Source organism: Neobacillus phoenicis, assembly GCF_047302305.1.
GTDB lineage: Bacteria > Bacillota > Bacilli > Bacillales > Cytobacillaceae > Neobacillus.
The window spans coordinates 2,766,421-2,997,106 of record NZ_CP154847.1; the positions used below are offsets into that span (position 1 = coordinate 2,766,421).

Here is a 230,686-nt window from a genome sequence, read left to right on the forward strand (position 1 = left end):
TCGGTAGAGATTAATGGAAAAAAATATAACGCCAAGCCTGGACAAACGATTTTAGAAGTTGCTAAGGGAAACGACGAATTTATTCCCTCAATTTGCTACCATCCCAATTTAGGTACTATTCAAACTTGTGATACTTGTTATGTGAATGTCGGAGGCAAGCTTGTCCGCTCTTGCGCAACAAAAGTAGAGGATGGAATGAAAGTAGATAGCCTATCTCAGAGTGCCAGAGATGCGCAATACGAAGGAATCAACCGTATTTTAAAAAATCATGAACTGTATTGCACGGTTTGTGATAACAATAACGGAAATTGTACGATTCACAATACTGTTGAGCTTATGGAGGTCGAACACCAAAAATATCCTTTTGAAGCAAAACCATATCCAGCAGATAATTCTCACCCATTTTACCGATATGAGCCTGACCAATGTATCTTGTGTGGAAGATGTGTTGAGGCATGTCAGGATCTGCAGGTGAATGAAACACTAACAATAGACTGGAATCGTGAGAAACCACGTGTAATTTGGGATAACGATGTTCCCATTGATCAATCCTCCTGTGTTTCTTGTGGACATTGCGTTAGTGCCTGTCCATGCAACGCGTTGATGGAAAAATCAATGTTGGGAAATGCCGGCTTTTTAACGGGAATCCCACCAAAAATTTTAGGGCCGATGATTGATTTAACGAAAGAGGTCGAACCAGGTTACAGAGAGATTTTTGCTATATCTGAGGTAGAGGCATCAATGAGGAAAGCGAGAATTAAACGAACCAAAACGGTGTGTACATTTTGTGGCGTTGGGTGCAGCTTTGAGGTATGGACAAAGGATCGAGAGATTTTAAAAATACAAACTCACAGTGAAGCACCGGTTAATGGCATTTCCACTTGTGTGAAAGGAAAATGGGGCTGGGATTTTGTTAATAGTGAAGAGCGAATAACAAAGCCATTGATACGAAAAGGTGATGAATTTGTGGAATCAACTTGGGAGGAAGCCCTCGACTTAGTTGCCCACAAACTTGGACATATCAAAAGAGAATATGGACCGGATTCAATCGGCTATATCGCTTCCTCCAAATGTTCAAATGAAGAGAACTATTTATTCCAAAAGTTTGCCCGTGCAGTTATGGGAACAAATAATGTTGATAATTGTTCAAGATACTGTCAATCCCCGGCTACCGCGGGTTTATTAAGGACAGTGGGATATGGGGGAGACTCCGGAACGATGGAAGACATTATTAAGTCAGAATTGATCATCGTTATTGGGGCTAATCCTGCAGAATCTCACCCAGTGTTAGCAACAAGGATAAAACGGGCACATAAATTACATGGTCAAAAGTTAATTGTTGCAGATATACGGGAAAATGAGTTGGCACAACGGGCAAATCTCCATGTTCATCCAAAACCTAGTACAGATTTAATTTGGCTTTCTGCAGTATCGAAATATATATTAGATCAAGGCTGGGAGGATAAAGAGTTTTTGAAAAATAGAGTCAGCGGCATTGAAAAGTATATCGCCAGTCTTGAAAAATTCACACTTGATTACGCAGAAGAACAGACAGGTTTAAGTAAAGAAACGTTAATTCAGTTAGCAGTTATGATTCATGAAGCGAAGTCTGCGTGTATTTTATGGGCAATGGGTGTAACACAGCATAAAGGTGCAACGGACACTAGCACAGCAATTTCCAATTTGCTTTTAATTACTGGAAACTATGGTCGCCCAGGAACAGGAGCATACCCACTTCGAGGCCATAATAATGTTCAAGGGGCGTGTGATTTTGGTACTATGCCGACTTGGATGCCAGGGTATGAGCCAGTACAAGACTCTGAGGTTCGTGAGAAATATGAAAAAGCTTGGGGAGTTAAGCTCCCGAAAGAGCCTGGAATGGACAATCATCACATGGTAGAAGGAATGGATAAAGGAAAATTAAAAGCGCTCTATCTTTTCGGGGAAGACATGTCACTTGTTGATGCAAACTCAAATCATGTTAATTCAGCTTTTGAACGATTAGAGTTTTTTGTAGTACAAGATATCTTCTTCAGTAAAACTGCACAATTCGCAGATGTTATTTTACCTGCTGCACCAAGTCTTGAAAAAGATGGTACGTTTACAAATACTGAACGGAGAATTCAACGTTTTCATAAAGTATTTGAGCCACTTGGGGAATCAAAGCCAGATTGGGAAATATTCCAGGAGGTGGCTAATCGCCTCGGAGCAAATTGGAACTATCAGCATCCAAGTGAAATTATGGATGAAGCAGCCAGCCTAGCAAAATTGTTTGCAGGAGTTAGTTACGAACGGTTAGAAGATTGGAACAGTCAAGTATGGCCAGTTTTAAAGGATGGCACAAGTACTCCTCTTTTATACGAAAACCGCTTTGCTTTACCTGAAGGAAAGGCGAGACTGGTTCCAGTTGATTGGACGCCACCATTTATCTCAGGAGAGGAATATGATTTACATTTAAACAATGGTCGTTTGTTAGAGCATTTTCACGAAGGAAATATGACCTATCAATCGGAAGGCTTAACACATAAGGTTCCTCATCCGTGGTTAGAGGTATCTCTTGAGCTAGCTGAAGAACGAAATTTAGAAGATGGTACATTAGTACGGTTAACCTCTCCATATGGTCAAGTGAAGGTACGTGTAATGGTTACTGACCGTGTAAAAGGGAACGAATTGTATCTGACAATGAATACAAGGGAAGATTTTGAAGCAGTAAACCGACTGACTAGTAGCTACCATGATATTGTGACACATACACCAGCTTATAAGGAAGCGGGCGTTAAAATGGAAGTCCTTGAAGCGAAAGGAGAACCTCCGCTGCCAAAACATAATCATCGATTTGGGAATAGACTTCCCCAAATAAGTGTGAAAGTAGAGGACAAATGGAATCGTTCCGATTTCACTCCAATTCCAAAAATGATCGAATATAGGGGGGACGAATATGGCGAAGGCAATTACGCAAATTAGGGAAGTACCAAGACCTGAGTTAGAACAGGAACAAGCAATGTCTGAGATTATGAACGAGATCGTTGCAAATAAGGAAATTATTTTAAAAACCATTCGCATTATGAAGGGGCTACAGGACACAAAAGTATTAGATGCGGTTGAATCAATGATTGATCAGCGTACTGAGATTGGGGCAATTGCTATTCAACAAGTGAACCAACCAGCAATAAGAAACGTAATCAAAAATGCAATGAATGCCTTCTCTTTCTTGGGTGCACTTCAGCCAGGCCAACTTTCTGATGTATTGGAGGGACTGTCTCAGGGATTTAAACGTATGGCAGAATCTGGCCAAGAGGGGAAAAAGCAAAGTCTTTGGCAGTTAAGAAAAAGATTGTGGAGTAAGGAAATGCGCGCAGCTATGACAAGTATGATGAATTTTATGGATGGATTAGGTGAGGTATTCTTACGTAACAGACGAGAAAACTCATAGGAGGAGGCTGAACAGATTGGAAACACGGGTTGTAACCGTAAAGAATATGGCAAATCGGCAGGATGCAAATAAGATTCTTGAAGCCATTGAGCACGTATGGGGGATTACCAAAGCAGAGGTTAACCTAACAAAAAGCCAAGCAAGTTTTAGCTTTGATGAAAAAATGGCCTCGGTTCATGATTTTGAACAAGCAATGATTGAATCAGGGTTCGAAATCATCAACCAGGAGGAGTTAAAATGAAAGTTTGCGAAATATGTGGGTTACAAGAAGATACTGAAAAAAAAGAAGAGGGAACAATTGAATCAGTCATCCTTCATGTTTGTAAAAGTTGCCAGGAAGATAGGAAATGGCATACTTTCGACCCACTAGAATAAGTCGAAGCTCACTATGGGGTGTCAGGCAGCCCTCATTTACATTTGTCTTTGTGGAGTGGACAGTATGCTCTGAATAATCCATCAGTGACAAGCTGATGGATGTTTTTATTTTACTAGGACGGTATTGTTTAGTAGGTTTTTAACATTTCGCAATATTTCATACGTTAATTTACAAAATTTCAGTATTTTTTTAATTAGTTGAATGTTTTTACTGAATAATTGATAAATATGTGAATAAAATAAATTCCTTTAAAAATATTTTTACATTTTTTCAAATGACACTTAACATTTGTTCAAGGTGTATGTTATATTAGTTCTGTTCTTAAAAAATGTAAGCGCAACATTTTCATCAAGATTAATACATCATTGTGGAGGAAACTATGAAATATATTATTGCTATTATCGGATTACTTATTGTTTTTGGACTAGCTTATGTTGCTAGTAATAACCGAAAGAATATTAAAATTAGACCAGTTATTATCATGATTGTTATTCAAATCCTTCTAGCTTGGTTATTATTAAATACAAAGTTTGGCCTAGTATTAGTAAAAGGGTTTGCTGATGTTTTTAGTAAATTATTAGAATACGCAGCCAGCGGAATTTCATTTGTGTTTGGTGGACTTGCAAATAAAGGAGAAATGTCTTTCTTCCTTGAAGTATTGCTACCAATTGTTTTTATTTCAGTTTTAATTGGGATTTTACAGCATTTTAAAATACTTCCTATCATTATGAAAGCAATTGGATTATTGTTAAGCAAAATAAATGGCATGGGTAAATTAGAGTCTTACAACGCAGTTGCTTCTGCAATTGTCGGCCAGTCTGAAGTGTTTATTACTGTTAAAAAGCAGCTCGGCCAACTACAACCACACCGTTTATATACTTTATGTGCTTCAGCTATGTCTACTGTATCCATGTCAATTGTCGGTGCATATATGACAATGATTGAACCAAGATATGTCGTAACAGCACTTGTGATTAACTTATTTGGAGGATTTATTATTTCTTCCATCATTAATCCATATACGGTTACTGAAAGTGAAGACATTCTTATTATTCAAGAAGAAAAACAAAGCTTCTTTGAAATGATAGGGGAATATATTATTGATGGCTTTAAAGTTGCCATCATTGTTGGAGCCATGTTGATTGGTTTTGTTGCTTTAATGGCAGGGATTAATAATATTTTTGAATTGATTTTAGGAATTTCATTCCAGGAAATTTTAGGTTATATATTTGCTCCGGTTGCCTTTATTATGGGTGTTCCATTTTCAGAAGCTGTTCGTGCGGGAGGAATTATGGCGACAAAGCTGGTAACAAATGAGTTTGTTGCTATGATGGATTTAGCAAAAATACAAGATGGCTTTACCCCTAGGACTTTAGGAATAATATCTGTTTTCCTTGTTTCCTTTGCAAACTTCTCATCTATTGGTATTATTTCTGGAGCTGTCAAGAGCTTACATGAAAAACAAGGTAATACTGTAGCTCGATTTGGATTGAAACTATTATTTGGTGCAACATTGGTCAGTATTTTATCTTCCGTAATTGTAAGTATTGTTATATAACTAATGATGAAAAAGCAATTTCTATGCTATTGATAGTTAGAAATTGCTTTTTCTCCTTTTGAAGGAGGGGAGTGTTGTGGAAACAGGCTTTTCACAACAAGAGAGATGAGTTTTGTTGGTTTATTTTTATCAGGTACTGTATTATTTTTAAATAGTCTTATGCTTTTAGGTAAGGCAGAAGCAAAAAGTGTTGGGGTTTTTAATATATTCGTAGGAACGATTCAAATAATAATTCCCACTTATCTAATGGTGGGAGCAGGTCAAAATCATTGGGATCTTTATAATGTCGCCTCCATTTTTTTATTTGGCTTAACCTATTTATACGTTGGTGTCACCGTATTGAAGGGATTAGATGGCAGTGGTCTCGGTTGGTTTAGTTTATGGGTCGCTATAATCGGGGTCGTTTATACCTTTATATCTTTTCTCCATTTTAATAATATGGTTAATACCCTTACTTGGGGAATGTGGGCATTTTTGTGGTTTTTGTTCTTTTTATCAAATGCCCTAAATAAGAAAATTGACCATTATATTGGGCTGGTTGCCTTTGTTCAATCATGGGTTACACTTACAATTCCAGCTTTACTTTATTTTATCGGTGTCTGGGATACACCTTTAATTAACCAAATCTGGTTTTACGTTTTAATTATTTCTATAGTTTCTTTCATCCTAGGACTCTTTAAATTTAAATTACCTTTTAAACAACCTATTTCTCAATATAATTAAAATACCGTGAAGCCCACACTTGTTATAATAGTACAAAGAGATAATTGTATTAATTAACCAGATAAAAAAGGCAGTGATACCTGAAATCACTGCCTTTTGCATGTTAAGGATGTTTAATCTTTTATATGATACTCTTTATACCAATTTACGAATTGCCTCAAACCTGTTTCTAATGGGGTAGAAGGTGCAAATTCGACATCCTTTTGCAAGCTTTTGATATCTGCGTAAGTCTCTTTTACATCACCTGGTTCCATAGGCAAAAACTCTACCTTTGCTTTTTTACCAATTAGATTCTCTAAAATCTGAATAAAATCGAGTAAATTGACAGGATTGTTATTACCGATATTATAAATTTTATATGGAGCATAGCTGGAGCTTGGATCAGGATTATTTCGATCCCAACTGCTATTGTATTTTGGTGGATGATTAAGCAATCTAATTAATCCATCGACAATATCATCAATAAAGGTAAAGTCTCTTTTCATATCACCGTGATTAAATACTTTAATTGTCTTCCCTTCAAAAATGTCTCTTGTGAAGGAGTAATAGGCCATATCTGGTCTACCCCAAGGGCCATATACCGTAAAAAAACGAAGTCCAGTAGTAGGGATATTATATAAATGGCTATACGTATGAGCCATTAATTCGTTAGCTTTTTTGGTAGCAGCATACATGCTGACAGGATGGTCAACAGAGTGCTCTGTGGAGAAAGGAATATTTGAATTCGCACCATAAACGGAACTAGAAGAGGCATAGATTAAGTGTTTTACTGGATAGTGTCTGCAAGTCTCTAAAATATTTAAAAAACCAAGTACGTTGGAATGAACATATGCATGAGGTTTCTTTAGACTATAACGAACTCCAGCTTGAGCTGCTAAATTGATGACTATATTTATTGAATGATCTGCAAAAAGTTGCATTAATGAATCATGGTTTGTCAGATCTATTTTATAAAATTTAAAATTGGGATTCTTCTCTAATAATTTGATTCGTTCTTTCTTTAAAAAGACATCGTAATAATCATTTAGATTATCTAGCCCAATTACTTGATAGTTTTCAGCTAACAAACGTTTAGAGAGATGAAACCCAATAAAACCTGCCGCTCCTGTCACTAAAATATTCATTTTCTTCGACCTGATCCTTTTTTCCGGTCATGCTCTTTTTTACGACCATTGTCTTTCTTTCGAGTAGAATCCCTCTTATTGTCATGTCCCTTTTTACGGCCAGAGTCTTTTTTATCTTTTTTACTAATTCGATTTCCTTTTGAATCCTTTACTTCAGCTATAGCCATTTCTACATTAGTAAGCGGAATAGGTGTTTTTGTCCATTCAGCATGTGTTTTTGGATCCATTTCCTTTACTTGTTCGAGAAATGAATCTAAGAATCCCCTTTCATGAAGGTTTTGAAATAATTCAAGAGGCCTTTCTTGCACTCTTGAGAATGAGTATACATGGTCGACTAACTTAAATCCGTTATTTGTTACAAAAATATGCCTTAATGGGGCATCGATTTGTTTAAAACCATTCTTTTTCATGGTGGTTAAAATGTCTAGTAGTCTTCTAGCTATGTCATTTGAAAGGCTGGATTGTTTTTTTAGGAACGTATTTAAATCGGGACCTACTAGATATTCCATTAATACATAGTTGGAACCAGTTTCGTAGACTTTTGGAATGAAAGATAATTTTTGACTAGACATTAAAACCTGTTTTTCTTGCTTTGCATGTTCTGGATTTCCGTAAATTTTTACACATTTATCTTCAGCAACTCGGTATACCGCTCCTTGGTGTCCTGAACCAATTAGTGTTTGGGTTACGGAACTTTCAACTTTAACCCCTTTACCTGATCCACCCGAATAAACAGGGATGTTCTTGTAGTCAAAACTGTTTTCGTTAAAATATTTTTGCCAGGCTTCGAAAGTTTCCGGCTCTAGCTTTTTCACTTGGGATAAAAATGATTCTTTTAATAAGATGATATTTAAATCTCTCAATAATTTTAGTGGAATTGGGTGATTTCGTTTGAAGGCATTTACATGATCAATCAATTTCAGTTCTTCATTTTCAAGGACGAAAATATGTCTTAAAGGTGCATCGAGCATGGTAAATTTAGTCTTTTTCATTTCTCTTAAAACATCTAGAAGTTTTTTGGTAATTGATTCGGGAATATACGTACAGTTTCTAAGGTATTCTTTCAACGTTGGGGCATTAAAGTACTCCATCTCGATAAAGTTGGAACCAGTTTTAAATACTTTTGGAAAAAAGGATAAATGTTGTCCAGCTTTAAGAGCTTCTGCTTCCATCTTTGCTTGCAGAGGATCTGTGTATATTTTTACACACTTATCTTCAGATATTTTAAATACAGCACCTTGTGCACCCATTCCAATTAGCGGATAGTCTGTTGGGTTATCAATATCTAAAGTTTTCAATCCTTTTGTTACTTTTATTGATTTATAATCTGCCATTACTATCCTCCTATCAGTAGTTCATCATAATATTTTGCTTGTAAAAGTAGCTGTTGTTTAGAGTCAAAGAGGGTTTCAACTTTTTTACGTGCAGCTATTGTATAGGTTTCCCATAGCTGTCTATTGGTGAGCATAAATTCAAGGCCAGAGGCTAATTCGTCCACATTATTTTCCTTTACTAAGAAACCTTCCTGATTATGTGTAATTAGTTCTGGAATGCCTGCATGGTAAGTTGAGAGTACTGGTACACCAAGTGCCATAGCTTCCTTTAATGTATTAGGAATACCTTCTACATCTCCATTAGCCGCTTCTAAGCTAGCTGCACAAAACACATCAGCATTTGACATATACTCTCTCACTTTGTCTTTATGAAGATGATTTAATAATTGAAATGAATCTCCTAAATTTAATTGTTTAGCAAGCGATATAAGCTCATCCTGTAGTTCTCCGCCACCGATAATAGTCAGAGTAGCACTAGGAAATTTGTCTCTTATCTTTTGAAAAGCTTTTATTAAAATATGGTGACCTTTTTTTTCTACTAATCTTCCAACAGAAAGAATGTTTAGTGAACCATCAAGGCTTGGTGCACGGTAATGGTATTTACTGAGGTCAACCCCTCCATATAACACTCTAATTTTTTCTGGAGGACAGCCCCATGCAATAATCCTATCAGCTAAATATTGGCAAACCGGAAAAAAACGCTCCCCCTGTTTAAAAAGCATTTTCATATTTTCTAGATAACCGACAGGCTGATTTGCTAATGTTGCATCTCTGCCTCGAATGCTGGTGACTAAAGGTAGGTTTGTTTCTTCCTTAAAAGGGAGGAGTAAAATACCTAGTTGGCCGTGGTGTGCATGTAAAAGTGAGATGTCATTTTTTTTAACGTACCCTTTTGGGGAAAAAATTTCATTGAGATAATGGACCTTATCATTGAGCAGAGAAAGGTCGGTCATGTACTTTGGTTGACGGACCAAATGAATGTAATCATATCCTGGGACCTCACGTATTTGTGAAATATATTGAGTCGGATCCACTCTTAAATTTAAATGTAGAGCTTTTGGCAAATATGTCGTCTCCTTTCATTATCATCTATAGACTTTCAAGCCGGCTTCATCATAGGTTATTCAAGGTTGAAAGAAGAGGCTTGGACATATCTCACGAAAAGTATGGTATTTTTATTGGTAAATAATTAAATGAAAAGTGTACATTGAAAATGGGGGAGCTGGAATAACACTTTGGGATTACATAGGAAATTTGTTTATGTGAAAATCCTTTTAAGGTAGAGGCTGAAGCACACAATAATTTTTCCAAGAATAAAATGGGTTAAAAAATGTAAGAGGATGAACCATATGCCCATTTTACTGCCAGTAAATATTAAAACAGCTTCAATTAGTGGGGGACCCAATAAAAGGGTTATTTATCCACAAGTCATTGGGATGCAGAATCAAGAAACGGAAAAATCAATCAATCATACAATCGTTAATCAAACTCAGGAACTAATTGATCAACAAGTGGGGAATATGCCGACAACAGTTGAGGAAATGCTTGGCTTATATGAAATTAAAAACAATCAACGTAATGTTCTGAGTTTGTCACTCTCAAATTATACTTACCATTATCACGCCGCACATGGTATGACGTATATAAAGTCTCTAACATTTGACTTGGAAAAAGCGAAGTCAAGTGAATTGAAAGACTTATTTAAGCCTGGAAGTGATTATATTCAGAGGCTCTCAACATTAATTAAAGAGCAAATCGTAGACCGAAAGATTCAGCTGATTACAGACTTTACAGTAATAAAACCGGACCAAGACTATTATATTGCTGATAAGTCACTGGTTATCTATTTTCAGCTATATGAAATAACACCATATGTGTTTGGATTTCCTATTTTTCCGATTTCAATCTATGATATACAGGAAATAATAGACGAAAAGGGTCCACTTGGTCGAATGGCGGTAAATATGTAATATAACCGATAGGCACAATGTATAAATTACATTGTGCTTATAAAAATAACAAAGGAGCATTAATTAATAAAATATTCAGAAATTTTATTGACGGGTTTACTCAAACTACTTATAATTATTACTAATAGAAAATATCAATCAATTACAAATTGATAATTTGTACATAATCAAGGTCAGGTAATAATGCTGTGAAAAGATCACCTCTTTTCATGTTCCATTAAACCGTACAACCGTGATTACGTCGAATGAGTTTATGGATTGTCATGCTCATTTTACGTCTTCATGTCTTGTACGGTTTTTTTATTTTTTATTTTGGTTACACTTTTTAGAACTCTTATATGTAAAGTGTTCTAGAATTCTATAAAAATATATGAGGAGGAAACAATTTGAAAAAGTATTTATTCATCTTAATTACCATGGTTTTTATGCTCGCCGGTTGTGGAGCTAGTAATGAAAGTTCAGGCTCAGTTGAAAAGTCCAAGAAAAATCAAGAGGATACTGGAATACTAGCAAAAATTAAAGAAGATGGCGTAATCAATATTGGAATTGAGGGAGTATATCCTCCTTTTAACTATTTTGACAAGGATAATAAGTTAATAGGGTTTGATGTAGATATAGCAAATGAAATAACCAAAAGGATGGGCGTAAAGCCAAATTATGTTCCTACCCCTTGGGATACCATTATTGGAGGCTTGCTTACTAAAAAATATGACATTATCCTATCTAGTATGGCCATCACAGATGAAAGAAAACAAAAGGTAGATTTCACAGAACCATATTATCATACAGGGGCTCAATTATTTATCAATAAGGATAATAAAGGTATAAAGGATCCTGAAAAAGACATCAAAGGAAAGAAAATAGGAGTGGCAATTGGAACAACATTTGAAGAAAAGGCTACAGAGCTTGGTGCAAATGTAACCACATATAAAAGCGATCTATTAACATTTCAGGATCTTGCTAATAAACGTGTTGAAGGTGTATTGACAGACAAAGCTGTGGGATCGCGTTTAATAAAGGAACAAAATTATCCATTCAAACCAGTAGGAGATATGATTTTAAAAGATGCAGCTGGGATTGCCTTAAATAAAAACGAAGAAGCATTAAAATCTGAAATCAATAAACATCTTAAAGCCATGATGGAAGATGGCACTTATGCAGAGATAAGTAAGAAATGGTTTGGTGAGGATATTCGTTAAGGGGAGATTTGATGCTTGATTTTAGTTTAGTAACAAAATTTATTCCATTTATGCTCAAGGCAACAATAGTCACATTAGAACTTTCAGTAGTATCCATTTTTATTGGTTTGATCTTGGGTCTTTTCATAGCATTAATGAAAATTTCATCAATAAAAGTTTTGTCGCTCATTGCTGACTTCTACTTATGGATTATTCGCGGCACTCCTATGCTTGTCCAGTTATTTATTGTCTACTTTGGTTTACCGCAAATCGGGATTGAGCTTTCACCTTTTGTATCCTCGGTAATTGCGTTAGGAATCAACTCTGCAGCGTATATTGCTGAGATATACCGTGGTGGTATTCAATCGATACCCAAAGGACAGGTAGAAGCAGCGGAGTCTCTTGGTATGAAATATCCAACGATTATGAAGAAAATTATTCTTCCTCAAGCTATTCGAGTTAGTGTACCATCACTTGGAAATCAGGCTATCATGATGTTAAAAGATTCTTCTTTAGCTTCATTAGTCACTGTATCTGAACTTATGATGGTTTCACAACGATTTGCCTCGACAAATTTTGCTTTTATTGAATTTTATGTTGCTGCTGCTGGGTTTTACCTTATTATGACAACACTGTTCACCTTTATTTTAAATAGAGTGGAAGTTCGATTGAGCATAAGTGATCGCTAGGAGGAAATAGAGTGGAAGCCCTAAACATGCAAAAAGAAATTGAAACTGCACAACCAATTATATCAGTTGAAAATCTTCATAAAAGTTTCGATAAATTAGAGGTGTTAAAAGGAGTAAACCTGCAAGTAAATAAAGGAGAAGTCATTGCTTTGATTGGAGCAAGTGGTTCAGGGAAAAGTACTTTGCTCCGTTGTTTAAATCGACTCGAAACGATCAATAATGGAAAAGTCATTATTGATGATATTACACTGAATAATTCTGACAAGAATATTAGTAAAATTAGGCAGGAAGTAGGGATGGTATTCCAGCAATTTAATCTATTTCCACATATGACTGTTCTTGAAAATGTAACGGTAGGCCCAATTGAAGTGCTGAAAAAGAGTGTAACCGAGGCTGAAGCTGAAGGAATCAAACTTTTAGAAAAGGTAGGATTATTGGATAAGAAGGATGTGTATCCTAAGAAGCTTTCCGGCGGACAGCAACAACGCGTTGCAATTGCTAGAGCTTTAGCGATGAATCCTAAAATCATGCTTTTTGATGAGCCTACATCCGCTCTAGACCCTGAATTGGTTGGTGAGGTTTTACACGTCATGAAGCAATTAGCATTAGAAGGAATGACGATGGTTGTCGTTACTCATGAAATTGGATTTGCCAAGGAAGTAGCTGATCGTGTTATTTTTATGCACAATGGGGTTATCGAGGAAGAAGGCAAAGCACTCGAAGTCCTAAATAATCCTAAAAGCGAGAGGCTTAGTTCTTTTCTAAGATTAGTTAAATAATAGAACTTTTCATCCGAAAAAGAAGATAAAGGGCGTAAAAATATGGATCAAGAGATGAACCGGCTTAGTTTACTTTCATTGCAGGTTGAAAAAGATTCAATAGGTAGTGCCTTATATGCTAAGGAGATCTATGAACAATTAAAAGAATACTTATCAGATCCTACAATAATCCCCGCTAAAAAAAAGACAATTACAATAATTGGCGGTGGCATTATAGGCCTTATGGCTGCGTACTTCCTTCAAAAAAGTGGATTCGGTGTAACGATCTTAGAACGAAAATCGTTTGGTGCTGCAGCATCTGGAAGAAACGGTGGAGGAGTACTGGCTTTAGGGCGTGAGCTTAGGGAGATGCCCTTTGCCCGTATAGCGATCGATATCTGGGATGCGCTCGAACTTGAGGGGATTGATACTAAATTTGTTCGTTCCGGTAATGTGATGTTTGCTAGAAATGAAATCGAGAAGCAGCAACTACTCGCAGCACATGATCTCTATTACGCTTCGGGATTAAAAGTAAAGATCCTCTCAAGTAATGAACTAAAAACCATTTTACCTGAAATAGACTCTCAAATTACGATGGGGCTATTTAGTGAAGTGGATGCGCAAAGTTATCCGTTTACTACGATTAAAAGTATCATTTCCTATCTCAGAAAAAATGGTGCACAAGTTATAGATCATTGCGAAGTTATTGAATTTAAAACCAAACAACATGAAATAGAATCTGTTGTTACACATCAAAGGGATTATCAATCCGACGCCTACCTTTTCTGTGCAGGTCCATGGACCACAGAGCTTTGCAAAAAATTAAATGAAGAGATACCTGTTTTTCCAAGACGCTCTCAAATTCTTGTAACTGAGATTATGAAAAAGAGAAATATTCACCCCTTTGTAGCGGGTAATTCCATTTACCTCAGACAATCTCATGCAGGTAACATCCTTTTTGGAGGGGGAGGACCTTGGGAGACCAATGGATATGATGTGTCTAATACTAACTTTGCAATTGAATTTCTTACTAAGAGATTCATAGAAATTTTTCCAGGTTACAGGAATATGCAATTAATCAGGGCTTTTGCCGGGACAGTAGAGCTAACAAGGGATCATCTGCCTTACTTTGGAAAGATTAATTCTTGGGAAAATGCCTTCATATCTGCAGGATATAACGGTCATGGATACGGTATGTCTGCTGTGATGGGGAAAATAATGGCAAAAAGTTTATCAAACTATTTTGCTGGAAGGGTAAATCCTATTGAAACTTCTATATTGTCTACCTTTTCAGTGTCACGGTTTGGGCAAAAGGCAGGGAATCAATATGTTTAATCATTCTTACATGGTATGTCGTTGTGAGGAAGTTTCTTTTGAAAGCTTAAAAGCGGCAATAAATGAAGGAGCTGGTACTGTACAGGAATTAAAAATGGCTACACGTGCAGGAATGGGGATTTGTCAAGGTAGGATTTGCAGAACAGCATTGGAATGTTTGTTTTCCAATCATAAAAAGGGAATTCTAGAACATCCAAGTATGTTAACTATTCATCAGCCTACTCGTCCTGTTTCACTTTCTCAAATTGTTGCAAGGGAGATACAAAGGTGAGAATTGACCATCCATTGATCGGAAAAAAGGCAAGAAAGACAGTCTCTTTCTCTTTCAATAATAATGTATATAAAGGAATGGAAGGAGATACGATTGGTGTCGCCTTATGGGCAAACGGTGTAAAAATATTACGACATAGTGAAAAAAATAACGAGCCTAGAGGAATGTACTGTGGGATTGGCCAATGCTATGAATGTAGAATCTACCGTCAGGATATAGGGTTAATTAAGGCCTGTACGACTCTTATTCAAGAAGGAGAAGAATATTACTCATATCACGATTAAGAGAACGGCCTTATGGAGGAGGGTGAGATGAAGACTGATGTAGTGGTTGTTGGCGGGGGGCCTGCTGGATTATCGGCGGCAATTGAAATGGGAACAAGAGGCGTTAAAGTCGTTGTGGTTGATGATCATCCATCACCTGGGGGGAAATTACTAGGTCAACTTCACGAAGAAGGAAATGGAAAGAAATGGTGGATGGGTAAAGAGCATGCTGATGATTTAATTCAGAGGGCCCGTTCAGTTAATGTTCGAATTTTATCAGGAAAACAAGTTTGGGGATTGGAAAAAGGGTGGAAGGTATATGTGTCCGATCTTACAAGAAATGAGGATGCCTTAATCATAAGGTCAGAATGTCTTTTGCTTGCAACGGGAGCGGTTGAAAAACCGATCCCCCTACCTGGTTGGACACTCCCAGGGGTCATTTCAATCGGCGCAGCACAGGTAATGACGAATGTCTATGGAGTTTTACCAGGAAAAAAAGTAATTGTGGCTGGGATAGATATTTTATCATTAACCATCGCACGGTCAATGAAACTTGCAGGTGCTGATGTAATTGGTATTTATATGCTTCCTAACCATCCTTTTTCTCCGTATGCATCACCTACATCTCAATTAAAGGCATTACAAGATTTAACTATCCATGCTCCTTCAGCATGGATAAGAAGTAGTGGAAAACTATTAAAATCTAAAACCGGTAGAAAGTTAGCTGCTCGTTTTTATCCTCCGATGGGCATTAAAATGTGGGGAATACCAATCTATTTGCGACATTCTTTACAAGAAATCATTGGTCAGACAGAAGTGGAGAATGTTTCTATTGCAAAGATAGATATGAAGGGCAGTCCTACTGAAAAGGCAGTTAACATTACAGTTGATTGTGTTTGTATATCTGGTGGATTAACACCACTCAATGAATTGGCAGCCACAGCTGGATGCAAATTTGTGTATTTAGATGGATTATCGGGTGTTGTCCCGCTACATAATAGGGAACTACAAACAAATGTACCCAATCTGTTTGTAGCTGGGAATATTACTGGGATTGAAAGTGCCAAGGTAGCAATGGCACAAGGACAACTGGCTGGATTATCAATTTGTAAACGATTAAATGCAGGGGCTGTCACCGTGGCGGAAATAGAAACAAGTATAAGAGATGTTGAGTGTACTAGAGCTACTGCAGATGTCCAATTTCATCCAAAGGTTATTGAAGCAAGAGCGGAATTAGAAAGATTATGGAAGGAAAATGTAGTATTCTCATAAAGGTAAAAGCTATTGACAAGTCTCCACCTACTTACTATAATTATTCTGAATATTTGTTATTATCGGAAAATAATTATTATTTTTAGGAGGGGTTGTTATTAATCAATTAGAAACAGTGATTGTTACGGGTTATGCAAAAGCCCCTCAAGGGACATCTATGCATGAATTATATAAACATGCGGGAATTGTTCTAGAGATTAACCATCAGAGTCACACTATAGAAAATGCGGATTTCACTTTTGTGACGGGTCTAACTAAAGGATTTTTTGAAAAAATTCTCATCGGTTATTGTTTGAAAGATGGGATTGATCCTTTAGTTCAAACGATTAAGGACCATTATTTTGCTCCCTCCCAACAGGCCATCATTGTCGCACTGCAATCGGCAGTACAAAGATATTGGGATCAAATCAATAATAAAAACTAGATTAGTTTTAATAAAGTGAGAGATTTTCCTCTCTCATGGTCTTATTAAAGCTGAGCAAATTTGAAAGGCTACTGAAATGTACAACATTTTAGTAGTCTATTAGAATATTGCTCAGCTTTTTGTTTGTCTTAATGAATAAGTAGTAAATAATTTTGGGGGATTGAGAATGAATAAATTAATTTCGACAATGGAAGCAGCATCAATAATTAAAGATGGAAATAGGGTTATGGTTGGAGGATTTGGATTAGTAGGTTGTCCATTAACCATATTGCGTTCGTTACAACAGTCAGGAATAACAAACTTAGAAATAATCAGTAATAATCTTGGAGAGCCTGGGAAAGGGCTTGGCGTGCTTGTAAAGGAAAAGAGAATTAGAAAAGGTATAGGTTCGTATTTTACTAGTAATCCAGATGTTGTCAAAGCCTACCAAATGGGAGATTTAGAGATTGAATTGCTGCCACAAGGAACTTTTTCAGAAGCGATTCGTGCTGGTGGAGCTGGAATTGCAGCCTTTTATACACCAGTGGGTGCTGGTACTGAGATTACAAAAGGAAAAGAAGAGAGAGAGATTGAAGGCAAGAAATATATTTTGCAGTCGTCATTAAAGGCTGACATAGCCTTAATAAAAGCACATAAAGCAGATGAATTAGGAAACTTAGTGTATACAAAATCAGCTAGGAATTTTAATCCTATTATGGCAACTGCGGCTAAGGTAGTGATTGCTGAAGTAGATCAAATTGTGAAAGCAGGAGAGTTATCACCTGAAGAAATTGTAACACCTCATCTCTTCGTGGATTATCTCGTCATTAAGGAGGAAGAAATCGTATGAGTAATAAACACATAATTGCAAAAAGGGCAGGTCTAGCTTTAGAAGATGGTGATATTGTTAATCTAGGCATTGGTATACCAACATTGGTAGCTGATTATGTCCCCGAGGAGATAAATGTCTATCTACACTCAGAGAATGGAATTTTAGGTGTTGGACCAACTCCTCAAGCGGATGAAGTTGATAAAAACCTGGTGAATGCTGGGAAACTTCCTGTTACTGTGGAGCAAGGAGCCTCATTCTTTGACAGTGCCTCATCTTTTGCGATGATTCGCGGAGGGCATGTTGATGTGTCCATTTTAGGTGTCCTTCAGGTTGATGAGAATGGCAGGGTGGCGAACTGGGCCGTTCCTGGAAAAAGTGTTTTAGGTGTGGGTGGAGCAATGGACTTGTTAGAGGGATCAAGAAAAGTCATTGTCACCACTTTACACACCACCAAGGAAGGCGAATCTAAAATAGTAAAAGAATTACAGTACCCAGTTACTTCACTTAGAAAAGTAGACCTAATCATAACTGAACTGGCAGTTTTCGAGGTGGATGAAGAAGGATTAGTCCTTATTGAATTATCAACCGGTCAAACAATTGAATCTGTTAAATCAAAGACAGACGCGCGGTTCAGGGTTGGGTTGAGCTGTGAGGATATTTTAGAGAATAATAGGAGAGTGAAACAATAATGGTCGTTATTGTAAGTGCGCTTAGGACAGCAGTCGGAAAATTTGGTGGTACGCTTTCGACTGTGCCACCAGAAGATTTTCTAGCTACTGTAATGAATAATAATTTGTCTTCTATTGGTTATAATTCTTCTATTGTAGATGAAGTAATCATAGGTCAAACTAAACAGAGTGCCGAAACACCTAACATTGCCAGGGTTGCAGCGTTAAAAGCCAGATTTTCTGAAAATGTGACTGGGCATACGGTACAAATGCAATGTGGTTCAGGACTTCAAGCTGTTATTAATGGAGTTATGTCCCTAAAGACAGGTCAATCAGAGGTGGTTTTAGCCGGCGGAGTAGAAAGTATGTCTCAAGCACCTTATTACTTTGTTGGTAATAGGAAGGGGTTAAATCCAGGTGATTTAACACTATTTGATTCCAATACCCGCAGCCAACCATGCTCCCAGCCTCAAGATTTATATGGAACGTTTAACATGGGCCAAACAGCTGAATGGTTAGCAGAAATATTTGAGATTTCCAGAGAAGAACAAGATCACTTTGCACTTGATAGTCAAGAAAAAGCACAAAGAGCTTTGGAGAACGAGCGTTTTTCAGCTGAAATTGTACCAATAAATGTTCCCATTGGCAAGGGTGAAAGCTTGTTCTTCGCAGTTGATGAGCACCCTAGAAGAACATCTCTAGAAAAATTATCCACTCTTAAGCCCGCTTTTAAAGAAGGGGGCACAGTAACAGCAGGTAATTCATCCGGCCGGAATGACGGGGCAGCGGTCTTAATGCTGATGAGTGAAGAAAAAGCAGAAAAATTGGGCCTGACTCCACTAGCACACATTAAATCTTGGGCTGTTACTGGTGTGTCGCCTAAAGAGATGGGGCTTGGTCCAGTTTCTGCCAGTGAAAAAGCATTAGAAAAAGCTGGTTTAACAATACATGATGTAGATCTCATTGAGTTGAATGAAGCATTTGCTGCACAAGCAATTGCATGTCTAAAGCATTGGCCTGACTTAGACCGAAAAAAGGTTAACGTTAATGGCGGAGGGATTGCTTTAGGTCATCCACTAGGCTGTTCAGGCGCAAGAATCCTAGTTACGCTTCTTCATGAATTGCAAAAGACTAAGTTAACTTACGGACTGGCAACATTATGCATTGCAGGGGGTCAAGGAATTGCGATGGTAGTAGAGCGTTGGAGGGAAGGGTAGACTTTAAATAAGCAGTTAATACACGACTATAAAAATATTATGTAAACTTGAATGTGGGGATATTTATCTTTAAAGATGGAATGAAAGACATTTCTGATTGATTGAGTAAGAGATTTGTCCTTCATTGGCATGATGAAAGACATTTTTGAGCGATGTTGTTTGAGGTTTGTCCTTCATCAGTGCGATGGAGGACATTTTTTATAAAAATTCATTGTATTTTGGCTTTCATAGCAATGACAGGGGCTCATTAACTCATTTTTAGCTTCATTCCAAAAGTTAAGATTTCGTAATCATTCTTTAGGACATACCCATAATTTTTTGTATGGTCGATAACGATATCTCCATCAAGATATGCTTGTACTTCCGGGCTAACAAGGAAAGTAATCTCCTCAAATAGATACACTTCATCATGTTCTACCTGCTCATCCTGAGCAAGTTCATACACAATAGTGCTACCTCAACCACTAGTTTGCTGAGCAATAATCCTAACAGAAGTTCTCTCAGGGAAAACCGTTTTTAATTGGAGATATGCGTTTTTGGTTAAATTAATTTTCAATATGATCACCTCTAACTATTACATTCCCCTTGTCACTTGGTTCTAATCGTGAAAAACCTTTATACATTAACATGATAGCAAATATTATAAAAAAAATTGACAATAAATAACGTAGGACCGAAAAACTTAAATGGTAAAGTAATTATGTCTAAAGAAAAGGAGCCAATACATATCAACAGAACAGAAATTATAGCTTGAAGAATACTGGGTTGGAAATTAAATAGATGGGATCGATGGTATGATTTTGAAAAGGCTGCATTTATTCCTGTTTCAGATTTTGAACCTGAACATAACCTTGACCAGCGATGGTAATCGTTGAGAGATTAGAAAAATGGGGGTTTACATATAAAACAAATGGCGTTTCCGAGGTTTGCTTTAATGATGTTAGTGAAACTGGAGAAACGTTAGTAGAAGCAATCACAAATGCTGCATTTTCTATCGCTGACAATAGTTCAGTGCCTGATGAATGGTTATAAAAAAGTCGCTATTATAAAGAAGGGACCATTTTAAATACTTTCAAGTGATTTATAATTTTATTATGTAAACAGATAATTTTGTTTGTCAGTTTGGTCAGATAGAAAATTTATTTTTCATTTAATAATTATGCAAGGGAACAAAAAATAAAACCAGATAAACCTGGTTTTAATTAACTTTATAGTAGTTCCCAAAGTATCTACCGATAAAAAAAGACCTTAAGGTTATCATTCTTATCCACAGTTGCCAGCAAGACGTTTTTGATATCAGTTTGATATAAATTTTCTAATTTAGATATTACCCAGTCTTCGTCCTTTTGTATTTGCAGTAACTCATTAGAATTTATTTTACCTTCTTTGATAATCGTCCTTGGTAAATCGAAAGGTTCTGTCTTTATTTGCATGGTCGATGGTGTAATGGGTTGGTATTTAGGATCTAGAAAAATGGATATTGTACCATCTGCCTCCCAAAAAGCTAATGCCACGCTCTTCACATCAGCTACTTTTTCCTTACGTAATTCACCTAATAACAAATCTACAGTAATCCTTGCCTTTTTAAGTCCTTTATATAAAATCTCTCCATCTTGTACGAGTAGGATTGGTGCACTGTTAATTAGCATTCTAAACCATGGCCATTTAAGAATGATGAATATACCACCAAGATATAAGGTTACTAATACAATGGTGGAAATGACGGACCCTTTTAACCCAAGGTGATGGTCAGACAATGGATGGGCAATAATGTTGCCAATGACTAGAGCAATAACAAAATCAAGCAGTCTTAATTGGGAGATAGCACGCTGTCCTAGAACTTTACCAATGATAACCAAAAAGAAAAAACTAACAACAGCACGTAAAACCCATTCAATTGAGGTTAGTGATTCTTGGCTTTGAAAAAAATCCATATTTTGCACCCTTTTTCCAATAAACTAAAACTTATTGTTTCTCTGTTATGCTTTTAATAACCTAAATTCAGTGCTTAAAAATAAAAATATTACTGGTTATGGTATATACTTACATAGTCGCAATGAGCAGAAGAGTAATATGGGAGGAATGAACTTTGGAGATAGGAATTAGTACCTTTGTAGAAACCACACCTGACGTTCAGACCGGAGAAGTAATAAGTCATGCACAGAGAATACGTGAAGTAGTGGAGGAAATTGTTCTTGCTGATCAAGTAGGATTAGATGTGTTTGGTGTCGGGGAGCACCACCGAAAGGATTATGCGGCTTCTTCTCCTGCAGTTGTTCTGGCTGCTGCAGCATCTCAAACGAAGCGGATACGATTGACTAGTGCCGTTACGGTACTATCTTCTGTAGATCCGGTACGTGTATTTCAAGATTTTGCTACACTTGATGCTATTTCAAATGGACGGGCAGAAATCATGGCCGGAAGGGGTTCTTTCATTGAATCGTTCCCGCTGTTTGGCTACAATCTAAGGGATTATGATGAATTATTCGAGGAGAAACTGGACCTCTTGTTAAAATTGCGCGAGTCTGAGAAAGTAACTTGGAAAGGGAGACATCGACCAGCCATTAATAACCTTGGCGTGTATCCAAGACCTGTTCAAGACCCCCTCCCAATATGGATTGGCAGTGGTGGAAACACGGAATCGGTTATTCGAGCAGGTGTTCTCGGCTTACCACTTGTATTAGCGATTATTGGAGGCAGTCCAGTTCGATTTGCTCCATTAGTTAAACTTTATAAGAGAGCTGCAGCACAAGCTGGGCACGATTTATCGAAACTTTCTGTTGCCTCACATTCACATGGTTTTATCGCTGAAACAACTCAACTAGCAGCAGACAAATTTTTCCCATCTACCCAGCAAGCTATGAATGTGCTAGGTAGGGAGCGGGGATGGGGACATTACGACCGATCAAGCTTTGATGCAGCAAGAAGCTTTGAAGGGGCGTTGTACGTTGGTGATTCAGAAACAGTTGCTCAAAAAATCATCCACCTTCGAAAGAATGTTGGAATCACACGCTTTTTCCTTCACGTTCCTGTAGGTACCATGCCTCATGAAGAGGTCATGAGAGCTATCGAGCTGTTGGGTAAAGAGGTAGCGCCTCGAGTTCGGGAGGAAATCGCTGAATGGGAAAAAACACAATAGTCTAGCATAGCCTATTTCCCTGCTAGCTGTCTAATAGCGATTGTTATCATTTTGTTAGTTCCTAAAATGTATAAATAAAAACAAAAAAGCTTGTAGAATGAAGTCCATAGGGACAATTTCTACAAGTTATTATTATTGTTGATTAAGTGCTTCTTAAAACAGTAATAAATCCATCGAGTATTTGGTGACTTATTTTGAAACCTTTACCTTGATAGAACTTTAAGGCTTCATCGTTGCCGTTTGATACAAAAATAAACAAATCATCAATTGACGGAAATGAACGTAACCAATCTTTCGATTTTTCGAATAAGACAGAACCAATGCCCAGGCTACGATAACCTTCTTTGATATAAAACTGTGAAAGACAACCGACATCTTCATTTTTTACAGAAGCAAGGTCAAAAAAGGTAGCAAAATCATTTGAATAGGTTTCCTTAGAGGAAATGTTGCTATACACATATCCCACAATTTCATCATTATCTTTTGCTACTACTATGTAATTATATTTGGCGCTCTTGAGAGAAGGGATCATTCTAGTTTCAAAATTCATATTATCAAAAAATTCAGGATGAATCGTTGCTTTAGATTTTTGATAAGCCATTAATTCATTTACAAGATCCTTTAGACAATCAATATTTTCTTCAGAAATCACTTCGTATTGGATAGCCATAAATAATTTTCCTTTCTAGAGATTAATAAAATGATAATTAATAACTATTAAAAGTATATGATAAGTCTGTACTAATTCCAATTTTAAATAATTAAAAAGCTGTCATATACAAAAAATGATTCGTTGTATATGACAGCTAAATTTATTTGCAAAATATGTGTTTCCCAATTTTTTTGATCTGGGGTCGACTCCAGATCCAACTGCTCGTCGCAGTAGCGGGGTTAAAATAATAAAGAGCTCCACCACTAGGGTCCCATCCATTTATGGCATCAAGAACAGCCTTTTTTGCTGTTTCATTTGGTGTTAAATTTATTTGTCCATCCGCAACAGCTGTGAAGGCTCCGGGTTCATAGATGACGCCTGGGACTGTATTAGGGAAAGATACACTTTGGACCCTATTAAGGATAACGGCAGCTACAGCGACTTGACCCTCATATGGTTCTCCACGTGATTCTCCGTAAACCGCGTTTGCCATTAATTGAATTTCATTTTGTGTATAACCATTTGGTACATTTGAGCTATTAACAGAATTTCCTTTCTGTTCATATTTTGTCGCTCTCACCAGTATTTCTTTCGTTTTGGTGCCTACAACTCCATCAACAGGGAGTCCGAATTTGTCTTGGAAATTCCTGACTGCCCAGTAAGTATCCCAACCAAACACACCATCTATCTTACTTTTATAAAATCCATTATATGTAAGTCGTGATTGCAATTCAATTACATCTTCCCCCACAGCACCTCGCTGTAGGACTTGATTTGAAAATGCTTGTACTACTTTACTTTGGTCACCATTGGTTAATAAGATTACAGCTAAAAAGGTTATTATTAGCGGTATTTTTAAAAAATTAATCAATTGCAAAACCTAACCTCCCCCACTTAAATAACTATAATTTATATACTTACATCTTTTTACCTTTTTTATGTATAAGCATAAAAAAAGGGAGATTACCCTGTTACAGATAATCTCCCTTTTATTTATAAATTATTTAAGGGAAAGGTGCTTAGATTAATCCAAGTCGTTCTAGACCATATCGTACACCGTCTTCTTCGGCTGAGAGTGTTACCATATTGGCCACTTGTTTTAATTCTTCATTCCCAGAACCCATAGCCACTCCCATTCCAACCAAAGAAAGCATTTCAATATCATTTAGGCCATCTCCAAATGCAACGGCCTCGTCGGGTGCTATGCCTAGCTTTTCTAATAGTTTAGAAATACCTACAGCTTTGTTGGAGTTAGATAAATTAACATCACAAGTTCTAGCGCCGGAGCTCCATCTTCTGAAATCTAACTCCGGAATATTGGTTTGATAGTGAAGCTCTTCCTCCATATCGCAATGTAAGAACAATTGGTATATGTCTTCATCTGTCCAAAATTGAGCCGGTGCAAGTTCTGGCTTCCATGGGTCATGTTGGTATGCTTCAATCACGTATGGGTGTCTTAGATCTGTGGACTTAAAACTTGTTCCGCTTAAAAAAGTGAGAGGATGCTGAAAATCATTTGATAATAGATGTACTTTCTCTAAGATCTGTTTTTCTATAGAACTCTTATATATTTCTTTCCCATCATGATAAGCATATGACCCATTAAAAAAGACCATAGATTCTACTCCGGTTTCTTGAATTATGGACTCTGAAAAATAGGGGGCTCTTCCTGTAGCGATGATAACCTGTATCTTTTTTTCCCTCAACAGTTGGATCGCATCCTTTGTCGCATGACTCAGTTTTGTTTTTCCATGAGGAAGGATGGTTCCGTCAATATCTAAGATGACTAATTTGTAATTCATAAACTCTCTCCTAAAATGTATTCTAAGTGGTTACGCAAAGTATAAGCACAGTATAACACATCGATCTTCAATCACTTAAAAGAAGGCTTTAGGTAAGAGTATTACTCAGTTTGAAAATATTAAATCATGAAAAAATTAAGCAGGGAAATGAGTAAACAAAATCGAACTTGTAAACAAAGCAACCAGCGGCAGCTACTTGAGATATTTAAATGAATGGGGTGGTTGGATGAGCAAGAATGTAAATCGAAAAATATTGTTAGCTAGTCGTCCGAAAGGAATGCCAGATGCAAGTAATTTTGACATAGTTGAGAGCAACATTCCGAAAATTAGTGAGGGTGAGGTACTTATCCGTACTCTTTATCTGTCTGTGGATCCTTATATGCGTGGTAGGATGTCGGATGCAAAATCCTATGCGAAACCTTATGAGGTAGGAGAACCATTTATTGGAGGCATGGTTGGGGAAATCGTTGAATCTAAAAATACAAGGTTTCAAGAGGGACAATATGTAGAAGGGCGGTTGGAGTGGGCAGAATACAATGTGTCAGATGGTAGTACCATCCGTAAGGTCAATCCTGAGTTAGCGCCTATTACCACGGCCCTTCATGTACTAGGAATGCCTGGGTTGACTGCCTATTTTGGTTTAATGTTCATAGGACAGCCGAAAGAAGGGGAAACAGTTGTTGTTTCAGGAGCATCGGGAGCAGTTGGAACAATTGTTGGCCAAATTGCGAAGTTAAAAGGTTGCCGTGTTGTAGGAATTGCAGGAGCAGATGACAAATGTAGGTTTTTAACAGAAGAATTAGGCTTTGATGCTGCTATTAACTATAAAACAGAAGAAAACCTTCGCAAAGCACTGAAGGAAGCCTGTCCTTCAGGAGTCGATGTTTATTTCGACAATGTCGGAGGTAAAGTAAGCGATGCTGTAATGACTTTAATTAATTTCCAGTCTCGAACAGCTATTTGCGGACAAATCTCGCAGTATAACTTAGAAAAGCCGGAGATAGGACCAAGAGTAGCGGGGCAACTGTTGACAACTAGTTCATTGATGAAAGGCTTTATTGTATCTGATTATGCAGATCATAATAAGGAAGGATTAATTCAGTTATCACAATGGGTAAAAGAAGGTAAGATTCAATACCGCGAGAATATCGTTGAAGGCTTTGAAAATACGGTGGAAGCATTTCTAGGACTATTCCGTGGAGATAACATTGGTAAACAGCTAGTGAAAGTAGTGGAAGAATAAGCAAAGTTCAAGCTGTCTAATAAGGGGCACAATAATAGTGTCCCTTATTAAGCTGCATTTTTTAATTAAATACGTAGGTCAAAATTCATAAAAAGAAATAAGCTCTTTTTACTTTTTAATGGGTGGATTGTTAACGTCAACATGAAACGGAAGAGAATTGCCTGCTTTGTCATTTCCATAGAACTGCTCCTGGATTTCGTTATTTGCCATATCTTCCTCAGAGCCCTCTGAAACGGAGTTCCTAGACCCAAAGTCATAAAATAATTGATCCATTTGTTGATTTGCTTCAACTGCCTCATTTTTGTTTTCTTTCACATTTAAACGCCCCTTTTTATCATTTGCCTATATTTTTCCCATTCTGTGTTGAAAGTACAAGTATGTTGATAAAGTTTTTATAAAAAGGAAGGATGATGCTTCATGAATTACACGTAAATCGTTCTTCATAAGCGATATTGAGATGCACTATTCTAGAGTGAAAAAGTTTACAACCAACGCTCACCCTTATAATATAAAATCAATAAATAGTAATGGAGTGGAAGTTTATGTCGATTGAACAAGTTGTTCAACAACAAATTGAATATTATAACAAACAGGATATTGAAGGCTTTGCCAGTACATATGCAGATGATATTACGGTTTACACATTTCCGGATATCAACATAACTTTATGTGGAAAACAAGAATTAATTGAAAGGTATACAGAAACATTCAAAAAGAAAAATTTTGCAGAAATAAAAAATCGTTCCATTGTCGGTAACAAAGTAATAGATTGGGAAATTGCAACGAGTGGGCTTACTAGAGAAAGTACAAGCTTAATGGCCATTTATGAAGTAGAAAACAATTTAATATCAAAGGTTTGGTTTATACGAGAGTAGGACTTCCATGATGGAAGTTCTTTTTTATACATGACGTTAATCCTTTAAAGTGATGGGGGACAGGCACCAAAATATAATTTTTTAGAGGGTTAAAGTTGATTTTGTAGAATTTGTATATAAAAGTAAAAATTTGTGAGGTGGTAGAACTTGGACGAGATTCAATATGGATTTTTAGATGAATTTGGGGATTATCGTTTTGACTTTGATAAAAGCGATGTTTCAACCCACTTTATTATTGTTGCCATTCTTGTAAAAGATTCAAATAAAGCTAGTTTAGAACAAGAAATGGATAGGATAAGACAAGCATATGTTCAAACTGGGGATCTAACTACTAGAAGTTTCGACAATGACCATACTCAAAGAATGCAAATTTTGAATGAAATAAAGGATTTACCTTTTAGTGTATACGCCTATGTAATTGATAAGCGAAAAATAAGGGAAGACAGCGGCATCATGTCTAAATCTTCATTTGTAAAATATGTAAATAAAATGGTCTATAAGGACCTGAATAGATCATTTGAACAGCTTGACCTGGTGGCAGACAACCGAGATGAAAAATTATTTTTACGAGAATTTAAAAATTATATAAGAACAAAGAGTATACCGGATTTATTTAATCATTCGACATTTGGGTTCAACAATAGTAAATCGAATATTCTTCTTCAATTGGCAGATGTAATTGCTGGAACTTTGGCAAAGGGCTATGATCTAACCCACCAATCTAACCAGTACCGCTCTTTTTTCAAAATTATAAGAAATAAAATAGCAGCCATTAATCTATTACCTCTTGATTATAAGGACTTTCTCTATGATTACAAATCAACGAATCAGGATTCTAGGTACAATGACGTTATCATCCAACATTCGGTGAATCTAACCTATCAATATGTTGAAAAACATCGAAAAAGTGAGGAGGAGGATGAAAAGCTTCGAATCGATTTTCTTAAGTTTCTTTTATTTAATCTGAAAGAAAATCCTGATGAATATGTGTATACGGAAGAAATTTTAGATAATCTGAATGCCATTAGGGACTTAAAACTAAATCCGCATAACTTTCGCTCATCGGTGGTGTCTAAGCTCCGTGATAGCGGTCTCTTAATTGCTAGTAGCAATAAAGGCTATAAATTACCTGCTTGCTTAAACGATTTATATGATTTTGTAAATCTATCAAGCCTAACAATCCACCCAATGATTCAAAGAATATCCAAGTGTAGGGATCAAATTCTTCTAGCAACCAATAATGAAATCGACATACTTGGGCAAAAGGGATATGGTTATCTGAAAAAGATTATTGAATTGGAAAAGTTAGAAATTTAATATTAAGTAGAGCTCAAATAGGCAAGAATAATAAAAGTAAGAGCCATTTATTTGCAATAACTGCATTTATAAGGCTCTTTTTTATTTATTAATTGATGGATTGACAACTTCAGGATAAAAATGGATTGAAGACAAATGAAAGGAAAATACGGCTACAACTTGTGGTAGAATTAGAGAAACATAGGTGAAATGATCCTTAGAAGGGAGGAGGGCTATATGGAAATGATTTATTTGGATTATAATGCTAGTACCCCTTTGGCTCCTGATGTAGTAAGTGCGATGCAACCGCTGCTACTGGATTATTATGGGAATCCTTCAGCCTTACATTGGTCAGGAAAACCAGTTAAGGAATTTTTACATAAAGCAAGAGAACAGGTGGCTGAATTAATTGCTTGTACTCCTGGGGAAATCATTTTTACAAGTGGTGGAAGTGAGGCAAATAACCTTGCTTTAAAAGGTTTTTATTTTAAAAATAAGCATAAAGGCAACCATATCATTACTTCAAAAATTGAACACCCCGCTATCGTAAGTCCTTGTAAGTTCCTTGAACAATTAGGGGCAAGGATAACTTACGTAGGAGTTGACCGGTTTGGTAGAGTATCACCTAAAGAAATCGAAAAGGCGATTACAAAAGAAACAATTTTGATTACAATTATGCACTCCAATAATGAAGTTGGTACATTACAGCCAATAATGGAAATTGGGGAAATAGCGGAAAGGAAAGGAATTGCCTTTCATACAGATGCGTCTCAATCCGTTGGAAAAGTCCCTGTCCAAGTGAATGATTTAAAAGTAGATTTGCTAACGATCGCTGGTCATAAACTATATGCACCGAAAGGAATTGGTGCACTATATAAAAGAGATGGAATCCACCTTGAACCTCTAATACACGGAGCGGGGCATGAGTTTGGACTTCGTGCTGGCACCGAAAATACTTTACTAGCAGTGGGATTAGGCAAGGCATGTGAAATCGCTTCTAAAGAAGTAGGGAATAATAGAATAAAAGATTTGACCGACTATTTTTGGGGGAGACTAAAGGGCGTGTTTGGGGAACAGCTTGTCCTGAATGGACATCCTGAGGAACGGCTGCCAAATACCTTGAATGTAAGTTTTGTAAATAAAATTGGCCAAGAACTATTAGAGTCTATTCCTTGTCTTGCGGCATCAACTGGATCAGCGTGTCATGCTGGTAGCATAGAACTATCACCTGTATTGAAGGAGATGAATGTTCCTGAAGAGGTTGGGATGGGAGCTATCCGGTTTAGTTTAGGCAGGAATTCAACTAAGGAAGAAATTGATAGAGTGATTATATTGTTAAATAAAATAATGTGAAATCAAACAATCTGTTTAGAAAAGTACTAAAGTGAACCATCTGTAGAAATGGTATCCATAATATAAAGAGCCCTTGTTTAGGGCTTTTTATTATGGATATGGACTTCCGGTGAATAATTTTTCTAATGCGAGTGATTTAAGAAGTGAAAAAGGGAAAATAGCCTTTTCCAGCACTATAATTTAGTCTAATTTTTTTATTTCTGTTAAATGTACCAACTCAATATTATGTATGCTTCCGACTTCCTTAATCTCGCAATAACCTGAAGTATACTTATAAAGAATTACATATTTCTTGCCATTATAAAAAACATGCGAATTGTTCTCCATTTACTAATATCCACCCTTCATCTTTTTCTTTTTCAATATATTAGACGGATATGAAAAGTATGTTATTTTTTTGTAGAAATAATCGAAAAAAGAAGGAAATTGACGTAAAAGATTTAAATTAGGATATAAAGAAATATTTATGTAACACAGTGTTTTCTTGTTGTGTAAGCGCATACATTTGTTAATAAGCAGGGAGGTGAAGTAATTGATCTATACTTTTGGAAAAGATTATATCCAATACTTAAATGATGAAGGTTATTCTAGAATCACCTATGAACAATGGAAAAATAAAATTAGTAAGCAAGAATTAGATAAAGGGAAAAATAGTAAAGACCAGAATCACTCTGGCACGAAGTACAAGTAGGAAACGCCAATTGGCGTTTTTTTATTTATACATTAATCCAATAATTGCTTCTAGAAATATGGAAAGTACTTTTGCTAACTTTTTGTCAGGGGGTAGGGTAGAATTTTTTCATAATAGAGGTTTGTCTCAAACCATTTTATCACCTGTGAATAGGATTAATTAAGGCAGGTGAGGAAAATGTATTTAGTTGGTTTTTATTCTCCAAAAGCAAAATCAGGTGTAACAGAATTGTCTCTTTCCATCTACCAATGGTTGAAAATGAACACTAATCTATCGGTTGCATTTATTTCTTACGGTACTTTGGAAAAAGAAAGCCCATCGAGTGAGCTATTCCATGAATTCTCTAAATTGTCCGTTTCAGAACAAAAACGAAAAGTAAAACAAATGAAGAAAGAGCATGATATCATTATTTACGATGCATCCAGCAAATTATCTGAAGGGGTATTAAAGCTTTTGCCAATCGTTGACCGCTTATTTGTGGTGGGTGAAGAACATAGGGAATTTGCTAGTAAACTACATCAAATCATCCAATTCAATAAAATTTTTGATAAAAATGTAAAGAGCTTTATTGCTCATTTGCGGGGAAATCAAACATTTATTTTACATGAAAATAAGGAAGAAAACGTTATAGGGTTCAATTATTTAAAAAACGAAACAAATGAAATTGGTCAAATGATATATACCGATTATGTCACTCATTACTTAAACGAAAAGTTTATTGAAAAAAATGAGCAGGTCTTTAAAAAGATTAAAAGAATTCCAAAAGAAAATTTGTTTTATGGACTCTATGAACTTGGAATCGATTTTGAAAAAGCAATGCTCTTTGAAAAGTTTGTTATGTTACGAGAAGCAATGGGTCAAAATTACGAGGAAGCACTTGAAAACCTGTTCCCACTTTTCATGGAAGCATCATTTACACAAATTCTAGACAAGTTTCAGGCTGAATTATATATGTTTACTAAAATCTAAAGGTGCCTAAACGTCATCATCTAAAATGGATGATGACGTTTTATATCATAAACTTACTAAGTTTAGTCAACAAGATGAAAACTAGTAAATTCTAATTTTTTTGTTGTTTCAAGTTGTATGAATTCACCCGGCACCAATTGAAATCTTTTCGAAAATAGGGGACCATCATATACGAAGGTATGGTATTCACCTGATTCTCCCATTGGGCAAATAGTAGTCTTTTGTACGTCTTGGAGGAAGGATTCATCAAGGTTTCTGCCAAGCCAGGTCTCATCTAGTACATCTTCTCTTACACGAACAACAACTGCTTCATAGCCTGATTGGACAAAATTTTTTAGCAGTTGCAATGCATCTTCCTTTTGGGACCAAAGGGGATACAATGACTTCACATCTGCAGCGGCAGCTACTTTTTCACCCCAATCACGGTGTTCATCTAAATATAAATCACCATAAGCAATACCAGTAATCTTATATTGTTTCTTTAAGGTTTGAAGAGCTGTAACAAATTGATCTGTATAAGTGTTGTAGGAGCATTCGATAAAGTGAACAGGTATAGAAAGAGCTTCTCCCTGTAAACTAATCATTTCTATTCGCTCTCCATGGCCAAATGTTCGACCAAGTTCTTTGGGAACGGTTGTAACAAGGCATGCGACCTCGTATCCTTTCTTTATAAGCGTATCCAAAGCCATACAACAATCCTTCCCACCACTCCAAGATAATGCAATTCGTTTCTTCACGATAGTTCACCCTCACTAGCGTAATTATGTAGTTTGTAATATTGATAGTTTAGCATAAAAAATCCTCCTTACATATTTGCTGTTAAACAAAGATGAATATCAATGTATATTTATGAATACAAATTGAAACCCAAAATTTAAAAAAAGCTGGGTATTAGAAGGTTATTAATGAAAACGCTTACTTAAATAATGGTATAAATATTCAAAAAATATACTTAAAAAAGATTGTCAAACTATCTTTTTTTAACTATAATCATAGTATTAATTAATGATGTCATAAAATCTAACATGAAAACGAGAGGTAATGTAACGTGGCTAAAACACTTATTTCAAAGACTCCTGTAGATGCAACAACATTAGAACAAATTAAAGAAACGATTAAAGAAAAAAGCGTTGAACTATTACACTTGCAATTCGTCGATATTGAAGGCATTCTAAAGCACATCACAGTTACAAGTGAGCAATTAGAAGATGTAGTAGATGGTAAAATGATGTTTGATGGGTCCTCAATTAAAGGTTTTTCACCTATTAATAAATCAGACCTTTATCTTCAACCAGATTTAGCCACGTTTGCTGTTCTACCTTGGACGGTTGAAGCGGGTTATGCTGAAGGGCGATTCTTATGCTCTATTAATAATCCAGACGGAACACCTTTTGATGGAGATACAAGAAATGTTCTAAAGAAAACGGTAGATCGTGCAGCTGATCATGGTTATACCATTTCAGTTGGCCCTGAATTAGAGTTTTTTCTTTTTAAAACTGATGAAAATGGGTATGCAACACAAGAAATCAGTGACAAGGCAGGCTATTTTGAACCTTCGCCACATGATCTAGGCGAACGCGTCCGTTTGGAAATTTACCGTGCGCTAAAAGCAATGGGCTTTACCATTGAGGCATCTCACCACGAGGTAGCGGAAGGGCAGCATGAAATTAACTTTAAATATGCGGATGTACTTACGGCAGCAGACCTTGCAACTACATATAAGTGGGTTGTAAAGACCGTTGCGAAGAAATTTGGATTACATGCTACATTTATGCCGAAACCAGTATTTGGAATTAATGGTTCGGGAATGCATGTTAATATGTCTTTCTTTGAAGGAAGCGAAAATGCCTTCTATGATCCAACAGATGGGTTACAATTATCGGAAAAAGCGTATCAGTTTATTGCAGGTGTACTAGAAAATGTAAAGAGCTTTACTGCAGTAACAAATCCGTTAGTAAATTCTTATAAGCGCTTAGTACCTGGTTATGAAGCGCCTTGTTATATCGCATGGTCTGCTTCAAACCGTTCAGCGCTAATTCGTATTCCAGCAAAGAAAGGTCTAGCTACACGTGTAGAATTACGCTGTCCAGATCCTTCATCAAACCCTTATTTAACATTTGCAGTCATTGCTTCTGCAGGGCTGGATGGAATTGAAAAAGGATTACAAGCACCAGCTCCAATTAATGAAGATATCTTCCACATGACAGAGGAAGAAAGAGCATTTCGAGGTATTGATAACCTGCCAGGAAGTTTAGCTGATGCATTAAAAGCATTAGAATCTGGAGAGATTGCTTCTAAAACACTAGGTCAACACGTCTATAGTGAATATGTTTCAATGAAAAAAGCGGAATGGAATAGCTACCGAACAGCAGTTCATGCGTGGGAAATCGATAACTATCATACTAAATTCTAAATAAAAAAGCAGGGCAGGGCTGACGACAAACATTTTGTCAACAGCCTCAGTGTTCCTGCTTTTTATATTATATGTGTTAAAGATTTCTATTGTTTTAATCGACATTCCAGTTATAGATGATTACTTTTTAATAAGTCGAATTTTCGGAAAAAGATTGACTCCGTTTAACAACCGTGATATAAACACAATAAGATATTTTAGTACATAAAAGCGTAAAAGGTTAAAGGTAAAATTGATAAAAACGGGACAAACAGGGGGAATAATTATCATGGAACATCATACCAAAATTTTAGACTGTACCATTCGTGATGGGGGCTTAGTTAACAATTGGGATTTCAGCGTTGAATTTGTTCAAGACTTGTATAATGGTCTAAGTGAAGCGGGTGTGGAATATATGGAGATTGGCTATAAGAATTCTCCTAAGCTTCTTAAAGCAACTGAACCCAATCCATGGAGATTTCTTGATGATAACTTTCTCAAAGAAATTATCCCTGTGAAAAAGTTCACGAAGCTATCGGCTCTGGTCGATATTGGACGAGTTGATCCCAATGACATATTACCTCGTGAGCATAGTGTTTTAGACATGATTCGAGTTGCTTGCTATATTCGAGAAGTAGATAAGGGCTTAGAACTTGTACAAATGTTTCATGATTTAGGATATGAAACTTCACTAAACATTATGGCTTTATCAAGTGTCCCTGAACAACAGCTAATTAAAGCGTTTGAATTGGTGAAGGAAAGTCCTGTTGATGTTGTATATATCGTTGATTCTTTTGGAAGTTTAGACCCTATAGATATTGAGCACCAAGTGAAAAAGTTCAAAACTATGGTACCAAACAAACAACTTGGAATTCATACACATAATAACATGCAGTTAGCGTTCGCCAATACATTAACTGCAATCCGAAATGGGGTTACATTTCTTGATTCTTCTGTTTATGGCATGGGACGAGCGGCTGGTAACTGTAACACTGAGCTGCTTGTTAGCTACATACAGAAATCAAGCTATGAGATTAAACCTGTCCTTGGCGTAATTGAAAAGCACATGCTTGAGATGCGTCAAAAGTGGGAATGGGGCTATATCATTCCTTATATGATTTCTGGTGTACTTAATGAACATCCACGTGTTGCCATGGCTTATCGAGATAGCGTCGACCGTGATAAATTTGTAGATTTTTATGACAAGGTAACATCACCCGAAGTCTCTGTGGCTACAGCTTTGAAATAGGCCAGCTTTCTAAAAATACCTCTAACAATGAGGTACAGCAAAACTCCTAGATTTATTACAAGAACGTCCTTCGGGGCGTTTTTTTGATTAAATAAAGATATCTTTTATTAAAGAGAATGGTAATTCTATCAATCAACATCATCTTCAAAAACCTAACACGATAAACCTCCCATATGAATGATTTCACAAAACGTTCAATAATAGGTTAGATATGAAACGGATTTATCCTGTACATTAACACTATAGTCACATTGTTTATATAACTAGGGGGATTACTGATGAAAAAGATATTTCAGATATTATTAATAGCAGGACTTATAATGACACCTTTTTTTGCACAAGCTCATGTGAAGTGGTTCACAAATGTTGCTCCGCATAAAGAGTCTATTGAACATATACTTTCACCGATGTTTTTATTTTTCACATTACTTGCAGCTGTTGTTTTAGCCACATTAACATTGATTATTCCAAAAATGGCTGAATGGGGCCCAGTGAAAAAAATGGAGGATCGTCTTTCGAGTTTAAGAAAGTATTCTCGAAGAATCTTTAATTAAGAATTTTCAAACAATTATTTAACTTATAAGGGCAATTAGTGTATAATGTTTTAAACAATGATAGCGAGGTACTTGCCCATGAACTCATATATTAAAAATCAAATCGAGTTATTTCAAGAAAACAATCAGAATCGTGGACGTCTATTAGTTAGTTGTCCCGATCAACCAGGTATTGTTTCAACCATATCAAAATTCTTGTTTTCATATAATGCAAATATTATTGAATCAAGTCAGTATTCAACCAATCCTGAGGGAGGAACATTTTTCATTCGTATTGAATTTGAATGCCCGGGTCTAAAGGATAAAGCTAAAGAAATGGAAAAACAATTTGCTGAAATTGTTGATATGTTTTCAATGGAATGGAAGTTTACTCATGTTTATCATGTGAAAAAAGCTGCAATCTTTGTATCAAAAGAACTGCACTGTTTACTTGAGCTTTTATGGGAATGGCAAAGTGGAGAGTTGATGGCTGACATCGCACTTGTCATAAGCAATCATGAAAACGCAAGGGAGGTTGTCGAAGGCTTGAATATCCCGTTTTATTATGTTCCAGCGAATAAAGAGATTCGTGGAGAAGCCGAAGAAAGACAACTTCAACTACTAAGAGAGTATGAAATTGATTTCGTTGTATTAGCACGTTATATGCAGATCTTATCACCGAAGTTTGTCGAGGGAAATCCAAATAGAATTATTAATATTCATCATTCATTTTTACCAGCCTTTGTTGGAGCAAGACCATATGAAAGAGCATTTAACCGTGGTGTAAAATTAATAGGTGCGACTTCTCATTATGTTACCAATGACCTTGATGAAGGTCCGATTATCGAACAGGATATCAGTCGTGTCGATCACCATGATAATGTTGATAGTCTTAAAAAAATCGGTAGGAGAATTGAAAGAAGCGTATTGGCTCGAGCGGTAAAATGGCATATAGAAGACCGTATTATCGTTCATCAAAATAAAACGATTGTATTCTAAGAATCCCTTTTTATAGGGATTTTTTAATTAGGTATAATATTTGTGTCCTGGTAGTTAATAATTCCATAACAATTGTTTACAAAACCTTTACGCTCCGTTTAAACAGAGTTAATACTTTTGTCCTATAGTTATACCAGTAAGACAAAACAAAATGACTCTTTAGGGGGAAACAAGGTACATGAAAAGCTTTAAAAAACTTAGCCTACTTACATTATTTGCAGCATTAATGGTATTCATGGCTGCTTGTGGAGGCGGCACTTCTTCTACAGAAAAGACAGCAAGTAACACAGAAAAAGAAACACCTAAAACTGAAGAAAAGAAAGAGTTTTCCGGCTCATTAGTCGTCTCTGGTTCATCTGCGATGCAGCCATTAGTAGCAGCGGCTGCAGAAGAGTTTATGGCTGCAAATCCAAATGTTGACATTCAAGTAAATGCAGGTGGTTCTGGTACTGGTTTATCTCAAGTTGCTGAAGGATCTGTTCAAATTGGGAACTCAGACGTTTTCGCTGAAGAAAAAGAAGGAATCCCAGCTGATCAGCTTGTTGACCATAAAGTTGCCGTTGTTGGTATGACAGCAGCTGTTAACCCTAAGGTTGGAATTAAAGATATTAAAAAAGAAGATTTAATTAAAGTATTTACTGGTAAAATCACTAACTGGAAAGAACTTGGCGGTAAAGACCAAAAGATCGTTCTTGTAAACCGTCCTGACTCATCAGGTACACGTGCAGTATTCAACAAGTTCGCTCTTGATGGTGCAACACCTGCAGAAGGAATCACCGAGGATTCTTCAAACACAGTTAAAAAGATTATTAACGAAACTGATGGTGCCATTGGTTATCTAGCATTCTCATACTTCACAGATGATTCTGTAACACCTCTTGCCATTGATGGTGTAGAACCAACTGGTGAGAACGTACAATCTGGTAAGTTTCCAGTTTGGGCGTACGAACATTCCTATACAAAAGGTGAAGCTACCGATCTTGCAAAAGAGTTCATTGACTACATGATGTCGGATGATATCCAAAACAATCTACTAAAAGAACAAGGTTATTTACCTGTAACAAAAATGAAGGTAGAACGTGATGCGGAAGGTAAGCAAACAAAGAAATAGATTGTAAGAAAGGGTAAGTGCAAATCGCACTTACCCTTTTCTGTGTAGTAATTATCTAAGAATACATAAGTTCTTTTTAACACAAATTAAATTTGATTAAAACTAGATTTAAGATAAGGAGATACTTGATGCAAAATTTTTTAAAACCACCAGCACTTTTAGTTCTGGACGTTCAAGTGGGTTTTGATGATCCGTATTGGGGGAAACGCAATAATTCGCATGCTGAAGACAATATTTTGAAGTTGCTAACAGAATGGAGAATGAAGAAATGGCCGGTCATCTATTCACAACATTTATCCCTGTTGCCTAACTCACCACTTTACTATAAAAATAAGAATGGAACGGAGTTTAAATCGAGTATTCGACCAATAGCAGGAGAAATGGTTTTTCAAAAAAACGTTAATAGTGCATTTATAGGAACTCAACTGGAAACCTATCTACATGACCAAAAAATAAGATCAATTGTGATCACAGGACTTTCTATGCAACATTGTGTTTCAACTACTACTCGAATGAGTGGGAACTTGGGCTTCGATACCTACTTGATTGAAGACGCTATTGGTTGCATTTGAAATTACAGATCACCAAGGGGATAAGTATACTGCTGATGAGATACACAAAATAGAATTAGCTACATTAAATAAAGAGTTTGCTACTATATTAACCACAGATGATTTCTTTACACAACTGTTTAAAAAAGCGCAAGATTGATACTTGCGCTTTTGAAATTTAAAATACTATTCTACACTGTTTTTTATAAATGTATGAAAAGGACACTTAGTTAAAGTGGAGTCATCATCACGTAAAAAATATTGCCTCCACTCATAATTGTCTTCCTGTCCATAACTGTTTAAATCAGGGTGAATATCAATTGAATCATATTTTTCTAATCTTTTTCGAACCTGTGATTTAATATTTTTTGTCAAAGCCACATTCTTATTAAATTCCTGCAATACCCATCTTGGGGTGATAGCTAACATGAAGTAGTCAAAATGTCTGCTCCTTCTATTTACATGGGCAGGTGTTGCACAATACATAAAGTACTGATCTCCGTTATAACAAAACTCCCAAATTGGATTATGCGGGTCATGAGGAATTTGTTCGGGCCAATCCATATCGTCCTTATTACTTATACCACTCAACTGTTCCCAGAACAATTGTTCAAACATTTCTACATTATATGTTTTCTTTAATTCGTTCGGCGTCTCATAAAAAATGATAAGAGATGTAAAATCACCATACTCTTTAGATGATTTCGTGTAGTCACATAATAACAATGCAACCTCATCAATCGTAGCTGAACGCCTTGGGTCACCGACAAACCCATATCGTAATTGGTTAGTTGAATACCCAATGGTCGCAGGTATGCATGGGAATTTTCGTTCTTTATCTTTCATTTTCTCTTCGAATTTCTCTAATGCAGTTTTTTTCCATTGTTGGAGTTGGCTTCGTGATGCGGGGGCATCTTTGAATAGTTTGCTTATAATAATCACCTCCTAATGGCTTATATAGTATATTCATGTTGAGATTAGGGGGGTGAATGTCCTATACAATATAGGCTGTGGCAGAATTCTTTGAAAGGTTATACAATGGATAGGAGTATTGAAAGAATGGTTTTCGTGCATTTATAATTTATAGATGGAACAACTGTATGGGGGAACGGTTTATGGTAGTGGTAAAATCGGTGAAAATTGATGGTGAGAGCATCCATGTATTTAATAGTGCAATCTATATTTTTGAAGCAGGTACGAGCTTTACCTTGGAGCTGAATCTAATTGTAAGTGAGGTTGTTGTTAAAAAATATAAAAAAGAAGAGACACTCATTATTGAGGTAGAATTAGAAGATGGTAGAGTCATACATTTAATCATGCATGTTAAAATTCTCTCAGGTGGATTGCCACAGCTTTATTTATTCTGCGAACTGGATGACATAGAGGAGTATAAAGATTTTGAACGGGTGAGCGAAAATGAAACATGGTTTCCTAATATTGAAGAAGGCATCACATTAGAGGATATAAGAAAAGTGGAAATGCCTGATGAAGAATTTAGTATAAAATTAAAGCTCCCCATTGACCAGGTTGAATGGCTAAAGAATCAGAAAAGGGTACGATTGAATGAACTTTTTAAAGAGGTTATTTATGATTTGTGGAAAAAGGGATACAGGGATGGACAATGAATATGAATTCAAGGATGAAATGGAACTCAAAACATAAAGAGCGCTTGGATCAACAGAGGCCAACTGAACCAAATTCTAGATTAAAGGATCTGCCTGCCTATTTAACTGGTGGCAGGGCACTTGATCTTGCTTGTGGTCTAGGGGGTAATAGTTTTTTTCTTGCACGGTTGAACTATGAGGTTGAAGCTATTGATATTTCGGATTTCGCTATCCACTATATTCAAGAACAGGTTTCAAGAGATAATCTCACAATTCACCCAAAAGTTTGTGACCTTACGGAATTAAAAAATCAACATTGGTGTAACCAATCTTTTGATTTGGTTGTCATTACATATTTCCTTGATCACTCGCTATTTCCTATAGTTAAGACACTTGTAAAACAAGATGGTTATTTTTTCATGGAAACCTTCTATCAGTCACCACTAGACGGGAATCAGGGGGTATCAAACCAATATAAACTCCAGCCTAAAGAGTTGTTAACTGAATTTAGCGATTGGAAAGTACTGCTTTTTGAAGAAAATGAACATGAAGGAAGGCAAACTATATTTTGTCAGAAACCGTAGGAAGATATCCTAGCGGTTTTTTTAGTGCTTCAAATCCTACTGCAAGCAGCTTCAATCCAACAATTGCTATTAGGTGGGCGGGCCAAGTTTGATTTAAATAGAATTACACCATTGGTTTTATTTTTACATACAATAAAGCAAAATTTTGTTCCGGGGTTGATATTAATGGATAAGTTAAAACAACATAACAAAGACTTAAGTAACGATAAAAGCAAAAAAATCTTAGCTCTGGAAAAAGAGGTTGCATTCGGTCTTTGGATTCAAGTGGTTGGTCAAATTATTGAATTAATAGCCTTATCAGAACTTTTGCAGGTGAGGGAAGATGAAAATACAGTTGGGGAAGAACAAATTCTGACGGGTGTTTGGCTGAGAACGATTGGCCAAATAATTGAGGCTGTGTCTGTTTCAAAACAAATAAACGAAACCAACTTATTGAAATTGTCCCAACAACAAAAACTGGCTATAACAGGAGATTTACTTGTATCTATAGGTTCAGGTTATGAAGTTTTTGGAGGTATAAATGTGCTTGAAGAGGAAACGGTCACTCCACCACGGATTGTTCCATAACAGTTTGAGTAGGAGTAGTGGCTTCCAAAAAAAGTTACTGTAAATCCTCCATGCCCCTCATTTGACATTCCCCAGCTAAAAGCTTATTACATATCTTAAAATAAAGAGTACATTTGTATTAAATCTTTCAGTCTTATTTTTAAATATCGCGTAAATTGGATAAAACATTAAGAGATGGGGCGATTAATAAGGAGGAAAGCAATGATGGATCAACCATTTAATTATCCAGAAATTTTCTATAATGAAGTAATCTACTATTTAGAATCAAAATGGAATCGTCGTTTAAGTGACCACGAACGGCATGTGTTAATTGAAGGGTATCGATTTGGAAGGATGATTGAGGCAGAAGCTGAAATCAAAATCCTTTTTACAAATTAATGGGTTGAATAAGCCTCGAAGAAATAATAGGGATAAACTCAAAGGCTGACTCAATTGATATGAGGTCAGCCTTTTTCTTACAAAACTAATCCTTGAATTCCACATGCCCGTTCTCATCAATTTCTATGGTGGTATAACTTTTAAAAACGTCCATGTTCGTAATTTCATGTTTTACAGAACTTGCAAAGCTCTCCATATATGATTGGTACACCTCAGGGTTTTTTACAAGATGATAAAAATTTACTCTTTTTCCATCTTTCATGTCTGTCATTCTTAGTAAAAAACGATCTCCAAACTGGGCTTTAAACCACTCTCTAGCTTCTTCATGGCTCGTAAAGGAAGGCATTTGACTATGCTCGACCGTAAAATCTTGATCCATTGATACATTCACCTCTTTACTTAAAAATGCATTTTTTCATAATTACTATTCCCTATAATAGATGCATTATTAGTAATATTTTTCCTTTTGGTTTAAAAAGGATGTTACTATAGTAATATGGAATGAATTTAATTTTTTTGGGGGGAGAAGATTGGTTGAATAAGGAGTTAGCTATGTTTCTAGAAGAACTCGAAAATTTTGGAGTGGCCAATGATCAAAAAATAACGGATAAATCAAAGAGGATGAGAAATGTTACACCTGAAACAGGTCAATTTCTCTCATTCTTGGTTACCACTACTCAAGCAAAAAACATTCTTGAAATAGGAACGTCTAATGGATACTCTACTTTGTGGCTTGCAGATAGTGTAATAGAAAACGATGGCTACGTAACGACTTTAGAATATTCAGCTAGTAAAGCAGAACTAGCAAAGAGAAATTTCGAACAAGCTAAGATGTCGAAGTGGATTGACCTTATTGTCATGGATGCAGGCAAGTATATTAACAAAGTAGAAAGCAATACAGTTGATATGATCTTTTTAGATTCAGATCGTAAAGAATATGTAGAATGGTGGGGGGATTTAAGTAGAATTTTAAAAAGAAAAGGACTAATTGTTGTTGACAATATCATCTCACATTCAGATGAATTACAAGATTTCTATGAATTGGTCTCAAATGATGAAAACTTTAAAACAATGAAATTGCCTATTGAAAGTGGGTTATTATTTCTAACTAAAAAATAAAGATAGGTACTAAAAGGGTGAGTAGTGATGCAGATCAAAAGTTTGGATCATTTCGTTTTAACTGTTCATGACATAGAGGCAACATGCAAGTTTTATACAACTGTCATGGGAATGGAGCTACAAACGTTTGGCGAAGATAGAAAAGCACTTCAATTTGGCCAACAAAAAATTAATCTCCATGTTTATGGTAGAGAGTTTGAACCAAAAGCTTTAAAACCTACACCCGGTTCAGCAGATCTATGCTTTATAACAGAAACTCCATTAAAACAAGTCGTTGTGCACTTAGAAAAAAATAATGTCCCTGTTTTGGAGGGCCCCGTTTCTCGAACAGGTGCTTTGGGGAAAATATTATCAGTCTACTTTCAAGATCCTGATGGAAACTTAATAGAAGTATCAAATTATTTAATGCTATAGAGATTTTTATAAAAGTCGGCAGATGTCGACTTTTTTTAATTTCCTTCGTTTTAAAGGAAATAACTCATGTATAGCGTATTTTACACACAAGCCAAATATTTGGAGGGAGCGAGATTTTATGGAAGAAAGAAAACGTGTAAGAGAATTAGGTATCAAAATAGGGAGATTTCCAACAGGACAGAACAACGCTATTACCGATATCCCTGGTGTAAAAGTCGGACATGAGACTGTTATTACTGACGGACAGGATGGGCAAGGTCCGGCGCGAACAGGTGTAACAGTGATTTTGCCGAATGAAGATATTTACAATCAACGTATATTTGCTAATAGCCATGTGATCAATGGAGCAGGTGAAATGACTGGTATAGTACAAATGAAAGAATGGGGCATCATTGAAACACCAATTGCTCTTACAAACTCTATGAATGTAGGGATTGTCAATGATGGAATCATTGAATATATGACACAAAGATATCCCGAACTAGGAGATACAGAGGATATTGTGCTACCCATAGTAGCAGAGTGTGATGATAGCTTCTTAAACAACCCACGTGGTAGACATGTGAACCAAGAACATGTTATTTCAGCCATCGAGAAAGCGAGAAACGGGGAAGTGGAAGAGGGCAGTATAGGAAGTGGCACGGGTATGAGCTGTTTTGAGTTCAAAGGGGGGATTGGTACTTCTTCAAGAGTTATTTTAGAGAAATATACAATTGGAACCTTAGTCATGACCAACTTTGGTAAACGAAAGGATTTTCTTTTAAATGGGACCACCGTTGGCGAACAACTTCAAGATTTTATGCCAAAAAGTGATGTTCCTGAAGGCTCCATTATCATCGTAATCGGAACTAATGCACCATTGATGCCTCACCAGTTAGGAAGGCTAGCCAAAAGGTCCGCGTTAGGATTGGGGAAAATTGGGTCGAAGGCCTACCATGGAAGTGGAGAAATATCACTAGCTTTCTCGACTGGGAATAGATTGAAAAGGGGGGAGAAGACAGAAGTTATGAACCTAAATATGATAAATGATCTACTCCTTAACGATTTATTTGAGGCTGCGATTGAGTGTATAGAAGAGGCAATATTAAATGCCATGTTTAAAGCGAAAACGGTTATTGGCAGGAACGGAAATATTCTTTATGAAATTCCTATTTCTAAAACAATGGAAATTCTAGCTGCACAATAATCCATATATTTCTAACTACTCTAAATTATCAAAATATATTGACTTTTTATTTTTCAGATACCTATAATGGTACTTAGAAAGTGAAAACCATATTTCCACTAGGTGGAAGTGCAAAAACAAACTCGATAAATGTTTAGGGGAGGTGTTAAAAATAGACAATGAAAAAAATCATAATATCCGTGCCTTAGAAAGGGGATTCGATATTATTGAAGCATTTTCTTTAGACGATTCGGAATTAACGCTAACAGAAATTTCAACAAAAACCTCGTTATCCTTGGCTACCATTCATCGATTTATTCAAACGATGTTGGTAAGAGGATATATTGAACAAGACCCTATTTCCAGTAAGTACAAACTAAGCAAACAATTTGTGCGTTTAGGGGGAATAGTTGTTCGAGGCCTAGATCTGGTTCAAACTGCAATGCCCTATCTTCAAGAACTTTCCAATAAAACCTCACAGAATTGCAACCTAAGTGTATATGACCAAGGAAAGGTCCTATGTCTAATCAATATTGAATCATTTAAAAGCTTTTTTATGGGAATTAAAGTGGGCCAGAGCCTTCCCGTTTATGGAGGGGCTTTATCAAAAGTCATCTTAGCACATCTTCCTACAGATTTAATATCTACCCTCATCTCAGAAGATTTACCATCCTTTACACCACAAACGATATCTCACCGAGAATTATTAATAAGAGAACTTGAAAAAATTCGATACCAAGGCTATGCAGAATCCAGGGGAGAACTAACTATAGGAGAAGCAGCCATAGCTGCACCTATCTACGACTATTCGAACGAAGTTGTTGCGGGGATTTCTCTATCTGGCCCTGACCATCATTACGTAGAGGAAAATCAAATTGTATTTAGAAACCTACTCCTTCAGACGGCAACACTCATTTCAAGTCAATTAGGTGCAGTCAACATGAGACCAGTGGGGAGTGAATAAAGTTGAAAAAAATAAAACCTGCCAGTTTAAAAAAAGGGGATACGATTGGAATCGTAGCGCCTGCAAGCCCTTTATACAATAAAAGTGATCTTGTCCGAGGAATAAGAACACTTGAGGAGTGGGGTTTTCAAGTAATAGTTGGAGAACATGTGAATGTAAGGTATGAATATCTAGCAGGCACGGACGAGCAGCGGGCACAGGATGTCAACTCGATGTTTAGAAATGATCAGGTAGACGCCATTTTTGTCACGCAGGGGGGATATGGATCAGCAAGGATTCTACGGTACATAGATTTTGATGCCATTAAACAGAATCCCAAAATCTTTATAGGCTACAGTGATATTACGGCCATTCATCTCGCTTTACAAAAGCTTACTGGCTTGGTATCTTTTCACGGGCCTGGAATGGCAGGATTTAATCCTGAGGAGTTAACAGAGTATAGAAAGAATCAGCTCTTTAAAGCACTACTATCTGACGAGCCAGTTGGTGAAATTGAGCTCGCTGATAAGAAAAAATGGATTAACATCATTCAACCAGGGGAAGCAAGAGGCGAGATGGTAGGTGGAAATCTAACCTTAATCTGTTCTTCTTTAGGTACACCCTATGAAATTGAAACAGAGGGGAATATTCTATTTTTTGAAGAGCTTGATACCGAACCATGGGTAATGGACCATATGCTTTCTCATTTGTTAAATGCAGGTAAATTACAAAAGGCTGCGGGTATTGTCATAGGTGAATGTAAAGATTGTGAACCATTTAAGCACAACCCAGGATTCCCCGTAACTTTCAGTTTAGAAGATATTTTAGAAGAGTATATAAAGCCGTTAGGAATCCCTGCAATTTATGGCTTACCACTGGGACATACAAAGGATCTGGCCACCATTCCATTAGGGGTACAAGGCTTTTTAGATGCAACAAATGGAAAATTAATTATAGAGGAATGCGGAACGCGTTCGTAGGGGGTAAAGGATGAAAAAAAAGTTCTGGCTATTATTTATTGTTTCTATTGTTTTCGTTATGTTATGTGCACCTATAGCAAGTATGAATGTAAAAGCTGCTAGTCCCTCTACATTAAGAGTCGGTTGGACGAAAGAACCGGATAGCTTGAGTCCGTTTATTTCGAATCGAGTTTCTACTTTTGAATTGCACTTATTAATTTATGATACTCTTGTTGCTTTCGATAATAATTTAAAGCCAGTAGGAAGATTAGCAGAGAGTTGGAAAGTTAGTGAAGATAATTTAACATGGACATTTAAATTAAAGAAAGGCGTAAAGTGGCATGACGGCAAACCATTTACCTCAAAAGATGTCAAATTTTCATATGAAACGATTTTAAAATCGGAAATGGGAATGTACTCTGATTTCTTAAAAGGTATATCTAGTATTAAAACGCCTGATGACTACACAGTAGTTATAAAAACAGATAAACCAAAAGCAAATATGCTTTATATTACAACTCCAATCATACCAAAGCATATTTGGGAGAAAGTGAAATTTAAAGATTTAGAAACTTGGCCGAACAAGAAACCAATTGGAACAGGCCCTTTTAAATTTGTTGAATGGAAAAAAGGAGAATATGTAAAATTAGAGGCGAATAAGGACTACTTCATGGGAGCACCGAAGTTCGATGAATTAATCTATCCTCTATACGCAAACAACGATACAATGGTCCAATCCTTAAAAGTTGGTGAGATTGATGCAGCAATTAATATTAACTCCAACCAAGTGAAATTACTAGAGTCAGAGAAGAATATCAAGGTTGTATCAAATCCAACAAACAGCTTTACCAATATTGGTATTAATACGTGGAAGGATAAGGCGTCAAAGGGAAATCCGTTATTATTAAACAATTCTATTAAACAGGCGATGGAATATGCGATTGATAAACAAAAAATCATAGATGTGGCGTTTTCTGGTCAAGGGAAACCAGGAACAACGATTGTCCCTTCGTTTTTAAGCGACTGGCATTTTCAGTTGAGTCCAGAAAAGGCGAGGGCATTCGATCTTAATAAAGCTAAATCCATTTTAGATATAGCTGGCTTTCTAGATAAAAATGGTGATGGAGTACGTGAAGATCAAAGTGGCAAACCTTTAGAGTTTCGTTTTTATTTACGAAGTGATTCTCCAGAAGAAGTAAAAGCAGGTCAAATGGTTCATTCCATGTTAAAGGATGCTGGAATTGAGACAAAAGTAGAGACGCTTGATGATGGTGTACTAGGTGACCGCATTTATGACAATGGAGATTATGATTTATTCATATGGGGATGGACCACAGATATAGACCCTACGACAATCTTAAGTATTGTAAGTACCGACCAAATAGGAAATCTTAGTGAAACCTACTACTCTAATCCTAAGTATGATGAGTTATTAGCTAAGCAAGAAACTACACTTGATTTTAAGGAACGTCAAGGTATGGTGTATCAGATGCAGGATTTACTTGCTGAAGATCTTCCTTATATCATCCTTATGGAAGAAAATGCTATGCAAGCCGTTCGTACAGATAAATGGAAGGGCTGGATTCCTGTTAAAGGCGCCTATTTTATGGCAGCGAATAACTATAATTATCTGCATGTAGAGCCAACAAATGGAACTGCGAATAATACAAATACTAAGGAAAGCAATAACACTTGGCTGATATATGGTGGGGTGGCTCTTGTTTTAATTGTTGGTGTAATCGTTATTTTTGCAAGAAGAAAAAAGGGTATCGATCAATTTGATGAGATGTAGAACGATCTGTTGAAGGAGAATCTATGAAACTTAAATATTTGATAAAAAAGATAGCTAATGCGATATTCACCTTGTTTTGTGTACTTATCATCAACTATTTTTTGTTTCGGGTTATGCCAGGTGATCCTCTAGCCATGATGCTTCGTGATCCAAAGGCATCCCCTGAATCTGTAGAAAAAATGAAGCATCTTTTTGGTTTGGATCAGGCTTGGTACGTGCAGTTTGGCTTATATGTGAAACAGCTTCTTTCTGGTGACCTAGGTATGTCCTTTTTATTTAAACAACCAGTAACAGAACTCATTGCCATTAAAATTGTTCCTACGCTTCTTTTAGTAGGTGTTGCTACCTTAGTCTCCCTGATTGGCGGTATCTTTTTAGGGATTCTTGCTGCAAGGAAAAGAGGGAAGAAAGTGGATATTATGTCACTCTCATTTTCCTTATTAACCTACTCCATGCCAACCTTTTGGGTTGGTGTGGTGTTGGTTGCACTATTGAGTGTTCATTTAACACTTTTCCCAACCTCAGGCATGACAACTGCTGGTATGGTCTTTTCAAGTTCTATGGATGCGGTGGTTGATGTTGCACACCATTTATTTCTTCCGGCGTTATCACTTAGCTTGGTCTTATTAGGACAATATGTACTGATTATGAGAAATTCACTTATCGACGAACTAACAGAAGATTATGTCCAGACTGCAAAAGCGAAGGGATTTTCTGAAAAATATATTGTACGTAAGCACGCTGTACCTAATGCTATGTTACCAATGGTTACCGTAATTTCGATCAATCTTGGATTTATGATTGCAGGTGCGATTGAAATTGAAACGGTTTTTTCTTGGCCAGGTATAGGCCGGTTGATGTATGAAGCCCTTTTAAATCGTGATTATCCGCTTTTGCAAGGAATATTTCTTATTATTAGCACATGTGTTATTTTTGCCAACTTAATCGCTGACGTCCTCTACGGCTATTTAGACCCTAGAGTAAAAGGTTAGAAAGGAGCCCATCATGGTCGAACCAAAAATAGTACAGTCTATACCGGAAATAGAAATGATTAGAAAAAAGGATGTCAGTCGAAAAAAATATATAGAAATTATATCTATTTTTAAAAGTAATAAAATGGGCATGGTTGGTATCAGCATTTTCATTTTCTTCGGCTTAATAGCGCTAATTGGGCCAATTATTTTTCCTTATAATCCATTACAAATTGGATCTGGCAATGAGGTATTACAACCTCCAAGTAGTGAACACTGGCTTGGAACGGATGACTTAGGCAGGGATGTGTTCTCTGCGTTGATTTCAGGTTCGCGTGTATCATTAGGGGTTGGAGTTCTTGCAACCGTTATTACTATGTTAGTTGGTACCTTTATTGGTATTGCTTCAGGATATAGTGGAGGTAAAGTAGATACCATTTTAATGAGATTTACGGAAATTTTCCTTGTCTTGCCTTGGCTGCCTTTGATGCTAGTGTTAGCTGCTCTTTTAGGCTCTAGTATTTGGAACATTATTTTGGTCATTGGACTTACTAGCTGGTCTAGTACAGCTAGAATTGTTCGCGCACAAACATTATCGGTAAAAGAAAGACAATTTATTGAACGGGCAAAGGCCATTGGAGCGAATGATTTCTATATTATGTATAAACACATATTGCCAAACGTATTTCCATTAATTTTTGCAAATACCATTCTTGTATCGGCTGTGGCTATATTGTCAGAAACTAGTCTTAGTTTCTTAGGAATGGGGGATGCATCCCATCCGAGCTGGGGAATGATGTTACATTACGCCTTTACTTCAGGGGCTGCTAGTGTAGGAGCCTATTGGTTTTTATTGCCGCCTGGACTATGTGTAGTAGGGGTTGTACTTGGTTTTACATTCCTGGGATATGCATTCGATGAATACTTCAACCCAAAGCTACGGAGGAAATAATATGAGTCTACTAGAAGTAAAGGATTTAAAAACATATTTTCATACAAAAGAAGGGATAGTTAAAGCTGTAGATGGAGTTACCTTTACTCTTGAAGAAGGGGAGGCTATTGCTCTGGTTGGGGAATCAGGTTGCGGAAAAACAACAACAGCTTTATCTATTACAAAGCTTCTGCCACAGGAGGGTCAAATAGCGGGGGGAAACGTCCTTTTTAATGGAAATGATCTGGTCAAAATACCTCATGGAAAAATGAGGAGAACCCGCTGGAATGAAATATCAATCGTTTTTCAAGGTGCGATGAACTCTTTGAATCCTGTAATGAAGGTCGGGGACCAAATTATTGAGGCCATCATGTTACATAAAGGCAGCAGCCGTATGGAAGCTAAAAAGAAAGTAAAGGAACTTTTTGAATTAGTAGAGATTAATAGTGAACGCATAGACCAATATCCACATGAGTTCAGCGGCGGAATGAAGCAGCGTGCCATGATTGCGATGGCATTAGCCTGTGATCCAAAGTTGATTATCGGGGATGAACCAACCACTGCTCTAGACGTTATGGTTCAAGCCCAAATTCTTAATTTGCTCGAAAAACTTCGAAAGGATCTAAATATGTCTATGATTCTCATTACTCACGATTTATCAGTAATGGGAGAAACATGTGATAAGGCGGCCATCATGTATGCGGGGAAAATTGTTGAATTAGGAAGTGTGGAAAATATATTAGAGAAGCATCTACATCCCTATACAGAAAAGCTAGTACAGTCTTTTCCAGATATTTATGGAACTAGAGAAATGATTTCTTCCATACCAGGTTCCCCTCCAAATCTCTTAAATCCTCCTGGTGGTTGTTTATTTCATCCACGATGTGAGTTTGCAACGGAGGAGTGTCGTTCAAAAGAACCTGTCTTAAAGGAAGTCTCTCCTAATCATTTTGTATCCTGCCATGTAAGAGGAGGGGTCATGTGACTAACGTTGTTGAAGTAAAAAATTTAAAGGTTCATTTTGATGGTTACCAAGGATTTTTAAAGGATTTTTTCTCAAAAGAAAAAAAACTCATAAAAGCTGTTGATGGCATTGATTTGGAAATAAAAAAGGGTGAAATTGTTTCCCTTGTCGGAGAGAGTGGAAGTGGTAAGACAACAACAGGTAAAGCGTTACTCAGTTTAACACATCAAAGCGAGGGAGAGATTCTCTTTGAAGGAGAGTCTGTCTCTCAAAAAAATAAAAAAGCGATGAAATTGTTCCGTCAGAAAGCTCAGATGATTTACCAAGACCCTTATCAATCACTAAATCCGAGAAATATGATTTTGGACATAGTCGCGGAACCGTTAGTGGTCAATAAACTGGTCACGTCAGAACAGGAAAAAAAGGAACGAGTCATACAAGCCTTGGAAAGTGCAGGTATAAAGCCAGCCGAACGATTTATGTATAAGTACCCTCACGAATTAAGTGGTGGTCAAAGACAACGAGTAGTCATTGCAAGTGCGTTAATTTTAAATCCTTCTTTTATTGTGGCTGATGAGCCGGTTTCCATGCTGGATGTTTCGATCCGCGCGGATATTTTAAAGCTTATGGTTGAGCAGAGAGACGAAAAAGGTATTTCATACCTCTTAATTACCCATGACCTTTCATTAGCATGGTTGATTTCTGATCGAATTGCCATCATGTATTTAGGAAAAATCGTAGAGATAGGTGACGCTGAACTTATTGCAGGTTCTTGTATGCATCCTTATTCAAAAGCATTAGTTAGTGTCATGCCTGTTCCGAGAAAAATGAAAAATAGAGAGAGAATCATTTTAAAAGGTGAAACTCCTAATCCAGGACGAATCCCAACAGGCTGTCGTTTTCATCCACGCTGCCCAGCAGCAACGGATCGATGTAAAACAGAAGAGCCTGCACTAAAAGAAGTGGATTCAGGCCATTATGTTGCTTGTCACCTTGTATAGAAGGAGGAGAATCTTTTGGATAAATTAACTCAGTTTTTGGAGAGGGAAAGAAGCGAAGTCATTCATTTGAGCAAACAAATATTCAATCATCCAGAGCTCGGCTTACAAGAACAATTTGCTTCTTCTATCATGTGTGAATATTTGCAGTCAAGGGGTTTTACAGTCACGAAAGGTGTGGGTGGTTTACCAACTTCATATATAGCTAGTTTTGAAGAGGGGGAAGGGGGCTATCACATAGCTTTTTGTGCAGAGTACGATGCACTACCAGAGATTGGGCATGCTTGTGGTCATCATCTAATTGGAATGGCAAGCGTTGCTGCTGGTGTCATGTTGGCTGAACGTTTAAAAGAAGAAGGAATTCCTTTCCGGGTGTCTGTAATAGGTACACCCGATGAAGAAGGGACTGGCGGTAAAATCGATTTAATTCATGAGGGTGTCTTCAACGATGTTGATCTAGCCATGATGTTTCATCCCGGATTTAGTACGGAGATTCATGTTCAATCTCTTGCTTTCCATTCTTTTGAATTTATATTTCATGGGCAAACAGCCCATGCTGCTTCGGAGCCTTGGGAGGGAAGAAATGCCCTTGATGGGGTTATTCAAACATTTAATGCAATTAACGCATTGCGGCAGCATGTGAAACCCGATGTAAGAATACATGGAATCATTAAAGAGGGTGGATTAGCTACCAATATTATTCCCGAGCGTGCCATAGCAGAATTTTGTGTCCGTTCTCAGGACAATGTCTATCTCGAAAAACTAGTGGAAAAAATTAAAAATTGTGCAAAGGGCGCAGCGTTAAGCACTGGGACGGAACTTGAAATAAAAAAAATTGGCCATTCCTATGAAGCCATGAAAAGCAATCGAGTATTAGGTGATGTTTTTCAAGAATCTTTAGATGAATTGCATTTTATTGATCCTTCCCAATATGAAGAAGGAATGGGCTCCATTGACATGGGGAATGTAAGCAATGTCGTTCCTGCCATTCATCCCGTCCTATCATTAACTGATCAATTTGTTCCAGGACATACGGTCGAATTTGCTGAGATGTGTAATACGGACCAAGCTTATGAGACAATGTTGTTAGCAGCAAATGCTATGGCGTTAACAGGATTAAAAGTAATGAAAAACATGGGATTACAAAATAAAATTCGATCTGAATTTTTAGGGAATATAAAATAAATTTTTTCAACTGCACGAGAAATCATTGGTGGTGGAAAGATGGTAAACGAGCAAATAGAAGATTATGTGTTTCATAGGGACTTTTCAAAAACGTATCCTATTATCACGCATGGTAAGGGGATCTATCTATATGATGAGAATGGAAAAAGGTACATGGATGCCTGCTCAGGAGCAGTCGCCGCGAACTTAGGCCATGGTGTGGAAGAAATAGCAGAAGCCATGGCTTTTCAAGCAAAGAAGGCAGCCTTTGTCCATACCATGAGATTTGAAACAGAGGTTTTGTTCCAACTTGCTGAAAAAATTGCAAAGCTAGCACCTCAGTCATTGAAGAAGGTTTATTTTACATGTGGGGGATCGGAAGCAAATGAAAGTGCTATCAAGCTTGCAAGGCAATATCATAAGAATGCTGGGAGAAATGATAAACACATTGTCATTGGCAGATGGCAATCCTATCACGGAAACACGTTCGGTTCACTATCAGCAGGTGGAGACATAAAACGTCGTCAGACTTACACTCCAAATCTACTTAATTTCAACCATGTACATTCCCCTAACTGTGCGAGATGTCCGTATCAAAGAGAGAAAGAGGACTGCGAATATAAGCAAAATTGGTCATGTGTACGCGACTTTGAAAGCGTTATCACGGAGATTGGACCAGACAATATTTCTGCCTTTATTGCTGAACCCATTGTAGGCAGTCAGCTAGGTGCTGTCAGTCCCCCTGAGGTCTATTTTAAAGAGATTAGAAAGATTTGCGACAAATACAATATTGTTCTCATAGTAGATGAAGTAATGACAGGCTTTGGTCGAACTGGGAAAGATTTTGGTATCCAACACTTTGGAATTGTGCCAGATATTATTACGTTTGGGAAAGGAGTATCTGCTGGCTATGCTCCACTAGCGGGTATGATTGTTCACGACCGAATTGTCGATAGTCTAATAGAAAATAGTAAGGGGAAATTTGTTCATGGATTTACGTACAGTGGCCATCCCGTTTCAGTTGCAGCTGGTCTTTCTGCTTTAACTATTTATGAACGGGAAGGGATTTTAAAAAACGTCCAAGTTGTTGGAGATTATCTAAAACAACAGCTATTTGCCCTGAAAAAACGCTGTCCTATCATATTTGATGTGCGTGGTGAAGGCCTATTATTAGGAATTGAATTAGCTATTGATGGAGAAAGAGGAACACCTTTCCCAGAAGAGTTCCATGCTTCCGAACGGATCAATAGCATCGCAATGGACCTTGGAGCTGTGTTTTATCCAGGAAGTGGATCGATTAACGGCTATTTAGGAGACCATTTATTAATCTCACCACCGTTGACGGTTACCACGGGTGAGATCGACGAAATGGTAAGTATTCTAGAAAATTCCTTGAAGATTTATTTCGAAGAGCTAAAGGAGGAAGAAACGTATGAAATTACAAAATAAATCAGATGAAATTAAAGAAAAGGCAAAAAAACATTTATCTCCCGTTTTAACGAGGGTAACAGAATTAGTTATAGAAAAAGCAAAAGGTGCCAGATTTTGGACGGCAGATGGAGAGGAATACATTGACTTTGTATCCGGTGTGGCTGTAAATGCTGTTGGTCACGCCAATGATGCAATGGTTCAAGCAATTAAAGAACAGGCAGAGTCATTTATTCACTTCGGTCTGAACTATGGTTACTATGAATCAGCTGCAAATCTTGCAGAAAAAATTGCAGAAATTACACCAGGTGAATTAGATACAGTATTCTTTGCGAATTCCGGCGGTGAAGCTATTGATGGTGCATTAAAATTGGCTAAAGCAGCTACAGGCAGACCAGGAATCATTGCTTTTGAGGGTTCTTTCCATGGAAGAACACTTGGTGCAACTGCAATTACTGCTTCTAGCTCCAAATATCGGAAAAACTATGAACCTATCTTAGGTGAGGTGTACCATGCTCCTTATCCTTATCCATCTCTATTAAAATGTGTGAACGAAGAAGAGATTGTTCCTTATTGTTTACACCAGCTTCAAAAAATCTTTGAATTACGGATTGATCCATCCCGAGTGGCAGCTATTGTGATTGAACCTGTGATTGGTGAAGGAGGATACTACCCAGCACCTGCAGAATTTCTCCAAGAACTTAGAAAAATAACAGAAAAACATGGCATCCTATTAATCTTTGACGAAGTGCAAACTGGTTTTGGGCGAACAGGGAAAATGTTTGCGGCTGAGCATTCTGGTGTAACACCTGACATTATGGTTCTCGCAAAAGCACTTTCAGGTGGAATGCCGCTTGGAGCGATTGTAGCGAGTAAAGAGCTTCATGAAAAATGGCCAGTAGGGGGACATGGTTCAACCTTTGGAGGAAACCCCATTTCCTGTGCAGCAGCACTAGCAAATATTACTGTAATTGAAGAGGAAAAACTAGTAGAACGAAGCAGGGATTTAGGAGCAAACATTGTAGCACGGTTAAAGGAATCACTAGAAGGGTTAGCTGGGATTAAAGAAGTACGAGGATTAGGAATGATGATTGGTATCGAATTTCAAGAGGATTTTGCAAGTCATGTTGTTCCAGTTATCAAGCAAAAGTGTTTGGAACAAAAGCTTCTCATTATGAATTGCGGAGTACAAGGACAAACAATTAGGTTAATGCTCCCCCTCAATATTAATGAAGAGGATTTACATGAGGGCCTATCCATTTTAGAAGAGGCGATTAAAGAAACATTATAAAGGAGGTCAAACAATGATCCAACAAGCTGAGAAAAAAGGATTGTATATAAATGGTTCTTGGATTCAAGAAGAGGAACAGGAATTTTTTATAAGTATCAACCCTGCGACAGAGGAAGTGGTGGGCTACTGTGCGGCTACAACCCCGTCACAAGTGGATGATGCGGTAGAAAGTGCCCGAATGGCCTTCAAAAAGTGGAAAAACACCCCATTGCCAGATAGAGCCCAATTTCTATGGAAAGCTGCAAAGGCTTTTGAAGAGAAAAAGGAGTTCTTAGCTCAAATGATGACACAGGAAATGGGGAAGGTATTAGCGGAATCCCTTGGTGAAGTGGGTGTCGTCATTGAAACCTGCAAATATATGGCGGGAGAGGGAAGAAGACTTTTTGGTGAAACCGTTGGTGCGGGTGCTGAAAACCGCCATATTATGATGGTCCGTGAGCCGATGGGTGTTGTCGCTTGTATCACACCTTGGAACTTCCCTGTCTCATTGGCAGGCTACAAAATTTTAGCTGCCCTAATTAGTGGGAATACCGTTGTATGGAAGCCAGCCTCTGAAGTTGCTCTTTCAGCACAAATTTTTACAGATATTTTCCATGAAATTGGGCTCCCAAAAGGAGTCTTAAACTTAATTACGGGATCAGGAAGTAAGGTCGGGGCAAAGCTGGCTGAACATAAGGATGTAAAGGTCATCTCATTTACCGGTTCTACGGAAGTGGGGATTAAACTATCAGAAACAGCGGCCAAGACATTAAAAAGAGTAGCTTTAGAGCTTGGCGGGAAAAATGCTGTTATTGTGTTGAAAGATGCAGATCTAAAACTTGCCGCTGAAGCGATTGTTAAAGCTGCGTTTACAACAACGGGGCAAAGATGTACGGCTGCTAGCCGGGTCATTGTTGAATCAAAAGTAAAGGATGAATTACTAAACCGAGTTGTTTCTCTAACTAAACAACTAAATATAGGAAATGGCCTTGAACCAGGTATTGACATTGGTCCACTAACCAATAAACAGCAGATGGATACTGTTGAAAAATATGTAGCCTTAGCTGTTGAACAGGGAGCAATGATAGAATGTGGCGGTAAACGATTAGCAAGTGAAAGAGGATTCTTCTATGAGCCTACAATCTTAAGTAATGTGAAAAAAGAGGATGCGGTTGCTCAGGAAGAAATCTTTGGTCCAGTTTTAGCTTTTATCGAAGTTAATAGCTTTGAAGAAGCGATTGAAGTGAATAATGACACCATTTATGGGTTATCGACTTCATTGTTTACGAACAGCCTTTACTATGCAAATCGTGGGGCGAAAGAACTTGAAAGTGGGTTAGTTTATATTAATAACGGGACTTCCAACGCAGAACTTGGTGTAGCATTCGGTGGAACGAAACAATCAGGAAACGGACATCGCGAGGTATCCCATCATGCTTTTGATGTGATGACAGAGTGGAAATCAATTTATACTACCTATTAGTATTAACAGTGGAGTCCTTCAAAAATAGTTTCATATATTTAGTGCATTACTTATTATTATAAGGGAGATGTTTAATGAAAAAGCTTCGAGTTGGAATCGCTTTTTTCTATCATGAATCTCACAGTTTCGCTCCTTTAAAAACTGATATTGAAGCATTTTATAATGAGGGTTATTTTAAAGGAGAAGAAATTTTTTCTGCTTATACAGGGACAAAAACAGAAGTTGGCGGCTTTTTGGACGTGCTTACAAAGGAAGAGCAAATTCAAGTCGTTCCACTTTTATGTGCAGCGGCGACACCAGCAGGACCGGTAACGAATGAAGCCTATCAGCTAATAGAAAAAGAAATGCTGACGGAATTAGAGAAGGCCGGCAATTTAGACGGTTTGTTATTAGCTCTACATGGTGCCATGGTCGTAGAAGACCTCTTTGATCCTGAAGAGAATCTGTTAAGGGAAATTAGAAAAATCACAGGGAATGATATTTCGATTGCAACGACTTTAGATATGCATGCAAATGTAAGTGCGAGGATGTTAGAGCATACTCCTTATCATTTTGGATTTAAAACCTATCCCCACGTTGATATGTATAATCAAGGAGTTAATGCAGCTAAATTACTCCTTGAGGTCTTATTAGAACAAAAAAAATATGTCGCTTCCTTCATCAAGCTACCCATGATGCCACCTTCTATTAACATGCGTACAGTAGAAGGTCCTATGCATCATTTGATTGAACTAGCTTTAAAACTTGAAGGAGAACCTTCTATTATTAATGCTTCTGTATTTGGCGGATTTCCGTATTCCGACATTCCGATGGTTGGGGCTAGTGTTCTTGTTATTGCAAATGACAAAAGCAGTGCAGATAAGGCGGCTAGTAAATTAGCAAATAAATTTTGGGAGCTTCGGAATGAATTTATTATGCGGCTCCCAACTGTTAAAGAAGGAATGAATCAGGCTTTGTCATTAAAGGAAGAAAAACCTATTGTTTTGGCTGATATCTCTGATAACCCATTAAGTTGTGGCAGTGGTGACACGACCCTTTTATTAAAAGAGTTTATCAACATGAATCAACCCCACACGTTGTTTGGTGGATTGACTGATCCTGAATCGATTGAAAGATGTCAGAAGGCTGGAGTAGGAAATATGGTCATGCTTGACCTAGGAGGGAAAACTTCTCCTGAGTTTGGTAGGCCTGTTCAAGTAAGAGCAAAGGTGCTGGCTCTTTCAGATGGAGTTTTCTACAATAGCGGTCCCTTCAATCAACATTTAAGAATGGATGTGAAAGGGGCAGCTTATATTAAAGCGGGAGAAGTGGATATTCTTCTCATCGGGCGCCCTATGTCAGCAAATGACCCGGAAATGTTTCGACATATAGGTATTGAGCCAACCGCTTATTCTATTTTAGGGTTAAAAGTGAAAAATCACTTTCGGGCAGCTTTTGATCCTTTAATTAGTAAGGTCATTTATGTAGATGCGCCAGGAGTGGCATCTAATGATTTACAGCATTTTTCTTATAAAAATATCCCAGAGAAAATATGGCCGCTTAAAGATATAGATTATGCTGTATTAATGGAGGTATAAGATATGACAGTTATGGAAAAGAATTTTTATATTGATATTCCTGTAAAATTAACGCCGGAAGACCAAAAAATGATGATGGAGTTGGAAAATGATGCATTTCCAGGCACAGGTGCCGTTGACGAACAGACACTTGTGCCTATAGCTCGCTTTGGAAAACTCATTTTATATAAACAACCAAGTGATGACCGTCCTGTGGCCGTTTGCGAGTGTATGAGAGATTATAAGAATCCCAATAAAGCCTATATCTTTGGCTATTATGTTCGCTCCGATTATAAAGGCAAGGGAGTCGGAAAAATATTCTTGCAGGAAGTAAGTTCTATTCTGAAAAATGATGGGTTTTCTGTTGTTTGCTTAACTGTTAGTGTGAAAAACCTTCCTGCTGTAAAGTTATATGAAAAAGAAGGATTTGAAATTAAAGAAACAAGATACTCTGAGTTTGGAGTAGGGGAAGATCGTTATTATATGGAGAAAGCACTTTAGTTCTAGATTGAATTGTATAAAAAAGCTGCAGACTGAAATCAGGCTGCAGTTTTTTTATTTGGCTCTGTTATCATTCATTGTTGATTTAAGTGTAGGTAGAAGAATTATTAAGCGGAGAATTTCCGTCTATTGTATATAGAGGCAGATTAATAAGCAGAAATAAGCGGAGAAATTCCCTTTAACTGCTCTAAAATAAGACAAAATCCAATGATTTGGATCATATAAACGGAAAAATTCCCCTTATTTTTAAGGAAATAACGGCATTTCCCAATTTAAGCGGAATTTTTCCGTTTATTTTTCAAACACTATAAATTCAACATACAGTGATAACAGAGCCTTTTATTTAAGAAAAGTCTGTTTCAATACTGTTTTTAGTATTCTAGGGTGCATGAGTGTTGTCATTGGATGAATAAGGTTCATAACTTTATATAATGAGTTATAAACATATTGATTTCGCGACGAAATAAGAAAGATATTTTTGGCGTACCATTGTTGAATGAAGATTCCCATAGGCTTTTTTCCCTTTGTTTCTGGATAACGAAAATCTTCAGTCATGACCATATTCCATATAGGAGAAATAATTTTCGTAGCCTGTTTATGAAACGTAGTTGCAATTTTTTTCATGGAACGGTCACTCTTCTTAAAAAGTCGTTGGAGCGCAAGTGCTTCTAAAACAGATATACTCATGCCTTGTCCAAAAACAGGATCAATTCTGCAAATTGTATCACCTATAACTAAAAGACCTTCTGGAAAATGTTTAACTTTTTGATATTGTCTCCAAACAATTTGGGGTACCCGGTAAATGGAGGTGCTTGATAAAGGGATAGCATCCTTAATTTCTTCATAGATATCTAGTTTTGGCAATTTTTTTGCGAGTTCTATAAAGCCTCCATCCACATTAAGGTCTTCTTTTTCATTTATTATATTATGGTAGCCATTAATTGTGACGAGGAAACGATTTCCCTCTACTTTTGAGATGGTACCACCCATTTTCTCTACTGGAGGATTGGGATATAAAATTTTTATTGCCCAGTCTCTGTCTTGATTATTAGCTAATTGAAAGGTTCTACTAATGTAACTTAAGCCTATATTAGCCTTTCTTTCAGGTATATGTATTCCTAGTTTTTCAAACCACTTAGAGGTAATACCACTCACACCACTAGCATCCACTACTAAGTCTGCAAGTATCTTTTCTTTAATGCCACTTCTATTAATAACTTCAACGCCAAAAATGATATTCTCTTTTTCTTTATATATAAAGTTTTGGACCACTTGGTTGTACTGAATTGTTACATTCGGTATTCTCTTAATATATTGTTCTATGTGCCATTCTAAATGGGGACGTGTTTGAAGGATTGTGGAATATTCACCTTCAAATCGTAGCTTCCAAACACCATGATGAAACCATACAAGATCTTTTGTAGAATTTATTTTTATGGCCCCACTTGAATAAAATCTTTCAGTAATTCCTGGAAATAAGGATTCCAGTCCGGATTCACCAGCATGGAGAAGTGCGTGTATATGCTCGCCTTGTGGAGTACCCTTTCTAGGGAACGGGCCTTCAGGTTCCTGATCACGTTCTAGGATGACTACCTCATGAAAAAAATCAGACAACACACGAGCCGCTAATTTTCCTGAGATTCCACCACCAATCACTACTGCTTTTTCCTTTCGAGACAAAGGCTGAACACCTCACATATCTATTTTTCTTCTTACTAAAGATAGCATATTATTTTCATTAGGGATATATTGTTAACTCGAGTCAGGTATTAAAACATTAAGACAGTCAATAAATTTAAAAGCAGTATAATAGGATTACATTTTATATTTTTGGAGTTGAGTCGGTTGAGTCGTTTATTTGCTAAATGGTATGACTTTTTTATGAATCCGCTAGAGAAAAAGAAGTTTAAGAGGATAAGAAATGAACTTATTTCAAAGGCAGAGGGGAATGTCCTGGAAATAGGGGCAGGGACTGGAATCAATTTCCCTTTTTATAAAGGAGTAGAAAAGGTGACTGCAATAGAACCTAGTCCCCATATGATTGAACGTTCGCTATCAAAAATGAAACAAACGGTTACCCCTATCGAAATGGTTCAGGCAAGTGCAGAGGAATTGCCTTTTGAAGATAATACATTTGATACAGTTGTAGCAACTCTTGTATTTTGTACGATTCCCAATCCTAAAAAAGCTCTTTTAGAACTGAACCGGGTATGCAAACCTGAAGGGAGAATTCTGCTATTTGAGCATGTAAAAATGAAAAGTCAATTTTTAGGTGCACTTCAGGAGTGGTTAACTCCAGCATGGAAAAAAGTCTGTGATGGTTGTTGTTTAAATCGGAACACAATGGAGTTATTTCAAGAACACGGAGTCTCAATAAATAGTATTGAAACATATTATAGTGATTTATTTATTTCTATAGTGGCGACCAATAAAAAATAGATAGACTAGGCACATTTATTGAATATTCATTTTTTTCTTTCTATAATCGAAATGTTACATAATATGATTCTATACAAAGGTGTGAACAATTATGAAAATAGTAGCGATTGTAGGAAGCTTGCGGAAGGGCTCTTTTAATAAGCAATTGGCAGCAACTATTAAAGAGCGGCAAGTCCAAACATTCGATTTAGAAATATTGGACCTTGGCTTGCTCCCGCATTATGATCAGGATACTGAAAACAATCCTCCTGAGTCTGTAATTGACTTTAAGAGGAAGGTAAAAGAAGCAGACGGGGTGATCATCATTACTCCTGAATACAATTGGTCAATTCCTGGTGTGTTAAAAAATGCACTAGATTGGCTATCTCGTGTTGATAAAGTACTCATTGGAAAACCTGTAATGACGGCGGGTGCGACTACTGGATTAATGGGTACTATACGTGCACAGCTCCATTTGCGTCAAATCTTAACTGCCTTACAGGTAAAACTTTTGTCGCCAGTTGGCAATGAGATCTTAATTAATCAATCATCAGCAAAGTTTGATGAAGAAACCGGAAAGTTAGTAGATGAAGCCACATTATCATTTCTTGATGATGTCATTGAACGATTTGTAAATTTTATTAAAGAATAAGGAATAGTGCATGTCCAAAGACTTTGAATGATAAAAAGTGATGGGACAGTCATAGGTTCCACTCACAGTAAACTATAATATATTGTAGTTAAAGTGAGGTGGAACCTTTGTATTTTTTAAAATTTATTTCTGATGATGTTACATCAAGCCAATTGACCTTCCAGAAGCAATCAAAAACAAGACAGCTTGTTTTCGGTGGGCTATTCGCCAGTCTGGCAGCAGTTCTTCAAGCAGCTGGTGATCTTTTACCTGGAGTAGGATATTTTATAAGTCCATTTGCAACAGCTCCCATCCTAATCTGCGCTATGCTTTCATTTCCACTTGGAGTTATGTCCTATATTCTAACAAATCTATTATTACTCATCCTCCAACCAAGTGAATTAATGGTATTTCCTTTCACAACTGGCTTGTTAGGACTTAGTGTCGGGGCTGCTTTTCATTTTTTTAAGATGAGACTGACCATCATTCTAACTGGTACAATGGTCTTAACGTTAGGAGTTAATAGCCTATTATATGTTTTTCATTTCCCCGTACTAGGTCCAATTGTATCTAACTCTTTTTCATTTTATATATCAGGTGGTATTTTCTTATTTTCCTTCCTTTATAATTGGATTTTGGTAGACGTTGGCTTATTTTGTTTTAGACGACTTAAGAAAACTAAAGCCTGGTAACCTTCCAAAATCCCAAAGACAATTATTTAGGTGAAGAGGAGTTTACATGACAATATCAATTAAGACAATTCCCTTTAAAGACAGCAATTCTTCTTTAAGTATGGTCTCAAATTCAATGAGGTTTCTTGCTCTTCTTCCTTTTATTCCAAAGCTTTCTGCTAATTGGATGAAGTCTGGGTTTTGGAAGGTTACTCCATAACTTTTCCCAAACATTTTATCCATCTGTTGCACCTCAAGTTTTAACATCGAGTCATTTAACACAATTATTATAAAGGAGAGACCAAGGCGTTTAGCCGTCTCAATTTCTGCAAAATTCATTAGCACACCACCATCGCCAGTTATACAGATTACGGGGTCAGACGGACACGCAAGCTTGGCTCCTATGGATCCTGGTAATGCGATTCCCATTGAAGCAAGTCCGTTTGAAATGATACATCTATTTGGCATTTTAGGTTGATAGGTGCGTGCAATTGAAACTTTGTGAGACCCGACATCTGAAATTACAATCGTGTTGTCCAAAGTATGTCTTTCAATAATATAAAGAATATTTTCAATTGTTAAAGTATCGGTACTAGGCTTGTCAGATTTATTAAATATTTGATAAGTTTTTTTTATTTCCTCCTTAAGATTGCCAGAAGGTACCCATGATTTAGCAGGAATTTCAAATTGATTCAGTAACTGAAGAGTTTTCTGTATATTACCGACCAATTCACAATCTACAGGATAATATTCATTTATTTCAGCAGGGAGGCTGTCGATATGTAAAATAGGAAGTTTGTTAGCATTCCAATCCTTGGGCAGCTTTTCTACAAAGTCGAAACCTATAACAATTAGGAGGTCAGCTTCATTAATACCTTGTACAACCATATCGTTTTCATTAAATCCTAATGTAAAAAAGTTTAGTGGGTTCTCTTTATCTAACACACCTTTTGCCATAAAGCTGTGTGAAACTGGGGTTTGAAGGGTATTGATAAACATCTGAAGCTCTGAGATTGCATCTTGCCTAATTACTCCGTTTCCGATAATAATAAAGGGTTTTCTATGTTTTTGAATAGAAGTTATAGCTGATTTGATAGATTCTAAAAAAGGGATACTTTCAGGTAGAGGTGTCACAGGTATGGGACTATTTTGAATCATTTGGGGAGAAAAGTTCTCCGGTAATGTAATGGCTACCGAACCTGGTTTCTCCATTTGTGCGATTCTAAAAGCTTTTCGAATTACGACAGGCACAGACACTGCTTCCTTGATTTGTGTGCTCCATTTGGTTGTGGGCTCTACTATTTTTACTATATCTAAATATTGATGTGATTCATTATGATGTCGATCGACACCTGCTTGTCCAATTAATGCCACCACAGGTGAATGATCAAGCTGTGCGCTAGCAATACCCGTCAATAAATTTGTAGCACCTGGGCCCAATGTCGCTAAACAAACACCCACTTTTTTTGACAGTCTGCCATATACATCCGCCATAAATGCAGCACCTTGTTCATGCCTGACATTAATGAACTTAATTTGTTTTGATTTTGATAACGAATCTGTTAAATCAAGCGATTCCTTACCAACGATGCCAAATACATATTCCACGCCTTCATTTTCTAAGCAATGTACGAGTACGTCCGTGACTTTCATAGTTCCTCCTTTAGATCCTTATTTCCATTGTTTGGCTTCGGTACAGAAAATGAACATGAATCATAATAATCCTAGTTTTAGCCAATTCCTAATTAATCATTAGTTAGGTAACTGATATACATTAATGAATCTGCAATGTTTAAAAATTTTTTTACAATAGTAGGACATTTTACCTCTATTTATATTGTTTATATGTTAAAATTAGAAAATTAAAAGGGGGTATAGGAGTTTTGTTATATAATATTGTATTATTTATACATATTTTAGGGGCTGTTATCATGTTTGTAGCCGTTGGCTTCACCCTACTGGCTATGATTTCGATGCTTTATTCTACAAAAACGGAAGGACTACGGAATTGGGCTGCACTTGCAGTTAAGCTGGATGGATTACTTCCATTCAGCGTGATTTTGATTTTAGTCCCAGGGTTATACTTGGTATTCACCTCGTGGGGATGGGGGAATTCATGGGTAGACATTTCGTTGGCTATGTTGCTAATTATGACTTTTATGGGGCCAATCATTAATTTGCGCAGGTTAAAGTCTATTTTAAATGGTGCCATGGCTGAGACGGAGTTGGTTCCGTCAGAGGGATTGTTGGAAAAAGTTAGAGATCGTATACTTTGGAATTCTGTTTTGATAATGACGATGTTAACGATCTCTATCCTGTTCTTAATGACTGTAAAATTAACTATGAGTGGTTCCATAATTACAATTGTGATAGCAATTATCTTAGGGCTTCTTGCAGCTAACATTCTTATAAGTCGAGCAACAAACACTTTCTCATCAACTAATTCGAAAACGACTGTAGTGAAGTGAAACTTAAAAGATGGTCTCGTAGAAAATCTATGAGACCATCTTTTTACCTTTTTAGAAATCAAAATTGTCCGGATCCGCTCCAAATCTCTTGTTCTCGTTTAGTGCATTTATTTTCTCCATGTCACTTTCATTTAACGTAAAATCAAAAATATTAGCATTTTCAATAATTCTGCTTTCTTTGATTGACTTTGGAATGGTTACAATTCTATTTTGTAGGTCCCAGCGCAAGATAACCTGCGCGATTGATTTATGGTGAGCTGAAGCAATTTCCTGTAATACAGGGTGATCAAGTAGACGACCTTGTCCTAGAGGCGCCCAAGCCTCAATTTGTATCTCATGCTTCATACAAAATTCTCGCAATTCTGGCTGTGAGAATAGGGGATGTAATTCCACCTGATTGACCATTGGTTTAATCTCAGCAATAGACATTACATCTTCAAGATGGTGGATATTAAAATTGCTGACACCAATTGCCTTCACACGGCCCTCTTTATATAATGTTTCAAGAACCTTCCACGTATCTTTATACTTTTCCTTTACTGGCCAGTGAACCAGATACAAATCAACATAATCAAGACCAAGTTTACTTAGGCTTGTTTCAAATGCTTCAAGGACGGTATCATTCCGCTGATCTGAATTCCACACTTTTGTAGTTATAAACAACTCTTCCCGTGGAATACCTGCCTCTTTAATGGCTTGTCCTACACTTTCTTCATTATCATAAAGTGCAGCAGTATCAATGCTTTTGTAGCCAGCATTTAGAGCATGTTTTACAGCATGCAGTGCTTCTTCTCCTTGGCGCACTTTATAAACACCAAGTCCAAACCATGGCATTTTAACTCCATTATGTAATGTGGTTGTATCGTGTAAGCCTTTCATATCATCAGTTTCCTCCTTGAAATATATTAAAATTAGTATAGTACTTACTAAAGTTGAAAATCAATGAAATGGGTTTTATGGAATATCAATCCATGTAAAATAGGACCTTGAATAATGGGATACATATATCCTGGTCCTATGTGATGATTTGCTTAATAATCGGTTACTTCAAAACCTCTATCAAGAAAAGCTTCAATGACCTCACTAATTTGAAAAGAAACTTGTGGTAGGTCATAGTTTTCAAAGGCATGTTCACAACTGGATTTATAGGCCATAATTTCATCATAATGGCTCATATGACGATTAATATCGGCTGTATTATCTTGGCGTTCTTTTTGTCTTTCAATAACTGTATCTCGGTCAGCATAAATGAAGAAACGCATGACTCGTTCTCCATATAACTTCTTCAATTTTTCTGTACCTTCAGGATTTAAAGTTAAATAAACAAAATTATGATTCTCGAATGCTTTTACAATATCCTGTTCACAAATACCATAATAGAATCCATCTATTTCTACACTTTCTAGAAACTCATGGTTTTCTTGCATTTTTTTGAAATCTTCTTCATTAATAAAATGGTAGTCTTCACCATTTTTCTCATAAGGACGGGGAGGACGAGTAGTGTAGGAGAGCACAGTTTCCATATCAAAAGCAGTTGCGACCATTTTAGCGATAGTTTTTCTTCCAGAGCCATCTGGTCCAGTGTAAATAAATATTTTTTCTTTTTCTTTAATCTTGTACATAGCAAACCTCCTGCAATGAATTATAGATCTCATAAAAAGAACATTGGGGAATGAGCAAATAAGTATTTTCCCTTATTAGATTTTTGAGGATACTAATAGTATAACAGATTCTCAAATAAATATCTGACTTTTCTGCTTTTTAGGACAGTTATCGGAGATTATGCTTTACAAAAAGTACTTTTAGTACTCTATAAGACTTTAAATGTTACAAAGCTGTGAACGAACCAGTGTCTTTAAGTGATTTTTATTAACACGAATATAGCAGGTTTTAACATACTTATCATAAAATAAAGAATATACAATGCATGTATAGTGAAAAGTACAAAGTATTCAAATGGAAAGAGAAAAAACAACTAGATCTGAGGTGGATGGGAATGTGGCCTTTTAATGGCAAGAAAAACAAGTATAAAAGAGATGAAAGGTTATATTATTATTCCCTTAAACAGACCACTGAAGGAACTGAATTTCAAGAAATGGTTAATAAATTGAAAGAAATATTTTCTAACACCTCCAATCCATTCATTATTTTGTGTGTGGGTTCCGACCGTTCAACAGGAGACTCACTCGGACCACTTGTAGGTACGATGTTAAAAGATAGAAAAATTCCATATCCTGTTTATGGAACATTAGAAGAACCAGTCCATGCATTAAATATTAAGAAAACAATGAAAGATATTTCACAAACTTATCATGAGCCATTTATTTTAGGTATTGATGCCTGTTTGGGTGATGAAAGACAAATAGGGTTCATCTTGTTAAAAGAAGGACCTTTTATACCAGGAATGGCTTTAAACAAATCTTTACCTAATGTCGGAGATTACCATTTGAAAGCAATTGTTAATTACCTGGACCCACTATCTCCCGCCCAATCACTTAATAATACAAGATTGTTTGTCGTAATGAGACTTGCTGAAATGATGACAAAGATGATTACGGATGCAGTCTTTGATGAATCTATGGTCCATTAGTAGGGTGAAATCAGGATAACAAGAAATTTTATTGTGGAAAATTCATCCATATAAGTTGATGTTTACAAATAGATTACGATATAATTGGTACAATGTATACCTAGAAAGAAGGAGAAAAAGTGGGGAATAATTGGGTAGAGGAAGACCTAATATCTTTGCGCGAAAGGGTCTATATACACATAAAAGACTTGATCTTAGAAGGTGAATTTAAAACAGGAGATCGTTTAGTGGAACGTGAACTGGCTGAACGATTGAATATAAGTAGAACACCTATTCGTGAAGCGCTATTTAGATTAGAATCACAAGGGTTTGTAAAAACAGTTCCTAGGAAAGGTGTAATCGTTGCAGATATTTCTGAGAAGGAAATTATCGAAGTATTTACAATTCTTTCATCTCTTGAAGTATTGGCAGCGAAATTAGCCGCTCAAAAGTTAGATGATGATGCGAAAAGTAAATTTATTGAATACAGTAGAAAGATTGAAGACTGTCTCAAGGAAGATAATGACCAGGATTTCTCTCATCTACATGGTGAATTGAATCATCTCCTATACAGCTCGGCTAAAAATAACAAGTTATATGAAATGCTGAGTGGATTATCTGATTATATTAGGGCATTTGCAAAAACGGGATATAAAAATCCTGGCCGTCCAAAACAGTCTATGGAAGAACATTTAAGAATTATGGAAGCCATCGTAAATCAAGAAGTGGAGATGGCTGAATATTTGACCAAAATCCATATTGAAAATTCTCGAAAAGCGTATATTGAAGCCGTGAATATTGGAAAGAAAAAATAAAAAGTGAAACTTCATCACCGGATGGAGTTTCACTTTTTATTTTTATACCCCAATGACAAGGGCTGAAGTTAGATTTTTTAAAACCTTCGCCACACTCATTGATACTATGGGGCTAGATTTTGGGTTTTGAGTAAAAGGATTGTTCTGCACTGAAATCTCAACTTGACCAAAATACCCTTTTGCTAGGATTGTATGTGTGTTTTTAGTAATTGTCGGGTCAACATACACTTGAACCCTTGTGTCCTCAAATCCTATACCAGCAAGACTTAGTGCAGCTGAGACATTTACATTTTCTGGGAATAATTTTGCTGCGTGTCTAGCATTCCCGTCGAAAATGCAATATGGCTCCTGAATAGTTTCAAGATTTACTTTTTCCTCTGCTATTGTTCCATACCAACTTTTTGGTGGTTTCCTCGTAATAAGTCTTATTTCATCAATCTCACCTAAAATACCTGAGGCTATTCGATCTAAGCCAGCGATAGCTGCAGAGGGGATAATCAATTGTTTATTATGTGTAGTGGCTGTATTCATCAATGACTCATAGAAGTCAATATTTGCAAGTGCACCAACGGAAAGAATAACTAGGTTACTCCCTGATGTAAGAGCTTTTTCACCGTAAAGCTGGAGGGCGTGATGTCCAGCAGCTTCAATTATGATATCTAAGTTTTGATTAAAAAAAACTTCTTCCTCCGTTGTAACAGTACAATGTACGGGGGGAGTATCAGTAGGATTCAGTGGGGTTCTAACTAAAATGGCTTGAAGTTTTACATTTCCAGCCTGTCCGGACGCAATTAATTCGCTAATACTCCTACCAAGTGTGCCGAAACCAATAATACCAGCTTTAAGCATATTTATTCTCCTCTTGTCTAAATTTTAACAAACTAAAAACATTTGAAACTATGAAACTACGACTTTTTTTGTATACTATATACCAATAATTTTCTTTATTTTATCTAAAAAATTTCTTGAAATCAAGGTTTATATTATGAATATATATAAACTTCTAAATTTTCAAAATTGTTTTGCAAAGTAAAGAGAATAATGTTATATTTATTTCAACCTTATAGTTAACAAGGTCTACATAGTGAAAAAAAGAGGGGGGAGTGGCCATTTTCCTGGGAGATCATACTACCAAAACAACCTTTACTATTAGTTATTTGGTGGAAACAATTCGTTAGGATGGTATGAAAGATTGGTTATAAGTTATTTAAAATGAAGTAGAATTGATTAGGGTATTATGTTTTTTTTATTTTTTATAACCATGGTATACAATCCACAAAATACAAAATATTTCCTTTGTTAGTACTTCTAAATAATGAAAATAGCACTTGTTAAGCTCTAAGGTGACAAAAGATTTATAAAGTAGAGGAAAACACCAAGAGTAAAGAAGCATTATTAACTAATTCCTCTCCTGCGCTCCTTTCCATGAAATGATGGAAGACTTTCGTATTGTTTTAAATTATTTAAGATAACGGAGGGGAACTATGGAATTAACTGCAGCTCATTGGATTTATTTAATTGTAACTTTAGCAGTCATCGTCACCATGCTTTTTAGAAAAGGTGTTGTTTTACCTATTATCATTGGAACTTTTTTAGTGGCAGTCGTCTATAAAGGTAGTTTAATAGCTGGTTTTCAAGCAGTATTTAACGCGAACCTTGTAGCTGCTAAGGAGCTATTTAGTATTTTCCTCATTATATCTATTATGATTGGTCTTCTTAACTCTTTAAAAGATATCGGCGCGGATAAAAGAATGGTTGTCCCTATACAAAAAATTATGGTGAATGGACATGTTTCTTATTTAGTGCTAATGGTTACTACGTATGTAATATCACTTTTTTTCTGGCCAACACCTGCTGTACCGCTCATTTGTGCTCTGCTTGTACCGGCTGCAGTAAGTGCAGGTCTACAACCTATGACTGCAGGGATGGTTATTGTTATTGCAGGTCAAGGAATGGCACTTTCTTCCGACTATATCATGCAAGTAGCACCTATGCTTAGTGCGAAGGCAGCAGGAATTGATAAAGCTGCAGTTGCGGATAAGGGTTTAATTCTCTCTGTTATTACAGGAGTTAGTGCTCTATCGATGGTTTACTTGCAACATCGTAAGACCATTACAAAAAAATCCACTTCAGAATCTGGACTTGGGTTTAATCAAGGCGAAAAGGCATTTTTCGATGTAGCAGATGAGCTTGCAGCTACTGCAGTAGATAGTGAAGAGATCCTTAAGAGAAAACAAACTTGGGGCAAAGTATTTTCCATTCTTGTTCCAGTATCTATGTTAGCAGTAATGATTTTTATGTTCCAGACCAAATTAGGTGGTGGATCTGGATTTGAAGGTACAGATGGAGCTGCTTTTATTGGTGGTGTTGCAACCATCCTGTTACTATTGGCGACAATTGCTTTTAACAGACTACATTCGCTTGATAAAATAAGTGATCATATTACCGAAGGATTTGTATTCGCTTTTAAGGCAATGGCTCCTGTTATTCCGATTGCTGGTTTCTTCTTTATGGGTAGCAGTGATTTTACACCAGCGATTCTTTCGTTAGGGGAAGATGCCGCAAAGCCTGCTTTTCTATTTGATATGATTCAAGCTGGTCAAGATTTTATCCCGCATAACCCGTTTTTTGCAGGACTTGGTATATTGATCGTGGGATTAGTTACAGGATTAGATGGCTCTGGGTTCTCGGGGCTCCCTTTAACAGGAGCTTTATCTGGAGCATTAGCTAATGGGAGTGGGCTAGATGCTTCGACCATGGCAGCTATTGGACAAATGGGTGCTATCTGGGGAGGAGGGGGCACAATTATTGCTTGGTCATCCTTAGTAGCAGTAGCAGGCTTCCTACAAATCTCACCTATTGAGCTTGCGAGGAAGAACTTCATTCCAGTCATGACAGGTCTAATTCTCGCTACAATTATAGCGGTAATCATTTGGTAAAATAAATAACAAGCTAGTATCTATAAATAGGGGGCTATCCTAAATGTCAGTAATACTGATTAATAGGAGGCCCTTATTTTCATGAAGGAAGGTGCAGTTGTTATTTTGGTGGGATGGTTTTCATAGGATGATAGAAAAAAGAGGAGGTACAAGATGATAAAAAAAGTGGGTTTAGTAGGACTTGGTAAATTAGGTACTGCGATGCTAACACATTGGGATCAACAAAGAATTTCAATAGGCCTATACCATCCTAATCGAACGAAAGCAGAACAAATTGTTCAACATTATCAAACTAGCTATCTTTTGAAGGAAGAAGATCTATCGGAATTAGATGTGTTAATCCTAGCCCTTCCTGCAATGGAGGTAATCCCATTTATCTCAAGTCTAAAACTCCAAAGTAAGACGCAGCATTCTCCCTATATCATTAATATGGCTACAAACCTCCATACGTTTGATATTAGGCACATGTATTCAACATTAAATGTGTATGGAATAAAATATATGGGGCATGCGAGAGATTTATTAGAACATGGAAATGGCTTGTTTATTTCAGAAAGTCTTTTACCCCCCATTGTGGAAGAATATTTTAAGTTTCTTGGAAAGATCGTAGTGGACAGTGAAGATTGCTTAACACAAGTAAATAAAATAGCAACCTATTACGCACTAAAAACTGCGATAAATTTAGAGAATGAATTTGCAAAAAGGGGACTATCTACAGAGTATTTAAAAAGAGCATTAACATCTCTTGCTCCTGAAGTGATACGTTCGTATAGTGAGGGGAGTCTTGGTCATTTTGCTAAGGAAATTGTGAACCAAATTCAAGAAGAAAAGTGAGGATTCATTAAGAGAGGTGTCAGTTGATTGACACCTCTTTGAATGTTCACTTTCAACCTAAGAACAACTGTAAAACAAATAAATACAACATAACACATGCAATATAAAGCCCAGCGAAGGATAAATTCCAATTGGACACTTTGTAGGAGGTCTCTTTAACAATGTTTGACATAAGACCTAACGTCGCATTATATGGCCCCACAAGAAAGGATGAAACAGCTCCTGCTAACATAGCTACAGTTAATATATGAGGAGATATCCCAATGACCTTTGGATTTAAGCCTTCAAGCATTAATGCAAGAGAAACAGCAGGATGAAGTCCTAGAAAAGCAAAAGCCAAAGGGATTAAAGGTAGTAAAAGTAAAAAGATTTCCACACCTGCAAAATGAATAAAATGATTGACTATCGAGTCCAACCAGACATTGGTATGTGAAACGTTGATAGTTGAAATAAAGAAACCTGCTGATAGATAAATGAAGAATTGGTCTTTCATACTTACAGAAAAGGACTGGAAATGCTTAATTAAGTGTGAACAAAACTCTTTACCCTTTTTTAATAAAAGAGACCAAGTAAGAGCAAAGGGGATGACCATCAAGGATATTAGAATTAAAAAAGGATAAGGAAACTTTGTTTCTACTAATGAAATAACCACATTGAAAATAATGATCGCTAGAAAAATTTGAATTACTCTACCAGAAGGAGGGGACTGACTAGACTCTATCGTAGCAGCAGTCTCATGGATGGCAGTGCTTTTTTGATTTGGGGCCAAGATTTTTGCCTTACGAGAACCAATATACCAGTCAATCCCTATGCCTAAGATACTTAAGGGAACAACATAAGGCAAAATTGATACCCAGCTTACGTCCGTCATTGTAATGACAATACCGACAATGGGGGTAACAGGTGCCCAAATTAAAGGCATGGCGAATCCACGCGTAATGGCTCTGCTCATGAAGCGTTCTTTATTTTTAACTGGAATGATATCTAATGCAGGCCTAATAGAGTAGTAGGTCATTGGTAAGGTGGCAAGATTCATAAAGATACTAAAAAAATAGGAAATTCCTGATGTAATCATGTAGAGTTGTCCAGAATTTTTCACTTTTTTTTGAATAATGGTTTGTATGCCTCCACTGTAACCGCCTAATTTTATCGGAATTCCTAAAATTGGAATTAGTGTAAACATGGTAAGCAAGTCTAGCATAGGACCGAAGGAAAGGATATATTGCTGCCAAGAAGCTTCGCTTGTCCACAATAGGAAAGTACCAAGTATTAGAAATGTACTTCCCAATAGTTGGACAAATCGTTTTGCTTGAAATAATGTCCATAGTACTATAACAAGACTTAAACCGGAGATTATTGGGCCAATATGAAACATAGGCATAAGAACATCGATTAAATACAATAAAATAACAGAAAACAGCATAAATCTCAGCATATATACACCCTAACCTTTAAAATTGTATACCAAGTGGGTTTTTTTAAGTGGATATTGACACATTTCCGCCATTTTTTAAAATTATTTTTGGTATTTGGTATACAAAAATGTTGTTTTATTTTTAATCACATAATACAATTACAGTATCAAATAACTATTTATACAGGGGGATCTAACATGTTTAACTTTCTATTTGGATCTAAAAAAGCAGCGGAGAAAGCTGAGAAGAAATTAGCATCACTTAAAAAAACCTTGAAGTTCTAAAAACCCCTTTTAAAAACCGTCACTTTATATGGCGGTTTTTTTATTTTTATGGCAAACAATATATAAAAAAACGGAGAGACACCGCTTTTCTCTCCGAATTTTTCATATATAGAAGCTCTATTTCTTAAACGGCTACTTCATCTGATTTTACTAGCTTAGAATTTACAGAATCTTCACTATTACCAGATGCTTTAACGATCTCGCTTAATTCTTCTCGAGCCGCTTCAATTGTATCAAATCGTTCAAAAAACTTCACAGCTATATGATTTACGTATTCTTTTCCTTCATAGTTTTCAAATAGTTGTATTTTCATATTCTCATCAAGTACTTTTGCAATTGTGTATTTCGCCTTTAACTTATCAAAGAAATAGAAGTGATAGGTTTCAACAGGCTCTAAACCATCATTGTCGAGAATTGTTTGAAATGTATCCTTATTCGTTAGTACAATATATTTTCCCAAATAAAACACCCCTTCAGTAAGTATTAATCCATTCGTAATTAAGTATAATGAATAAAAATTTTTTAAGTGTTCTACCACCCCTATGTGGAACATTGTATACCAAACTACTTGTGTATATTTTATCTCAAATAGAATAAATATTCAAGTTATATTCAAAATATTTAAATAATTAGTGAAATTAAAAAATCCGGTTTGCTTCTATCACAAAAAGATTGTATACTTCAAGAAAGGTTCTAAATTTTTAGAATAAACAGAAAGGGGAAGTTTTATGCCTAAAGTTATTCTTCATGTAGATGGGACAACAATTGAACAAGAAGTAAAAGATAATGCCAATTTAGTGGTGTTAGCAGGGACACGTCAATTACCGAAATTGAAGTATGGCTGTGGAATGGGACGATGTACTAAATGTACGTGTATTGTTATAAACGGCGCAGACTCCTTAGCACCACCAAATTGGAAAGAAGAAAAAATGCTAGGTGAAAAAGTAAATGAGGGATACCGTCTTACATGCCAATTAACGATTCAACATGATATTGAAATCTCACAAGAAAATATTACAATCCAGGCTCCAAATAAAAAATCAGCATACCAAGCATAATTCGCTTTTTTTTTAAAGGGAAGATGGTATACAAAATACAATGAATACCGGTAGGTGAATGAGTGTTGAATAGTTATGATCTTACAGCCATGACATGGAAAGAAGTAGAAGAAGCTTTACAGACTGTTAAGTTTGCTATTATTCCAATTGGGGCACATGAACAGCATGGACCACATATGGTAGAAAGCTGTGATGCAGTCTTAGCGGAACGGATGGCGAAGAAACTAGGTGAGCGAATGTTTCCCTATGCGCTAGTTACTCCAACAATTAATATGGGGGTTTCACCACATCATTTGAATTTTCCGGGTACAATATCTTTACAGCCAACGACCTTAATAGCCATCTTAAAGGATGTCATTTCATCCCTAAAGCATCATGGTGTGAAAAAGTTTTTATTATTAAATTCTCACGGCGGAAACCAATCGACTCTTAATGTTGCTTCAATGATCATAACGCAAGAATTGAATGTTGAAGTTTATTATGCCAAAACGACGGCTTCTGCAAAAGAGGCAATTAAAGAGCATGTGACATCCACATTATTTGGCCATAGCTGCGAACGAGAAGTATCAGAAGCACTCTATTTAGCACCTGAACTTGTTCGTCCGGAAAACTTAGAAAAAGGTGATATTCAAGAAGATGGAAGATGGAAGCAACTTAGACCTGGTAAAGCAATTCAAGGATTTTATTATTATGAAGAAATGACAAACAATGGATGTATTGGAGATGGAACGAAAGCGAGTTGGGATATTGGACGCCAAATTGTCGAAGAGGCACTAGATCAGCTTACAATAGAGCTTACTAAATTATTAAACCTAAAAGTGGATGCGCATTTATAGTTAAACAAAAAATAATAATCTTTAAAAAATTCTAAAAATTATATTTACAAATAAACAACTTCTTGATAGTATTAAATCAAGGTATACCAAATTGATAGTTTCATAGAGTAAAAGGCTGTTGGACAGTGAATAAAACAACAATCTTTTTATTTTTAAACTAATTTGGTATACAAAATATCAAATACCAAGAAAAACATTGGTACCTACATAAAAAGAGGAGGAGTTTCAGTTGACAGAATTATTATCAAAAGATGAATTTCGCAAGGAATTAGAAGAAGCTATTAAAGGAAATCATAGCCAGAAGGCTCCATTCACAGTAGCTTGGGCCGAGGGAAGACTTGAAAGAAAACATTTTGCTAGATGGGCTGAAAATCATTACCACTATGTAGGACCGTTTGCAGATTACTTAGCTTATATTTATCACAATACTCCAAGCGATCCAAAATTCGAAGCGGCAAAAGACTTTACATTACAAAACATGTATGAAGAAGAAATTGCAGCAGATCGCCACACTGACCTATTAATTCGTTTTGCTGAAGCTTGTGGCACAACAAGAGAGCGCATTATCGACCCAGCCAATATGGCTCCAACTACTTTAGGGTTACAAAGCTGGTGCTACGCAGTGGCAGCAAGAGAAAATTTCGTTGTAGCAACAGCTGCATTAGTTGTAGGATTAGAATCTCAAGTCCCTGATATCTATAGAAAGCAGACTCCAGCATTGCGTGAACAATATGGTTTTACGGATGAAGAAATTGAGTTCTTCGATTTACACATCGTATCTGATGAAATCCATGGTGAGCGTGGATACAAAATTGTTCTTGATCATGCTGATACTCCCGAATTGCAGCAGCGCTGCCTAGAAGTGGTGCGGACAGGAGCAAAAATGCGCCGTATGTACATGGATGGGCTATGGAGAGAGTATTTAGAACAAGATTTAGGAGCGTTAGTTGAAGCGAAATAATAATCATATATAACGGGTTTAAATGAATCATTCTGAATCCGTCCCATTTGACAGGCCGTCATTATAATCTTGTAGTTTAAAGGTTTAATTGACGGCCATTTTTATAAAATAACCCTTGTTTTATAGGATTAAATCAATCATGAAAAAGGTGATCGTATTGCTTACAACCAAAGTAGCAACCTTCAATAATTATATAAATGGACAATGGCAAGAATCAGTAAACAAGAAAACGTTTTATAGTGTGAACCCAGCCAATAACGAAGATATTGTAGGTAGTTTCCAAGCATCAAACGAACAAGATGTTCAATTAGCAATTGAAGCTGCCCAAAGGGCCTTTACCTGCTGGTCTCAAACCGCACCTTCAAAACGGGCGTCCATCTTAAATCAAGCGGCAAGCATTTTAGAACAAAATGCTCAAGCTCTTGCTGAAGAGTTAACTAGAGAAGAAGGTAAGCACGTTGATGACGCCAAGAATGAAGTATTACGTTCCGCGCAAACTCTTCGGTATTATGCAGTAGAAGGTCAAAGCTTTACAGGGGAAACCTTTCCAAATGATGACTCAAATATGAAAGTTTCAACCGAGAGAGAACCGCTTGGAGTGGTAAGTGTGATTACTCCTTGGAACTTTCCACTTTCTATTCCTGCTAGAAAAATTGCTCCTGCATTAATCACAGGAAATACGGTTGTCTTTAAACCTTCTTCTGACACTCCACTGATGGCTTTACGCTTAGTCGAAGCTTTAGATAAGGCTGGAATTCCTAAGGGTGTAATTAACTTTGTGACAGGAAAAGCGTCTGACGTTGGTGACTTGCTGGTAACTCATCCAGCTGTCCGTGCAGTTACTTTTACAGGATCAACAGCTGCAGGGGAAGATATTCATAAAAAGGCAGGATTTACGACTCGTACACAAATGGAGCTTGGAGGGAAAAATCCGTTAATTGTCATGGATGATGCCGATCTTAATCTAGCTGCTTCGTTGGTTGTTAACGGAGGGTTTTCCTTGACGGGGCAAGCATGTACAGGAACAAGCAGGGTCATTGTTTTAAGTGATGTTAAAGACGAATTTGTTCAAAAACTTGTGGAAAAAACAAGTGCGCTTAAAATAGGACATGGTTTTGAGCCTGGTGTTAAAATTGGGCCGCTTGCTAATGAAAAGCAATTGAAAAATGTCTTGAAATATGTGGAATATGGAAAACAAGATGGTGCGACATTGGAATACGGAGGTGACCATTTAACTTCTGATGAATATCAAAAGGGATACTATGTGAAGCCAGCAATTTTTACAAATGTTAACCCCAATTCCCGAATTGCGAAGGAAGAGATCTTTGGTCCGGTTGTGGCTGTGATTGAAGTAGATACATATGAAGAAGCTATCGCCATTGCTAATGATGTCGAATATGGCTTGTCTGCCTCGATCGTGACGAATAATCTAAGGATTGCAAACCAATTTACAAAGGATATACAAGCAGGGACAGTAAAGGTGAATCGCACTACAACAGGAAATTTAATGAATGCACCTTTTGGAGGTCTAAAAAAATCAAGCACGTCCACCTTCCGGGAGTCAGGAAGAGTTGGTTTAGAATTCTTTACTCAATTAAAAACGGTGTATATGGGCTATTAATAAATTCTTAATGTGAGGAGAACCTACATGAAATCAGTTCTAAAATTAGAATTAGAAGAAGCTAAATTAATGATTGAGGCAGCGAAAAAGAGGTCAGAAGAAATCAATGTCCTCGAAACAATTGCTATTTGTGATGACGGGGGAAATCTACTTGCTCTTGAACGAATGAATGGAGCACGTATTACTGGACCAGAGATTGCCATTGCTAAAGCCTACACTGCTGCAGGACATAAACGCTCCACCCATTTATTTAACAAAGAACCTAATGGCCCTGCCCTTCCAGGAAATGAAGCATTTGGAATTCAAATGATGCTACCTGGAAAATTTGCTATTTTTGTAGGTGGGTTTCCAATTGTTGTAAATGGAGAAGTGGTAGGTGGAATTGGTGTAAGTGGTGGAAACGGTGAGCAAGATACGGCTGTAGGAACGGCTGCATTACAAGCCTTACAAAGCTATGTAGCTAGTGCGGGTCATGAAGTAATCACATCGGCTGATATAAAAAAATAATAGGATTAGGACCTCATTCAGGGGAGAGGTATAAGCTGAATGGGGTCTTAAAACTACTACTCTCTAATGAATGAAATGAATAGGTAAAAAAAGGGGGAGAGTCAACTGAAAGCCTATCTAGAGTTAGCAATTGGATTTGCCCGTACTGGTGTTACCGGTTATGGAGGGGGCCCCTCGACCATACCGTTGATTGAATTTGAGGCTGTCAAAAAATATAAATGGATGACAGAAGAAGAGTTTGTTGAGATTTTAGCCTTAGCTAATACCATGCCAGGCCCTATCGCTACCAAAATGGCAGCGTATATCGGATATAAAGTTAAAGGATCCATTGGAGCAATAGTCGCCATCCTTACTCACATTCTCCCTTCCATTATTGCGATGATCGCTTTATTAGGTGTTCTTTATTCTTATAAAGAATCGCCAATTGTCAGCGGAATGGTCCAAGGAGTTACCCCTGTTATTGGTTTTATGTTAGTCGAGATGGCGTATCGATTTTTCCAAAATGGTCGTAAAGGCTTAGGGTTACAAAAAATGGTTACACTTTCAGTGGTATCTTTGGTCTTTGTACAGTTCCTTGGTTTACATCCGGGAATCTTAATAGCTATTTTTCTTATCGTTGCTTACTTGATTGCAGACCGAAAAGAAAAAGCTGCTGTAGGCACCACTGAGGTACTTATTCAGAGAAAGGAAAAAAGCTCGTGATTTATTGGCATATCTTTTGGTCTTTTTTCATTGCTAATTTACTGGGTTACGGTGGGGGACCTGCGACCATTCCTCTAATTCAAAATGAAGTGGTCAATCATTACCATTGGATGTCCTTATCTGAGTTTGGCGATGTACTAGCAATAGCAAATGCCTTGCCTGGTCCAATTGCAACTAAGATGGGGGGATATATCGGTTTTCAGTTAGGAGGTTTTTTGGGTGCAATTATTGCACTGATTGCTACCATATTACCTTCTGCTATTGCAGTCATCTTATTATTTAAATTTGTAAATCTATTTAAAGGCTCTCCAAAGGTAACCTTAATGACGAGAGCCGTACAGCCTATTATAGCCATCTTACTTGCCATAATGGCTTATCAGTTCTTTTTAACAGCATTTGAAAACAGTGGGATTTTCCATTTAACCCTCTTGGCTGGGGTAAGTTATTTTGCATTAATGAGATTCAAAATTCATCCCTCCTTATTAATTCTTTGTGCATTAATATATGGCGGAGTATTTCTCTCATAAGCTAATTGTTTCGTAAAAACTATAAACATAAGCAGGTGGAATAGATGGACATTAGATGGGAGGAAAATAATCTTTTATCGATTCGTGAACATGCCTATTTGTTTCTAAAGGAAATGATTCTTGAAGGTGAATTAAAGGCAGGTGACCGTTTAATTGAAAGAGAACTTGCTGGGAAATTAAACATAAGCCGCACGCCTATAAGGGAGGCATTATTCCGGCTTGAGTCTCAAGGCTTTGTTAAAACAGTTCCCAGGAAAGGGGTCGTTGTTTCGAATATTTCTGAAAGTGAAGTAATTGAAGTGTTTACGATCCTTGCTTCGTTAGAGGTTTTGGCCGTAAAGTTGGCTGCACAACGAATGGACCAAGAAACTCAACTAGAACTAGAACAAAAGATTCAAGAACTGTTAGCTTTAGCAGAGCAAGCGGAAGAGGATTTTAATCTTGAACATATTCAAATGAATCGTTTGATTAATAAAGCATCTAAAAGTCCAAAATTATTCGAAATTTTATCTGGCCTTATAGACTATATACATATGGCTGCTAATATGGGCTATGAGACTCCAGGTAGAAGGAAAGAATCATTAAGGGAACATATTGATATCATGAAAGCTTTAAGGGATAAAGAATCGGAATTGGCAGAGTACTTAATGAGAATCCATATTGAAAACTCTAAAAAAGCATATATCACCTATATAAAAAATATTAAAGAGAAAATGAATAGAAAAGATAAAGTGAAAAGCACTTGAATTAAATGAGATAATTATAAGGGAGGAAATGATGATATGCCGAACATTCATTTCAAAAACAGTAATAAAAAATTAGAAGTTCCAGACAATTCAAATATTTTGAGGATGTCACTCCGTTATGATGGGGAGTTGCCTAATCGTTGCGGTGGAGGTATTTGTGGTACCTGCGTTTTTAAAGCTGAAGAGGGTTCTGAATACCTTGACAAGGTAAAGGTACAGGAACGAAGAAAACTTGGTGATGAATGGTTAGGAAATGGATATCGTCTAGGGTGTCAAACTTTTGTGACAAATGGGGATGTTACAATTTCTTGGGATGAGGAAATTACCAAACAAGTAATAAAGAAAAAGCCAGAAAAGATTCAAAAAGAAGTGTCTTCCGTAAAATAAATACTTAGAATACGGGGTGAGATCATGTGGGCATGTGACAGGCATATGAAAGAAATATTACCATTCTTAGAAACTCCCCATATTAGTAAAGCTTCCTATCATATTAAATGTTCACTTTGTGATTGTCGCGCACTTGTGAAAATATATTATACTCATCAACCACTACAAATAAAAAAGAATAAAAAATTTCGATCATTAGCTTAACACCTGTTCGGGTGCAATAAATAAATCCACAAACCTTTCTAAATGGCTGGAAGGTTTGTGGATTTATTTTTTTTAAAATTATTCCAAGGGCGGCTTTTTATAGATGAACTCATTAGAGAAATGAATTCCTATTTCACCGTAATTTGTAAAATCTCTCCGACTTTTTACTTGTTTTTATGAATTAAATCGAAAAATTTGTCGTTTCGATGTATAATAAGGACTTGCAAAATTCTCTTTATAAGAAGGAGGGCGTTACTCTAATGGAATGGACATTAATTTCGTTATTTGTGGTTTCCGTATTACTGCTAATCTTTTCTATTCTTAAAACAAATCATGCTGCAAAAGTAGAACATAAACAAATTGATTTAGCACATATTTCAACAATGAAGGAAATCAACACGATTCAAGAGTCGATTCGAAATATGGAACTTGACATGGAAGTGGTGATGAAAGAAGCAGGTGTTCAACTTTCTTCTAATGAAAAACTCTTCACGCGTGAAGTACTAGATTTATATAAACGAAATTATTCAGTTGAGAGCATTGCTGAAATGAAACAAGTAACAATAAGTGAAATTGAACAGCTGCTTATACCTTACCAACACTTAAAGGATGAAGGGAGAAAAGTTGCCAATGAGAATTAACTTATTTAGCAGCTTTGCAGCAGGGATTCTACTTACCACAAGTATTTGTAGCGTCGTGTACCTTACGACTGATCATACATCTACAAATATAAAGGTAACGGACAAAACAATAAGCATGCAACCATCTGTAGAAGATATGGAAAAGAAGCTGGTAGCTAAAGGCTACATAGTTCAAAAGAAAGCTGATTATGATAAAAATTTAAAAGCAGCTAAGGATACGACAATAAAGCAGGCAACAACAGAAAACGATAAGCCTTCTAAGACAGTAGTAACCGTTAACGTAACCGAGGGGATGACAAGTATCGATGTAGGAAAAATGCTAGTTCCTGCAAAAATCGTGTCGGATGCATTCGAATTTTCGCAGATCATAGAGCAAAAAGGACTATCTAACAAATTGCGTCCTGGGACATATGTAGTAGATAGTGAAATGACATTTGACCAAGTAGTATCAACTATTTTTAAGTAATAACATCAAATCATACAAATGGAAAGTACTGGGTAGCTACCTAGTGCTTTTTTGAGTTTTAACGGTTTCTAACTAGCTTCAAAAATAGAAAAAATTTAACAATGACATTATCGATGTGATTTCGTTTACATTTCACAAAATGTGACTTATTATTTATTTATAGTGTAATGATATTGTTAAAGTATTTATAATAATAATAACCATTCAAGTTGATATCATCTTCATTCTTTTTAAATCTGTAGTTAAAGAGGAAGTAGAAATATGACCAATAAACGAAAAAAATATAATTTTATTCAGCGCTTAGGACGAGCGTTTAAGTTTAACTTCATAAAACTGCTTCGTTCACCAGGTGGGGCTCGAAAGGTTTCGCTTGGATTTGCCATTGGCTTCGGAATGGAAATGGTTGTTCTTTCCTCTGCTTCACTTATCTATATATTGTTTTTACCTGTTGTTCGACTTGCCAAAGGTTCCTTACCAGCAGCAATTATTGGAAATGTGATTGGAAAACTCACATTTCTCCCCGTACTGCTATTGCCTTTTGCAAAAAAAATCGGAAAAATTCTCTTTCCAATGAAGGTTAAATTAGGCCATAATACTCCATTTTCCTTTCAAAGTTTATTACACGGTGATTTTCGAGGTGTAGTCAGTCTTCTTCATGGAGGAGTTCACGTGTTAATTGGAATGACCATTTTTGGGATCGTCCTTGGTGTGATTTCTTACTTCATTGTTCATTATTTCTACGAAAAAGAAAAAACGAAACGACTAACCAGAATTTTAAATAAACAATCGCTTCGAAAAAATAATCTTGAAAATAATTATATTTGAGAAAAACCATCCTGTAGGGGATGGTTTTTTACAATTTTTCAAATGACTTCAAACCAAATTTCGGTATTATCATCGGGGTCTCCATTGTAATTAACCTTGATTTCTTCTCCTGCCTTTATATCTGTGTAAGCATAAAAGTCAATTGTTTTCTTCTTTTTTCGGAGTTTGTATAAAGCATTTGGTGTATAGGAGTGGTTAAATAAAGAACCATATCCCAATGCTAAAGCACAGTCTTCCCCCCACCAAAATACATAATCCATCAGGATGGTCTTTTTTAAATATTTGTACTCATTCTTAGGAGATATAATGACTGGAGCTACATGAATTAGTTCGCCCTTCTGGATATCCCGGGTTGCAAATATGCCTCTACCGTATTTACACTTCTTCACTTCAAACACTTTTTATACACCACCATCAATTAAACTCTTGTTAGGAAAAATCACGGTAAGATTTTTCTATTAATCTATGCTCACTGAGTTTTATTTGTTTGGGTATTTCAATAACGAATTTTACCCTTTGAAATGTAAAAAGAAAAAAAGCCGTATTCTCATTCGAGAAGACGACCTTTTTAAAAGATATCAAGAATAATAAAAATTAAATATTGAGTAATGGCCAAAAATGCTAAAAATGCGAAATTATATATGCTGAATTTAATGAGGTATTGTTTACTTTCATTCGGATTTGCCTGAATAAACAGTTTATAGGAAATAACACTGGCCAATGAAGCTATTATCGTTCCTAATCCACCCACATTTACACCAAGGAGTAACGGTTTCCAGTCTGTGGAGAATTGTGCAAGAAGAATCGAAGCAGGAACATTACTAATCAGTTGGCTCAACCCAATCGAACTAAAATAGACGGAAGAAGGATCTTTCATGCTGACACTTGCAAAGGACTGTATAGCCATTGTACTGGAAATATTCCCGATAAAAATAAAAAAGCAAACAAATGTAATTAGCAGAAGATAGTCAATTTTTATTATAAGAGTAGCGTTAACAATAAACACTGTACCGAGTGTGATGACAAGTGCGATAGGGTAACTGATAACACCAAATATCGATGCTATTATGATGACTAATACTATTCCCCAAACGATTGCCTTTTTTTGATCTCCAACAGTAACAGGATATAAATCTACTTTTATTTCTTTTGGCTCAAGTCTTTGAAAAAGGAAAAAAAGGGTTCCTATTCCCAGCACAGCAATAAAGGAGACGGACATAAAAAACTGCAGGGGTTTTAAACCGTAAAAAGAATAAATAAACAAATTTTGTGGATTTCCCATTGGTGTTAAGCTGCTGCCAATATTAGCGGCAATGGTTTGTAAAATAATAGTTTCTATCATATTTATTTTGGTCTTTTTACTAATTAAAAGGGTTAAGGGTACAAAAGTAAGTAAAGCAACATCGTTTGTCACTAACATGGAGCTAAAGAAGCAAAATAGAATAAGAATGGCTGAGACACTTTTACTATTTTTACTATTATTCAAGATAGAAATTGCAAATTTGTCTAGTACCTTTAATTCTTCTAAAGCTTTTATAGCAAGCATCAGATTAAACAAACTTATCAAAACATGAAAATTAATATATTCAACTTTGGGTATATGAATGAAACAACTTATAGCTGCTAAGATAAATGAGATGGTAAAAACCAGGTCTTTTTTTAATAGACCAAAATTCAAATTCGGCCATTTTTTCTGCTGAATGACGACAGATTCTTTCACGTGTACACCACCGATTACAATACAATGTTTGTTATATGAAACTTGTAAATTATTTAATATATGTACCTTATCAAATATTAAAAACAACCCATTGACTACAATAAATTCAATTTCTATCCTTGTCAATAATCAGGTGAATAGAAAAAAGCCGTTTCTTTATTGATCACGGCTTTCAATTGGGAACTTACAACAAATCTTCTCTATCAGCAGCTTGTGGTGGCTGTTCCATCCAGCCATTTTCAATCAGGATATTAGCACCATCATCGACAAACAAAGCTATGCTCTTGAGTGAGCGCGCATACAGCAAGCTTATATCTCGTCGCCCATTTACTGCTATTGAATTTCCAAATGCTCTTATTTTCATTGAAAACATATCCACTTTGTGAAAGAGCATGAGTTTGTCTGAAAAAGGAGCAATCTTAGATTCCGTTACCAAATGATCTAAAAGTGATGGAGAGGGTAGGTTATCTTTATGAAGTTTTTCTTTATAACGGGACACTGCTCTATCTGTCATTTCAGTCCCCCGAATAAACAACTGTTTGACTTTTTCGTTTCTGGCAACTTGGCTAAATGCTAGTATCAATGCTTTACTTGTGACATTGTTTTCAATGTTATCGTAAAGGTGAGTGACTTCTAGTGCATGTAGGGGTCTAACTTTACCCATAAACCCATGTAAAAAACTTTGGTCCTTAACAAAGTCCACTTTATCGGGAATGGGAAGAATAGGTGGTTTAATAATTAATCCCTTTGTCATTAATATATCATTTATTTGTGTTAAAAGAGCAACGGTACAATCATTACAATATATAAAAAAATCTCTAATATCCTCACGTAACACTATTGGAAGTGCAACGCTATATATACTCATACCTGCCTTAGCAGCATACTTTATATAATGCACGTAATATTCTTCTTCAAATAGCCGAGGAGCTTTCAAATTAACATCATCTTTTGTAAAACCTTTTGGAATAGGAAAGTTATCTTTATTTAGTATTTGTTCAATTCTTCGCATAAAATCCTCAGTTAAATACAAAGCATTTTCTACTAAGGTCTTAATTAATTCATCCTCAATGTGTTGAAGGAAGTATTGTAATATTTTATTTGACATACTGTTGCCAACGTAAGTTGCCCAAAGTTTGGCCATTTCGGGAGCAGTTAATTTTGCGCTTACTTGTGTTTGAATTGGACGTAAGTTAATTGGTTGAATTGGTTGATTCAATTCCATCTAATATTCCCCTTAGCAATTTTTTCTTAGTTTTTGCTAAGAATTAAAAGTTATGCTAATTTTTCTCAGATAATAAATTAAGGAAAGAGGCTGCCATTATGGCAGCCTCTATCTTGGAAATCACAGCTTATTGCCCTTGTTGATTTCTTAACGTTTGTTCAGCATAAGCGACAAGACGTTTTGTCATTTCACCGCCTACTGAACCGTTTGCTCGTGCGGTCGTATCAGCACCAAGTTGAACTCCAAACTCGCTGGCGATTTCTTCCTTCATTTGATCCAGAACATTCTCTGCACCAGGAACCAAAAGTTTGTTTCTAGCCATGATACATCACTCCCGACGAAGTTTTTTGAGCAATTAAAAATTGCTCGTATTTAATTTAACCGATTAAAAAAAACATAATGGTAGAAAATAATGGTTAATGATGAAAAAGGTAGAAAGAAAGATGTGAATGCATGTTCAAAAGAAAACCAAAATTTCAACTACCAATTGATACTCAGGTAAAGGAAACAACAAAAGATTCCGATCAATCTAATGAAAAGACTGAGTTGAAAAATGCCTTTGAATTAATTAGAACATCCATGAAATCAGATGACTTCGTTCACTACTGTTACCCAGTAATGAACCACCATTACTGGATTTCTTATTATCAAACTATTGTGGATCCAGATGTTTTACATAAAGATATTATGTGTTATTTAGAAAAAGCAAGCGGAAACTCACTAGAAAGTGTAAAATCGGTCATTCCAATAGAGAATATCATTATTACAAGTGATGTAAACACAATAAGAAATAAACTGCATTCAGGGTACGTGGTTATTCAATTAGAAGAGTATGATCCTTCCTGTTTGTTGGTTCAATCAGAATCCCATCAGTCTCGTTCCATTTCCATGCCAGAAGTAGAGTTTTCAGTTGTAGGGCCGAAGGAAGCATTCGTAGAGTCTTTAAATATTAATATCAATTTAGTGAGAAAAAGATTACCTGTTCAGGAATTGACAGTTAAGCAATTTGAAATTGGCAGATTATCAAAAACAAATATTGCTGTCTTGTATGTTGCTGGTATTGCTAATGAGGAAAATGTTAATACGGTAATTCAAAGGGTATCTGAGATTGAATTTGACCAAATTATCGACAGCTCTTTTATTACTCAGATTATTTCAGATAATCATAAATCATTATTTCCACAATTAGTTGATACAGAAAGACCCGATCGTGTAGTTGCCGTATTGGCTGAGGGAAAGGTAGTCATTATTGTTGATGGCTCACCACATGCTTTAATTGGACCCACTTCTTTAGTGGAATTCTTCTCAGCCTTCGAGGATTATTATCTAAATCCATTAATTGCGTCAACTTTTCGAATCATTCGTTTATTTGCAGTAAGTTTCTCCATCTTAGTTACTCCTATCTATGTGGCGGCGTTGACCTTTCATTATGAATTGATACCAAAGGATCTAATGGGAACACTTATTACTTCAAGAAGAGGAGTTCCACTCCCACCTATATTAGAGGCTGTTTTTCTCGAATTAACGATTGAACTATTAAGAGAAGCAGGTGCAAGGCTTCCAACAAAGGTAGGACAAACAATTGGTATCGTGGGAGGGATTGTTATTGGGACCGCTTCAGTTGAAGCTGGTTTAACTAGTAATGTCCTTCTGATTATTGTTGCTCTGGCTGCCCTTGCATCTTTTACGACTCCTGTTTATCAAATGGGTAACACGATTCGGTTACTTCGTTTTCCATTTCTATTATTTGCGAATATATATGGAATGCTAGGTGTGGTCATTTGTTTTTGTTATATGTTAACCCATTTACTTAGATTAACTTCATTAGGGAGACCCTTTCTGGAGCCGTTATATCCTAGTCGTTTACAAGATCTAAAGGATGCTATCTTTAGGTTTCCATTCTCATCAAGTCCTAAGAGACCTATGAAACTTCAAACGGAAAATCCATTACGGTTTAATCCCAAAAAAGCAAAAGAAAATAAAGATGTTGATGAGTGATTGGTGTGAAAATAATGCAATCAACTGTTGAAGAAAGGTTCCAGGTATCACCGTATTTAGTTTTTTTCTTAGTCCATTCCATTCAAATTGGAGTGGGGATTCTTACATTTCAATCTGAAATAGTAAGATGGGCTGGTAATGACGCTTGGATTTCTATTTTACTAACTGGTACGCTTATACACGTTTTGGTTTGGATGATGTTTCACGTGTTAAATAAAGAGGGTACGGATGTTTTAGCCATTAATCAAAAAATTTTTGGTAAATGGATTGGTAACTTATTGAATATTGCCATACTGCTTTATTTTCTTTTAATTGCTATTGTGGTTATCAGAGTTTATTTTGAAGTCATTCAGGTTTGGATGTTTCCAAGAATTAGTTTATTTTCATTATGCTTGTTTTTTCTACCACTCCTTTACTACATAGTAGAAGGTGGTTTTAGAATAGTGACTGGTATTTGTTTTTTTGGAGTCATGCTGCCTTTATATTTAGTTTTGACTTTATTGTTTCCATTACAATTTGCGCATGGTGAAAACTTACTTCCTATTTGGAACCATTCGATTAAGGAAATCTTGTTATCATCGAAAGGGATGGTTATTAGCTATATAGGGTTTTCCACCCTATTTATTTATTATCCTTTTATTAAAGAACCAAAAAAATCGCAGAAATGGGCACAATTTGGTATTGCATTTAGTACGTTTCTTTATTTATCCACTTATCTTGTCACCATCGTATTTTATAGTGAAGAACAATTAATATCGAATCTTTGGCCGACGTTAGGTTTGTGGAAAATTATGAAAATGCCTTTTGTCGAACGCTTTGAATATATAGGAATCAGTTCATGGGCTTTAGTGATCCTCCCTAACATTACCTTAGCTTTATGGTGTTTTATGAGAGGAATGAAACGGATTTTTGGTGTGAAACAGCGAATCATTTTGCTGATTGCTTTAATGATCATATTAAGTATGGTGACATTAATAAAAGGGTATAACCAAATACGACAACTAAGTGAGATACTATCATATGGAGGATATATCATGATGGGAGGATACATACCATTCATTTTTATCAGTCACTTTATTTATAGCAAGGTGAAAAAACAAAATGAATAAAAATCACTTACTCATATTTTACTTTATCATTCTATTGGTAGTAACAGGTTGTTCGTCAGAACAGAATATCATTGATGATATCGATTTAGTGACAGCTGTTGGCTATGACTATATTGATGAAAATCACGTAAGAGGAACCGTGTCTATTCCTATTTTTAAGCCTGATAAATCTATTACTAGCGGAACATATTCAAATATCTCAACTTTGCTACGAGAAAATCGTGCAAAGCTGGATTCCGAATCTAATAAACCATTATTAAGCGGAAGACTAGAGATTGCCTTATATAATGAAGAGCTTGCCAAGCATGGAATATATGATTACCTCGATTACCTTAATAGAGACCCTAGTGTCGGTTCACAAGTTTTTCTTGCAGTGGTTGAGGGAAATGCAAAAGATTATCTTACAAAAAAATACAAAACACAGGATACAGGCATCTATATTTCCGGTATCCTTGAGAAAAATATTAAAGGAGGGACCATTCCCAAGACAAATTTACATCAGATGCTCTATAAGTATTATTCAAAAGGTGCTGATTTGTTTCTACCTCGATTAGTATTAACTGATGATAAAGTAAAGATTAACGGAATAGCTCTATTCAAGGGAGATAAATACGTTGGTAAAATCTCGTTTAAAGAACTTTTTGCCTTTAAAACTCTTGTTGAAGACTATAAATTTGGAATATTACCACTGCATGTTCAAAAATTCTCAGCAGATCTAGAAAATATAAAATCAAAAAGACATTATCAGGTGGATAACACAGGTTCGATTCCAAAAGTAAACATTGATATTAAGGTAGAAGGAGTAATTAGGGAATATAAAGGAACAAAAATGAATCACCAAGTTATACAAAGATTGGAGAATCAATTTGAGAAGCGGTTAAATAAAGATTATCAACACATTATTTCAAGGACTCAAGCATTAAAAGTTGATTCCCTTGGTATTGGAGATATCTTAAATAGTCGAATAAGAAACTTTGATTTTAAAAGATACAAGGATTACTATCCAGACATGAGCATCGAAGCAAAGGTAAAAGTCAACATTACTGAGTATGGAGTTACACAATAAAAAAAACTTAATCATATTCTATTCAATCTGGGAAAAGGTAACTATAAATATGATTGGAGGGAATGGCATGATTAATCAAAATACTTCAAATAGTACCTTTCCTATAATTAACCCTGGCCTTTCAAGCTACGTGGATTCAAAATTAAATGAAGATCGCTATGATGTTTATGTAAACGATAATTTCGTTGGACACAAAGCATTAAAGACACAAGGAGAAGAACTGTCAGATATTGATGACTTTTTACGTAACCAAGGTTTCAATAGTTTCTCCTCTTCATTAGACGGAGACCACTATACTATTCAAGCGAAGGAAAAAGTGGACGATATTGCAAACGCATTGTCCATTTATTTTCAAAATCGCTAATATGGTTAATTTCCGCGCTCTAAACACTAGGTCCTAATGATACCTGGTGTTTTTAAATTTACTATTACATAACCATTTGTTTTGAAGGTAAATTCTAGTAACTTTTGTTAAAATAACATAAAAAGGAGGGTTTTCATGAAATATAATTTTGATGAAATCGTCAACCGCAGAGGTACATATTCCGTTAAATGGGATGGTGGTGAGTTAATTAAAAAGATGGGCCTAACGGAGAGGTATGATGAAAACACCATTCCATTATTTACAGCTGACATGGATTTACCCGTACCTCAACCATTAATCGACGCTTTACATAAGACGGTAGACCATCGAATATTTGGTTATTCCATTTTTCCTAATGAGTATTTTGAAGCGATTCAACATTGGTTCAAAAAGAGGCATGATTGGGAAATTCAGAAGGAAGACATCCTCTTTAGCCCTGGTACCGTGCATGCACTGACTGTTGCTGTAAGGGCATTTACCCAGCCTGGCGATGGGATAATTATTCAACGTCCGGTTTACCCTCCATTTACATCCGCCATTGAAGCAAATGGCAGAGAACTATTAAACAACGCTCTTATATGTAATGAAGACGGCTATTATCAAATTGATTTTGCAGATTTTGAAGAAAAAGCAAAAGATGAAAAGACAAAAATGTTTATTTTGTGTAATCCACAAAATCCAACAGGAAGAATCTTTAACAAGGATGAACTTAGAAGATTATCGGAGATTTGTCAAAAAAATAATGTGCTTATTATTGCAGATGAAATTCACGGAGATCTAACTCGATGCAATCAAACATTTATTCCTATTGCAAAAGCTTCTGATCAGCAGGGGCATATTATTACTTTTACTGCCATCAACAAAACGTTTAATGTTGCAGGACTTCATTGTACGAACGTCATAATATCCGATTCAGAACATAGGAAAACATTCGGTAGTGTTATGGGCATGCATTTACCATCCCCATTCACTGTGTCAGCCCTTATAGCGGTTTATCATGAGGGGGAAGATTGGTTAGAGCAATTGAAGGAATATATTGATGGCACGATGGAGTGGGTAGTGGATTTCTTGGCCGAAAGAATGCCGATGGTAAAAGTGAGAATTCCTGAAGGAACCTATATCATGTGGATGGATTTTAGCGGTTATGGATTAACACCAGAAGAAGTTCATGATCGTATCTATAATAAAGCAAATGTCTTACTTGAAGACGGTAAAATGTTTGGAGATGAAGGTTTGCATTTCCAACGAATTTGCATCCCTTCACCTAGACCGATTATAAAAGAAGCATTCGAACGAATCGCACGGGAATTTGAAGATTTAAAGTAAGATTCTTCTGTTTCTGGCTGTAACAAATGTATGATGTTTCAATCCCGAGGGAATAGTATTCTTGATTGTTAAGCAACATTGATCAAGATGAAGCGTGGTGTGGGTAATGATCGAATTTCCTAAAAACCTCTATTGTGAACTGTGTGGAAAAGAAACTGAGCACAGCGTAAGGGAAGATGCATTAGAAATAGAATATATTTGTAGTGAATGCAAGAGAGAACAAAATATCATTAAGTCTTTCTTTTAAAGTGAAGTGAGTATTCAATTCAATGTGAACGTGGAATAATTACCCTAAGCTGATGGTTATTCCTAAAAAAATGCCTGGCAGTTTAATCTGACTGTCAGGTGTTTCTATGTTTATTCTTGCGTTTAACTTTGAAAAGTAGTTTTTTTTGGTAGAATACTACATAATGTCATAAATATATTGAGAAAGGTGATTTATTCTGAAAATAATTGTCATTGGTGCAGGGATTCTCGGTGCGTCTACCGCGTATCACTTAACAAAACTTGGTGTAGAAGTCACGCTAGTGGATCGCGGTGATGTAGGTCAAGCAACGGATGCAGCAGCAGGGATTGTTTGTCCATGGCTGTCACAACGGCGGAATAAAGCTTGGTATCAGCTGGTAAAAGGTGGGGCTCGGTATTATCCTGAATTAATTGCTCAGCTAGAGGCAGACGGGGAAAAAGAGACAGGATATAAACGTGTTGGAGCAATTAGTCTTCATTCCGACATAAATAAGCTCGAACAAATGGCAGAACGAGCGCTGAAACGTCGAGAGGAAGCACCTGAAATAGGTGATATTACGATATTATCGCCAGCAGAAACAAAACAACTTTTCCCACCTCTGTCAGAGGAATTTGGGTCTGTACATGTAAGTGGAGGGGCGCGTGTAAATGGAAGAGCATTGCGTGAATCATTAATACGATCATCAATAAAACATGGAGTAACCTTTTTAAGAGGCGATGCGTCTATAGTTAAAGAGGAAACCCGAGTCATGGGTATCAAGGTGGGGTCTGAAAAAATTTTGGCAGACCTTGTTATCGTCACTGCTGGTGCATGGTCTAAAGAGCTGCTACGTCCTTTCGGGGTTCAGTTTTTAGTTACTCCACAAAAAGCACAAATTGTGCATCTTGAATTACCCAAATTAAATACGAGCCAATGGCCCGTCGTAATCCCCCCAAGTAACCATTACATATTAACCTTTGAGGATGGGCGTGTGGTGGTAGGTTCTACTCATGAAAATGAAGCTGGATTCGACACCCGAATTACGCCAGGTGGAATATATGAAATTTTAAGTAAGGCTTTAGAAGTGGCTCCTGGGTTATCGGAAAGTACTTATATAGAAACAAGAGTAGGTTTCCGACCGTTCACCCCTGGTTTTTTACCTGTAGTTGGAGCCTTGCCTAACTTTGATGGAATATATCTTGCTAATGGTTTAGGGGCATCCGGTTTAACAAGTGGACCGTATCTCGGGGCAGAACTGGCCAAGCTTGTCTTAGGAAGACGAACGGAACTAGACATAGGTAGCTATGATCTAGCAGCTGCAATCTCCACTATAGAATAAGTAAAAGCACCCAATTGGGTGCTTTATAAATGGATTGGTCCTATTCTAGGTGTTGGAAATTAGTATGGGTACGGATATGGGTAAGGATATGCAGGGTAGGTAGGATACGCTGGATATGCTGGTACTGGGTATCCAACAGGTGTGCCGGCTGCTGCACCAAGTGCTAAGCCTGTAAGAGCACCTGTTGCAAATCCAGGATAGAATCCACCGCCACCATAGCCCCAACCACCATGTCCATAGCCCCAGCCACCATGACCGTGATAATGTCCATGACCGTGATAATGTCCATGACCGTCATAATGTCCATGACCTTGCCCCCAACCGCCATGTCCATGTCCATGACCGCCATGAACGGGTCTATAAGTGTTAATTATATTCATATTCGTATTCATATTAACCACCTTTTAAATTCATATTTGTTGATGCAATATCATATGGGTGAATGTATAAAAAGGTCTTATTTTTTTAAAAAAACTTCTAACTAAGGAATAATGTAAAAGGATGTATGAGCATGAATGAGCAAATCAAAAAGATAGTGAGTAAGATTCCCAAACTTGAGGAAGGGAAGCGATTTATTATAGGAATAGATGGACTAAGTCGCTCTGGAAAGACCACTTTAGTAAAACATCTAAGCCATATGCTAACAGAAGAAAAGCTACCTTTTTATGTGTTTTATATAGATAATCATATTGTCGAAAGGAACAGGAGATACAATACAGGTCATGAAGAGTGGTTCGAATATTATCAATTACAATGGGATATTCAGGGGTTGAGGGATCAACTTTTTGAAAAAATAAAAGGTTCTCAATCATTTAATCTTTCATTCTATCAAGATGAATCAGATACGCAAATGACCAAACAGATTACCCTTCCCGATTCGTGTGTCGTCATCATTGAGGGCGTTTTTCTACAGCGGAAAGAATGGAGTAATTATTATGATTTTCTACTCTATTTAGATTGCCCTAGGGAAAAAAGATTTCTTAGAGAAAGTCAGGAGACCCAAAAGAAAATATTAAAGTTCCAAAATAGATACTGGTTAGCTGAGAATTTTTATCTAGAAACAGAACGACCTTTAGATGGAGCTCATATAGTTCTACATGGTTAATTGATTATTGTTCCATGGATTGAGGTTTGGAGGTTGAGAAATACATGTTTTTTTATATCTACCATCAATGTAAGTTAGTTGACGTTAATGGTAGGTATAAATTAAACTTTAATAAAAGGGGGTTTAAATAAAAGTGCCTGTTAAAAAGTCTGTAAATATAGAATATTTAATATCGGACCTTGTAGAGGAGTTTGGCATTAGTCAACGTACAATCCGTTATTATGAAGAATTAGGGTTAATTCATCCAAGGAGGACTGCTGGGAATCATCGCGTCTACACTAAAAGGGATAGGGCCCGTATTATAATGATTTTGAGGGGAAAGCATTTAGGTTTCTCCTTACAGGAAGCAGCAACTCTTATTAATTTATATGACTTAGACCCTACTCAAATTAAACAGTATAGCGAAGGGATTAAATTAGCGTATCTACATTTAAAGGAGGTGCAGGAACGAAAGAAAGAGTTGGATCTGCTTGAGAAGGATTTATATGATGCCATTACTGAGGCTGAAGGGATCTATCAATTTTTAAAACAAAAGGAGGAAAATGATGTCTAAAAAGGTTGTAGTGGAACACCTAGACGGAGTAGCTATAATAACTGTTAATCGACCAGAAAAACATAACTGTATTGATGGTGAAACAGCACAATTACTTTATGAAGCTTGGGTAAATTTCCGAGACGATGACAAGGCAAAGGTGGCTATTTTAACAGGCAGTGGTTCATCGTTTAGCTCAGGTGCTGATTTAAAAGCAATTGATACCTTAGGTCCCCAAAATCAATATGATCCGGATTTTGTTTATGGTGGGAAAGGGTATTTAGGATTTACAAGAATAACAGATTTATTTAAACCAACGATTGCTGCTGTTAATGGCTACTGTTTTGCTGGGGGTCTGGAAATGGCAGCTTGGTGTGATATTCGAATTGCAGCAACGAATGCAGAGTTTGGTTGTCTGGAGAGACGATGGAATGTCCCGTTGGTAGACGGAGGCACACAGCGAATCCCAAGGATTGTTGGCTGGGGTCGAGGGATGGATTTAATTTTAACAGGAAGAAAAATCGATGCTGTTACCGCATTGGATTGGGGGTTGGTGACAGAAGTTGTGGAGCCTGGTAATCTATTAAATCGTGCTTTAGAATTAGCACAACAAATGGCCTCTTATCCGCAAGGGTCACTAAGGTCCGATAAGCAAGCAGCTGTAAGAGGTTGGGGCCTTCCACTTGAAGAAGCGTTACGAATAGAATGTCAGTTAGGAATGCCACATACTAGAAGTGAGGAAACGAGGCAAGGATTAACTAATTTTATCAATCGAAAGGGGTAAAAGGATGATTGCTGCTGAGTTGATTAAAAGAGGGGCTAAGTACTATGCAAAAGAAACAGCAGTTATATACAAAGACCAGAAACTAACGTTTGAAGAAGTTCATAAAAATTCAAACCGCTTGGCTAATGCTCTTTTTAAATTAGGTTTAAAAAAAGGGAATCGTATTTCATTTTTGCTGGCTAATTCTATTCATAGTGTGGAAATTGACTTTGCCATGTTAAAGTCTGGGTTGGTACGAGTTCCTCTTAATACAAGGCTTTCCGAAGAAGAACAATTTCATATGATTATGGAAACAGATTCAAAGGCAATTCTTTTTACAGAAGAATTTGCCGACCGTGTAGGGAGCTTAAGAGAAAGACTTTCAAATGTATCATTGTTTTGCCAAGTGGACGGTATCCCAAAGTATGAATGGATCATACCTATTTACTCAAAAATGAAAACGGTTACAGATGAAGATCCAATTGTTCCGTTATCAGAAGAAGATTTTGCAACCCTCCAATATACATCAGGTACCACCGGTAAGCTAAAGGCAGCTATTCATACACAAGGATCCTGGGCAGCGATTGCAACGAATATCCTGTCAACACTCACCATTGAAAAAGGTGACATTATGATGCATGCTGCACCACTTACACATGCGTCAGGAACACTTGTCCTACCACATTGGATTCGAGGCGCAGCAAATGCCATTCTTCCAACTTTTCATCCTCTAGAATATCTACAAGCAGTTGAATCGATTAAACCAACAACTCTCAACTTAGTTCCAACCATGATAGTTATGCTGTTGTCACATCCGGAAGTAGAAAAATATTCATTTAATTCTGTTCGAAGTTTAATTTATGGTGCATCCCCAATGCCTCGGGAAGCGTTGAAAAGAGGGCTTGAATTATGGGGCCCAAAATTTATTCAATATTTCGGTCAAACGGAAGCGCCTCTCATTCTATCTATCTTACCGGTAGAGGATCATGTTTTAGCACTTAAAAATCCCAAGTATTACGACAGGCTATTATCATGTGGAAGACCGACAGCTACAACCGAAGTGAAAATTGTCGATGAGAATGGGAAACAAGTAGCTGTAGGGGAAATCGGTGAGATTATTGTGTCTTCGAGTCAAGCGATGACTGGTTATTGGAAGGAAGATGAATTGACCGCAGAAACAATAAAAGGAAAGTGGGTCTATACCCGTGATATGGGCTACATTGACCAAGAAGGCTATCTATATTTAGTAGACCGTAAGTCTGATATGATTATTAGCGGTGGATTTAACATTTATCCAAGAGAAGTGGAGGAAGTCTTATATCAACACCCAGCAGTAATGGAAGCTGCTATTGTTGGAGTGCCTGATGAAACATGGGTGGAAAGTGTAAAGGCCTTCGTTGTGTTAAAAGAGGGACAACAGGTTTCAGAAAATGAGCTGATTGATTATTGCAAGGCACATCTCGCCTCTTATAAAAAACCTAAAAATGTCGAGTTTATAGATAGTTTGCCTAAAAGTGCAGTAGGGAAAGTAGTTAGAAGAATGCTCAGGAAAGAAGAGTTGAGGAAGTAAATGAAGCTTTCCATAAAACACTCATTTTACTAAATTCAACTTATATTGACAATTGTACTTACGAAAGGGGAAGGACCTTTGATGGCTGTTATTCCTAGACCTGCATCAACTGTAGTATTAATGAACGATTTGTCTAAGGTCTACTTGACCAAAAGACCAACAACGATGAAATTTTTTGGTGGTTATTGTGTTTTTCCTGGGGGTGCGGTAGATAAGATTGACTATGAAATTGCTAGTCAGTACATTAAATATGGAAACCATGATGAGACCTTTCATCCTGCTTATTATGTAGCTGCAGCAAGAGAATTGTTTGAAGAAGTAGGGATTCTACTTGTAAGTACTGGGGACGGAGCTCTTACTAATATAGAATCAGATAAGGTAATTAAATACCGTCGTCTTCTTCTGAATCGAGAAATGTCATTCTTAAATATATTGGAACAGGAAGGATTTCAGCTGCAACTTGAAAACTTAGCCTATTTTGGACATCTCGTTACACCTGAGATTAACCCGATTCGATTTGATACAAGATTTTTTCTCACTCAGTTGCCAACTGGACAATTTCCCAATCCTGATAGTAATGAGATTGATGACGCCTTTTGGTTCTCTCCAGAGGAGGCATTATGCGCTCATCAAAATGGAGACATTTCGCTGGCTCCACCAACAATTCTAGCACTTAAAACAATTATGAACTTCAATAAAGGCGGCCCCTTATTGATGCCAGATCTAGAAACTACAAAAAAATGGTTTGATAAAAGATAAAACTAAATTGAACGGTTGTCCTTATGTGTTTATCATTACTTTGCCTGAAATGAGTGGTGGTTATGGTTGTTAACCATTCTTTGTGGCCGAGTGGCTTTGTACCATTGGAAGCAAAGTATGATGATAAGTATAAGGTCAATAGCATCTCCCCCATAGTACATAAGTATTGCACCGGATTCTGCCTGATTCGCGGAAATCCCTTGCGGTGGATAAGCAAAAATGTACTTGGAAAGGATGTTGTGACCGGTTAAGGCTAATACCAGTACCATGGCTCGATAGGCAAAGCTTGTCCGGTGTGGTGTTGGATCTATATTGATAAATGCCGATGTAAAGACAAAACCAGCGAGAAATACATGAAAATGTACTACTACGTGGAGCAAAATACTTTGTTGCATGGAATTGTATAGACTGCTTGTGTACAATACCCAAAGTCCTCCCACATTTAGAAGGGAGGCAACAATTGGGTTATTAATAAATCGGATCGGTGCAGTTCTTAAAATCTTTGAAAGGGTACGAGCTGTTCTTACATTTATCGTTCGGAAAACAAGTGTCAAAGGGGCAGCCAGAACCATTAAAAGTGGAGCCAGCATCCCAAGAAGGAGATGACCAATCATGTGCCAATTGAAATATATATGACTATGAACAGCTATTGGTCCAGCTACTGCTCCCATAGCACAGGAAACTCCGACAAACCATAAAACAACCCGGTAAACAGGCCATGTCTTTTGCCGGTGAATGGTTATGACCACTAATACAAGATAGATAACTAATAACAGAACAAAAGGCATTGCTAATAACAATTGGGGAGTTAAATTCCCCATAAGTTCGTCCATGTGATGATTGGTATGCATACTAACTAGGTGCCCCCAGTCTAATTTTTTTTGCGCTGCGGATGACTAGAACGATCCCTATTATAATCATAATGATAGAAGTAATATGCCAAACCATGTCGTAGGGCAAGATCGGGACATTATAACGAATTTGGTGAAGTCGCATCAGTTTATGCTGAATCGTACCATCATAAAATTGAAACCCTCCAGCACCGAGCAGTACTCCTCCAATCCACCTCATTGGTAACCATGCATTTCTTCGCCGAAAGTCAGCAACCATAAACAGCCCACCTACAGTGGCAAACCAACTAAACGCGTGGAAAAAACCATCTGAAACAAGGCCGATGGCTTTTGTTGACTTATCGTAAAAATGGTGCCAATGCAGCAATTGATGAAAAACCGTTTCGTCAATAAAAGCAACTAATCCAATTCCGAATAGAATACCTGACCATAGATTACGATTTATGTATATGGAACGGGTTGTTCCGTTTGATTGACGTTTTGGATATACATTTTCCTCCATAAGATCCTCCATTATTTACTAAATTACAATTATTTTCTCCTAAATATAATGAAGTAATCACTACTGGAAAAATTCAATCATAAAAAAGCCATCGAATACTAAAAATGAAACTTAGTATACGACGGCATTTTGAAATATTATTCCCCATTAAACACTTCGGGATTTACCAAATTATTTGGACGTTTTCCTGTTAGGCCTGCTAGTAAATTTTCAACAGCTAGATTAGCCATTTTCAATTCGGTTTCAAAGGTAGATGAGCCAATATGAGGAGTTGTGACAACATTAGGGAATTGAAGAAGCGGATGTTCTTCGGTTATGGGTTCTATTTGGTAAACGTCCAAAGCTGCACCATAAATCTCTTTTTTTCTCAGTGCCTCAATGAGTGCTGATTCATCGACTGTTTTTCCACGTGAACCATTTACAAAAACACATGAATTCTTCATTAACTTAAATTCACGTTCCCCAATTAAATTCTCTGTCTCAGGTGTAAGCGGGGTCATCAAACAAACAAAATCTGATTCCTTTAAGAGTGTATCAAGGTCACAGTAGGTAGCATCATACTTTTCCTCAGCTTCAATATTACGGCTGCGATTATGATACAAGATTTTCATGTCAAATCCCAAATGTCCTCGTTTAGCTATTGTTGAGCCGATTTTTCCCATTCCAATAATGCCTAATGTTTTATGATGGACATCAATGGCATATTGATCAGTTGTTAAATGTCCTTTCCACTTTCCATCTTTCACGAAATGATCTAGTTCAGAAATGCGTCTTGCTGCTGAAAGGAGAATCCCGAAAATTGCATCAGCCGTTGTGTCTTCAAGTACACCAGGGGTATTTGTCCCCATTACGCCACGCGCTGTCATTTCATCAAGGGAGAGATTATTAAAACCAGTAGAGTTATTTGAAACAATTTTTAAATGTGGTGCACGTTCTAATAATTCCTTGTCAACTGGAAGGGCTAGACCAACGATACCTTCTACCTCTTTAAGTGTATGTAAAAATGCGGGGTCTGTTTTGGGATTTATACCGTTAAAAATTTCCACTTCGAATCGATCATCAAGTTGTTCAAGAGCTTCTTTTAAAACGAAATTATAGGCAATTATTTTTCTTTTCATCAGATAGAGAACTCCTGTTCTAATAGGTAATTTTATATTAATAAAGTGACATAGAAAGCGGTAGGAGTCAAACATTCTCATAGTCTTAGACTATACAATATTGAAATGTACTCAGAAAACAGTAATAGGATTAAAGTACCAATTTTGGAATAATTGACAAGTTTTTACTTCTTTTTTATAATTAAGAATGTATACGAGCAAGGAATCTAGTAAAAGGGGGTATTTTAGTTGAAAAAGAAAAGGTTTATTGTTGTGATGGTCTTTCTTTTAACCATGTCTATGATTCTTGCAGCCTGTGGTAGTAAGGATGAGGGAGGGGAAAAAGAGGGAACAGGAGGCAAACAGACGGAGGAGAAGCCGAAATTCATTAGTATTCTAACTGGTGGGACAGGTGGTACATATTATCCGCTTGGTGGCTCGTTCGCAAAAATTATTAAGGATGCAACAGGAATTGACACAAATGCGGAAACCTCCGGGGCATCTGCAGAAAATATGACAACCCTTAAAAAGGGTGATGGCGAAATTGCGTTTACACAAACAGATATTGCTTCATACGCTATCCAAGGGAAGCTGATGTTTAAAGATAATAAGGTAGATAATGTCAAAGCAATTGCCACTCTTTACCCTGAGACGATTCAACTAGTAACTACGAAGAAATCTGGAATAAAATCCGTCGAAGATTTAAAAGGGAAAAAGGTCTCCATTGGGGCTCCTGGATCCGGAACTGCTGCGAATGCGGAGCAAATCCTTGAAGTACACGGGATGACCCTAAATGATATTAAGAAACAAGACCTATCCTTTGACGAATCCACACAAGGTATTCAAGATGGAACCATTGATGCTGCATTCGTTACTGCAGGTACACCAACAGGTGCTGTCGAAGGACTTTCGGCTACAGAGGATGTCGTGATTGTCCCAATTGAACAGGACAAAATTGACGCACTTATCAAAAAGTATCCATATTATGTAAAGGATGAAGTGCCTGCGGGTACATATGGCTTAAAGGATAAGGTAACCACTGTTGCTGTTCAAGCCATGTTAGTGGTAAGAAGTGATCTTTCTGAAAAAGTAGTTTACGATATTACTAAGGCTATCTTCGAAAATTTAGACCAAGTAACACATGCAAAAGGGAAGTTAATAAAAGTTGAAAATGCGTTAAATGGGGTAGGGATTGATGTACATCCGGGGGCACAAAAGTATTTTGATGAAAAGGGTGTAAAGGCCCAATAAGAAGTAGAACTTAACCTTTGACCGGCAGCAGTAAGCTTGCCGGTCTCGTTTTCTCCATAAAAACATGCTCAAAGCAAGGAGTGAATATGCGACGGGATAGGTTATTGTTAGTTATCATTATGCTAGCAAGCTGCTTGATTATAGCTATTACTCTTCTAGTTTTAATCCCGCTAAGGCTAGCGATTGTTTTTCAACCTGCTCATTCAAACGCCAAGTTAGCTTATATCCCTTTAAAGGGTGAATCTGAGTTTCAAATCAAATACACACATTCTATTCATTTAACAGATGTAGTAGAAAGCTACAAGATTACCATTAATCATCAAATCCAACAATATGAACTGATGTATGAGGATTTTTCTATAGGTATGCCCTCTAATGCAGAGGAAGGAGAAAGATTCGAACAAATAAACGGAAAATATTACATCAGAAATATGAAACGAGTCTTTCCTTCTTTCTATTTACGGGTGGGCCAGGTTCGGGCCAATCACCGGGTGATTTTTCATAAAAAGGAATATCCTTTATCCCAATCTATTAAACCCGGAACCTCCGTAAAGGTAGAAATACAAAGACTAACCTTTTTTCAACAATGGAAAGGAGTGAATATCCTTGAGTCATTATGATGAAACGCTTTCTGACGAAAAACAACAAGAACTTTTAGAGAAATATGACCCAGAGGCTGGAACTAGGAAACTAAAGGGTATGTTAGGATGGATAGTCTTTGTTGGATTATTATCCTTTTCTTTGTTTCATCTTTATACAGGAATATTTGGTATGTTAACAGCGCAGCTTCAACGTTCGATTCACTTAGGTTTTGCTCTTGCACTCATTTTTTTACTTTTTCCTGCACGGAAAAGAAATAGAGGGAAAGAACATAAAGTAGCCTGGTACGATATGATTTTGGCTTGTATTGCGGTTATTGTCGGTTCCTACTGGCCATTAATGATCGACGAATTGGTATTAAGAGCGGGTAACTTAACTGATCTGGATTTTTATGTTGGATTGGCTGGTATCTTATTAGTGTTGGAAGCCACTCGTCGTGCGGTAGGTCTTCCAATTACCATTATCGCTATACTCTTTATGTGTTATGGTATTTTTGGTCAGTACATGCCTGGCTTTATTGCCCATCGAGGACTTGACCTAAATCGTTTAGTACAAACCATGTTCTTTACAACAGAAGGTATACTAGGTACTCCACTCGGTGTGTCCTCGACCTTTATTTTCCTCTTCTTATTATTTGGGTCATTCCTAGTTAAAACAGGTGTCGGACAGTACTTTAATGACCTTGCTATTGCAGTTGCTGGAAGGAGTATTGGAGGACCCGCAAAAGTAGCCGTTTTTTCCAGTGCCCTACAAGGAACAATAAGCGGAAGTTCTGTAGCAAATGTTGTGACTTCAGGCTCCTTCACCATTCCTATGATGAAAAAGTTAGGTTATAAAAAGGAGTTTGCAGGTGCTGTAGAAGCTGCAGCATCAACTGGAGGTCAATTGATGCCCCCTATTATGGGAGCGGCAGCCTTCCTAATGGTTGAATTTATTGGAGGCGGCATTACATATTGGGATATTGCTAAAGCTGCAGCTATTCCTGCCGTCCTTTATTTTAGCGGAATTTGGATCATGACACATTTTGAAGCCAAACGAATTGGTCTTCGCGGTTTAACGAAGGAAGAGATGCCAAATAGAAGAGAAGTGCTGAAAAAGATCTATTTATTACTGCCCATTATTGCTGTTATCTTATTATTAATGTCTGGGATGAGTGTGATTCGGGCAGCGTTATGGGCGATTGTCATCACTGTAGTGGTAAGTGCCATAAAAAAAGAAACTAGAATTGGTTTTAAAGGCTTCATTGATGCGCTTGTAGATGGAGCTCGATCAGCGCTAGGGGTAGCAGCTGCTACTGCTGCAGCTGGAATCATTGTTGGTGTAGTTACAAAAACTGGTTTAGGTTTGAAGCTTGCAAATGGTTTATTAGATTTAGCAGGTGGTGCATTATTACCGACGTTATTCTTAACAATGATTACCGCTATCGTGCTAGGGATGGGTTCGCCGACAACAGCCAACTATGTCATAACCTCTACGATTGCAGCGCCAGCAATTATTTTGTTAGGAATTCCTGATTTATCTGCTCATTTGTTTGTATTTTATTTTGGAATTATTGCAGACATAACACCTCCGGTTGCATTAGCCGCTTTTGCAGCGAGTGCAATTTCAGGTGGGGAGCCATTTCGAACGGGTGTAAATTCTTCAAAACTAGCTATTTCTGCGTTTATTATTCCATATATGTTTGTACTGTCACCTGAATTATTAATGATTAATACGACTTGGACTTACTTAATATGGGTAGTCTTTACAGCCTTTTGTGGAATGTTTGCTATTAGTACCGGTGTCATTGGATTCTGGATTCGGGAAATGTTTTGGTATGAACGGGTTGTTGCGATTGTTGCCGGTTTATGTCTAATCTATCCGGAAAATATTACCGATATCACTGGACTTGTTGCATTTGGCTTATTGTTTACCTTGCAATTTATGATAAAGAGGAATAGTATGCCACGCACTGGAATATAGCCAAGCACATTTAATAAATAACTGTTGGGTCCTCATAAAAGTGAGGACTTCTTTTGTTTATTAGGACTTTCAACATAACCATAGACTAATCGGCATTCATCATGAGCAGTCCAATCACATTCCAATATGACTAATTGTGCAATTTTCGACATTTCCTGTTGGAACCTTTACCAAAGTTTAGTAGAATAGTAGGAAAGATAAAGTGTAAAACTATTTCTTCTAGGGTAACTTTCTCACTATATAAAATACCAGTATAGTTTGCTAAAATAATAATAGGTAGATTTGATTTCTACAAAATACATAGTAACAAAGTCTATGTTGAATTTTTTGAATAATGTGGCAATGTGGCAGCCGAGTAGGAGGAAATATTAATGTGGGATTTTAATATGGATATAGATCAAGTAGCTAGAATAAAAGTAATTGGTGTTGGTGGAGGGGGAAACAATGCCGTTAACCGAATGATTGAAGCAGGAATTCAAGGTGTGGAATTTATAGCTGTTAATACTGATGCACAAGCTCTTAATCTATCAAAAGCAGAGATTAGGATGCAAATTGGAGCAACATTGACAAGAGGATTAGGTGCAGGTGCAAATCCAGAGGTAGGTAGGAAAGCAGTGGAGGAAAGCAGGAGTCAACTGCAAGAGGTGTTAAAGGGTGCAGATATGGTTTTCGTAACAGCTGGTATGGGCGGAGGAACTGGAACAGGTGCTGCGCCTGCAATTGCCCAAATTTCCCGTGAACTTGGGGCTTTAACTATTGGAGTAGTTACACGTCCGTTTGGTTTTGAAGGAAAAAAGCGTGCAACAAACGCTCAGAACGGAATCGAATTAATGAGGAAAGCAGTCGACACTCTTATCATTATTCCAAATGATCGCTTATTACAAATTGTAGATAAAAAAACACCGATGATCCAAGCTTTCCGGGAAGCAGATAATGTTCTACGACAAGGGGTACAAGGGATCTCCGATTTGATTGCAGTTCCTGGATTAATCAATCTTGATTTTGCTGACGTAAAAACGATTATGTCTAATCAAGGTACAGCATTAATGGGGATTGGGGTAGCAAAAGGCGATGGGCGTGCGGTGGAAGCGGCCAAAAAGGCAATTTCTAGCCCATTACTCGAGACTTCAATCAATGGTGCACAAGGGATCTTGATGAACATTACAGGAGGAACTGATTTAAGTTTATACGAGGTACAAGAAGCGGCAGACCTAGTGGCTTCTGCAGCGGACCACGAATTAAACATGATTTTTGGTTCTATAATTAATGAAAATTTTAAAAATGAAATTATGATAACTGTTATAGCAACTGGATTCTCACATGATGAGATTGAAACTAAAAATGTTCCATCATCTCCTACAAGAGAAAGTAAGACTAGACAGCAGTTTGGAACTTTCCAACCTAAACAGGAATCAATGGTTCATGAAGAATCAGTGATTGAAAACAGTCGACAATGGCAGGAGAAGGAAGAATTGAAATCTGATTATAGTCATCATCAAGTACAGGAATCGGATGATTCGCTCGATATTCCAACATTCTTACGAAACCGAAATAGAAGGAATAGATAGATTCCGTTTGGGTTAGTGGCCTATAAACAATTTTAGGAGGTACCACTTATGGTCTACAAATTATCATCATCTGATTCTAAAAATCTAGCTCTAACGATATATAACGACAATTTTGCTGTTGTGAAAGAGACGAGATCTTTTACCCCTCAGGAGAATGAGACGGTTGTTCATTACCTTGACGTAGCGAAACAGATTGAAACGAATTCGATTATTGTTTCTGGTGTAGAAGTTAAAGAGTTAAATTATGATTTTGATTTGGTAGACAAATCCAAGCTGTTGGAAAAATATATAGATCATATTGTTTTTTTATTAGACTCCCATACAAATGAGAGGTCGGAAGTTCGATTGCTAAGTGTAAGTGGGGGGATCGTGGTTGAAGATATCCAGACGAAGGAAATTAAACTGGATCCCCTTGGAGAATTAATTTTACCCAAACTCCCTAATGAATTAATTGTAAAACCAGCACTTGTATGGAAAATAAAACCTACAACCGCTCATATTATTGATGTATCATACATGACAAAGGGCCTTTTTTGGGAGTCAAATTATGTGCTAAATCTTAAAGAGCAAACCTTTGACCTTTCAGGATGGGTTGAGATTCAAAATTATTCAGGTACAACTTATCATGATGCAATGATAAAGGTGCTAGCTGGTGATGTAAACCGGGTGGAAGAAGAGACACGCTATGATGAGGATTTTACTGTATATAATAGCGTTGAATCTATGGAAGAAAACTTTAATGAAAAGATTTTTGGTGATTACCATATATATACTTTAAAGGAACCGACCACCTTAAAGGATAATCAAGCGAAACAAATGAAATTTATCCAGGTTAATAATGGTACCTTCAAACGTTATTATGAGATTGATGATTATACAAATAATCCAAAAATTATGATTGAGATTAAAAACACTCCAGCCAATAACATGGGTATACCACTGCCAAAAGGGAAAATAAAGGTGTACCAAGAGGATAACGAGGAAAAGGCTACTGAATTTATTGGTGAAGACAGAATTGGTCACACTACAAAGGACGAGAAAATTACTTTATATATTGGCAATGCCTTTGATATTGTTTGTGAAAGTAAAATTCTTAAACGTTATAAAATGAAAAACTCTGAATACGTACAACACGAGTATGTATTAAAAAATCAAAAAGTTGAAAGTGCACAGATAAAAATCACCCACTATATAAGCGAACGTTTTTGGAAAATTGAAGAATCAACTGACGAATTTATAGAAAAAGATGCTAATCATATAGAGTTTTGGGTAGAGGTACCTCCAGGTGAGGAGAAGACAATTGGATTCGGGATCACTTATGATCGTGCTCTTTACATGGAAATAAAGAAAATAGAAGATTAGTAGAATCGAACATATTAAAAGTGAGCTCATTTCTTTAATAGAGATGAGCTTTCCTTGTGGGAAATTATAAAATTGAACCTATATATCAACCAATTTCTTCGACATTAAGTTGGAATATTCGCAAAATAAATTTTATTGAAAGCGTATGCTATAATAATGATATAAAAATCACTGCAAGGAGTAATCGCTATGTTGAAAGATATTTTTATGAGTTTATCTCAAAACCAATTTCTAAATAGTGCTGCTAAAAAATATGGTTTGAAAATGGGGGCACAAAGTGTCGTTGCAGGAACAAATATAGAAGAAGTTATTAAAAGTATAAAAGAGCTGAACTCACAAGGAATTTCTTGTACAGTAGATAATTTAGGAGAATTCGTTTTTAAAGAAGAAGAAGCTAATGCTGCAAAAGAACAAATCCTAAATGTAATTGAAGCTATTCATGAGCATAAAGTGGATGCGCATATCTCTTTAAAACCTACTCAATTGGGCTTAGATATAGAATATTCTTTCTGTTTAAATAACTTAAGAGAAATTGTTGATTTAGCAAACCGTTATGGTATCTTTGTAAATATTGATATGGAGGATTATAGTCATTTAAGTCCTACATTTGATTTACTTGATGATCTTTCTCTTGAGTACGATAACGTTGGAACAGTTATTCAGTCCTATTTCCATCAAGCACAAGAATATCTTGAAAAATATAAAAATTATCGTATCCGAATTGTAAAAGGTGCATATAAAGAATCACCAGAAATTGCTTTCCAAGATAAAAAAGATATTGATGCAAATTTTATTAAAATATCTGAATGGCATTTATTGAATGGAAAATTTACATCAATTGCTACACATGACCATAAAATAATTAACTATTTAAAGGATTTTGTTAAAAAGAATAATATTCCAAATGACAAGTTCGAATTCCAAATGTTATATGGGTTTAGAAAAGAACTTCAATTAAAGTTGGCGAGTGAAGGTTATAATTTCTGCACATATGTACCTTTTGGTAATGACTGGTATGGATATTTCATGAGACGTCTAGCTGAACGGCCGCAAAACTTAAATCTTGTTGCTAAACAAGTATTCAACAAAAAAACAAATACAATTATTGGTGTAGCTGCAGGTGCATTTTTATTAGGTAAAATGACCAACAAGCAAACCAAGAAAAAAAGAAAATAATACAGACAAAATCCTCCCATCAAATAGATGAGAGGATTTTTTATTACAGGGGAAAATTTGCCTCCCTTATGTATTTAAAAAGGCACCTAGCCTTTGTGGTTATTACAATCACAAAGGTTAGGCACCAGGTTTTACAGCATTATAGGAAAAATCGGTATCATCCCATTGGAATATACCTTCTTGGAGCTTTATTCTAAAATCGAAGGGGCAGGTGGACGAATTTACGTTTGACTCCTCTTCTCCAGTAGTCATTTGGTCCAATATTAGTTGCTTGAAACGAAGTAAATCTGTTTTAGATGCAATCCGAATTATTCGATCTAAAGTAATACTTTTCTCACTGATTCCATGACAATTACAAATACTTGTTTGAAAACCTTTATTAAACTGAATCATCATGTGTAAATCATTGATACTCGCAACCCCAAAAACCTCTTTTATTACATCCTCATAACGTAGCTGTTTTCCAGTTGCAAATTTAATCATATTCCTCTCAGGATTTTCTAAGAAATAAACGGTTTCAATCGAACCTTCCATGTATAGCACCTTTTTCCAATTATTTTTCTAGCGCAATGAATTAAGAATGGTGGTTGAATTATAAACCTTCTTGTAAAAAAAACACTCATTCTAATCCCTTCTATTCTTATTATATCATACTTTATTATGGGTGCCGGAAAAGCAATCGGTTTGTGTCGATATAACCACAGTAATAAGGACATGCCGTGGTGAATAAAATGGGTGAATGGGATTGATTCCCAAAGTGATCAATAAAATGGGATTAGAACACCACTGAATAATCAATAAGAGGAGTAGTTGGGGCAATGAGCAAACGAAATTGGGCTATTTCTATTTTTGTCATTAGTAGTCTAATAGGATTGACGGGGTGTACAGAGGGAACAACAAAAGAGGTGGCACAGGAGAAAAAGGTAATACAACCTCAAAAGCAATCCGAAAAACAGCCGAAAGAAGAACCACCGAAGGTAGAGGAACCTAAGCAAATTGTTGTTAATGTCATTGACCCGAATACGAAAACAATTATCAAGAGCTTTATTCCGAAAGATATGGGGTTTGAAAACAACAAAGAGATCTACCAAAAGGAAATTGAGAAATGGGCTAAAGATTTGGCGAGAGGAACTGAAACATCAACGGGGTATGACCAGCGAATGGTACTTGATAAAATTGATGTTAATGGGCAAATCATTAAAGGAAAACCGAAAGTGATACTGGAGGAATCGGAATTAGTAGAAAAGGTTATGGCCGCATCGCTTGTAGGCGGAGACATTGATCTACCCTTGTACGTTACTGAAAGTGGCTATAAGCCCGAGGATATCGCTCATTTAGGAGAAGTTGTAATAGGAAAATTTACTACAAAATTTAATAGTGCAGTGGTGGGGCGATCAAAGAATATCGAGTTATCAGCACAAGCTATCAACAATATCATTGTTGGATCCCAAGATATTTTTTCCTTTAATACTACGGTTGGACCTAGTGATGCTGCACACGGATATCAAAAGGCAAAAGAAATTGTAAATAAAAAAATGGTAGATGGGATTGGTGGGGGAATTTGCCAGACTTCTTCCACGTTATTTAATGCGGTGGATTTATTAGCAGTAAACTATGTAGAAAAGCATCACCACTCCTTATCAGTTGGTTATGTTCCAGCCGGTCGTGATGCGACAGTGTCATATGGAGGCCCGGATTTTCAATTCAAGAATACAACGGGATATCCTTTTTTAATTAAAGCAATTTATGGCAAAGGTACATTAACTGTGGAAGTTAGAACATCAGCTACTTATCAAAACCTCATAGCAAAGAGATAAAAAAGAACAAAAAAGGTGACAGCACAGCGTTTGCTTGTCACCTTTTATTGTATAATAGCATTAAAGAAAGGTGGTAAATTATGGTGTTGCTTTTTAAGAAAAGAGAGTTCAGAATCGCAACTTCGGGGATGGATTCTGTTGAGAAAATAAGATTGGGCGGAGTGGAACAGACCGTACTAATTCAGGCAGAAAATCCTACAAAACCAGTTCTGCTTTTTATTCATGGAGGACCATGTATGCCTGTTCCAGGTGTAGTATCTCGAGGTCAAGATTATGCCGTGTCAACTACGACTAAAGAACTCGTTAAACACTTTGTTGTTGTTTTTTATGATCAACGAGGTGCAGGAAAATCTTATGATAAGAATACACCGGCTGAATCTATGAGAGTCGAGCAATACATTACTGATTGCAATGAATTAGTAGATGTACTCAGAAGCCGTTTTAATCAAGAAAAGATCTATTTGGCCGCCCATTCTTGGGGGTCCATTATTGGATTAAATATGACCTTAAAATATCCGGAAAAACTTCATGGTTATATAGGGATTTCACAAATTTTAAATTGGACAAATAATGATAAACTCTGTTATGACTGGGTTGTAAATAAAGCAAAACAAGCCAATGATCAAAAGACTTTGAAGAAACTGTATGAATTAGGTCAACCTCCCTATCTTAAAGTAAAACAATGGACCGAATTTCGCCGACCTCTAATTAAATATAATTCTATGGTATATAAAAGTGATACGGTAAAACATCCAGGTATGATTGGAGGGATAAAACAATTTTTTACTAGTTCTGAGTATTCCTTAATGGATATTTTCCATTCCTTTTATAGTGCCTATAATCTTACATACACCCAAGAATTAATCGAGGATTTTGCAAAAATAAATTTAAATCAACTGAAAAAAGTAGAAACTCGAATTGCATTTTTACATGGTACAAAAGATGTCCATGTAGAAGGGAAACCGGTGGAAACTTTTTTTAATAATCTAGAGGCACCACTTGGAAAAGATATGGTTTGGTATGAAAACTCATCGCATATGTTTCATCCCGAGGATGCTAGAAAGATAGAAAAATATATTATTGATTTTGCCCAAGCCTAATGTTTGGAAGGGGATAGCAATGAGCCAATAGGAGACCACGTGCATACTTATACGTGGTTTTTTTTGACGTCCGAATTTATTGAGTAAATGCATATTCCACCTTTTTCAAGCAAAAAATACATTTGGATCTTTTAGCAAAAAATAGGAGGTAATATATGAAATGGTTTTATAGGATATTCATGTACTCAGTAATTCTTGCCTTATTTGGGTGGACAGGACAGCATCAAGCTTTTTCACGAGTAGTAGATGATCAGAATCATTATAGTGTAAACAAAACAAAAAATGATGAACTTCAAGTGGCAAGGCAAAATCCTCAAGGGGATCAAGGCCTATCCGAAGAATATCATGGACATCAATCTGACCGGCCTGAAGCCAAAAATCCTAAAAAGGTAAAGCCGCCTGCAGCCGACAACCGGCTTGTTCAAGTTCAACTTTTAGGTATCAATGATTTACATGGTCAGTTAAATGTTACTCGTAAAGTAAATGGTAAGCCTGCAGGACGCATTGACTATTTAGCTGCTTATCTAAAACAAAGAGAAGCAGAGAATAAAAACACACTTCTTGTTCAGGATGGAGATATGGTTGGAGCAAGTCCACCAGTATCAGCACTTTTACAAGATGAACCAACCATTGAGCTACTTAATAAACTTGGATTCGATATTGGAACTGTTGGAAATCACGAATTTGATGAAGGTTTAAATGAACTCCTTCGTCTAATTAATGGTGGCTCCCATCCAAAAACTGGGAATTTTGCTGGTTCCACATTTCCATGGATAGTAGCAAATGTAATCAATGAAAAAACAGGAAAAACCATTTTACCTCCCTATCACGTGATGAAGGTAAATGGAATGCCCATTGGTTTCATCGGAGTGGTAACAACTGAGACACCTACTGTCGTTGTTCCAAGTGGTGTAGCGGGCTTAAAATTCACCGATGAGGTAGAAGCGATTAACCGTAATGTTGCTGAACTGAAAAAACAAGGAGTAAAATCGATTGTTGTTTTGGCCCATAATCCAGGTACATCTGGCCCAAATGGAGAAAACCCTAACGGCCAGCTTGTAGATATTGCCAATCGAGTAGACGATGAAGTAGATATTATATTTGGCGGTCATAATCATGCCTATATGAATGCAACAATTGATAATAAACTGGTGGTTCAGTCTTATTCATATGGGACGGCTTTTTCAGACGTTGATATTGAAATTGATCCGAAAACGAAGGATATTGTTTCCAAGCGGGCAGAGATCGTCACAACCTTTCAAGAAGGGATAGAGCCAGATTCAGAAATTAAGAAAATGCTTGAAGGCTATGAAGCCAAGGTGGAGCCAATTGTTAACCGGGTAGTTGGATCTACATCAGAAAATTTAACAGCAAAGCAAAATGACAATGGTGAATCTGTTCTTGGGGATTTCATTGCCGATGCACAAAGAAAGGCGATGAATACAGATTTCGCCTTTATGAATCCTGGAGGTATACGAGCTGACATTGATCCGGGTGATATTACTTGGGGTGAGGTATATACGGTACAGCCTTTTAATAATGAATTGGTTAAAATGACAATGACCGGGCAGCAAATTCGTGACTTGCTTAACCAGCAGTGGGGTACAAGAACTGCGATATTGCAAATTTCGGGTTTAACATATTCATGGGACCCTAATAAACCTGTTGGAAACAGGGTAGTTAGTGTTAAGCTTTCGGATGGTACAGAACTTAACACAGCTAAGTTGTATACGGTAACTGCAAACATCTTTTTATCTGGTGGTGGAGATGGTTTTACTGTATTCACTAAAGCCCAAAATAAAGAAGTGGGTCCTGTTGATCTAGATGCGCTAGTTAATTACATTACTGCACAGCCAAAATCGTTTTCCTATCCACTTCAAAATAGGATACAGAAGGTACAATAATACAATAAAGGATGGCTCTTCTGTTTAAGAGTCGTCCTTTTTCATTAGTTGAACTTTGATTTAAATAGAAAGAAGATTTAGAATAATCCATATAAACAATTTCGTTTTTTTATTTGGGAGGGAGAAATTTGGAGCAATTTATTTCGCCAAAGAAAATTTACCATGGGGCAGGGTCATTAACAAAATTAAAAGATATACTAAAGGATTTACAAGCTAAAAGAGTTTATTTATTATCTGACCCTATTGTAAAGGACTTAGGTGTGATTCAACCCATTCTGACCATCTTGGAAGAGCTAAATATTGAATTTCAATTAGATACTAATGTTGTGCCGGAGCCTCCAATAGTGGTGGGGAATCAAGTGGTAAGTGAAATTAGAAAATACAATCCTTGTTTAGTTATTGGTGTAGGCGGAGGGAGTGCGCTGGATTTAGCAAAGGCTGCTGCCGTCCTTGTAGAAAACGAAGGCTGTGTAGAGGACTATTTAAATTTAAGCGGAACGAAAAAGCTTTCAAAAAAGGGGCTACAAAAGGTTTTAATTCCGACGACATCTGGAACGGGTGCAGAGGTTACAGATATCGCTGTTTTTTCTTTAGAGGAAACCAAAGATGTTATCACTCACGAATATTTGTTGGCTGATTATGCAATTGTCGATGCATCGTTAACTTACACATTACCACCAAGAGTAACAGCTGCAAGCGGCATTGATGCCTTCACACACGCCTTAGAGGCTTATACTTCAAAAAACGCCACTCCACTAACCGATATTTTAGCACTAGAAGCAATGAGAAAGATAATTGATAGTATTCGTACGGCAGTAGAGAACGGTCAAGATAGGTTAGCAAGAGAACAAATGTCATTAGCCAGTTTATTGGCGGGATTAAGTTTTTTTAATGCAGGTGTGGCTGGGGTTCATGGTCTAGCTTACCCCCTTGGTGGCTTATATAAAATACCTCATGGGGAATCAAATGCTGTTTTATTACCTTACGTCTATGATTATATTTGGCCGGCTTGTTTGGAAAAAATCATGATTGTCGCTGACCTATTTTCGATAACGAGCAAGGGGAAAAGTGAAAAGGAAATCGCGCAGGAAGTGGTTCATTGCTTACTAGACTTAGTGCAAGATGTCGGTCTGCCTACAACACTAAGTGCGTATAACATCCAACGGAAGGATGTTAAACGGTTGGCTGAGAATGGGTTTAAACAGAAAAGGCTATTAAATAGGAGCCCAAAAGAGTTTACTATTGAAGCAATTGAGCAAATTTACGTCAAGGCTTATGAAGGAGTTATAACAAAAGATAACTAACTTATGGAGAAGGGGGAAGCCTTTATGTATAAAAAAGTCATTGAACCTCGTGTTTCTGAGACGGACGGGGTGGGTCATATCAATAATACAACCATACCAATTTGGTTTGAAGCAGCTAGAAACGAAATTTTCAAATTATTTACCCCTGACTCTTCCTTTGAAAATTGGAAAATGATTATTCTCAATATGAACGTGGATTATTTAAAACAAATATATTTTGGAAAGGATGTAGAAGTTTTTACATGGGTTAAAAGGATAGGAAATTCCAGTTTACAGCTTTATGAGGAAATCCATCAGGAAGGAAGAATTTGTGTAAAAGGAACAGCCACTTATGTAAACTTTAATCTCAAAACACAACAATCTGAAACAATACCTCAAGAGATTAGAAGAGAACTAGAACTGAACCTATATCAACGGAGTGAATGATATAGAAAAAGATGCTTGATATTTTATGGAATATATACTAGTATTTATTTTAACCGCTTTATACAAGATGTTGTTATGTTTTTGTTATTAAAAACCATATATTGTGTTTGCCTTGAGAAGAGATGCCGTTAGGCTTAATAGGGAATCTGGTGAAATACCAGAACTGCCCCCGCAACTGTAAATGCTGACGAAATGGGAAAACCACTGTATAAGAGAGTTTAATTGATTAGGCGCTTATACGGGAAGGGCTCATAGTAGGGAGAAGCATAAGTCAGGAGACCTGTCTTTCTTAAGATGTTTCAACTTCTTCGGGGATTGAGAAGATGAAACGGTGGCGACAGGAGACACCTGAAATTTTTTCGTCTTCCGTATTGTTATCGTTTCATCCGCTCAATTCACCTTGAGCGGATTTTTTTATTTTGGAGGAAAAACTATGACCATTATGGTACAAGAAGAGCTTGCTTCTGTTTTGGAAACTATTAATCAAGCTGAACAGAAATTTAACATTGATGCCTCTGATTTTAAAAAGCATATAAAACAGTTGGGAGGAACAGACTTAGACGTTAAAAAGCAAGCGCTATTTTATGCAGTTAACCAAATAGCATTAGATCAACCCGATTGGACATTCATGGCAGCTAGCTTGTATTTGGATGAATTATATTATGAAGCAGCAAAAAATCGGGGATATGAATCCACGAAAAAATATGGAGAATTTTATGAACTCATTAAGAAACTAACGGATATAGGAATTTATTCTAGTGACTTACTAACCCTATATAGTAAAGATGAAATACATAGTTTAGCAAAAGAGATCAGTCAAGATAAGGACCACTTGTTTAATTACATAGGATTATTCCTATTTGCAGATCGTTACCTTGCACGTGATTATGAACGGAACGTCTATGAACTTCCTCAAGAGCGTTTCATGATTATTGCTATGACGCTTATGCAGTACGAAAAGAACTCCATTCGCTTAAGTCTAGTAAAAGAGGCATATTGGGCTTTAAGCAACTTATATATGACAGTTGCAACTCCTACCTTAGCGAATACAGGAAAAAGCTTTGGTCAGCTCTCCTCATGTTTTATTGATACGGTTGATGATTCACTTGATAGCATTTATTTAAATAATTGGGATATTGCCAGGTTGAGTAAAGATGGTGGGGGAATTGGAATCTATTATGGTAAAGTTCGTGCTTTAGGTTCCGATATTAAGAAATTTAGAGGAAACTCTTCCGGTGTTGTCCCATGGATCAAGTTAGTAAACGATACAGCTGTTAGTGTTGATCAGTTAGGTCAGCGGCAGGGAGCCATTGCTGTATATTTGGATATTTTTCATAAAGATATTATGAATGGATTCCTTGACTTAAAAACAAATAATGGAGATGAGCGACGGAAAGCTCATGATATTTTTACCGGGGTTACTATTCCGGACTTATTTATGCAAAAACTTGAAGAAAAAAATGATATTGGTAAAAGTATTGGAGAATGGCATACGTTTTGTCCGCATCAGGTAAAACAGATCATGGGCTGGAAAGATGAAAATGGAAATCTTCTTGGATTGGAAGATTTTTATGATGAAAGTGATCATAAATATTTTTCCGAGAAATATGAGGAGGCGGTAAGTAACCCACTTCTTCCCCGTAAAACATATCGAGCTATGGATATTATGGCACGAATTATGGTTTCACAACTAGAAACAGGAACTCCGTACATGTTTTACCGTGACGAAGTGAACAGGAGAAATCCGAATAAACATCTTTTAGGTAAGGGGCGTACTTCTATCTATTGCAGTAACTTATGTACCGAAATTACGCAAAATATGTCACCTACAACGATTTTTAACGAATATCAGGACGAAGAGGGAAACATCGTAATGATACGTAAACCAGGTGATTTTGTTGTGTGTAATTTGTCTTCTATTAATCTAGCAAGAGCTATACCGGCGAACATCCTAGAAAGATTAATAAGTATACAAGTTAGAATGTTGGATAATGTCATTGACTTAAATACAATCTCAGTGGGACAGGCACAGATTACGAATAAAAAGTTTAGAGCCGTTGGCCTTGGAACGTTTGGTTGGCACCATCTTCTTGCACTAAAGGGAATTCAATGGGAATCCGATGCGGCCGTTCATTTTGCAGATGTATTATATGAAGACATTGCTTTTTACACCATTCGGTCTTCAATGGAATTAGCAAAAGAGAAAGGGTTGTATAGTCAGTTTAGCGGTTCTGAGTGGCAAACAGGTGACTATTTTACACGTAGAAATTACCAGACAGATAGGTGGAATGATTTAAAGAGGAAGGTAGCTATTCATGGTCTTCGAAATGGGTGGCTTATGGCTATTGCACCAAACTCTTCAACAGCAAAAATTGGTGGTTCAACAGATGGAATTGATCCTATCTATTCGGTGGAATACGCTGAAGAGAAGAAGAATTTTAAATTTAAAGTGACAGCACCTGACCTAAACCATCACACCTACAATTATTATCGTCGTGCAAGGCATGATATTGATCAAGTTTGGAGTATAAAACAGAACGCTGCTCGAGGACGTCATATTGATCAGGCAATTAGTTTTAACCTATATGTTCGACATGACATAAAAGCGAAAGATTTATTAAATCTTCATTTGGAATCTTGGAAGCAGGGGCTGAAGACAACTTATTATGTAAGAAGCACGACACAAGCTGAAATAGAAGAATGCGAGGCGTGCCATAGTTAATGGGAGGAGAACTTCATGGAAATTCATTCACCTTTATTAAAAATTAAACTACTAAATCCGAAGTTTCCGAATAAAACGACAGCAATAATTAATGGGCAGTCTTCAGGATTGCTTAACTGGAATGATATTGCGTACCCACAAATGTACGATTTGTATCAAACATTATTATCTAATTTTTGGAAAGCGCAAGAAATTAATATGCAAGATGATATTAAGCAATGGGACCAACTTAGTTTAACAGAGAAAGATGTTTTTCTGCGTATTAATACACAACTAGCCTCATTGGACAGCCTGCAAACACCAACGATGTGCCAAGTGATGGATTATGTGTCAGATTCAAGTATGAAAGCCATATTTGCGGTGATTGCACAGCAGGAGGCGGTTCATAATGAATCATATTCCTATATTCTAAGTTCTCTTGTACCTTTAAGTGAGCAAAATGACCGATTCAATCAAGCAAAAAGTGATCCAATAGTGCAAAGAAGAAATCAACTCATATTATATTCTTATGAATGTTTTAGGGAAAATCCTACTCCGCAAAATCTATTTAAATTAGGTGTAAATTCTATCAATCTAGAGGGTATTTATTTTTATGCAGGCTTTGCTTTTTTCTATTATCTTGCCGGACAGCAAAAAATGTTAAAGACAAGCACAATGATTAGTTATATTCAACGTGATGAAATGCAACATGCTTATTTTATGGCCCAGTTTTTACGCATCCTTTTAACAGAGAATCCAGAACTAAATAATGATTCCAACATTGACTATATTTATCAGGCAGTTGGCCAGGCTGTTGAGCTAGAAAAAGAATGGGCTCGTGTGATTTTCCAAGAGATAGATGGAATTAATATAAATCAGTATGAGGAGTACACCGAATATCTTGCTAATAAACGTTTACGTCAGCTTGGTTTGCAAAATCTCTACGTGGACAGAAGCAATCCAATGCCGTGGATTCATGTTTTCAGTGATGAAATGATGAATGAAACAAAGTCCGATTTTTTCGAGCAGAAATCAAGGACCTATGCAAAGGTTACACAATCCAATGGATTTGATGAAATATGAAAATAGCTATCGTGTATTCTTCCAAAACGGGGAATACAGAAGAATTAGTTCATTTGATTCAAGAGTTATTCAATAGGAAGAAAGTTGTTGTTAAACTTTTTAGAATTGAGCAATTTCAAATCAATGATTTAAGTAACTTTGAAGCTATTGTGATTGGAACCTATACTTGGGGAAATGGAAATATACCACAAGAAATGATGGGCATTTTTCATGCTTTTGAAACGCAAGACGTGAAAAATATTGTTACTGCCGTTGTTGGGACAGGGGACAGTGGCTATCCCAATTTTTGTGGGGCTGTGGATGAATTTAAAAATATGCTTTATAATCACACTCATTTAGCTGTTACACTTAAAATTGAGGTGTCACCTCAAAAGAATGACTTGAGTCGCTGTATACGGTTTGTTGAAATTGTTTTGGGAAAATTTCTACTTTATAAAAACAATCTAAAAATTAAGAGTTAAAAGGGAAACAAGAAGAGGGGCAATTGAAGCCCCTCTTCTTTAATAACTATTTAAATGATTCTTCTAATTCATCAATCAATGAACCTACAAAAGCTACAGCTTTACTGATAGGTTCTGGCGTAGACATATCAATTCCAGCATGTTTTAATAACTCAAGTGGCTTCATTGTTCCACCTGCACGTAATACCTCTAGCCATCTATCAACAGCTGGCTGACCTTCTTCTTGGATCATTTGGGCAACAGCAGTTGATGCAGTTAACCCTGCAGAATAAGTGTACGGATATAATCCCATGTAATAGTGTGGTTGGCGCATCCAAGTCAAACACGCTCCTTCATCTATTACAACCGTATCTCCCCAAAACTCTGTAAGAACAGATTTGGTTAGTTCTGTTAATGTATTAGCTGTTAGTGCTTTGCCATCTTCTGCAAGAGCGTAGACCCTCCGTTGATATTCCGCTTCAAGTAAATGGGTGACAAAATTATGATAATAGGTTCCTAGCAGTTGAAGAACAACCCAACGGCGCATTTGTTTATCTTTATATTTATTGAGTAAATACTGGCCTAATAGCATTTCGTTCATGGTGGATGGTGCTTCTACAAAATACATGGAAGGCCGTACATTCATTATCCGTTGATTTTTATTGGCTAAAAAGAAATGTCCTGCATGTCCAAATTCATGTGTTAAGGTAAAGCATCCACGCATATTATCCTGCCAAGTAATTAGGATATATGGATGAGACCCATAAGGGCTGGAGCAAAAAGCTCCTGTGGATTTTCCAACATTATCTGCTAAGTCAACCCATCTTTCTTTAAACCCTCTTTCTATGATTTCAGAATATTCTGGACCCATTATCTTTAAAGAATCCAATATGAGTTGGTTTGCCTCTTCATAAGTAGTTTTTGGGTCGAAGTCTGGGTCAAGTGGTGCTTTCAAATCACAAAAAAGCATTTGCTCTAGACCTAGAACTTTTTGTTTTAATCGGGCAAATCTCCTCATATGTGGGGAAAGTTCTTTATATATAATGTCTATTTGGTTATTATACATCTCCAATGTTACTTGCTGGGGCTCAAGCAACATATGGGTAACGGATTCGTAATTCCGTAATCGTGCAAGTGTGACTTGCTTCTTCACTTCTGTAGCATAGGTTGCAGCCATTGTATTTGTGTATTTTTTTAAAGTTTCAACGAAAGAGTAATAGGCCTTTCGTCGAACCTCTGTATTTGCTGAGAATTCATAGCGGCTCTCAAATAAAGCAAATGAAACAGGCAACTCTTGACCACTTTCATCTTGTATCGGAGAAAAATCCATATCCGCCAATTTAGTCATTTGGTAGATTTGATAGGGGGCTCCTTGAAGTTCATCTAAAGCAGCGAGGGCTTCCTCTGTTTCAGGAGAAAGTCTATGTTTCTTTGTTTCAAGAAGGTCCATTAAATTTTTTTGGAAGGTCTCGAGACCAGGCTCCGCTTGAATGTATTTTTCGACAACTCCATCCTCAAGGGCAAGAATTTCAGAATGAATGAACGATAAAGCAGCGATACTTTTTGTTCGTAATGCAGAAAATTTTGCTGAGTTTGCCTGATTAACTGGATCAGTTCCATCTGCGGATTGTTTGAGGTTCACATATGTCCAAGCTTTAATAATTTTCATGGAAAGCTGTTCCTGCGCACATAAGCAGTCTAATAATGCTTTTGACCCTGTATGTAAAGTCCCCTTATATTGATTAAACTTGTTGATTTCTTGGTCAATAGTTACAAGTTCCTCTTCCCATGACTGTTCTGAAGGGAATAAGTCATCCAGATTCCATGTCAATTCTTCGGGTACTTCTGAGCGGGTTAACCGTTTCTCCACTATTTTTTCCATTCAGTCTCCTCCTAACATTCTTTCGAGCTATTAAATTTATCATATATTATTAGAAAATTAAGTCAAATATAAACCACATACTCTTTAATGGGTTTTCTTAGTAAAGTGACTATTTGTTGACCATTTATTTTTTTGAATGATATCATGTTAATGTAAACGCTTACTGTTAAGGAGGGATACTGCGATGGGTTTTGGCAATCAAGTCCAATTTAAAGTTTATCAACAAATGGAGAATAATATTATTCCAGTTTCATATGAAGAGTTAGAGGCAAAGGCTAAAGAGCAACTTGAGGCAAAACCCTATTACTATGTTGCCGCATCTGCTGGTGCTGAAGTAACAGCAAGGAACAATAATAAGTCATTTGAAAAGTGGCATATTATCCCACGCATGTTATGTGATACAGCATCAAGAGATCTAAGTATCGAGCTGTTTGGCAAAAAACTTCAGTATCCTTTATTGCTCGCACCTATAGGAGTTCAATCGATTGTTCATCCTGAAGGTGAGCTAGCAACAGCACGGGCCGCAGCTGACATGGGTGTCCCGCTCGTAGCAAGTACTGCTTCTACATATAGTATTGAAAAAATTTCTGCTGAAATGGGTGAAGGGGATAGATGGTTTCAGTTGTATTGGAGTAGCGACAGGGAAATTGCTGCAAGTATGGTGAAAAGAGCAGAGGCGGCGGGATATGGTGCCATCGTTATTACACTTGATACTCCAATGATGGCATGGCGCGAAAAAGATATTGAACATGCATATTTACCATTTCTAGAGGCAAAAGGTATTGGAAACTATTTGGAAGATCCTGTTTTTTGTTCACGATTAGATCGGTCTCCAAAAGAGGACATGAGTTCTGCGATTATGCTTTGGGCCAAAGTATTCGGAAATCCCTCATTAACTTGGAAAGACCTAGAATTTATTAAGGGTCAAACCTCACTGCCAATTTTGTTAAAAGGAATTTTACATCCTGACGATGCTAAGTTGGCACTAGAGCATGGTGTGGACGGAATTATTGTCAGCAATCATGGTGGCAGGCAGGTGGACGGAGCCATTACCGCTATTGAAGCACTATCAGAAATTGTGGACGTTGTAAAAGATGAAATACCTGTATTAATGGATAGTGGGATTAGAAGGGGCTCTGATATCATTAAAGCCCTTGCATTAGGGGCAAAAGCTGTACTTGTAGGGCGCCCTTATATGTATGGATTAGCTTTAGCGGGAGAAGAAGGAGTAAAACAGGTTCTCCGTAACCTGATTGCAGACCTTGACTTAACCCTAGCTTTATCAGGGAAACGTTCAGTAAGCGAGTTAAATCGGAATTTATTGAAAAATATAAAATAATTGGGGGAGAAACCGTGGAAGAGAATTTAGTAGTAGCTATACAGGATGAGTACCCAGATGATTTTTCCTGGTGTTATGGCTGTGGCAGGTTAAATGAAGAAGGTCATCATTTTCGTACTTGTTGGCAAGGGGAGAAGACAGTAACTATCTTTAGCCCAGAGGCAAGACATCTAGCTCTTCCAGGATTTGTATATGGGGGAATTGTTGCTTCGTTAATAGATTGTCATGGTACGGGATCAGCATCGTTGTTCCTTCATCGAAAGAAGGGTCATGAACCGGGGGAAGGAGCAGCGCCACCTCGCTTTGTCACTGCTTCACTTAATGTAAATTTTATTAAGCCGACTCCACATGGCGTACCACTGAAAGCTATTGGAACTGTTCACGAAATTCACCCAAAGAAATATAAAGTTGAAACAGAGGTTTATGCCAATGATTCACTCTGTGCTCGTGGTGAGGTGGTTGCGGTCGTCATGCCTAGTTCGTTTTTACAGAAAGAATAATCTTATTCCTAGAGACTAACTCAAATACTAAGGGGTTAGTTTCTTGTTTTATTGTCATCAAAATGAAATGTTTTCTTTTGAAACAAAAAAAGACCACCAGCCGTCAAATATAGTAGGAACTGTTTGAACGGGAGGTTAACTGATGGGGAAGATGAAAATCATAGTCCTTTCCTTAGTGATTGTGTTTGCCATTGGTTCCGGTTTGGTAATGAGTACATTTGGATCGGCAATATATCAAGAAGGAAATCCACTTCCTATCCTTGTGTCTGCAATCAAACTTCAATTTTATAAGACTGAATATGTTCAGTTCTCGAAAACAGAAAAAAGAAGCAGGTTCTTGTCTGAAAGCAAGGGAAATGATGGCTACTTAGTTGTGGAGGAGTTTATGAAATCAAAAGGATGGTCATTTCGAGAACAAATGGGTTCAGGCCTAATATTTACCAAAAATGGTGAGGATGCTGTTGTGGAAGTACGCCAATACTCAAAACACTATTTTATCTGGGAGATTCAGAAAGCTTTTTTCCAGTAAAAGAACTAATACATAAACAACAAATTAAAACCCCTAATCTTTTTAGAATAGGGGTTTTCGTTCGTATCAATCCTCATTCTGACTAAAGTAGTCTTTAACCAACTTTTCCAGCGGTTGAATTTCTTTAGCCAGATAAGTATTCTCTTTAATAGTGTAAAGAGCACTTTCAGTAATAAATTTGCGGGGTACACTTGAATGTAATAGTTCATCAATAATAAAATCTAGCAGTTCAATAAATTTAGCTTGTTCTGCTTCATTAGAGATATGCTTTGCAATCGTTTTTCTTAAAATAACCGATTGTTGGAGAAGTTGAGTTTTAAATCCTTGGTCATTTTTTTGACAGCCTGGAAGCCATTTTTCAATCAGTTCTGGCTGAAGCAATTGATCATTGGATTCAACTACATCTTCCACCATTTTCACAAGGCGGCTAACACTATAACGTACTACTTGACTGACTTTTTCTCCCGTTTCATACGCCATTCGATTGTAATGTACATTTATTTGGAGAATTCCTTGAAACATTATGGCGCAATCTAACAAATAAGGTCTTTTGTCCTCGCCAAAGATTTCAACCAAACGCTTATAGTACCAGTGAAGAGAATTTAAGCGACTTCGTAGAATAAATTGTTTTAGGTCATTATCATTCGAGGCCATAACCTCTTCAAATAAAGCAATTAACTTATTTTTTCTATTTGTTATCATTTGTAATTCAATTTGTTTTATAAAAATCTCAATATCTGACGGGTCTTGACCAACAAGCAAGTCATTTTTGTCTTTCTCTAGCTTTTTGTAAATGGATTTGTAGATTCCGATTAATAATTCATTCTTTGAAGAAAAATAATTATAAAATGTACCCTTTGAAATACGGCTATAATCTAAAATGTCTTGAATAGATGTAGCTTGAAAACCCTTTTCAATAAATAATTGATGGGCAGAATGAATAACATTTTGTTTCCGATTGTACATATAATCACCTTAATATGGATTTGTACTGACTGTATAAAAATATAGTACATTATTTCTAGTGTCTTTACAAACCCATAAATTTGTAGATATTTTTAATTGCAAAAATTGAACTCACAGTATATTATTATGTAAGTGTGAAACAGGGGTATAAAAAATTGAACTAAAAGTTTATAGGGGGAAATTCAATGGATCAATCTAAAGCTGAGGCTAAACGTCCTCCATACGGGATTATTGCCATCTTAATGATTGGAGCATTTATTGCATTTTTAAATAACACATTACTTAATATCGCACTACCGTCCATAATGAAGGACTTAGAAATCGAAGCTTCGACTGTTCAATGGCTAACAACAGGATTTATGTTAGTAAATGGAATTCTTATTCCATTATCAGCATTTTTAATTCAAAAATTCTCTGTTCGTCAACTTTTCTTAGCAGCGATGATTTTATTTACACTCGGGACCGTTTTAGCAGGATTTGCACATGCCTTTCCGTTATTATTAACCGGTCGGATGACTCAGGCTGCTGGGTCTGCCATTATGATGCCTTTATTAATGAATGTAATGTTAACGAGCTTTCCAGTTGAAAAACGTGGAATGGCGATGGGCGTATTTGGATTAGTATTAATGTTTGCACCAGCTATTGGACCGACATTATCAGGCTGGATTATTGAACACTATGATTGGAGAATGCTTTTCCATTTTATTACACCAATCGCGATTGTTGTTGTTTTAATTGGCTTTTTCTTACTTAAAGATAAAAAAGGAAAAGTTGATATCAAACTTGATTTCTTATCTGTTATCTTATCTAGCGTAGGGTTTGGTGGATTATTATACGGATTTAGTTCTGCAGGTAAAGACGGATGGGATAGTCCAAAGGTATACGGCACCCTTGCAATTGGTGTTATTGCATTGGTAACATTTATTTTACGTAATTTAAACCAAGAACGACCACTGCTTAATTTTAGGATTTACAAATATCCAATGTTCGCTTTATCATCAGCGATTTCTATGGTTGTTACCATGGCAATGTTTTCAGGGATGCTTCTTTTGCCAATTTATGTTCAAACGATTCGAGGAATATCGCCGATAGATGCTGGATTATTGTTGTTACCTGGAGCAATCGTAATGGCTATTATGATGCCGATTACTGGTAAATTATTTGATAAGTTTGGCGGACGTCTACTGGCTATCATTGGTTTATCGATTACAGTGATCACAAGTTATCTTCTTAGTAATTTAACTCTTGATATGTCTTATAAACACTTAATATTTTTATACACTTTGCGTATGTTTGGTATGTCAATGGTGAATATGCCGGTTACAACCAATGGTTTAAACCAGTTGCCGGCAAGATTTTATCCACATGGTACAGCGATGAATAATACGATGCAACAAGTATCAGGTGCCATTGGTACGGCTTTATTGGTAACAGTAATGACAACCCGTGCGAAAACACATGCAACGGAACTTGTTGCTGCAGCCAAAGCCAAGATGCTCAGCAATCCTCCGACAACAGCGATTACAGAGGCGATGAAATTAAAAATGCAACACGACATCCAAATGAAAGCTATGCTTGAAGGGATAAATGATGCGTTCTACGTAAGTGTCTTTATCGCTGGTCTTGCTTTAGTCCTTGCACTTTTCATTAAACGTGCAAAACAAGCAGAAGACCCAGGAGAAGCCAAGCCAGCAGGCAATAAAGTAACTGCAAAACTAGCTGAAAATTAAGGATTGAAGTGCCAAGCACAAAAGTGCATGGCACTTTTTTTCGTATTTAGACTATCCTATATTTGCTTTTTAGGGGAAAATACTCAATATTAGTAATGGAAGTTATTTTAGGAGGATGCTTGTATGGTGAATTTTTCAGATGCTTATATTGAACGTTGTGATAAAGAAACAGAAAATATGATTAAGAATGAAACAGGGACATTTTTAACTCAACCACTCAATTACTTGAATAAGAATAAAAATGAGTTTATCTATTTAGAGTCAAATTGGTTTGAAGGGATTGGAGTAGAGGCGGTTTCGTTAGAGGTTGATGATGTTTTTGGAAACTATGACGTGATGTTAGGGCTAAAGCTTCAAAAAAAATTCGATAAAACTTTAAAGGAATACCTAAATACAAATTTACATGGTAATGAAGCCAAATTTGATTTGATGTTTAGTCAAGACGATGGCCTATGGAATTTGAACTTTGCTTTGAATTATGTCGAAGGTTTTAAAGAAGAAATGACACTAATTGAAGCGTTTCAAGTTATTTATAAATTCCTAAATAATTTAGTGCAATCAGTAAAAGTAGGAAAAAGTTAAAAAACTAACCAGCTATTTTAGCTGGTTTTTATCATTTGTAATTACCCCACTAGAATATTTATTAGTATGTCATAATGATAAGTTTTCAAGCTTAATTTATTATTAGGATACGGTAGTATTGTGAATAAACTTTCAATATAAAAAGAATTAAGCTGGAGGGTGAACAGTGCGAGTTATTTCCTTATGCCCGAGTAACACAGAAATTATAGAATATTTAGGTCTGACACATTTATTGGTCGGGGTGGATGATTTTTCTGATTGGCCTGAGTCTATTGCCAGTCTTCCAAAATTGGGGCCAGATTTATCGATAAATATGAATCTAGTAGAAAAATTAAACCCTGACATGGTTCTAGCTTCTTTAAGTGTCCCAGGAATGGAGAAGAATGTTAATCAATTAAAGGAACGTGGGATTCCTCACATTATCTTGAATCCACAATCGCTATCGGATATAGAACAAGACCTTATTACTACTGCAGAGGTGCTGGGATATCCGGAACGAGGCATGCGAGCTGCCGAACGGTTTCGTACTAGAGTCGCAAAGGTAAAACAGATAGGTACGAATAATCATCGTGCACTCAAGCTATATTGGGAATGGTGGCCGAAACCGGTTTTTACGCCAGGAAAGCTAAATTGGCTTACTGAAATTTCAGAATTAGCAGGTGCAGTCAATATATTTCAAGATGTAGAATTCGCAAGTGTCCAAACAGATTGGGAAGACGTGTTGAGACGACAACCAGATTATATTTGTCTTGTTTGGGTGGGGGTTAGAAGGGATAAAGTCCAAAAAAGTATCATCAAAAAACGTCCAGGATTTGAAAAATTGAAGCATCTTAATGATGAGCGCATTCTTATTTTAGAAGAAGAACTTTATTGTAGACCTTCACCAAGACTACTTGATGGTTTAGAAAAGTTAATCGGATTGATTCAAAAATAAGAGCCTTTGCTTTACATGCAAAGGGTTCCGTTTTAGAGTGCTTTGTTATTAAAAGACACAAGAATTGACGTAGCTGCTGATTCCCGCATCTAGGATTAAGAGAGCCCGCACTTATCGGTTGGGCGATCAGGTTAAGCACCCGAGCCGATAAATAGACGGAAAAATTCTGCTTATTTAAAAATTTTTATAAAAAAAGGCTTAAATAGAGGGAGAAATTCCGCCTATTGATTCAAAAAATTCGAAAACGGGAGATTTTTTTTTGCATAAGCGGAAAAACTCCCCTTATTCACCCCCGAAATGAGCTTCATTTTGCATTTAACCGGAAAATCTCCCCTTATTTTACTTTTGCTGGTTACTTAAAAAAGGACAAGTTATCTTTTTTTAAGGGGAGTAAGTATAATTTTAAAAATCCAAGAGAACCTCTTTTAAATGTATTACGGTGAACCATACCATAAGTAAATGAGGTTTTATAAGATACTGACTGTTAAAAATTATAAGAAATGGGAAGTAAACCTTGTCCCAAAAAAGACCGTCTCTTTCATGTAAGAGACGGTCTGAACTGTTTAATCAAATATAGTTTACAGTTTTAATCACAACTTTCCTCATGATGGTGATGGTGATGGTGGTCATCTAGTTCTAACTTTGCCCATACTCCAGCGTGATCGGATGGCCAAAGGCCTGTATTGGTTCTATCATTCTGGGATTCTCCTACTAGTTCAGCTTTAATTGGGTCCCATCCATTTTTAAATAAAATATAATCAATTCTAAAATTTAAGGTAGAAACTGCGTTCAATAGATCTGCCCCCTGACAACACGTAAATCCATTGCCCTCACCAACTTCGCTCCAAGCATCATGAAATCCTGCCATTATAAAGAACTGAATGACATCGCTATTAGGAGTTGAATTCAAATCTCCCGTAATGATTACAGGCAGATTCGTATTGGCAGGACCATTAATTAACTCCAATGCTTGGGCTTCCCTGACACCTTGATTAAGTGGTTCCAAATGGGTGTTAATCATTCTAAAGACCTGCCCGTCCAATTTTACATCAATAGCAGACCATCCGCGAGGAATTCCCATAAAGGTTGCAGTGAAATTCTCTTCTTGTTTATTAATAATTCGAAAATCATGATCCTTTTGAATCAATATGACATCAAAGTCTATGATACCAATTGTATTGCCATTGCTGTCCGGTATACCTTGCAAATCTCGATTTTTATTCTTTGCTGCTACTTTATAGTGTAATCCTCTATTTTCTAACTCCTCCAGTAGTATTTCAATAAAATCATATGTGACAGTACCAAATGTTGGGATGGTCAGTGTAATCAGTTCCACTTCCTGCAAGCCGATAAATGCTGGTTTTTTTGATGCAATCGCTCTGGCAAGTGCTTTGGCACGAACAGGAAAATTAGTTGCAAGAAATTGACGAAACACTTGTGTTACCGCCACTGGATTAAATCCGCCCGCCAATGGAGTTGGGTCAAAGCCAAAATAAATATTCCAAGTTAAAAATGAAAGTTCAATATCATCCTTGTTACTCATGTAAAATTCACCTCCAATCTTCTAGCATGCTACTAATAGATGAAGAATGAAATAGATATGTAACGGCTAATTGTTCAGAATATGAATAATTATTTAATAATCATCTATCTTTAAAAAAAGTTAATCAATTGTGGTATAAACTCGCCTAAAACTAACCTCATTTTGATATACTGCGGTGAACCGTATCACAAGTAAATGAGGTTTTTGAGGGAATATAGGAATCTAAACATTGAAAAATATTTAATCTATTTAATCCAGTTTTTAAATTGACTAGCACTGTGAAAGGATGTTGACAGGCTAATAAAGCAAAAACAGAAATTTCTTTTAGCCAGCCTTTTGGATTATGCAGTTTTGGAAATGATTTGGTTATTTTCTAATAAGGCCCTTGATTCATCATTTTTTAGTTCAGCTTTCAAAACCCCCTATGTTAATGTAAAAATCCAGTAAATAAAAATGAAAAAATTGGGCCGTAAGTGAGCCAAATAAATATAGAGAACCTCATTTAGATTACGAAGAACCATATCATAAGTAAAAGAAAGTTTCTTTGTGTAATTAAAGCCGGCTACGATCAGCAGTCGGCTTTATATTTATATCCAATTGCAATTATCGAATCACCGATTTATCGGGAAACCTCATTGTTTTTTATACTCTCTGCAAACAGGTTTTTAAACAAAACCTTCTAGTACAATTTTACCAATCGTCCTATTGCTCTCCAAAAATTTGTGGGCTTGACGGAGATTTTCTGCTGTGATCGGTCCAAGGACTTCGGCCAGTGTTGTCTTTAATTTTTGATGGTCCACAGCATCAGCAATACGATTAAGCAATAGATGTTGCTCAATCATATCATCTGTTTCGTAAACAGGGCGAGTAAACATAAACTCCCACACGAAGGTGACGCTTTTTTGCTTAAGTAATTTGAGGTCCAGCGGAGAGGCTGGATCATCAATTGCGCACACAACTCCTTGCGGAGAAATAGCCTCGCTAATACCGGCCCAGTGTTTTTCCAAAGCATTCAGGCAAAAAATGTACGGAACGTTTGTAAATCCAATTGCTTGAAGTTGTGGAAGGAGCGGGTCATGGTGATTAATGGTATAGTCCGCGCCCATTGATTTAACCCAGCTAACAGTTTCCGATCGGGAAGCAGTCCCGATTACAGTAAGCCCCGCTTGTTTTGCAAGCTGAGTGGCAATGGAACCTACACCCCCGGCTGCACCAATGATCAGCAGAGCCTTTCCATTGTTAGGGCCCGGATCTTGGGAAATAGACATTCGGGTAAATAACGCTTCCCAAGCTGTAATGGAGGTTAGGGGAAGAGCTGCAGCTTCCACAAAACTTAAGGAAACAGGTTTGCGCCCAACGATTCGTTCATCGACCAGATGGTATTCACTGTTTCCGCCTTGTCGTGCAATACTGCCAGCATAAAAAACTTCATCTCCCGGACGAAACAATGAACAGTCCGGTCCTGTCTCTTCGACGACTCCTGCTACATCCCAACCTAGAATTTTAGGAACTTCCTCAACTCTTTCTTTAGGAGCTCGTACCTTTGTATCAACAGGATTGACCGATATGGCCGCTACTTTGACCAAAATGTCACGACCCGTTGCTTTTGGTTTTTCTACAACTACGTCCACCAGGCTCTGGGGATTGTCAATTGGAAGGTAACGAGTTAATCCTACCGCCTTCATTGTTTTCATGATGAACCACATCCTTTCCTTATTAGTATACCAGTTATTAGTAATGGCTTAAAATAATTACTATTAGCCTATAGTTTCTAAGCATCAGTGAAATTTAGTGTTAATATAGATGTGAATGAGGTGTTATTAGTATGGAAGATATAACCTTAAGTTCACTGCTAGACGTCATTGGTGAAAGGAGTCACGCTATGTTTCGTATAGAGCAATTTAATAGATTTTATGGGAGAAAAATTTGGTGTAGCAGTTGAATCAAATGAGATAGGCGAGGAAACGGTACTGCTATATCACGAGGAACTAGACGAGAAACTCATTTCAGAGGATGTGTTGCAAATATTACCGAACCCAGTTTCATTTCACATATATATACAATTCAGAATCAGAGTGGGTTATTGGAATTGCCTTAGAAGCAGAAACCAATAATCCACTCTTTTTAGTTTGTCTAAAAGATGGGAGAAGGTTATCAGCAAAGATTGTAATAGTTAATAAAAGTAATTAAAGGAGGTGATAGGAAGTGTGGGAATCCAGTCATGGTTACGATTGCAACTGAAATAATAAAGGAAGTTACCAAAAATGATTAATAAAATGGATTAAAAATGCCTTGGTTTAGTCATGTTGGACCCTTCGAACATTTTAATTTTTAATGATGGGTAGAAAAAAAGCACCTTCCTTACAGTTAAGTGAAGGTGCTTCTTTTCTAATAGGTTTTGTAAAGCAACATTGTAAATGTAAGCATATGCTTAATTGTTTAATTCCGAAATATCCATTTCTTTTATGATTTCTGCTATCCGATTTTTCCCCCATTCATACATCATTTCAACGATAGGAAGTAAAGTCATCCCTAATTCAGTCATGGAATATTCCACTTTCGGTGGAACTTCTGGATAAACCTCGCGATGAACTATTCCATCTTCCATCAGTTCTCTTAATTGATTCGTTAATATTTTATGAGATATTTTTGGAAAAAGCCTTTGGAGATCACTGAATCGATGTGGTCCTTCTACCCCCAAATGCCATAAAATAACAATTTTCCATTTACCACTTATAATTGATAAGGTAAGTTCTTTTTCACAATTATAATCACCATTTATGATCTTTTCTTTAACTTCATCTCTAAATGTATCTGGCATAAATTCTTACCTCCTTATATGTATCAATTGTAACCTGTCGGTAACCTCCTTACAAAAAAGTGCATTCTTCACAGTGAAGAAAACAAGCAGTAGAATGAAATGGTCGTCTTACCGGCAAATCTTTTTCATTAATGAGGAGGAACTACAAATGAGTAAAAAAGCACTTTTAATTATACCACCAGAACGTTTCAATGAAGACGAATTATTTCAACCAAAAGCGGAATTGGAAAGCAACGGAATTGATGTGACAATTGCAAGTACAAAAACAGGTGAAATCATAGGGGATTATGAAGGTAAAGCTACTGCTGAGGTCATTTTCTCAGACGTTTTTGCTTCTGACTATGATGTTGTATCTGTTATTGGTGGATCTGGTACGAACGATCATCTATGGGAAAATAAAGAATTACAAGACTACTTGAAACAAGCGTATACTAATAAAGTTCTTGTAACAGGAATTTGTGCAGGTGCGGTTACTGTAGCTAAAACGGGTTTACTTACTGGAAGAGAAGCAACTTGCTATCCAGTAGATGTACAAAAAGACCAATTAAAAGCGAATAAAGTAACATATGTTGAAAAACATGTTGTTGCTCATGATGATATTATCACTGGTGATGGTCCAGATGGCGCTAAAGAATTTGGAGAAGCTTTAGTAAAAGCATTAAGCTAATTCTACATTTCCTCCCTGAATTTTCATATAATCGAAAGCCTACGGAATTAATTCCCTAGGCTTTTGGCTATCAAATTGTAAGAAAAATACACCAAAAATTAACTCTGATTCAATATGAACCGTGTTACTATATTTATAAAGTTTTACTAGGTCGTCTTTTAGTTGAATATCCTTCGAAAACAAGCCTCAACTTTTTGGTCATACTAAAAAAGTTAAGAGTAAACAGTTAAAAGCTTTCATAATTGAAGCGGATAAAGATTTAAAAGGGTATATTTTTTACACGATGCTGGGAGGGACATAAACTCCACTGCCACCTTAAAAACTTTATAAAAGAAAGAAAAACTACTCATTATTTAGGGGGATGAAAATGGAGCATATTGTAATTACTGCTGTATTAAAACCAAAAGAAGGCCTGCAGGGGCAACTATTATCAGAACTCAAAAAGGTACAAATGGCATCAAGGGAAGAGGCAGGTTGTATAAAGTATGACTTGCACCAATCTGAAGACCAAACTTTCGTTTTATATGAAGTGTGGAAGGATGAGGAAGCGCTGGAATACCATATTCAGTCGGCTCATTATCAGGAATACAGGAACAATATTGCAGACCTTGTATCAAATAGAGAAGTGTATAAGCTAAAAATAATGGAATAAGTTCAAAGATGGAGTGGCGGAACCTTCGAAAAAAAAAGTTATTTGCAGGTTTTTTAGTGGTCTTTTTTAAGATGGAAGCTTTTCGCCGTATCTCCTTCGAAACAAATCATTTGATTTGGAAGGACCAGATGGCTAATATATTAATATCGGGAATTACCGATTTGGCATGATGCTTTAGATCATCTATCCAGCTTCCATTGGGATAGTGATAATCGATATAGAAAGAGGCAAATGACATTGAAGCAGGAATTGGAACGCTTAAATGATGAACAAGCCGTTGAAATTTTTAAGGCATTGTCGAACCAGACGAGGGTGAGCATTCTTCAAATGTTAAAAGATCCATACAGTCATTTTTCACCGCAAGCCCATATTATTGCTGATGAAGGATTTAAAGGCGGGGTTTGCGTAGGGGATATCCGAAGCAAGGCCGGGATTTCGCAATCCACTACTTCACAGTATTTATCGATTCTGCTGCAAAGCGGACTGGTTGAAATGAAGCGAATCGGACAATGGACGTATTATCGCCGTAATGAGGAGACGATTAAAAAGTTCGAAAAATACATTGGTACAAAAATTTAAGGAGAAATTGAAGTGAGTTTATTACAGCATCGAGCATTTAACAGGTTGTACCAACAGGATAAAATGACACTTGGTTTCGCGATTCCGACGGCAAGGATGTCCAAATATCCGATTATGGAAAATCAGCTGTCGCTTGCCCGCAAAATTGAAGACCATGGTTTCGCGGCATTGTGGCTTCGGGACGTTACGATTCAGAATTTGAATATTGATGATAATGGTCAAATGTTTGATGTATGGATTTATTTGACCTATCTTGCGGCCCATACCAAGGATATTGCACTTGGGACGGCGAGTGTGGTCCTCCCGCTGCGCCATCCTGTCCGAGTGGCAAAGGAAGCATCATCTATTGACCGGTTGTTTCCCGAACGACTGATCATGGGAGTGGCTTCAGGAGACCGGGATAAAGATTTCACAGCTTTGGGAATATCCAAGCTGGAAAGTGGAGGGCTGTTTAAAAAGAATTATGCATTCCTTGAACGGCTGTTAAAGGAGGACAATCCTACAATCAACAGCGATTTAGGCATCATCGATGGAACGGATATGAGAATGATCCCCAAACCTTTTTCTTCGATTCCGACCATGGTGACAGGATTCAGCAATCAATCGATTGAATGGATCGCCCAGAATGGGGACGGCTGGATCCAGTACCCGAGGATTATCCCACAACAAACTCAATTGATTAACGAGTATCGCGAGTTGTCAGAAATTCACGTCCCAGGAGTGTTTAAACCTTTCACTCAGACTTTATTTATCGATTTATCGGAAAATCCCGATTCGTTTCCTGTTCCGATTCCGTTAGGATTTCGTGTAGGGCGCAAACAGTTATTAGAAATTCTATATCAATTTCAATCCATTGGTGTCAATCACCTGGCATTTGTATTGTATTTTTCAAAGCGCCCTCCCGAGGAAGTCATCCAGGAGCTTGGAGAGTTTGTGTTGCCTTACTTTCCGACTCATGAAATTCCAGTATTAGATTAGTTTTTAAAAAAATTAGATAAGGGAAGAAGATGTACTTATGTCTAAACATGCAAATAAACTAAACGAAATTCCATTCTCGGTGCTTGATCTTTCACCGATAACAGCCGGAAGTACTCCTGCTGACTCTTTCCGCCATACATTGGAACTAGCACAGCTTGCTGAAAAACTTGGTTACAACCGTTTTTGGCTCGCAGAACATCATAATATGCCGTTTATCGCCAGTTCCGCCACTTCTGTAGTGATGTCCCATGTGGCAGCCGGTACATCAAAAATCAGGATTGGTTCAGGAGGAATCATGCTGCCGAATCACGCACCGCTCGTCATCGCTGAGCAGTTTGGCACTCTTGAATCATTATATCCTGGGCGAATTGACCTTGGTCTGGGGCGGGCACCCGGTACAGATCAGGGGACCGCTCGTGCATTGAGACGCGACTTGGGAAGTACCGGAGATGACTTTCCTGAGCAATTAGCGGAACTCCGCGGTTACTTTGATCCATCACTGGCACAAGGGAACCCTATAAAAGCGATTCCAGGTGAAGGTTTGAATATTCCAGTCTGGCTGCTGGGTTCAAGCGGCTTCAGTGCGCAGCTGGCCGGAGAACTGGGTTTGCCATTCGCGTTTGCCGCCCATTTCTCGCCACTTAACACTCTGGGTGCTCTACAGATCTATCGCAAGGCGTTTAAGCCTTCGAATGTTCTCGATAAGCCGTATGCGATGGTGGCATTGAATATCATTACAGCAGAAACGGATAAAGAGGCAAAGCGCCTTTTTACAACAATACAGCAGCAATTTTTGAATCTGATGAGTGGCAACCTTACACCGCTTCAACCACCGGTAGATGACATATCCGAAGTGGCCAGCAGCTACCAATTAAAGGCTCTCGAGCAGCAATTAGGCTCATCGATTGTTGGCAGCCAGCAGACGGTAAAGGACAAGCTGCATACATTTTTGGAGGAGAGCCAGGCAGATGAAATCATGGCCATTGCCCAAGTTTACGACCACAAAGCTCGCCTGCATTCATACGAGCTTCTGGCAGAAATTACAAAAAGCGAAAGGTAAAAAGGAGGACATCAGCAAGGAAACCTTTTTGATTTTTCTAGGGAATTGAATATGGATGAAACCGTGAAATCAGGTTATGAGGTTGTTTACAGGATTCCTTAATTAAAAAGATAAAAGTTGTTAGAATAGGAGACAATGATATGAACTGCAAAATTAACCGAAATGCTGCTAAAGTGCTGAAACAAATGTTGGAAAGTGAAGAGGCTGAAGGGAAAATGGTTCGTGTCTACGTTACATTGGACCATGGGGACCATGCCCATTATGAAGTAAAACTTGATACGCCCACGGACCATGATGAAATTGTGAAAACAGACAAAGGCATTGATGTTTTACTTGATAAAAGGGAACCGTTTTTAGATGGGGTTTGGATCAAGTATTTCTATGTGCCGCAAGCAGGATTTGATATCACGAATTCTTCCAAAGGGCATCACCATCATTAAACACGTGACAGAGCGATACTAAAGGTTTTTATACCTTCATATATCTAGCAGTATCATATACTAAACACAGTAGATTACTTGTATTTATTGTGTTAAATGAGAATAATACCAACGATGCTTTTACAATTATAAGGGGGCTTATCATAATGAGCAAAAAAATTGCTACACTAATAACAGACTTATTTGAAGATGTAGAATTCACAGAACCAGCACAAGCATTTAAAGATGCTGGTCATCAAGTGATCACAATCGACATACAGGCTGGAAAAGATATTACTGGTAAAAAAGGTGAAGCAGTAAAAATAGATAAAGGAATTGGGGAAGTTAATCCTCAAGACTTTGATGCATTACTCATCCCTGGCGGCTTCTCTCCCGATTTATTACGTGAAGACGACCGTTTTGGTGAATTCGCAAAAGCATTTATACAAGAAGGTAAACCTGTTTTTGCCATTTGCCATGGCCCACAAGTATTAATTGATACAGACCTATTAAAAGGCGTCGACATAACAGGTTTCAAATCAATAAGGAATGATCTCAAAAATGCAGGTGCTAACTACAAAGATGAAGAAGTTGTAGTAAGCAATAATATTGTAACAAGCCGTTTTCCGGATGACATTCCTGCCTTTAATCGTGAATCCTTAAAATTATTAGCTGAATAATAGCGTAAGTACTCAATAGTATCGTTTTAGAAATTAATATTTCACAATGAACTTCAATACAAAAAAGGTTTTAATAAGAAAGGGGTTTTACTATGTCATTAAATGGTAAACGAGTAGTTGTTTTAGGGGGTACTTCTGGTATTGGTTTAGCAACTGCCAAAGCGTTTCTCGATCAATCAGCTCAAGTGATCATTGCCAGCCGTTCTGTTTCCAAATTAAATGAGGCAAAACAAGTTCTTGGTGGCAATGTAGAAGGAAATGAAATCGATTTTCGAAGCGAAGAAAAAGTAGCAGAATTTTTCAGCAAGGTTGGAAAATTTGACCACCTTGTGGTAACAGCAGGAGAAGGGGCAATGGGGCACTTTAGCGAATTGCCTGTTGCAAGTGCTAAAGAGGCGTTTGATAGTAAGTTCTGGGGGCAATATATTACCGTCCGTTCAGCACTTCCATATTTAAACAATGAGAGCTCAATCACCTTAACCTCTGGTGTATATGGCGTTCGTCCTCCTCAAGGCGCTACTACGTTAGCGGCAATCAATTCAGCCATTGAAGGATTGGTTCGAGGACTTTCCGTAGACCTAGCCCCTATTAGGGTAAACGTGGTTTCACCTGGAATTGTAGACACTCCAATCTATGCAGGAATGCCAGATGATCAAAGGCAAGCACTGTTCAACGGCATTGCAAAACAGCTCCCTGTTGGACGGATTGCAAAGCCGGAAGACATAGCTGAAACCTATGTATACCTTGCTAAAAATGGTTTTACTACTGGTACGGCTGTTCTTATTGATGGTGGAGCCCACTTAGTATAATGGCCTAAATGGATGTTGAACGGAAGCTTATCACCCTGCCAAGCAGCGGTTCTAACTAAAATAGAAATAAGGTAAGAATTAAGTAATTTACTGGTGGCAATACTGCAAAAGAGTATTGCCGCCTTTTTTGTTATTAGGTACATAAAAAGATACAAAAGGAAGTGTTGATTTTTAATGAGTGTACAGGACGAAAATAAATTAACAAAAATAAAAAATTCCCTTGAAAGTCGTGTAGTTACATTGCCTGATGGAACTTCTATGCCAAGAATAGGACAAGGTACTTGGTACATGGGAGAAAATCCTCAAATGAGAGAAAGGGAAATCAAAGCTTTACAACTCGGAATAGAATTAGGCATGAAACTAATAGATACGGCGGAAATGTATGGTGAAGGCGATTCTGAACGCTTAGTAGGTGAAGCAATTAAAGGACGAAGAGATGACGTCTTTTTAGTATCAAAGGTGTATCCTCATCATGCAGGATTAGATATGATTGCCAAAGCGTGTGAAAACAGTCTAAAAAGGCTGGGAACCGATCATCTTGATTTGTACCTTTTACACTGGCGAGGACGTGTGCCATTAGCAGAAACCATTGAAGGAATGGAAAAGCTACGCAAGGAAGAAAAAATAGTAAGGTGGGGAGTCTCTAATTTTGATACCGATGATATGAAAGAGTTATGGAACACCACTAACGGGAAAAATTGTATGACTAATCAAGTGTTATATCATCTTGGTTCAAGGGGTATAGATTATGATCTTTTACCATGGCAGCGAGAACATCACATGCCTATTATGGCATATAGCCCGCTAGCTCAAGGAGGTTCATTAAGAAGACAATTGTTAACGGATCCAACCATTAAAGAGATTGCAGAAAAATACGCTGTCCAACCCTTACAAATCGCTCTCGCTTGGACAATCCGTTCTAACGATTGTCTAGCTATTCCAAAAGCTGTTCAAGAAGAACATGTACTAGCAAATGCGAAAGCTACTATAATTAAATTAACAAAAGAGGATTTAAATAGACTTGATGAGGTATTTCCGCAACCGACTAGAAAAATGCCTTTGGACATTATATAGAAATTTTAGAGGATAGACAAAGAGAGAGGGGATTGAATGAATGTGTATGTCAACAGAGGTATTGGAAGATTTACTCCAGATGCAGCTAAAACCTCTTGTATGAAAGTTAGCTTCTATCTTATCCAATGCAAAGCAATAATTAGGAGATGAATGAATATGAATCCAATCGTTGAAACATTAACTGGAATAGATGGACTATCTGATCAAATGGTTGCAATGGATTAATTAAATGCAGCTAAAAGTGGAATTAGAAATTATGTGTTTGCAGTTACCGAATCAGGAACGCCTGAAGTTAAAGAGATTCTAACTCGTCACTTGGTGGAAGCTCTTGGTATGCATGAACCAATTTCTAGTTATATGGTAGAAAAGGGATGGTACCACGCTTGGGATATGAACGAACAAATCAATTTGGATCTTGATAATATTAATACAACATTAAACTTACCTAATCTATAGAAAATTTTTAGGAACAGTTTAACATTGACCAATAAAACGGTTCCTAAAAACCACTTTTTTGTGAAATGGTCGGAAATATATGAGTTTTTAAGATTGAAGGTAGAATGGTCAGCTAATTCCCGGATAAAAACCGATTAAACTTCACCTGACGTAATGTAAAAATTATTCAACTATTTTTTATTACGAAAAGGTAGAAGCAGGGAATTCATCAATTTTCATACGAAGTAAACTATAAGGTTTCTGTCGCAGGTCTTTTCCATAATGAAACCTTGCCTGCCGATGTAATTGGTTCACAATGACATATAAGTATTGATCCGGCCCAATTGAAAAAGTATCCGGCCATAAAATTCTCGGATCATGTGCGATGGTTTCCATTGTGCCATTCGGCAATATCTTTCGAATACTATTGTTCTCATAATCTCCGGCATAAACGGCCCCTTTTGCATCTGTAATCATTCCATCAGACGCACCTTTTTCTCCCCAATACTCCACATGATAAGGTAAATCCATGTCCAGTATATTTCTGTCTCTCAGGGCTTCTGTTGAGATCGAGAACAGATGACGACTTGTTAGTGGACAAAAAAATAATACCTTTCCATCAGGAGAAATCGCAATACCATCAGACGCCAATCTAAATGGAGATGTTGAGCCATCTTTGTTTCGGTTCATCAAAATTTCACCTTCTACTTTCGGTAAAAAATAAGGGTCGGGTGATGTTGAATTTGCTCCATTTAACCGTCTAAACGCGTTTCCATTTTCTAGATCTACAACGATAATAGCTCCTGGTCCTTTGGAAGATGAATCTGTTATATATGCATAACCCGCTTTTCCAACACGAAAATCAAAACGGACATCATTCAGATAAGTTGTTGGCAGGACAACATCTTCTGTAAAGGTATATACTTTTCTTATTGTATTGGTTTTTAAATCAACAGCGACTAATTTTGCCCCTCCTTTAATAGGTTCAGAAAAATTCGGTGCTGCTGTATCTAATACCCAAAGTGTTCCCCTTCCATCCGCAACAACACTTTGGACACTGATAAAAGACATTATGATATTACCTTGATTACCCAAATTGGTTTCTAAACTAGGATAAGGCTGCAAAGTATCCCCAACAATCTCCGCAACTGTGAATTTAACGTCGTCTCCCCATTTCGGAAAGCAAATGAAAATACGACCGGTTTCTGATACACTAACGCCTGTGGGCATAGCCCCATAAAATCCATAGACTAGTTCTAACTTACCGAAATATTTTTCCATAGGTAACATAGGTTTCATGATCTCCTCCTCAAAAATTTCGCACGGGATATCACCTATATATGATTTAAATTTTTTTTAGTTCCTGGTTCTTCATTAGCTAAAAAATTGTAAATTAAATCCTAACTAATCCAAGTGAAATTGTTTTTACCTAAAAGTACTACTATCACTGGAAATTTTAACCTAGAAATATTGGATTAGTCTCCAAAACCTAATTAAGAAAGGAGATACATCGCTAGTAGGGTTCACCAGTTTGTTTATGCCTTTCTCCATTCACAATCCCCACAGGAAAGTTTCCTATTTTATTTTCTTATAGTGAAAAAACATTGGAAAAAATTCAAAGAGTCTAGCATCTAGTTAACGAGTGCTAGACTTTTTACTCTAATTTAGAAAAACCTCATTTAGATAAACCAAGGAGAACCGTATCATAAGTGAGGTTGTATATAAATTAGGTATTTTTATACTAATAAAGATGCCAATACAACTGTCATTTATGCACGTATTTTATGGAATGCAATTCAAAACGGAAGCCTTAACTTGGAAATACAATTCGCTTCACAATATACCCTTAAGGGTATATAATTATTTTTGTATTATACATCTTGGAGGTTATTCAATGGTTATTTCGTGTGTTATTGGATTTAAGAGACTATCAAACATCTTCAAAAGAGGTGATTCCGAATTCAGTAAACATACCATATGCTTATTTAAAGCGATATTACAAAGAAATACCTAATAAGAAACTTCTAATCATCGCTTCGGATTCAATTGAAAAGAATCTAGCCATTCGTTTTTTAAGAAAAAGACAATTTTCCATTCATGGTTTTATGATTTTAGATGAAAAAAGGAGTGAAAACAAATGGAGTATGATAAGCAAACAAAAAATAGGTTGAAGCGTACCGAAGGACAAATAAGAGGGATCTTACGTATGATGGAAGAGCAACAGGATTGTGAGAAAGTCATTAACCAGTTATCGGCTGTTAGTTCTGCCATTAGCCATACAGTTGGAGTCATTGTGAGTGAAAATCTTAAGTATTGTTTAATGGAACAATCCGATTCCGACAACAACGATGAACTTGTTAATGATGCTGTTAAACTTTTGGTTAGAAGTCGAAAATAAAAAGTATTGACATGAATTTTTTTCTTTGTTAATATACCCCTATGGGTATTAAAAATAAATCCTCTCAAGATAGGTAGAGAGTAAAATTAAGGAGATGAATGGACTTGAGTACAAGCACCATAATCATGATTATTTTATTGGTTGGATTTTTTACTTGGAGGCTTATTCCTGTAAAAGGGGTACGCAATATAACAACGGGTCAATTAAAAGCTGAACTTGGTGATAAGAACAAACAATATATTGATGTTCGTACACCAATGGAGTTCAAGGGCCGAAATATTAAAGGATTTAAGAATATTCCACTTGATCAATTATCTAATAAAGCAGCAACGCTAGCAAAAGATAAGGAAGTCATTGTTATTTGCCAAAGTGGTATGAGAAGTACGCAAGCCTCAAAAATCTTAAAAAAATTAGGTTTTAAACAAATTACTAATGTAAAGGGCGGCATGAGCGCCTGGAATTAAAAATTAGGGGGAATTGGAAGATGAAACGCATTACAGCTAAAGAAGTGGAACAAAAACTTGTAAATGGTGAAAAGTTAAATATCATTGATGTTCGTGAAGTGGCAGAAGTGGCAACAGGTAAAATTCCTAATGCCGTAAATATTCCATTAGGATTAGTGGAGTTTAAAATGCCAGATCTTGATAAAAAAGAAAAGTATATTATTGTTTGTCGTTCAGGAGCAAGAAGCTCACAAGCAACCATGTTCCTAGAAAGCTATGGCTTTGATGTTACGAACATGGATGGCGGTATGATGGCCTGGGAAGGCGAATTTGAATTTTAAACCAATCATTGATTATATAAAGGGAAAACCTCAAAAATTTTTAAGAAAAATAATACCATACCGGGTAATTTCTGATAGTGCATCAGCTGATTAGCAACAAGAGTAAGAAATTGGGCCAATTCGTTGCGCCCTTTATCACACACATTAATCGGAAGGTGGCTGTACTATGCAAGACGAACCAAAAAAAGCTGGATTGCACCACAACAGGTTCCTGAGGAATTCACCAATCTAATACGTCTGGGAACGACGGGAAAAAAGGAAAATACTATTCCTATATGACCTGGAACGTTAGTATGGCTCCTGGTAGGAGGAATTTACCTTATTATAAAAGCATTAAGTAAATTATTTTAATAAAGGAGAGGTATCATGAGTTTAGTGAAGCGACACCTAAAATTATAATAAAAATCAAAAAGCAGTGCAGTTTTCACTGCTTTTTGATTTTTATTAGTGCAATAGACAATAATACGTATGTGGGTATACTATATATCGAAATCAAATTTAAGAGGAGCATATTAAAAAGGAGTGTTGTATCAAATGGAATACAATGATCAAATGAAAAATAGAATTAAACGGATGGAAGGCCAGGTTAGAGGAATTTTAAGAATGATGGAAGAAGATAAAGATTGTCGTGCGGTTATTACTCAAATGTCAGCCGTTCGTTCAGCCGTAGACAGAACAATTGGAGTAATTGTTAGCTCGAACTTAGTGGAATGTGTACTTGATGCCGAAAAAAGTGGTGAGAAAACAGATGTGTTAATAAAGGATGCAGTAAATTTACTTGTGAAAAGTAGATAAAAAAGTTCACAGTGTTGACATATATATTTATATTTAGTAATATACCCATAGGGGTAATGTCCAGTGCAAAAAACAACCTCAAAGGAGATTATAAAAAATGAACGCAGATAAAATTCTTGATGCTAAAGGTTTAGCATGTCCTATGCCAATTGTAAAAACAAAAAAAGCTATTAATGAACTTACCACTGGTCAAGTTTTAGAGATCCATACTACTGATAAAGGCGCAAAGAATGATCTTTCTGCTTGGGCAAAATCAGGCGGACATGAACTTCTAAATTTTGAAGAGGATCAAGATGTTTTAAAATTTTGGATTAAAAAGGGATAATTTTTTTTAGAAAGTTCAATACCTGTACAGGTATAGGTAAAACAACAATTTAGGGGGAATCATTTTGACAGAAACAAAAAAGACAACAATTGTTTTATTTAGTGGAGATTACGATAAAGCCATGGCTGCATACATCATAGCAAATGGAGCTGCTGCTTATGACCATGAAGTAACTATTTTTCATACATTTTGGGGATTAAATGCCTTACGTAAAGATGAAAACATTATGGTTAAAAAGGGCTTTATTGAAAAAATGTTTGCTAAGATGATGCCAAGAGGCGCAGATAAGATGGGCCTTTCTAAAATGAATTTTGCAGGCTTTGGTCCAAAGATGATAAAAGATATTATGAAAAAACACAATGCTATGCCGTTACCACAATTAATTGAGATGGCACAAGAACAAGATATTAAGCTTGTTGCATGTACGATGACGATGGATCTTTTAGGATTAAAGCAAGAAGAGCTACTAGATAATATTGAATATGCAGGTGTAGCAGCGTATTTAGCTGATGCTGAAGATGGAAATGTAAACTTGTTTATTTAATAGAATAATAGAAATTAAACCTTGTATGGTATTTTTAGGAGGCAGATTATGACATCATTAAAAACGGATTTAGTTTTAGATGCAAAAGGATTAGCATGCCCAATGCCGATCGTGAAGACAAAAAAGGCTATGACCGGTTTAGAAGCTGGCCAAGTATTAGAAGTTTTGGCCACTGATAAGGGTTCAAAAGCAGATATTAAAGCTTGGGCAAAAAGTTCAGGTCATCAATATTTAGGTATAATCGAAGAAGGCGATGTGCTTAAACACTACCTTAGAAAAGCTTCTTCTAACGAAGAAGTTGACGAAAGAAAGCATCCGCATGTAACTTCAAATGAAGAACTTGTAACGAAGTTAGATGCAAATGAAAACATCGTTGTACTCGATGTAAGAGAAGTAGCTGAATATGTGTTTAATCATATTCCAAATGCAGTTTCCATTCCTTTAGGTGAATTGGATGAAAGAGTAAATGAATTAAGTAAAGATGCTGAAATTTTCGTTGTCTGCCGAACAGGTAATCGAAGTGATTTTGCGGCACAAAAATTAATAGAAAAGGGCTTTAGTAAAGTCTTTAATGTAGTGCCAGGTATGAGTGAGTGGACTGGTAAAACAACAAGCTTAAACAACTAATCAAATGGGGCTTAATCGCCCCACAATTAAAAAATCTTCTTTTTTTTGATATTAAATATACCGTAGGGGGTAATATAAGCATGACAGTTAAAGTAATGACTTCAAAAGAAGTAACTAAAAAGGTATTTAATAAAGAACCATTATTTATTCTCGATGTTCGTAACGAAAGCGATTTTCAAGATTGGAAAATTGAAGGGGGAAATTTTGAGTATTTAAATATTCCATACTTTGAGTTGCTTGATGGGGTAGAAGAAATTTTAAATAAAATTCCGACTGATAAAGAGCTATTAGTGGTATGTGCTAAGGAAGGCTCTTCTGTTATGGTGGCAGAGATGCTTTCAGAAGATGGTTTATCAGTTTCCTATCTTCAAGGCGGTATGAAAGCTTGGAGTGAGCACTTAGAGCCTGTAAAGGTAGGAGATTTAAAAGACGGAGGAGAGATTTATCAATTTGTTCGGATTGGTAAAGGCTGTCTATCGTATATGGTCGTTTCAAAAGGTGAAGCTGCAATTATTGACGCTACAAGAATGACTGATATTTATCTTGAATTCGCAGATAGTGTTAATGCAACTATTACTCATGTCTTTGATACACATTTACATGCAGACCATATTTCTGGTGGACGTGTGATTGCTGAAAAAACAAATGCAACTTATTGGTTACCTCCAAAGGACGCAACCGAAGTAACATTCGAATACCAACCTTTAGAGGGTGGCAAGGATGTAACAATTGGTGGCACAACGATTAATATCCATGCATTGTATTCCCCAGGGCATACTATCGGATCTACTTCATTTGTAGTAGATGAAAAATACCTACTTTCTGGTGATATTTTATTTATTGATTCAATTGGACGTCCGGACCTTGCTGGAATGGCAGAGGATTGGGTTGCTGATTTAAGAGAAAGCCTTTATAAGCGTTATAGAGAGTTATCTGAAGAATTAATTGTGTTACCTGCTCATTTTATGATCATTGACGAATTGAATGCAGATGGAAGTGTATCTGAAAAGTTAGGTGCGTTATTTGCAAAGAACCACGGTTTAAATATTGCAGATGAAAATGAGTTTAGGAAATTAGTTACCGAAAATCTGCCACCACAGCCCAATGCATATCAAGAGATTCGTGAAACAAATATGGGAAAAATTAATCCTGACGTTGAAAAACAACGCGAAATGGAAATTGGACCAAATCGCTGTGCGGTACGTTAATATGCATTTAATAAATGGGAAATCGAGATATTTAAAAAACTTGGAGGTATTTATATAATGGACGTAACAAAAGTTTTAGATGCCAAAGGACTTGCATGTCCGATGCCAATTGTAAAAACTAAAAAAGCAATGAATGATCTTGAAGCAGGTCAAATATTAGAAATTCATACAACTGATAAAGGTGCAAAAAATGACCTGGCTGCATGGGCAAAATCAGGCGGTCATGAACTGTTAAAGTATGAAGAAGAAGGTACTGTTTTAAAGTTCTGGATTAAAAAGGGATAATAATAGCGGGAACCGTCATGGTTCCCTTTTTAAGGAGGAGAAACAATGGGTATCGATTTTGTAATTACCATATTCTTAATTGGTTTTGTAGGCTCATTTATTTCAGGTATGTTAGGAATCGGTGGTGCCATCATTAACTTCCCGATGCTATTGCTTATCCCATCTGCTCTTGGTGTGGCTCATTTTACAGCACATGATGTAGCAGGTATTACTGCGATACAAGTATTCTTTGCTACAATTGGTGGAGTTTGGGCTTACCGAAAAGGCGGATATCTAAATAAAAAATTGATTGGTTATATGGGAATCAGTATCCTAATTGGAAGCTTTGTGGGTGGATTTGGTTCAACTCTTCTGCCGGAAAGCGGAATTAATATTGTCTATGGAGTTTTAGCATTGTTAGCCGTTATTATGATGTTTATTCCTAAAAAAGGGATCGATGATATCCCTTTGGACCAAGTCAAATTCAACAAGTCGCTTGCTGTAGTACTTGCATTAATTGTAGGAATCGGAGCAGGAATTGTTGGAGCAGGCGGTGCATTTTTATTAGTCCCAATTATGCTTGTTGTTCTAAAGATTCCAACAAGAATGACGATCGCATCTTCTTTAGCCATTACGTTCATTTCTTCTATAGGGGCAACGGTTGGAAAAATTTCAACAGGACAGGTGGAAATCCTTCCTTCACTCATTATGATAGTTGCAAGTCTGCTTGCTTCTCCTCTAGGTGTTAAAATGGGTAAAAGGATGAATACAAAGGTTTTACAAGTAATCTTAGGAATATTGATCTTTTCAACTGCTGTGAAAATTTGGATAGATATTTTATAATTATTTAATGGGGTGGTAATAAAATGGTGGTTACAGAAAACTCTAATGAAAGAAAAGAGTAAAAGAATCTTGATGCGTTAACAAACAGCCTTTTGATATTAATTTTAGTTTGGAAGGTCAGTCTCATTTTATTAGAACCAACCCATATATTAAAAAGTCCTATTTCAATCCTTTATTTTACTGGAGGCACTAAAGGGCTAGTAATAGCGACATTCATCTCCCTTATTTATTTTATTCATAAAAATATGAAAGCCGAAATTTCAAATAAGCTTATTTTCCAAACTATTCTTATCTTCAGTTTAACAGTTCTTAGCAGTTATCATTTTACTACCTTTCTTGCTCAAGATGCTACCTCATTATCGTCGGTAAATAAAACAGAAAAAGGTGAAGTTAAGAAAGCTGCATCAACATCAAAGGATCTAGAAATAGGGCTGCGGGAAGGGAATAAGGCGCCGAATTTTGGATAAAAAACTTTGGATGGACAAGAAATTAAGCTTTCTGATATGGTAGGGAAGAAAGTAATATTAAATTTCTGGGCGACATGGTGTCCACCATGTAAAGCTGAGGTTCCGCATTTGCAGGAGTTTTATGAGGAGCAAAAAAATAATCAAGTAACAATTTTAGCTGTAAATTTAACTACTTCCGAAAAAAGCAGTTATAACGTTGGATCTTTTGTGAAAGATTATGGCTTAACTTTCCCAATCGTACTTGACAGTGATGGGCAAGTCAGCCAAACATACCAAACTGTTACTATTCCAACCAGTTATATTATTGATACCAAAGGCGTTATTAGGAAAAAAATTGTAGGTCCTATGGATAAAGAAATGATGACAGAGTTAATACAAGCTATGGATTAAACGAAAAAGTAGGGATAAAATGCAGAAGGATGAAATAAAGGAACAAGAGACTAGACAGACAGTAGATTCAAAATATATTCAACAGCATCTTGCAAATGAACGGACCTATTTAGCATGGATCCGAACAGCTATCGCAATAATTGGTGTCGGATTTTTAGTAACCAATTTACATTTCAATATGATGTCTAGCCTCTCTCCAATAGGCGATCTTTTAGCAAACTTAATAGGGATCGCCTCTGTAGGACTAGGAATTGTTACTATTCTAATGGCTACAATGGTATATATGAGAAAGGTTACAACAATTAACCGGCAAACCTTTACGGCATCTAAAAAATATATCATTACACTCAGTATCTTAATTATTTTTATTACATTGCTATTTGGAGCCTATTTTTTAATGTTATAAAGTATTAAATTACATAAAGACAGAATAAAAAAGCACTTTGGAGTGTTTTTACATTTTTACATCTAATTGTTAATCATACAATCTGTATTTGTTTCTTTTTTCATTTTGGCAGCACAGCCTTATGCATTTCCTTTAGTTGCTTTTCTCTTAATTCAGGATGCTTTTCCTGCATGAATGGGAGCATCTCTTTAATTAAAATCACCGACTTTACATGCAATCTGGTCACTCGCTGCCATGACCCCAGTTCCTAACCCTAGTAGCATAACTGCAGTAAAAAAACCTGTAACTAATTTTTTCATTTTTTATCCCCCCATGCGATATTGCCTACAAGAATAATTTTATAATATTTAGTGCATATAACATGGAGCACTAGATATTGAAAAAAGACTTATATCTTGTCTTGAAAAAGCAAAATAATTAATATGCTATATTTTAGTACTTCATTAATGAAAGAAGCATGACAAACGATCGTTTTATGAATTTGTCATGCTTTTCCCGTCTAAATTAAGTCGTGGTCTGAAATAGATATAGCTGAACCAGTTGATGTATGCTGATTTACCCAGCCTAGTGAGGTTTCTGAAACAGCTAACCAATTAGGAATTTCATTCTGATGCTTTTCTACCCAGCTCATGCAATATTGAGGGTCAATATTATATTCTAGACATTGTGACAAAAAAGATTGAATGGTATCTTCATTACAATTTTCCCATGAGCCACATGTATAGCTCCAGACATTTTCCATTTTTGTTTGGATGGAAACATCGTTAATAAAATCACTGAATTGCCCTTCATGAACCACTTACAATCCCTCCGTTTAATTAGTTTTCACTTCATTCAGTATTTCCAAAGATTCATTAAAAAAGCCGTTGGAAAATATCAAAAGAAATGCGAAAATGATGATTAAGGAGGAATTAAAGTGAACAATCGAGGAAAAACAGCATTGGTCTTAGGAAGTAGTGGGCTCGTAGGGAAAGAGTTAGTAGAAACTTTAATTAAACAAAATACATATAATAAAATAGTGTTGTTGGTTCGAAGACCTATTGAAATTATCAATACTGTTTGTGAACCGCACGTGGTTGACTTTGATCATTTGGAAAACGAAGAAGTGCTATTTCAAGTTACTGATGTATTTTGCTGTTTAGGAACCACTATTAAAAAAGCAAAAACAAAGGAAGCCTTTCGTAAGGTGGATTTTGACTATCCAGTAGAAGCAGCGAAACTTGCTAGTAAACAAGGGGTTGAAAAATTTCTTATAGTGACCGCGATGGGAGCTAATCCAAAATCCCACTTTTTTTACAATCAAGTAAAAGGGGAGGTGGAGGAAGCACTAAACAAGCTGGAATTACCATCTCTTCATATTTTTCGCCCATCCTTGTTGTTAGGTAATAGAGAGGAATTCCGGTTCGGTGAAAAAATAGCAGCAAAAGCTAGTTATATAATGAACCTATTCATGGTAGGTCCATTAAAGACCTATAAAGCAATAGAGGCCAAAAAAGTAGCTGCCGCCATGGCAGAAGTAGCTTCATTCGAAGCGACAGGTGTACATCTGTATCCTTCACAGGAAATTGAAAGGATAGCAAAAAGGAAGCGATTTTAAGTCTCGTTTCCTTTTTGCTGGAATTAAGCAGCCTTTGCATTTTGTTGACGCATTTCTTTTGGTAAACAAGCGCTTATAATAGCAGCAAAGAAAAGTAAGATAGTCGCACCAACAAATGAACTGGTATAGCTGTTGGAATAATCAAATAACACACCAGGAATGAAGGATCCCAAGGCTGAGCCTAGCTGGTGGCTCATATATAAAAAACCTGTCACGACCCCAAGGGAAGATCCATGAAAATATCCAGCAAGTAATTTGACTGTCGGAGCAACAACTGCAAAATCAACTAAACCAAATACAATCGAAAAGATAAACAGCACCCAAGGATGCTCTATAAGAATTCCGAGCATTTGGCCATTTACTAGAAACACAAGTAAAAAGAGAATGGTAAGCCCGCGAATAAAATAAATGATGCTTAGCATTTTCCGATTGTCCCATTTATCAGCCAAAATCCCTGCAATAATTGTTCCTCCAGTATTAAATGCAGCTAGTAAACTAACAGCCGTTCCTGTTACAGCAACTGAAAATCCACAGCTCTGTGCAAATGGAATTAAATGTGTATCCATTAACCCGGTAGTTGTAATTCCACAAATGAAATATGGAAGGATAAGAAACCAAAAACCCCGAGAGGAAAGGAAGGATTGTTTTGACATTGATTCCGTAATCTCTTCTATATGTACTAATTTTTTCTCTTGATTTTCATCTTCCCCTAATGCTTTTAAACCCATGTCTGCCGGTTCCGATTTTAGGAAGATTCCTAGGACTGGAAATACAAAAAGGAGAAGAAAACCGCCTAAAAATAATACAGTATGTTTCCAACCGTATATATTAATCAAATATAGCGAGGCTGAAACCATAACCATTTGACCTGCACCAAATCCTGCTTCTACTAACCCAAGTGCTAACCCCTGCTTTTTACGAAACCATTTCGTAACAGCCATAGAAGCTGTAACTCCGGAAGCACCGCCAAATCCAAGTGATGAAACTACACCATATAATATAATTAGCTGCCAAATACTCGCTGCAAAAAAAGTAAGAATGGTTGTAACTCCCAAAAGAATAATACTATAGACAAAAATTCTTTTAATTCCATATTGATCTATCAGTTTTCCAATGAAAGGCTGAGAAATAGCAAAGATTAAAAAACTAATAAATGAGATGGCCGAAACGGTTCCACGTGAGGCAGAAAATTCATTCTCCCAGGGTGTCATGAATGCCCCGAAGGAATATCGTAATCCCTGTGCTGCTAACACTCCGATAAAGGAGACAGCTAATATAATCCAACCATAGTGTATTTTCATATTACTCAATTAAATTTTCCTCCCCAAACAATTATTAGTTTATTAAAATATATTTTATACTACTAATATGGACCGAGAAAGAATTATGATTAACTGATAGAAAAGTATAAGAATAGATGAAAAAAAGTTGAAATGAGGTAAATAAAATGGAAAAAGGTCTAGCAGGTAAGCGAATTGTCATCGGTAGTTCACGAAAAATTGAAGAATTACAAACATTGATTGAAAAACAAGGTGGAGTACCCCTTGTACGCTCCCTACAAGGGACAGTAATTTTAGCTGAGAAGGAAGTAGAGCCCGATTTAGTTGAATTTATTAAACGAGGTGCTGATTGGGTTATTTTTACCACAGGCATAGGTTTTGAAACGATGGTTAAGATCGCTGAAAAGCTAGGATGTGCAGAAGAATTTCTTTCAATTGTACGTGGCGCAAAGGTTGCTTCAAGAGGGTATAAAACCCTTGGAGCACTTAAAAAGATGGAGATTGTTCCCGTAGCTATCGATGAAGATGGAACGACAAAGGGATTAATACAAGCACTACAAAACGTTGATTTTTCCGAAAAAAAAGTCATGGTTCAGCTACATGGAGAAACAGCACAGAGGTTATCTCACTTTCTTGAGGAGCGGGGTGCTTTAGTACAAAAAATTCTTCCCTACCAACACTTTGCCCCAGATAGAGAGACGGTTCAAAAATTATGTCAAGAATTACAGAACACTGATTGTGATGCAGTATGTTTCACAACTGCTACCCAGGTACGTTCGCTATTTGATTATTCAAGAGCGAATAATTTTCATAATGAAATCGTCGAGGCCTTTCGGCATCATGTATTAGCCGTTGCCGTCGGAAAAGTTACTTCAGAAGCGCTGAAAGAGGAAGGGATTGAACGGGTTCTTGTTCCAGAGCATGAAAGAATGGGAGCTATGATTATCCAACTATCAAAATATTATCAAAATGAAACAACCATTTAAGCATACCTTCTACGAGGTATGCTTTTTTAATCACTTGTATAATGTGTCGAAAAAATCCATGTAAGAAAAATTGACAATTCGATTTATTTTTACATTTTTTTTAGTATGCTTATGTTAAATTGAAAAAGTATTCAGAAAATGTACAAGAAGTTAGCAGATCTACTTTTTACATAATGGATAATCAAATGCTTGCATCATTTAACAAAATGTAAGGTGCAAAGCCTATTTCAGGTCTGTAAAATAAGATTAAGATGCAGAATTTTCTGTAAAATACACACGTAACGATAAGGAGGCTGGTGATATTCCAAAATCCATTACAAAAGAACAATGTTTTTAAAGCGCTTACATTCTGTATTTTCGCTTATGTTTAATGTAATTGGAAATTATTTTACTTGTTAAAGGAGGACTTCTCTTTGCCAAACGAAAAAGTACAGCGAATATCCTTTTCCGATCTTGAAAAGAATTTTCTAGAGGTGGAACAAGGTCTAACAAACAAAGAAGCGGATGAAGAATCCAATCGATGCCTCTATTGCTATGACGCCCCATGTATTAAAGCCTGTCCAACAGGGATTGACATTCCAACCTTTATTAAAAAAATTGCCTCAGGAAACTTACTAGGCTCAGCAAAAACCATTATGTCGTCAAATCCAGTAGGTGCAAGTTGTTCAAGAGTTTGTCCCACAGAAGAACTTTGTGAAGGTGCTTGTGTCCTAAATCATTCAACAAAACCAATTATGATTGGTAATCTCCAAAGATATGCGACAGATTGGGCAATTAAAAATGAACAAACACTTTTCCAACCTGGAGAATCAAATGGTCGAACGGTCGCTGTAATTGGTGGTGGACCTGCTGGACTATCAGCGGCTAGAGAATTAGCTAGATTAGGATATGAGGTAACCATATTTGAAGCGGCAGACAAAGCGGGAGGATTAAACACATACGGCATCGTCTCCTTTCGCTTACCGCAAACGATTTCCTTCTGGGAAGTAGAACAAGTAGAAAAATTAAATGTAAAAATAAATACCAATACCGTAGTTGGAAGAGATGTCCCCGTTGAAGAAATCACTGAAAACTTTGACTATGTCATTTTAGCAGTTGGTATGGCTCATGTACCGAACCTGGGTATTGACGGTGAGGATTTAAATGGAGTCTATGATGCTATTGAATTTGTCAAGGCTACTAAAAGTGGTCAATTATCCAAGGACTTTGTCGGTAAGAGAGTGGTCGTAATCGGTGCAGGAAATACTGCGATTGACGGTGCCACTTGCTCCGTGCGTTTAGGTGCTGAAAACGTAAAAATCCTTTACCGAAGAACGGAAGATGAAATGACTGCTTACGATTTCGAATATGAATTTGCTAAGCAAGATGGAGTCGAATTTCGTTGGTTAACCGCACCGAAAAGAATCCTTGGTGATGAATCTGGAAATGTTACAGGAATTGAGTGTACCAAGATGATGCTTGGAGAACCAGAAAAGGATGGACGTCGTAGACCAGTTGAAATTGAAGGGTCTGAACACGTTTTACCAGTTGATGCTGTAGTGAAAGCAATCGGTCAAACAAGACATCTGGAGCTCATAAATAAATTTGGCCTTCAGCACGAAGGCGGGGTTGTAAAAGTAAATCAGGAAACATTCCAAACCTCCAATCCGAAAATATTCGCTTGTGGTGATGTGGTGTTTGGTAAGGGAAAAGGGGATGCAATGGTCGTTACCGCAGCCCAACAAGGAAAGAATGTGGCTTATGCTATTCACAAGCAATTTTCTGTTGTTGGATCTGCCTAGTACTTATTAAAAAGAAAAGGAGAGAAATTACGATGGCCGACTTACGTATTAATCTTGCAGGGATAAAATCTCCTAATCCATTTTGGCTGGCGTCAGCACCTCCTACCAATTCGGGTTATCAGGTACAGAGAGCATTTGAAGCTGGATGGGGAGGAGCCGTTTGGAAAACATTAGGAGACCCTATTTTGAATGTTTCCTCTAGATTTGCTGCTATTAGTTTTAACGGTCAAAGAGTTGCTGGCTTCAATAACATAGAGTTGATTACCGACAGACCATTGGATGTGAACTTAAAAGAAATCTATGAAACTAAAAAGAGATTTCCAAATCATGCAATTATTGCTTCGCTAATGGTGGAACCGAAACAAGAGAAATGGCATGAAATTGTTAAGCGTGTGGAAGATGTAGGTGTCGACGGACTTGAATTAAATTTTGGTTGTCCACACGGAATGGCCGAGCGAGGTATGGGAGCTGCCTCTGGGCAGGTGCCTGCTTTAGTAGAGCGTCAAACTTACTGGGTGAAAGAAGTGGCTAAAACACCAGTAATCGTAAAATTAACACCAAATATTACCGATATTACGGCAACTGCTGAAGCTGCCTGCAATGGCGGTGCAGATGCCATTAGTATGATTAACACGATTAATAGTTTGATGGGAGTGGACCTTGATTCCTGGAATACCATCCCACATGTGGCGGGAAAAGGAGCACATGGAGGATATTGTGGACCTGCAGTTAAACCTATTGCTTTAAATATGGTGGCAGAATGTGCACGGAACCCTCATATTAATGTACCTATTTCTGGTATTGGCGGAATATCCAACTGGAAGGATACAGTAGAATTTCTGTTAATGGGAGCAACTGGTGTTCAGGTATGTACGGCAGCGATGCATCATGGCTTCCGTATTGTCGAGGACATGATCGAAGGACTTAACAATTATTTAGATAGTAAAGGGATTGCCTCAGTTACAGATATTATTGGGAAATCAGTACCAAGATATTCCGACTGGGGTAACCTGGATCTAAACTACAATATTGTTGCAAAAATTAATACAGAAGTTTGTATTAATTGTAATAAGTGTCATATCGCTTGTGAAGATACCTCCCACCAGTGTATTGATATGCTGAAAGACGAAAATGGAAAAAGCTATTTGAAGGTTAGGGAAGAAGATTGTGTGGGCTGTAATCTTTGTTCAATTGTATGTCCTGTAGATGGGGCTATAGATATGGTAGAGGCAGCAAGAGAAATACCTCCAATGACTTGGAATGAACGCCAAGCTGCACTAAATGGTGCACTTGAATGTAAAGCAGACGTAGCTAAATAAGAATAGATTAGGAGGGAAAAATTGATGAAGAAAATAATTAAAAACGGAACAATTGTAACAGCAACAGATACGTATCAAGCTGAGGTCTTAATTGAAGATGGGAAAATAACACAAATTGGTTCCAATCTTTCCGCCATTGGAGCGGAAGTCATTGATGCGAAAGGCTGTCTTGTTTTTCCGGGGGGTATTGATCCACATACTCACTTAGATATGCCATTTGGCGGAACTGTCACAAAGGATGATTTCGAATCCGGAACGATAGCAGCTGCTTTCGGGGGTACGACTACAGTAATTGATTTCTGTTTAACGAATAAAGGGGAACCTCTGAAAAATGCCATTCAAACCTGGCATGATAAATCCCGAGAAAAGGCAGTAATTGATTATGGGTTCCATTTAATGATTTCAGAAATCAACGAAGAAGTCCTAAATGAACTTCCAAAGGTTATTAATGATGAAGGAATTACATCATTTAAAGTATTTATGGCTTATAAAAATGTGTTTCAAGCCGATGATGAAACACTATTTCGAACACTAGTAACCGCTAAAGAGCATGGCGGCTTAGTTATGGTTCATGCAGAAAACGGAGATGTGATTGATTATTTAACAAAGAAAGCTCTTGAGGAAGGAAAAACTGAACCGATTTATCATGCACTAACAAGACCTCCAGAACTTGAAGGCGAAGCCACAGGCCGTGCAGCTAAACTTACGGGTCTAGCAAACTCGCAATTATACGTAGTCCATGTATCTTGTGCAGATGCCGTGGAAAAAATTGCAGAAGCACGCAGTAAAGGGTTTGATGTATGGGGTGAAACGTGCCCGCAATATTTAGTTCTTGATCAAAGCTATTTAGAAAAACCAAATTTTGAGGGAGCAAAATATGTTTGGTCGCCGCCGCTTAGAGAAAAGTGGAATCAGGAAGTTTTATGGAACGCATTAAAGAGCGGCCAACTTCAGACACTTGGTTCTGATCAGTGTTCATTTGATTTTAAAGGACAAAAGGATTTAGGTAGAGATGATTTCACCAAAATCCCGAATGGCGGCCCAATTATTGAGGACCGTTTATCCATTTTATTCTCTGAGGGGGTGAAGAAAGGACGGATTAGTCTGAACCAGTTTGTTGATATTACTTCAACACGCATTGCCAAGCTCTTCGGATTATTCCCTAAGAAAGGAACTATTGCAATTGGTGCAGATGCAGACCTTGTTATTTTTGACCCGAATGTTGAAAGAGTAATATCTGCAGAAACCCATCATATGGCCGTTGATTATAATGCCTTTGAGGGAATGAAGGTTACTGGGGAGCCAGTATCTGTTTTAGTCCGCGGGGAGTATGTTGTTCGCGACAAACAGTTTGTTGGTAAACCAGGATCTGGTCAATATTTAAAGAGAGCAAGATATAATTTGAATACTACGCTAAACCAAGGTGAAACCCTATCAATCTAACAACTATTACTGCTAAAGTCTCCAACATTATTTGAACTACACTCCGGCAATTGCTCAGATTCTGAGCAGTTGCTCCCATTATTAAATTTTATTGTATTAGTCGGTTGTTTGAATTTTTGAATGTTACATTCTATAAAATTAAACCGAAATAAGGAGTGTTTACATGAAAAAAAGCCATTTAAAATCACCGGATTTATTACCAATTCATCAAAAAGACCGGACGATTACTAAATTAGGGTACTCGTTCATGTGGGTAGGAATGGTCGTTGTACTAGCAACGTTTGCAATTGGCGGTGCAGGGGTTATTAACCTATCATTGCCATGGGTTATTCTCGCAACTGTGATTGGAAGTCTTGCGATTGGTTTCTTTATTTCTTTAATTGCGGATATTGGGATAGAACATGGTATCTCTTTTCCTGTTTATATGAGAGCACCATTTGGAACAATCGGTACTCACATCCCATCCATTACTCGTGGTGTGACTGCATCGATGTGGTTTGGTATAAATACCTATTTTGGCGCAACAGCGATGAATGGTATATTAAATATTTTATTTGGCTTTGATAATTGGTTTGTTTGCTTCCTTATTTTTGCTGTCGTTCAATTAGTCAATACTGCCCTTGGGATAAAATCCATTGAACGGTTTGCCGATTTAGCGGCACCTATTATTCTCCTCATTTCATTATGGATGTATGTGACATTATCGGATCAGGCAGCAACTGCAGGAAGAGCTGTTTGGAGTTGGGTGGAATCACCAGTTACAGGCGGAGCAGCCTTTTCAGCCTTCTTAGTTGTTGTTTTTAGTAACATGGGCTTTTGGGCTACATTAAGTGCAGATATTCCTTCTATTTCTCGATTTATTAAAGCACCTGTTAATGAGAAAAATTGGTTTAAACGCAATAAAGGCTCATTAATTGGCAACCTTATAGCAATGCCATTAACGCAGACTTTTATGATTATCATTGGTGCCGTTTCTTATATTGCGGTATTGAATTACGACCCCGTTGTGGCTCTACAAAAAGCAGCAGGCGGATTTATCCTAGCTATTTTATTATTAATGATTGTATTAGCTCAATGGTCAACTAATACTGCAGCAAACGTGGTTCCAGCTGCAACGATTTTCTCAAATGTAGGTGGTCCTAAGTTTCCATTTTGGGCAGGAGTGATCACCGCTGGAGTTGTTGGAACAATTGTTCAGCCGTGGACATTATTTGGGGTTATTATTCCAATTTTACTCTTTGTAGGTGGGATTCTCTCAGCGATTGTTGGTATCCTGTTTTCTGATTATTACCTCCTACGTAAACGACGTGTAAATGTGCCAGAATTATACGAAGACAAAGGTCAGTATAAATACATGGGCGGAGTGAATCTAGCTGGTTTTATTGCTTGGGTAATAGGAGCTGTAGCATCTTATTTTGTACCGAATTATGGTTTCTTAGTAGGTTTCATTGTTGGTGGGGGAATCTATTATGTTCTCGCAAAATACTGGTGGTTCCAAAAGTTTCGTCAAGCAGAAATTGAAGATCCAAGTGATGAGAAATACTTAGGAATTAGCGTAGGGCGTGATTGGGTAATCGAGGAAAATGCCTACGAACCTATCATTGAAGATATTCCCAATAATGTAGATTTATACTAAAAAATGAAAATTGGAGGGATGGGCAGGATGTCAGAGCATCAACAATTTTTAGATGAACGAGATAAAATTGACTTTCTCATCCAAAAAGGATGCAGGATAAGTGGCGTGAGAGAGCATTTAAATGGTGCTTCGGTTGACTTCGTACATCCAAGTGGAAACGTAACCGAAACACTTCATATTGGTACAGCCAATGCAAGAAAATATTTTTCAAGTTTATTAATTAAACAGAATCAGGAGATCTAAGGATTACATCTGAAAGAAAAGGATTGGTGGATGAGAGCCAATCCTTTTCTTTACTAACATTCACTTCTTATATTTAAGGAGATAAATCTATGAAAGAACATTTTCAGTTAACAGTTGCAGATGTTTTTAAAAGAAAGCATTTTGAACATGCCAAAGTTATTGCAGGTGAAGGGGGGATCCATCGGATTGTTAAATGGGTACATGTCGTTGAAGTAACGAGTATCCGTAATCTATTAAATGGGAACGAGCTAATTTTATCAACAGGTGTTGCTTGGAAGGATCATTTAGGTTTATTTGTCTCACTTGTCAAAGAGTTAATCGAAAATAAGGCTGCAGGATTATGTATTGAAATAGGAACATATATTTCAGAAATACCGAGTGAAGTAATTAAATTAGCAGAAGAACATCAATTCCCTATTATAGTATTTCAACAAGAAGTTCCGTTTGTAGAAATCACACAAGATCTTCATTCGACCATTATAAATCAGCAATATCAAAAAATATCTGATTTAGAAAATTATTCCCAAAGCTTAAATAAACGACTATTAACGATTGAAACGTATGAAGATATACTCCAATTTATTTTTTCAGCATTAGATCTGCAAATCATCTTTCGATTGAAGGATCAGGATCATGAATTTGTGCCTGAAATAGGTCGTAATGAACAAATTTCAATTATTAACAAGTTAGAAAAATCAAAAAAACAGCCATGTGAATGGATTGCTTCCTCGCCCATATTTTTATTCGGTCAAGAATACGCTGAGCTGTATATCTATTCTGAGGATATTCCCGTTAGTGAATATGATTTATTAATTTTAGACCGAACAGCAACAGCTTTAGCTCAACATTTATTAAGAGATTTGTATGTTGAGGAGAAAAAGCGAGTGGAAGAATTTGAATGGCTCCACGGTTGGTTAGAGGGAGAGCATTCACTTGAGGATATTCAAGAATATTTAATCGAAAATGGAATAAAGACAAAGACCAATGATGCAACTGTATTAATTACCAAACTTATCTCCTTTAAGGATAAACTTAGCCAAGATGTTACTTACTTAAAACTATTATTTCGTTCTGTTTTTGAGCAGAATGGGTTTGCAGTAATTTTTGTTGAAAAAAGGAATGAAATAACCTTTATTCTTCTAAATAACCGACCTAAGAAAAATCTAAAGGAACGGATTAAAAGGGCCATTGATTCGATCCAAGAATCGGAGTTTATTAAGAAACAAAGTTCAGCAAAGCTTATTATTGCTGCTGGTAAATTTATTCAGGCATTTGATGACATACATAAAAGCTATCAAACAGCAAAAGAAACACTCCGGATTCAGCAAAAAATGACAAATAAACAAATTTATCATTTTTATGAGGATTTACATTTATATCGCCTGATTTCGCAAATGAGTAAACATACTGACTTACAAGAGCTAGCCTCTGAGTACCTTCATCCGGTTATTCAGTATGATCAAAAATATAATGGTAAGCTGCTAGAAACACTAAAAGCCTATTTAGAATGTAATGGCTCAAAGCAAGAAACTTCTAACAAGCTGTTCATAGTAAGACAGACACTCTATCATCGTCTGCAAAAACTTGAAAACTTATTAGGAGAAGACTTTATGGAACACGAAAAGCGGGTAGCCATTGAATTCATGCTGCTTGTGTATGATTACCTGGCCGCCTCTCAGCCCAAGAAGATAAATCAAGTACTTTAAAACTATGTTAGTAAAAGAACATTGTTGATTTTTATGTCCTGTTGATTGGAGCGGAAGGCACGTAGACTCCTGTGGGAGTACGGTTCAGGCGAGACCCCGCAGGCGCAAGCGCCGAGGAGGCTCGCCGAAACGCCCACGGAAAGCGAAGTGCCTGGAGCGGAAATCAACAGGCAAATTTAACAGAGCCTAAAACTAATGAACATGTTCATTTTGTCGAAGAAATACTTCTTTAGGTTTTACGGAATGTCTAATGAAAGCAGGAAGTAGTTTCGAGATAATATGAGTATAAGGGATTAATTAACCGAATTTTGCAATTATTTTTGAAGAATGAGGAGGATAAAACATGAGCGTAACAAAAAACGAAACAGTCGTACTTAAAAATTTTATTAACGGTGAATGGGTTAGTTCGAACAGTGTTCAAACCCTAGATGTTCCAAATCCAGCCACAAATGAAGTAATCACAAAGGTGCCTGTGTCTTCAAAAGAAGATGTAAATCTTGCTGTTAACGCAGCTAAGGAAGCATTTAAAAAGTGGAAAAACGTACCAGTTCCAAAGCGGGCAAGGATTCTATTTAAATATCACTATTTATTAACAGAGAACCATGAGGATTTGGCTAGATTGATTGTTCAAGAGAATGGAAAGGCTTACAAAGAGGCTTATGGAGAAGTTCAACGTGGTATCGAGTGTGTTGAATTTGCCTCAGGTGCACCTACATTAATGATGGGAGAAACATTATCTGGTATTGCTGAGGATATCGATTCAGAAATGTTCCGCTACCCATTAGGTGTTGTTGGGGGTATTACTCCATTTAACTTCCCGATGATGGTACCTCTATGGATGTTCCCGCTAGCCGTTGCATGTGGAAACACCTTTGTATTAAAACCATCTGAACGGACACCGATTTTAGCTAATCGATTAGCAGAGCTCTTTACTGAGGCAGGAGCACCAAATGGGGTTTTAAATGTAGTACATGGTGCACACGATGTGGTTAATGGACTATTAGAACATAAGGATATTGCAGCGATCTCCTTTGTAGGTTCACAACCGGTCGCAAAGTATGTATATGAGCGTGCTGCAGCAGAAGGTAAACGTGTTCAAGCACTCTCTGGAGCAAAAAACCACCACATTGTTATGCCAGATGCCGATATGGATAAGGCGGTACAACATATCATAAGTTCTACATTTGGCAGTGCAGGTCAACGCTGTATGGCATGTAGTGCAGTTATCGTGGTGGGAGACAATGAGCCATTTGTAGCAGCATTAAAGAAAAAAGCTGATGAATTAATTATCGGGAACGGTATGGACGATGAAGTATTATTAACTCCTGTCATTCGTAAAGAACATAGAGATAAAGTACTTACTTATATTGAAAAGGGAATTTCAGAAGGTGCTGATTTAATTAGAGATGGTCGAAGAGAGATGGATGAAATTCCAGAAGGGAACTTCTTAGGACCTACCATCTTTGATCGTGTTACCCCTGAAATGACAATTGCCAAGGACGAAATCTTTGCTCCTGTCTTAAGCCTACTACGTGCAAAGGACTTAGACGAGGGATTGGAGTATATTCGAAAATCGCGGTATGGAAATGGAGCAACCATCTATACAAACAATGCAAAAGCGGTTCGACAGTTCCGGGAAGAAGCAGACGCAGGGATGCTTGGTATTAACGTTGGGGTCCCCGCAACGATGGCCTTTTTCCCATTCTCAGGCTGGAAGGATTCTTTCTATGGTGACCTTCACGTCAACGGAAAAGACGGGTTAAACTTCTATACACGCAAAAAAATGATTACTTCACGTTTTGATGCTTAAAATAGGGAGGGAGAAGGATGGTTCAAACAAGTCGAACTCAAGAGAATTTATTAGAGCAGGACGATAAGTATGTTTGGCATTCAATGAAACCATATAACCCAAAGGCAACGATTGTAGCTACAAAAGCGGAAGGTTCATGGGTAACAGATGCAGATGGCAAACGATATTTAGATGCGATGGCAGGACTATGGTGTGTGAATGTTGGTTATGGTAGAACAGAACTAGCAGAAGCTGCTTATGAGCAATTAAAAGAGATGGCTTATTTTCCACTTTCTCAAAGCCACGTACCAGCCATTAAATTAGCAGAAAAACTGAATGAATTACTTGGCGATGAATACGTCATCTTTTTTTCAAACAGCGGGTCGGAGGCAAACGAAACAGCCTTTAAAATCGCGCGCCAATATCACCAGCAAAAGGGTGAACATAATCGTTATAAAATCGTTTCCCGTTACCGCGCATATCACGGAAACTCAATGGGCGCTTTAGCTGCAACAGGGCAGGCTCAAAGGAAATACAAATATGAACCACTTGCACCAGGGTTCATTCACGTCGCACCACCTGATTCCTACCGAGACGATACACAAGTGACAAATGCAAGGGAACTTTCCTCTGTAAAAGAGATAGACAGGACAATGACTTGGGAGTTAAGTGAGACCATTGCTGCTATGATTATGGAACCAATTATAACCGGTGGGGGAGTTCTTGTTCCACCCGACGGTTATATGAAGGCAGCAAAAGAGGTTTGTGAAAAACATGGTGCCCTTTTGATTGTGGATGAGGTTATATGCGGCTTTGGCCGCACAGGTAAACCATTTGGTTTTATGAACTACGGTGTAAAACCAGATATTATTACTATGGCAAAAGGTATTACAAGCGCCTATTTACCACTTTCAGCGACTGCCGTTCGAAAAGAAATCTATGAAGCGTTTAAAGGATCAGAAGAATATGATTACTTCCGTCATGTGAATACCTTCGGTGGAAATCCAGCAGCTTGCGCACTTGCATTGAAAAATCTTGAAATTATGGAAAAGGAAAAACTGTTTGATCGTTCAAGAGACCTAGGTGAACAATTATTAAATGATTTAACTAATCTTCTTCAGGATCATCCTTATGTAGGGAATGTCCGCGGAAAAGGATTGTTAATTGGGATTGAACTAGTTAAAGATAAAAATACAAAGGATCCTTTGGACGCTGAACTAGTCAATCAAGTAATTGTTCATTGTAAGCAGGAAGGGATTATAATTGGTAAGAATGGAGCAACGGTAGCTGGTTTCAACAATGTTTTAACCTTGGCTCCACCTTTAAATATTGAGCACAAGGATTTACAATTTATCACTAAAACACTTACAGAAGCCCTTAGAAAAATTGTATAAAAGATAGAAGAGAACATTTGTCAGCTTACATTTTGTAAGTGACAAATGTTCTTTTTTTCATGTAAGGAAATGTTCACAAAGTGAACAAAACAGGAAAAGTCTAGGTCAATTCTATTCAATGAGAAAAAAATGTCGAAATACTCCGAAAGAGTGATTGACAGAAATGGAGCATCGGTTATAATTAAATTAGCAAATGTTCATCCAAGATTTACATAATTTCATTTATTTATATTTTTTTTATTTAATATGTAACCGTTTACTTGTTTGGAAAGAAAGGGAGTTTCAAATTTTCATACTATTAAAGATTAGGTGAAGGTACTTATGGCGGATGAAAAAATTTCGCGCCTCGTTGAAGTGGCCAAATTGTATTACCAATTAGACTATAGTCAACAGGATATTGCGAAAAAATTAGGTATTTCCCGCCCCACCGTCTCAAGGCTTTTAATGCAAGCCGTCCAGGAAGGCGTTGTTCATATTAAAATATGTGATCCGGCTGAGGATGTTCAGGAACTCGCAGCACAGGTCAAGGAGCTTTTTCAATTAAAACATTGTATTGTTGCTCCAATCCCTGAGTACGAAGATGAACTGATAAAAGATAAGCTAGGAGAAGTTTCCGCGGGTTACTTAAATGACATTGTCCAGAGCGGCGATACCATTGGAATTACTTGGGGAACAACCCTTTTTCAACTAGTGAAAAATTTACAGCCTAAGAACGTGAAGGATGTCACTGTTGTTCAGCTTAATGGTGGGGTGAGTTACTCAGAGTCAAACACTTATGCTTCAGAGATTATCAATGGATTAGCCAATGCTTTTCATACGACACCCCATTTTTTACCTGTTCCTGCAGTTGTTGACCACATTGTTGTCAAGCAAGCAATTATTGCTGACAGACATGTCAATAAAATATTAGAACTAGGTAAACAGTCAAATATTGCTATTTTCACAGTGGGTGAGCCAGGTGAAAACTCTACTTTGATGCATGCAGGCTATTTTTTAGACAATGATGTAGAGATTCTAAAATCGAATAAAACAGTTGGGGATATTTGTTCTAGATTTATTGATATTGAAGGGCGAATAAGCCATGAAGCTTTAAATGATCGAACAATCGGTATTGAACTCTCCCATTTAGCGGAAAAAGAGTTTGGCATTCTTATTGCAGGAGGAAATACAAAAATTGATGGGATATTTGGCGCCTTAAAAGGTAAGCATGCAAATGTTCTCATAACCGACCAATATACTGCCAAGGCTTTACTCGAAATGGGAGGTGATTAGCATTAATGGATAAAGAAAAGATTAGAGTACTAGTTGAAGAGATTGTTAAAGCCACTCTAAAGCAACCAAAGCAAATACCAATTGCTGCTTCAAACAGGCATATTCACTTATCGCCCGAACATGTGGATAGATTATTTGGAAAAGGCCATCAATTAAACAAGCTGAAGGATTTGTCACAACCAAATCAATTTGCAGCAAAGGAAACAGTTACATTAATTGGCCCTAAGGGAAAGATTCAGAATGTCCGTGTCCTTGGTCCTGCTCGTGGAAGTACACAAGTGGAAGTATCCTTATTTGATGGCTTTACACTTGGTGTAAAACCTCCTATTCGTATTTCCGGCGATATTAAAGGAACAGAAGCTATTACGATCCAAGGACCACGAGGACAAGTCACGATTAATGAGGGTTTGATTTGTGCAGCTCGCCATATTCATATGCATACAAGTGATGGTGAAAGTTTTGGTGTTTCTGACGGAGATCGTGTTCAAGTAAAAGTCGAGGGTGAACGCGGAGTTATATTTTCAAACGTACTTATTCGTGTTTCACCAAAATACAAACTTGAAATGCATATCGATATTGATGAAGCAAATGCAGCAAACATCAAAAATGGACAGCTTGGTGAAATTGTAGCCATTGAAAGTCGCGTGCAAGTGAGCGGGGGTTGATGCTGGTGGATATCCAATCACAGATTAAAATATTAGTTCAGCAAGTGGTCGAAGCGTACTTAAAAGAAAAAATACTAGAGAATGAGAAAAAGCCGATTGCTATTCTATTAGGTTATCAATCCCCAAATCCTTCTCATGTTTTGGAAGCGATTACCCCGCTCCTTAATACTTACGAAGTAAAATTGATTGTATCAAAAGAGTGGGTTAACTCATCTTCAACTATTAGCGAACGACCATTTGTTTTATTAGAAGAGATTAATCAGCAAGAATTGACTGCGATTATTGAAGAATCATCCGTTCTGGTTGTTCCTGCTGCTTCCTATCAATTGATATCCAAGCTGGCATTAACAATGGATGATGAACTGGCAGTTTGGGTTACTATTCAATATCAATTACTTGGAAAGCCGGTTGTTATCGCAAGCAATGGGGTAGAACCAAATGTTTATCAACAAATTCATGCTCCACATAGTGTTCAGGAGCGCATACAGTCTTACATAAGACAAATTCAGACCGACCAGGTGAAATGGGTACCGTTAAATAAGCTTACTCAAACGGTGGAACATCAATTTACTGCTTACGAAGAAAAGCAGTCTCTTATTCTAGCGAAGCATGTGGAAAAGGCCTTTCACACAGGATTAAAGGAACTGGTTGTTCCACTAAAGAGTAAGATTACTCCTTCAGCAAAGGATTTAGCGAAAGAATTAAAGATTGTGATTACGAAATCAGACGCTTGAAAGGAGGGACGCAATGATTATTTGTAAGGTAGTTGGTTCCATTGTATCCACCACTAAAGCAGAGAAGTTGACTGGGAAGAAACTTCTTATTGTACAGCCATTAGATATGAAGAGTATTGAGGAAGACGGAAAACCACTCGTTGCTATTGATACTGTAGGGTCTGGTGTCGGAGAAGTAGTGCTACTAGTCAGCGGAAGCTCAGCAAGACAAACAGAAATTACAAACGGTGTCCCCGTTGATGCGGCAATTGTAGGGATTGTCGATCAAATTGAAATACAAGGGTCATTAACCTTTAAAAAAGGAGGTAATTAATTTTGCAAATAAATGAAACCGATATCAAAAAAATGGTTGAACAAGTTCTTCAGCAATTAGGTCAAAACCAAACGGCTGATGCACCTACTTCTCCACAAAATGATATTAGCTTAGGCGATGGTGTGTTTGCTACTGTTGATGAAGCTGCAGATGCAGCAAGAGTTGCTTGGGAAAAGCTTCGTAAACTGCCATTGTCAACAAGAAGACAAATGATTGAAAACATGAGAGAAACAAGCCGCAAGCATGTTAATGAATTAGCACAGCTTGCAGTAGAAGAAACAAAACTTGGTAGAGTCGGAGATAAAGTTGCCAAAATTCTTTTAGCAACAAATAAGACACCTGGTGTGGAAGATTTGGTTAGTACTACTTTTTCTGGTGATGATGGTTTAACACTTGTTGAATATGCATCAATTGGAGTATTTGGCTCCATTACACCTTCTACTAACCCGGCAGCAACAGTCATTAACAATTCGATCTCATTGATTGCAGCAGGGAATACGGTTGTTTACAATCCACATCCAAGTGCAAAAGAAGTTTCTATTAGAACACTAAAACTTTTGAACCAAGCGATTGTAGCAGCAGGCGGTCCTGAAAATACGCTAACATCTGTTGCGACACCTAACTTAGAGACGTCAGCACAGGTAATGAACCACCCAAAGGTTAACGCACTTGTGGTTACAGGCGGAGGACCTGTTGTAAAAGCAGCGATGTCTGTCGGTAAGAAAGTTATTGCAGCAGGGCCAGGGAATCCTCCTGTTGTTGTAGATGAAACTGCGATTATTTCAAAGGCAGCAGCAGATATTGTTAAAGGTGCAAGCTTTGATAACAATGTTCTATGTACGGCTGAAAAAGAAGTGTTCGTTGTTGACAAGGTGGCTAATGCCCTTAAGGCAGAAATGGTAAAGATTGGGGCTGTTGAACTTAAAGGCTTCCAATTCGAAAAACTACTTGAAACAGTCCTTGTAAAGAAAAACGATAAGTTTTATCCAAACAGAGACTACATTGGAAAAGATGCCTCTGTTATTCTACAAGCTGCAGGCATTCAAGCCGGTCCAAATGTGAAACTGATTATTGCTGAAACGACAAAGGATCATCCATTAGTGATGACAGAAATGTTAATGCCAGTTTTACCGATTGTCAGAGTTCCTGATGTCGATAAAGCCATTGAGTTAGCTGTTATTGCTGAAAAGGGTAACCGTCATACAGCGATTATGCACTCACAAAATGTAACCAACTTAACAAAAATGGCACAGGAAATCCAAGTGACAATCTTTGTTAAAAATGGGCCATCTGTTGCTGGACTCGGCTATGAAAGTGAAGGATTCACCACTTTAACTATTGCCGGCCCAACAGGTGAAGGATTAACCAGCGCTAAAACATTTACGCGCCAGCGCCGCTGTGTTTTAGTTGATGGATTTAGAATCATATAGTGGGGTGTTTGTAATTGGCTAAGGCAAAAGAAGAAAAAAACGTCACTTCACAAGAAGAAAAAGCAAAAAAACAAGAAAAACCAAAATTAGAGGTTATAACTAAAGGAGGAAATAAAATGGGTCAAGAAGCTTTAGGTATGATTGAAACAAAAGGTTTAGTAGGTGCAATTGAGGCAGCAGATGCAATGGTTAAAGCTGCAAATGTAACGTTGGTCGGAAGAGAATTAGTTGGTGCGGGTCTTGTTACTGTAATGGTTCGCGGTGATGTTGGTGCAGTTAAGGCTGCAACAGAAGCAGGTGCAGAAGCAGCTCAACGTGTTGGCTCATTACTTTCTGTTCATGTTATCCCACGTCCTAACGGTGATGTAGAAGGTATTCTACCAAAGACTGAATAAGGGGCCGCATGATGGAACAATCCATTGAAAGCTATATCAAAAATCTGGTAAGAGATGTCATTGGTCAGACTCTAGGTGAACTTCAGCTTCAAAACGATCGGCAAACATATGTCATTGCCAATTGGAAAATGAATAAAAATCTAGCTGAAACTGCTGAATTCTTCCAAAAAATAAATAGCAGTAATGAAGTTTCAGTAGTTGTTTGTCCTCCGACTCAGCTCCTATATCCAGCACATCTTTTTATCAACCAATCAAAGAAGCCCATTGGGTTAGGTGGGCAAAACGTACATTGGGCAGATAAAGGTGCCTATACAGGGGAAACATCCATCAGTATGTTAAAGGATGTTGGTTGTGAATATTGTATCATCGGGCACTCCGAAAGAAGACAATATGCAGGTGAAGATGATCAACTAATTAATCAAAAGGTTAAGCAGGCGATTCAGGCTGGCATTACCCCAATTATCTGTATTGGCGAAACACTAGAAGAAAAAAATTCAATGCAAACAGAACAGGTTTTATCAACCCAGCTATACGGTGCATTGAATGAAATTGCTTCAAGCAATTTTATTCTAGCTTATGAACCGGTATGGGCGATTGGAACAGGTCAATCTGCTACAGCTGAACTTGCCCAGCAAACACATGCTTATATTCGATCAATATTAACAAAAATTATTGGACAAAAAGCAGAAAGCATCTCGATTCTTTACGGTGGATCTGCAAATGAAAGCAATGCAGCCGAGTACAGTGCAATGCCAGATATTGATGGCGTACTTGTAGGAGGAGCTAGCTTACATGCACATTCATTTGATGCAATTATCAATGTATTTGCCAAAGGAGAACAAAATCAATGAAAAAAGTGGCAATCGGTTGCGACCATGGTGGATACGATCTAAAAGAAAAGTTAAAAGCCTATTTAACTGAATTAGGCTATGAATATTTAGATTATGGATGTAAGGCCAATGAATCAGTAGATTATCCAGACATAGCATTCCTTGTAGGTGAAACAGTCGCTACAAATGAAGAGTATGTAGGGATTATGATAGATGGAGTCGGCGTTGGCAGCGGAATGGTATTAAATAAAATACCGGGTGTACGCGGTGCGGTTTGCTGGGATTTATCATCAGTAATAAACAGCCGTGAACATAATAATGCAAATGTGCTTTCCATCGGCGGTCAATTTATTGGTGAGGGTCTTGCCAAGCAATTAGTAAAAACATGGTTGGAAACAGATTTTGCTGGCGGACGTCACGACCGTCGAGTAACGAAAATCATGGAAATAGAAAGCCGTTTCTTAGGTCGTTAATTTTTTCAATAGATGCTTAGAGGAACTTTAGAAAGCAGGTTTTACACATGTTTGTAGCCAAAGTGATTGGAAATATGGTCTGTACACATAAAAATGAAAATTTAAAAGGGTTAAAGCTTATGATTGTTCAACCTGTAGATGATCAATTGAATGATAAAGGCAAACCACTTGTGGCTATAGATACGATCGGACAATCAGGAGAAGGAGATCTCGTTTACATAGCAAAAAGCAGAGAATCTTCCTTACCGCTTAACAAAGATTTGGTCCCGTCAGACGCGGGGATATTGGGAATTATCGACTACTATAATGTGACTAAACGAATGGAGGAAATATAAATGAGTAACGCATTAGGAATGATCGAAACTAAAGGTTTAGTAGGAGCTATTGAAGCAGCAGACGCAATGACAAAAGCAGCAAACGTGACATTACTTGGAAAAGTAAATGTGGGCGGAGGCTTAGTTTGTGTAATGGTTCGTGGTGATGTTGGCGCAGTAAAAGCAGCAACAGAAGCAGGTGCGGATGCAGCACAGCGTGTTGGAGAATTCTTATCAGTTCATGTAATCCCAAGACCACACTCAGATATCGAGAAAATCCTTCCTGTAGCAAAATAATGAAACTAGCAAAAGTAGTAGGGAATGTCGTTTCAACGATTAAAACCCCCAGTCATCAAAATAAAAAGCTAATGGTTGTCATCCCAGTTGAAGCATCAGGTAAAGAATGCGGTGATGCAATGATTGCGTTTGACCGCTTTCATGCAGGTGTTGGCGATTATGTGCTGATACTAGAAGAGGGTGGATCGGCAAGGGAGATTTTAGAAGACCCAAAAGGTTCTTTTGATGCAGTCATTGCCGGTATCGTTGATCGATTACATTAATGTGAGGTGAACACGATGCAAATTGAAGCATTGGTTGAACAAATAACAAATCAAATTATGCAGCAATTAACGAATAAACAAGAGTTAAAAGAAGTGAAGGCTGTTACTTCTGGAAACGTAACATATAAAGAAGGTTCTTCATCTAACATCATTACAGGTCCTTCTGTAGCTAGAATGATTGACCACACATTATTAAAGCCTGAAGCATCTAAGGAGCAAATTGTGAAGCTTTGTGAAGAAGCTAAAGAACATAAATTTGCTACTGTCTGCGTAAATCCGTACTGGGTTTCAACTGCGGCACAAGAGCTTAAAGGCTCTAATGTTGGGATTACAACAGTAGTTGGCTTCCCATTAGGAGCAACAAGCACATTTGTGAAAATTGCTGAAACTCGTGATGCGATCGCGAATGGGGCAACAGAAATAGACATGGTTATTAACATTGGTGCCCTTAAATCTGGTGATTTCGAAACAGTGAAAAAGGACATTGAAGGTGTTGTTTTAGCTGCAAAAGGTCATGCGCCTGTTAAGGTCATCATTGAAACTGGTCTTCTTGAAATTGAAGAAAAGAAAAAAGCATGTATCCTTGCAAAAATGGCTGGTGCGGATTTCGTAAAAACATCAACTGGTTTTGGACCTGGTTGTGCTACAGCTGAAGACATTAAACTAATGCGTGAAGCTGTTGGTCCTGACTTGGGTGTAAAAGCATCTGCATGTGTTAGAGATTTAGATACAGCTAGAAAATTAATTCAAGCTGGTGCAACAAGAATTGGTGCAAGCTCAAGTATTGCCATCATTACTGGCGGTCAGGGTACTGGATACTAATTAAAGAGTAAATAGAAGTTGTCATGTTCAAAGAATAGTCGAGAGGCAGATTTTCTTTTCATATGAGTCTGTCTCTCAACTTTCTATTCCTCTTAATCTAAAAAGTATTGAAAATTTTTAGATAGTTTACTATAATTATATTTACAAAATGTAATCGCTTACATACACGAGGAGTGTTTATAATGAACAATATTGGACATCAACTAAAGAAAATAAGAGTAAATCGAGAAATTGAAATAGAAAGACTTGCTTCTTTATCAGGTTTAGATGCTGACCTCATTACGGCAATCGAGGATGGCGAACTTGATGTACAAGTATCAACCTTAGCGAAAATTTCAGAAGCACTAAACTGCTCGTTTTCCATTGGAGATGTATCAATCTAATTCATAAAAAAAGACCAATATTGGTCTTTTTTTCATGTATTATCTAAATCTTTTCTTTCTTGGTCTAAAGCGATAATTATCATCACTTTCAAACACATTTATATTACCATCGAGCTTATCCCTATTTCTAAATCCCATATCAGAATCTAAATTCCTATCTTCCTCATCACTAAAATTAACAACCTCGTTACCATTTTCAACCTCAGCCACAACCTCAACAATCTTAATGTCAACTACTTCTTGTTGATCGTCTTCAACTGTTAAATTATCAATTTTATCATTTACAAGTACGTCCGTTTCGCTAACAACATTATTAGTCAAAAGCTCATTATCAATGTTAGAAAAATTGTTATCTTCATCCTCAATAACCTCTTCGTTTTCAACAGAGGTTCCAAGTTTTTCTTTTTGAATTTTATCAAGTGCTTCCTTTCTCTTAACTGCTATCCCAATTATTTCATCGATTAGGGCCGTGAATTGTTCAAAGTCGACATTATTTTCACCACTATTTTGTATTGCACTAAGAAAATCATCATAAAAAATTAGAAATTCTTTTTCGTACTGTTCTCGTTCCATCTCTCTAAAGCTTGTTCCGTTAGTCCGAATAAAACCAAGGATTAACTTTGATATGACTGAAGAAGTTGCCTGTAGTTTTACACGATCAACTTCAGAATCACTATTTAAATAGTAATTAATATCTCGAAGCGTCTGATAATAGCTCTTAAAATTTCGAGTAATTTCTAAGTAATTTAATTTACTCATTTGGACATTCCTCCTTTTTGAATACCGCCAAAATTCTCCTTTTGTTTTAGGGCTATAAATAGTCTATTCTTATTAAGAGTTAAATGTTAAAGGAAGAGAAAAATGACAAATACAATATCATACATAAAAGAATGGCAGCAGGCACTGCAAAATGAAATTATTTATTTAAAAAAATACGGTAGTAATAAATTTCTTGTCACAAATGGGAGACTTCTGTCTACAGAGCGTTCCTATACGTATTACTTTGATACATCAGGGCCTTTACAAATTCCTGTGGGTTCTACCATTAGGATTGAATGGGGAAGCATGAAACAAAATGGACGTGTGCTTTCTTCTGAAGGTAGAGGGGTGATGGTTGACTTAGAAAAGTCATTTGGTGATTTAATTCCTGAAGCCTATCTGTTTCATGATCCGTGGGAGCTACTTGAACAGCTTATCGAACGATTAGATGATATTAAAAAGAACAAACAAAAGCGGCTGCGTGTCAAAAAATTGATGGATCCATCCATGCCAGCGAAACATCCGGTCGAAAAGATAAAAAGCAATGTTCACGAGTTAGTACTAAGATCAAAATATAATCCCATAACCTTTGTTTGGGGTCCCCCGGGAACAGGAAAAACCTATACCTTAGCACGTGTGGCGGCTAATAAATACTTTCAGGATAAACGGGTGCTGGTTTTATCTCATAGTAACCAAGCAGTAGACGTCCTAATTAGTGAAGTTACCTCTTTTTTAAAAAAGAAAAGTCGCTTTCGTGAAGGGGAAGTACTCCGCTATGGGGTAAATACAGGTGGACTTCTTTCCAACCACGAAGCCATCACTACGAGTCAACTCCTGCAGCTCCATAGCCCTATGCTAGCTGAAGAGAAGGATATGCTGACAGAAGAAAGAAGGAAGCTGAAGCAGGATTTGGCCCGCTCCTTTAGTAAGCGTGATACAAATTACCTTTTAGAGTTAGAGACAAAAATGGCACGAGTGCTCGAAAAAATCCGACAAAAAGAAATCGAATTCATAAAGGACGCATATGTTGTTGGGGCAACACTTGCAAAAGCGGCTGCTGATTCCGCTATTTTTGAGAAAGAGTTTGACGTTGTCATCCTTGATGAAGCCAGTATGGCCTATGTACCCCAGGCTGCCTTTGCTGCTTCACTTGGGAAACGTGTGATTATTTGCGGTGATTTTAAGCAATTGCCGCCGATTGCTTCTTCACGAGATCACTTAGTAAGCACGTGGCTAAAGGAGGACATCTTTAATCGCTCAGGTGTGGTTGAATGGGTGAATGATGGTAAACTTCACCCTCACCTTTTTTTATTAAAAGAGCAAAGGAGGATGCATCCGAATATATCAGCCTTCACTAACAAGTATATATATCATTCACTAGTCGGTGACCATGAGAGTGTCCACTCTAGCAGGAATATTATTGTTGATAAAGCACCTTTTCAGGGCCGAGCTTCTGTACTTATTGATACAAGCTATACAGGTGGGCATTGTATACAAGAGCGAACCTCTCATTCACGAATGAATCTATGGCAAGTATTATTGTCGTTTCAATTAATTCATGAATCCTACCAGGCTGGATTTCAGTCGATTGGTTATGTAACTCCATACACTGCTCAAGCTCAGCTGATGAATCTGCTATTAGAAGATAATTATGAAAAAGAACGAATTACAGCCGATCTTATTGCAGCAACTGTCCATCGCTTTCAAGGCAGTGAGCGGGATGTGATGATTTTTGACACCGTCGATAGCGAGCCTCAAACCCGTGCAGGCATGCTTCTAACTGGAAAAGATAGTGAACGATTAATCAATGTAGCAATCACAAGAACGAAGGGTAAGTTTATTCATGTTAGCAATCGTTCCTTTATTCGTAGGCATGTGTATACTGGAAAGACACTTAGACAGCTGGTGGAACATCAGGAATTTCATCAGCAATTGGTTGGCACTGTTGATATTGGTAAGTGGATTAAGAATCAACACCCACGATTGCAATGGATGCACGGACGAAAGCTTGAAAGAGTGTTTAAGGATATCGAAATGGCTAGGTCGTCAATTGTGATTTCTTTACCATTCCAAACGGTTTTAACGGAAGAATGGAGGGAGAGGTTAAGAAAACGAGCACAACAAGTAAATTTAACCATAATATCGGATGAAGAATGGCCGGAGCTTTTGGTAAATGAAAGAGTAGACGAGAGTTTGTCGTTTCCATTTATCGTCATCGATCAACGGTTTCTTTGGTTGGGGTTGCCCCTAGAAGGGCTGAGAGGTGCTAGACCACCATATATTGCGGTAAGACTCGATTCTGAAAAAGTATCAGAATATCTTTTAGGGCAGTTTTTAGTAAAAGAGTAGAAATTGCGGAGAATTTTGTCTGCAATTTCTGCTCTTTTTAATTTTTTTTGTTGTTTTTGGAGGTATCAATCTTGACTCGGTATGTTATTTTTTATGTGAAAATAATCGAATGAGCGAATTTTTCTGGCTTATGAGCGAATTTGCAAAAATTATGAGCGAATGCTATTCTACTGTGTTACTCGTTCAGATAATTCACCATGAATCTTCGAGTTCAATCGAACATGTTGTTCAGAATTCCTAACTTTAAACGTCAGCAATAATCCAACCACTAAACAAAGAGACGAAAATAAAAAGGCACTTTTGAAGCCGCCAAAATCCTCAATCAACCAGCCTGCTATTGTAGGGCCAATAAATTGCCCCACTGCAAAGTAAAACGTAACATAACTAAAAGCTAATGGCATGTCAGTAGGCCGAACATGGTCCATACTTGAAGCCTGCGTTAACGTAAATAATCCGGTAGACGTGCAGCTTAAAATAATGATATGAATGGTAAAGCCTAGGAGCGTGGTAAAGAATATAGGCAGCGCCATTGAAAATAAGGTCAGGCCCATTGTTAAAATGAGCGACGTTCTCCGTCCGATTTTATCAGAAATAAATCCCCATATGGGTCCGCTAAAAATAGACAAAATACCATTCAATGCCATTAGTTGCCCTGCAAACTTCATATTAACACCTGATTCAATCATAAAGCTCATAATAAAAATCATTTGGACAATGTAGGTAATACCAACAATCCCATAGATCAATCCAACATTTATTACATGTGGATTTTTATAAATATCTCTGGGTGATTTCTTTTTGCTCGGTTGTTCAGTAGAGAATTCAGCAGTTGGGTTTTTGATAAAAAATAAAGTGAGAATTACAACAATCACTCCAATAGCCGCGAATAGTCCCCAAGCAATTCTCCAACCTATCTCGGAATTCAAGCTGCCAAGGAATGGGACGATGATTCCTGCAAAAAGGATGCCAATACCTGCCCCGCTCGTTGTTAACCCAATGACAAATCCCTTTTTTTGCGGGAACCAGGCAACAAGTAAGGAGATAAAAGGAGTATAGGTAAAGGAGGTGCCAATCCCTAATAAGAGCATAAATAGAAAGGTTGCTAGGAAGGAAGAAGTAAAGGTGAGCCCAGCTAACCCTAGAGTAACAAGCGAAATTCCAAGTAAAATCGTCCGTTTACCACCCCATCTCGCTGCAAGGATCCCTGCAAAGATAATCGTACTTAGATACCCTAAGGAAGTAGTGGTACCGAGGTAACCCGCTTCCTTATACGTTAGATGAAGTCCCTCTCGCATAAAAGGAAGAATTACCCCATAAGAGAGTCTTGCAAATGCCAAAACCACAACAGTTGTTAACATACCAATAGTGGCATAACCCCACAAACGTTTATGATTGCCTTTTTCCATTGAATAACCTCCTATTTCCTAAATCCGATTCAACATAATTTATTATCATTTTATTCGGGTACCTAAATTTCTATGTGAACAATTACAAGATAAGCCCCGAAGTACTATTACTTTATTAAGCTAAAAAAACCAACTTGACAATTTACTAATTTCTATGGATAATCAAATAAATTGAAAAATCGAAAAATTGGTATGGGATTAGTAAATCATTGGAACGTGTTAGAGAATGAAACCCACTGGCTGGAAGGTTTCTCACGGAAAAATAATTGAACCTGCCCTCTTATGCTGCTTATGCAAACATAAGCCGTCCTCCCACGTTACAGGTTCAAGTGGATGTAGGCGAAGTTTCCTGCATCAATAAAGGTGGTACCGCGGAAACGATTCTTCCGTCCTTTTATTAGGACAGGAGAGTCGTTTTTTTTATTTTATTAAGGAAGGGTCCGAAGAGAGATGAAGAAACAGCTGGTGGTAGTGAAGATTGGAAGCAGCTCACTAACAAGTGCCTCGGGGCATATTTCAGAAGAAAAAATACGTGATCATGTGAAAGCACTGTCCTATTTAAGAGAACAGGGGCATGAGGTTATTCTCATTTCTTCCGGAGCTGTTGCTGCAGGCTTTGGATCGCTTGGGTATCCAACACGACCTAAAAGTACAGCTGGTAAACAGGCAGCTGCAGCTGTCGGGCAAGGTCTACTTATGCAGCAGTACATTCAACTTTTTAAAGAGTTTGGGATCATACCAGCTCAAATACTATTAACACGTGAAGACTTTTACAGTCAGGTCCGGTTTCAAAACTTATTTTCAACGATGACAGAGCTTCTTCAACGAGGGGTTTTACCAATCATCAATGAAAATGATTCCGTGTCAATTGAGGAATTGACCTTCGGTGACAATGATTTATTGTCAGCACTGGTTAGTGGTTTTCTTCATGCCAATGCCTTAATTATTCTAACGGATATCAATGGACTCTACGATGGAAATCCAAAAGTGAATAAAGAGGTAAAAAAATATCATTTCATCCCAGAAATATCAGAACAACTCATCTCAGTTGCCGGAGAAAGTGGCTCTTCTGTAGGTACAGGAGGGATGAAGTCAAAGCTGCTTGCTGCAAAAAAAGCATTATCTCTTGGTGTCAGTGTTTTCGTGGGTTCCGGCACTGGGAAGGAAAAACTGGTCGATATACTAACTGGGAAAGGCGACGGGACATATATTGGAGGACCTTTCCAAACACAAATGCAAATGAAAAAACAATGGATTGCTTATCATTCGCAAGTCGGCGGTGTAATTGAGATTGATGAAGGGGCAGAAAAAGCCATTGTGTTTCATGGAAAGAGCTTATTACCTGTAGGGGTTACTAATGTTATCGGCGAGTTTAATGCCTTAGACGTTGTCATGGTTAAAAACCAAAAAGGGAATGTCATAGGTAAGGGGCAAATTTATTATTCTTCTAAAAATTTATTAAAAGTGAAAGGCTTACCTGGTGAACAATCGAAAGGGTACTCCATTAATCAAAAAGTAGAAGTGATACATCGTGATAACTGGGTCATTATGCCAAAGGAGTGAGTGGGAGAATGAATGAATTACTAGAGAAAGCCCGTCTTTTAAAAAATGCTTCTAAAACTTTAGGAATGCTTTCATCCATTGAAAAAAACGAAGCGTTAGCAAAAATCGCTGATTATATACAATCCAACAAGGAATGGATAATCAGTGAAAATGCGAAGGACATTGAGGCTGGGCAAAAAAATGGACTTTCAGACTCTTTAATTGACCGACTCTCTTTAACAAACGAGAGAATCGAACAGATTGTGGATGGAGTTCGTCAATTAATACATTTAGAGGACCCAATTGGTGAAACGATTGAGGCTTGGGAACGACCAAATGGACTTCGCATTGAAACGATTAGGGTTCCGCTCGGGGTTATTGGGATGGTATACGAGGCTCGACCGAATGTAACGGTTGATGCAGGAAGTCTTTGTTTAAAAGCGGGAAATGCGGTTCTTCTAAGAGGGAGCTCTACTGCTATTCATTCCAATAAAGCTCTTGTCCATACTATGCAAAAGGCACTCGAAGGAACGTCGATTCCAAAGGATGCGGTCCAACTATTGGAGGACACAAGCCGTGAGACAGCTTCTGACATGTTTAAGTTGAACCAATACCTAGATGTCCTCATTCCTCGAGGCGGTGCAGGACTTATTCAATCCGTTATCAAAAATGCTACTGTTCCAGTTTTAGAAACGGGCGTCGGAAATTGCCATGTGTATATTGACGAATCAGCTGAAGAAAAAATGGCAATTGAAATTGCTATCAATGCCAAATTACATCGGCCTTCCGTTTGTAATGCTGCTGAAACGTTGTTAATTCATGAAAAATGGCCTTATAAATCTGAACTCTTAAGAGTCCTTTATGACAGGGAAGTAGAACTTAGAGGGGATGAAAAATTAGCAGCTGCTTATCCGTTTGTACAGCAAGCCTCAGAAGAGGACTGGCACACAGAATACTTAGCACCTACATTAGCAGTTAAAGTGGTTAGCGATGTAAAGGAAGCGATTGAACACATTGATCGTTATGGTACGAAGCATTCGGAAGCGATTATTAGTGATAATGAAGCAAATGTTCATTTGTTTTATCAATCGGTGGATGCGGCGGTTTTATACCACAATGCTTCTACCCGCTTTACAGATGGGGAGCAGTTTGGCTATGGGGCAGAAATCGGAATTAGTACGCAAAAGCTTCATGCTAGGGGACCAATGGGCCTAAAGGCATTGACAACGACAAAAACAATTGTCCATGGGACAGGGCAAATCAGGTTATAAATCTAAAATACTCTAAAAATAGTAAACAAGTAAGGGCTATTAGCCCTTACTTGTTTTTGTTATACATTCATTTCTGCTATACTTAAAATACAAACATACATTCTTATATTTCTAATAGTTGGTGATTATGTGACTAATACGATTCAACTCTCGGTTCGAAAGCTTGTAGAACATGTTTATCTGGCTGGCAGTATAGATAACCGTTTCCGCTCCCAGGCGTCTCTTTTAGATGGAACAAGAATTCATCAAACAATCCAGAAAACTTATAAAGAAGGTGATCAGAAAGAAGTGTATCTTCGTTCAGAAATTCCCTTTGAAGAGTTAACTTTCCTTATTGATGGCCGTTGTGATGGACTCTTGTTTCATGATCATGTCGTGACGATAGATGAAATTAAATCTTTTTCAAGACCCCTAGAGGAACTGGACGTCGAAGGGTTACCTGTCCACTGGGCACAGGCAAAAATGTATGCCTATATGTATATGCTGAATCATGAATTACAGGAAATCACGGTCCAACTTACTTATGTACATGTGGATACACTAGAAAAAAAACAATTAAAAACCATTTGTCATTTTTTAGAGCTTGAGGCATTTGTCTTTCATGTGATAGAAAAGTACGCACCATATGCAAGATTGATGCACGCCCATCAAATGAAGCGAAATGAGAGTATAAAAGCCCTCCCTTTCCCTTTTGACACGTATCGTGCTGGACAAAGGAAATTAGCAGGAGCTGTGTATAAATCCATTTTTGATGAGAAAAATCTTTTTGTTAAAGCCCCAACCGGAATTGGCAAAACAATTTCAACCCTCTTTCCTGCAGTTAAATCGATAGGAGAAGGGCATCTAACCCGTATTTTTTATCTTACGGCAAAGACAATTACACGATCTACGACAGAGGAAGCTTTTGCTAGGATGACATCACGCGGACTATGTATGAAAACTGTTACGATTACCGCTAAGGACAAAGTTTGTTTTAAGGAAGAGACCAAGTGCCAAAAGGATTACTGTGAATTCGCTGACGGATACTATGACCGCATCAACGGAGCTATTTTTGATATTTTATCCAAGGAAAACAGACTGACCCGTGAAGTGATCGGTGACTATGCACGGAAACATTCAATTTGTCCATTTGAATTTTCGCTTGACCTTTCTTATGCGGCTGATGCGATTATTTGTGATTACAATTATATTTTTGATCCACGAGTATCCTTAAAACGTTTAGTTGAAGAGCAAAAGAAAACGACTGTTTTACTGGTAGATGAGGCACATAACCTTGTTGATCGGGGGAGAGATATGTTTTCAGCATCACTTAATAAAGAAATGTTTCTACAATTGAAGAAAGATTATAAGGGAATCAATAAAGAAATTTACGATTTTGCCAAAAGGATCAATGCCATATTTATTTCAATGAAAAAAGATATGGACAGAAAGAATGAAATAGTTTTAGAAGTTTTAAATGAAACCTTCATAAGTCATCTTATTGATTTTGTTAATAAGGCAGAAGAAATGCTTATAAAAAATGCCTCGTCTAATCTATTGGAAGCTTATTTTAAGGTGAATCAATTCATAAAAGTTGTTGATCTTTTAGATGAGCATTATGTTATTTATGCAGAAAAAAATAAAAATGATTTGCTGATTAAGCTCTTTTGCATGGACCCTTCTAAACTCCTTGCCCAAATGGGCAAAGGATATCGGACAAAAGTGTTCTTTTCTGCCACCCTTTCTCCGTTAGCTTATTATCAAGAAATCCTTGGTGGAAAAGAGGGGGATTATGTACTCTCCATTCCTTCTCCTTTTTCTAAGGAACAGGTGGATATTTTTATTAAACCGTTGTCCACCAGATTTCGTGACCGCGAACAGACAAAGGAGAAAATCATTCGTGTGTTACATGCTTTGGTAAAACAACGACCAGGTAACTATCTTTTCTTCTTTCCTTCCTATGATTACTTACTAACTGTATATGAAGGGTTTAAGGTAGAAGACAACGAAACACAAACCATCATTCAGGCTTCTGGAATGTCTGAAGCAGAGCGCGAACAGTTTCTAAAAAACTTTAAGCCTAAATCAGAAAAGGGAGTCCTAGGATTTGTTGTCCTCGGCGGTATTTTTTCAGAGGGAATAGATTTAATTGGTGATCGATTAAACGGTGTGGTCATCGTAGGAGTCGGATTACCTAAAATAGGTTTTGAGAAAAATCTCATTAAGGATCACTTTAATAAAAAGAACAAGAGTGGATATGATTATGCCTACATCTATCCAGGAATGAATAAAGTGTTACAAGCTGGAGGCAGATTAATTCGCTCTGAAAACGACCACGGAACCATCGTCCTGATAGATGATCGATTTTTACACAACCACTACCAGAGCCTTCTGCCCGAGGAGTGGAATGAGTTTACTATTATATAAATAGCCATAGTTGAGAAGCTGCCTAAAAAAAAGGCAGCTTATTTTTTAAAAAAAGGTGACAAATATGTGAATTATCACATATAATTAAACAAAAGTTGCACGAGGTAAAAACTTTGAAAGTGGGGAAAGAGAGATGGATAAACCTAAAACAATGAAATTGGTTCAAGGGGAAAAGGGAAATTTAATAAAAATAACATCCTTAAATTTAGATGGTGTGATGAGACGGAGACTGTTAGATTTAGGCTTTGTGAATGGAGCGTTAGTAGAAGTTGTTCGTAAGAGTCCATTAGGAGACCCTATTGCTTTTCGTGTGAGTCAAACAACGATTGCTTTACGAAAAGAGGAAAGTTCCAAAATAGAGGGGGAGCTGATTTCTGATGCGGGATGAATATCGCATTGCTTTAGCAGGAAATCCGAATACGGGTAAAAGTACCTTATTTAATGCTCTTACAGGGCTTCGGCAGCATACGGGGAACTGGGCAGGCAAAACGGTTTCACTTGCAGAAGGCAGTGTTCAACATAAAGACAAAACGTTTCATCTTATTGACCTTCCAGGTACGTACTCGCTATTTTCTAACTCGACTGATGAAGAGGTTGCACGTAATTATATTGTTTTTGAAAAACCTGATGTTACGCTTGTTGTCCTGGACGCCACTTCATTAGAGAGAAATTTCAATCTGGCATTACAAGTGTTAGAGATGACAAAAAACGTTGTGATTTGCATTAATTTAATTGATGTGGCAGAAGAGCGCGGCATTCAAATTAATGAGCGCCTGCTGACGAATCGTCTGGGCGTTCCTGTAATTAAAATTTCTGCAAGAAATAAAAAGGGGTTCCCAATGCTTTTAGACACAATAGACCGGATTGTGACAGGAGCAATTGAATGTAATCCTATACAAATAACCTATCCAGATGAGATAGAAGAAAAGATTAAACAAATTGAGCCAAAAGTTCGGGGATTAGTTGGAAACCAACTTTCTGCGCGCTGGGTTTCTTTAAGATTACTAGACGGAGATGAAGCCTTGCTCAATGAAATTAGTAAACGATTAGTAGCTGAGGGGGTTTAAGGGATGAGTCTTCAAGAGCTATATGCAGAAGCACGAAGTTTGTCCACATCAGAGCTTAGAGATGAGATTGTCCAACATCTATACGACCGAAGTCATAAATTATGTCATGAAGGCATTTCTTACACGAAATCAAAACAGGATTCGCGTACGGAAAAATTGGATGCAATCTTTACATCACCAATATTCGGATTCCCAATTATGATTACCATGCTAGGTGTGCTGTTCTATTTAACGATTGCTGGAGCGAATATCCCTTCATCAATGTTAGCAGAGTTTTTTGGGATCCTTGAGGGGTATCTTACTTCATTTTTTCAGTTCATGCATGCGCCCGATTGGCTGCACGGTATATTAGTCCTCGGGTTGTATCGAGGAACGACGTGGGTCATCAGTGTGATGTTGCCGCCAATGGCAATTTTCTTTCCAACCTTTGCTCTCCTTGAGAACTATGGCTATCTGCCAAGGGTTGCCTTTAATATGGATCGTTTGTTTAAAAGGGTTGGAGCACACGGTAAGCAATCCTTAACGATGGCAATGGGTTTTGGTTGTAATGCAGCCGCTGTTATATCGACACGAATCATTGAATCTCCAAGGGAGAGAATGCTTGCTATACTCACAAATAACTTTGTACCATGTAACGGCCGCTGGGGAACATTAATTGTTTTAGCTTCCTTGTTTATGGCTGCTAATTTTACAGGTGGGTTAAAGTCGCTAGTTACCACAGGAGTCATAGTTGGAATTGTTTTATTTGGAATTATTGTCACATTCTTTGTTTCATGGGTATTGTCAAAAACCGCTTTAAAAGGTGTTCCTACTCACTATACGTTAGAGCTTCCACCATATCGCAAGCCGAAGATCTTTGATACGGTAGTTCGTTCGTCTCTAACTAAATCGTGGTCCGTTTTAATGCGCGCGGTAAAAGTAGCAGCACCAGCTGCTATCCTTACATGGGTGTTTGCTAATATTTATATCGGAGATACGAGTATCTTAATGTATGCTGTCGAATTTTTAGATCCGTTTGGTAAAATGCTTGGACTTGACGGATTTATTATGATGGCATTTATACTCGGGTTACCGGCCAATGAAATTGTCCTGCCCATTCTGTTGATGGGATATCTATCAACTGGTTCCCTAACAGAGGTTGATAATCTGGGAGACTTAAAAAATATCTTCTTAGATCATGGGTGGACGTGGCTGACAGCTTTAAATATGATGTTATTTTCACTATTGCACTATCCATGCGGAACCACCTTGCTTAATATTTACAAGGAAACAAAAAGTAAAAAATGGACCTTCATGGCTTTCCTTATCCCAACAGTCATCGCGATCTTGGTACCATTAATCATTACCCAAACGGTAAGAATGCTTGGTATTCTATAATGTAAGGAAGACACCTGAATTAACTCTCAGGTGTCTCTTTCATGAAAAAAATTTATTTTCTTTTTGTAATCTCTTCCGTCACTACGAATGCAAGGTCATTGTTTCCAAACAAGGATAATACACCTAGAAGAGTTTCATCTGGTACTTCACCAGCCTCTTCCTTCGGTACGGTTAACTCAATGGCTTCCCTCAACGCAGGGTTGGCTGCTTGATCAGGGTAAGCCCTTATGTATAATTCTTCCGGATTAAGGTTGTGATTAATGCACCATTGGGCAAAAACGAGGATCATCATTTTCTCTTCCCCGCGATAATTTTCAATGATCTTTTCTTCTAACTCTTTTTGATTCATTTGAATTCTCCTTACAAAAAACTTAATAACTCAATTATATCGGATTTTTTAGTATGTTGCTGAGATTTTAGCTAAGTATCATAACTTACTTAGATTAAATTCAATGGTTTTATGAGATACTGTTTGAAGGTAGAAAATTTTCATTAGGGGTGGAATGGACATGAGTAAAATTGAAATTGGTGAGATTTTTACAATTAGTGATGAGAATGACGATGAACAGGAAGTAGAAGTACTTGGAGTTATGACGATTGAAGGTTCAGAGTATGTGGCCGTCGCATTTGCAGACGAAGTGAAACAAGAAACGGAAGAGGATATTGATATCTTCTTTTTGAAAGTTGATGAGGATGGAGATTTTACAGCGATTGAAAGCGATGAAGAATTTGATAAGGTATCTGAGGCTTTTGATGATATGATGGAAGAAGATGAATAGCTTACTTTGAGAGGGGGATAACCTCTCTTTTTTTTGTTATGAACATGCTGGAAAAATTATGTATGTAAACAATGATTTTTGGCATACTAACATGGAGAATATCTAAAAAGGAGACTTTCATGTTTATTGAAGAGGGTTCAAAGTATCAAATTTCTCAAAGTATCAAAGGTTTTTTTAACTCTGCAGAATTAATGACAGTAAAAAGTAATAACGGTATCACGGTCCAATTCATTCTCGGCGACAGTAAAGGTCATGGGTCTATGCCTGTTGAACATATGAATTATTTATTGAAAAGGTCTAATTTAACTCAAATCCCTAATAAACGAGCTTTATTGAATACGGACCAAAATGAGGAACAGATTGGATAATATGTATTTAAAAATAACTATGGCATTGCTCTGAAAAAGCAATGCTTTCTTTATGGTAAAATGGGGTATATATATGACAAGATGAATGAAATGGAAGGAGTGAGGATGATGGAAGTAAAATTTCAAAAACTTGAAGGTTCATCGATTTCATATGTAGATAAAGGAGAAGGAATGCCAATTGTACTTCTTCATGGTTTTTGTGGTAGTTCTCGTTATTGGGAAGAAATCATACCGGAATTATCAAGAAACTACCGGGTAATTGTACCAGATTTGCCTGGTCATGGGCAATCTGAAACCATTTCTAATGGAGTAACAATTGAGGCGATCTCTGAATCAATTAAAGAATTGATTGATGGACTAAAATTAGGGAAGGTAACGATGTTCGGTCATTCCTTGGGAGGATATATCACTCTTGCTTTTGCTGAAAAGTATAGCGACCAATTAAATGGATTTTCTTTAGTACATTCTACTGCATTTCCCGATTCAGATGAGGCAAAGAAAGGAAGGCTTGCGAACGTAGAAAAAATACAGCAACAGGGAATTGATCCTCTTATAGATGGATTAGTACCAAAGCTTTTTGCCCCAGACCATAAGGATGAAAAATATGTTGAAACGGCAAATGAAATAGGTTATGGCACTACACCAGAAGGCGCTATTCACGCTTTACAAGCGATGAAAGAAAGACCTGACAGGAATCATGTATTAGAAAAAGCAGGGTTACCTGTCCTATTACTTGCAGGAGAACAGGATCAAATCATCCCAGCTGAAAAAACATTTTCAGTTACAAAACCAAATATTACTAATACCTTAATAAAAGACTCTGGACATATGAGTATGTACGAAAATCCTAAGGAATTGATTAGAGAGATGCAGGAGTTTTTGTCAAGGGTGTAATAACAATAATAAAGGTTCCCATAATTAATGGGAACCTTTATCTTAAAAGATTGCAAGTAGAGATTGTATTTGTGGTTCTTTTTCTTGAGGAAATAATACCGGTTCTTCTGTTGCCGGATTAACAGCTCCTTGAAATGCACCATTAACAAATCCAGCAATAATCGTTTGTCCATCACTAGTATAAAAAGGAACAACAGCAATAATAGTCTTTTCCATTTTTGCTACTACGATGAGTGAAGCCCCCTTATAAGAATAACCAGCTGATGTTAACTTTGCTTTAGCTGTTTTAAATTCTTGACTGCTTAGTAAGTCAGCCACAATTTTATTCTTTTCTGCACCCACAAGTGTCCCTGTACATCCACAATCATCCCCAGGTTTTGCTGCTTTTGCTGTATTCCCCGTAGTAACAAAGAGGGATAAAGCGATTAAGGCACCAAATAATAATGTTAATAATTTCTTCATCTTTCTTCCTCCTTTTTCAACTCCTTATTTAATTCTCCTTTTTTCGACAATCTCCTTCAATAAACTTGGAAAAATATTCGACAAATACCATATTTTGTGACGAATTCTTGTCGTGTATTATGTAGACACTAAAAATTAAACAATAAAAAAGCTGAACCACTTTTTTAAAGTGAGTTCAGCTTCATATCCTTAATTCCTCTTAACTGTATAGTATTTAACCGGTTCCTTATTGGAATCGTTCAAAACATTGTAAATAGAGGAAGTTATACTATGAGAGCCTTGTGCATCGAGACCTGCTTCCCAAAGCATCATCCCACCTAAGCTGTGGTCAAGTGCCAGTTTCGTTTTCTTTTTCATCGTTGCATCGCCATTATAATAATAGGTTGTTCCGTTCATTTTTACTGTATCACTATTTGCATTAGCAGGGTTTTCGTTAATGATAGCCCCATAAGATACCTGTTTAATTTTTGGATCAGCAGGTTGTGCGTAAAGCGGTACTCCTAATACCAGCTTTTCTGTTGGTAACTGATATGTTTCAAATAAATGAGTCCAATACGCTACAATTTTTTCAGTAAACGGGTACGGTGATAAGTTTGCCCCATTATACCCACCATCCCACTGCCCGTCATACGCCATGATATTGACATGATCCACATCTGCGAACATTGATGGCTCATACACCACAAAGCCAATTTCTGTAAGGGTTTGGGCATGTATTTTGGAATAAACAGCTATTGATAATTCCTTGTTTTTTGCATGTAACTGGGTACTTAATTCCTTCGTAAAAGCAGCTAGATTTTTTGCATCTGCTTTGGAACGAGGATGTTCAAAATCTATATCAATACCATCTAGCTTTTCTCGTTCTGCGATACTAGTAAGCTCGTTAGCTAACCTTGTTCGGCTAACAGGATTAGAAATCGCAGTTTTGAAATATTCATATGATTCGCCGCCATTCATATGAAACCACCCACCAACAGCCAGCATCACTTTTGTATCATATTTATGCGCTTTAGTGACCGTTGCCCGAAGGTTTCCTATAACAGCATCACCATTGAGCAAAATCCCTCCGTCTTTTGTCGGGTGGGCAAAAGAAAATATCACATGTGTAAATTTTTCGTAATCTACTATATTTGGATCACGAAAATCCTGTACATATCCTATAAGGACTTTCGAAGAGGCATTTTTAACTTCTGGTAAGTCCTTTTTCTGAGGCTTTATCTCAGACTGCGCTGCTTTTTGTATATTCTTAGATTGTGAATGATCGTTGTTAGGAGAGAAAAATACTCCAGTAAAAATGCCTCCAATGAAGGTAATAGAAATTACCAAGGCAAGGAGGCTATAATGTTTTTTCATTAGATGAATTCCTCCTCAGTGTTCTTCAATGAAAATTGTAACAGAAAAAGGATGGAAGAGAAGTTGGTAATATCAACCTATTAGCTGGAAGATGTTCAAACATTTGAAAAGTAGTTCGAGTTTTTGATATAGTAATAAGGTTAATGTTAAAAAATCGTATGTTTTATACGTTTTATAATAAGAAAGCGCAAGGTGGTAAACATGAGTCAAGAATATAGAGTGTTATTATATTATAAATATGTTCAAATAGAGAATGCTGAAGAAACGGCGAATGAACATCGCCAATTTTGTAATGATCTAGGCTTAAAAGGCCGGATTATTATTGCTGCAGAAGGAATAAACGGAACAGTTTCAGGAACGGTTGAACAGACGGATGCATATATGCAATACATGGAGGCGCACCCTCTATTCTCTGGGACAATTTTCAAAATTGACGAAGCATCTGAACATGCCTTCAAAAAAATGAAGGTCCGTTTTAGATCTGAATTAGTTACATTACGTTTAGAGGATGATATCAATCCAAATGTACTAACTGGCAAGCATTTGAAGCCAAAGGAATTTTTTGAACAAATGCAAAAAGAAGATACAGTGGTTATCGATGCTAGAAATGACTATGAATATGATTTAGGACATTTCCGTGGTGCTGTAAGACCGGATATATTAAACTTCCGTGATTTACCTCAATGGATTCGAGAGAATAAGGAGCAGTTTGAAGGAAAAAAAATCCTTACTTATTGTACCGGCGGGATTCGTTGTGAAAAATTCTCAGGATGGATGCTTCAAGAAGGTTTTGAAGACGTTTCACAGCTGGATGGTGGGATCGTTACTTATGGTAAAGACCCTGAGGTACAAGGTGACCTATGGGATGGACAACTCTATGTATTTGATGAACGTATTAGTGTCCCAGTTAATCAAAAAGAGCATGTAGTGGTAGGAAAAGATTACTACACTGGAGAGCCTTGTGAACGCTATGTCAACTGTGCAAATCCAGAATGTAACCGAAAAATCATATGTTCAGAAGAAAACGAACACAAACATTTACGTAGCTGTTCGCATGAATGCAGGGTTCACCCTAGAAACCGTTATGTGGCTCAGCATGGATTAAGTGAAGATGAGGTAAACGAAAGATTAATGGCTCTTAAGTAATAAATAATTAGAAGCAGGTCAGTTAGCTGACCTGCTTTTTATTTTTCAAAAAATGGGATATTTAGATACTTATGGTATATAATTGTGAAAATGATTTTCGAGGAAGGAGATTAATATGCAAACCTATACAAGCCGCAACGAAGTACCCGTTTATGAGAAGTGGAATCTTGCAGATATCTTTACCAATGTAAGTAATTGGGAAGAAGACTATCAATTAATTGAACAACTAGCGGTACAATTGAAGGGATATGACGGAAATATTCATAATGGCCATAGTCTCTATCAATACCTTCAGCAAAGAGAGGATTTATCGTTTCATTTTAATAAGTTGTATGCTTATGCCATGTTATCAGTGGATGAAAACACAAGAGATACCAATGCCCAATCTCTATTAGAGCGGGCGAAACAACTCAGTGTGAAGGTTAGCTCTTCCACCTCATTCTTTATGCCTTTTTTATTAAGCTTAGATGAGACAACTTTAAAAGGATACTTGGAAGAAGAAGAAAAGCTAGGTTACTTTGCTGAAGATTTATGGGAATCCTTTCGTTATAAGAAACACGTGCTTAGCAAGGAAAAGGAAGAACTACTCTCACAATTAGGTGATGCCTTGTCTGTTCCTAGTCATACGTTCGGGATGATTAATAACGCTGACATTAAATTTGGAGATGTTACAAATGACAAGGGGGAACGTGTGGAGTTAACCAGAGGAATGTACGCAAAGCTTATTGAGAGTGAAAATCGAGAAAAGCGAAGAGAAGCTTATAAGGCATATTATCAGCCTTATGTTCAATTAAAAAACTCCATTGCATCTACTCTTGCAGCGGCCATCAAAAATAATGTGACTTTAGCTAAACTACGTCAATATCCATCTGCACTTGAAAAGTCATTATTTGGTGATAAAGTACCGAAGGGTGTATATGAGAACTTAATACAAACAACAAAAAAAAATATTGCATCATTGCATCGATATACACAAATCCGGAAGGGAAAATTAAAGCTAGATGAAATTCGCCAATACGATATGAGTGTTCCACTCATAAGTGGAGTGAAGCAAGTAATCTCATATGAGGAAGCTTATGAAACCATGTGTAAGGCATTAGCTCCTCTCGGAGAGGAGTATATTCAAATTCTTAAAGAGTTTAAGGATGCTAGATATATCGATGTTCGGGAAACGCCTGGTAAACGATCTGGTGCCTACAATTTAGGTGTTTATGGGGTGCATCCCTTTATCCTTTTAAATCATCAGGATGATTTGGATAGTTTATTTACCTTAGTGCATGAATGCGGTCACGGTGTACACAGTAGACTAAGTTCCGAGCATCAGCCGCAAATAACCGCAAGGTACAGCATTTTTGTAGCAGAGGTAGCTTCCACAGTTAATGAAGTGCTTTTAATTAATTATTTATTAAATAATGAGAAGAATGTAGAGGCTCGCAAACATTTGCTCAATCATTTTATTGATCAATTTAAGGGTACTTTCTTTACACAGGTGATGTTTGCTGAGTTTGAAAAGATAACCCATGAGATGGCAGAAAAAGGGAAACCGCTTAATGTTGAGGTATTTAATCAAACATACGAAAACTTGTTTAGAGAATACAATGGGAATGAACTTGTATTTGATGAGGAAGTAAAATATGGATGGTCAAGAATACCTCATTTCTATCGTCCTTTTTATGTTTATAAGTATGCAACTGGTTTTGCTTCAGCGATTCATTTGGCAACTAGGATTCTCGAAGGTGATGAGGATACACTTCAATCCTACTTGGAATTTTTAAAGAGTGGCAGTTCCGATTATCCCTTAGAATTATTGAAGAGGACTGGTGTAGATTTGACGTCACCATATCCAATTGAAAACTCATTAAAGAAATTTGAAGAATTAGTTGAGGAGTTCTCCAAACTGTAAATTTACTGAAAACCGGAATTCTTCCTTTTATTAGGGAATTACGGTTTTTTTTTGATAGAGTATTGTAAGAATTTGTTATAGAATTAAGAAAGTTAGAAAAATAATAAAGGGGTTAATTGCATTTATGAATGAAGAGACAGAAAAAAAAGGGACAGAAACCAGATTACTTCGCCATCGACCTCCAAGAAAGAGAAGGAATATTATCCTAATTTTTCTTTTAATTTTGATTGCCTCCGGTGGAACGTATTATTTCAGTGGCTTAAACTCAGAAACAGCCTCTACAAAATTAACGAAAAAAGAGCCAGTACGGACGGAGCCTGTTACAAAAGCTTCTACGAAGGGAGAAACCAAACAGGAAGAAAAAACAGCAGATAACCAGACTGCTACTCCAGAACCTGTTACAGAAACTAGTATAAAAATTAGCGCAGCCGGTGATTTTACGCTTGGAACTGATGAAAGCTTTACCTATAGCGATTCCTTCGTCAAGACGGCCTCCACAAATGGTCTTCCTTATTTTGTAAAAGGGTTAAATGACATTTTTAAGAACGACGACCTCACAACTGTCAATCTAGAAACAACCTTAACAAATGCCACCCAAAAGGCTCAGAAGACTTTCCGCTTTAAAGGTGACCCATCGTATGCACAAATTTTAGAGCTTGGAGGGATTGAAGCTGTCAATCTAGCAAACAATCATATCCATGATTACCTTGAGAAAGGATATACGGATACTATTAATACACTTGAAAATCAAAAAATCGGTTATTTTGGTTACGATCATCAGTTTATTACAACGGTGAAAGGTGTGAAAATTGGGGCTTTAGGATATGAAGGCTGGAATGATTCAGCAGACGTTCGCAATAGAACTGCTCAGGATATTAAAAACCTAAGGGATCAGGGTGTACAAATCATTCTTGTCCATTATCACTGGGGAAATGAGGGGCATTACGTACCTGAAGGGTCACAGAAATCATTAGCCCATTATACCATCGATAGTGGTGCGGATCTGGTATTGGGACATCATCCCCATGTTGTGCAAGGTATAGAAGAGTACAAAGGTAAGTTTATTGTCTATAGTCTTGGGAATTTCATGTTTGGTGGGAATAGAAACCCAAGAGATAAGGACACATTTGTATTTCAACAAACGTTTCATTTGAAGAATGGACTACTTACAGACCAAAAAGAAATTAATGTCGTTCCATTTTCTATATCGTCTGTTTCCTCAAGGAATAACTATCAACCTACTTTATTAACAGGTGCTGAGCATGACCGCGTTAAGAAAAAGATTATTGATGCTTCAAACAAAATAAATGGCTCTGATTGGTTAGTATATGAAAATAAAGACCAGGTTGCAAAAAAGTAAGGGGTAATTAACTCTTTAAAAATTGAGCTGTGAAAAAGGTCTATGTTGTTTAATAGACAATGTTGATTGGAGTGGAAGGCACGAAGACTCCTGCGGGAGTACGGGGCAGGGGAGACCCCGCAGGAGCGAAGCGACGAGGAGGCTCCCCGGCACGCCCGCGGAAAGCGAAGTGCCTGGAGCGGAAATCAACAGGCACGCTTAAAATAGCCAAAAATTAAGGTTTGCCATTTCATACTAGGAGGGTTCAAATTGGATACAAAGTTTAATAAACCAAAAGGATTTGGTGAAATTCTTGATCATACCTTTAGCTTAAGTAAAAGCCGCTTTAAGGATTTTTTTCGTATTCTACTTTTGCTAATGGGACCTTTATATTTACTCGAAGCTATTGTCCAGTTGGCTTCTGGAACAAGTTTTTTTAGAGCTGTTGGTACAGGTGGTGCTTGGTATGAACAGATGCTATCTAGTTTTGAAGAAACAGGAACACTTGATTCAAGTAGTTTGGGAGCAGACGTTGGCGTGATCTTGGTAGGCCTGATTAGTCTCATACTAGGTCCGGTAGCTGAAGCTGCAATTCTTTTTGCAATTGATCATGTACGAAGAAATGAAGAATATACTGTTGGTTCTGTCATTAAACAGGCCTTTTCCCGATTTTGGCCAATGATCGGAAGTAGCATTTTATTTGGATTAATCGTTTTTGCTATCATCTTAGTTCCGATTATTATCATTACTTTAGTAGTAGTTATTGGTGTTGAAATCCATCCTGTATTAAGTATCCTAGGTGCTATCTTATTGTTTTTGGGATGTGCAGTTGGAGTTGGTCTGCTTTTGACCCGTTGGAGCTTTTATTTTGGTTCTGTGGTATTAGACAAAGAATCACCAGGCATGGCTAAAAGTTGGAGACTGACGAAAAAGAGGACATGGCCATTAGTGGGGTTATATCTCGTATTTTATTTGATTATTTCAAGTATCGGTTTTGCCGTTCAAATGACGTTTGGAATTATTTTGGGAAATAGCGTGCTATTAAGTATTATTTCAAACATTGCTACACTATTTACAACTTTGATTTTTTCAGTTGGTTATAGTGTTATGTATCTTGACTTAAAGCTCAGACATGATGCCGATGATTTAAAAGAAATGATTGATGATTACAACCTGGTAAAGTAAATACATAAAAGTAAGCTAGGTGATGAAAATGCTTGATCCAAGCAAAGCTCGTAACACGTTGGAAAATATATTAAACCGTAAAGAATATAGGGTCTACCAAGATGGTACCAAAGGTTTGTTAGAGACCTGGTGGGAAAAAGCAAAGGAATGGGTCACTGACCAATTGTCTAAGCTGTTTCCTTCCATGGAATCAGCAAGCAGCGCTTCAGGACCAGTTCTTATTAGTATAATCATAGTAGTTGTTCTTTTTTTGTTAATTTTTACATTTTTTATGGTACGTAACATTAGACGGAACCGGACGTTTCGAGAAAAAAAGCCTCTGCAATCATTAAAGGAAATGAATTGGTCCTATCAAAAACATATAGAAGAGGCGAAAAAACAAGAAGAACTGGGAGAATACAACCTTTCAACTCGTCATCTATTTTTAGCCTTTCTTTTATATCTTCATGATAAGGAATGGCTTGAGGCGAGGATCTGGAAAACTAATTGGGAGTATTATGAAGAACTGCGGAAAATACAGCAACATCGAGCGGAACAATTTTTCCTTCTAGCCAATTTTTTTGATGAAGTGACTTATGGTGAGAGAAGAGTAAGCAAAGAAGAATATAGTAAGTTCTCGAAAGAAATTAACCAATGGTTTGCTGGACATGAAGTTGAACACCTTGGAGAGAGGAGATAGGAATGCATTGAGAAAACTAGCATCAATTAGCCGATCATGGATCGGGCTGACTGTTTTACTCCTTTTATTTATTCTTATAAGTTTTTTCATTTATTCGCAAAAACCGAAGAGTTATCCAAGTTACGTTTCTGACTCTCCTGCTCCAACCGGTGTAAAAGCATTTTATACATATGTAAAGGATGAAATAGGAGGAAAAACGTGGTCATATTCTCCTGACCTACTACCAAAAGGAGAAAGCCATCAACTTCTTGTTATGGTCGAACCATTTTTTACTCCAGATCAAAAAGAAACGAAAGCGTATATAGATTTTATGGAAGCTGGTAATACCATTATATTGTTTAAAAACAATCCAAAGGGAATGTTTGATATAAACACTGGACCATTTGAAGAGTCTCCTGCAACATCAAAGGATATACTGAGTGTAACTAATCAAAACCATGTCTCCTTTAAAGCGGAAATGAACTCATTTATTCGATTATATCCCACGGATAAGGATCAGATTTTACTAAATGATACTGCAGGTGCTGTTGCACTTAAACGAACGTATGGACAAGGTCAGTTAATTGTAACTATTGCACCAGAATGGATGACAAATGGTAATCTATTAAACCATGATCATTTGCCACTTATTTTAAGCTTCGTAGACGAAGCTAAACCCCAAAACATCTTGTTTGATGAATACCTGCATTCTGGTAAGAGTGCAGCTGGCCAATTAGCAGTATATCCAATGTGGTTATTAATAATGTTATTACAAGGTATTCTCATCATGATTTTATGGCTATGGCATAAAGGAAAACGCTTTGGACCTATTTTTACCCCAAGAGAGGAAACCATTCGATTTAGTGATGAGGGAATCCAAGCCTTGACCGCTTGGTTTATACGTGGGAGAAGGTATCAAGATTCCATTAGGATTCAGGCTGATTATGTGAAACACTTGCTACAGGAACATTGGCGGATCCCATATAGTAAAGAGTGGAGGAATTCCATTAGTTTGTTGGAGAAGAAATGGAAGCAAATGTCGAGCAGTGAAATTAATTCCTTTATAAATGGATTAGAAATCATATTAGATAAAGAAAAGCTTAGTAAGCAAGAATACTTGCTTTGGTCAAGAAAGCTTGACCGATTAAGGAAAGAGGTGAATGAGGGATGAAAACTGTTTTAACATCCTTCCTAGAAAAATATGAGGAACGCATTTTAGGTCAAGGACTCAATCTAAGACTCTTATTGTCAGCTGTTTTAGCTGGAGGACATGTCCTTCTAGAGGGAGTTCCGGGTACTGGTAAAACACAAATGGTAAGGACACTTGCTAGTCTCCTTGGAGGAAACTTTAATAGGATTCAATTTACGCCTGATTTACTTCCAAGTGATATTACTGGAAGTACCATTTATAATATGAAAGAAAGTACGTTTCAAACACTAAAGGGACCAATTTTTACAAATATTCTTCTAGCAGATGAAATCAATCGCACACCTGCAAAGACACAGGCTGCTTTGTTAGAAGCGATGGAAGAAAAACAAGTGACGATTCAAGGTGAAACGTATACATTGCCGGAAGTATTTTTTGTCGTTGCTACCCAAAATCCAATTGAATTTGAAGGTACATATCCGCTACCAGAAGCACAGCAAGACCGCTTCCTATTCAAACTACAAATTAACTTCCCAACGTTTGAGGAGGAAAAGAAGGTATTACAACAAGTAATTGAAAAGCGTTTTACTGAAAATCTAGTAGAACCCTTCCTGGATATGAACACCTTTCAAACGATTAGACAGGAAATTGAGCGGGTTACTGTTGGAGAGAATGTCCTAGATTATATTATGCAAATTGTCAGAAAGTCACGTGAGTCTGATTCTATTCGTTTTGGAGCAAGTACGCGTGCAGGAATATCTATTGGTAAAGCAGCTCAGGCTTGGGCATACATACATGGCCGGAATTACGTAACACCAGATGATATCAAAATGGTGGCAAAGCCAGCATTAAGACACCGAATACAGTTATCTCCACATGTGGAATTGGAGGGAGCAAACGTTGACCAAATCATTGAAGAGCTTGTGGGGTCGGTTCCTATTCCAAGATAGAGGGATTCTACCAACGAAAAGGTTCATGCTCATTGTCATAATATTATCGTTTCTGTTAGTCATGGGCAGCGTTTTAGAATTACCATGGGTATTTATTATTGCGGTTGATATCATGTTGATAGTGACTAGTTTCTTTGATTTGTTCTTTTCTCCGAAAAAAGGTCAATTAACTATTAAACGATCGATTCCAGAGGAGTTAGAAAGAGGCTTGCACTATAAAACGATGATAGAGATAACAAATACTTCAGGCTGGCCTCTTACCTATCAAATAATTGATGGTTTGCCACAATCATTCATCACAATGTTTCCCCTCTTGGGTGAGGTACCAAGAAATTCTACTGTACAGTTAACCTATGAAATGACTGCTACAAAAAGAGGAATTTATGATGTTTCCAAACTATATTTTCGCTATAAAAGTTTCCTTGGTTTATGGGAGAAACAGATCACTTTAGAAATGTATGATTCAGTAAAAGTGATACCAGATTTAACAGATACAAAGCAGTATTTAGCCAATGCACAACAATTTCTTGTAAATGAGGGTTTGCAAATTCGTAAAAACCGAAGTGGTGTGGGTGATTTTTCAAAAATAAGAAGTTATGTAGTAGGCGATGACCCTCGAAAAATAAATTGGCGCCAAACTGCGAAGCTACAAGAAGTTATGACAAATGATTATGAACCGGAACATGGAAAGTATATTACATTATTAATTGATTGCGGACGAATGATGGGAGCAGAATTAAAAAAGGGAAATCGGTTAGAAAAATCGTTAGAAGCTGCGTTAACTGTAGCGGCGGCTGTACTAAAAAAAGGCGATTATGTTTCTGTCCTAGCTTTTTCAAAAAAAATAAAGGTGTTCGTGCCTCCTGCCAAGGGTATGGCGCATTTACAGGTGATTCTAAAGGCTGTTTATGATATAAATGTCGACGCAACCGAATCTAATTATGCCTCAGTACTCCAATACTTAGAATCGGTGCAAAAGAAGCGAAGTCTCATGATTTTATTTAGTGATGTTCGTACTTTTCTACATGAGGAGAGTGCGCTTACATATTTAAAGCGTCTTAGGCAACGTCATATGTTTTTAATGGTAGGGATTGAAGATGAGACCCTTTTAGAAAGAAGAAATGAAGAACCTAAAGATGTACATGCTGCCATGGTAAAAAGTATGGCTCAACAGCAATTACTTTTTAAGAAGCGGGAGAAAATCAAGTGGGAAAAGCAGGGCCTCCAAATGATTGAGGCCCCAGAGGAAAAATTGGCGATTACTGCAGTATCTCAGTATATCGACATTATGAATCAAAACCTTTTGTAGACTGATTTTTTATGAGTAACAGCTTACCTATAACAACATATAAAACCAAACCAAGCACAGTTAAACTAGCAACCATATACTTAGCTTCTAATGAGATCGCTGCTGGAGTGATAAAGCCTTCGATTATTCCAGCAATAACAAATAATGGGATTGTACCAAGCAGTAGCTGAACAGACCGTATCGCTTGTTGTTTTAATTGAAAGCCCCTTGAAAATTGGCCTGGAACAAAGAGCTTATAGCCCATTAACAAACCTGCTCCGCCAGCAATAAAAATGGCAGTGAGCTCAATCATTCCATGTGGAACGATATAGGCCCAAAAATCATAGGACTTATTGTGATGCCAAAAAAGCCCGGCGAGTGAACCAATGATGATGCCATTATAGACCAGTAAATAAACCGTCAACAGACCAAATGTGATTCCCCCTGCGAAGGCTAAAATAGCAACCTTGATGTTGTTTGTCATAATGGTTGCTGACATAAGTGAGGAATCCACCGCACCATGTCCATTTCCAAGCTGTTCAGGGTCAACTCCTTGAGCAATTTCTGCAGGGAGAATGGAATAAATATGTAAGGGATCATTCAATACGGATAGAAAGCTGCCTATGGCACCGATGGTAAAAAGAATCATGGCAGCGACAACAAATCTCCATTGTTCGATTAATAATCCAATAAACTTCGTGCTGAAAAAATAACGAATTTGCTTCATACTCGATACTTGATCCTTATACATAAGGTTATGTGATTTTGCTACTAGTCCATTTAGGTAAAAGGTAACATCATCATTAGGAAAGTAGGTTTGACTATACGAAAGATTTTGAGCAGCTTTTTGATAAAGCCGATGAAATTGAATAATGGTCTCACCTGTAATTCTTTTTCTACTTTTATTTAAGGAAGTGACCAATAGCTCTAACTGGTTCCACTCATCTCGGTGCTTTTTAACAAATTGCTTAACATTCATATTGACACCTTCTTGGTTTGGTATTTTAGTAAGTTATCTTACTATTAAAACTTTCTTTTTCACCTAATTATAGTAATTTTGTTAGGAAATTGAAACAGCTATAGTAATATTCTAGATAGAGATGGGGGATTCCTGTGAACGAAGACCATTTAGATATAAAAACACCTGAATACGTGTCCCTTCAGTTTCAACTTGCGGGATTGGGAAGCAGGGCAGCAGCCTTTATCATTGATCAATTATTATTAATGACCATCAATGCTATCATTGTAGTGATCCTATTTGTAGTTATGAGTGGAATGTCATCCTTGCCGTTTTTTATTATGGATAATTCAATTCCTCTTGCAATAACAATTATTCTCTTGTTTATATTGAATGGGGGCTACTTCTTCGCATTCGAATTCTTTTCAGGGGGAAGGACAATAGGAAAGAAATTAATGGGGATAAGGGTCATTCAGGAAAATGGCCACAGTATCACGTTGCTTTCCAGCTTTATTCGAAACCTGATGCGCATTGTTGATTCATTACCAGTTAGCTATTTTCTTGGTATGATTATGATATTTTTCCATTCAAAACATAAAAGGCTTGGAGATATTGTGGCGGGGACCATGGTGGTTCATGAGCGGAAGGCAAAAATGAAAAGAAAACTTTCACCCATTGAGAAGGAAATACAAGTTAGAGGATTAACAGTAAAGGACTTGTCCGTTGATGATTGGTCATTGAAATCTTTAGGTATGAAGGAGTGGAAGTTAATAAGTACATACTCCCGCCGATTTCATCAGTTATCGTTGAATGATAGGCGTGATTTTACAAAACAAATTGCAGATATTCTATTACCTAAAATCAGGTTAGAGACAGAGGGGAAAACGGAAGAGGAGTTAGAAAATATGCTTCTTGTCCTTTATTTGATTCTAAAGGAAGATTGGGAGTTTGAATTATAATAAATGGGATTAAAAAACCTCGGCACGTTTGAACCTGCCGAGGTTTTTTTACTGATTATTCAGTTGCTTCCTGCCCGTGGATTGGTGCTTGATGCTCATTTTCTTCTGTTAGTTCTTTATCTCTCTTAATACGACCTTTTCCTACAGATAAAGCGACTAATATTCCGATTGAAATAAAGATAAGACCTGATAAGAATACAGTAGTAAACGATTCTGACCATGCAGTTTGAATACCATGGATTACAATCTTTTGAATGTCACTTGGCAATTTTAACAAACCCGGGTTGATTAATAAACCAAATAATACATCCGTTTTCTCAGATAACTTGGTTAATGCAGCATGGGCGATTGGGTTATCTGCATTATTTGCAGATTCAACCATTTTTGTTCCTAATGAATGATTCATTACAGAATTCAAAATGGTAATCCCGATAGTACCACCAATCGAACGGAAGAAGGTGGACGCCGACGTTACTGTTCCGAGCTGAGATTTTGGAAATTCATTCTGAATGGCAATCATCAATGTTGGCATGACTAAGCCCATACCTAACCCTAGAACAACCATATATGCATAGGCAGTAAACTCACTAGATTCAAGTCCCATCGTACTCATTAAAAAGAATCCAGCAGAAGCTAGTAACATACCAGCTGTTAGCACCGTACGGAAAGTGAATCTAAGAAGCAATTGTCCGCCAATGACACTGGCAGCGATCATGGCAATCATCATAGGAGTCATTGTCGACCCCGCTTGAGTCGGAGAAACACCTAAAATCCCTTGCATAAACATTGGAACGAACATAATGGCCCCAAACATTCCAAGACCTAATAAAAACCCTAACCCATTCATGGTTGCAAAAATTCTATTTTTAAACAAAGAAAGATCTAAAATTGGTTCTTCCGCTTTTTTCTCAATAAAGCCAAAGAGAATAAATATCACAATGCTTCCGCCAAAAATCAAGTATGATTTCGTTGACAGCCATTCAAACTTATCGCCACCAAAGGTTAAACCAAGCAATAATAATACGATTGCGGGTATCAAAGTGACGATACCTAAATAGTCGATACTTACTTTTTCCTTTTTTCCAACATTTTCATGTTTAAGTCCAGCAAAAATTAATAAAGCAGATAATAATCCGAAAGGTACGTTAATAAGGAAAATCCAATGCCAGCTGATATGATCAACTATAAGTCCGCCTAAGAAAGGACCAATTACTGAACTTAATCCAAATAGACCGCCAAATATTCCTTGCCATTTTGCACGTTGTTCCGCTGAGAAAATATCACCAATAATTGTTTGTGACAGTGGCATAATCATTCCACCACCAATTCCCTGAAGACCTCGATAAAGTACTAGTTGTTCCATTGACGTGGCTGTTGCACATAGACCAGAACCAATAATGAAGATAATGGTACCAAGTAAATAAAGAAAACGACGGCCATAAAGGTCAGATAATTTGCCGACAACAGGGACGATTGTTGTGGACGTTATCATATAGGCTGTTGACACCCAGGCAAAAATTTTAAATCCATTGAGTTCTGCAATAATCGTTGGCATGGCAGTTCCAACGATTGTTTGTTCAAGAGCACTAAAGAACATTCCGATAATTAGTCCAGTAATGACTAATCGTGTATTGATCCCTTTTTGTTGTATTTCCATCTTTTTTTCTCCAATCTAGTTGGTTTTATATTGTCATCTATGGGTGACCTCACAGTCAGAAATTATACCTTTGAATGTCCAGTCAGTCAATAGTATGCATTTAGCATGTTAAAATCCACCATTTTAAAGATTATAATAGGAAGAGATCACTCTCACATACCCTTTAAATGCCTCGGTTTCCTTAAAATTTGTGAGCATTCCTTTAATAACCGGTTTTCTAGGATTCTCTCGCTTCATTTCCTCTTCTAATACGTCAAGCGATATTTCTAGTGCTTCCTTATTTTCGAACTGCTCTAATTCATTTCTCATTTTTTGTACGATTTCGCTGATATCTGTACTGCCAAATAGGTCCATGGATTTTTGAATAACCTTTTCTAATTTCTCCTCAGATATAAATGGTTTTTCAGCAGTAATATCCTTTACAATGCTATCCATTCTTCTCATAAGAAATTGTGTTAGACCCTCCAATTCAAACTCAGCTGGTTCAAATATGATTAGCCGCATATAGGAATGAAATAGTCCTTCTAATATCATTGAAAGGTCCGTTGAATAGGGCACGACATTTTTTCCATAGATAGACACTAATCCATTTCGAAAAAGCTGGTGTGTTTCGAATTGCTTTTTAAATAATAGCTTTTTTATTTCATCATTTCGAGGTATGGCTTGTTCTTTTGAAAGCATGATAAAAAATTCTTTATGTCCCATGAAAGTCCCCATGAGAGAGGATAGCTGCTTACAAAACCTTTCACGTGATGGTAAATCTGCATGTTCGAACTTTAGGATGTTAGAATGGACTGTCTCGAAGATAAACTCTAGAATGGCAAATAATAACTCATCCTTGGATTTAAAGTGTAAATAGAAAGCTCCTTTAGATATACCGCTATCCGTTGCAATTTCCTGAATAGAAGTGGAGGAGAATCCCTTCGTTGCAAAAAGCTTCATTCCCGATTCAATTATTAATTTTTCCTTCTCATTCAAAATAAACCCTCCATATAAACATCATAATACTATATAAAAACAACTTTATTTCTTGACTTATGACTGTCCGGTCAGTAACATTAGTTTTGTTCAATATAGTCAAATGCTAGACGAATTCATTTTAATTGTCAACAACATTACAAATAAGGAGAAATATATGAAAAAAATCATTCAATTTTCACTGAAGAATAAGTTTGCTGTATGGTTATTAACGATTATTGTGACAGTAGCCGGTCTGTATTCAGGTATGAATATGAAGCTTGAAACTATTCCAAATATCAATACACCTCTCGTTACAGTTTTGACCGTCTATCCAGGAGCTACTCCAGAGCAGGTTGCTGAGAAGGTAACAGAACCTATTGAAAGTAGAGTAAAGAATTTAGATGGAGTTTCAGTGGTAAGTTCATCTTCGTTTCAAAATGCTTCTTCCATACAGATAGAATACAATTTTGATAAAGACATGGAAAAGGCCCAAAACGAGGTAAAAGAAGCATTAAATGATCTTACTTTACCAGATGGTGTCCAAGCACCAAAAGTATCACGTTTAAGCTTTTCATCCATACCTGTCATGTCATTAAGCATTTCCAATAAAAAACAAACATTAGCTGAATTAACTGATACGGTGGAAAAGAAAATCGTTCCGGAACTTAAAGGAATTGATGGGGTTGGTTCGGTTCAAATCTCTGGCCAGCAAATAGATGAAGTTCAGTTAAGATTTAACCAGGAAAAATTAAAACAATATGGATTACAGGAAGATACGATTCGCAATTTAATTAAAGCATCTGATATTTCTTTTCCATTAGGCCTATATACCTTTCAAGATACCCAAAAGTCTGTAGTTGTTGATGGGAATATTCAGACGCTTGAAGACTTAAAGTCATTAAAAATACCGGCTATTCCATCTTCAGCTGGACAACAGCAAGGGTCTCCAAGTCCTTCTAGTCAATTTCCAGCACAAGGAATGACGGGAAATACTTCACCTACACAAGGGAAACAGCAAAATCCAACTGGGGTACCATCCATGCAAGGGCAAAATACCCCAACACAGGCTGGTATTCCAACAATTGAATTAAGGGATATTGCTTCGGTTGAAGTGGTTGGTAAAGCAGAATCCATCTCAAAAACAAACGGCAGGGAATCCATTGGATTACAAATTGTAAGTTCGCAAGATGCCAATACAGTCGATGTTGTCAATGCGGTTAAGGACCAGCTAAGTGAGTTAGAAAAGAAGATTGATGGTTTAAAGGTAACACCAATATTTGATCAAGGAAAACCAATCGAAGAATCTGTTTCAACAATGTTGGATAAAGCGATATTTGGTGCTATCTTTGCGATGGTTATCATATTGCTTTTCTTAAGAAACTTCCGGACTACCATCATTTCAGTGGTATCTATTCCGCTATCACTACTTATAGCTGTATTACTGTTAAAACAAATGGATATCACACTGAATATGATGACACTCGGTGCCATGACTGTAGCAATTGGTCGAGTGATTGACGACTCAATCGTTGTCATTGAAAATATTTTTAGAAGAATGTCCTTACAAAATGAAAAGTTAACTGGTAAAGAACTGATTGTAGAAGCCACAAGAGAAATGTTTATGCCTATTATGTCTTCTACCATTGTTACCATTGCAGTTTTCCTTCCACTAGGTTTAGTAAAGGGACCAATCGGAGAAATGTTCTTGCCATTTGCATTAACCATAGTTTTTTCGTTACTCGCTTCCTTATTAGTAGCGATAACCGTCGTTCCTATGATGGCTCATTCCCTTTTTAAGAAAGGTGTTACCTCAAAACACATTCACGAGGAAGATAAGCCCAATAAATTAGCTTCTGTTTATAGAAAAGTTTTGAGATGGGCGTTAAATCATAAACTAATCACTTCTAGTTTGGCAATATTGATGTTGGTTGGAAGTTTGTTCCTAGTGCCTGTCATTGGAGTGAGCTTTTTACCTTCTGATGAACAGAAAATGATTGTGGCGACCTACAAGCCTGCGCCAGGACAAACAATAGAAGATGTTGAGCGAATTGCCACAGAAGCAAATGAATTTTTAAGTAAAAGAAAGAACGTAAAAGATATACAGTTTTCTGTTGGTGGAGAGAATCCAATGAATCCTGGTGAAAGTAATTCTGCCATGTTTTTCGTTGGTTACGATAAAGACACGAAGAATTTTGATAAAGAGACAGAAAATGTTATTAAGGCCTTAAAGGAAAGAAATGATAAAGGTGAGTGGGGGAAACAGGATTTTTCTGGAATGGGCTCAAGTAACCAGCTGGCACTTAATGTTTATGGAGATACCATTGATGACATTAAGCCTATTGTCAACCGTATTGAAAAGATCATGAAAGAAAATAACTCACTTACGAACGTAAAAACAGGTATTTCTGCTACGTATGATGAATACACGCTAGTTGCTAATCAAGAAAAGCTTAGTAAACTGGGACTAACAGCAGCCCAAATTGGCATGGAACTTTCAGCTAATGGACAACGCCAGGTATTAACAACGATTAAAAAAGATAATAAAGAATTAAATGTATATGTAGATGTGGAGAAAAAGGGATATTCTGATATTCATGAACTAACAGATAAGACCCTAACTTCACCACTTGGAGTCACTGTTCCAATTAAAGACGTTGTGGAAATTAAAGAGGGAAATACATCAGATACGATAAAACGTCGAGATGGTCGTATTTATACGAATGTAACGGGTGAGATTAAAACGAAGGATGTAGCAAAAGTATCAACTGCAGTACAGAAAAAAGTAGATAAGCTTGACATTCCAGCGAATGTGGATGTTTCAATGGGCGGTGTAACGGAAGACATTAATGATTCTTTCAAACAACTTGGACTTGCGATGCTAGCTGCAATTGCAATTGTTTACTTAGTCCTTGTTATCACATTTGGAGGCGGATTAGCTCCATTTGCTATTCTGTTCTCACTACCATTTACAATTATTGGTGGTTTGATTGGGTTACTGATTGCTGGAGAAACCTTGAGCGTATCTGCCATGATAGGCGCACTCATGTTAATAGGAATCGTAGTAACCAATGCGATTGTCTTGATAGACCGTGTCATTCATAAAGAAAACGAAGGATTATCTACAAGAGATGCTATTATTGAAGCGGCAGGAACGCGTGTTCGTCCTATTCTTATGACGGCTATTGCAACGATTGGTGCCCTTATTCCACTTGCAGTGGGTATCGAGGGAAGCGGTTTGATCACAAAAGGCTTGGGTGTAACTGTAATTGGTGGGTTAACAAGTTCTACCTTACTTACATTGTTGATTGTTCCAATTGTGTATGAAACCTTAATGAAACTGAAGAGAAAAGGGAAAAAACAAGTAGTAAATGAATAAAGAAAACATAAAACAACTCGGCACTCTATCAAAGAGGCCGAGTTGTTTTATTTCATAAAGAGCTTAATTTTTTGTAGTCCATTTTTTACATTCGGGTAGCGAAAGGGGATATCGAATAAGGTCGTTTGCTTAAGGACGCTTTTATTATGGGAGAACGTATCAAAATTCCCTTTTCCATGATAAGCACCGATGCCGCTATTTCCCACGCCGCCAAATGGCAGGTAAGGAGAAACAAAGTGGTAAACAGTATCGTTCACACACCCTCCACCAAAAGAGACGCTGTTTAAGAGCTCTTGTTGGAGGCTATTACTTTCTGTGAAAATATAAAGGGCGAGCGGTTTCGGATGACGATGAATTCCCTCAATCACTTCATGTAGATTACTGTATTCAAGCACAGGAAGGATCGGACCAAAAATTTCATCCTGCATGACCGGGTCTTCCCAAGTGATTTGAGTAAGAACGGTCGGCTCGATGCTTAGTTTGTCTTTATTTGTTTGACCTCCCATATACTGTTTTCCGTTATCTAAAAATGAAGTTAATCGTTCAAAATGACGTTCACTTACAATCCGAGTAAAATTCGGATTGTTTAATGGTTTAATCCCATATAATTCCATTGTTATCTCTTTAAATTGTTGAAGGAATTGATCTTTGATGTTTTTATGAATGTATAAGTAGTCTGGTGCAATACAGGTTTGACCAGCATTAGTGAATTTTCCCCAAGCAATACGTTTAGCAGCAAGTTTTATATTAGCATCTTCGTGTACAATACAAGGGCTCTTACCACCAAGCTCTAATGTCACAGGGATCAAGTTTTTCGCAGCAGCTTCCATAATTACTTTTCCCACAGGTACACTTCCGGTAAAGAAGATATAATCAAACTTCTCCAGGAGCAACGCCTGACTAGTCTCTACACCACCTTGAACCACAGCAACAAATTCCTCAGAGAATAACTCTTTAATCATTTTCCCAAGTAATTCAGATGTTTTTGGTGTTAACTCTGAAGGCTTGATGATTGCACAGTTTCCTGCAGCAATGGCACCGATTAAAGGTGCTATTGCTAACTGAAACGGATAATTCCATGGAGCGATAATCAACGTTACGCCATATGGTTCTGAATAAATGTAACTCGTTGATCCTATATGGGTGAGCGGTGTTTTAACTCGTTTTGGCTTCACCCAAGAACGTAAATGTTTAATCGTAAATCGTAATTCTTCTAGAACAAAACCAATTTCAGAGGTATACGCATCGAACTCAGATTTGTTTAAATCTGCTCTAAGTGCTTCCATTAGTTTGTTTTCATTATCTTTAATAGCCGCTCGTAGCTTCTGAAGTGCATCGATGCGGAAAGCAAGATTTTTTGTCATTTCCGTACGAAAGTAAGATTTTTGTTTAGCTACCAGGGCGCTATAGTTTTCCATTTGTTCAACCACCTTGCTATATTTGACATTTCAGAACTAATGAAATGTATTTTATTCTTTAATTAGCTGATAAAGTGTGTTCAAGTCCTCTTTATAGAGAATTTTCGGCACAGGGTAAAGAGGATTGGCTTCCTTAAAAGCTCGATCCACCATTACTGAGATATCATTATCGATAATTCCGTTGATTTTTTTTGGTATTTCTAATCTCGCATTCAGTTCCTTTATAGCATCAATGAATTTACGTGCTTTTTGTTCAATAGTATCTCCAGGTAAACTGAGTCCAACTAAATCAGCAAGCTCTGACAGCGGCTGATAGACTGAATCCCCATAATACTCTAGTACATATGGCAAAATGACAGCATTTGCCAGACCATGCGGTACTGAATAAAAACCACCTAATGTATGTGCGATTGCATGGACATAACCAACGTATGCTCTAGTAAATGCCATACCTGCCAAATAGGCAGCTTTTTGCATGTTTTTACGTGCCATTATGTTTGTTCCGTTAGAATAGGCTTCATACAGATTTTCAAATATTAATTTTACAGCTTCGATACTATATTTTTTTGTTTCTTTGGTGTTACTTCTTCCGATATAAGCTTCAACCGCATGTGTCAAAGCATCAATTCCCGTAGCTGCTGTGATATGTGGGGGAAGGTTAATCGTTAGCAAAGGATCTAATACTGCCACATGTGGGAGTAGAGAAGGATCCATTAATGCATATTTTTCATGCGTCTCACTATTCGATACCACAGCTGCAATGGTGGCTTCACTTCCCGTACCAGCCGTAGTAGGAATGGCAAAAAGGGGCGGCATTTTCTTTAGAATCTTCAATATACCCTTCATCTGAGGAATACTTTTATTAGGTCTAGCCACCCGTGCACCAACACCTTTGGCGCAATCCAAGGGAGAGCCCCCACCGAATGCAACAATACCGCTACAATTGTTGTAATGATACAGTTCCAAAGCTTCCTCGATGTTATCTATGGTTGGGTTCGGTACGGTTTTGTCATACACAACGAATTTGATTTTTTCTTTTAGTAAGGCTTCAAGAAATTCATCTATTAATCCAACAGACACAATACCTTGGTCAGTAACAATTAAAACGCTTTCAATATTTTGACTTTTGATTCGTTTCGGCAATTTATATAAACTATTTTCTCCCTCTAATATTTCAGGATCACTCCAGGGTAAGAAGTAGGAGGTGGTTTTCATCACTCCTTGAAAGGTTCTGCAATAGACTTTATACATAACATTACCTCGCTTTTATATAAATATAGGATTGCCTTTTACAGTAGTCTACGAAGTATATGTAAATCTGGAGGATACACAAAAGACCCAAAAAAGGGGGTTGGATATACCCAAAAAACCAAAAAACAAAAGGGTATACAACTTATATAACGTGATTATTTGATAATTGTCAAGAGAGTCTTATGAATATAATTAATATTCAGAAAATTATATGTATAGAATAAAAACTAATTCCTAAATAATAAAATAGTCAGTCAAGTAGTCCTGACTGACTAACAGTGGTAAAGAGGAGGGGGGATTAGCTTTGCTCGATAAACGCAATAAGTAACTGCATTTCCTCACCATTTAATTGATTAACATTGTCGAAAAATTGTTGTACTAATGTAATCATTTCAGGACTTAATTCATCACTGACAGACTGAATGATCATTCCTATTACCGCACCGACGAATACAGTAAGCTTCATTTTAGTTTCGGTTGACGCATTGACCATGTTGACGGTGAGACACTTAACTGTTTTGCCTAAGCTATTTAAGTATAAAATCAGGACACATAGGAAGTACGCACAAAATTCCAGCTTAACTTCGACTGTTTTCATGCGAGTGATAATATTATGAATCGCATCCATTAAGGGCAGATCTTGATTTTTCTCAATTAATTCTGTCATATGGTTTAGAATAGCTTCCCATTCTTCCATATTTGATGTTTCTCTTCGTTCTTTTTGAAACATTTCCTCTGCCATTTCAGTAGGGGAGAAGACTACAACTGAACGTCCTGTTTCATTTTCATTAGTGGAATAGTTTCTTTTTACAAGACCTTGGCTTTCAAGGGTTTTTAACACATCGTACGCTGTCCATTTACTCACACCAATTGCTTCTGCTACCTCCGAATAATGTACAGGAAGATTGGTTGTATGATATTGTCGGCAAATTTGATCCAAAAATTCACGTCTTCTTTTTGTTAAGATCATTGCAGTAGCCCTCACGATCTGTTTTCATTATGTTATTTATAAGATATCAAATATAGGGGGAAAGAAATACTACTTTTTAGTTCAAAAGAACAAATGTCGACAAATTGCACCTTTTAAGTATAATATGGAATCAGAGTGAGATTTAGAATAGAAAAGAAAAGGTAACGAAAATGAGTATAATTAAGGATTTTTTACTGCAATTGACGTTTATGGTCATACCCATATTTATCTACTATACATTTATTACTGAGAGGGTTAAGACTGATAAAAATAGAAACCTAATAATGACCATTTTGTGGGGAATATCAATCTTATTTTGCATGTCCTTTCCAGTGACTTATGGTCAAAATGCCCGTTTGGAGTTAAGAATTATTCCTCTATTATTTGGAACCTTATACGGTGGATTTTGGTCTGGTATATGCCTATCAGCCGTTATCATTATCTTTCGGCTATATTTTGGGTTCAATATAGGATTTTATAATACTGTTCTTGTCTTATTATTCTGTCTACCTGTAATATTGTTTTTTCAAAATTCGTTTGTAAGTTCGAAAAAAGATAAAAGGGTTAAAATTGCTGTTAGTCTTTCTTCTTACTACTGTGTGTTTGGCCTTATTTTTTCTGGTATTCTTAGAGGTTTTTCCGCAGAGTATCTTAAAGTACAGATGATTCATCTTATTTTTGTAGTTGTCGTAACATGGGTCTTCACTGTGTTAATTGAAAATATAAGGGAGATTCACCAGCTACGGTTAGAGATGCAAAATTCGGAGAAATTACGGGTTATAAGTGAGTTAACAAGTGTTTTCGCTCATGAAATTAGAAATCCGATGCAAGTTACTCGTGGCTTCCTGCAACTATTAAATGAGCCTGATTTGCCTGAAAAAAAGAAGGAATATATCCAATTATCCATTGAAGAATTAGATCGTGCAAATGAAATTATTAATGATTTTTTATCTTTTGGAAAACCTTCAATAAATCATTTCGAAAAAATTGAAGTTGGCTATCAGTTACAACGAGTAGCAAATATCATCCAAGGTTATGCCAAGAATCATAAGGTTGAGGTTAAAACGGATGTTCGTGATAACTATTGGATATATGCTAATCCTCAAAAATTGAACCAATCTTTGATAAATATATTAAAAAATGCGATTGAGTCTATGCCGGATGGTGGGACTGTTTGGATTACATGTTCATCAACTAATGATGGATATATAAAGATTATCATTAAGGACCAAGGAATCGGTATGACAAAAGAACAAATTGATAGGCTTGGGTCTCCGTTTTATTCTTTAAAAGAAAGTGGAACTGGACTAGGGATGATGATAAGTTTCCAAATCGTCCGTTTATTCAAGGGGAAAATATATGTGAATAGTGAAAAAGATAAGGGAACAGAATTTATTATTCTTTTACCGGAGATATCTTAAAGGTAATGACACAAATTTCCTTGGAACACAGATTTTTGTGTCATTATTTTTTTGTCCGTTGCTGAGGACTCATTAGGAGAAGAGGAATATTTTATTATTACGTAAAATATAAATTTGACGTAATAAAAGAAGGGTTATATATGGGGGAGGTCGAATATATAAATGATGAGGTGAATTTTATGGCTAATCAAACAAAACAATTAAATTATAAAAAACTGCAGCAATTATTGAATGAATTGCCTTGGTATGTGGCTGAATATATCAATCATAAACAACGGAAGCTTTCGGCAGCATCTTTATTAAACTATTGTCACGATTTCAAGATCTTTTTTAATTGGATGGTCAGCGAGCAATTATGGTCTGGCGATGTTAAAGATATTCCACTTGAACAATTAGAGAAAATGACTGTGATCGAAGTTGATAATTTCTTAAACTTTTTACATTATCAATTAAATAACAAAGAAATCACCGTAAATCGAAAGCTTTCAGCTCTGAAATCCTTATTTAACTATTTGCAGAATATCGCTGAAACACGTGATTTACAGCCCTATATCCATCGAAATGTCATGGCTAAGATTGAATTTAATGAGATTAAGGAAAGCATGGAAACAATCGCCAACAAAATGGAAGGTAAAATCCTTCTTGGTGATGAATATGAGAAGTTTAGAGCGTTTATTGCGCATGATTACGGAGAATTAAACAAGGATAATAAGAGAATCTATCATTTTTATAAAATGAATCAGCAGCGTGATACGGCCATTGTTTCGTTAATTTTAGGTTCTGGGCTCCGTTTATCCGAGCTGGTTGGCTTGGATGTGGACGATATTGATTTTAGCAAGTTCACAGCAAGAGTGATTCGTAAAGGAAACAAAGAACAATATGTGTATTTCAGCCAGGTGGCGATGGCTGATTTACAAGAATATTTGGCTGTCAGAGTTTCAAAATACCAGATTGATAAGAATAATAAAGCGCTATTTATTTCGGCTCCCATGGGACCTAAAGGTAAATCTCGTAGACTCACAGCACGTGCAGTGGAAAAATTAATCGAAAAATATGCTGCAGCATTTGGTAAACCAGCGTTATCGGTACATAAGCTGCGGCATTCATTTGCTACCAGATACCATTCAGAGATTAATGATGTGCCGAAATTAAGACGCCAATTAGGCCATTCTTCGATCCAAACAACGATGATATATACACATATACGGAATGATGATCTAAAGGATGCTGTTGATAAGATGGATATGCCGAAGGATTAAATTTGACATTTATTTTTACTGGTCTGTATTTGCTTCGATTAATAGGCAAATACAGATTTTTTTGTTATAATTTCTTTATTTTTTGACAAAAAAGAACATTTGTTCGTATAATTAAATTGGGTTACTTCTATATTAGGAGGAAGTTTAAATGCCTAGAAAGAAAGATATTACTAACGAGCAAATCATTGAAATGTACTTAAATGGTCTACAAATCAGTAATGCTGGTAATCAGATATACCGAGTCTGGGTTAAAGGAAAATACGAACTTCCTAAACTAGCAAAAATAATTTATAATGATGAAATTGATTATTACAATTCGTATAAAAAGGATTATATGACACAACGTTTAAATGAAAAATAAGCCAATATTAAATATTAGGAGTGATTGCAATGTGGGTATCAGTAAATGGAAAGTTGATTCAAACAACAGATAATTCGAGAACTAAATTCAGAACAAACATTAGTAGATCTGTAATAAATGATTTAAATGAAGTAGCAGCAAACAATAATACACATATTAACTACTTGATTGAAAGCGGATTACAAAATGTTTTATCTAAAGGCTATATTAGCTTTAACAAAGAATTAAGGCCTACTGACAGGGTTCAATACAAAACAACCTATGACAAGGACCTTTTAGATAAAGTAAAAGAATTTGCAAAAAATCATGATTTATTTATTAATGATGTAATCGAATATAGTGTTAACTTTGTTGATGTGGAGAAGGCTAAAAAAAGTAATTATAAACATCGGATAGAGTGAAATTTTGGGATTCTATACAACGCCCCGAACATAATACATATTCTAGGAACAAAAGAAAATGAAATTAAAAACTGTCTCAATGCACAAGTATACTTATGATATTGAGACAGAGTGAAATTTTTAGTTTAGATTAATTTCAATCTTAGTATTTATTTTTTTGATCATCTCACAGAATTCCTTTTCATGTTTAGGTGAAATTAGAATCGTATTGTATTTGCCATATCGTAATTCTAGCCGTTTTAATGTTAATGCTGGGCTTGATAATGGATTTAGTGTCTTTCGAATACTATGGATTGACATAATATCAATTTTCCAACGAAATGGTCCTCCGACTACGATTAATTGTTCTCCTTTTATTTCATAATACGTTCCAAACCACACCCAGCTAATAAAGGCGGTTAATAAAATAGTAGTTAATATGGTTGTAGTGATCTCCCCCATCCCCTCTGGTCCTCCGGGAAGAAAAATGAATGCTCCTATTAGAAAGAGTATAGTCCCCCATAAGAGAACCCCGGTAATAATCCCTTTTTTTGAATAGAACCGCATATCGTTAGGCCTCCCTTCTCCTATTTTTTATCCTTATTGGTTGCCATGTCATATCCCTTTTTTAAAAACTCCTCCTCTGTGATTTTTCCCATAAGTCGATCCCGTACCAACTGTATTTGAGCCTCTGTTAGATATAATCCATCGATTTCTAACGAAGCTCGAGCATTTTTCATCGCATTTTCGATTTTTTCATTCATAATGGCCACCTCATTTAATTTTTCTACACGAAATTAAAAGATTTCTACATGATATTATTTTTCTACACAAAATAATAGGAATTCTACACATATTTACGCTTTTTCTACACAAAATCAATGGATTTCTACATAAAATTGATTTTTATCTACAAATGGCATATAGGCGCAAAGGAATTCTACAAATTATGGATAATACTACCAAATCCACATATAACCCCTGCCTCTTATCTACGACCCACTACCCCAAAAGTTACAAAAAAAACGTCTAGAAAGTCCGCTAGACTCCCTAAACGCGTCAATCAACCACACTATCCTACATCCTTTATTCCACCATTACCAGTAAACTGACTATTATACAAATCAGCATAAAAGCCACCACTTGCTAACAACTCTGCGTGATTCCCTTTTTCAATCACACTTCCATTATTCATCACAAGAATCAGATCAGCATCTCGAATCGTTGATAACCGGTGTGCAATAATAAAGCTCGTGCGTCCCTTCATCAAATGATTCATGGCCCGCTGAATCTGCACTTCCGTTCGAGTATCTACACTGCTGGTTGCTTCATCTAAAATCAAAATAGCGGGGTTTGCTAGAATCGCCCTAGCAATCGTTAATAGCTGCTTCTGTCCTTGAGAGATATTAGATGCTTCTTCATTCAAAATCGTATCATAACCTTCGGGTAATGTGCGGATAAAATGGTCGGCGTTAGCCGCTTGTGCCGCTGAAATAATTTTCTCTTCGGTTGCTCCCTCTTTACCGTACGCGATATTGTCACGAATCGAGCTGTTGAAAAGCCAGGTGTCCTGCAGCACCATACCGAAAAAACTCCTTAGGTGTGCACGTTTTAACTTTCTAATATCAATGCCATCTATCAATATCCTACCCTCGTTTATTTCATAAAATCGCATCAATAAATTAATAAGTGTCGTTTTACCAGCACCGGTTGGTCCTACAATCGCCACCGTTTGGCCGCTTTCTACTTCAATATTCATGTTTTCAATTATCAGTTCGCTTTCTTTATATCCAAATGAGACATTTTCAAATGCTACGTCACCCTTAGGAGAATCAATCACGAGAGCCTCAACCGCTTCAGGCACCTCTTCGGTCTCGTCTAATATCTCGAACACCCGTTCTGCACTCGCAACCGTGGACTGAATGACATTTGCAATCGATGCTGTTTGAGCGATTGGCTGGGAAAATTGTCTGGTGTATTGTATAAAGGCCTGAATATCTCCTATCTCAATCGCTTTTTTTGTAACTAAAATACCGCCAGCAACGGATACTAAAACATAGCCAATATTATTGATAAATGACATTAAAGGCATAATCATGCCAGAAACAAATTGCGCTTTCCAGCCTGCTTGATAGAGCTTTTCATTGATCCCCTCAAATTGTTCAATGGACTTTTTTTCATGCCCAAATACCTTAATAACTTTATGACCTGTATACATTTCTTCAACATGCCCATTAAGCTGTCCAAGCGATTTTTGTTGTTCTTTGAAAAACTGTTGTGATTTTTTTGCGATTTTTGCAGTGGCAATAAAGCTCAATGGTAAAGTGACAACCACGATGAGTGTCATCAACGGACTAATTGATAGCATCATCACAATTACTCCAATTAATGTGACAACCGAAGTAATGAGCTGTGTTAAGCTTTGCTGCAAAGTAGTACTAATATTATCTATATCATTCACTGCACGGCTGAGGATCTCCCCATGTGTCCGGGAATCAAAGTATTTTAGCGGCAGTCGGTTAAGTTTTTCTTCCACTTCATTACGCAAGTGATAGACGGTTTTTTGAGCGACTCCGGCCATAATATACTGCTGAATATAGGCAAAAATGGCACTCAATAGATAAAGACCAATTAATAAAATTATGATATGACCAATATACTCAAAATCTATCTTTGCGCCAGGTACCCCTTTTAGCTTCAGCATTAAGCCTTCAAACAGCTTGGTTGTTGCCTTACCCATAATTTTGGGGCTGACAATAGCGAATACTGTGCTGATCATTGCGGTGAGTAAAACAGAAAGAAGCTGTAGTTTATAGGGTCTTAAGTATCCTATTAATCTTCTAAGTGTTCCTTTGAAATCCTTTGCTTTTTGGACAGGCATCCCCATTCCCATTGGGCCGAATCCGCCTCCAGGACCTGGTCTCCGAGCACCTGCACCTGGTACAGCGTCCTGTTTCTTCGACTCTCTACTCATGCTATCTCCTCCTCGGAAAGCTGAGACATTACGATTTCACGATATACCGGACTTTTATCCAAAAGTTCTTTATGTGTACCTATGCCAGAGATTCGACCATTATCTAGTACAATGATTTGGTCTGCATCCATAATCGTACTCACACGTTGCGCAACAATTAATACGGTGGATTCACCCGTTTCCTGTTTTAATGCAGAGCGCAGTTTGGCATCTGTTTTAAAGTCCAATGCGGAAAAACTATCATCAAAAATATAAATCTCTGGTTTTCGCACAAGTGCACGAGCGATGGATAAGCGCTGTTTTTGACCACCAGAAACATTTGTTCCCCCCTGGGTAATCTTCGCATCAAAGCCCTCATCCATTGTAGAAATAAATTCAGTTGCTTGTGCGATATTAGCAGCATGCTTCATTTCATCCACTGTTGCATTTTCTTTACCGTAACGGATATTTTCCGATATTGTCCCGGTAAATAGTACGGCCTGCTGAGGAACAAAGCCAATCTTTTCTCGTAGCCGTTCCTGCGTTATTTGACGCACATCTACACCATCTACCAGGACTGTGCCACTATCCACATCATAAAAACGTGGGATCAAGTTAACGAGTGTTGATTTTCCAGACCCTGTTCCGCCTATTAAGGCAGTTATCTCTCCAGGCTTCGTTTTAAACGATATATTCTCGATTGCTGGCATTTCTGCTCCAGGATAACTAAACGTGACATCTTTGAATTCTACAAGACCTCGCACACTTTCTACGGGCATAGATATAGACCGGTCATTAATATCCGCGACAGTTTCAAGCACCTCGTTTATTCTGACAGCTGAAACGGAGGCCCGTGGGATCATGACAAACATCATAGAAAGCATGAGAAACGAGAACATGATTTGCATGGCATATTGAATAAATGCCATCATATCTCCCACCTGCATATGACCGTTACTAATACGAAGACCACCAAACCAGATAATAGCTACGGTAGAAAGATTAAGAACGAGCATCATAATTGGCATCATAGCTGCCATAATTTTATTTACTTTAATAGCAGTTTGTGTTAAATCCCAGTTGGCTTCATTAAACCTCTTTTTCTCGTGTTCAGTCCGATTAAAGGAACGAATAACGCGAATTCCTGTTAAGTTCTCGCGTAAAACCCGGTTAAGTTTATCCAGTTTAACCTGCATGGCTTTAAAAAGCGGGATCCCTTTCCTAGCGATGATTACAATGGCAAGCACAAGAATGGGCAAAGACACTGCCAACACTAGTGTCAATTTGGTATCCTTGGAATAGGCCATAATAATCCCGCCAATACACATCATTGGTGCCATGGCCATCATTCTCAGCATCATTACAAGCACCTGTTGGATTTGGGTAATGTCGTTCGTTGTTCTTGTAATCAATGAAGAGGTGCCTAGTAAATCAAATTCATGTAAAGAAAATTGGCTTACGTGAGAAAATACGCTAGAACGCAATAATTTTCCAAAACCTGATGCGGCCTTCGCTGAAAAAAAACTAGCTGCAATTGAACAAATCATTCCTCCAGCGGCTACGAGCAACATTAAACCGCCAATTTTCCATATGTAGTGCGTATCTCCTGTTACAACGCCCTTGTCAACTATATCGGACATTAACGTTGGCAAATAAAGCTCAGCTAATGACTGTAGAAGAACAAGAAAAAGTACCAGGTAGATTGGCTGCTGAAATGGTCTTAAGTATTTTGTTAGTTTTAACAAAAATCTTCACTTCCTTTTTCCTACAAAATTGAAAAAATATTGTTACTACTTCCCTTTTCAGCATTAGTGAATTAAGTATATTCCCCATGAAAAATTTGGTCAAATTTTAACAAGATTAGTTGTTTTCCGCACAAAAAAAACACAGGTTTTCCTGTGTTTTTAATATCTCTAAATCAAATAGTTCCTTGGTGTACCGTAAAATATAACCTGATTAAATGGAGGAAAAATAGATTCAAAATGAACATAGATTGGCGCATCCAACAGCCATGGGAAGTTTGAATATAATGCCTGGTCCCCATTAACCATTGCTTTTAATGCTAAATTTAATTCCTTTTGAAAAATCATAAAACGTACTTTTGTGTAGTTTTCATCATATTCGCCACCGCTTACATAAACTCGAGCACACAATGAATATTCCCCAAATTGGGGTATCCACTCAGCAAGTACCTCATCACGCATACTGTAGTTAATAGCACTAAAATTGTATTCACAGCCAATTGTTAGAAATAGCTGTCCTGTGGTATCGGAATGTGTGAGTGTATATTTTCTTCCCTCTACAGGGCGAAAAGGGGTAGCGGGGGCATGATAGCTTACCGATAATTTTGAAGGAATGAAGACGCTCATCAAAGCTTCCTCCTTTCAAAAGAGCTACCTTAGTATATGAAACTTCAACCTTTTCGTGACAAATGCCTATTTCATGGATATACAGTATAGTTAATTTGGCTGGTCCTTTTTTACATCGCTAAAAAGCATTCTCCAATGACCGTTGTCAAATATCCAAGTAGATTCAACCAATGCAATCGAGTCTCCATTTGCAATACCCGTTACGCGTTGTGTCCCTTTTAGCCCTTTTATCTCTCCCTCAAGTGTGACTGGATTCAGACTGCTAAAGGTATTGACTGTTAATTCAGTTGGTTCATTTAATTTTCCTTTATAATAGACCCCCATTTTCTTATAATAATTCTTGCGATCTTTTAGATCGAATATATATGACTTTCCAGTTTGAGCTAATCGGATTTCCGCCTTAAAATTATTTAAAAAATGACTCTCCATCTCAAGTGGTTCAGGTACCGGTAATTTGGTAACTTCAAAGTCTTTTAAAGAGTATAGAAGGTTTAATACGGTTCCTTCATTCTCTTCCGATAACACACTCGTAAATAAGTCCTTTACACCATCATTGTTTAGGTCAATAAATTGAACGGAAGCCTTTGAACCACTTTCTAATGAAATGGTATAGGTTTTCTCATTAGAAGCGGCCACTTCAAGATAAATTCTTTTTAAAAAGGAATCCTCTTCATCATAGGGAACTCCCTTTAACAGAATAACATCATCTTTTCCATCTCCAGTAATATCCATTTCTTCTTTAGATAACGTTACTGTTTCCTTACTTTTTTCAATTGCGTAGACTCCGGTAATGGCAGTTAAAGATATAAAAAAACACGCAACCATAGCAAGCAGCATCTCTTTTTTCATCGATTTCCCCTCCAAACCTTGTTAATATCTAGTATGTCCAGAAATGGAAAAATGATGAAAAAAAGACTCTCTAAATTTTAGAGAGTCCATTTACCGTTTTATTCATTTGTATTTTGAGGAGTTTCCTCTTTCCAAACGTTACTAACCTTGCCGTTTTCACCTTCATCAAGGATAAACGAACCATTTGAGTACCGGTCACTAAAGCGAATATCTTCTGTTTTAAGGGTTTCTATATAGCCTTTTTCTGTTTGAATAAAGATTATATCTGGATCATTAGCTACCACGAAGCCCATCACTCGGTGCGGGTTGGATTTAAGTTCTCTTAATATAACAACACCTCGTTTAGCACGAGAGGATTTTTCGAATTCTTTTAACTTCATCCTCTTCACAGAGCCACGCTGTGTTGAAATGACAATGCTTTCTTTGCTGTCCGGAGTAATCAGTTTACCGCCAACTACAAAGTCACCATCCTTTAAATTGATACCTTTCACACCAGCGGCACGTTGACCGACAATACTAATTTCTTCCTCATGGAACCATAGGGCATACCCAAAGTTGGTAATCATAAATACTTCCTTTGTTCCATCTGTTAGGTGTACGTCAATCACGTGGTCATCGTCTTTAAGATTCACAGCAACCAGCGGCTTGGAATAGCGCTGTGCTTTATATGCTTTAAGCTCTGTTTTCTTTACCATACCGTTTTTAGTAACAAATACTAAGAAGGCTTCCGTTTCAAAATCCTTAATCGGAAGGGCTTTGATAATTTCTTCGTCCCGTTCAATTGGAATAATATTGGCCACATGCTGTCCGAGATCCTTCCAGCGGATATCAGGCAGTTCATGAACAGGGCAGAATAAGTAATTCCCTTTGTTCGTGAAGAGGAGAAGGACATCCTTTGTATTCATATCGAGCTGTGCAAATAATCGGTCGGAATCCTTCATTGCTAAATCTTGTCCATTGGAAGCAGCGTACGAACGCTGACTTGTCCGCTTTACATAACCTTCCTTCGTGACTGTTACAATAACATCTTCACTTGGTACGGTTACTTCTAGATTAATTTTCAATTCTTCGATTTCTGCTTCAATCTTAGATCGGCGCTCATCAGCAAAGCGCTTTTTCACATCTTTTAACTCTTTTTTAATGACAGATAAAAGCTTTTTTTCACTAGCTAAGATGCTAGTAAGCTCTTCGATTTTTTTGGCTAATTCTTCTGCTTCCTGTCTTAAAGCAGTGATATCTGTATTTGTTAAGCGATAAAGCTGTAAAGAAACAATCGCTTCTGCCTGTAATTCGGTAAACGCATATTTTGCAATTAAATTGTCCTTCGCATCACGCTTATCTTTAGATGCACGGATCGTGGCAATAACCTCATCAAGGATGGATAATGCTTTCATTAATCCTTCAACGATGTGTTGGCGTTCCTTTGCCTTGTTTAGGTCAAATTGGGTTCGTTTTGTAACTACTTCTTTTTGATGTGCGATATAAGCATCAAGTAGCTCTCTAAGTCCCATTAATTTTGGACGTTTATTATGAATCGCAACCATATTAAAGTTATAGGTTACTTGAAGATCACTATTTTTATATAAATAGTTCAAAACACCTTCTGCATCGGCATCTTTTTTCAACTCTATAACGATTCGTAGACCAGTACGGTCTGTCTCATCCCTAACCTCAGACATTCCTTCGACTTTCCGGTCAAGGCGGAATTCATCCATTTTTTTGACAAGGTTAGCCTTATTGACCTCGTAAGGAATTTCAGTGATTACAATTTGCTGCTTTCCACCGCGAACTTCTTCAATTTCGGCCTTGCCTCGGACGATAATTTTGCCTTTACCAGTTTCATAGGCTTTTTTTATCCCATCAATTCCCTGAATGATCCCACCCGTTGGAAAGTCGGGGCCTTTGACAATCGTCATGAGGTCATCGACTGAAACATCAGGTTGTTCCATTCTCATGATTACTCCATCAATGATTTCCCCCAGATGGTGCGGTGGAATATCCGTAGCATATCCAGCAGATATCCCGGTAGACCCGTTTACAAGGAGGTTTGGAAACATCGCAGGTAAAACGGTAGGTTCCTTTGATGTATCATCAAAGTTTGGAATAAATTCTACCGTTTGCTTCTCTATATCACGTAACAGTTCTGCAGCGATAGCCGAAAGTCGAGCTTCTGTGTAACGCATAGCCGCAGGCGGGTCACCGTCTACACTACCGTTATTTCCATGCATTTGAACAAGAACGTTTCTAACCTTCCAATCCTGACTCATCCGGACCATTGCTTCATACACGGAAGAGTCACCATGCGGATGATAGTTACCAATTACGTTTCCTACTGTTTTGGCTGATTTACGAAAGCCTTTATCGAACGTATTTCCTTCCACATGCATAGCATAAAGAATTCTTCGCTGTACGGGCTTTAGACCGTCCCTGGCATCTGGCAGGGCACGCTCTTGAATAATATATTTACTATATCTACCAAAACGATCGCCAAGTACATCTTCTAGAGGTAAGTCACGGAATTTTTCTGTTGCGCTCATCCTTCAGAACCCTCCTCAGAGACCGTTATATTTTCATTTTCCAATATGGTGTCATCCTCTTCTAAACCAAATGCCACATTACTTTCAATCCATTTACGGCGCGGTTCTACCTTATCGCCCATCAGGGTGGTTACACGGCGTTCCGCTCTTGCAGCATCATCAATTTTCACTCGAATCAGTGTTCTAGTTTCTGGGTCCATGGTTGTTTCCCATAACTGATCGGCATTCATTTCTCCGAGTCCTTTATAACGTTGAATAATATAGCCTCTACCAACCTTTTTCATGGCATCCTGAAGCTCATCTTCATTCCAGGCATATTCAATGATTTCTTTTTTACCCGTTCCTTTACTCACTTTATACAGCGGTGGAAGGGCAATAAATACTTTTCCTGCTTCTAGCAATGGTTTCATATAACGATAAAAGAATGTAAGCAACAATACCTGAATATGGGCACCATCTGTATCAGCATCTGTCATGATAACGACTTTATCATAATTGATATCCTCTACGTTGAAGTCTGAACCAACACCGCCGCCGATTGCATGGATGATGGTATTAATTTCTTCGTTTTTAAAAATATCAGCGAGCTTTGCTTTTTCCGTGTTAATCACTTTACCACGAAGTGGCAGTACTGCCTGGAAACGACGGTCACGGCCTTGCTTTGCTGATCCACCTGCAGAGTCACCCTCAACCAGATAAAGCTCGTTTTTTAGAGGATTTCTTGATTGGGCCGGAGTCAGTTTCCCAGATAAGACTGCTTCTGACCGTTTCCTTTTCTTTCCGCTTCTTGCATCCTCACGAGCTTTTCTTGCTGCTTCACGCGCTTGGTATGCTTTAATAGATTTCTTAATGAGTAAAGAACTAATGTCAGGATTTTCTTCAAGGAAATAAGAGAGATGTTCCGAAACAACAGCATCAACCGATGATCTTGCTTCACTAGTACCTAATTTCCCTTTAGTTTGTCCTTCGAACTGGAGCAATTCTTCAGGGATCCTAACGGAAATAATCGCTGCTAAGCCCTCACGAATATCGGCTCCATCAAGATTTTTGTCTTTTTCTTTTAAAAGCGATACTTTTCTAGCATAATCATTGAAAACACGGGTCATTGCCGTTTTAGAACCAGCTTCGTGCGTTCCGCCATCCTTTGTGCGAACATTGTTAACAAACGAAAGGACATTTTCGGAATAACCATCATTAAATTGGAATGCAAATTCTACTTCAATTCCATTCTGTGTTCCTTCAAAGCTGACAACATGGTGGAGAGTATCCTTCTCTTCGTTTAGGTATTCAACAAATGCTTCAATTCCATTTTCAAAGTGGAACACTTCGTGAAATCCATTTCTATCGTCAATAATTTCGATTTTCAGTCCTTTTAGCAAGAAGGCTGATTCTCTTAACCTCTCACATAAAGTTTCAAAATTATACGTTGTGGTTGAAAAAATAGATGGATCCGGCTTAAAGTGAATCGTTGTTCCTGTTTGATTCGTTTTACCGATTTTTTCAAGCGTAGTTACTGGCTTACCGCCATTTTCAAACCTCTGCTCATAAATAAATCCGTCCCTCTTAATGGTAACGGTTAACCACTCTGATAATGCATTTACAACAGAAGCACCAACACCGTGTAAACCACCGCTTGTCTTATAACCGCCTTGGCCGAACTTACCGCCTGCATGAAGGACTGTTAGTATGACCTCAGGTGTGGGTTTTCCCATTTTGTGCATTCCTGTAGGCATTCCACGTCCTCTATCAATAACACTAATGGAATTATTTTTGTGTATTTTTACAATAATGTGATCACCAAAGCCAGCTAGCACTTCATCGACAGAGTTATCCACGATCTCATACACGAGATGGTGCAGTCCTCGTGCATCCGTACTGCCAATGTACATTCCCGGGCGCTTTCTGACGGCTTCTAACCCTTCCAGCACCTGTATGGCATCATCATTATAATCAAAAGCTTGCTGAGTTCTTGCCACTAAAATACCCCTTTCATACCCTACAAAAAGAAAAAACCTTCTAATTGCTTTATAAACTTACAATTTAATCATTCGCTTAAATGAGTCATTAATCCTTTAAAAAATAGAATAGAACCCATGTTTGCCACTATTTATTTTATCACATGTTCTTGTGACGTCTATGCTTAATTGTAGCGATTTATTTATATTTGGCAAATACGTAATTTAAAACAACATATATTTGTCATATCATTTTCCTCGCTTTTTGCTTAAAAAAATAGAAAAAACTGCTAATGTTTAGCAGTTTTTTTGAACATTATTTTGTTAATGCATGCTCGACTTTAATGCAGCGGTCCATAACAACCGTATATCCCTTTTCTTTAAGGAATGTATAAGCTTCTTCATTGATAAGACCAAGCTGGGCCCAAAAGATATCTGCATCAATGTCAGCAAATTCCTTTGCAACATCGAATAACTGTTCGGAACGACGGAAAACGTTTACGATATCAATATGACCTTCGATATCTTTTAGTGATGCGACGGCTTTTACACCAAGTACTTCCCCATCAATAGTAGGATTCACGGGGATAATCTCATAGCCTGCCTTTTGCATTGCTGCAGTAACCTGATAGGAGGTACGTTCAGGATTATTGCTTAAACCTACAACAGCAATTCTTTTTGCTTTCTTTAAAATTGCACCTAGCTCTTCGCGACTTGGGATATCAACTGTCATATTACTCACTCCTAGCTTTTTTCTTTTATTTTACCGTTAACGTAGTAAAAATCATAATGTAACGCTTTCAAAATTAAAAAAGCCCCCGAATTAGTCAGGAGCTAACGAAATTATTTATACGGAAACAGCCTCTCGTTCAGTTGAAACAGCACACTTTGGCAGTGAAATGTGAAATTTGGCTCCATCGATTGTATTTTCAACAGAAATCCGACCATCCATTTTCTCAAGGATCATTTTTGCTATATAATGGTCCAATCCGGATTCATCAGAACGAATGGAGAAATACGGGTCAAATATCTTCTGAATGTGAGCAGGGTAGATATCACCTGAATTTTCAAAGACCTCTACAATGACACATTCTTTCGATTCCTGTAATTTTATTACCAATTTGCGTTTTTTTATATTTTTATCCACAAAAATATCTCGAAAGATTGAAAATAGAATAACCATAACCTGGCTAAATTCATTTGGATATCCATATCCGATATGTTGTCCCCTATATTCGAATGAGACCTGAATATTATGGTTTTTAAGGCTTGAGGAAAACATGGTTAATGCATCCTCAATCGAATCACCAACAGAGAAGAAGCTTTTTTCGGTATTTTGCTGGTAAAACTTTCGTAAATCGTTCACTATACCGGACATCACATTTATTTGAGCCAAACCTTCCACAGTAAAGCGGTTAATATACTGATCATCAATTTCACCAAATTCACGTGCTTCTCTGACATCCTGAATTAATAGTGATAAACTATTTAGGGGTTGAAGCCATTGTTGACCCCTACTCGAAATCATTTCACCCATTGCAGCGAATCTAGAATGTCTGATTAATAGAAGATCCTTTTGCTTGTTTTTTTCAAGTTCTTCCTGTATTCGTCTTTCAAATTTTTGATTCTTCAAGTTATACTTTTCTGTTAAATCTTGATAATTTCTTTCACTTTTTTTAAGTTGATTCCTTAACTTACGAATCTTACTATAACTGTGGAACAATATGAACACCATAATGGAAATGATTAGGGATAGTGTTATATACAAAAATAACAATTGGACACCTTCTTAATGAGCTTTGCTAAACAATGTTACACGATTACGCCCATTCTTTTTTGACTCATGGAGTGCGATCTCTGCCTCTTCTAGTAACTCTTTCTTTGATTTACAGTTTAGATATTCAGTAACTCCAAAGCTGCATGTAACCTTTCCAATACTTTTAAAATCAAAGGTCCAAATTATAAAACGAAGGGACTCTGCAAGATCAACAGCAACATCTGCTTTAGTATTGGGGAGTAGAAGGAAGAATTCATCCCTTCTCCCATGACCTAAAATATCCTTTTCTCCAATTCTCTGTTGGATAATGGTTGAAATGGTGGATAAAACTTCTTCACCTGCTTTCTTCCCAAAACATTCAATAATCTTTTGAAAGAAGTCGATTTCCATTTTAATAATAGAAAAAGTTTTGTTATGTTTTACTTCATTTTTCAAATATTCATGGAACTTCACATGATCTATACTATTTGCAAAGTAATCAACTGCTGCTACTTTGTTCTTCATTTCATTTTCCAATTGAATGTGGTCTACAGATGCTTGTATGGCTTGAAAGAAATAATCTAAATTTATGGGCTTTAGGATAATATGATTCGAGTAACCATGAATCCAGTGATTAAAGAAATCATTATCATCATCTGTGGTTGTAAGGATTACCTGTACTTTATCATTCATTTCTCTTATCCGTTGAACCATTTCTAACTGATGATCCATTGTAATGTCAATGATAATTATGTCAGGTTGATATTGCTGATAGAGCTTTAAACCTTCCTCAATAGCGCTAGCAACATAAATCGTTGAAAAACGGCGCTTCAAAATTCGAAAAAGCTTCTCACGAGAAAATTTTTCTTCTTCAATAAACAACACCTTAATATCAGGATAGTGATAGATAAGATATTGTGGGATATTGCTAGCCATATGATGATCACCTCTTTCTTTGATTGATGAACGTTATGTAAGAAAAAAGGCACATTTGTTTGTTTGAAATCGGCCTTTTTTTTGCTTGTTTATCTGATTTTATCTAAATTATATGGGCTCTATACATCGCTTTCAATGAGTTAACAAATGGTTTGAAAATTCTTCATTTTTTTGTAATAAATTTGACTCTAATTGTTCTTAGTTACTATGAAAAAAAGCGTATAGCGAAAAAAAATAATCAAAGGAGTGCCACCCTTTGATTATTTTTGCGTTACTGATCGATCAGCTAGTAGATTTAATGCTGTCCAAGCGGTTTGATCTCCAAATAATCTGGACCAAGTACCAATCCCAGCGAGTTCATATTTGATCGCCAATTTTGCTCGTTTATTCAATGAAAATTCATCCTCAATCCATATTTTATAGGTCGCTTTTTCATCTGCTGCATAAAATTCTGCGTAGTTTTGGCCACTTTTTTCATCATATTTTGGCTGTAGACCTTTTTCAGTCAGCCACGCTTTCACTTTATCCATTGCTAGTGCCTTTGCTGTTATTTCAACCGTACCATCTGCATTCATTTGTTCCTTCCAGAGCCTAGCATATAAGGGAACCCCAAGAATTAATTTTTCCTTGGGCACTTCTGTCAGAAGTCTTTCAAGGTTTTGTTCCACCCATGGAAAACTTGCCACACTCCCTGATCCTGAAGAGGAATTGGTATGCTCATCATAGGCCATAACAATAAGGTAGTCGACAATTTCAGCTAGCTTTTGCCTTTCATAAAATGAAGACCAGTTGTTGTTGTCACCTGCAGAAAAAGTGATATCCATCGAAATAACAAGACCTGCTTCGTGGAGATAGGGTGCTGCCTCTCTCATGAATTGAGTAACTAACGGACCATCCTCTGGATTAACATTTTCAATATCAAAGTTCATTCCTTGAAGTTGATACATCTGACTAAAGTGAAGCAATTGACGGATAATCGCTGCTCTTGTATCGAAATCTTTGAATGCTTCGTGGGTCAATTGAGGATCAAAAGAATTAGAAAACACACCCCAAACCTGATAACCCTTCCCTTGTGCCCATTTACTATAATCTAGTGAGGCTAGGTTTTTAACTGCTCCATCGTTGCTGGCAAGGGAAAACCATGTAGGGGAAATTACATTTAATCCAGTCATTTCAGGTATTTTCTGTATGTCCGGATTCTTGGTATAGACGGCCTCCCAAGTTAACTGAATGGGGCCATTTATTTTAGGTAATTGAAATGACTTCCTCTCATGCTTTATAGATATCTTTACGTGCTCCATTTTAGAGACATAATTTTTTTTGATATAACCGCTAATACCGTTTGCATTCCTAACTAGATAAAATTCGTCTTTTTCACCCTCGATGATAATCTCTTCTTTTGCTTTCATTTCAGCGACATAGGGTGACTGCCAGGTTGGTTTCGTGCGAAGTCTAAGTTTCTCCTTATTTATTTCCTTTTCTGTTAACCTACCATTCTCGTATTGGTCGCCATCCTGTTGAATCCATAACGCATTACTATCTGGTAATGTTTTGTATTGAACAGGGTAAAAGGAAAGGATTGGATCAAGTGCAATATACAGTTCTCCATTCTTCATAAGAATGGGAGAAAGCTGTAACTTTACTGGCTTTTGATTCACAAAAAAATTTAATGATTCAGTTGGCATTTGTATAACTTTATCTGTTGTAGTGATAATAACGGATTTTGATTTCTCATCATAGTGGATTGTACTATCAATATTTTTTTTCACAAATGAAAGTGGCACAAACAAGGTGTTTCCCTCAATATGAGCATTTCCTTGTTGCATTCCCTTGAAAAGGATCGGGTGCTGACCTTGAAAATAGGCCTTTTTCTCAGTGGATGCAAATGGATAAAGTATAAGAAGAATAGAAGAGATAATAAGTAAAATAGCACCTATTACTCCTCCTATTAGCCATTTGGTTGATAGTTTATTATTTTTTGTATATTCTAGTCGTGCCATGTTTCCCTTCCTCCTTATTTCTATCCTAAGGTATCTTATTGTAATTGAGAAGGTATTTTTAAACCTCTTTCAGCACTTTCTTTACTAATTATTAAACTTAATCGATAAAGCAATAGTGTTTTTTAATCAGAACATGGTAAAATAAAAGAACTGGATCTTTTATCGAAGGAGAAATTATGAATGGTTCAAATTATTTTAGTCTTGATCCTTGCCTATTTGTTAGGCTCAATCCCCTCTGGGTTAATTATCGGTAAAGCGTTTTATAAAACCGATATTCGTCAGCACGGAAGCGGAAATTTAGGAGGTACGAACACTTTTCGAACACTTGGAGTAAAAGCAGGAATTGCCGTTACTCTTGCTGATATTTTGAAAGGAACCTTAGCAGCTTCTTTACCCTATCTCTTTCATGTAGATATTAACCCATTGCTAGCCGGTGGACTTGCTGTTATTGGTCACACTTACCCTATTTTTGCGGGATTCCGTGGAGGTAAAGCGGTTGCCACATCAGGAGGAGTTTTACTACTTTGTGCTCCATTTATGTTCATCACAGTTTTGGTTGTCTTTTTTCTAGGTCTGTACATAACTAAATATGTTTCTTTATCTTCTATGATTGCTGGCCTCTGTGCAGTCATTTACGCAATAATCATTTGGAATGTCCCGTTACTAATTGCGGTATCGTTATTAGCGTCATTTGTCATATACCGCCACCGGGCAAATATTAAGAGAATCATTAATAAGACAGAACCAAAAATCAAATGGCTATAAAAGAACCAAATCGGTTCTTTTATAGCCATTTTTCATGAAAATGTCGAAATCCTTTCAGTCATATCCCTTTTATTTCCTATAGAATAAGAGTAGGAATAAGTCAGGTAATGGAGGGGGATCATAATGCAAATTGTAAAACAAGAACTTAAATTTTCAACCGTTGTATCAGATAGCACCAATGTAAATGACTTTATTGTCGAGTTTATGAATCTTGAAGAAACAGAGGGTCTTTCCCCAATAAAAGTGACCAAAAACTTCGATGAATTATTGCAGTTCCTCGATGAATTAGAAGATGAATAAGTGTAGTGTAGAGGCTGACTAGTACCTAGTTAGCTTCTTTTTTTCTACATTTTTAGATAAAATTTTAAAAAAAACATAGTAATATATTATAGTATTATTAAGGAGAATTAAAATAATTTGCTTTTACGTCCTAGTACAAGGAGAATTTTATGAAAAAGAAAGCCATTATTCCCTCGGCATTTATTATTATTATATGTGTATCTCTTGCCTCCTTTCTCTTTGTCAAAGAACAAAAAGGCGAAAACCAAGCGAAAGTGTACCCTACTAAAAAACACAGTCCTCGACCTTATCAACTTGTAAATCGAGGTTTGATAGAAAGAGTGACAATTGGAGCAATTGGAGACATACTGATCCACGATGTAGTCTACCAAGATGCATTCAATGGAAAAAATTATAATTTCGATCCAATGTTTGAAAATATGAAAGCGCTATTAGAAAAGCCGGATATTTTAACAGCTAATCAAGAAAGTATGCTTGGAGGCTTGGAACTGGGACTTTCAGGTTACCCTAGGTTTAATAGTCCCCATGAGGTAGCCGATGCCCTCGTTCATACAGGTGTCGATATCGTTTCAACCGCCAATAACCATATATTAGATAGAGGGTTAAAAGGAGTCCAATCAGAAGCTACCTATTTACAGAGTATCGGTTTACCATATGTGGGGAGCTTTGTAGATGAAAAGGATCAACAAAATTTAAGGATCATAAATAAAAATGGAATAAAAATCTGCTTCCTTTCCTACACATACGGAACAAATGGAATACACGTACCAAAAGGGAAGGATTTCATTGTTAACCTGATTGACCGTGAGAGAATGAAAGAAGAAATCCATCAAGCAAGAAAAGCGGCAGATATAGTCGTAATGAGCATTCATTGGGGGAATGAATATCAACGAATTCCAACAAATAATCAAAAGGATTTAGCTCGTTTCTTGGCAAATGAAGGTGTGGATATCATATTTGGATCGCATCCCCATGTCCTCCAACCTATGGAATTGCTCAATACATCAGATGGCAGGAAAGCATTTGTGGTTTATTCATTAGGCAACTTTATTTCAGCTCAGTATAATAATTATAAAGATATTGGTGGTTTAGCCACAATCGATGTAACTCAACAAATTACAGACAAAGGGACGACAATTGAAATTTCGAATCCTTCCTTCTTTCCAACCTATGTCACTAGTCAAAAAAATCACCACTTTAAGGTTGTTCCATTAGAAAATGCAGCAACATT

231 protein-coding genes, 3 pseudogenes, 1 riboswitch and 1 other annotated feature (2 of these 236 running past the window's edge) are annotated in these 230,686 nt (G+C 37.1%); of the genes and pseudogenes, 174 read left to right on the forward strand and 60 right to left on the reverse strand.

Features of this window, described 5'->3' with window-relative positions; genetic code table 11:
• The 6 genes from fdhF to AA0X95_RS14420 form a co-directional block, all read left to right on the forward strand.
• A protein-coding gene (gene fdhF / locus AA0X95_RS14395; protein WP_413298910.1) for a formate dehydrogenase subunit alpha crosses the window boundary here: on the forward strand, positions 1 to 2,964 show its 3' portion. It extends 18 nt beyond the left edge of the window; the window shows 2,964 of its 2,982 coding nt (coding positions 19-2,982); its start codon lies off the left edge, out of view; its stop codon occupies positions 2,962 to 2,964.
• Positions 2,939 to 3,433 (forward strand): hypothetical protein, encoded by a 495-nt coding sequence (locus AA0X95_RS14400; protein ID WP_413298912.1) that lies wholly within the window; start codon positions 2,939 to 2,941, stop codon positions 3,431 to 3,433. Before fdhF ends, AA0X95_RS14400 begins: the two co-directional genes overlap by 26 nt.
• A 16-nt stretch (positions 3,434 to 3,449) precedes the next feature.
• Positions 3,450 to 3,674, forward strand: a complete 225-nt coding sequence (locus tag AA0X95_RS14405) for a heavy-metal-associated domain-containing protein (protein WP_413298914.1) — start codon at positions 3,450 to 3,452, stop codon at positions 3,672 to 3,674.
• Positions 3,671 to 3,808, forward strand: coding sequence for a hypothetical protein (locus AA0X95_RS14410; protein ID WP_413298916.1), 138 nt, complete (start codon positions 3,671 to 3,673; stop codon positions 3,806 to 3,808). The genes AA0X95_RS14405 and AA0X95_RS14410 overlap by 4 nt, the downstream gene beginning before the upstream one ends.
• A 380-nt stretch (positions 3,809 to 4,188) precedes the next feature.
• On the forward strand, positions 4,189 to 5,367 hold the full coding sequence (locus AA0X95_RS14415; RefSeq protein WP_413298918.1) for a NupC/NupG family nucleoside CNT transporter: 1,179 nt from the start codon (positions 4,189 to 4,191) through the stop codon (positions 5,365 to 5,367).
• Positions 5,368 to 5,472: 105 nt separating this feature from the next.
• A complete protein-coding gene (locus tag AA0X95_RS14420; protein WP_413298920.1) occupies positions 5,473 to 6,090 on the forward strand; it encodes an AmiS/UreI family transporter in 618 nt (205 codons plus the stop codon).
• A gap of 113 nt (positions 6,091 to 6,203) precedes the next feature.
• Here AA0X95_RS14420 and AA0X95_RS14425 read toward each other — a convergent pair whose 3' ends face one another.
• Genes AA0X95_RS14425 through AA0X95_RS14435 form a run of 3 tightly spaced genes read right to left on the reverse strand, consistent with a single transcriptional unit; the run spans position 6,204 to position 9,612 of the window.
• The gene (locus AA0X95_RS14425) at positions 6,204 to 7,214 is read right to left on the reverse strand and encodes an NAD-dependent epimerase (RefSeq protein ID WP_413298922.1); all 1,011 of its coding nucleotides are present in this window, start codon (positions 7,212 to 7,214) and stop codon (positions 6,204 to 6,206) included.
• The gene (locus AA0X95_RS14430) at positions 7,211 to 8,548 is read right to left on the reverse strand and encodes a hypothetical protein (RefSeq protein WP_413298925.1); all 1,338 of its coding nucleotides are present in this window, start codon (positions 8,546 to 8,548) and stop codon (positions 7,211 to 7,213) included. Before AA0X95_RS14430 ends, AA0X95_RS14425 begins: the two co-directional genes overlap by 4 nt.
• Positions 8,549 to 8,550: 2 nt before the next feature.
• Entirely contained in the window at positions 8,551 to 9,612 is a 1,062-nt protein-coding gene (locus AA0X95_RS14435) for a glycosyltransferase (protein WP_413298927.1), read from the reverse strand.
• Positions 9,613 to 9,897: 285 nt separating this feature from the next.
• On the opposite strand from AA0X95_RS14435, the gene AA0X95_RS14440 reads away from it, so the two are divergent.
• The 12 genes from AA0X95_RS14440 to AA0X95_RS14495 all read left to right on the forward strand — a co-directional run bounded on the left by AA0X95_RS14440 (position 9,898) and on the right by AA0X95_RS14495 (position 19,404).
• Complete coding sequence (locus AA0X95_RS14440) at positions 9,898 to 10,518, forward strand: DUF3298 domain-containing protein (RefSeq protein WP_413298929.1); 621 nt, start codon at positions 9,898 to 9,900, stop codon at positions 10,516 to 10,518.
• Positions 10,519 to 10,904: 386 nt separating this feature from the next.
• Positions 10,905 to 11,717, forward strand: a complete 813-nt coding sequence (locus tag AA0X95_RS14445) for a transporter substrate-binding domain-containing protein (RefSeq protein WP_413298931.1) — start codon at positions 10,905 to 10,907, stop codon at positions 11,715 to 11,717.
• 11 nt (positions 11,718 to 11,728) lie between these two features.
• Positions 11,729 to 12,385, forward strand: a complete 657-nt coding sequence (locus tag AA0X95_RS14450; protein WP_413298933.1) for an amino acid ABC transporter permease — start codon at positions 11,729 to 11,731, stop codon at positions 12,383 to 12,385.
• Between the two features lie 56 nt (positions 12,386 to 12,441).
• Positions 12,442 to 13,164 (forward strand): amino acid ABC transporter ATP-binding protein, encoded by a 723-nt coding sequence (locus tag AA0X95_RS14455; RefSeq protein ID WP_413310043.1) that lies wholly within the window; start codon positions 12,442 to 12,444, stop codon positions 13,162 to 13,164.
• Positions 13,165 to 13,206: 42 nt separating this feature from the next.
• A complete protein-coding gene (locus tag AA0X95_RS14460; RefSeq protein WP_413298935.1) occupies positions 13,207 to 14,478 on the forward strand; it encodes an NAD(P)/FAD-dependent oxidoreductase in 1,272 nt (423 codons plus the stop codon).
• Positions 14,471 to 14,749: a (2Fe-2S)-binding protein gene (locus AA0X95_RS14465; RefSeq protein WP_413298937.1), complete on the forward strand. Its 279-nt coding sequence runs from the start codon at positions 14,471 to 14,473 to the stop codon at positions 14,747 to 14,749. Before AA0X95_RS14460 ends, AA0X95_RS14465 begins: the two co-directional genes overlap by 8 nt.
• Positions 14,746 to 15,033: a (2Fe-2S)-binding protein gene (locus AA0X95_RS14470; RefSeq protein WP_413298939.1), complete on the forward strand. Its 288-nt coding sequence runs from the start codon at positions 14,746 to 14,748 to the stop codon at positions 15,031 to 15,033. The genes AA0X95_RS14465 and AA0X95_RS14470 overlap by 4 nt, the downstream gene beginning before the upstream one ends.
• A gap of 27 nt (positions 15,034 to 15,060) precedes the next feature.
• On the forward strand, positions 15,061 to 16,284 hold the full coding sequence (locus tag AA0X95_RS14475; protein ID WP_413298941.1) for an NAD(P)/FAD-dependent oxidoreductase: 1,224 nt from the start codon (positions 15,061 to 15,063) through the stop codon (positions 16,282 to 16,284).
• Between the two features lie 115 nt (positions 16,285 to 16,399).
• Entirely contained in the window at positions 16,400 to 16,708 is a 309-nt protein-coding gene (locus AA0X95_RS14480; protein WP_413298943.1) for a DUF3870 domain-containing protein, read from the forward strand.
• A 166-nt stretch (positions 16,709 to 16,874) separates the two neighbouring features.
• Positions 16,875 to 17,537: a CoA transferase subunit A gene (locus AA0X95_RS14485; protein WP_413298945.1), complete on the forward strand. Its 663-nt coding sequence runs from the start codon at positions 16,875 to 16,877 to the stop codon at positions 17,535 to 17,537.
• The gene (locus AA0X95_RS14490; RefSeq protein WP_413298947.1) at positions 17,534 to 18,208 is read left to right on the forward strand and encodes a 3-oxoacid CoA-transferase subunit B; all 675 of its coding nucleotides are present in this window, start codon (positions 17,534 to 17,536) and stop codon (positions 18,206 to 18,208) included. The genes AA0X95_RS14485 and AA0X95_RS14490 overlap by 4 nt, the downstream gene beginning before the upstream one ends.
• Positions 18,208 to 19,404, forward strand: coding sequence for a thiolase family protein (locus AA0X95_RS14495; RefSeq protein ID WP_413298949.1), 1,197 nt, complete (start codon positions 18,208 to 18,210; stop codon positions 19,402 to 19,404). The genes AA0X95_RS14490 and AA0X95_RS14495 overlap by 1 nt, the downstream gene beginning before the upstream one ends.
• A gap of 247 nt (positions 19,405 to 19,651) precedes the next feature.
• Here the strand turns inward: AA0X95_RS14495 and AA0X95_RS14500 are convergent, their stop codons facing one another.
• From AA0X95_RS14500 to AA0X95_RS14510, 3 genes are all read right to left on the reverse strand, one after another.
• The gene (locus AA0X95_RS14500; RefSeq protein WP_413298951.1) at positions 19,652 to 19,849 is read right to left on the reverse strand and encodes a hypothetical protein; all 198 of its coding nucleotides are present in this window, start codon (positions 19,847 to 19,849) and stop codon (positions 19,652 to 19,654) included.
• A gap of 370 nt (positions 19,850 to 20,219) precedes the next feature.
• Positions 20,220 to 20,408, reverse strand: coding sequence for a hypothetical protein (locus AA0X95_RS14505; RefSeq protein WP_413298953.1), 189 nt, complete (start codon positions 20,406 to 20,408; stop codon positions 20,220 to 20,222).
• 225 nt (positions 20,409 to 20,633) lie between these two features.
• Positions 20,634 to 21,338, reverse strand: a complete 705-nt coding sequence (locus tag AA0X95_RS14510) for a DUF421 domain-containing protein (protein WP_413298954.1) — start codon at positions 21,336 to 21,338, stop codon at positions 20,634 to 20,636.
• 155 nt (positions 21,339 to 21,493) lie between these two features.
• Between AA0X95_RS14510 and AA0X95_RS14515 the strand changes: the two genes are divergently transcribed.
• Entirely contained in the window at positions 21,494 to 22,543 is a 1,050-nt protein-coding gene (locus tag AA0X95_RS14515) for an LLM class flavin-dependent oxidoreductase (protein ID WP_413298956.1), read from the forward strand.
• Between the two features lie 142 nt (positions 22,544 to 22,685).
• On the opposite strand, the gene AA0X95_RS14520 is transcribed toward AA0X95_RS14515, so the two are convergent.
• From AA0X95_RS14520 to AA0X95_RS14530, 3 genes are all read right to left on the reverse strand, one after another.
• Positions 22,686 to 23,213 carry a GNAT family N-acetyltransferase gene (locus AA0X95_RS14520; RefSeq protein WP_413298958.1) on the reverse strand — a complete coding sequence of 176 codons (528 nt, stop codon included), beginning with the start codon at positions 23,211 to 23,213 and terminating at the stop codon, positions 22,686 to 22,688.
• Between the two features lie 142 nt (positions 23,214 to 23,355).
• Positions 23,356 to 24,048: a spore cortex-lytic enzyme gene (gene sleB, locus AA0X95_RS14525; protein ID WP_413310045.1), complete on the reverse strand. Its 693-nt coding sequence runs from the start codon at positions 24,046 to 24,048 to the stop codon at positions 23,356 to 23,358.
• 166 nt (positions 24,049 to 24,214) lie between these two features.
• Complete coding sequence (locus AA0X95_RS14530; RefSeq protein WP_413298960.1) at positions 24,215 to 24,997, reverse strand: Cof-type HAD-IIB family hydrolase; 783 nt, start codon at positions 24,995 to 24,997, stop codon at positions 24,215 to 24,217.
• A 226-nt stretch (positions 24,998 to 25,223) separates the two neighbouring features.
• On the opposite strand from AA0X95_RS14530, the gene AA0X95_RS14535 reads away from it, so the two are divergent.
• Entirely contained in the window at positions 25,224 to 26,240 is a 1,017-nt protein-coding gene (locus AA0X95_RS14535) for an NADP-dependent oxidoreductase (protein WP_413298962.1), read from the forward strand.
• Between the two features lie 108 nt (positions 26,241 to 26,348).
• Here the strand turns inward: AA0X95_RS14535 and AA0X95_RS14540 are convergent, their stop codons facing one another.
• Entirely contained in the window at positions 26,349 to 26,555 is a 207-nt protein-coding gene (locus AA0X95_RS14540) for a hypothetical protein (RefSeq protein ID WP_413298964.1), read from the reverse strand.
• A gap of 227 nt (positions 26,556 to 26,782) precedes the next feature.
• On the opposite strand from AA0X95_RS14540, the gene AA0X95_RS14545 reads away from it, so the two are divergent.
• The 5 genes from AA0X95_RS14545 to AA0X95_RS14565 all read left to right on the forward strand — a co-directional run bounded on the left by AA0X95_RS14545 (position 26,783) and on the right by AA0X95_RS14565 (position 31,424).
• Positions 26,783 to 27,115, forward strand: coding sequence for a steroid delta-isomerase (locus tag AA0X95_RS14545; protein WP_413298965.1), 333 nt, complete (start codon positions 26,783 to 26,785; stop codon positions 27,113 to 27,115).
• Between the two features lie 147 nt (positions 27,116 to 27,262).
• Positions 27,263 to 28,432: a DUF3800 domain-containing protein gene (locus AA0X95_RS14550; RefSeq protein ID WP_413298967.1), complete on the forward strand. Its 1,170-nt coding sequence runs from the start codon at positions 27,263 to 27,265 to the stop codon at positions 28,430 to 28,432.
• Positions 28,433 to 28,648: 216 nt separating this feature from the next.
• Entirely contained in the window at positions 28,649 to 29,764 is a 1,116-nt protein-coding gene (locus AA0X95_RS14555; protein WP_413298969.1) for a cysteine desulfurase family protein, read from the forward strand.
• Positions 29,765 to 30,296: 532 nt separating this feature from the next.
• Positions 30,297 to 30,455, forward strand: coding sequence for a hypothetical protein (locus AA0X95_RS14560; RefSeq protein WP_413298971.1), 159 nt, complete (start codon positions 30,297 to 30,299; stop codon positions 30,453 to 30,455).
• Between the two features lie 177 nt (positions 30,456 to 30,632).
• A complete protein-coding gene (locus AA0X95_RS14565; protein ID WP_413298973.1) occupies positions 30,633 to 31,424 on the forward strand; it encodes a hypothetical protein in 792 nt (263 codons plus the stop codon).
• 62 nt (positions 31,425 to 31,486) lie between these two features.
• On the opposite strand, the gene AA0X95_RS14570 is transcribed toward AA0X95_RS14565, so the two are convergent.
• Positions 31,487 to 32,161: a diphthine--ammonia ligase gene (locus AA0X95_RS14570; protein ID WP_413298975.1), complete on the reverse strand. Its 675-nt coding sequence runs from the start codon at positions 32,159 to 32,161 to the stop codon at positions 31,487 to 31,489.
• Positions 32,162 to 32,472: 311 nt separating this feature from the next.
• Here AA0X95_RS14570 and glnA point away from each other — a divergent pair, with 311 nt between their 5' ends.
• The 6 genes and pseudogenes from glnA (at position 32,473) to AA0X95_RS14600 (ending at position 38,419) form a co-directional block, all read left to right on the forward strand.
• A complete protein-coding gene (glnA, locus tag AA0X95_RS14575; protein WP_413298977.1) occupies positions 32,473 to 33,837 on the forward strand; it encodes a type I glutamate--ammonia ligase in 1,365 nt (454 codons plus the stop codon).
• 268 nt (positions 33,838 to 34,105) lie between these two features.
• The gene (locus tag AA0X95_RS14580; protein WP_413298979.1) at positions 34,106 to 35,065 is read left to right on the forward strand and encodes an aldolase catalytic domain-containing protein; all 960 of its coding nucleotides are present in this window, start codon (positions 34,106 to 34,108) and stop codon (positions 35,063 to 35,065) included.
• Between the two features lie 278 nt (positions 35,066 to 35,343).
• Positions 35,344 to 35,619 (forward strand): hypothetical protein, encoded by a 276-nt coding sequence (locus AA0X95_RS14585; protein WP_413298981.1) that lies wholly within the window; start codon positions 35,344 to 35,346, stop codon positions 35,617 to 35,619.
• A 78-nt stretch (positions 35,620 to 35,697) separates the two neighbouring features.
• A complete protein-coding gene (purU, locus tag AA0X95_RS14590) occupies positions 35,698 to 36,597 on the forward strand; it encodes a formyltetrahydrofolate deformylase (RefSeq protein ID WP_413298983.1) in 900 nt (299 codons plus the stop codon).
• A 178-nt stretch (positions 36,598 to 36,775) separates the two neighbouring features.
• The gene (locus AA0X95_RS14595; protein WP_413298985.1) at positions 36,776 to 37,708 is read left to right on the forward strand and encodes a phosphate ABC transporter substrate-binding protein; all 933 of its coding nucleotides are present in this window, start codon (positions 36,776 to 36,778) and stop codon (positions 37,706 to 37,708) included.
• Between the two features lie 128 nt (positions 37,709 to 37,836).
• Positions 37,837 to 38,419, forward strand: a pseudogene (locus AA0X95_RS14600) (cysteine hydrolase family protein).
• Positions 38,420 to 38,445: 26 nt separating this feature from the next.
• On the opposite strand, the gene AA0X95_RS14605 reads toward AA0X95_RS14600, so the two are convergent.
• Positions 38,446 to 39,105 (reverse strand): YqcI/YcgG family protein, encoded by a 660-nt coding sequence (locus AA0X95_RS14605; RefSeq protein ID WP_413298987.1) that lies wholly within the window; start codon positions 39,103 to 39,105, stop codon positions 38,446 to 38,448.
• 269 nt (positions 39,106 to 39,374) lie between these two features.
• Here AA0X95_RS14605 and AA0X95_RS14610 point away from each other — a divergent pair, with 269 nt between their 5' ends.
• The 4 genes from AA0X95_RS14610 (at position 39,375) to AA0X95_RS14625 (ending at position 41,392) form a co-directional block, all read left to right on the forward strand.
• Positions 39,375 to 39,884 (forward strand): hypothetical protein, encoded by a 510-nt coding sequence (locus tag AA0X95_RS14610; RefSeq protein ID WP_413298989.1) that lies wholly within the window; start codon positions 39,375 to 39,377, stop codon positions 39,882 to 39,884.
• Between the two features lie 2 nt (positions 39,885 to 39,886).
• Complete coding sequence (locus AA0X95_RS14615) at positions 39,887 to 40,447, forward strand: class I SAM-dependent methyltransferase (RefSeq protein WP_413298991.1); 561 nt, start codon at positions 39,887 to 39,889, stop codon at positions 40,445 to 40,447.
• A 24-nt stretch (positions 40,448 to 40,471) separates the two neighbouring features.
• Positions 40,472 to 41,014 (forward strand): hypothetical protein, encoded by a 543-nt coding sequence (locus AA0X95_RS14620; RefSeq protein WP_413298993.1) that lies wholly within the window; start codon positions 40,472 to 40,474, stop codon positions 41,012 to 41,014.
• Between the two features lie 201 nt (positions 41,015 to 41,215).
• Complete coding sequence (locus AA0X95_RS14625; RefSeq protein ID WP_413298995.1) at positions 41,216 to 41,392, forward strand: hypothetical protein; 177 nt, start codon at positions 41,216 to 41,218, stop codon at positions 41,390 to 41,392.
• Positions 41,393 to 41,477: 85 nt separating this feature from the next.
• On the opposite strand, the gene AA0X95_RS14630 is transcribed toward AA0X95_RS14625, so the two are convergent.
• Positions 41,478 to 41,771 (reverse strand): hypothetical protein, encoded by a 294-nt coding sequence (locus AA0X95_RS14630; protein ID WP_413298997.1) that lies wholly within the window; start codon positions 41,769 to 41,771, stop codon positions 41,478 to 41,480.
• A 155-nt stretch (positions 41,772 to 41,926) separates the two neighbouring features.
• On the opposite strand from AA0X95_RS14630, the gene AA0X95_RS14635 reads away from it, so the two are divergent.
• The 16 genes from AA0X95_RS14635 (at position 41,927) to AA0X95_RS14710 (ending at position 59,050) form a co-directional block, all read left to right on the forward strand.
• Entirely contained in the window at positions 41,927 to 42,511 is a 585-nt protein-coding gene (locus AA0X95_RS14635) for an O-methyltransferase (protein ID WP_413298999.1), read from the forward strand.
• 27 nt (positions 42,512 to 42,538) lie between these two features.
• Entirely contained in the window at positions 42,539 to 42,925 is a 387-nt protein-coding gene (locus tag AA0X95_RS14640) for a VOC family protein (RefSeq protein ID WP_413299001.1), read from the forward strand.
• A 118-nt stretch (positions 42,926 to 43,043) separates the two neighbouring features.
• Complete coding sequence (locus AA0X95_RS14645; RefSeq protein WP_413299003.1) at positions 43,044 to 44,111, forward strand: P1 family peptidase; 1,068 nt, start codon at positions 43,044 to 43,046, stop codon at positions 44,109 to 44,111.
• A gap of 142 nt (positions 44,112 to 44,253) precedes the next feature.
• On the forward strand, positions 44,254 to 45,054 hold the full coding sequence (locus tag AA0X95_RS14650) for an IclR family transcriptional regulator (protein WP_413299005.1): 801 nt from the start codon (positions 44,254 to 44,256) through the stop codon (positions 45,052 to 45,054).
• A 2-nt stretch (positions 45,055 to 45,056) separates the two neighbouring features.
• Complete coding sequence (locus AA0X95_RS14655; protein ID WP_413299007.1) at positions 45,057 to 46,013, forward strand: S66 peptidase family protein; 957 nt, start codon at positions 45,057 to 45,059, stop codon at positions 46,011 to 46,013.
• 10 nt (positions 46,014 to 46,023) lie between these two features.
• Positions 46,024 to 47,784, forward strand: coding sequence for an ABC transporter substrate-binding protein (locus AA0X95_RS14660; protein WP_413299009.1), 1,761 nt, complete (start codon positions 46,024 to 46,026; stop codon positions 47,782 to 47,784).
• Positions 47,785 to 47,807: 23 nt separating this feature from the next.
• Positions 47,808 to 48,776: an ABC transporter permease gene (locus tag AA0X95_RS14665; RefSeq protein ID WP_413299011.1), complete on the forward strand. Its 969-nt coding sequence runs from the start codon at positions 47,808 to 47,810 to the stop codon at positions 48,774 to 48,776.
• Positions 48,777 to 48,789: 13 nt separating this feature from the next.
• Positions 48,790 to 49,707: an ABC transporter permease gene (locus AA0X95_RS14670; protein ID WP_413299013.1), complete on the forward strand. Its 918-nt coding sequence runs from the start codon at positions 48,790 to 48,792 to the stop codon at positions 49,705 to 49,707.
• Position 49,708: 1 nt separating this feature from the next.
• On the forward strand, positions 49,709 to 50,671 hold the full coding sequence (locus AA0X95_RS14675) for an ABC transporter ATP-binding protein (protein ID WP_413299015.1): 963 nt from the start codon (positions 49,709 to 49,711) through the stop codon (positions 50,669 to 50,671).
• Positions 50,668 to 51,651, forward strand: coding sequence for an ABC transporter ATP-binding protein (locus AA0X95_RS14680; protein WP_413299017.1), 984 nt, complete (start codon positions 50,668 to 50,670; stop codon positions 51,649 to 51,651). Before AA0X95_RS14675 ends, AA0X95_RS14680 begins: the two co-directional genes overlap by 4 nt.
• Before the next feature lie 15 nt (positions 51,652 to 51,666).
• A complete protein-coding gene (locus AA0X95_RS14685; RefSeq protein WP_413299019.1) occupies positions 51,667 to 52,833 on the forward strand; it encodes a M20 family metallopeptidase in 1,167 nt (388 codons plus the stop codon).
• A 39-nt stretch (positions 52,834 to 52,872) separates the two neighbouring features.
• Positions 52,873 to 54,261 carry an aspartate aminotransferase family protein gene (locus AA0X95_RS14690; RefSeq protein WP_413299021.1) on the forward strand — a complete coding sequence of 463 codons (1,389 nt, stop codon included), beginning with the start codon at positions 52,873 to 52,875 and terminating at the stop codon, positions 54,259 to 54,261.
• Complete coding sequence (locus AA0X95_RS14695; protein WP_413299023.1) at positions 54,245 to 55,531, forward strand: aspartate aminotransferase family protein; 1,287 nt, start codon at positions 54,245 to 54,247, stop codon at positions 55,529 to 55,531. The genes AA0X95_RS14690 and AA0X95_RS14695 overlap by 17 nt, the downstream gene beginning before the upstream one ends.
• A 13-nt stretch (positions 55,532 to 55,544) precedes the next feature.
• The gene (locus tag AA0X95_RS14700; protein ID WP_413299025.1) at positions 55,545 to 56,993 is read left to right on the forward strand and encodes an aldehyde dehydrogenase family protein; all 1,449 of its coding nucleotides are present in this window, start codon (positions 55,545 to 55,547) and stop codon (positions 56,991 to 56,993) included.
• Positions 56,994 to 57,067: 74 nt separating this feature from the next.
• Positions 57,068 to 58,570: a M81 family metallopeptidase gene (locus AA0X95_RS14705; protein WP_413299027.1), complete on the forward strand. Its 1,503-nt coding sequence runs from the start codon at positions 57,068 to 57,070 to the stop codon at positions 58,568 to 58,570.
• Between the two features lie 3 nt (positions 58,571 to 58,573).
• On the forward strand, positions 58,574 to 59,050 hold the full coding sequence (locus tag AA0X95_RS14710) for a GNAT family N-acetyltransferase (RefSeq protein ID WP_413299029.1): 477 nt from the start codon (positions 58,574 to 58,576) through the stop codon (positions 59,048 to 59,050).
• A 339-nt stretch (positions 59,051 to 59,389) separates the two neighbouring features.
• On the opposite strand, the gene AA0X95_RS14715 is transcribed toward AA0X95_RS14710, so the two are convergent.
• The gene (locus AA0X95_RS14715) at positions 59,390 to 60,730 is read right to left on the reverse strand and encodes an FAD-dependent oxidoreductase (RefSeq protein ID WP_413299031.1); all 1,341 of its coding nucleotides are present in this window, start codon (positions 60,728 to 60,730) and stop codon (positions 59,390 to 59,392) included.
• Positions 60,731 to 60,895: 165 nt separating this feature from the next.
• Between AA0X95_RS14715 and AA0X95_RS14720 the strand changes: the two genes are divergently transcribed.
• The 3 genes from AA0X95_RS14720 (at position 60,896) to AA0X95_RS14730 (ending at position 62,791) form a co-directional block, all read left to right on the forward strand.
• Positions 60,896 to 61,489, forward strand: a complete 594-nt coding sequence (locus AA0X95_RS14720; RefSeq protein WP_413299033.1) for a class I SAM-dependent methyltransferase — start codon at positions 60,896 to 60,898, stop codon at positions 61,487 to 61,489.
• 91 nt (positions 61,490 to 61,580) lie between these two features.
• Positions 61,581 to 62,120 carry an NADPH-dependent FMN reductase gene (locus AA0X95_RS14725; protein WP_413299035.1) on the forward strand — a complete coding sequence of 180 codons (540 nt, stop codon included), beginning with the start codon at positions 61,581 to 61,583 and terminating at the stop codon, positions 62,118 to 62,120.
• 107 nt (positions 62,121 to 62,227) lie between these two features.
• Positions 62,228 to 62,791: a hypothetical protein gene (locus tag AA0X95_RS14730; protein ID WP_413299037.1), complete on the forward strand. Its 564-nt coding sequence runs from the start codon at positions 62,228 to 62,230 to the stop codon at positions 62,789 to 62,791.
• Between the two features lie 42 nt (positions 62,792 to 62,833).
• On the opposite strand, the gene AA0X95_RS14735 is transcribed toward AA0X95_RS14730, so the two are convergent.
• Positions 62,834 to 64,423 carry an acetolactate synthase large subunit gene (locus tag AA0X95_RS14735; RefSeq protein WP_413299039.1) on the reverse strand — a complete coding sequence of 530 codons (1,590 nt, stop codon included), beginning with the start codon at positions 64,421 to 64,423 and terminating at the stop codon, positions 62,834 to 62,836.
• A gap of 230 nt (positions 64,424 to 64,653) precedes the next feature.
• Here AA0X95_RS14735 and AA0X95_RS14740 point away from each other — a divergent pair, with 230 nt between their 5' ends.
• Positions 64,654 to 65,238, forward strand: coding sequence for a hypothetical protein (locus AA0X95_RS14740; RefSeq protein WP_413299041.1), 585 nt, complete (start codon positions 64,654 to 64,656; stop codon positions 65,236 to 65,238).
• A 51-nt stretch (positions 65,239 to 65,289) separates the two neighbouring features.
• On the opposite strand, the gene AA0X95_RS14745 is transcribed toward AA0X95_RS14740, so the two are convergent.
• On the reverse strand, positions 65,290 to 66,117 hold the full coding sequence (locus tag AA0X95_RS14745) for an aldo/keto reductase (RefSeq protein WP_413299043.1): 828 nt from the start codon (positions 66,115 to 66,117) through the stop codon (positions 65,290 to 65,292).
• 152 nt (positions 66,118 to 66,269) lie between these two features.
• Positions 66,270 to 66,860, reverse strand: coding sequence for a guanylate kinase (locus tag AA0X95_RS14750; RefSeq protein WP_413299045.1), 591 nt, complete (start codon positions 66,858 to 66,860; stop codon positions 66,270 to 66,272).
• Positions 66,861 to 67,234: 374 nt separating this feature from the next.
• Between AA0X95_RS14750 and yyaC the strand changes: the two genes are divergently transcribed.
• Complete coding sequence (gene yyaC / locus AA0X95_RS14755; RefSeq protein WP_413299047.1) at positions 67,235 to 67,828, forward strand: spore protease YyaC; 594 nt, start codon at positions 67,235 to 67,237, stop codon at positions 67,826 to 67,828.
• Between the two features lie 119 nt (positions 67,829 to 67,947).
• On the forward strand, positions 67,948 to 68,622 hold the full coding sequence (locus AA0X95_RS14760; RefSeq protein ID WP_413299049.1) for a GntR family transcriptional regulator: 675 nt from the start codon (positions 67,948 to 67,950) through the stop codon (positions 68,620 to 68,622).
• A 42-nt stretch (positions 68,623 to 68,664) separates the two neighbouring features.
• Here AA0X95_RS14760 and AA0X95_RS14765 read toward each other — a convergent pair whose 3' ends face one another.
• Positions 68,665 to 69,471 (reverse strand): aspartate dehydrogenase, encoded by an 807-nt coding sequence (locus AA0X95_RS14765; protein WP_413299051.1) that lies wholly within the window; start codon positions 69,469 to 69,471, stop codon positions 68,665 to 68,667.
• A 635-nt stretch (positions 69,472 to 70,106) separates the two neighbouring features.
• Here AA0X95_RS14765 and AA0X95_RS14770 point away from each other — a divergent pair.
• Together AA0X95_RS14770 and AA0X95_RS14775 are read left to right on the forward strand one after the other, a co-directional pair.
• Positions 70,107 to 71,561: a hypothetical protein gene (locus AA0X95_RS14770; protein ID WP_413299053.1), complete on the forward strand. Its 1,455-nt coding sequence runs from the start codon at positions 70,107 to 70,109 to the stop codon at positions 71,559 to 71,561.
• Between the two features lie 153 nt (positions 71,562 to 71,714).
• Positions 71,715 to 72,395, forward strand: a complete 681-nt coding sequence (locus tag AA0X95_RS14775; protein ID WP_413299055.1) for an NAD(P)-binding domain-containing protein — start codon at positions 71,715 to 71,717, stop codon at positions 72,393 to 72,395.
• A gap of 52 nt (positions 72,396 to 72,447) precedes the next feature.
• On the opposite strand, the gene AA0X95_RS14780 is transcribed toward AA0X95_RS14775, so the two are convergent.
• Positions 72,448 to 73,830: a hypothetical protein gene (locus AA0X95_RS14780; RefSeq protein WP_413299057.1), complete on the reverse strand. Its 1,383-nt coding sequence runs from the start codon at positions 73,828 to 73,830 to the stop codon at positions 72,448 to 72,450.
• Between the two features lie 388 nt (positions 73,831 to 74,218).
• The gene (locus AA0X95_RS14785) at positions 74,219 to 74,554 is read right to left on the reverse strand and encodes a hypothetical protein (protein WP_413299059.1); all 336 of its coding nucleotides are present in this window, start codon (positions 74,552 to 74,554) and stop codon (positions 74,219 to 74,221) included.
• A 268-nt stretch (positions 74,555 to 74,822) separates the two neighbouring features.
• Between AA0X95_RS14785 and AA0X95_RS14790 the strand changes: the two genes are divergently transcribed.
• The 12 genes from AA0X95_RS14790 to AA0X95_RS14845 all read left to right on the forward strand — a co-directional run bounded on the left by AA0X95_RS14790 (position 74,823) and on the right by AA0X95_RS14845 (position 83,575).
• The gene (locus AA0X95_RS14790; RefSeq protein WP_413299061.1) at positions 74,823 to 75,152 is read left to right on the forward strand and encodes a 2Fe-2S iron-sulfur cluster-binding protein; all 330 of its coding nucleotides are present in this window, start codon (positions 74,823 to 74,825) and stop codon (positions 75,150 to 75,152) included.
• 65 nt (positions 75,153 to 75,217) lie between these two features.
• Positions 75,218 to 75,988, forward strand: a complete 771-nt coding sequence (locus AA0X95_RS14795; protein ID WP_413299063.1) for a creatininase family protein — start codon at positions 75,218 to 75,220, stop codon at positions 75,986 to 75,988.
• 229 nt (positions 75,989 to 76,217) lie between these two features.
• Positions 76,218 to 76,949 (forward strand): TenA family transcriptional regulator, encoded by a 732-nt coding sequence (locus tag AA0X95_RS14800; protein WP_413299065.1) that lies wholly within the window; start codon positions 76,218 to 76,220, stop codon positions 76,947 to 76,949.
• 139 nt (positions 76,950 to 77,088) lie between these two features.
• Complete coding sequence (locus tag AA0X95_RS14805) at positions 77,089 to 78,570, forward strand: aldehyde dehydrogenase family protein (protein WP_413299067.1); 1,482 nt, start codon at positions 77,089 to 77,091, stop codon at positions 78,568 to 78,570.
• Between the two features lie 27 nt (positions 78,571 to 78,597).
• A complete protein-coding gene (locus AA0X95_RS14810) occupies positions 78,598 to 79,077 on the forward strand; it encodes a GlcG/HbpS family heme-binding protein (protein WP_413299069.1) in 480 nt (159 codons plus the stop codon).
• A gap of 129 nt (positions 79,078 to 79,206) precedes the next feature.
• On the forward strand, positions 79,207 to 79,779 hold the full coding sequence (locus tag AA0X95_RS14815; protein ID WP_413310047.1) for a chromate transporter: 573 nt from the start codon (positions 79,207 to 79,209) through the stop codon (positions 79,777 to 79,779).
• Complete coding sequence (locus tag AA0X95_RS14820) at positions 79,776 to 80,306, forward strand: chromate transporter (RefSeq protein WP_413299071.1); 531 nt, start codon at positions 79,776 to 79,778, stop codon at positions 80,304 to 80,306. Before AA0X95_RS14815 ends, AA0X95_RS14820 begins: the two co-directional genes overlap by 4 nt.
• Positions 80,307 to 80,350: 44 nt before the next feature.
• Positions 80,351 to 81,052 (forward strand): GntR family transcriptional regulator, encoded by a 702-nt coding sequence (locus AA0X95_RS14825; protein WP_413299073.1) that lies wholly within the window; start codon positions 80,351 to 80,353, stop codon positions 81,050 to 81,052.
• A gap of 36 nt (positions 81,053 to 81,088) precedes the next feature.
• Positions 81,089 to 81,439 (forward strand): 2Fe-2S iron-sulfur cluster-binding protein, encoded by a 351-nt coding sequence (locus AA0X95_RS14830; protein ID WP_413299075.1) that lies wholly within the window; start codon positions 81,089 to 81,091, stop codon positions 81,437 to 81,439.
• 464 nt (positions 81,440 to 81,903) lie between these two features.
• Positions 81,904 to 82,284 (forward strand): hypothetical protein, encoded by a 381-nt coding sequence (locus AA0X95_RS14835; RefSeq protein WP_335531844.1) that lies wholly within the window; start codon positions 81,904 to 81,906, stop codon positions 82,282 to 82,284.
• On the forward strand, positions 82,274 to 82,750 hold the full coding sequence (locus AA0X95_RS14840) for an aminodeoxychorismate lyase (protein WP_413299077.1): 477 nt from the start codon (positions 82,274 to 82,276) through the stop codon (positions 82,748 to 82,750). Before AA0X95_RS14835 ends, AA0X95_RS14840 begins: the two co-directional genes overlap by 11 nt.
• A 261-nt stretch (positions 82,751 to 83,011) precedes the next feature.
• Entirely contained in the window at positions 83,012 to 83,575 is a 564-nt protein-coding gene (locus AA0X95_RS14845) for a DUF2062 domain-containing protein (RefSeq protein WP_413299079.1), read from the forward strand.
• A gap of 38 nt (positions 83,576 to 83,613) precedes the next feature.
• On the opposite strand, the gene AA0X95_RS14850 is transcribed toward AA0X95_RS14845, so the two are convergent.
• The 4 genes from AA0X95_RS14850 to AA0X95_RS14865 form a co-directional block, all read right to left on the reverse strand.
• Positions 83,614 to 83,973, reverse strand: a complete 360-nt coding sequence (locus AA0X95_RS14850) for an SET domain-containing protein (protein ID WP_413299081.1) — start codon at positions 83,971 to 83,973, stop codon at positions 83,614 to 83,616.
• Positions 83,974 to 84,143: 170 nt separating this feature from the next.
• Positions 84,144 to 85,295, reverse strand: a complete 1,152-nt coding sequence (locus tag AA0X95_RS14855) for an SLC13 family permease (protein ID WP_413299083.1) — start codon at positions 85,293 to 85,295, stop codon at positions 84,144 to 84,146.
• Between the two features lie 184 nt (positions 85,296 to 85,479).
• Entirely contained in the window at positions 85,480 to 86,520 is a 1,041-nt protein-coding gene (locus AA0X95_RS14860) for a DUF3231 family protein (protein WP_413299085.1), read from the reverse strand.
• A gap of 127 nt (positions 86,521 to 86,647) precedes the next feature.
• Positions 86,648 to 86,842, reverse strand: a complete 195-nt coding sequence (locus AA0X95_RS14865; protein WP_308083890.1) for an alpha/beta-type small acid-soluble spore protein — start codon at positions 86,840 to 86,842, stop codon at positions 86,648 to 86,650.
• Positions 86,843 to 87,099: 257 nt separating this feature from the next.
• Between AA0X95_RS14865 and AA0X95_RS14870 the strand changes: the two genes are divergently transcribed.
• The 6 genes from AA0X95_RS14870 to AA0X95_RS14895 all read left to right on the forward strand — a co-directional run bounded on the left by AA0X95_RS14870 (position 87,100) and on the right by AA0X95_RS14895 (position 93,948).
• Entirely contained in the window at positions 87,100 to 88,518 is a 1,419-nt protein-coding gene (locus tag AA0X95_RS14870; RefSeq protein WP_413310049.1) for a spore germination protein, read from the forward strand.
• A 14-nt stretch (positions 88,519 to 88,532) separates the two neighbouring features.
• On the forward strand, positions 88,533 to 89,627 hold the full coding sequence (locus tag AA0X95_RS14875; RefSeq protein ID WP_413310051.1) for a GerAB/ArcD/ProY family transporter: 1,095 nt from the start codon (positions 88,533 to 88,535) through the stop codon (positions 89,625 to 89,627).
• Positions 89,620 to 90,693 (forward strand): Ger(x)C family spore germination protein, encoded by a 1,074-nt coding sequence (locus AA0X95_RS14880; RefSeq protein WP_413299087.1) that lies wholly within the window; start codon positions 89,620 to 89,622, stop codon positions 90,691 to 90,693. Before AA0X95_RS14875 ends, AA0X95_RS14880 begins: the two co-directional genes overlap by 8 nt.
• Positions 90,694 to 90,760: 67 nt before the next feature.
• The gene (locus AA0X95_RS14885; RefSeq protein WP_413299089.1) at positions 90,761 to 91,057 is read left to right on the forward strand and encodes a hypothetical protein; all 297 of its coding nucleotides are present in this window, start codon (positions 90,761 to 90,763) and stop codon (positions 91,055 to 91,057) included.
• A 135-nt stretch (positions 91,058 to 91,192) separates the two neighbouring features.
• Positions 91,193 to 92,383 carry a MalY/PatB family protein gene (locus tag AA0X95_RS14890; protein WP_413299091.1) on the forward strand — a complete coding sequence of 397 codons (1,191 nt, stop codon included), beginning with the start codon at positions 91,193 to 91,195 and terminating at the stop codon, positions 92,381 to 92,383.
• A 440-nt stretch (positions 92,384 to 92,823) separates the two neighbouring features.
• Positions 92,824 to 93,948, forward strand: a complete 1,125-nt coding sequence (locus AA0X95_RS14895) for an NAD(P)/FAD-dependent oxidoreductase (RefSeq protein ID WP_413310053.1) — start codon at positions 92,824 to 92,826, stop codon at positions 93,946 to 93,948.
• A 59-nt stretch (positions 93,949 to 94,007) separates the two neighbouring features.
• On the opposite strand, the gene AA0X95_RS14900 is transcribed toward AA0X95_RS14895, so the two are convergent.
• The gene (locus tag AA0X95_RS14900; RefSeq protein ID WP_413299093.1) at positions 94,008 to 94,340 is read right to left on the reverse strand and encodes a hypothetical protein; all 333 of its coding nucleotides are present in this window, start codon (positions 94,338 to 94,340) and stop codon (positions 94,008 to 94,010) included.
• 113 nt (positions 94,341 to 94,453) lie between these two features.
• Between AA0X95_RS14900 and AA0X95_RS14905 the strand changes: the two genes are divergently transcribed.
• The 5 genes from AA0X95_RS14905 (at position 94,454) to AA0X95_RS14925 (ending at position 98,677) form a co-directional block, all read left to right on the forward strand.
• Positions 94,454 to 95,053 (forward strand): kinase, encoded by a 600-nt coding sequence (locus tag AA0X95_RS14905; protein ID WP_413299095.1) that lies wholly within the window; start codon positions 94,454 to 94,456, stop codon positions 95,051 to 95,053.
• 133 nt (positions 95,054 to 95,186) lie between these two features.
• A complete protein-coding gene (locus AA0X95_RS14910) occupies positions 95,187 to 95,606 on the forward strand; it encodes a MerR family transcriptional regulator (protein WP_413299097.1) in 420 nt (139 codons plus the stop codon).
• Positions 95,599 to 96,369, forward strand: coding sequence for an enoyl-CoA hydratase-related protein (locus AA0X95_RS14915; RefSeq protein ID WP_413299099.1), 771 nt, complete (start codon positions 95,599 to 95,601; stop codon positions 96,367 to 96,369). The genes AA0X95_RS14910 and AA0X95_RS14915 overlap by 8 nt, the downstream gene beginning before the upstream one ends.
• Positions 96,370 to 96,373: 4 nt before the next feature.
• Positions 96,374 to 97,918: a class I adenylate-forming enzyme family protein gene (locus tag AA0X95_RS14920; protein WP_413299101.1), complete on the forward strand. Its 1,545-nt coding sequence runs from the start codon at positions 96,374 to 96,376 to the stop codon at positions 97,916 to 97,918.
• A gap of 81 nt (positions 97,919 to 97,999) precedes the next feature.
• Positions 98,000 to 98,677 (forward strand): NUDIX hydrolase, encoded by a 678-nt coding sequence (locus AA0X95_RS14925; protein ID WP_413310055.1) that lies wholly within the window; start codon positions 98,000 to 98,002, stop codon positions 98,675 to 98,677.
• 35 nt (positions 98,678 to 98,712) lie between these two features.
• Here AA0X95_RS14925 and AA0X95_RS14930 read toward each other — a convergent pair whose 3' ends face one another.
• From AA0X95_RS14930 to AA0X95_RS14940, 3 genes are all read right to left on the reverse strand, one after another.
• The gene (locus tag AA0X95_RS14930) at positions 98,713 to 99,528 is read right to left on the reverse strand and encodes a cytochrome c oxidase assembly protein (RefSeq protein ID WP_413299103.1); all 816 of its coding nucleotides are present in this window, start codon (positions 99,526 to 99,528) and stop codon (positions 98,713 to 98,715) included.
• Between the two features lies 1 nt (position 99,529).
• Positions 99,530 to 100,030, reverse strand: coding sequence for a DUF2243 domain-containing protein (locus tag AA0X95_RS14935; RefSeq protein ID WP_413299105.1), 501 nt, complete (start codon positions 100,028 to 100,030; stop codon positions 99,530 to 99,532).
• Between the two features lie 137 nt (positions 100,031 to 100,167).
• Positions 100,168 to 101,148: a 2-hydroxyacid dehydrogenase gene (locus AA0X95_RS14940; protein ID WP_413299107.1), complete on the reverse strand. Its 981-nt coding sequence runs from the start codon at positions 101,146 to 101,148 to the stop codon at positions 100,168 to 100,170.
• 228 nt (positions 101,149 to 101,376) lie between these two features.
• Between AA0X95_RS14940 and AA0X95_RS14945 the strand changes: the two genes are divergently transcribed.
• The 6 genes and pseudogenes from AA0X95_RS14945 to AA0X95_RS14970 all read left to right on the forward strand — a co-directional run bounded on the left by AA0X95_RS14945 (position 101,377) and on the right by AA0X95_RS14970 (position 109,046).
• Positions 101,377 to 102,378, forward strand: a complete 1,002-nt coding sequence (locus tag AA0X95_RS14945; protein WP_413299109.1) for a TAXI family TRAP transporter solute-binding subunit — start codon at positions 101,377 to 101,379, stop codon at positions 102,376 to 102,378.
• 86 nt (positions 102,379 to 102,464) lie between these two features.
• Entirely contained in the window at positions 102,465 to 102,998 is a 534-nt protein-coding gene (locus AA0X95_RS14950) for a DUF1850 domain-containing protein (protein WP_413299111.1), read from the forward strand.
• On the forward strand, positions 102,985 to 104,940 hold the full coding sequence (locus AA0X95_RS14955) for a TRAP transporter permease (protein ID WP_413299113.1): 1,956 nt from the start codon (positions 102,985 to 102,987) through the stop codon (positions 104,938 to 104,940). Before AA0X95_RS14950 ends, AA0X95_RS14955 begins: the two co-directional genes overlap by 14 nt.
• Before the next feature lie 371 nt (positions 104,941 to 105,311).
• Positions 105,312 to 106,256: pseudogene (gene ftsZ, locus AA0X95_RS14960) on the forward strand (cell division protein FtsZ); the annotation flags it as partial.
• A 300-nt stretch (positions 106,257 to 106,556) separates the two neighbouring features.
• Positions 106,557 to 107,870, forward strand: a complete 1,314-nt coding sequence (locus tag AA0X95_RS14965) for a DUF4139 domain-containing protein (protein WP_413299115.1) — start codon at positions 106,557 to 106,559, stop codon at positions 107,868 to 107,870.
• Positions 107,871 to 108,059: 189 nt separating this feature from the next.
• Positions 108,060 to 109,046, forward strand: a complete 987-nt coding sequence (locus AA0X95_RS14970) for a proline dehydrogenase family protein (RefSeq protein ID WP_413299117.1) — start codon at positions 108,060 to 108,062, stop codon at positions 109,044 to 109,046.
• Between the two features lie 117 nt (positions 109,047 to 109,163).
• Here the strand turns inward: AA0X95_RS14970 and AA0X95_RS14975 are convergent, their stop codons facing one another.
• Positions 109,164 to 109,580, reverse strand: coding sequence for a hypothetical protein (locus AA0X95_RS14975; RefSeq protein ID WP_413299119.1), 417 nt, complete (start codon positions 109,578 to 109,580; stop codon positions 109,164 to 109,166).
• A gap of 284 nt (positions 109,581 to 109,864) precedes the next feature.
• On the opposite strand from AA0X95_RS14975, the gene AA0X95_RS14980 reads away from it, so the two are divergent.
• The 8 genes from AA0X95_RS14980 (at position 109,865) to AA0X95_RS15015 (ending at position 119,842) form a co-directional block, all read left to right on the forward strand.
• Positions 109,865 to 110,863: a VanW family protein gene (locus AA0X95_RS14980; RefSeq protein ID WP_413299121.1), complete on the forward strand. Its 999-nt coding sequence runs from the start codon at positions 109,865 to 109,867 to the stop codon at positions 110,861 to 110,863.
• Positions 110,864 to 110,943: 80 nt separating this feature from the next.
• On the forward strand, positions 110,944 to 111,963 hold the full coding sequence (locus AA0X95_RS14985) for an alpha/beta fold hydrolase (protein ID WP_413299123.1): 1,020 nt from the start codon (positions 110,944 to 110,946) through the stop codon (positions 111,961 to 111,963).
• Between the two features lie 155 nt (positions 111,964 to 112,118).
• Entirely contained in the window at positions 112,119 to 113,867 is a 1,749-nt protein-coding gene (locus tag AA0X95_RS14990) for a bifunctional metallophosphatase/5'-nucleotidase (RefSeq protein WP_413299125.1), read from the forward strand.
• Between the two features lie 128 nt (positions 113,868 to 113,995).
• On the forward strand, positions 113,996 to 115,171 hold the full coding sequence (locus tag AA0X95_RS14995; protein WP_413299127.1) for an iron-containing alcohol dehydrogenase: 1,176 nt from the start codon (positions 113,996 to 113,998) through the stop codon (positions 115,169 to 115,171).
• Positions 115,172 to 115,195: 24 nt separating this feature from the next.
• A complete protein-coding gene (locus AA0X95_RS15000; protein ID WP_413299129.1) occupies positions 115,196 to 115,597 on the forward strand; it encodes an acyl-CoA thioesterase in 402 nt (133 codons plus the stop codon).
• A 103-nt stretch (positions 115,598 to 115,700) separates the two neighbouring features.
• Positions 115,701 to 115,900: riboswitch (cobalamin riboswitch) on the forward strand.
• A 130-nt stretch (positions 115,901 to 116,030) separates the two neighbouring features.
• Positions 116,031 to 118,319, forward strand: coding sequence for a ribonucleoside-diphosphate reductase subunit alpha (locus tag AA0X95_RS15005; protein WP_413299131.1), 2,289 nt, complete (start codon positions 116,031 to 116,033; stop codon positions 118,317 to 118,319).
• Positions 118,320 to 118,334: 15 nt separating this feature from the next.
• Positions 118,335 to 119,381, forward strand: a complete 1,047-nt coding sequence (locus AA0X95_RS15010; protein WP_413299133.1) for a ribonucleotide-diphosphate reductase subunit beta — start codon at positions 118,335 to 118,337, stop codon at positions 119,379 to 119,381.
• Positions 119,378 to 119,842 (forward strand): flavodoxin domain-containing protein, encoded by a 465-nt coding sequence (locus tag AA0X95_RS15015; protein ID WP_413299135.1) that lies wholly within the window; start codon positions 119,378 to 119,380, stop codon positions 119,840 to 119,842. The genes AA0X95_RS15010 and AA0X95_RS15015 overlap by 4 nt, the downstream gene beginning before the upstream one ends.
• Before the next feature lie 46 nt (positions 119,843 to 119,888).
• Here AA0X95_RS15015 and pepF (AA0X95_RS15020) read toward each other — a convergent pair whose 3' ends face one another.
• A complete protein-coding gene (pepF, locus tag AA0X95_RS15020; RefSeq protein ID WP_413299137.1) occupies positions 119,889 to 121,703 on the reverse strand; it encodes an oligoendopeptidase F in 1,815 nt (604 codons plus the stop codon).
• A 184-nt stretch (positions 121,704 to 121,887) separates the two neighbouring features.
• Here pepF (AA0X95_RS15020) and AA0X95_RS15025 point away from each other — a divergent pair, with 184 nt between their 5' ends.
• The 3 genes from AA0X95_RS15025 to AA0X95_RS15035 all read left to right on the forward strand — a co-directional run bounded on the left by AA0X95_RS15025 (position 121,888) and on the right by AA0X95_RS15035 (position 124,071).
• Positions 121,888 to 123,042, forward strand: a complete 1,155-nt coding sequence (locus tag AA0X95_RS15025; RefSeq protein WP_413299139.1) for a lactate 2-monooxygenase — start codon at positions 121,888 to 121,890, stop codon at positions 123,040 to 123,042.
• A gap of 14 nt (positions 123,043 to 123,056) precedes the next feature.
• Entirely contained in the window at positions 123,057 to 123,542 is a 486-nt protein-coding gene (locus AA0X95_RS15030; RefSeq protein WP_413299141.1) for a PaaI family thioesterase, read from the forward strand.
• 142 nt (positions 123,543 to 123,684) lie between these two features.
• Entirely contained in the window at positions 123,685 to 124,071 is a 387-nt protein-coding gene (locus AA0X95_RS15035; protein WP_413299143.1) for a hypothetical protein, read from the forward strand.
• Between the two features lie 66 nt (positions 124,072 to 124,137).
• On the opposite strand, the gene AA0X95_RS15040 is transcribed toward AA0X95_RS15035, so the two are convergent.
• Entirely contained in the window at positions 124,138 to 125,037 is a 900-nt protein-coding gene (locus AA0X95_RS15040; protein ID WP_413299145.1) for a TetR/AcrR family transcriptional regulator, read from the reverse strand.
• 185 nt (positions 125,038 to 125,222) lie between these two features.
• Between AA0X95_RS15040 and AA0X95_RS15045 the strand changes: the two genes are divergently transcribed.
• The 3 genes from AA0X95_RS15045 to AA0X95_RS15055 all read left to right on the forward strand — a co-directional run bounded on the left by AA0X95_RS15045 (position 125,223) and on the right by AA0X95_RS15055 (position 128,283).
• Positions 125,223 to 126,767, forward strand: coding sequence for a DHA2 family efflux MFS transporter permease subunit (locus AA0X95_RS15045; protein ID WP_413299147.1), 1,545 nt, complete (start codon positions 125,223 to 125,225; stop codon positions 126,765 to 126,767).
• Positions 126,768 to 126,890: 123 nt separating this feature from the next.
• Positions 126,891 to 127,349: a branched-chain amino acid aminotransferase gene (locus AA0X95_RS15050; RefSeq protein ID WP_413299149.1), complete on the forward strand. Its 459-nt coding sequence runs from the start codon at positions 126,891 to 126,893 to the stop codon at positions 127,347 to 127,349.
• 166 nt (positions 127,350 to 127,515) lie between these two features.
• Positions 127,516 to 128,283 (forward strand): cobalamin-binding protein, encoded by a 768-nt coding sequence (locus tag AA0X95_RS15055; protein ID WP_413299151.1) that lies wholly within the window; start codon positions 127,516 to 127,518, stop codon positions 128,281 to 128,283.
• Positions 128,284 to 128,869: 586 nt separating this feature from the next.
• Here AA0X95_RS15055 and AA0X95_RS15060 read toward each other — a convergent pair.
• The 3 genes from AA0X95_RS15060 to AA0X95_RS15070 form a co-directional block, all read right to left on the reverse strand.
• Positions 128,870 to 129,826, reverse strand: a complete 957-nt coding sequence (locus AA0X95_RS15060; protein ID WP_413299153.1) for an endonuclease/exonuclease/phosphatase family protein — start codon at positions 129,824 to 129,826, stop codon at positions 128,870 to 128,872.
• Positions 129,827 to 130,491: 665 nt separating this feature from the next.
• Positions 130,492 to 131,520: a zinc-binding alcohol dehydrogenase family protein gene (locus AA0X95_RS15065; RefSeq protein WP_413299155.1), complete on the reverse strand. Its 1,029-nt coding sequence runs from the start codon at positions 131,518 to 131,520 to the stop codon at positions 130,492 to 130,494.
• 737 nt (positions 131,521 to 132,257) lie between these two features.
• The gene (locus tag AA0X95_RS15070; RefSeq protein ID WP_031537027.1) at positions 132,258 to 132,647 is read right to left on the reverse strand and encodes a winged helix-turn-helix transcriptional regulator; all 390 of its coding nucleotides are present in this window, start codon (positions 132,645 to 132,647) and stop codon (positions 132,258 to 132,260) included.
• 148 nt (positions 132,648 to 132,795) lie between these two features.
• On the opposite strand from AA0X95_RS15070, the gene AA0X95_RS15075 reads away from it, so the two are divergent.
• From AA0X95_RS15075 to AA0X95_RS15120, 10 genes and pseudogenes are all read left to right on the forward strand, one after another.
• Positions 132,796 to 133,314 carry a DJ-1/PfpI family protein gene (locus tag AA0X95_RS15075; RefSeq protein WP_413299157.1) on the forward strand — a complete coding sequence of 173 codons (519 nt, stop codon included), beginning with the start codon at positions 132,796 to 132,798 and terminating at the stop codon, positions 133,312 to 133,314.
• 367 nt (positions 133,315 to 133,681) lie between these two features.
• Positions 133,682 to 133,966, forward strand: a complete 285-nt coding sequence (locus AA0X95_RS15080; RefSeq protein WP_413299159.1) for a putative quinol monooxygenase — start codon at positions 133,682 to 133,684, stop codon at positions 133,964 to 133,966.
• Between the two features lie 231 nt (positions 133,967 to 134,197).
• Positions 134,198 to 134,545, forward strand: a complete 348-nt coding sequence (locus tag AA0X95_RS15085) for an ArsR/SmtB family transcription factor (protein ID WP_413299161.1) — start codon at positions 134,198 to 134,200, stop codon at positions 134,543 to 134,545.
• 12 nt (positions 134,546 to 134,557) lie between these two features.
• Positions 134,558 to 135,523 carry a TIGR03571 family LLM class oxidoreductase gene (locus tag AA0X95_RS15090; RefSeq protein WP_413299163.1) on the forward strand — a complete coding sequence of 322 codons (966 nt, stop codon included), beginning with the start codon at positions 134,558 to 134,560 and terminating at the stop codon, positions 135,521 to 135,523.
• Positions 135,524 to 135,560: 37 nt separating this feature from the next.
• Positions 135,561 to 136,583 (forward strand): LLM class flavin-dependent oxidoreductase, encoded by a 1,023-nt coding sequence (locus AA0X95_RS15095; RefSeq protein WP_251455838.1) that lies wholly within the window; start codon positions 135,561 to 135,563, stop codon positions 136,581 to 136,583.
• 140 nt (positions 136,584 to 136,723) lie between these two features.
• On the forward strand, positions 136,724 to 137,023 hold the full coding sequence (locus AA0X95_RS15100) for an iron-sulfur cluster assembly accessory protein (protein ID WP_192654929.1): 300 nt from the start codon (positions 136,724 to 136,726) through the stop codon (positions 137,021 to 137,023).
• Between the two features lie 146 nt (positions 137,024 to 137,169).
• Entirely contained in the window at positions 137,170 to 137,682 is a 513-nt protein-coding gene (locus AA0X95_RS15105) for a type 1 glutamine amidotransferase domain-containing protein (RefSeq protein WP_327836157.1), read from the forward strand.
• Between the two features lie 92 nt (positions 137,683 to 137,774).
• Positions 137,775 to 138,491 carry an SDR family oxidoreductase gene (locus AA0X95_RS15110; protein WP_413299166.1) on the forward strand — a complete coding sequence of 239 codons (717 nt, stop codon included), beginning with the start codon at positions 137,775 to 137,777 and terminating at the stop codon, positions 138,489 to 138,491.
• A 174-nt stretch (positions 138,492 to 138,665) separates the two neighbouring features.
• Positions 138,666 to 139,565, forward strand: coding sequence for an aldo/keto reductase (locus AA0X95_RS15115; protein ID WP_413299168.1), 900 nt, complete (start codon positions 138,666 to 138,668; stop codon positions 139,563 to 139,565).
• Positions 139,566 to 139,721: 156 nt separating this feature from the next.
• Positions 139,722 to 140,021, forward strand: a pseudogene (locus AA0X95_RS15120) (spore coat protein).
• 180 nt (positions 140,022 to 140,201) lie between these two features.
• Here the strand turns inward: AA0X95_RS15120 and AA0X95_RS15125 are convergent.
• On the reverse strand, positions 140,202 to 141,299 hold the full coding sequence (locus AA0X95_RS15125; RefSeq protein ID WP_413299170.1) for an L-dopachrome tautomerase-related protein: 1,098 nt from the start codon (positions 141,297 to 141,299) through the stop codon (positions 140,202 to 140,204).
• Positions 141,300 to 142,137: 838 nt separating this feature from the next.
• On the opposite strand from AA0X95_RS15125, the gene AA0X95_RS15130 reads away from it, so the two are divergent.
• From AA0X95_RS15130 to AA0X95_RS15185, 12 genes are all read left to right on the forward strand, one after another.
• Positions 142,138 to 142,398: a metal-sensitive transcriptional regulator gene (locus tag AA0X95_RS15130; RefSeq protein WP_413299172.1), complete on the forward strand. Its 261-nt coding sequence runs from the start codon at positions 142,138 to 142,140 to the stop codon at positions 142,396 to 142,398.
• A 98-nt stretch (positions 142,399 to 142,496) separates the two neighbouring features.
• A complete protein-coding gene (locus tag AA0X95_RS15135) occupies positions 142,497 to 142,862 on the forward strand; it encodes a rhodanese-like domain-containing protein (RefSeq protein WP_413299174.1) in 366 nt (121 codons plus the stop codon).
• 20 nt (positions 142,863 to 142,882) lie between these two features.
• The gene (locus tag AA0X95_RS15140) at positions 142,883 to 143,182 is read left to right on the forward strand and encodes a rhodanese-like domain-containing protein (protein WP_413299176.1); all 300 of its coding nucleotides are present in this window, start codon (positions 142,883 to 142,885) and stop codon (positions 143,180 to 143,182) included.
• Between the two features lie 534 nt (positions 143,183 to 143,716).
• Positions 143,717 to 143,977 carry a metal-sensitive transcriptional regulator gene (locus tag AA0X95_RS15145; RefSeq protein WP_413299178.1) on the forward strand — a complete coding sequence of 87 codons (261 nt, stop codon included), beginning with the start codon at positions 143,717 to 143,719 and terminating at the stop codon, positions 143,975 to 143,977.
• A gap of 97 nt (positions 143,978 to 144,074) precedes the next feature.
• Positions 144,075 to 144,302 carry a sulfurtransferase TusA family protein gene (locus AA0X95_RS15150; protein ID WP_413299180.1) on the forward strand — a complete coding sequence of 76 codons (228 nt, stop codon included), beginning with the start codon at positions 144,075 to 144,077 and terminating at the stop codon, positions 144,300 to 144,302.
• Positions 144,303 to 144,366: 64 nt separating this feature from the next.
• On the forward strand, positions 144,367 to 144,846 hold the full coding sequence (locus tag AA0X95_RS15155; RefSeq protein WP_413299182.1) for a DsrE/DsrF/DrsH-like family protein: 480 nt from the start codon (positions 144,367 to 144,369) through the stop codon (positions 144,844 to 144,846).
• Between the two features lie 48 nt (positions 144,847 to 144,894).
• On the forward strand, positions 144,895 to 145,473 hold the full coding sequence (locus AA0X95_RS15160; RefSeq protein WP_413299184.1) for a sulfurtransferase TusA family protein: 579 nt from the start codon (positions 144,895 to 144,897) through the stop codon (positions 145,471 to 145,473).
• An 80-nt stretch (positions 145,474 to 145,553) separates the two neighbouring features.
• Positions 145,554 to 146,681, forward strand: a complete 1,128-nt coding sequence (locus tag AA0X95_RS15165; protein ID WP_413299186.1) for an MBL fold metallo-hydrolase — start codon at positions 145,554 to 145,556, stop codon at positions 146,679 to 146,681.
• A 57-nt stretch (positions 146,682 to 146,738) separates the two neighbouring features.
• Positions 146,739 to 146,966, forward strand: coding sequence for a sulfurtransferase TusA family protein (locus tag AA0X95_RS15170; protein WP_413299188.1), 228 nt, complete (start codon positions 146,739 to 146,741; stop codon positions 146,964 to 146,966).
• 45 nt (positions 146,967 to 147,011) lie between these two features.
• Positions 147,012 to 147,788: a sulfite exporter TauE/SafE family protein gene (locus AA0X95_RS15175; RefSeq protein WP_413299190.1), complete on the forward strand. Its 777-nt coding sequence runs from the start codon at positions 147,012 to 147,014 to the stop codon at positions 147,786 to 147,788.
• A gap of 473 nt (positions 147,789 to 148,261) precedes the next feature.
• On the forward strand, positions 148,262 to 148,645 hold the full coding sequence (locus AA0X95_RS15180) for a TlpA disulfide reductase family protein (RefSeq protein WP_413299192.1): 384 nt from the start codon (positions 148,262 to 148,264) through the stop codon (positions 148,643 to 148,645).
• Positions 148,646 to 148,664: 19 nt separating this feature from the next.
• Complete coding sequence (locus AA0X95_RS15185) at positions 148,665 to 149,051, forward strand: YidH family protein (protein WP_413299194.1); 387 nt, start codon at positions 148,665 to 148,667, stop codon at positions 149,049 to 149,051.
• A 499-nt stretch (positions 149,052 to 149,550) separates the two neighbouring features.
• Here the strand turns inward: AA0X95_RS15185 and AA0X95_RS15190 are convergent, their stop codons facing one another.
• The gene (locus AA0X95_RS15190; RefSeq protein WP_413299196.1) at positions 149,551 to 149,850 is read right to left on the reverse strand and encodes a hypothetical protein; all 300 of its coding nucleotides are present in this window, start codon (positions 149,848 to 149,850) and stop codon (positions 149,551 to 149,553) included.
• Between the two features lie 117 nt (positions 149,851 to 149,967).
• On the opposite strand from AA0X95_RS15190, the gene AA0X95_RS15195 reads away from it, so the two are divergent.
• Entirely contained in the window at positions 149,968 to 150,648 is a 681-nt protein-coding gene (locus AA0X95_RS15195; protein ID WP_413299198.1) for an oxidoreductase, read from the forward strand.
• A gap of 23 nt (positions 150,649 to 150,671) precedes the next feature.
• On the opposite strand, the gene AA0X95_RS15200 is transcribed toward AA0X95_RS15195, so the two are convergent.
• Complete coding sequence (locus tag AA0X95_RS15200; protein ID WP_413310057.1) at positions 150,672 to 151,949, reverse strand: MFS transporter; 1,278 nt, start codon at positions 151,947 to 151,949, stop codon at positions 150,672 to 150,674.
• Between the two features lie 146 nt (positions 151,950 to 152,095).
• On the opposite strand from AA0X95_RS15200, the gene AA0X95_RS15205 reads away from it, so the two are divergent.
• From AA0X95_RS15205 to AA0X95_RS15310, 22 genes are all read left to right on the forward strand, one after another.
• Positions 152,096 to 152,914, forward strand: coding sequence for a uroporphyrinogen-III synthase (locus AA0X95_RS15205; protein WP_413299200.1), 819 nt, complete (start codon positions 152,096 to 152,098; stop codon positions 152,912 to 152,914).
• A 413-nt stretch (positions 152,915 to 153,327) separates the two neighbouring features.
• Entirely contained in the window at positions 153,328 to 154,695 is a 1,368-nt protein-coding gene (locus AA0X95_RS15210) for an NAD(P)-dependent oxidoreductase (protein ID WP_413299202.1), read from the forward strand.
• A gap of 32 nt (positions 154,696 to 154,727) precedes the next feature.
• Positions 154,728 to 156,014 carry an NAD-dependent dihydropyrimidine dehydrogenase subunit PreA gene (gene preA, locus AA0X95_RS15215; protein WP_413299204.1) on the forward strand — a complete coding sequence of 429 codons (1,287 nt, stop codon included), beginning with the start codon at positions 154,728 to 154,730 and terminating at the stop codon, positions 156,012 to 156,014.
• A gap of 24 nt (positions 156,015 to 156,038) precedes the next feature.
• A complete protein-coding gene (gene hydA / locus AA0X95_RS15220; RefSeq protein WP_413299206.1) occupies positions 156,039 to 157,457 on the forward strand; it encodes a dihydropyrimidinase in 1,419 nt (472 codons plus the stop codon).
• Between the two features lie 163 nt (positions 157,458 to 157,620).
• The gene (locus AA0X95_RS15225) at positions 157,621 to 159,093 is read left to right on the forward strand and encodes an NCS1 family transporter (protein WP_413299208.1); all 1,473 of its coding nucleotides are present in this window, start codon (positions 157,621 to 157,623) and stop codon (positions 159,091 to 159,093) included.
• A 27-nt stretch (positions 159,094 to 159,120) separates the two neighbouring features.
• A complete protein-coding gene (locus tag AA0X95_RS15230) occupies positions 159,121 to 159,336 on the forward strand; it encodes a hypothetical protein (RefSeq protein WP_309862474.1) in 216 nt (71 codons plus the stop codon).
• 89 nt (positions 159,337 to 159,425) lie between these two features.
• Positions 159,426 to 161,042 (forward strand): PucR family transcriptional regulator, encoded by a 1,617-nt coding sequence (locus AA0X95_RS15235; protein ID WP_413299210.1) that lies wholly within the window; start codon positions 159,426 to 159,428, stop codon positions 161,040 to 161,042.
• Positions 161,043 to 161,385: 343 nt separating this feature from the next.
• The gene (locus tag AA0X95_RS15240) at positions 161,386 to 162,852 is read left to right on the forward strand and encodes a CoA-acylating methylmalonate-semialdehyde dehydrogenase (protein ID WP_413299212.1); all 1,467 of its coding nucleotides are present in this window, start codon (positions 161,386 to 161,388) and stop codon (positions 162,850 to 162,852) included.
• A 17-nt stretch (positions 162,853 to 162,869) separates the two neighbouring features.
• A complete protein-coding gene (locus AA0X95_RS15245; RefSeq protein ID WP_413299214.1) occupies positions 162,870 to 164,225 on the forward strand; it encodes an aspartate aminotransferase family protein in 1,356 nt (451 codons plus the stop codon).
• Positions 164,226 to 164,546: 321 nt separating this feature from the next.
• Positions 164,547 to 165,497, forward strand: coding sequence for a sugar-binding transcriptional regulator (locus tag AA0X95_RS15250; protein ID WP_413299216.1), 951 nt, complete (start codon positions 164,547 to 164,549; stop codon positions 165,495 to 165,497).
• Positions 165,498 to 165,502: 5 nt separating this feature from the next.
• Positions 165,503 to 166,162 (forward strand): phosphate propanoyltransferase, encoded by a 660-nt coding sequence (gene pduL / locus AA0X95_RS15255; RefSeq protein WP_413299218.1) that lies wholly within the window; start codon positions 165,503 to 165,505, stop codon positions 166,160 to 166,162.
• 5 nt (positions 166,163 to 166,167) lie between these two features.
• The gene (locus AA0X95_RS15260; RefSeq protein WP_413299220.1) at positions 166,168 to 166,896 is read left to right on the forward strand and encodes a hypothetical protein; all 729 of its coding nucleotides are present in this window, start codon (positions 166,168 to 166,170) and stop codon (positions 166,894 to 166,896) included.
• 13 nt (positions 166,897 to 166,909) lie between these two features.
• A complete protein-coding gene (locus tag AA0X95_RS15265) occupies positions 166,910 to 167,209 on the forward strand; it encodes a EutN/CcmL family microcompartment protein (protein WP_335532546.1) in 300 nt (99 codons plus the stop codon).
• Positions 167,210 to 167,211: 2 nt separating this feature from the next.
• Positions 167,212 to 168,639 (forward strand): aldehyde dehydrogenase family protein, encoded by a 1,428-nt coding sequence (locus AA0X95_RS15270; RefSeq protein WP_413299222.1) that lies wholly within the window; start codon positions 167,212 to 167,214, stop codon positions 168,637 to 168,639.
• Between the two features lie 116 nt (positions 168,640 to 168,755).
• A complete protein-coding gene (locus AA0X95_RS15275) occupies positions 168,756 to 169,034 on the forward strand; it encodes a BMC domain-containing protein (RefSeq protein ID WP_413310059.1) in 279 nt (92 codons plus the stop codon).
• Positions 169,035 to 169,042: 8 nt separating this feature from the next.
• A complete protein-coding gene (gene tpiA / locus AA0X95_RS15280; RefSeq protein WP_413299224.1) occupies positions 169,043 to 169,885 on the forward strand; it encodes a triose-phosphate isomerase in 843 nt (280 codons plus the stop codon).
• A complete protein-coding gene (gene rpiB / locus AA0X95_RS15285) occupies positions 169,882 to 170,337 on the forward strand; it encodes a ribose 5-phosphate isomerase B (RefSeq protein WP_413299226.1) in 456 nt (151 codons plus the stop codon). The genes tpiA and rpiB overlap by 4 nt, the downstream gene beginning before the upstream one ends.
• A gap of 47 nt (positions 170,338 to 170,384) precedes the next feature.
• On the forward strand, positions 170,385 to 170,672 hold the full coding sequence (locus AA0X95_RS15290) for a EutN/CcmL family microcompartment protein (protein WP_413299228.1): 288 nt from the start codon (positions 170,385 to 170,387) through the stop codon (positions 170,670 to 170,672).
• The gene (locus tag AA0X95_RS15295; protein ID WP_026567441.1) at positions 170,673 to 170,948 is read left to right on the forward strand and encodes a BMC domain-containing protein; all 276 of its coding nucleotides are present in this window, start codon (positions 170,673 to 170,675) and stop codon (positions 170,946 to 170,948) included.
• A complete protein-coding gene (locus tag AA0X95_RS15300) occupies positions 170,948 to 171,211 on the forward strand; it encodes a EutN/CcmL family microcompartment protein (RefSeq protein WP_413299230.1) in 264 nt (87 codons plus the stop codon). Before AA0X95_RS15295 ends, AA0X95_RS15300 begins: the two co-directional genes overlap by 1 nt.
• 174 nt (positions 171,212 to 171,385) lie before the next feature.
• Entirely contained in the window at positions 171,386 to 172,033 is a 648-nt protein-coding gene (gene deoC / locus AA0X95_RS15305) for a deoxyribose-phosphate aldolase (protein WP_413310061.1), read from the forward strand.
• 182 nt (positions 172,034 to 172,215) lie between these two features.
• Entirely contained in the window at positions 172,216 to 172,416 is a 201-nt protein-coding gene (locus tag AA0X95_RS15310; protein ID WP_413299232.1) for a helix-turn-helix domain-containing protein, read from the forward strand.
• A gap of 39 nt (positions 172,417 to 172,455) precedes the next feature.
• Here AA0X95_RS15310 and AA0X95_RS15315 read toward each other — a convergent pair whose 3' ends face one another.
• Positions 172,456 to 173,175: a hypothetical protein gene (locus tag AA0X95_RS15315; RefSeq protein WP_413299234.1), complete on the reverse strand. Its 720-nt coding sequence runs from the start codon at positions 173,173 to 173,175 to the stop codon at positions 172,456 to 172,458.
• Positions 173,176 to 173,277: 102 nt separating this feature from the next.
• On the opposite strand from AA0X95_RS15315, the gene AA0X95_RS15320 reads away from it, so the two are divergent.
• On the forward strand, positions 173,278 to 175,524 hold the full coding sequence (locus AA0X95_RS15320; protein WP_413299236.1) for an AAA domain-containing protein: 2,247 nt from the start codon (positions 173,278 to 173,280) through the stop codon (positions 175,522 to 175,524).
• Positions 175,525 to 175,691: 167 nt separating this feature from the next.
• On the opposite strand, the gene AA0X95_RS15325 is transcribed toward AA0X95_RS15320, so the two are convergent.
• Positions 175,692 to 176,930: an MFS transporter gene (locus tag AA0X95_RS15325; protein ID WP_413299238.1), complete on the reverse strand. Its 1,239-nt coding sequence runs from the start codon at positions 176,928 to 176,930 to the stop codon at positions 175,692 to 175,694.
• Positions 176,931 to 177,109: 179 nt separating this feature from the next.
• Positions 177,110 to 177,327, forward strand: a binding site (T-box leader).
• Between the two features lie 53 nt (positions 177,328 to 177,380).
• Here AA0X95_RS15325 and proB point away from each other — a divergent pair.
• The 6 genes from proB (at position 177,381) to AA0X95_RS15355 (ending at position 184,593) form a co-directional block, all read left to right on the forward strand.
• Positions 177,381 to 178,493 (forward strand): glutamate 5-kinase, encoded by a 1,113-nt coding sequence (proB, locus tag AA0X95_RS15330; protein ID WP_413299240.1) that lies wholly within the window; start codon positions 177,381 to 177,383, stop codon positions 178,491 to 178,493.
• An 8-nt stretch (positions 178,494 to 178,501) separates the two neighbouring features.
• Positions 178,502 to 179,743: a glutamate-5-semialdehyde dehydrogenase gene (locus AA0X95_RS15335; RefSeq protein WP_413299242.1), complete on the forward strand. Its 1,242-nt coding sequence runs from the start codon at positions 178,502 to 178,504 to the stop codon at positions 179,741 to 179,743.
• Positions 179,744 to 179,872: 129 nt separating this feature from the next.
• Complete coding sequence (locus AA0X95_RS15340) at positions 179,873 to 182,149, forward strand: ATP-dependent DNA helicase (RefSeq protein ID WP_413299244.1); 2,277 nt, start codon at positions 179,873 to 179,875, stop codon at positions 182,147 to 182,149.
• Between the two features lie 151 nt (positions 182,150 to 182,300).
• Entirely contained in the window at positions 182,301 to 182,537 is a 237-nt protein-coding gene (locus AA0X95_RS15345; protein WP_374121079.1) for a FeoA family protein, read from the forward strand.
• On the forward strand, positions 182,527 to 183,216 hold the full coding sequence (locus AA0X95_RS15350; RefSeq protein ID WP_413299246.1) for a FeoB small GTPase domain-containing protein: 690 nt from the start codon (positions 182,527 to 182,529) through the stop codon (positions 183,214 to 183,216). The genes AA0X95_RS15345 and AA0X95_RS15350 overlap by 11 nt, the downstream gene beginning before the upstream one ends.
• A gap of 3 nt (positions 183,217 to 183,219) precedes the next feature.
• On the forward strand, positions 183,220 to 184,593 hold the full coding sequence (locus tag AA0X95_RS15355) for a nucleoside recognition domain-containing protein (RefSeq protein ID WP_413299248.1): 1,374 nt from the start codon (positions 183,220 to 183,222) through the stop codon (positions 184,591 to 184,593).
• A gap of 52 nt (positions 184,594 to 184,645) precedes the next feature.
• On the opposite strand, the gene AA0X95_RS15360 is transcribed toward AA0X95_RS15355, so the two are convergent.
• Positions 184,646 to 184,942, reverse strand: a complete 297-nt coding sequence (locus AA0X95_RS15360) for a hypothetical protein (RefSeq protein ID WP_413299250.1) — start codon at positions 184,940 to 184,942, stop codon at positions 184,646 to 184,648.
• 154 nt (positions 184,943 to 185,096) lie between these two features.
• On the opposite strand from AA0X95_RS15360, the gene AA0X95_RS15365 reads away from it, so the two are divergent.
• From AA0X95_RS15365 to AA0X95_RS15375, 3 genes are all read left to right on the forward strand, one after another.
• Positions 185,097 to 185,372 (forward strand): DUF1292 domain-containing protein, encoded by a 276-nt coding sequence (locus tag AA0X95_RS15365; protein ID WP_413299252.1) that lies wholly within the window; start codon positions 185,097 to 185,099, stop codon positions 185,370 to 185,372.
• Between the two features lie 119 nt (positions 185,373 to 185,491).
• A complete protein-coding gene (locus tag AA0X95_RS15370; protein ID WP_413299254.1) occupies positions 185,492 to 185,740 on the forward strand; it encodes a hypothetical protein in 249 nt (82 codons plus the stop codon).
• A gap of 105 nt (positions 185,741 to 185,845) precedes the next feature.
• Positions 185,846 to 186,634: an alpha/beta fold hydrolase gene (locus AA0X95_RS15375; protein ID WP_413299256.1), complete on the forward strand. Its 789-nt coding sequence runs from the start codon at positions 185,846 to 185,848 to the stop codon at positions 186,632 to 186,634.
• Between the two features lie 42 nt (positions 186,635 to 186,676).
• Here the strand turns inward: AA0X95_RS15375 and AA0X95_RS15380 are convergent, their stop codons facing one another.
• Both AA0X95_RS15380 and AA0X95_RS15385 read right to left on the reverse strand, forming a co-directional pair.
• A complete protein-coding gene (locus tag AA0X95_RS15380) occupies positions 186,677 to 187,096 on the reverse strand; it encodes a hypothetical protein (RefSeq protein ID WP_413299258.1) in 420 nt (139 codons plus the stop codon).
• A gap of 189 nt (positions 187,097 to 187,285) precedes the next feature.
• Positions 187,286 to 188,449 carry a glycoside hydrolase family 18 protein gene (locus AA0X95_RS15385; RefSeq protein ID WP_413299260.1) on the reverse strand — a complete coding sequence of 388 codons (1,164 nt, stop codon included), beginning with the start codon at positions 188,447 to 188,449 and terminating at the stop codon, positions 187,286 to 187,288.
• A gap of 201 nt (positions 188,450 to 188,650) precedes the next feature.
• Between AA0X95_RS15385 and AA0X95_RS15390 the strand changes: the two genes are divergently transcribed.
• The 8 genes from AA0X95_RS15390 (at position 188,651) to AA0X95_RS15425 (ending at position 198,086) form a co-directional block, all read left to right on the forward strand.
• The gene (locus AA0X95_RS15390; RefSeq protein WP_413299262.1) at positions 188,651 to 189,595 is read left to right on the forward strand and encodes a rhodanese-related sulfurtransferase; all 945 of its coding nucleotides are present in this window, start codon (positions 188,651 to 188,653) and stop codon (positions 189,593 to 189,595) included.
• A 115-nt stretch (positions 189,596 to 189,710) separates the two neighbouring features.
• Positions 189,711 to 191,498 (forward strand): oligoendopeptidase F, encoded by a 1,788-nt coding sequence (pepF, locus tag AA0X95_RS15395; protein WP_413299264.1) that lies wholly within the window; start codon positions 189,711 to 189,713, stop codon positions 191,496 to 191,498.
• Positions 191,499 to 191,622: 124 nt separating this feature from the next.
• Entirely contained in the window at positions 191,623 to 192,858 is a 1,236-nt protein-coding gene (locus AA0X95_RS15400) for a CapA family protein (RefSeq protein ID WP_413299266.1), read from the forward strand.
• 249 nt (positions 192,859 to 193,107) lie between these two features.
• The gene (locus tag AA0X95_RS15405) at positions 193,108 to 194,022 is read left to right on the forward strand and encodes a hypothetical protein (RefSeq protein ID WP_413299268.1); all 915 of its coding nucleotides are present in this window, start codon (positions 193,108 to 193,110) and stop codon (positions 194,020 to 194,022) included.
• Positions 194,023 to 194,050: 28 nt separating this feature from the next.
• Positions 194,051 to 194,701, forward strand: a complete 651-nt coding sequence (locus AA0X95_RS15410) for a DUF4129 domain-containing protein (RefSeq protein ID WP_413299270.1) — start codon at positions 194,051 to 194,053, stop codon at positions 194,699 to 194,701.
• 7 nt (positions 194,702 to 194,708) lie between these two features.
• Entirely contained in the window at positions 194,709 to 195,851 is a 1,143-nt protein-coding gene (locus AA0X95_RS15415) for a DUF4350 domain-containing protein (protein WP_413299272.1), read from the forward strand.
• Positions 195,848 to 196,777: an AAA family ATPase gene (locus tag AA0X95_RS15420; RefSeq protein WP_413299274.1), complete on the forward strand. Its 930-nt coding sequence runs from the start codon at positions 195,848 to 195,850 to the stop codon at positions 196,775 to 196,777. Before AA0X95_RS15415 ends, AA0X95_RS15420 begins: the two co-directional genes overlap by 4 nt.
• Positions 196,728 to 198,086: a DUF58 domain-containing protein gene (locus tag AA0X95_RS15425; protein ID WP_413299276.1), complete on the forward strand. Its 1,359-nt coding sequence runs from the start codon at positions 196,728 to 196,730 to the stop codon at positions 198,084 to 198,086. Before AA0X95_RS15420 ends, AA0X95_RS15425 begins: the two co-directional genes overlap by 50 nt.
• Here the strand turns inward: AA0X95_RS15425 and AA0X95_RS15430 are convergent.
• On the reverse strand, positions 198,064 to 199,044 hold the full coding sequence (locus tag AA0X95_RS15430) for a stage II sporulation protein M (RefSeq protein ID WP_413299278.1): 981 nt from the start codon (positions 199,042 to 199,044) through the stop codon (positions 198,064 to 198,066). The two genes, AA0X95_RS15425 and AA0X95_RS15430, sit on opposite strands and share 23 nt — an antisense overlap.
• A 134-nt stretch (positions 199,045 to 199,178) precedes the next feature.
• Here AA0X95_RS15430 and AA0X95_RS15435 point away from each other — a divergent pair, with 134 nt between their 5' ends.
• The gene (locus AA0X95_RS15435; RefSeq protein ID WP_413299280.1) at positions 199,179 to 199,982 is read left to right on the forward strand and encodes an RDD family protein; all 804 of its coding nucleotides are present in this window, start codon (positions 199,179 to 199,181) and stop codon (positions 199,980 to 199,982) included.
• Positions 199,983 to 200,037: 55 nt separating this feature from the next.
• Here AA0X95_RS15435 and AA0X95_RS15440 read toward each other — a convergent pair whose 3' ends face one another.
• Positions 200,038 to 201,639 (reverse strand): MDR family MFS transporter, encoded by a 1,602-nt coding sequence (locus AA0X95_RS15440; RefSeq protein ID WP_413299282.1) that lies wholly within the window; start codon positions 201,637 to 201,639, stop codon positions 200,038 to 200,040.
• 123 nt (positions 201,640 to 201,762) lie between these two features.
• Positions 201,763 to 202,617 (reverse strand): TetR/AcrR family transcriptional regulator, encoded by an 855-nt coding sequence (locus tag AA0X95_RS15445; RefSeq protein WP_413299284.1) that lies wholly within the window; start codon positions 202,615 to 202,617, stop codon positions 201,763 to 201,765.
• A gap of 157 nt (positions 202,618 to 202,774) precedes the next feature.
• Here AA0X95_RS15445 and AA0X95_RS15450 point away from each other — a divergent pair, with 157 nt between their 5' ends.
• Complete coding sequence (locus tag AA0X95_RS15450) at positions 202,775 to 205,975, forward strand: efflux RND transporter permease subunit (RefSeq protein ID WP_413299286.1); 3,201 nt, start codon at positions 202,775 to 202,777, stop codon at positions 205,973 to 205,975.
• A gap of 47 nt (positions 205,976 to 206,022) precedes the next feature.
• On the opposite strand, the gene AA0X95_RS15455 is transcribed toward AA0X95_RS15450, so the two are convergent.
• From AA0X95_RS15455 to AA0X95_RS15465, 3 genes are all read right to left on the reverse strand, one after another.
• A complete protein-coding gene (locus AA0X95_RS15455; protein ID WP_413299288.1) occupies positions 206,023 to 207,393 on the reverse strand; it encodes an aldehyde dehydrogenase in 1,371 nt (456 codons plus the stop codon).
• Positions 207,394 to 207,444: 51 nt separating this feature from the next.
• A complete protein-coding gene (locus AA0X95_RS15460; protein WP_413299290.1) occupies positions 207,445 to 208,644 on the reverse strand; it encodes an iron-containing alcohol dehydrogenase in 1,200 nt (399 codons plus the stop codon).
• Between the two features lie 298 nt (positions 208,645 to 208,942).
• Positions 208,943 to 209,614 (reverse strand): helix-turn-helix domain-containing protein, encoded by a 672-nt coding sequence (locus AA0X95_RS15465; RefSeq protein ID WP_413299292.1) that lies wholly within the window; start codon positions 209,612 to 209,614, stop codon positions 208,943 to 208,945.
• 170 nt (positions 209,615 to 209,784) lie between these two features.
• On the opposite strand from AA0X95_RS15465, the gene AA0X95_RS15470 reads away from it, so the two are divergent.
• From AA0X95_RS15470 to AA0X95_RS15485, 4 genes are all read left to right on the forward strand, one after another.
• The gene (locus AA0X95_RS15470) at positions 209,785 to 211,035 is read left to right on the forward strand and encodes an ATP-binding protein (protein WP_413299294.1); all 1,251 of its coding nucleotides are present in this window, start codon (positions 209,785 to 209,787) and stop codon (positions 211,033 to 211,035) included.
• A gap of 179 nt (positions 211,036 to 211,214) precedes the next feature.
• Positions 211,215 to 212,294, forward strand: coding sequence for a tyrosine recombinase XerS (gene xerS / locus AA0X95_RS15475; protein WP_413299296.1), 1,080 nt, complete (start codon positions 211,215 to 211,217; stop codon positions 212,292 to 212,294).
• Between the two features lie 148 nt (positions 212,295 to 212,442).
• On the forward strand, positions 212,443 to 212,655 hold the full coding sequence (locus AA0X95_RS15480) for a hypothetical protein (RefSeq protein WP_413299298.1): 213 nt from the start codon (positions 212,443 to 212,445) through the stop codon (positions 212,653 to 212,655).
• A gap of 29 nt (positions 212,656 to 212,684) precedes the next feature.
• Positions 212,685 to 213,056, forward strand: a complete 372-nt coding sequence (locus AA0X95_RS15485) for an rRNA methyltransferase (protein WP_413299300.1) — start codon at positions 212,685 to 212,687, stop codon at positions 213,054 to 213,056.
• A 120-nt stretch (positions 213,057 to 213,176) separates the two neighbouring features.
• Here AA0X95_RS15485 and AA0X95_RS15490 read toward each other — a convergent pair whose 3' ends face one another.
• The 12 genes from AA0X95_RS15490 to AA0X95_RS15545 all read right to left on the reverse strand — a co-directional run bounded on the left by AA0X95_RS15490 (position 213,177) and on the right by AA0X95_RS15545 (position 228,390).
• Positions 213,177 to 213,602 carry a PH domain-containing protein gene (locus AA0X95_RS15490; protein ID WP_413299302.1) on the reverse strand — a complete coding sequence of 142 codons (426 nt, stop codon included), beginning with the start codon at positions 213,600 to 213,602 and terminating at the stop codon, positions 213,177 to 213,179.
• A gap of 20 nt (positions 213,603 to 213,622) precedes the next feature.
• Positions 213,623 to 213,799, reverse strand: a complete 177-nt coding sequence (locus tag AA0X95_RS15495) for an antitoxin VbhA family protein (protein WP_413299304.1) — start codon at positions 213,797 to 213,799, stop codon at positions 213,623 to 213,625.
• Positions 213,800 to 214,107: 308 nt separating this feature from the next.
• Positions 214,108 to 216,009 (reverse strand): ABC transporter ATP-binding protein, encoded by a 1,902-nt coding sequence (locus tag AA0X95_RS15500; RefSeq protein ID WP_413299306.1) that lies wholly within the window; start codon positions 216,007 to 216,009, stop codon positions 214,108 to 214,110.
• Positions 216,006 to 217,733 carry an ABC transporter ATP-binding protein gene (locus AA0X95_RS15505; protein ID WP_413299308.1) on the reverse strand — a complete coding sequence of 576 codons (1,728 nt, stop codon included), beginning with the start codon at positions 217,731 to 217,733 and terminating at the stop codon, positions 216,006 to 216,008. Before AA0X95_RS15505 ends, AA0X95_RS15500 begins: the two co-directional genes overlap by 4 nt.
• 168 nt (positions 217,734 to 217,901) lie before the next feature.
• Positions 217,902 to 218,357 (reverse strand): staygreen family protein, encoded by a 456-nt coding sequence (locus AA0X95_RS15510; protein WP_413299310.1) that lies wholly within the window; start codon positions 218,355 to 218,357, stop codon positions 217,902 to 217,904.
• Between the two features lie 90 nt (positions 218,358 to 218,447).
• A complete protein-coding gene (locus tag AA0X95_RS15515) occupies positions 218,448 to 219,206 on the reverse strand; it encodes a hypothetical protein (RefSeq protein ID WP_413299312.1) in 759 nt (252 codons plus the stop codon).
• 98 nt (positions 219,207 to 219,304) lie between these two features.
• Positions 219,305 to 221,743: a DNA topoisomerase IV subunit A gene (gene parC, locus AA0X95_RS15520; RefSeq protein WP_413299314.1), complete on the reverse strand. Its 2,439-nt coding sequence runs from the start codon at positions 221,741 to 221,743 to the stop codon at positions 219,305 to 219,307.
• A complete protein-coding gene (parE, locus tag AA0X95_RS15525; protein ID WP_413299316.1) occupies positions 221,740 to 223,719 on the reverse strand; it encodes a DNA topoisomerase IV subunit B in 1,980 nt (659 codons plus the stop codon). Before parE ends, parC begins: the two co-directional genes overlap by 4 nt.
• A 295-nt stretch (positions 223,720 to 224,014) precedes the next feature.
• On the reverse strand, positions 224,015 to 224,431 hold the full coding sequence (locus AA0X95_RS15530; protein ID WP_413299318.1) for a CoA-binding protein: 417 nt from the start codon (positions 224,429 to 224,431) through the stop codon (positions 224,015 to 224,017).
• A gap of 114 nt (positions 224,432 to 224,545) precedes the next feature.
• Positions 224,546 to 225,475: a sensor histidine kinase gene (locus tag AA0X95_RS15535; protein ID WP_413299320.1), complete on the reverse strand. Its 930-nt coding sequence runs from the start codon at positions 225,473 to 225,475 to the stop codon at positions 224,546 to 224,548.
• Positions 225,476 to 225,487: 12 nt separating this feature from the next.
• On the reverse strand, positions 225,488 to 226,390 hold the full coding sequence (locus AA0X95_RS15540) for a diguanylate cyclase domain-containing protein (RefSeq protein WP_413299322.1): 903 nt from the start codon (positions 226,388 to 226,390) through the stop codon (positions 225,488 to 225,490).
• Between the two features lie 260 nt (positions 226,391 to 226,650).
• Positions 226,651 to 228,390 (reverse strand): glycosyl hydrolase family 18 protein, encoded by a 1,740-nt coding sequence (locus tag AA0X95_RS15545; RefSeq protein ID WP_413299324.1) that lies wholly within the window; start codon positions 228,388 to 228,390, stop codon positions 226,651 to 226,653.
• Positions 228,391 to 228,570: 180 nt separating this feature from the next.
• On the opposite strand from AA0X95_RS15545, the gene plsY reads away from it, so the two are divergent.
• From plsY to AA0X95_RS15560, 3 genes are all read left to right on the forward strand, one after another.
• On the forward strand, positions 228,571 to 229,155 hold the full coding sequence (gene plsY, locus AA0X95_RS15550) for a glycerol-3-phosphate 1-O-acyltransferase PlsY (RefSeq protein ID WP_413299326.1): 585 nt from the start codon (positions 228,571 to 228,573) through the stop codon (positions 229,153 to 229,155).
• Between the two features lie 123 nt (positions 229,156 to 229,278).
• Positions 229,279 to 229,455 (forward strand): hypothetical protein, encoded by a 177-nt coding sequence (locus AA0X95_RS15555; protein ID WP_413299328.1) that lies wholly within the window; start codon positions 229,279 to 229,281, stop codon positions 229,453 to 229,455.
• A gap of 149 nt (positions 229,456 to 229,604) precedes the next feature.
• Positions 229,605 to 230,686, forward strand: partial view of a CapA family protein gene (locus tag AA0X95_RS15560; RefSeq protein ID WP_413299330.1) — the 5' portion only. Its footprint extends 67 nt past the window's final position; only the first 1,082 of its 1,149 coding nucleotides appear in the window; the start codon lies at positions 229,605 to 229,607; its stop codon lies beyond the right edge, outside the window.

Excerpts from the sequence above, each read along its gene's own strand:
- AA0X95_RS14400 (WP_413298912.1), top strand. The coding sequence starts at position 2,939 with ATGGCGAAGGCAATTACGCAAATTAGGGAAGTACCAAGACCTGAGTTA.
- AA0X95_RS14410 (WP_413298916.1), top strand. The coding sequence starts at position 3,671 with ATGAAAGTTTGCGAAATATGTGGGTTACAAGAAGATACTGAAAAAAAA.
- AA0X95_RS14415 (WP_413298918.1), top strand. The coding sequence starts at position 4,189 with ATGAAATATATTATTGCTATTATCGGATTACTTATTGTTTTTGGACTA.
- AA0X95_RS14420 (WP_413298920.1), top strand. The coding sequence starts at position 5,473 with ATGAGTTTTGTTGGTTTATTTTTATCAGGTACTGTATTATTTTTAAAT.
- AA0X95_RS14425 (WP_413298922.1), bottom strand. The coding sequence starts at position 7,214 with ATGAATATTTTAGTGACAGGAGCGGCAGGTTTTATTGGGTTTCATCTC.
- AA0X95_RS14430 (WP_413298925.1), bottom strand. The coding sequence starts at position 8,548 with ATGGCAGATTATAAATCAATAAAAGTAACAAAAGGATTGAAAACTTTA.
- AA0X95_RS14440 (WP_413298929.1), top strand. The coding sequence starts at position 9,898 with ATGCCCATTTTACTGCCAGTAAATATTAAAACAGCTTCAATTAGTGGG.
- AA0X95_RS14450 (WP_413298933.1), top strand. The coding sequence starts at position 11,729 with ATGCTTGATTTTAGTTTAGTAACAAAATTTATTCCATTTATGCTCAAG.
- AA0X95_RS14460 (WP_413298935.1), top strand. The coding sequence starts at position 13,207 with ATGGATCAAGAGATGAACCGGCTTAGTTTACTTTCATTGCAGGTTGAA.
- AA0X95_RS14465 (WP_413298937.1), top strand. The coding sequence starts at position 14,471 with ATGTTTAATCATTCTTACATGGTATGTCGTTGTGAGGAAGTTTCTTTT.
- AA0X95_RS14475 (WP_413298941.1), top strand. The coding sequence starts at position 15,061 with ATGAAGACTGATGTAGTGGTTGTTGGCGGGGGGCCTGCTGGATTATCG.
- AA0X95_RS14485 (WP_413298945.1), top strand. The coding sequence starts at position 16,875 with ATGAATAAATTAATTTCGACAATGGAAGCAGCATCAATAATTAAAGAT.
- AA0X95_RS14490 (WP_413298947.1), top strand. The coding sequence starts at position 17,534 with ATGAGTAATAAACACATAATTGCAAAAAGGGCAGGTCTAGCTTTAGAA.
- AA0X95_RS14495 (WP_413298949.1), top strand. The coding sequence starts at position 18,208 with ATGGTCGTTATTGTAAGTGCGCTTAGGACAGCAGTCGGAAAATTTGGT.
- AA0X95_RS14510 (WP_413298954.1), bottom strand. The coding sequence starts at position 21,338 with ATGGATTTTTTTCAAAGCCAAGAATCACTAACCTCAATTGAATGGGTT.
- AA0X95_RS14520 (WP_413298958.1), bottom strand. The coding sequence starts at position 23,213 with ATGGCTATCCAATACGAAGTGATTTCTGAAGAAAATATTGATTGTCTA.
- AA0X95_RS14530 (WP_413298960.1), bottom strand. The coding sequence starts at position 24,997 with ATGAATTACAAATTAGTCATCTTAGATATTGACGGAACCATCCTTCCT.
- AA0X95_RS14535 (WP_413298962.1), top strand. The coding sequence starts at position 25,224 with ATGAGCAAGAATGTAAATCGAAAAATATTGTTAGCTAGTCGTCCGAAA.
- AA0X95_RS14545 (WP_413298965.1), top strand. The coding sequence starts at position 26,783 with ATGTCGATTGAACAAGTTGTTCAACAACAAATTGAATATTATAACAAA.
- AA0X95_RS14555 (WP_413298969.1), top strand. The coding sequence starts at position 28,649 with ATGGAAATGATTTATTTGGATTATAATGCTAGTACCCCTTTGGCTCCT.
- AA0X95_RS14565 (WP_413298973.1), top strand. The coding sequence starts at position 30,633 with ATGTATTTAGTTGGTTTTTATTCTCCAAAAGCAAAATCAGGTGTAACA.
- AA0X95_RS14580 (WP_413298979.1), top strand. The coding sequence starts at position 34,106 with ATGGAACATCATACCAAAATTTTAGACTGTACCATTCGTGATGGGGGC.
- AA0X95_RS14585 (WP_413298981.1), top strand. The coding sequence starts at position 35,344 with ATGAAAAAGATATTTCAGATATTATTAATAGCAGGACTTATAATGACA.
- purU (WP_413298983.1), top strand. The coding sequence starts at position 35,698 with ATGAACTCATATATTAAAAATCAAATCGAGTTATTTCAAGAAAACAAT.
- AA0X95_RS14595 (WP_413298985.1), top strand. The coding sequence starts at position 36,776 with ATGAAAAGCTTTAAAAAACTTAGCCTACTTACATTATTTGCAGCATTA.
- AA0X95_RS14605 (WP_413298987.1), bottom strand. The coding sequence starts at position 39,105 with ATGAAAGATAAAGAACGAAAATTCCCATGCATACCTGCGACCATTGGG.
- AA0X95_RS14610 (WP_413298989.1), top strand. The coding sequence starts at position 39,375 with ATGGTAGTGGTAAAATCGGTGAAAATTGATGGTGAGAGCATCCATGTA.
- AA0X95_RS14615 (WP_413298991.1), top strand. The coding sequence starts at position 39,887 with ATGAATTCAAGGATGAAATGGAACTCAAAACATAAAGAGCGCTTGGAT.
- AA0X95_RS14625 (WP_413298995.1), top strand. The coding sequence starts at position 41,216 with ATGATGGATCAACCATTTAATTATCCAGAAATTTTCTATAATGAAGTA.
- AA0X95_RS14630 (WP_413298997.1), bottom strand. The coding sequence starts at position 41,771 with ATGGATCAAGATTTTACGGTCGAGCATAGTCAAATGCCTTCCTTTACG.
- AA0X95_RS14640 (WP_413299001.1), top strand. The coding sequence starts at position 42,539 with ATGCAGATCAAAAGTTTGGATCATTTCGTTTTAACTGTTCATGACATA.
- AA0X95_RS14645 (WP_413299003.1), top strand. The coding sequence starts at position 43,044 with ATGGAAGAAAGAAAACGTGTAAGAGAATTAGGTATCAAAATAGGGAGA.
- AA0X95_RS14660 (WP_413299009.1), top strand. The coding sequence starts at position 46,024 with ATGAAAAAAAAGTTCTGGCTATTATTTATTGTTTCTATTGTTTTCGTT.
- AA0X95_RS14665 (WP_413299011.1), top strand. The coding sequence starts at position 47,808 with ATGAAACTTAAATATTTGATAAAAAAGATAGCTAATGCGATATTCACC.
- AA0X95_RS14670 (WP_413299013.1), top strand. The coding sequence starts at position 48,790 with ATGGTCGAACCAAAAATAGTACAGTCTATACCGGAAATAGAAATGATT.
- AA0X95_RS14675 (WP_413299015.1), top strand. The coding sequence starts at position 49,709 with ATGAGTCTACTAGAAGTAAAGGATTTAAAAACATATTTTCATACAAAA.
- AA0X95_RS14690 (WP_413299021.1), top strand. The coding sequence starts at position 52,873 with ATGGTAAACGAGCAAATAGAAGATTATGTGTTTCATAGGGACTTTTCA.
- AA0X95_RS14695 (WP_413299023.1), top strand. The coding sequence starts at position 54,245 with ATGAAATTACAAAATAAATCAGATGAAATTAAAGAAAAGGCAAAAAAA.
- AA0X95_RS14700 (WP_413299025.1), top strand. The coding sequence starts at position 55,545 with ATGATCCAACAAGCTGAGAAAAAAGGATTGTATATAAATGGTTCTTGG.
- AA0X95_RS14705 (WP_413299027.1), top strand. The coding sequence starts at position 57,068 with ATGAAAAAGCTTCGAGTTGGAATCGCTTTTTTCTATCATGAATCTCAC.
- AA0X95_RS14710 (WP_413299029.1), top strand. The coding sequence starts at position 58,574 with ATGACAGTTATGGAAAAGAATTTTTATATTGATATTCCTGTAAAATTA.
- AA0X95_RS14725 (WP_413299035.1), top strand. The coding sequence starts at position 61,581 with ATGAAAATAGTAGCGATTGTAGGAAGCTTGCGGAAGGGCTCTTTTAAT.
- AA0X95_RS14735 (WP_413299039.1), bottom strand. The coding sequence starts at position 64,423 with ATGAAAGTCACGGACGTACTCGTACATTGCTTAGAAAATGAAGGCGTG.
- AA0X95_RS14745 (WP_413299043.1), bottom strand. The coding sequence starts at position 66,117 with ATGAAAGGCTTACACGATACAACCACATTACATAATGGAGTTAAAATG.
- AA0X95_RS14750 (WP_413299045.1), bottom strand. The coding sequence starts at position 66,860 with ATGTACAAGATTAAAGAAAAAGAAAAAATATTTATTTACACTGGACCA.
- yyaC (WP_413299047.1), top strand. The coding sequence starts at position 67,235 with ATGTGGCCTTTTAATGGCAAGAAAAACAAGTATAAAAGAGATGAAAGG.
- AA0X95_RS14765 (WP_413299051.1), bottom strand. The coding sequence starts at position 69,471 with ATGCTTAAAGCTGGTATTATTGGTTTCGGCACACTTGGTAGGAGTATT.
- AA0X95_RS14770 (WP_413299053.1), top strand. The coding sequence starts at position 70,107 with ATGGAATTAACTGCAGCTCATTGGATTTATTTAATTGTAACTTTAGCA.
- AA0X95_RS14775 (WP_413299055.1), top strand. The coding sequence starts at position 71,715 with ATGATAAAAAAAGTGGGTTTAGTAGGACTTGGTAAATTAGGTACTGCG.
- AA0X95_RS14780 (WP_413299057.1), bottom strand. The coding sequence starts at position 73,830 with ATGCTGAGATTTATGCTGTTTTCTGTTATTTTATTGTATTTAATCGAT.
- AA0X95_RS14790 (WP_413299061.1), top strand. The coding sequence starts at position 74,823 with ATGCCTAAAGTTATTCTTCATGTAGATGGGACAACAATTGAACAAGAA.
- AA0X95_RS14805 (WP_413299067.1), top strand. The coding sequence starts at position 77,089 with ATGAAAAAGGTGATCGTATTGCTTACAACCAAAGTAGCAACCTTCAAT.
- AA0X95_RS14810 (WP_413299069.1), top strand. The coding sequence starts at position 78,598 with ATGAAATCAGTTCTAAAATTAGAATTAGAAGAAGCTAAATTAATGATT.
- AA0X95_RS14825 (WP_413299073.1), top strand. The coding sequence starts at position 80,351 with ATGGACATTAGATGGGAGGAAAATAATCTTTTATCGATTCGTGAACAT.
- AA0X95_RS14830 (WP_413299075.1), top strand. The coding sequence starts at position 81,089 with ATGCCGAACATTCATTTCAAAAACAGTAATAAAAAATTAGAAGTTCCA.
- AA0X95_RS14835 (WP_335531844.1), top strand. The coding sequence starts at position 81,904 with ATGGAATGGACATTAATTTCGTTATTTGTGGTTTCCGTATTACTGCTA.
- AA0X95_RS14840 (WP_413299077.1), top strand. The coding sequence starts at position 82,274 with ATGAGAATTAACTTATTTAGCAGCTTTGCAGCAGGGATTCTACTTACC.
- AA0X95_RS14845 (WP_413299079.1), top strand. The coding sequence starts at position 83,012 with ATGACCAATAAACGAAAAAAATATAATTTTATTCAGCGCTTAGGACGA.
- AA0X95_RS14860 (WP_413299085.1), bottom strand. The coding sequence starts at position 86,520 with ATGGAATTGAATCAACCAATTCAACCAATTAACTTACGTCCAATTCAA.
- AA0X95_RS14865 (WP_308083890.1), bottom strand. The coding sequence starts at position 86,842 with ATGGCTAGAAACAAACTTTTGGTTCCTGGTGCAGAGAATGTTCTGGAT.
- AA0X95_RS14870 (WP_413310049.1), top strand. The coding sequence starts at position 87,100 with ATGAAATCAGATGACTTCGTTCACTACTGTTACCCAGTAATGAACCAC.
- AA0X95_RS14875 (WP_413310051.1), top strand. The coding sequence starts at position 88,533 with ATGCAATCAACTGTTGAAGAAAGGTTCCAGGTATCACCGTATTTAGTT.
- AA0X95_RS14880 (WP_413299087.1), top strand. The coding sequence starts at position 89,620 with ATGAATAAAAATCACTTACTCATATTTTACTTTATCATTCTATTGGTA.
- AA0X95_RS14885 (WP_413299089.1), top strand. The coding sequence starts at position 90,761 with ATGATTAATCAAAATACTTCAAATAGTACCTTTCCTATAATTAACCCT.
- AA0X95_RS14890 (WP_413299091.1), top strand. The coding sequence starts at position 91,193 with ATGAAATATAATTTTGATGAAATCGTCAACCGCAGAGGTACATATTCC.
- AA0X95_RS14900 (WP_413299093.1), bottom strand. The coding sequence starts at position 94,340 with ATGAATACGAATATGAATATAATTAACACTTATAGACCCGTTCATGGC.
- AA0X95_RS14905 (WP_413299095.1), top strand. The coding sequence starts at position 94,454 with ATGAGCATGAATGAGCAAATCAAAAAGATAGTGAGTAAGATTCCCAAA.
- AA0X95_RS14915 (WP_413299099.1), top strand. The coding sequence starts at position 95,599 with ATGTCTAAAAAGGTTGTAGTGGAACACCTAGACGGAGTAGCTATAATA.
- AA0X95_RS14920 (WP_413299101.1), top strand. The coding sequence starts at position 96,374 with ATGATTGCTGCTGAGTTGATTAAAAGAGGGGCTAAGTACTATGCAAAA.
- AA0X95_RS14925 (WP_413310055.1), top strand. The coding sequence starts at position 98,000 with ATGGCTGTTATTCCTAGACCTGCATCAACTGTAGTATTAATGAACGAT.
- AA0X95_RS14930 (WP_413299103.1), bottom strand. The coding sequence starts at position 99,528 with ATGCATACCAATCATCACATGGACGAACTTATGGGGAATTTAACTCCC.
- AA0X95_RS14935 (WP_413299105.1), bottom strand. The coding sequence starts at position 100,030 with ATGGAGGAAAATGTATATCCAAAACGTCAATCAAACGGAACAACCCGT.
- AA0X95_RS14940 (WP_413299107.1), bottom strand. The coding sequence starts at position 101,148 with ATGAAAAGAAAAATAATTGCCTATAATTTCGTTTTAAAAGAAGCTCTT.
- AA0X95_RS14950 (WP_413299111.1), top strand. The coding sequence starts at position 102,465 with ATGCGACGGGATAGGTTATTGTTAGTTATCATTATGCTAGCAAGCTGC.
- AA0X95_RS14965 (WP_413299115.1), top strand. The coding sequence starts at position 106,557 with ATGGTCTACAAATTATCATCATCTGATTCTAAAAATCTAGCTCTAACG.
- AA0X95_RS14970 (WP_413299117.1), top strand. The coding sequence starts at position 108,060 with ATGTTGAAAGATATTTTTATGAGTTTATCTCAAAACCAATTTCTAAAT.
- AA0X95_RS14975 (WP_413299119.1), bottom strand. The coding sequence starts at position 109,580 with ATGGAAGGTTCGATTGAAACCGTTTATTTCTTAGAAAATCCTGAGAGG.
- AA0X95_RS14980 (WP_413299121.1), top strand. The coding sequence starts at position 109,865 with ATGAGCAAACGAAATTGGGCTATTTCTATTTTTGTCATTAGTAGTCTA.
- AA0X95_RS14985 (WP_413299123.1), top strand. The coding sequence starts at position 110,944 with ATGGTGTTGCTTTTTAAGAAAAGAGAGTTCAGAATCGCAACTTCGGGG.
- AA0X95_RS14990 (WP_413299125.1), top strand. The coding sequence starts at position 112,119 with ATGAAATGGTTTTATAGGATATTCATGTACTCAGTAATTCTTGCCTTA.
- AA0X95_RS15000 (WP_413299129.1), top strand. The coding sequence starts at position 115,196 with ATGTATAAAAAAGTCATTGAACCTCGTGTTTCTGAGACGGACGGGGTG.
- AA0X95_RS15005 (WP_413299131.1), top strand. The coding sequence starts at position 116,031 with ATGACCATTATGGTACAAGAAGAGCTTGCTTCTGTTTTGGAAACTATT.
- AA0X95_RS15010 (WP_413299133.1), top strand. The coding sequence starts at position 118,335 with ATGGAAATTCATTCACCTTTATTAAAAATTAAACTACTAAATCCGAAG.
- AA0X95_RS15015 (WP_413299135.1), top strand. The coding sequence starts at position 119,378 with ATGAAAATAGCTATCGTGTATTCTTCCAAAACGGGGAATACAGAAGAA.
- pepF (WP_413299137.1), bottom strand. The coding sequence starts at position 121,703 with ATGGAAAAAATAGTGGAGAAACGGTTAACCCGCTCAGAAGTACCCGAA.
- AA0X95_RS15025 (WP_413299139.1), top strand. The coding sequence starts at position 121,888 with ATGGGTTTTGGCAATCAAGTCCAATTTAAAGTTTATCAACAAATGGAG.
- AA0X95_RS15035 (WP_413299143.1), top strand. The coding sequence starts at position 123,685 with ATGGGGAAGATGAAAATCATAGTCCTTTCCTTAGTGATTGTGTTTGCC.
- AA0X95_RS15040 (WP_413299145.1), bottom strand. The coding sequence starts at position 125,037 with ATGTACAATCGGAAACAAAATGTTATTCATTCTGCCCATCAATTATTT.
- AA0X95_RS15045 (WP_413299147.1), top strand. The coding sequence starts at position 125,223 with ATGGATCAATCTAAAGCTGAGGCTAAACGTCCTCCATACGGGATTATT.
- AA0X95_RS15050 (WP_413299149.1), top strand. The coding sequence starts at position 126,891 with ATGGTGAATTTTTCAGATGCTTATATTGAACGTTGTGATAAAGAAACA.
- AA0X95_RS15060 (WP_413299153.1), bottom strand. The coding sequence starts at position 129,826 with ATGAGTAACAAGGATGATATTGAACTTTCATTTTTAACTTGGAATATT.
- AA0X95_RS15065 (WP_413299155.1), bottom strand. The coding sequence starts at position 131,520 with ATGAAAACAATGAAGGCGGTAGGATTAACTCGTTACCTTCCAATTGAC.
- AA0X95_RS15070 (WP_031537027.1), bottom strand. The coding sequence starts at position 132,647 with ATGCCAGATACATTTAGAGATGAAGTTAAAGAAAAGATCATAAATGGT.
- AA0X95_RS15075 (WP_413299157.1), top strand. The coding sequence starts at position 132,796 with ATGAGTAAAAAAGCACTTTTAATTATACCACCAGAACGTTTCAATGAA.
- AA0X95_RS15080 (WP_413299159.1), top strand. The coding sequence starts at position 133,682 with ATGGAGCATATTGTAATTACTGCTGTATTAAAACCAAAAGAAGGCCTG.
- AA0X95_RS15085 (WP_413299161.1), top strand. The coding sequence starts at position 134,198 with ATGACATTGAAGCAGGAATTGGAACGCTTAAATGATGAACAAGCCGTT.
- AA0X95_RS15095 (WP_251455838.1), top strand. The coding sequence starts at position 135,561 with ATGTCTAAACATGCAAATAAACTAAACGAAATTCCATTCTCGGTGCTT.
- AA0X95_RS15100 (WP_192654929.1), top strand. The coding sequence starts at position 136,724 with ATGAACTGCAAAATTAACCGAAATGCTGCTAAAGTGCTGAAACAAATG.
- AA0X95_RS15105 (WP_327836157.1), top strand. The coding sequence starts at position 137,170 with ATGAGCAAAAAAATTGCTACACTAATAACAGACTTATTTGAAGATGTA.
- AA0X95_RS15110 (WP_413299166.1), top strand. The coding sequence starts at position 137,775 with ATGTCATTAAATGGTAAACGAGTAGTTGTTTTAGGGGGTACTTCTGGT.
- AA0X95_RS15115 (WP_413299168.1), top strand. The coding sequence starts at position 138,666 with ATGAGTGTACAGGACGAAAATAAATTAACAAAAATAAAAAATTCCCTT.
- AA0X95_RS15125 (WP_413299170.1), bottom strand. The coding sequence starts at position 141,299 with ATGAAACCTATGTTACCTATGGAAAAATATTTCGGTAAGTTAGAACTA.
- AA0X95_RS15130 (WP_413299172.1), top strand. The coding sequence starts at position 142,138 with ATGGAGTATGATAAGCAAACAAAAAATAGGTTGAAGCGTACCGAAGGA.
- AA0X95_RS15135 (WP_413299174.1), top strand. The coding sequence starts at position 142,497 with ATGGACTTGAGTACAAGCACCATAATCATGATTATTTTATTGGTTGGA.
- AA0X95_RS15140 (WP_413299176.1), top strand. The coding sequence starts at position 142,883 with ATGAAACGCATTACAGCTAAAGAAGTGGAACAAAAACTTGTAAATGGT.
- AA0X95_RS15145 (WP_413299178.1), top strand. The coding sequence starts at position 143,717 with ATGGAATACAATGATCAAATGAAAAATAGAATTAAACGGATGGAAGGC.
- AA0X95_RS15150 (WP_413299180.1), top strand. The coding sequence starts at position 144,075 with ATGAACGCAGATAAAATTCTTGATGCTAAAGGTTTAGCATGTCCTATG.
- AA0X95_RS15160 (WP_413299184.1), top strand. The coding sequence starts at position 144,895 with ATGACATCATTAAAAACGGATTTAGTTTTAGATGCAAAAGGATTAGCA.
- AA0X95_RS15165 (WP_413299186.1), top strand. The coding sequence starts at position 145,554 with ATGACAGTTAAAGTAATGACTTCAAAAGAAGTAACTAAAAAGGTATTT.
- AA0X95_RS15170 (WP_413299188.1), top strand. The coding sequence starts at position 146,739 with ATGGACGTAACAAAAGTTTTAGATGCCAAAGGACTTGCATGTCCGATG.
- AA0X95_RS15175 (WP_413299190.1), top strand. The coding sequence starts at position 147,012 with ATGGGTATCGATTTTGTAATTACCATATTCTTAATTGGTTTTGTAGGC.
- AA0X95_RS15185 (WP_413299194.1), top strand. The coding sequence starts at position 148,665 with ATGCAGAAGGATGAAATAAAGGAACAAGAGACTAGACAGACAGTAGAT.
- AA0X95_RS15200 (WP_413310057.1), bottom strand. The coding sequence starts at position 151,949 with ATGAAAATACACTATGGTTGGATTATATTAGCTGTCTCCTTTATCGGA.
- AA0X95_RS15205 (WP_413299200.1), top strand. The coding sequence starts at position 152,096 with ATGGAAAAAGGTCTAGCAGGTAAGCGAATTGTCATCGGTAGTTCACGA.
- preA (WP_413299204.1), top strand. The coding sequence starts at position 154,728 with ATGGCCGACTTACGTATTAATCTTGCAGGGATAAAATCTCCTAATCCA.
- hydA (WP_413299206.1), top strand. The coding sequence starts at position 156,039 with ATGAAGAAAATAATTAAAAACGGAACAATTGTAACAGCAACAGATACG.
- AA0X95_RS15225 (WP_413299208.1), top strand. The coding sequence starts at position 157,621 with ATGAAAAAAAGCCATTTAAAATCACCGGATTTATTACCAATTCATCAA.
- AA0X95_RS15230 (WP_309862474.1), top strand. The coding sequence starts at position 159,121 with ATGTCAGAGCATCAACAATTTTTAGATGAACGAGATAAAATTGACTTT.
- AA0X95_RS15235 (WP_413299210.1), top strand. The coding sequence starts at position 159,426 with ATGAAAGAACATTTTCAGTTAACAGTTGCAGATGTTTTTAAAAGAAAG.
- AA0X95_RS15240 (WP_413299212.1), top strand. The coding sequence starts at position 161,386 with ATGAGCGTAACAAAAAACGAAACAGTCGTACTTAAAAATTTTATTAAC.
- AA0X95_RS15245 (WP_413299214.1), top strand. The coding sequence starts at position 162,870 with ATGGTTCAAACAAGTCGAACTCAAGAGAATTTATTAGAGCAGGACGAT.
- AA0X95_RS15250 (WP_413299216.1), top strand. The coding sequence starts at position 164,547 with ATGGCGGATGAAAAAATTTCGCGCCTCGTTGAAGTGGCCAAATTGTAT.
- pduL (WP_413299218.1), top strand. The coding sequence starts at position 165,503 with ATGGATAAAGAAAAGATTAGAGTACTAGTTGAAGAGATTGTTAAAGCC.
- AA0X95_RS15265 (WP_335532546.1), top strand. The coding sequence starts at position 166,910 with ATGATTATTTGTAAGGTAGTTGGTTCCATTGTATCCACCACTAAAGCA.
- AA0X95_RS15275 (WP_413310059.1), top strand. The coding sequence starts at position 168,756 with ATGGGTCAAGAAGCTTTAGGTATGATTGAAACAAAAGGTTTAGTAGGT.
- tpiA (WP_413299224.1), top strand. The coding sequence starts at position 169,043 with ATGATGGAACAATCCATTGAAAGCTATATCAAAAATCTGGTAAGAGAT.
- rpiB (WP_413299226.1), top strand. The coding sequence starts at position 169,882 with ATGAAAAAAGTGGCAATCGGTTGCGACCATGGTGGATACGATCTAAAA.
- AA0X95_RS15290 (WP_413299228.1), top strand. The coding sequence starts at position 170,385 with ATGTTTGTAGCCAAAGTGATTGGAAATATGGTCTGTACACATAAAAAT.
- AA0X95_RS15295 (WP_026567441.1), top strand. The coding sequence starts at position 170,673 with ATGAGTAACGCATTAGGAATGATCGAAACTAAAGGTTTAGTAGGAGCT.
- AA0X95_RS15300 (WP_413299230.1), top strand. The coding sequence starts at position 170,948 with ATGAAACTAGCAAAAGTAGTAGGGAATGTCGTTTCAACGATTAAAACC.
- deoC (WP_413310061.1), top strand. The coding sequence starts at position 171,386 with ATGATTGACCACACATTATTAAAGCCTGAAGCATCTAAGGAGCAAATT.
- AA0X95_RS15310 (WP_413299232.1), top strand. The coding sequence starts at position 172,216 with ATGAACAATATTGGACATCAACTAAAGAAAATAAGAGTAAATCGAGAA.
- AA0X95_RS15315 (WP_413299234.1), bottom strand. The coding sequence starts at position 173,175 with ATGAGTAAATTAAATTACTTAGAAATTACTCGAAATTTTAAGAGCTAT.
- AA0X95_RS15320 (WP_413299236.1), top strand. The coding sequence starts at position 173,278 with ATGACAAATACAATATCATACATAAAAGAATGGCAGCAGGCACTGCAA.
- AA0X95_RS15325 (WP_413299238.1), bottom strand. The coding sequence starts at position 176,930 with ATGGAAAAAGGCAATCATAAACGTTTGTGGGGTTATGCCACTATTGGT.
- proB (WP_413299240.1), top strand. The coding sequence starts at position 177,381 with ATGAAGAAACAGCTGGTGGTAGTGAAGATTGGAAGCAGCTCACTAACA.
- AA0X95_RS15335 (WP_413299242.1), top strand. The coding sequence starts at position 178,502 with ATGAATGAATTACTAGAGAAAGCCCGTCTTTTAAAAAATGCTTCTAAA.
- AA0X95_RS15345 (WP_374121079.1), top strand. The coding sequence starts at position 182,301 with ATGAAATTGGTTCAAGGGGAAAAGGGAAATTTAATAAAAATAACATCC.
- AA0X95_RS15350 (WP_413299246.1), top strand. The coding sequence starts at position 182,527 with ATGCGGGATGAATATCGCATTGCTTTAGCAGGAAATCCGAATACGGGT.
- AA0X95_RS15355 (WP_413299248.1), top strand. The coding sequence starts at position 183,220 with ATGAGTCTTCAAGAGCTATATGCAGAAGCACGAAGTTTGTCCACATCA.
- AA0X95_RS15360 (WP_413299250.1), bottom strand. The coding sequence starts at position 184,942 with ATGAATCAAAAAGAGTTAGAAGAAAAGATCATTGAAAATTATCGCGGG.
- AA0X95_RS15365 (WP_413299252.1), top strand. The coding sequence starts at position 185,097 with ATGGACATGAGTAAAATTGAAATTGGTGAGATTTTTACAATTAGTGAT.
- AA0X95_RS15370 (WP_413299254.1), top strand. The coding sequence starts at position 185,492 with ATGTTTATTGAAGAGGGTTCAAAGTATCAAATTTCTCAAAGTATCAAA.
- AA0X95_RS15375 (WP_413299256.1), top strand. The coding sequence starts at position 185,846 with ATGATGGAAGTAAAATTTCAAAAACTTGAAGGTTCATCGATTTCATAT.
- AA0X95_RS15380 (WP_413299258.1), bottom strand. The coding sequence starts at position 187,096 with ATGAAGAAATTATTAACATTATTATTTGGTGCCTTAATCGCTTTATCC.
- AA0X95_RS15385 (WP_413299260.1), bottom strand. The coding sequence starts at position 188,449 with ATGAAAAAACATTATAGCCTCCTTGCCTTGGTAATTTCTATTACCTTC.
- AA0X95_RS15390 (WP_413299262.1), top strand. The coding sequence starts at position 188,651 with ATGAGTCAAGAATATAGAGTGTTATTATATTATAAATATGTTCAAATA.
- pepF (WP_413299264.1), top strand. The coding sequence starts at position 189,711 with ATGCAAACCTATACAAGCCGCAACGAAGTACCCGTTTATGAGAAGTGG.
- AA0X95_RS15400 (WP_413299266.1), top strand. The coding sequence starts at position 191,623 with ATGAATGAAGAGACAGAAAAAAAAGGGACAGAAACCAGATTACTTCGC.
- AA0X95_RS15410 (WP_413299270.1), top strand. The coding sequence starts at position 194,051 with ATGCTTGATCCAAGCAAAGCTCGTAACACGTTGGAAAATATATTAAAC.
- AA0X95_RS15420 (WP_413299274.1), top strand. The coding sequence starts at position 195,848 with ATGAAAACTGTTTTAACATCCTTCCTAGAAAAATATGAGGAACGCATT.
- AA0X95_RS15430 (WP_413299278.1), bottom strand. The coding sequence starts at position 199,044 with ATGAATGTTAAGCAATTTGTTAAAAAGCACCGAGATGAGTGGAACCAG.
- AA0X95_RS15440 (WP_413299282.1), bottom strand. The coding sequence starts at position 201,639 with ATGGAAATACAACAAAAAGGGATCAATACACGATTAGTCATTACTGGA.
- AA0X95_RS15450 (WP_413299286.1), top strand. The coding sequence starts at position 202,775 with ATGAAAAAAATCATTCAATTTTCACTGAAGAATAAGTTTGCTGTATGG.
- AA0X95_RS15455 (WP_413299288.1), bottom strand. The coding sequence starts at position 207,393 with ATGGAAAACTATAGCGCCCTGGTAGCTAAACAAAAATCTTACTTTCGT.
- AA0X95_RS15460 (WP_413299290.1), bottom strand. The coding sequence starts at position 208,644 with ATGTATAAAGTCTATTGCAGAACCTTTCAAGGAGTGATGAAAACCACC.
- AA0X95_RS15465 (WP_413299292.1), bottom strand. The coding sequence starts at position 209,614 with ATGATCTTAACAAAAAGAAGACGTGAATTTTTGGATCAAATTTGCCGA.
- AA0X95_RS15470 (WP_413299294.1), top strand. The coding sequence starts at position 209,785 with ATGAGTATAATTAAGGATTTTTTACTGCAATTGACGTTTATGGTCATA.
- xerS (WP_413299296.1), top strand. The coding sequence starts at position 211,215 with ATGGCTAATCAAACAAAACAATTAAATTATAAAAAACTGCAGCAATTA.
- AA0X95_RS15480 (WP_413299298.1), top strand. The coding sequence starts at position 212,443 with ATGCCTAGAAAGAAAGATATTACTAACGAGCAAATCATTGAAATGTAC.
- AA0X95_RS15485 (WP_413299300.1), top strand. The coding sequence starts at position 212,685 with ATGTGGGTATCAGTAAATGGAAAGTTGATTCAAACAACAGATAATTCG.
- AA0X95_RS15490 (WP_413299302.1), bottom strand. The coding sequence starts at position 213,602 with ATGCGGTTCTATTCAAAAAAAGGGATTATTACCGGGGTTCTCTTATGG.
- AA0X95_RS15495 (WP_413299304.1), bottom strand. The coding sequence starts at position 213,799 with ATGAATGAAAAAATCGAAAATGCGATGAAAAATGCTCGAGCTTCGTTA.
- AA0X95_RS15500 (WP_413299306.1), bottom strand. The coding sequence starts at position 216,009 with ATGAGTAGAGAGTCGAAGAAACAGGACGCTGTACCAGGTGCAGGTGCT.
- AA0X95_RS15510 (WP_413299310.1), bottom strand. The coding sequence starts at position 218,357 with ATGAGCGTCTTCATTCCTTCAAAATTATCGGTAAGCTATCATGCCCCC.
- AA0X95_RS15515 (WP_413299312.1), bottom strand. The coding sequence starts at position 219,206 with ATGAAAAAAGAGATGCTGCTTGCTATGGTTGCGTGTTTTTTTATATCT.
- parC (WP_413299314.1), bottom strand. The coding sequence starts at position 221,743 with ATGAGCGCAACAGAAAAATTCCGTGACTTACCTCTAGAAGATGTACTT.
- AA0X95_RS15530 (WP_413299318.1), bottom strand. The coding sequence starts at position 224,431 with ATGACAGTTGATATCCCAAGTCGCGAAGAGCTAGGTGCAATTTTAAAG.
- AA0X95_RS15540 (WP_413299322.1), bottom strand. The coding sequence starts at position 226,390 with ATGGCTAGCAATATCCCACAATATCTTATCTATCACTATCCTGATATT.
- AA0X95_RS15545 (WP_413299324.1), bottom strand. The coding sequence starts at position 228,390 with ATGGCACGACTAGAATATACAAAAAATAATAAACTATCAACCAAATGG.
- plsY (WP_413299326.1), top strand. The coding sequence starts at position 228,571 with ATGGTTCAAATTATTTTAGTCTTGATCCTTGCCTATTTGTTAGGCTCA.
- AA0X95_RS15555 (WP_413299328.1), top strand. The coding sequence starts at position 229,279 with ATGCAAATTGTAAAACAAGAACTTAAATTTTCAACCGTTGTATCAGAT.